A 230686-nucleotide genomic window follows, 5' to 3' on the forward strand; every position below is an offset into this window, starting at 1 on the left:
GATTAGGCACTACCGTTACGAGCAATGACTAACATTTGTTGGTTATCTCCTCTAAAGAATCCTCGTAGCTTTAGCCCGATGGAGTGTCAACAGACTTATAAACTAGGAGCCATCCACCCCCGTAGAAAGTAATAAAAAGTAGCGAGATATTCATCAACCACACGGGTACTGAGAACCAAAGCCTCCGCATTAGGGGCGAAGTCTTGGAAAGAAACCCTCTCCTTACGTTTGCCATAGGGAATAAAAGTAGAAAAATTAGTGGGAGCCGGAATTACCTTAAAACCAGCTTGAGTAAATGTGAGGGCGGCGCGGCGCATTTCTAAGGCAGAAGTAACCAAAATGATAGTTCTTCCTAACCGCCTTTTTTCCATGATTTCTTTGACTTCTAGGGCTTCTTCCCTAACGGTATGGCTTTCAGTTGCCAAAAGAATATCACTAGGCAAAACTCCCATATAAATCAATAACTGTTGAATATCTTTCGCCTCATTAGTCGGATGAATTAACTCATGGCGATCGCCTGCTGCTACAATCACCAAACGAGCTAAACGTTCCCGATAAAGTTCGGCTGTATAGGGAATGCGATCGCCTGTAGCCGTGAGTTGGATCTGAGTTCTGTAGGGCAATTTAGGCTGTGTTGTTCCCCGTCCTAACAAAACAATTGCCCCGGCTCTTTCCCCACAACATAAATCAGTTTGAACTGTTTGCACAGCCACCCTTTCCACCTGCAAAGCCAACCATTGAGCCAAAACGGGGGTACTCGATAAAATCAGAATTAATAATGCAGTTAAAATTAAATTCGGAGCCGGATTTTTAATCCCCCCATTAGTAATCAAAGCCGAGGCAATGGTTAATAGTAAAATTGATAAACCCAGAGGTCTTAGAAAAATCGCCAAAAGCTGAATAACAGATCTACCAACCTGGCTATCAGGAGCGATAAAAGTGACTATAAGTAAAGTGAGAGTTAGTAAAAAAAACAGCCGACTAACTAAGCTATTTTCTTTGCCTGCTAAGAGTCTCCAAATCCTAAAAGAAATGGTAATCAGTAGCAGTAAAACCAGAACTTGGGTGAGTAATACAAACATCATTTTTTCCCTTCATGGTTGACCGTGGAGAATCCCACATCATATCACCCTTTGATTTTTCCTGGTCTACCCCAAATCAAATCACAGAGTGCTTTAGGGACTGAGGAAAACGAGAGCCGTATAACTGACAAATAGTATACGGCTCAAGTTTATAGTGAACTACCCGACGCTGGCAATAGTTTTGCCAAATTGCCTACTAACTATAAAGTTTGAGCGATCGCATCAGCCACCGTTTGCGCCACCTGCACCCGCGCATAAAACTTATCATTACCGGAAACCAAAGTCCAAGGAGCCCTAGGGGTATTAGTCCGATGCACCATTTGGTTGACGGCTACCTCATAACAAGACCATTTTTCCCGGTTCCGCCAGTCCTCATCTGTGAGTTTATATTGCTTAAACGGATTATTCTCGCGTTCAGTAAACCTTTCAAGTTGGGTATCCGGGTCAATATGTAACCAAAACTTCAGCAAAATATAACCCGCCGTAGTCAGTTGTTCCTCAAACTCATTAATTTCTCGATAGGCGCGTCGCCATTGTCGTTCGGAAGCAAACCCCTCAAGGCGTTCTACTAAGACCCGACCATACCAACTGCGGTCAAAAACGCCAATTTTTCCGGCTGGCGGAAGTTTACGCCAAAACCGCCACAGATAATGATGCACCTTTTGCTCATCAGTGGGAGCAGCAAAAGCATGAACTTCATAGCTGCGCGGATCAAGAATATCGGTTAAACGCTTAATGGATCCCCCTTTTCCAGCCGCGTCCCATCCCTCAAATATGGCTAAAACGGGGATTTGCTGTTCAAAAATCATTTGCTGCATCTTACCTAAGCGAACCTGTTGTTCCCGCAACTGTTCCTTATAGTCATCCTCTGACAAGGACAAACTCAGATCCACAGCAGCCAGGGGTTGTGGATCGGTAGGTTCTAGGTGTTGTTGGGGAGGAGTAAAAATAGGAGGCGGTTGCACTTCCAGCCTTTCGAGAGTCTCTTTGATAGTAGACACCATTTTAGATAGCACCTTGACCCTACCCCACCGTTTATCATCTCCCTCTACTAAGGTCCAGGGAACTACACCCGTGCTGGTGTGAATTAGCATCTCTTCGGCATAGGAACTATAAATATCATAGTTTTTAGCCTGCTCCCAGTCTTCGGGACGCACCCGCCATGCTTCTAGTTCATCGTTAGTGGCCTTTTTCAGGCGGCGCTTGAGTTCTTTTTTGCTCAAGTGAATCCAAAATTTGGCGATCGCTGCCCCATCGTCAATCATTTGACGCTCAAAAGCATTAATTTGACGCATTGCCATCCCTACATTAGCTTCTGGAAGTCTCTCAAATAGACGATCTTCCAGAACATGGGTATACCAACTGTGGTAAAAAATCCCGATTTTCCCATAACCTGGGAACTCTTGCCAAAATCTCCACATGAATGGATACAACCGCTCCTGTTCGGTCGGGGGCCACACCGGAATCACTTTGAACCCACGAGGGTCCATATAGCTAACCATTTTTTTGACTAGAGAACCCTTACCCGCCGCCGCCCAACCCTCCAGGACGATAATCACAGGTAGTTTTTTTTCCCAGCAGATTTGCTGTAGCGATCGCAGCTCCCGCATCAGTCCTTCCGTCTGAGTCTTATAGCTTTCTTTATCTAGCGAAAGCTCCAGGTTTAGTGTGTTGAGCATGAATATGAATCAATATCCGTCTAACTTACATCCAGTCTAGCAGGATCAGGAGTCCGGGAACACCCACTACACAGAACCGCCAGTCCCATTCCTTTTTAGATTATGGTTTGATGATTTTGTGATCCAAACCCGCTTCATTGCTTTTGTTAAAAAAACATTAGATTTTCACCAGAATAGCTCTGGTAACGGCTATGATAAATTTTCCCCCAAAAAAAAGTGCCGTCTGCCCAATTAACTCCCCCGGCACCTATACAGCTCAAACATAATTAGTGACCCAGATCACTTAAATTTCACAAAGAAATCACAATGTTCGGGTGTAATATATCACTGAACTTAGTTAGATAGAAGATAATATAGATACTATAGGAATTCACACCCGACTTAGTTATCTAATCCGACATCCAACAGTTCCCAACTTTTTTACGTTCATGCAGGAAAAAAATGATGATCTCAACCAAGCAAGCCCAGTTAATTCAATTTTTACGTTGGGAATTAGCGATCCCTGCCTCTTCCATCGCCATGGCCCTCCGACATCCTGAGCAAGAATCAGGTCAACTTCCCATGATTTTATGGCAATACGGGCTAGTCACCCTAGAACAGCTTGACCGGATTTTTGATTGGCTTGAAAAGTTCGGAACCTCTCCAGATATCACCTCCCGGTCTTATTCAGACAAAAAAGCTGGTTGAGAATCAATGGACTTAGATAGCATCTCAATTACAGATGCGTCTTAGGTTCCTTGGTTTATGCCGAATTTACACACTAATAGCCAATTTCTCTCAAGACTAAAATCTACCTGCATGACCTAAAAGTTTCAACTGCGAATGTTGAAAAATGATTAGATGATCACTATATATGTCGCCTCAAAAATGTTGGGGGTGAAAAAATTTTTGTATGGAGGTTTGACCAACCTTTTCTACCCTTAAAGGCTAAAACGAAAATTATAGCAACCGGTTGCTCACAATAAATCAACTATTACCGCCCAGATGATAAACATGGCCCATAGACAACAGCCTGGGACAAAAATTCAGCTATTGACCAGGTGCGTCAGTTGTTGATGCTCCGGTTGGGATCCCTATTTACGGGGTCTGACGCACCCTACTATAGCACCAGACAGGAAAGTTAGGACGTATAATGGAGAGGACGAGATGACTAAGAAGACCAAAAATGCCAGCCCCCTATAGTTACGACCTCAGACAAAAAGTTATTGATGCCATTGAACTAGACGGTATGCCCAAAACAGAAGCCAGTCAAGTTTTCCATGTCAGCCGGAACACCATTAATCTCTGGCTGCAAAGAAAAGCACAGACCGGAGACTTCCTCCCTAAACCTAATCACCCACCTGGCAATAACCACAAAATTACCGACTGGCATAAATTCAAGGCTTTTGCCCAAGAGCATGGCGATCAAACCTCCGCTCCAATGGCTGAACTTTGGGATGACGACATCTCTCCTCGCACCATATCCAGAGCCTTGAAGAAAATTGGCTTCACCAGAAAAAAAACTTACGGCTACCAAGAACGTTGGAAGCAACAGCGAGAGGAGTTTATTGCTCAGATTGAACAGATGGAGCCACAAGAAGTGGTCTACCTCGATGAAGCCGGCATGAATAGTCAGGACTCGGATTACCCTTATGGTTACTGCGAGGAAGGAAAACGCTTCCATGCCCTCAAATCAGGGAAGAGGCAGGGCAGGGTGAGCTATATAGCCGCATGGTGTCATCAACAACTCTTAGCCCCCTTTAGCTTTGAGGGTTGTTGTAATCGGACAGTGTTTGAGTTGTGGTTGGAGTTCATCTTAATTCCAACACTGAAGCCAGGTCAGACTCTAGTGCTAGACAATGCAACGTTTCATAAAGGGGGACGGATTCCTGAGCTAGTGGAGGCGGCTCAATGCCGTTTGCTCTATCTACCACCTTATTCGCCAGACCTCAACAAGATAGAGAAATGTTGGTCGTGGTTGAAAGCCCGCATTCGCCATTGTATTGAGCAGTTTGATTCTCTCGATGATGCCATGGATTCCGTTCTCAAAGCTGCGTCCTAACCACCTTGACTAATGCTATAATTCCAACATTGAAGCCAGGTCAGACTCTAGTATTGGACAATGCAACGTTTCATAAAGGGGGGCGGATTGCTGAACTGGTGGAGGCAGCTCAATGCCGTTTACTCTATCTTCCGCCTTATTCGCCAGACCTCAACAAGATAGAGAAATGTTGGTCGTGGTTGAAAGCCCGCATTCGCCACTGCACGTGAGCAGTTTGATTCTCTCCATGATGCCATGGATTCTGTTCTCAAGGCTGCGTCCTAACCGTATTGACTAGTGCTATACTAGATGATTCCGAAAATACCAGGCTGTGTGTGGTAGAGTTTTCAGTAGTGCAAAAAACACATTATGAGATATGCCACACCGAGGGAAGCGTCACAAGTCCTTCAGGTCTCAGAAAAAACACGGCCCGTTACTGGGACAGGGACGGAAAAATACTCACAATTAGAACTCCCCCTGGTCATCGACGATAGGACATTGATTACGTCATTAATCCAGGCGGCCACACAAGAATTAGAATCCTCTACGCCAGAGTCAGTTCGTATAAGCAAAAGTCAGACCTCTTTCGACAAGCCGACTACTTGCAATCGGAGTTTGCAGACGCAAAACTCGTCAAAGAAATCGGATGGGGACTCAACTAGAAACGAAAAGGGCTTTTATCCATTTTGGGACAAGTCCTGTCAGGAGATGTCAGAGAAATTGTGGTCTCGCACAAAGACCGACTCGTCAGGTAAGGTCAGGACCTTATCGAGTGGCTCTGTCAACCAAAAGATGGCCAACTCGTGGTTCTCAACCGAAGTGACTTATCTCCAGAACCAGAAATGGTTGAGGATGTGCGACGTGAAGTCGTGCGGTTAGTGGAACCCATTCCACAAGAACAGAGGAGCCGTCTCCTCCAGGAAATCCTTTCTTCCTGTTCCCATGTAAAAGAGTCCTAGACTCCGCCGATGTCAAAAGTATAGCACCAGACAGGAAAGTTAGGACGTATAATGGAGAGGAAGAGATTACTAAGAAGACCAAAAATGCCAGCCCCCTATAGTTACGACCTCAGACAAAAAGTTATTGATGCAATTGAACTAGACGGTATGCCCAAAACAGAAGCCAGTCCAGTTTTCCATGTCAGTCGGAACACCATTAATCTCTGGCTGCAAAGAAAAGCACAGACAGGAGACTTCCTCCCTAAACCTAATCACCCACCTGGCAATAACCACAAAATTACCGACTGGCAAAAATTCAAGGCTTTTGCCCAAGAGCATGGCGACAAAACAGCAGCTCAAATGGCTGAACTTTGGGATGACGACATCTCTCCTCGCACCATATCCAGAGCCTTGAAGAAAATTGGCTTCACCAGAAAAAAAACTTACGGCTACCAAGAACGTGATGAGCAACAGCGAGAGGAGTTTATTGCTCAGATTGAACAGATGGAGCCACAAGAAGTGGTCTACCTCAATGAAGCCGGCATGAATAGTCAGGACTCGGATTACCCTTATGGTTACTGCGAGGAAGGACAACGCTTCCATGCCCTCAAATCCGGGAAGAGGCAGGGCAGGGTGAGCTCTATCATTAGTCAAGGTGGTTAGGACGCAGCTTTGAGAACGGAATCCATGGCATCATGGAGAGAATCAAACTGCTCACGTGCAGTGGCGAATACGGGCTTTCAGCCATGACCAACATTTCTCTATCTTGTTGAGGTCTGGCGAATAAGGCGGAAGATAGAGTAAACGGCATTGAGCTGCCTCCACCAGTTCAGCAATCCGTCCCCCTTTATGAAACGTTGCATTGTCCAATACTAGAGTCTGACCTGGCTTCAATGTTGGAATTAAGATGAACTCCAACCACAACTCAAACACTGTCCGATTACAACAACCCTCAAAGCTAAAGGGAGCTAAGAGTTGTTGATGACACCATGCGGCTATCATACTTACCCTGCCCTGCCTCTTCCCTGATTTGAGTGCATGGAAGCGTTTTCCTTCCTCGCAGTAACCATAAGGGTAATCCGAGTCCTGACTATTCATGCCGGCTTCATCGAGGTAGACCACTTCTTCCGGCTCCATCTGTTCAATCTGAGCCATAAACCCTACATTCCGCAGGTTGATAGGTAATTAACCGGATGCGTAGTAATAGCGCTCAACGGGTGGACCGAAGAGGTGAATAATCAATCGCCGTTCATCATTGAGATTGCTAATCTGCCTTTGCCCATCGAGATTAACCCAGTGGATTCCTTGAAACTTCTGCATAATCCAGCGAAAGGTCGGTTTAGCGGTGGGTTGTTGGCGTTGGTCGCGCACCGTTTGCTTCTGAGCATCTAGCGCCTGTCGCAGTTGGCGTTCGGCGAGGGTATACACCATAAGGGTTAGGGCCATGATGAGAGCTAAGGCCTCGACCCGCTGCGGCTTTTTGACAAAGACGCTACTGGCCAAGAAGAGGGGGTCTTTGAGGAAGCGAAAGCCTCTCTCGACGGTCTGTTGCCCTTTATATTCGCTCAAGCAGGTCTGAGCCGGCCAGAGGGATTGCTCCAGTTGATTGGTGGCTAGAATAAAGCGACTACGCTGACGGCTAAAGCGGTCTTCCGCCGTGGCGGTCTGCTGTAACGTGGCCTGGAGCCGATAGCCCTGAACTGGGGTGGGTTCGGCGGATTTGGCGGGACGACCGGGGGGTCGCTTGGCCCGCACCGTCTCCAGGGAGACCTGAGTGAGCTGATGCACCTCGAGTCCATCTTGAAACTGCATCAAGGCCTCGAGGGCATCGGGTTTGCAAGCAAAGACCCGCTGGGTCAGCTTTTTCAATTGGCGGTTGAGGCGGTGTTCGAGCTTCTCTAATTCGGGTTGCCAGAGGTCGGCATTGGCTTTGCGGGTTTGGCTTTCGACGAGGCGCCAGCGCTGGCGCACTCCGGCATAGGTCTGCTCAATCTCCCACATCCGGTAATCCTTGGAGTTGCAGGGGACTTCAGTCAGTCGGGTGACATCGCTGTGCACCAGCTCTTGAGCCGCTTTTAGGGTCAGCGGCACCCGTGATAGCCACCCCGTGGTCTCCATCTGCTGCAGATTGGCTGCTGTGTAAAAGGCGGCATCCATCACAACGATACCGTCGCTAGTCCATTGGTCACCAAACGCCTTGAGCACCTCTGCAAACTGCTGAGTGTCCTGTTCATTGCCACTGGCCAACTGCAACCATAGCGGCACGCCACCGTCGGCGGCACAGACTAGAGTCATCAAAAACTGTTTCAAATCTGGACGATGGTCTCGGGAATAGCCTCGACACAGCCGAATTGGGCTGGGTTCTGCTGATGTCTCACCGGGGGGAGCTGACTCAAGTCCTACCTCGGATTTCCCCTTCGAGCACCGCTGATACTTCCCTTCTACTGAGATCGAGGTGGCATCGAGATGACGCTGTTGAATATCAATTCCAAATCGTTCCACAGCCTGGAGCGCCACCTGGAGAAAAAATGATGTCGTCCCTTCTGCGTAGAGTTCATCCAACACTCGACCTAAGCGGTCGTCATTCAAGTGACGAGCCTCTACCCCTTCCCCGAGCAGATGAGACACCGCTTTACTCTCAAAAAACTCGCTGAATAAATACAACGGTGCACTGAGAAAGCCTAGGGCGTTCAAAATCATGGCTTTAACCACTTGTCCGGCACTCACATGCTCCAAGCTATGAGGTTCAATCCGCTTATCCGTCAACTCGACCAGGCCAAGTTCGTCAATCACTCCAGCCACTAAACCCAGATGGTCTAAATTTTTAATCTGCATCGCCAGAGCCTACCACTCGAAGGAACCCTTTCTAGCCTAGACTAGCACCATATCTTTTATTCCCTGTCAACCTGCGGAATGTAGGATAAACTCCTCTCGCTGTTGCTCATCACGTTCTTGGTAGCCGTAAGTTTTTTTTTCTGGTGAAGCCAATTTTCTTCAAGGCTCTGGATATGGTGCGAGGAGAGATGTCGTCATCCCAAAGTTCAGCCATTTGAGCTGCTGTTTTGTCGCCATGCTCTTGGGCAAAAGCCTTGAATTTTTGCCAGTCGGTAATTTTGTGGTTATTGCCAGGTCGGTGATGAGGTTTAGGGAGGAAGTCTCCGGTCTGTGCTTTTCTTTGCAGCCAGAGATTAATGGTGTTCCGGCTGACATGGAAAACTTGACTGGCTTCTGTTTTGGGCATACCGTCTAGTTCAATGGCATCAATAACTTTTTGTCTGAGGTCGTAACTATAGGGGGCTGGCATTTTGGGTCTTCTTAGTCATCTCGTCCTCTCCATTATACGTCCTAAGTGTTCTGTCTTGTGCTATATATAGCCGCATGGTGTCATCAACAACTCTTAGCCCCCTTTAGCTTTGAGGGTTGTTGTAATCAGACAGTGTTTGAGTTGTGGTTGGAGTTCATCTTAATTCCAACACTGAAGCCAGGTCAGACTCTAGTGCTAGACAATGCAACGTTTCATAAAGGGGGGCGGATTGCTGAACTGGTGGAGGCAGCTCAATGCCGTTTACTCTATCTTCCGCCTTATTCGCCAGACCTCAACAAGATAGAGAAATGTTGGTCGTGGTTGAAAGCCCGCATTCGCCATTGTATTGAGCAGTTTGATTCTCTCCATGATGCCATGGATTCCGTTCTCAACACTGCGTCCTAACCACCTTGACTAATGCTATAAGTAATGAAATTGGCATAATGCAAGGCACAGAAGCCTAATATACTTCCAGCCTAAAAGAGGTATAAGAGGCAAGGGAAAGTCCCAGAAGGGTTAACGAAAGTGAATCTCCCCAAGCTCCGTTATCCATTTAAATGTGAAATAAGGCTGATACACATTAACCAAAAGGTGAGCAGAGGGGTAATCAGATGTCTTCGCTGATTACGGAAGGACAAAGCCTCTGTCGGAGCATAGGAGGAACCCAACTGGAACGAAGGTTCTACGCACGAAACACGGTAAACCCTATGAGTTCTCAAAGGTCGAATGAGTAAATCAACCGTAAGGAAGATGAATAACTCAGAGGGTATAGGAGGTTGGAAAAAGCGAATGTCCCTGTGTAATGCAGAGAATAGGGGTTCAAGATTTGCCTCACATCGAAAGATGGCAGACTTCCAACTGGTCTTAAACGATAAACATTTGTGAGGAATCCCAACCGAGATGAAAGATGGAACCAGCAATGGTATTGGAGTCAAGGAACAAGCTTTGGAATGGGCGGACATCAATTGGAAGTCCATAAAGAAGAATGTTAGGAAACTAAGACAGAGAATTTATCGAGCAACTCAGAACGGTGAGTGGAAAAAGGTCAAAAGCCTTATGAAACTCATGATACGCAGTTACTCCAACCTGCTACTGTCAGTAAGACGAGTAACCCAAGAAAACCAGGGAAAAAGCACGGCTGGGATTGATAAACAGACGGCTCTAACCCATCAGGAAAGGGTGAAACTGGTCGGGGAAATGACAAAATACACACCCGGGAAGGCTTCGCCAACTAGGAGAGTGTATATACCAAAAGCAAACGGAAAAAGGAGACCGCTCGGAATTCCCACAATTAAAGACCGAGTTCGACAAGCAGTAGTCAAGAATTCCTATGAACCGCATTTCGAGGCTAGGTTTGAAGCCAATTCCTATGGCTTTCGACCGGGGAGAAGCGCCCATGACGCTATCGATCAATGCTTCCTCCGACTTCAAGGAGGAAAGGACACATGGGTGCTAGACGCGGATATTAAAGGGGCTTTTGACAACATAAACCATGAATTCATACTCAAAGCCGTAGGTAATTTACCAGGTAGAGAGATAATCAAACAATGGCTGAAAGCAGGATATGTTGAGGCAGAGATATTCAACGCAACAGAAAGCGGAACACCCCAAGGCGGTATAATAAGCCCACTATTAGCAAACATTGCCCTAGATGGATTAGACGAACTTCTCAAAAAGTATCAGAAAATAACCATCCAAGTTAGGAAGAGTGGCAATCGCCAGGGGCAACAGGAAAGAGTGAAGTCACCGATGTACGGTTACAGTCGCTATGCAGATGACTTCATCATTACTGCTAGATGTGAGGAAGATATCAAAGCCGTGGTACCCATCATCGAAGAATGGTTGAGCAAAAGGGGACTGACTCTAAATAAAGAAAAGACCTCTATCACCCAGATAGCACAAGGGGTTAATTTCCTTGGGTTTAATCTACGTCAGTACAAAGGCAAGCTTCTCACCAAACCTCAAAAAGAAAAAAGAATGCGAGCTTTCCTTCAAAAGTTACGAGATTGGCTCAAAGCCAACAAATCACTTCCCCAGGACGTAGTAATACCAAATATCAACCAACAATTAATCGGATGGGCAAACTACTACAGAACGGGTGTCAGTAAAGCGGTGTTCTCCTATGTTGACCATATGGTTCACAAGATGTTGTGGGCATGGGCAGTCAGGAGGCATCCAACAAAAGGGAAAGAATGGGTTAAGAACAAATACTTCCGCACCAAGGTAAGGAGGCAATGGATATTCGCGGCAGAGGTAAAGGACAGGCGTGGAAATTCCCAAACCGAATCGGTGGTTAAAATCTCTCTCAAACGCCGATTAAACGCCACGTCAAAGTAAAGGATACCTCATCCCCAGACAATCCCGCCCTAGCCAAATACTGGGAACAGCGATAAACCTCAACAGGGAAGACCCGATGGGATAAAGACTCGAAGTATTACAAAGTGGCTGAAAACCAGAAATAGAAATGTCCAGTATGCGGTGAAAATCTGTTCAACGGAGAAGAACTACACACCCATCACTTAATCAGAGTGAAAGATGGGGGGGACGGATCAAGAATCAAACCTCGTCCACGTACATAAAGCCTGTCATTTACATATACACACAGGCTCACATTCTGATAAGCTAAAGCCTTGAGCCGGATGATGCGAAAGTGTCAAGTCCGGTTCTTAGGAGGGGATGAGATGGTGACATCAATTCCCTACCCGCCATCCTTGCCATCGTCCATGTCTTCAGTTGCCGGCTCTATGGACTCCGAAAGTACAAGTCTGCTATCAAAGAAGATTCGAGTATATCCAGAAACGGCACTAGCTAAAACTTGGTTTCAATGGATATCAGCAGCCAGATGGTGCAACCGATAAGCGATCGCCATACTTAAAACTAAGGTGCGAAACGTTTAGGAGTGAAATAGGGCTGCAATGCCTGAAATAACCTCCTAGAGGGAGATAGACTGAATCAACCCAGTCATCCCTTAACTGTTTATATGTTCCAACGCTCCAATTGCAATGAGGAGCAAGGCAGGAGACTCAAGGTCAATCCCATTTTAAGAAATCGCAATGTACCGTCCAAGTATACCTAGGAGGAGTAAAATCCACTTGGGGCGATTATGGGAAAGAGTAAAGGCGATAGCCACCCCCAGTTTTGGGAATCACAAACCCAGGATTGAAGCGGGGAACGGAAGGCGTGAAGTAGAACCTACTACCAGATGCGACCACTGCCAACCATCCATGATTAGGGAAACCGAATGTTCGGCTTGAACCATCGTTATAAATAAGCAGCGAAATAGGTTTGATACGCTGCGCCCAAAAGGGTAAGGGGAAAAGTAGGAGTTTGTATTTACTACCTACACAGACCTTTTTAAGTACCCCGGTGGATAGAACAAATCTAAAGATGGAATGCCCATATAAACGGAACGTTTAAACCCCTGTTAGGCTCTCAGTAGTGTTGTGTCTATTGAGTAGTGAAAAGTGTAAGCGTATGGTGCGAGACGTTCGGGTATGAAATAGGGCTGAAATGCCCGAAATAACTACCCGGTGAGGATTCCAGCTCCGAATCTGGATATAAGGAGACCTCTCCTGACCATCCTCATAACTGGTTATATGTCCCGACGCTTAGGGAACTAAGCAAGGCAGGGAACTCAAGGTCATAAACGAACTGAGAAATCAGGGAGTAGAGAGTAACGGCGATAGCCACCCCCAGTTTTGGAAATCATAACTCCAGGATTGAAGCGGGGAACGGAAGGCGTGAGGTAGAACCTACTACCAAGACGCGACCACTGCCAACCATCTATGATTAGGAAGACCGAATGTCCGACTTGAACCATCGTAATACACTAGCAGCGAAATAGGTTGACACGCTGCGCTCAAAAGGGCAAGGGGAAAAGTAGGGGGTTCGTCCGACTACCTACACAGACCTTTAAAAGTACCCCGGTTCTGAGGACAAATCTAACGATGGAATGCCCATATAATCGGAACGTTGTAACCCCTCTAATGCTCTGCCTATAAACCAGTGAGTAATGCTATTCACAAGGCAGTAGTGAAAAATGTAAGCGCATGCTTAGAGGGTGAAGGATGTGACCAGAAGCTAAAGCCCAATTGTCATGGTTGGGATATGCCCACAAGTCACGGTGGGGATATAGATACTGCGGTCAGTAAGAGTATAATGGCGAGGACGAGTTTAAAGACTACGTGGTGCATATAGCTCTGAACATCGAAGTAGAAAGCAGGTCTCTTGATTCTGCTCCTTTGACAAATAGGGTATCCACACCAGGAGCCGTGTGATGGGAAACTATCAAGCACGGTTCTGAATGGGAGAGGGTGAAGGTGACTTCACTCTCGACCCCTAACCCTATAAGGGGAAAGGATGTGACTGAAAGCCAATGCCCAATGGTAATGGTTGGGATATGCCCACTAGTCACGGTGTGGATATAGAGACTGCGATAAGTAAGAGTGCTTATGACTTGAGCGAGTTTAAAGACTACGTGTTGTATATAGCTCCCAAAGTTGAAGTCACAAAGCAGGGGTTGTAGCCTGTTCCTATTGACAATAGGGTGTTCACATCAGGAGCCGTGTGCTGAGAAACTCGCATGCACGGTTTTGAATTGGAGTTGGGGAAGGTGACTTCCCTTTCGACCATAACAGGATTGGCAAAGAGGAGCTGCGGACAAACGGTCATGGATACGAGTCCATATGGGGTAGCGCCAATTACCCCATATAACCCACGCCAATTGGCGGTATTCCAAGCTGATGAGGCGCACAAAGCGGCAATAAAATCAGGGGGAGATGCTGTAGGGGCGGGTTCCGCAGTCAGCCATAATTCCCACAAGTCAGCTTTAAAAACCCGCCCCCGGTCTGTGCGCGAAGAAAGTTGTAGGGGCGGGTTCCGCAGTCAGCCATAATTCCCACAAGTCAGCTTTAAAAACCCGCCCCCGATTTCCAAAAGATAATTGGAAAAAGGGGACATTTTATCCGACACAGACCCAGGGATTAAGGTTCAAGGCAAGTGAGCCAATTATCGACAAGATGCACTCGCGACACCTTGGTACTAGATAGAGGGCGCTGGTTTATCTGTTACGTCATAGATGCGCCTATGCGCCAACCACTTTACACGCACGCAGAGCATCGCCCTTGACCCAGGGGTAAGGACATTTATAACTGGGTTTTACGGGCAAGAAATTTGGGAAATTGGCAAGTCGGACCTATGACGTATTTATCGACTGGCTACCCACCTCGATAGGTTAATGTCTCGAATCGGTCTATCCAAGGGACGCCAATTGAAGTGGCTACGGCACTGTCTGCGAAAAGCTGCACAAAAGATTCGGGTGAAAATTCGTGACCTGGTTTCGGAGCTGCACAAGAAAGCAGCTAACTATCTATGCAGCAAGTACAAAGTCATATTTTTGCCTACATTTGAGGTCAAAAATATGGTCAAACGAGGCAAGCGACGGCTGTCAACTAAGACAGCACGGAAAATGGTTACATGGTCTCATTACCGTTTTAAGCAAACATTGAAGCATCAAGCGGCTAAATATGGCTGTGTGTAGGGGCGGGTTCTGCGATCAGCCCCCACTAAGAAGAATCAGCTTTGTAAACCCGCCCCCGGATGTGACGGAAGAGTACACCAGTAAAACCTGCTCCAAGTGTGGCCACATTCACACAAAGCTAAGAGGCAACAAACAATTTGTTTGTCCCGACTGCAGTCACGCTATTGGGCGTGATGTCAATGGCGCTTTCAACATTTTGCCCTTGGCTTTGAGAGATACCTCCGCCAATGGCGCGATAACTTCATTCCAGATTGTGCCATACTCAGAAACTTCCAGCAATTGCTAGATTTTTCCGGGTTAAATGTATCTGTTTCAAGATAGTTGATATGATAAAACTTGTCCTACGGTGGCAGCTTCTGACTAACTTCGGAACTTTAATTTAATGTTTAACATCGAAAACCTGCGAGTAGCTTATCCCAGTCAGAATAAATCACCCTCTTGGGTCGTAGATGATGTTTCCCTAACCCTCAAACCGGGGGAACGTCTGGGACTTGTCGGTGAGTCTGGCTGTGGTAAGTCTACTTTGGGACGCGCTGCTATGCGTCTACTTCCAGAGTCTAGTCTTATTCAAGGTCGAGTCACATTTGGCGGAAAATCGGTTTTTGACCTTAACGAGAAGGAATTGCGACAGTTTCGGGGGGAGGCGATCGCCTTAGTGTTTCAAGACCCCATGACCCGCCTTGATCCACTGATGACTATTGGGGAACATTGCATTGAAACCCTAAAAGCTCATGAGCCACAATTGTCCAGGTCTCAGGCGAAAGAAAGGGCGATCGCTACTTTAGCAGCCGTCCAAATTCAACCGGAACGCTGGTCTCAATACCCTCACGAGTTTAGTGGTGGAATGCGTCAACGGGTGGCGATCGCATTAGCCCTATTGTTAAACCCAAAGTTAATTGTAGCTGATGAACCTACCACCAGTTTAGATGTGACAGTATCAGCGCAAATTTTGCAGGAACTCACCCGGCTATGTCGTGAACGCGGAACTGCTATCCTATTAATTTCCCATGATTTAGCCATGGTGGGAGAGTATTGCGATCGCATTGCGGTTATGTATCAAGGTAAAATTGTCGAACTCGGAGATAGCCGCACCGTTCTACAATACCCCCAACATCAATATACGCGATCGCTCCTAGAATCTGCTCTCCACGTTCATGGAACTTCCCAACAGCCACCAGAACCCAATACTCCCCAAGAACAGACACAGACTAACCCACCACCACCACTTCTCCAAATTGAAAATCTCCAACAGCATTATAGTTTAGAATCCGGCATAATTCAGCAAATATTCACCAAACAAAAGCAATTAATCAAAGCCGTTGATGGCGTGAGTTTCGAGTTATCTCCTGGTGAAATTTTCGGGTTGGTAGGAGAGTCTGGCTGCGGTAAAAGTACCCTTTCCCGCACCATTTTACAGTTAGTTCGCGCCACCGCTGGTACAGTGAAATTTGAGGGTCAAGATTTAACGGCTATGTCAGTGCGACAAGTGCGCTCACAGCGTCGCGATATCCAAATGATATTTCAAGATCCTAACGCTTGTTTAAATCCCATGATGACCATTGGTCGAGCTATTGCTGACCCCCTATTAATTCATAAAATGGCAAAACTACCCCAGGCGAAACGTTGGGTATTAGAAATGCTCGATCGCGTGGGTTTGACTCCGGTAGAGGACTATTATAACCGCTATCCCAAACAACTCTCAGGAGGACAACAGCAACGGGTAGCCATTGCTCGTGCTTTAATTACTCGCCCTAAATTGGTAATCTGTGATGAGCCTGTTAGTATGCTTGATGCTAGTGTTCAGGCTCAAGTATTACAGTTAATGTTAGACCTCAAGCGAGACTTTAATCTTACCTATTTATTTATTACCCACGATTTATGGGTGGCTAGATTTTTGTGCGATCGCATTGCGGTTATGAACGCTGGTAAAATTGTGGAAATAGGAAACACTGAGCAGATTTTTAAACATCCTCAGCATCCCTACACCCAAACCCTTCTCAGCGCCGCCCCTTTGCTCACCAAAATGGTAATTTAGCTACAATACTAAACATCTACTTGACTATCTTTTCCGCTGCGTCTAACTCTTCCGAAATTAGCTTTAATGCTGTCATGGGGTTATTCGCTTCAGTAATAGGTCGTCCAATTACTAAATAATTAGCACCCGCTTTCAATGCTTCCGAAGGAGTGAGCGATCGCTTTTGATCACCTTTAGATGCCCAACTCGGACGCACCCCAGGACACACCAACAGAAAATCATCCCCGCAAGTCCGCCGTAGTTGTGCCACTTCCTGCGGCGAACACACCGCCCCCGCTAAACCGCACTCTTGCCCTAATAATGCCATCTGTAAGGCATACTCTGGCAGTTCCAGGGGAATTTTGAGGTCAAAGGCTAATTCCCTGGCGTTAAGGCTCGTTAACAGGCTAATGGCGATTAATTTAGGTACGGGTACACCCGCCTCATTCGCTCCCATTTCCGCCGCCGACTGAGCAGCTTTTAGGGCGACTTTTCCAGCGGTGGCGTGAATAGTAATTAAGTCTACACCATAGCGAGCGGCGGCGCGACAGGCTCCGGCTACGGTATTGGGTATATCATGGAATTTCAGATCCAAAAATATCCGCTTATTGCGCTGTTTTAGTTGTTTTAAAATTTGCGGACCACAACTGACAAACAGTTCTAAACCCACTTTCCAAAATGTGACTTGTGGCAGGGTTTCAATCAATGCGATCGCATCAGCTTGACTGGAAACATCTAGGGGAACAATAACTTTATCTATGGTCATGGTTGGTATATTTTCCAATTTTTACAGTCAATATAAGCCGGGTAAAACCGGAAATTTATTGATGATAAATTATCCCGATTACACCCCAAGTTAATCAATGATAGGCAACCCATTTACACTAGCCGGATAAATTTCTTTTTCCCAACTTGTAAAACTCGCCCTTTCAGTTCTTCAGCAGAAGCCACAACTAAATTAGGATCCTCAATGCGATCGCCATCTATTTTCACAGCACCTCCCGCAATTTGTCGCCTCGCCTCGCTGCCACTTTTACACAGTCCACTAGCCGAAAGAATATAGAATAACTTAGCCGGAAACTCCACCTCTGACAGAGAAAATTCCGGTACAGCCTCAGCCCTAGTTGCATCTCCTTGCACCAAATTTACAGCCGCTTTTTGCGCCGCCAAAGCCGCCGCTTCTCCGTGGTATTGAGTGACTATATCCAAGGCGAGTAACTTTTGGCGATCGCGAGGATTTTCCGGCAATTCTGCCAATGGGTAATCAGTGAGCAACTCAAAATATTGTGCAATCAAACCATCAGGAACCTTCTCCAATTTGGAGTACATAGTCAAAGGGTCTTCCGACAGTCCCACATAATTACCCAGGGACTTAGACATTTTCTGCACCCCATCAGTACCAATCAAAATAGGCATTAGTAAACCGAACTGTGGTGTTTGTCCAAAATAGCGCTGTAAATCTCTTCCCACAGCCAGATTAAACTTTTGATCCGTTCCTCCCAACTCCACATCAGCCTCAACTGCCACCGAATCATAACCCTGCATTAACGGATAGAGAAACTCATGCAAATATATTGGATTTTCCTGTTCAAACCTCAGCGAAAACCCTTCCTTAGCCAACATTTGTCCCACCGTCATCCGCGACAGCAAATCCAAAGTTTTAGCCAGATCCAACTTAGATAACCATTCCGAGTTACGACGAATTTCCAAACGTCCCGGGGTATCAAAATCTAAAATCGGGCGCAGTTGTTCGAGATAAGTTTGGGCATTTTGTTCTACTTGCTCAGGAGTTAGCTGACGACGAACCTCCGATTTGCCAGTAGGATCACCAATGCGGGCAGTAAAATCGCCAATAATGAGAACCGCCGTATGTCCTGCGTCCTGGAAAGCCCGCAACTTCCGAAAAATGATACTATGTCCTAGGTGAATATCCGAGCCAGTCGGGTCGATACCTAACTTAATCCTAAGAGGGCGGGTACTGAGAGCCAACCGCTGACCCAAATTTTCCTCTGGGTTTTCAGAATTAGGCAATTCCGGGAAAATATCAGTAACCCCCCGGCGCAGTCTCGGAAAATTTTGTAAAGAAACTCCCGCAGAAGTCTCTAGGGCTGGTTGACTCACAATCATAAAAAATCGAAACTTGAGCAAATGTTAGGTTAGGATACCTCAGATCATCCTATCATTTCCCTGTGCCGTTCAAACAAAAATCAACAATCATGTTAGGGGCAGGTTCTACTGTCAATTCTCGATTCCCAGGGATTCCCAGGGGCGATCGCACCGACGAGCCATAACCCCACCAGAAAATCAATTTCCCTCTGTTCTCAACTGCAACTGCGGTTAACCCTGTGCCACAATTAGCAACAGATATCAGCTAAGGGACACTCACCTCATGGCTCATTCAACTCAGTCACCATCTCCCGAAAATCTCCCCCCCAAGCCCACAGTTCCGGTGCGCGCGAGACAACGACAATCGACCAATGTTTCCCCCAGTAACTCCATTAAAGATATGGTTAAGGATGCCTTTGTTAAAAAAGCCTCCGATATTCATATTCGAGTCGGACATACTACCCGATATAGGATACAGGGGGAAATGGTTAGAATTAAAGACCAAGTAAAAGTCACCCCAGAAATATTTGAGCAGTATCTCAGTGAGATTCTCGCCCCACACCAAAGGCAACAATTTGCCGAAATGAAAGAACTCGACACCGCCATTTTTTATCCTGGTATAGTCCGATGTCGGGTTAATTGCTTTGAATCTCTGACCGGGGGAGCCATGGTGCTGCGACTAATTAACTTAAAAATTCCTAGTATCGATGAATTGAGATTACCAGAAGTTCTCAAAAACATTATTAGCTATCCCCATGGGTTAATTTTAGTCACAGGTCCAACGGGTTCAGGTAAATCTACCACCCTCGCTGCCATGTTACGTTATCTCAATGAAAACGCTCGCAAGCACATTGTCACCATTGAAGACCCCATTGAATTTGTCCATGCTTCCCGACAATGCTTAATCTCTCAAAGGGAAGTCGGATTACATACCCTAGAATTTCATCATGCCCTCCGTGCCGTTTTGCGGGAAGACCCAGATGTTATTCTAATTGGGGAAATGCGCGATCGCACCACAGTTAATACTGCCCTCCAAGCATCCCAAACCGGGCACCTAGTCTTGGGAACCGTCCACACTCACAACGCCATTAACTCAGTCAACCGACTGTTAAACCTCTACAACGTAGACGAACAGGCAGCCGTCAGGATTCAGATCTGTGATTCCCTAGTCGCCGTAATTGCTCAATTATTAATCCCCACAGTCGATAACAAAAGGGCTGCAGTTCACGATATCCTAGTTAATACCCCAGCCATGAAAGACTATCTACTCAAAGGCGACGAGGAAAGTGCAACTCACCTCATGGAAAATGACACCTATGAAGGAATGCAACTGATTAACCAGGCGATTTTTGAACAAGTTACCCTAGGACGCATTACCATGGAAGAAGCCGAAAAGTCCTCCCCCGATGCGGCCGATTTAGATCGCCGATTCCGTATGGCTGGGCTTGACTCTTCCGGGGTAGCCCGGGAATTCCGTAAGGGAAAAAGTTTGTTTTAACCATCAAACAGTTTAAGGTAATCTCTGGTAAGACTTCAAGATAACCATAATCTATTGTGATTGCTATATATCCAGGCAGTTTTGACCCAGTTACCTTTGGACATATTGATATAATTGAGCGAGGTTCCCATCTATTTGAATGGGTGATTGTGGCCGTCCTACGCAACCCTAGCAAGACTCCCCTGTTTACAGTCGAACAACGCCTGATTCAAATTCGGCAATCTATCTCCCATTTGGATAATGTCGAGGTTGCCAGTTTTGAGGGTCTCACCGTAGACTATGCCAAACTGAGAAAGGCACAAGTGCTATTGCGCGGCTTGCGAGTCCTGTCTGATTTTGAGATGGAACTGCAAATGGCTCACACTAATAAAACCCTGTCTGATACAATCGAGACAGTTTTCTTGGCAACCTCCAACGAATATAGCTTTTTATCAAGCAGTGTCGTTAAGGAGATCGCCAAGTTTGGCGGTTCAGTCGATCATCTTGTTCCCAACCACGTCGCTATAGATATTAATAGATGTTACGCCAGGAATTAACCCCCAGAATTGAATCTAATCCTAATGGACTTGTCACTAACGGCGAACCGACTCCTACCGCTTCGCCTAGTATAGATATTCAGCGGGAACTTAACCGACTTGAAGAAATGATTCTTGACAGTCCTCGCATTCCCCTGACTCGACGCACTCTTGTGGACGAGGAACAGTTGCTAGATCAACTAGACCTGATCCGCTTAAATCTTCCGAGTGCTTTTCAGGAGGCTGATATTATTGTTCGTCATAAAGATGAAATTCTCCAGGAAGCTGAAGAATATGCAGCCTCTATCCTACAGAATGCTGAACAAAGAGCTACTCAACTTTTTAATGAAACTGGTATTGTCCAACGAGCGACCGAAGAAGCCGATCGCCTTAGACAACAAGTCCAGATAGAGTGTGAAGCCTTACAGCAACAAACTCTCGCCGAGGTTGAACAAATTCGCTATCAGGCTCAACAGGAACTTGATGCTATGCGAAATCGGATCTTAAATGAGTGTAATGAGATCCAAACCGGAGCCGATGAGTATGCTGATCATGTTCTAGCTAAAATTGAGCATGAACTGAGCGACATGGTAAGGATTATCCGCAATGGTCGCGAACAGTTGCAAATTAACGAGTCTCAGCGTCCCCCTCTTTACTAATGAAAAAACTTAAAGAGCTTAATTTAATCGCAGATTAGTTGAACCAATTAGGGCGATGCGCTACCATACCAAGTATGGTGCGGGACCTTCGGGTATGAAATAGAGCTGAAATGAGCCAAATAACTACCCGGTGAGGACTTAAACCCCTTGGTTGATTGGGTCGCATCCCTGACCATCCCATAACACAGCCTAATTTTTGGGCTCATCTTCGAGACTTCCAACATGGCTAGCTAGGTGAAGGGAAAAATCAGGTCTAAGACTACCAAGCTAAACAGTGCTTTGGGATCATCTTTCTAAAAGCTTTGCGGGATACCGCCTCCATTACCTTAATAGGTAATGGTGCTATCGTTGCATTATCCGGAGCCGGAAAAATGTCGCGTAAATGTATCAGGCAACAAATCACACGAAAATAGCCCCTGACCCTAGAGACAAGTTATACCTTGGATAAGGCCCCACTTGTCTCTACACTCTTTTTTCCGCTTCCCTACTCCTCCCCTCATTTGCTGCTTTTTTGAAACAGAGACAGTTGAGAATGTGGCATAAACTATTCTACCAAAATCTGAACATCAAGACAAACTGAACCTATCTGACATAGGCTTTCAATCGATGATTTCAGAAAAGTTTCGTCGCCAATTGCGACAGGAAGCTCGACTATGGAAAGCAGAAGGCTTGGTTAATGATGAACTTTATCAACAATTAGCCGATCGCTATCAGTTTAATAGCCTCGAAACCGCCGCCAGCAATCGCTTTGTCATGATTCTCATGGTAGGTGGTGGCATCCTCTTGGGATTGGGTGTGATTACCTTTGTGGCAGCTAACTGGCAACAATGGCCCCGATATATGCGGGTTTTGCTACTCCTATCCGTCCTCATTGGATTTAATACAGGTGGGTTTTACCTGTGGCAACATCCTACATCAGAATCTAAACAACGCCTCGGACAGGGACTGCTAATGGCTGGCGCATTGTCTTTGGGAGCAAATATAGCACTGCTGGCCCAGATGTTTCATATAGGCGGTTCCCCATACGGATTATATGTCGTTTGGGGGCTAGGTGTCCTGATTATGGCTTATAGCTTAAAATTGCGCTCTCTATCGGTTTTAGCCATAATTCTGTTGGGCTTAGGATACTTTCAGGGCATCAATATAGCCCTATCAGCCAGGGATTTATCTGCTATTGATATTTTGCTCCAATATATGCCGATCGCATCTGCTATTTTATTTATACCCCTAGCCTATTGGTGTCAATCCCGTGTGGTTTTTATCATGGCGCTGTTGGCGATCGCTATCCCATTATTAGTCATTATGGGAAGATTGATTTCCTTCCAGCCCATAAGCGGAATTGAGGTTGTGATCAGCTTAATTTTAATCCCCACTTGGTTATGGTCCTATCGAGATAGTCAATGGCCCTATGTCCATGGTCAGCCTTTTCAAGCGATCGCTCACCGTTTAGCCATTTTGTACTTAGGATTTTTATGCTTCCTCTTTTCATTTTTTCAGGTTTGGAAAAACTTGGACTTCTGGACTTATCGCTCTAACCCAGAAAATCCCAATGTAATGCTAATTAATATCCTGGCTTTTGTGGTCATATCCCTCTGGCAATGGTTCCAGATAATTAAGCCTCATGGTAGCCAAAGATATTGGGGTGTAGATGCCTATACCACCGCTATTAGTGCCTTGATTATCATCACTGGTATAGTCACTTTTTGGCATATCTCAATAGCGGAAATTCCCACCACCGCCACTTTAATTTTCAATGTGCAAATGTTTCTGTTGGGCGCATTCACCGTTCGCTTAGGACTGTTAAAAGGCAATCGGAGTGCTTTTTGGTACGGTATGGTGCTATTAGTCCTCCAAATTATCAGCCGAATGTTTGAATACGAAACCGAACTACTCCTGAAAGCCTTAGTTTTAGTCCTGTGTGGAATTGCTGTAATTATCGCCGGTTTATGGTTTGAAAAAAACTTGTCTCGTCCGACTCTCCCTAATTCCAAGTCCTAATTCATAATTTCATCTTTCATGGTGAGGTAACAGTATGGTTAACACTAACAAAATCCCATCCGCAAAACCCTCAGTTATCCTTCCGGGTTCAGTAAATAGCCGTCAACGTCGCTTACCCAATTGGCGACTTCTGGCTCCCCTATTGTGTCAGGTAGCATTGGTAATATCAATTCCGGCTCAGGCTTTTTACACATATATTACTGGAACAACTGTTGTATTACAAACAGCCCCCGTTGACCCCTATGATTTCTTGCGGGGTTATTATCAAATTCTCAGTTATGAAATTTCTCAACCTAGTACCCTCAGAAATCTTCCCGGTTCCGGTACCATGTCACACAGAAATTCTATCCGAGATGGTGATACAGTTTATGTGATCCTAGAAAAACCCCAAGAACAACCAGAAGGCGATCGCCCCCTTCCTTGGCAACCCGTAGCAGTTAGCAACCAGCGTCCTGATAATTTACCAGAAAATCAGATCGCCATTCGAGGTACAGGTGATGGCTGGGGTCTAAAATACGGTCTGGAAACCTACTATATGCCGGAAAATAAGCGCTTAGAGGTTAACGAGAACATTAGCCGCGCTCAAAGTCGCGATCCTGAGTCTTTTGTGGTTGAAGTCAAAGTGGACTCCCAGGGGAATGCAATTCCACTACGTTTGTGGGTAAGCGATCGCAGCTATCAGTTTTAACCCGGGTGAATAGTGCCATCTGGTAAAATTGCCCCAGCCAAATTGGCCCCGGTTAGTTTCACCATTAAGCGATCGCTATATCCCACTTTCGCCCCGATTAAATTAGCCCCCCGCAAATCCGCACCACTTAAATCCGCACCAATTAGGTTAGCCTCCTGAAGATTAGCGTAACTCAGATTGGCCTGCAAAAAATTAGCCCGGAATAAATTAGCCCGATGCAAACAAGCCCCACTCAAGTTAACTCTATGTAAAAAACAATCCGTCATATCAGCATAACTCAGATCTGCCCCACTCAAATTCCGTCCCGACAAATCTCTTTCCTTCAGGTTCGCCCCCCGAAAATCAGCGTTAGTCAAATCAGAATAGGATGGACGCTGATAAGCTGGTGGTGACTGATACTCCTGTTTGGGGGGACGGTGGGGTGGAGTGGCCGCGCGGTAAGTATAATATGAGTTGGTGTTGTGGCTGGTCTGGGTCTGACGTTTAGCCCCAGCATACTCAGGTCTGGGGGTCGGTTTCGATGGTTTCGTTTTATTAGACCTCAACAGCGATCGCAACTTATCGCGCGCCTGGTTAATTTCCTTGAGTTTATCTTCTGCTAACTGTCGCAGCCGTTGGTTATCTTCTGGAATGCGATCGGGATGCCAGATAAATGCTAAATCTTTATAAGCCCTATCTACAACCTCCAGGGATGCACCGGGTTGCAATTCAAGGACCCTATAACAGTGGTTCAACTCACTTGGTGTCATGGTCAAGGTTTACCCCCCCTAGAAGGTTGTCCCCTGGAAATGGGCGATCGCCATTTCCGGCTTAAATTATTCTAGCTCATGCGATCGCCTAACAGATATTGAGGAAAGTTGAAGGTTTTTTAGTCCCCAAACGGAAATAACCCATTTATTCTGGCGATTGGGATGAAGCCTGTTTTTTGGCTTGCAGATTCCTAAACCATCGCGATCGCTTCATATTTTGAAACACCATTGTTAACCCCGTGATCAGCATCCACAGTAAACCTAAGCCATTTAATAGCACATACACAGGTTCTAAGGTTTGCCCTAAATATTCCCCTTCATGAATCACCATTAAAAAATGTACCTGGTCCCTTGATAAACCAAACCAACTTTTCCCCAATCGGTAAGCTACCCCCGTAAATACCGTCACAAATAGTGGTAGCATCACAATCGGAGCCATCGTGCTATGCAGTTTCCTAAAGTTCCCCAGATTCACAATATTGATGACCCACTCCCTATTAATAATCTATACTAAGCCCCATTCGGCATTATTTACCCACAGATACGCACCTTACAGCCTGTTCAGAAATCATCTGATCACCTTTCAAAGTCCCTCTCCCTCTCTGGCAGAGGGATTTAGGGTGAGGGCAATGTATTAAGCGACTGGTGAACAAGCTGTAATGTTACCACAATATTTCTATATCACACTCATATACATATAATATCGATTTTGTCAATACCCTGTTGGTCTTTTCTTGAAAGGCCTGTAATAATTAACTTTTCAGAGTTCCCATGAATATGTCAAACTGTTGTGGTCTAAGATTTGATCAAAAGAACTATGCCCACTCTCGGTGTAAATATTGACCACATTGCCACAATTAGACAAGCCCGGCGGACAGTGGAACCGGATCCAGTAGCAGCGGCGGCGATCGCAGAACTAGCGGGAGCAGACGGGATTACAGTACATTTGCGCGAAGATCGCCGTCATATCCAAGATAGAGATGTGCGACTGTTACGGGAAACCGTGAGAACTCACCTAAACCTGGAAATGGCCGCCACAGATGAAATGGTAGCGATCGCCCTAGATATTAAACCCGACTACATAACCTTAGTACCCGAACGCCGGGAAGAAGTCACCACCGAAGGAGGATTAGATATCCTGGGTCAACTACAGCGGATGTCAGAAGTAGTCAGCACCCTGCAAAATGCAGGAATCCCCGTAAGTTTATTTATCGATCCTAACCCCGCCCAAATCGAAGCCTCAGCCACAGTTAAAGCCCAATTCATCGAACTACATACAGGTTGTTACTGCGAAGCCAAGGGAGTCCAACAGCAAAAGGAACTCGAGATTTTAGCCCAAGGATGTAAATTAGCCCTAGAAGCCGGACTGCGAGTTAATGCGGGTCACGGCTTGACTTATTGGAATGTGCAACCTGTAGCCCGCTTAGAAGGTATGGAAGAACTCAACATTGGTCATACAATAATAAGTCGGGCAGTTCTTGTCGGTTTAGATAAAGCCGTGCGGGAAATGAAACAGGCTATCCTGGGTTAACGGGAAAGTTACAGTCAGCCCAGTTGTTCTTTAGTTAATTGTAGGTGACAAACAAATGGCAACTTATTATTATCTCCTAGCTAGTAAAGACTTTGTGATCGAGGAACCTATTGAGGAAGTGCTCAAGGAACGTCGGCGCAATTATCAAGAACAGGAAAAGGAGATCGATTTTTGGTTAGTAATTGAGCCAGGATTTTTGGAAGCGCCCGAAATGGCCGAAGTGAAAGCTAAATGTCCTAAACCAGCGGCGGCGTTGGTTTCTACTAACCCTCAGTTTATTACTTGGCTGAAATTGCGACTTGAGCACGTGATTACCGGACAATTTGAAGCGCCTTCAGCTACTATCCCTGATGCGATCGCGTCTCTGGCTACTGCTGGCTAAAAATCCTGATTACCTGTGGTCGCTCAATATACTACTATTTCAGGCTATAGGGGCGGGTTCTCAGATCATGTGGTTGAAATCAGGATTGTCTAAAGAAACCGCCCCTACGCTCAGAAAATCTCAATTCGGGTACAATAGCTGCAAAATCGATCGCAAAAGTTGTTATAGCTATGGTTAAACTTAGGTTGAGGCGATGGTTAACTAGGATTAGTTCTGTAGGGGTGGTTCTGCTTACCATAGGTTTCAGTGCTAAACCCAGCTTTGGTCAAGCCTCCTGTGTTCCCCCTCGACCCGGTGAGTATTTGCTGTTAATCACCAGCAACACCCCCGAGACACAAGCACTAGCGCGTCAAGTCCTACCTAGCAACATAGAAAGCCAGGTGTGTCGCTATCTCAATGATATTGTCACCAGAGTTGGCGGTTTTGATGATGTGCTAATTGCCGAAGACTGGGCGGCTTATTTCAAGGAAACAGCCGGTTTATCCACCCATGTGGTTAAATCTGATGCAGCAGTAACTCCTAGACCCGAACCACGTCCCCCTGTCGGTCCTTCTGGTCCTAGCAGTGATTTGGGTGGTCAACCCCTAGGCATGGGTTATGCCGTCATGGTAGACTATTTCAACCAGCCAGAAATTGCGGCTAGACTTGAGGCAACTATGGGGAGAAGAATTCCCATAGTTTCCTATAATCGGCGCTTCTATTTACTGGTAGAACATACCGCCGAGCCGAATAGTGCCATGGAAGTTTTCCGCCGTCTCAATGATCAGGGATTTTGGTCGCTCATGGTTGATAGCAGTCGGGTGAAAATTGAGCGACCTAACCTAGCTACTGGCGATTAAATTCCCAATATCGTAGCTAATAGGTAAGTTCTGCTAAAGCTGCGATCGCTATTCCCAAACTCAAGCCCACAATCACCTGAAAGGGGGTATGTCCGAGTAATTCCTTGAGGCGGTCCTCATTAAATTGGGGATGCTCTTGGAATAACTCGTCCATAATCTGATTAAGAATGCGAGCCTGTTTCCCTGCTGCTTGTCGGACACCCGCCGCATCATACATAACAATAATAGCAAATACCACAGCGATCGCAAACTCCGGGCTACCCCACCCGATCACCTGACCAACACTGGCGGCTAAAGCACCCACAAAGGCTGAGTGAGAACTAGGCATTCCCCCAGTAGTCACCAGAACCCGCAGATTAATTTTTCCATGCTGTATCAATTCGATCGCCAGTTTAGACGCTTGGGCGAACAGACAAGCAAACAGTGCCACTAACAGCACCCGGTTGTCCAATATGTGACCAAATTCTTGCATGGGGTTGAACACCTCGCTTTAAAAGTTAGTGACTGCGATAGGTAATAAAATCAGCGATCGCCGCCAGAGCGCAACCACCGTTTCCAAAAGCCTGTAATTCAGCCTTAGCCTCCTCCACCAGTTGTTGAGCTTTCGCCCGTGACTTTTCCAAGCCCCATAAACTAGGATAGGTAGCCTTTTGAGCTTCCAGATCCTTGCCTGCGGTTTTACCCAACTCCGACGAGGGTACGGTAATATCGAGAATATCATCGACAATTTGAAACGCCAAGCCAATATTTTTAGCATAGCGAGAGAGTCTCTCCAGGTCAGTTTCATTAGCACCCGCCAAAATCGCACCACAGACCACACAGGCTTCTAATAAAGCCCCAGTTTTGTGGGTATGGATAAAAGTTAGAGTTTCCTCAGATATATCTGATAAACCCTCCGATGCTAAATCTACCACCTGACCGCCCACCAATCCAGTCGCCCCCACCGCACGACCCAGGCGACCGATTACCTGTAGGACTCTTTCCGGGGGTACACCTTGAGTTTGGGTAGCCACGAACTCAAAAGCATAACTTAGCAATCCATCTCCCGCTAAAATAGCAATATCCTCGCCATAGACCTTGTGGTTAGTCAATTTCCCACGCCGATAATCATCATTATCCATTGCTGGTAGATCATCGTGAATTAAAGACATCGTATGAATCATCTCTAGGGCGCAGGCTGTCGGCATTGCCATTTCCACTGTACCCCCAAGCAGTTCACAGGTAGCTAAACATAAAATAGGTCGCAGCCGTTTTCCCCCAGCCATGAGGGAATAGCGCATCGACTCATAAATTTTTTCGGGGTAGGTGACAGCAATAGCAGCATCTAGCGCCGCTTCCACTAATTCCTTTTTTTGGCTAAGATAAGTCGATAGGTCAAATGGTCTGTCTGACCCGGATAAATCCATGTTTTCTGTGACTACCATACCGTCGGTGTTGATATCTGTCATAATTAGGGGCAAACCCCACAGCCCAACCAGCCAAAGTCTGATAGCGGTTTATAGGGACAAGTAGGGCAGTAATCGGTGAACATCAGTTTTTATTGTACGGGTCTTTTGACACCATGCGCGATCGCGAATCCCGTTAATCACATCATCGAGTCGATCAGATGCGTTTTTGATAACTTTCCACCGTATTCTGTAACAGCATAGCCACAGTCATCGGACCGATACCACCCGGTACAGGGGTAATATATCCTGCTATGGGTTCAGCCGCCTGGAAGTCTACATCTCCTACTAACCGCGATTTTCCGTTAGCATCTTCTAAGCGGTTAATTCCCACATCAATCACTACCGCCCCCGGTTTGATACAATTCGCTCCCACCATCTCGGGACGACCTACCGCCGCGATCAGAATATCAGCTTCCGATGCGATCGCTTCTAGGTTTTCCGTCCGAGAGTGGGCTACAGTTACTGTACAATTAGCCTCTAGTAACATCAAAGCCATGGGTTTCCCCACTAAGATACTCCGTCCTAGCACTACCGCTCGTTTTCCCGCTAATGGGATTTGATATTCTTCTAATAGACGCATTACCCCCGCTGGAGTACAACTGCGTAACCCCTTTTCCCCTCTTACTAATCCCCCTAAGTTCATGGGGTGCAACCCGTCTGCGTCTTTGTGCGGCGCTATCTCATACAGCAAACTCACAGCGTCTAGGTGTTCTGGTAACGGCAGTTGTACTAGAATACCATCAACCCGATCATCTTCGTTTAAATTGGCGATCGCCTCTTTAAGTTCTTCCTGGCTTGTATCAGCCGGGAAATGTTGACCAAACGATGCTATTCCTACCCGTTCACAGGATTTCTCTTTGTTGCGGACATAAACGGCGCTGGCGGGGTTATCTCCTACCATTAACACTGCTAAACCTGGAGGTCGTCCCCTTTGCGGTTCTAGGGTTTTAATTTTTTCCCTCAATTGCGATTGAATTTTTTGGGCTGTTGTCTTACCGTCTAATAAATTAGCCATCACAATATATCCAACAATTCCAAGCCAGTATATCTTCCCAGAAATTTGTCCCCTTTTTATACAAAATGACTACATTCGCCATTGTCCTACCCCCACGCTTTGCTAACCGCTTCCATATTCTCTTGATTCTACTATCCCTAACACCAGGGATGATTGGCTGTCGCCAAATTATTGAGTCTACCACTCAATTTACTCGCCAAACTACTAAAATTGAGGCGATCGCACAACAGCGCAAAGTTGGGTCTAAAATCTACATAGAGGGGACTGTCGCTAACCTGGCTCCCTTTGTCGGCGCTGGTGCGTATCAGCTTCAAGACTCCACCGCCACTATCTGGGTTTTTACTACCCAACCTCTACCTTCTGTCGGTGAACAAATGTTAATCCGGGGTCAGGTTAATTATGAACAAATTACTGTCGAAGGACTCCCCGGTTTAGATATTGGTGATTTCTATATTCAAGAATTGGAAAGAATCACCGACAATCAATAATCCACCATCAAACTCCCTTATGTTAACTTTTGTAACGAACAGTTAAGAATTGTTACAAAAATCGACCTCATTGGTGAGGGTGTAGCTTTTTTGCCCGGCTCATGATATTATTTTAAATAATGGGAATATACGCATTTTTGAAATTTGTGGATATATTTCCATTATTTAGCAATATGTCAATATAATACCATCAATTCCCGGAACTTGTCAACCCCCTCGGTTGTTCTGGGGGGACATTTTTTAAAAATTGACTAAAAAATCAACTTAGTAGAAATGGAGAACCCCCCGTCAAAGGTAGGTTATAGGTTATAGGTCAACGGGGGGGAATCAGTTAAGGAACAACTAAGACAGGACAGGGAGAGAGATTAATCACACGGTTAGTGATACTGTCAGCAACACCTTCTTCTGTAAGTCCAGTGCCGCGACTACCCATCACAATCAGATCAGCATCAATCTCATCAGCCACATCACAGATAGTAAAAGCAGGTTTACCTTCACGTTCAATGAGTTTGGCATCAATCCCTAGCTTAGAGAAGATACCATGAGCCTCCTGTAAAAGTTGGCTCACCGTATCAGGGGAAGTCATCGGTTCAGAATGGGGAGGTTCCCCGTCTGGTTCTTTTGGTTCAACAACAGCGAGAAGATAGAGGTTAGACTGATAGGTTTGGACAATATTAATGACCCTTTCAGCCGCCTCGCGGGCTTCCCGACTTTGATCTATAGCAAATAAAACGGTCTTAAACATATCTCGCATCTCCAAGACGCGGACTTAGGTAGAATGTTTACAGTGAACGATTTGATGGCTGGTAGGCCAGCGGGTTGGTAACAACCTAGGGGCCATTTAACCAATAACCCTCACCGTTCCCATTTAATTTCGATTAAACCAGAATAAACGATCAACGAGGTTAATCCTGTGGCTAAAAAAACTGTAGCAAATCTGTCAGCATCAGAACTATCCGGTAAGAAAGTGCTGGTGCGTGCTGACTTTAACGTACCCCTTGATAATGGCTCTATTAGTGATGATACCAGGATTCGGGCGGCTCTGCCTACCATTCAAGATCTGACCTCTAAAGGGGCTAAAGTGATTCTGAGCAGCCACTTTGGCCGTCCCCAAGGTCAAGTAGTTGAATCAATGCGCTTAACTCCTGTGGCGGCGCGTTTGTCGGAACTTTTGGGCAAAACCGTTAAGAAATGTGACGATTGCATTGGAGAGGAAGTCGCCGTAGCAGTGGGGGCCATGAGTGATGGCGATGTGCTGTTACTGGAAAATGTTCGCTTCCATGCAGCCGAAGAGAAAAATGATCCGGAATTTGCCAAGCAGTTGGCTTCGGTAGCGGATCTGTATGTAAATGATGCTTTTGGTACTGCACACCGCGCCCATGCTTCCACTGAAGGGGTGACTAAATATCTGAGTCCCTGTGTGGCGGGTTATTTGATTGAGAAGGAATTGCAGTTCCTCCAAGGGGCGATTGAAAGCCCTCAACGTCCCCTAGCAGCGATTATTGGTGGTTCTAAGGTATCTAGCAAAATTGGTGTCATTGAAGCGTTACTTGACAAATGCGACAAGTTGTTGCTGGGTGGCGGCATGATTTTCACATTCTACAAAGCCAGGGGGCTGAGTGTGGGTAATTCCCTGGTGGAAGAAGATAAGCTGGAGTTGGCTAAGTCCCTGGAAGCGAAGGCGAAAGAAAAAGGGGTAACTATGTTGTTACCTACAGATGTGGTTTTGGCTGATAAGTTTGCGGCTGATGCTGATTCTCAAACTGTTAGCGTTGAAGCAATTCCTGATGGTTGGATGGGATTGGATATTGGCCCTGATTCGGTTAAGGTTTTCCAAGAAGCCTTGGGAGACTGCAAAACTGTCCTCTGGAATGGTCCTATGGGAGTGTTTGAGTTTGAGAAGTTTGCGGCGGGTACTCGGGCGATCGCTCAAACTTTGGCAGAACTAACCAGCACCGGTACTACTACAATTATCGGTGGCGGCGACTCGGTGGCGGCTGTGGAACAATTGAATTTGGGTGAAAAGATGAGCCACATTTCTACAGGTGGTGGGGCTAGTCTGGAACTCCTCGAAGGGAAGCAACTTCCCGGTATTGTGGCTTTAGATGATGCCTAATTGCCGTTGGTAAAAGGATTTTGGGGTAAGTCTGTAAGTGCGATCGCTTACCCCAACACACCTATTTAGAACTGACCCACCGCGTTGAAAATGCTTGTGGAGTCGGTAGTCGCGGGAGTTTCAAGAGTCCGATCATGGTCAATCAATGTTCGGGAATGTTCAGCTTAAATGAATCAGTAATTGAGTGCTATAGTAAAGTTGAAATAAGCAAGAATCCCCCGTTAGATGGCTCTAGCAATTAACGGCGGAAGTATCAAACTATAAAATATCCCATTACTTCGACGAGGTGGGAAGTGGGTGTCTAATGGTCTAGCTTGGTTCGCTTACTCGGTGGATGAACTCAAAAGTAGGAAGCCAGAGACAGCGGTGGTGAGTTTGTGCAACTTGTCTTCAGATTCTAGGAAGTTTGAGGAAGTACCCCAAGGAAGTCGCAAGACTTAGCGCCGGGTAGCTTAATACTGAGGATAATTTCTTTGAGTGTGGGGGAGAAGCAACGGAGGGCAGCAAAATGCTTCAGTTCCATAACATCCTCAGATCTAAACTGGGACGCTACCTAACTATCAATATGGTTGCGCTTCTGGTCTATCTGGGGCTAATCTGGATCACCATTGAGACTTTAATGCTCAATGCCATGGAAGCCATATTATGGCCAGCGGCGGGATGGTCTTTAGTGGTTTTAATCTGGTGGGGGGGTAAATGTTGGCCGGGAATTGTTCTCGGTGCTTTGTTTTCTAACTATTGGCTGACGGGTCACTACGGTTATCTGGGATTCATTAGGACTCTGGGAACCCTCCTAGAAGCTGGCGCGGGTTGGTGGATGTTAAAAAGGATCGGTTTCTCTCCGGCTTTAGCCCGCCTCAAGGATGTACTGGGACTAGCTATTCTAGCTGGAGCCCTCTCGAGTCTGATTAATTCTACTATTACTCCGATCGCATTATTAATCGCTGGAGAAATTAAACCCGATACATTAATCGATATTTGGGTAACATGGTGGCTGGGAGATACCATTGGCGTTCTGCTATTAGCCCCGGTACTTCTGACTTGGGCTCATCGATTTCGGATTAAATATCAACAGACCAGAGACTTGCAGGAGTCAACTGGCAATTATTGGAGTTGGCTATTACCAGAAAGCTGGGAAATTCTCAAAAACCCCAAGCAACAGCTATGGCTGCCTAAATTATTCAGCTATCTGGAAATAACCATCTGGTTCCTACTATTTTCGGCTTTGAATTGGTTTGTATTCTGTTCCAGAACCCGGGTTCTCACTATTCACTACCCCCTAGAGTACCTGCCATTTCCACTATTAGTCTGGGCTTCCCTGCGTTTTGGTCAGCGAGGAACTGCGATCGCTCACTTATTAACGGCAACATTTGCCGTCTGGGGTGTCCTACGGGGTAGTGGTCCTTTTATGAACAACCTTAACGAAAATCCCCAAGTCTTTTCTCTACAAGCCTTTATTTTGGTGATGACTGTCACCGGTTTATTTTTGGCGGGTGCGGTGGAAGAACGACAAACTGTAGAAGCCTCTCTACGTTCGGGGGAAGCTAGTTTAGCTACCGCTCAACGTATTGCTAAGTTAGGACACTGGGAATTAGATATCCCACAACTAACCTGTACTTGGTCTGATCAGTTGTACCGCATTTTTGGCGTTAATCCTCAGCAAGTGACTCCCAGCATTGATAGCTTGATGCAATATATCCATCATCAGGATCGCCCACGGGTGGAAAATGCTATTTCTCAAGCTATCTCAGAGCAAATTCCCTATTCTATAGATTATCGGATTGCACGCCCTGACGGTCAAGAACGATTTGTGGTTGAACAGGCGATCGTTACTCCTACCCATATTACTAGCACTGTTCAGGATATCACGGAACGCAAACGAGCCGAAATTGCTTTAAGAGCTAGTGAGGAAAGGTTTTCGCGGGTGTTTAAGGCTAGTCCCATTGGTATTAGTATTACTACTGTTGAAGAAGGCCGATTTGTGGATGTCAATGATAGTTTTCTTCAGCAATTGGGGTGGAGTCGAGAACAGGTCATTGACCGCACTTTTGAGGATTTGGAAATGTGGGATGCTGAACAGATTAACCCCATTTTACAAAGGATTACTAATGGCGATCGCCTCAGTAATTTAACCGTTCAAGTTCGCCATAAATCAGGAGCAATTCGAGATTGGTTAATCGCCATTGAACCTATCCAATTAGAAAATACTCCCTGTTTGCTTATTCTGGCTAGTGATATCACTGAACATAAGCAGGCTGAGGAACTCCGTAGAGCTAAAGAAGCTGCTGAACAGGCTAACCAAGCTAAAAGCCTATTTTTAGCTAACATGAGTCATGAACTTCGCACTCCCTTAAATGCTATTCTTGGCTACAGTGAATTACTACAAGAAGACGCTGAAGACCTCGGACAGGATGATTGGGTGGCAGACTTGAAAAATATCCACGTGGCTGGTCAACATCTCCTCACCTTAATTAGTGATATTCTCGATTTTTCTAAGATTGAAGCTGGCCGCATGAATTTTCACTTGGAAAAATGTCAAATTAATACCTTGCTTTGGGAAGTGGAAACTACTATAGCACCCTTGGCAGACAAAAATCATAATCAATTTACCCTAGAGGTTGCGCCCGGTCTTGACTTGATGTATACTGATTTAACCAAGGTGAGACAGTCACTGCTTAATCTGTTAAGTAATGCCTGTAAATTTACCGAACAAGGACAGGTGACTTTACGAGTATGGAAACAGTTAATTCCCGCCACAGATTTACCGGATTTACCCGTTTATCACTCCCTAGAATCTCCCGAAGAAGAACTCTCAGAAATTCCCTTTATCTTTTTTCAAGTTCAGGATCACGGAATTGGTATGAATGAGCGACAAATCGCCACGGTTTTTAGCCCCTTTACCCAAGCTGATGAAAGTACAACCCGTAAATATGGGGGGACTGGTTTAGGACTTTCTATCACCCATAAATTATGTCAGATGATGGGTGGTGACCTCTGGGTGGAAAGTGAGTTAAACAAAGGGTCAACCTTCACCATGCGATTACCTCAATATATGTATCAGGGACAAAATCAAACTTGAACATTTCACTTAACTATTAATCCACTATTAACTATTTTCCCAGATTATGACAATTCAATGGTATCCCGGTCATATTGCTAAAGCTGAACGCACCCTCACAGAACAACTTAAACGAGTTGATGTTGTCCTGGAAGTTCGCGATGCTCGTATTCCCTTGGCTACTCACCATCCTAAAGTATCTCAATGGGTATCCCAAAAGCCACGATTATTGATTATTAATCGCCAAGATATGATTCCTCCCCATATACAACAACAATGGCAACAGTGGTTTGAGGAACACCAGGAAATCCCCTATTTTACCAATGCTCAACAGGGAGATGGGGTCGATGCAGTAGTACGCGCTACTAAACAGGCTGGGGAACAGTTGAATCAAAAACGTCAGCAACGGGGAATGTTGCCCCGACCTGTCCGGGCTGTGGTGATTGGATTTCCCAATGTCGGTAAGTCGGCTTTGATTAATCGACTTTTGGGGCGGCGAGTGGTAGAAAGCGCTCGACGGGCTGGGGTGACTCGAAAGTTACAGTGGGTCAGGATTTCTAAGCAAATTGAATTGTTGGATGCGCCAGGGGTCATTCCTAGCCGTATTGAAAATCAACAGGATGCTCTCAAGTTGGCGATTTGTGAGGATATTGGTGAGGCGGGTTATGATAACCAACGGGTGGCCGCGGGTATGGTCGATTTGTTTCAAGATCTCCAAATTCACCATAAACTGACCGATCGCTATTCTCTGGCGATCGCTTCGGAAAATGGAGAGTCTTATCTACAAGCCTTGGCTGATCAACGCTTTCAAGGAGATTTGGAACGCACCGCACGACAACTACTTAATGATTTTCGCAAGGGCTTATTAGGCGCGATCGCTTTGGAAATTCCACCATCTTGATTTTACTCAGTTTGACAGCACATACCATAAATCACTGTTTTTGTCAAGTCGCCGATTTTCGATCGCTCCGAATTTCCCCAAAACTCGTGCATCGCTAAACTTGAAATTCCTACTGCGATCGTCTAAAGCTCACCATATAATCGTCTTTTGGGGCTATATTTTGCTTAGTTCACGTAAAACTCCTGGGAGGGTTGGAAGCTCCGTGATTTATCGCGGAGAGGAAAACCGACTCAAGCGGCTGACCGCCGCCAGCACCCCCTTGCGGGGTGGAGGGGTATGGTTGCCCCTCCATGGAGCTATGGTTGGCTCCGACTCCCTTGCGGGGTAATGTTTGCTTCGCTAATGTTCAGAGTCGGTACTTTCCAAATCGCACTGTCTTAACCCCTTAGGACTGTTTAACGATTTGGTTCTAGTGCCTGGAACTAGCACGCATTCCAGGGTAGGAACTTTAACTCTTGCTCTGAACGTAGCCAGTTAAGGCTTAAACTGGTCAGCTACCTGAAAGCGGGGGGCAGGAAGCCCCCGTGCTTCAGCCGGGGGTGCTGACATAAACCCCAGTGGATTTTTATTTACATAAATCTACCACAACCCCCATTCTGTCGTCAACTATTTGATAATCACTAGCAATAAAAATGTCATAAATATTTACAATCTTTTAAATATTAAAACTATTTGCAAATTTTAAATTAGCAAAACTTATCGCCGCCCGGCTTTTTGGGGAAGGGGGGTTGACAATTTGGGGGAAAATCGGATATACTTTTATTATAATGGTAATCTGTCTTCCAAAAAAATATATATAAATATTACAATTATGTTATATATAACCTATAATATCAGAAAATAGAGGATAATGTCAACCCCTTTTGAATAGAAAAATCGGGTTATTATGGATGATAGTGTATGATGAGTACAATTTGCCCTAGTCGATAATTTGAGTGTGGTGTGATGAAACCGATTTACATTTTAGGTGCAGGTCCAGCGGGGTTAGCTGCGGCTTATACTCTCACCAGTCAGGGAATTCCTGTAGTAGTAGTAGAAAGAGATAAGCGGGTGGGGGGACTAGCGAAAAGTATCGAGTATGAAGGGTTTATTCTCGATTTCGGACCCCATCGATTTTTCACCAAATTATCGCCTGTGGTGAAACTATGGAATCAAGTATTAGGAAAAGACCAGGTAACAGTTAATCGACTTACCCGCATTTATTACGGGGGAAAATACTTTAGTTATCCTCTCCAAGCCAAACAGGTGCTTTCCGCGTTGGGGTTATTAGAGACAGTTAAAATACTTTCGTCTTATGTGAAAGTGCGTTTATTTCCTAAACCCCAGCCCGATAATTTTTCCGAGTGGGTGATTGGTAAATTTGGGAGACGGCTGTTTGAGATTTTCTTTGAAAGTTACACCGAGAAACTTTGGGGAATTCCTTGTACAGAAATTAGCGCCGACTGGGCGGCACAAAGAATTAAGGGTTTGTCCTTATATAAAGCGGTGGTTAATGCCTTATTGGGAAATGATGGTAAAGTCAAAACCTTGATTGACCAATTCCAATTTCCTCGGTTGGGTTCTGGTCAACTTTATGATAAAATAGCTGATTATTTAAATCAGCATCAGCAGCCTTTATTACTGAATACCGAAGTGATTGAGGTACATCATAATGATGGTGAGGCTACCCATGTGACTGTCCGCAACCGTGAGACTAAAGAAGTGCAAACTTTTCCCTGTGGGGGGGTGATTTCTTCTATTCCGTTAACTTTATTGGTGGAAGAGTTGAAAACAGCACCGCCTCAGCCAGTGATAGAATCAGCGCGATCGCTTAAATTTCGGAATACCATTTTAGTCTATTTAATTATTGATGATGGTCATTTATTCCCCGATAACTGGCTATATATTAATGACCCCAGGGTGAAATTAGGAAGGGTGACAAATTTTGCCAATTGGTCGCCGGAAATGTTACCCAATAATCATCAAACTCCCCTCTGTTGTGAGTATTGGTGTAACTTTGATGATCAGTTATGGAATTGTCCAGAGGAAGACCTGCGACAAATGGCGCAAGCCGACCTGATTAAAATTGGATTACTCCAAAAGCAGCAGGTTTCTGGGGGGTTTGTTGTGCGTTTACCTCGGACTTATCCGATATATGCCGGAAATTATAAAGCCTCTTTAGCAACCATTGAGGAGTATTTTAAAGGCTTCCAGAATTTGCAGTTGGTCGGTCGATATGGTGCATTTAAGTATAACAATCAAGACCATAGCCTCTTGATGGGAATTTTGGCGGCGGAAAATGTCATGACCCCCGGAAAACATAACCTCTGGAATGTCAATAGTGATAGTGAATATGTCGAGGAAGCCGAAGCCGACACCCCCACCACAGTGGCGGCGGTTTCCCGAAAATCTCGCCGTCGTCAGACGATCGCTACTTTGCGACAGTTTGGCGGTTATTTACTCACCGGGGGAAGTGCGACAGTTGTAGATGTTTTGGTGTTTTCTCTTCTTACCCAGGCGGGAGTTTGGTATGTTTACGCCTTGGGAATTAGTTACTTTTTGGGATTAAGTACCAATTTCTGGTTAAGTCGTCGGTTTGTGTTTGGTATTTACTGGCGTAATTGGTTGATGCAATATGGGGTATTTGCGACAGTCGCCTTAAATAGCTTATTGGCGAATTTGGGGTTATTACAATTGTTGATTAATGAATTGGGATGGTCTCCTACCCCTGCTAGACTCGTAAGCGCCGCCTGTGTAGCCTTAATTAGTTTTACCGGACATAAGCTATATTCCTTTTCGTCTGGCGATCGCGTTTCCAGTTGGGAGTCTTAGGTAAAAATGAGCGATCGCAAATTTACCCCGTCACCAAGTTTAGCTGTAGTCCTGATAATTACCCTTACCAGTTGGATGATTTTTGTTCCCCTGGTCAACCCCATTGCTATCCCTCTCGGAAACAATACCACCGGGGTAATTTCCCAAGCCAGCATTGAGAATATCAGTCCCTATACAGATTATCTCAAATATCTGATTTTGCTATTTACTCCCCCCCTGCTAACTCTGATAGTTTGGAAATTTGGGAAAATATCGCTGGGAGAATATCTCCATTCTGTCATTAACATTACCGCCAAAACTCTCAGCCAAAATTGGTTTTTAGCAACCGTTACTGGAATTTTACTCTTAGCTTGGGTCATTAATATTCCTTTCAATCAGTTTCCAATTACCTCCCTTTTGCGGGACTCCTTCCACGAGGGAGAGTTTTTAGGATTTTGGCCGAATTTCTCCCAACTGGAAAAGCCATTTATTAATACCGTCTTAATTCATGGCTATGGTATGGATGTTTTCCCCACAGAAGTAGCCATGAGGTTGATTAGCAATGATAATGGAATTGTATTGACTCGGCTATTTGTTAATCTCCAAAATGCACTCACTGCTGTAGGCTATTTTTGGATTTTGTGGGAAATCACCGGGTTAGTAGGATTAAAAAAGTCAAAATTACCCATTTTTTTACTCTTCTGTTTATTCGCGTGTATTTTTGATGGCATTTTCTTCAAGTTTGACGGAAGGCGAGGGACTTGGTTTGTCTTTCAACTCGCCATCACTCTCCGTTATTTTCGCCTATTTATACCCTGGGAAAAGCCAGAAGACTTAAAATCTAATCATGTCCGAGATAACCGCCATTTTCATAGCCGACAAGCCATAATTTTATCCCTGTTGGTGGGGTTGTCTATTCCTGGGGGTTTTTTATATGTGTATGACCGCGCCATATATTTCCTAGCCGTTTATTTGATTACCTGTATCATCAGCCTATTTTTACCTTCCCCAATTCGCAAGACTTGGTTAACTGTAACTTCCACCGGGGTAGTAGTTTCCTTCACGGCGATCGCCATTTTTTTAGGACTAGATCAAGTCAATGCGATCGCCTCTCAAATCGCCTACTGGGGAAAATATGGTCGCTACATTTCCTTCATTCCCCTTCCCCCCTTCCAAATGACCTTTATCTCTCAAAAATTCTGGCTATCTATTCTCATTCAAGCCGGAGTTTTAACCTATCTCACCTGGGACTTAATCAGCCATAAATTCCAACTAAAACCCTTTGTCCGCAAACATTTATTTACCCTAATTCTCCTATCCGCCGCCGGCGTTTATATGAGAATAACCTTAGACCGCAGTGATTTAGGTCATGCTTATCACGGCGCAATGATGACAGCATTGTTAAGTGTATATTTATTACTCTTGGCTTATCGGCGATATCTGGAAAATCCCCTACATAAATTAACCCTAACTTTGCCGCAAAAGCTGAGTATAGGCGTGTTATTGATATTTATTCTGACCTCAGAATCTGGTTTTAATGTCCTGGAAGCATCCCAGAAACTCTCGCGCCTCCCAGCCGCTATCTCTATCCCTGATGCTGAATTACTCAAACCCGATTATTTAGAAGCCAAAAATGTCATGTCAGCCGAAATAGCCAATCAATCCTGTTTTTTTAATGTCACATCAGAGGGATTGTGGTATTATCTATATAATAAGCCATCCTGTTCTAAATATAGCTATGTTTTGTATGCCAAACCTACCGTCGCCCAAAACCGGGTAATTGAAGACTTGGAAACGACCCAACCCCCCATAATTTTATTAACTAATGATGTCTGGTTTCAAAACCCATGGGATGAAGTCTTAAAAGCCGATTCAGCCTCTCTAATTTATCAATACATTTTACAACAATATCGCCCTCACAAATTCGTCCAATCCCATTGGTTTTGGCGACGGAGTGATATGCCCCCAACTTTCGCCACTACCAACCAATTTAATGGCGCAATTGATGTCATTCCAGAATCACCAATTCGGGTAGGTCAACCCTCAGTTTTAACCGGGTGGGGAGTAATTCCCGAAACCCGAAAACCTGCTGATGCTGTTTATCTCAGTGTCGGGGAGAATAACCAGTTAATTGCTGTGGGAGAAGTAAATATTCCTCGCTGGGATGTTGCTAGTGTTTTAGGAATTCGTGAATATGCACAATCTGGCTGGAGGCTAAGGATTCCCACCGCTAGTTTACCCTCTGGCGAAATATCTTTAAAGGTTTGGGCTTATAATTCCGAAAACCACCAGCTAACCCAAATTGGAGAAGCCATTGATATCATTAAACTGAGTCAGGATGGGGCGAGGACCTGATGAGTCCGGTCAATTACCCCATATCTATGGAAGATTCAGCCAATCAATTGACAAAAACTCCACATCTGGGGTTATAGTATAAATCCCCTAAATCCCAATTGATTGTATAGGCAGTGTGGGGTGTGCCTAATTTCCTGGAGATATAGTGAATCATCTGATAGAATGGAACGCAAGCTGCGTTGACCCAGAGCTAACTCAATTGAATGTTATCCCCCTAGAAGGCGATCGCCCTTTAGATTATCTGCTGTATGCCGACAACCTACCCAGACGCAATGGTGGTCGAGTATGCGATCGCATTCTTAAACGCTATAGTCATGTTAACCAAGGGGGCTGGTGGTGTTCAGGTGTCGATATCTTAACCGGAAACGAGGATCTGTGGGGATGCTTCAAACCCGCCAAACCTCGCCTTAGCAGTCACAGCAATAAACCCATAAAATACGAACATCCTCCCCAAACCGCCACCGGAATTTTTGCCTTGCGAGTCTCCCAATCAATTTGGGAAGCGATCGCCCATCGTCACAGTTTAACCATTTCCCCCGAAGCCATACAACCAGACCGCGCCGATTTAGGATTTTGGGAGTGGGTCATTGATCATCACGAAATTCCCATCTGTATCACCGAAGGCGCAAAAAAAGCCGGATCACTACTTACTGCTGGATACCCAGCCATAGCCCTTCCCGGTATTAACGGCGGCTATCGAGTCCCGCGAGACCAATGGGGAAACCGCATCGGAAAATCTCAGTTAATTCCAGAATTACAAAAACTAGCCAGCCAAGGTCGCCAAATCTATATTGTCTTTGATAGCGATACCAAACCTAACACCATCAAAGCCGTAGACGCAGCTATCCGCCAAATGGGATATCTTCTCAGCCGCAGAGGTTGCCATACTAAAGTCATTACCTGGAAACCCCAATTAGGGAAAGGTGTTGATGATCTCATTGCGACCCAAGGAGTAGAAGCCCTACATCAAGCCTATCAAGCCGCTACACCCCTGGAAACCTGGCGCGCCATCTCCCACTCACGCTTGACCTATTCCGCCGATTTAAACCTCAATTGTCCCTATCTCCCAGAGGATTTAGCTATCCCTCAAGCCTGCCAATTGGTGGCGATTAAATCCCCCAAAGGTAGCGGGAAAACTAGACTCCTAGAAAATCTCGTTAAACAAGCCAGTGATAAAGGTCAGTCTGTCCTGGTTATCGGTCATCGTATCCGCTTAGTAGAATCTCTCTGTCAGCGGTTTGGTTTAAACTATATGAAAGCCGGAATGGGGACGGTTATCAGTCGTCCTGGGGAGGGTTATGGATTATGTATTGATTCCCTGCATCCCTCTTCCTCCCTGGGTTTTAACCCCAATAATTGGTCTAATACTTTGGTGATTTTTGATGAAGTTGAACAGATAATTTGGCATGGTCTAAACTCCGACACCTGTCGCCAATATCGAGTCGCTATATTGCGATCGCTAAAAGTTTTATTGCAAAATGTCTTCATGTCCAATGGTCGGGTAGTTATCGCTGATGCTGACCTCAGTGATACTACTATTGATTATCTCAAAGCCTTATCGGGAATTCCCCTAACTCCCTTTATTATCGAAAACCATTTTCGACCTGCTGCTGATCAGGCTTGGAATGTTTATCACTATGGCGGTCATACTCCTAAACAATTAGTTAAAGACCTAGAAAATCATCTCGCTAATGGCGGTCGTCCCTTTGTGTGTTTGTCCGCCCAAAAGTTAGCTAGTAAGTGGGGGACTTCCACCTTAGAAGCCTATTTTAAAGCCCAATTTCCTCAACTGAAAATCCTCCGTATTGATTCCCAGTCTTTGGCTGACCCTCATCATCCCGCCTACGGTTGCATCAACCGACTTAATCATATTTTAGCAGATTATGATCTGGTTTTGGCTTCCCCTGCTATTGAAACTGGGGTGAGTATTGATTTAAAAGGTCATTTTACCTCCGTATGGGGTATCGCCCAAGGGGTTCAATCTGAAAATTCTGTGCGTCAGGCTTTGGCTAGAATTCGCGAAAATATACCTCGACATCTGTGGATAGCTTCCCACGGTTTAAATAGGTTGGGAAATGGCGCTTTATCTATGGCTTCCCTGCTGAGTTGTAGCCATCGCTTAACTCAGTTAAACATTCGTTTATTACAACAGTCAGATTTTGATGATTTTGATGATTTGGAAATGGGGTTTCAAGCTGAGTCTTTAATGTGTTGGGCTAAAATTGCCGTCCGGTTTAATGCTACTATGACCCGCTATCGGGAATCTGTATTGGCTGGCTTGGAAGCTGAAGGTCATCAATTATCACCCGTTTCTCCCCCTTGCGAAACTTCTGATTCTGATTTGGTGGCTGACCATCACCTTAAACCTAGTTTAACTGATTTGATTGACGCTGTGCGCGATCGCAATTATCAGACCGAATGCTGGGCTATATCTAACGCTACAGATTTAAGTGATTTGGCATATCATGTTTTGCAAAAAAAAGTGTTTAAAACTCCTGCTGAAAGTCAATCTTTACGCAAACATCAGTTAAAATTGCGCTATGGTATTCCCGTTAATCCTGAATTGATAACTAAGGATGACCAGGGATGGTATGAAAAATTAAAATTGCATTATTTCTTAACTGTGGGTCGCCCTTTCCTGTCCGCGAGAGATGCGCGAATAGCACAGGATTTGGGACAACGAGGAAAAGGTAGTTTATTTGGTCCTGATTTTAACCGATCGCAATTAGGCGCGGTCGTCGCTACTCTGGAATTATTACGCTTTCCTACTTTATTACAACAGGAAAATCGGGAGTTTAAAAATACTGATCCTGATTTACAGCAAATGGCGAAGCTGGCTTTAGGCGATCGCACTGCTATTAAGTCTATTATCGGAATAGGGTTAGCACCACGATCTACCCCCATTATGGTATTAAGTCGCTTTCTTGATCAAATTGGCTATGGCTTAAAATGCGATCGTCTCGAAACTTATGCCAAAAAACGACATCGGGTCTATCAATTACTTATCCCTGATGATGACAGAAATCTTGTCTTTCAACAATGGTTGAATCATTCTGGGGGTTGACAACTGTTGTCGAGTCGTGATAGGCTATTGACATATAGTTTATAGCATAATGGATAATTGACCCAAAAAATAAAATTTCTAATATTGCCATTATGTAACATAGTACCACGAGCCACCTACAAAATCAACCCCCCCAGTGCCAAAAAGCCGTTTTTTCTAACACTTCTTAATTTTTTGTTACATAAATTAACACAATAGCCGATATAGAGACAGGGGGTGGTTTGTGTATGGGGTGAGATCAACCGCCAATTCCCAAGCGACTGGCTAAGGTAGGGGTAAGGGGAAAGAGGGTAATAATCATCATAAAGATAGCCAGGAGTCCCAAAGCGGCGCGGGTGTCGTCGGGTTCAGTGAGTTCATTAAGGCTAGGACGTTCGAGGTTACGCTGTAAAATCAGGATAACCGCCGCCCAATACAAAGCCAGGGGATTGACCAAAGAAGCGATCGCCAAAACAATAAAAGTAGCAAAAGTAGACCTTCCAGCGACTTTGCGCCCAAAGATAGACTGGATAATGCGACCACCATCTAACTGTCCGGCTGGCATTAAATTAATAGCAGTAATCACCAAGCCTAGCCAACCAATAATAGTCAAGGGATGAACATCGACAATACTTTGTTTGAGGGCGTTTCCGAGAATCAATTTGGAAAGTAGCCCGACCAAAACAGAACCCTGGAAAAAGCTAGTGGGAACTTGAAACAAACTACCTTGGTGGGAAAGTATCAATCCAGCCAATAGCATAAGTAGTGATAACAAACCCCCGGCGGCGGGTCCAGCTAGGGCGACATCAAATAAAACCTTCCGGTTGGGAAGTAGAGACTCAAATCGGTTAAAAGCGCCAAAGGTGCCGATTTGTACAGTAGGAATGAAAAAGGGGAGACTAAATTTAACCTGGTGGCGGTTGGCGATAACTTGATGGGCGATTTCATGGGCGGCGAGAACCGATCCTATACCGATCGCAATAGGTAAGACTTCCCCATAACGATTATGTTCACCAAAGAAGTCGAAGCCCAAAAGTAGACCCCCGGCTTGAAAAATAGTGGCGACTGTAATCACCAGTAAAACCAGGGCGAGGATTTTTTGTCCATCTGTAGCGGGTTGGGGGTCTTTGCTACTGGGAAGGACAATGACAACGGGTTTACCGTCAGGATTTTCGATTAAAAATAAACGGAAGCGATCGCCCATTTTTTCTTGAAGGCTGCGGCTGAGACGACCATGGACCTCTTCCGGGTCACTGCGAAGGTTCCCCTTAAAAATCACTCCCTCTTGATAGGGGAAAGTTTCCGTGGCGAAAAAGGTATCAATGCCAAAAATACCTTGGATAACTTTTAGGTCTTCTGGGTTGATAGCTGTAGTTTCAGTTTGGGGAGTCCCTGGTGTTTCCCGGCTGGTGTCGCTGAGGTTAACAGCTTCTGGGGTAGGAGTTTCCCCCTCTTGAGGAATCTGTGGGTTGTTGTCATCTAATTCTTCAGCCAGCGATCGCAGTTTTCGCCCCAAGTAAATGTAAATACCCGTGGCGGCGACGAATAACAGCAGAATGCTGACAAAGTTAATATAGATGCCAAAGGCAGTTAGCCCAAAAAATAATAGCCAGGGTCCCATCAGAGATACTGACTGTAGCCATGAGAGAATGCCAGCTTTTCCATAAGGTCTAGCGCGGTAGTACCCCCAAGCCAGAATCCCTAGGGAAATTAGTAAGATAAAAATTGTAGTGTTGTCCGATGCAATAAACATTCTCTTCCTTTTTGTCGAGTCCCAAAAATCAGGCGATCGCGTCTTGTAGTTCCTTTTAATACAATAACCGTTCTGAGAAACAAGACGAGAACCCACAACAGTCTAATTTGCTTCCGAGTCAGCCTCCGGCGAAGGTTCACCAGCATTTTTTTCGGTAAGTTCCCTCCCTTGTACCATATCGCGCCGGGTGGCTTCCCGTAGTTGTTCCCGCAGGGCTGGCATTACCGCTAACGCCCTAGTCCAGTCAGGAATTTGCGCCCCCGCTGGGTTGCGGAAATATTCGTCCCCGGCTTCTGCGATCACCTGTTCAAAGATTTCCACTGTCATTTCTTCCTGGTGGCGATCGTAGTGTAGGTTATTAAATCGGGCATCAAGAAAATATTGTCTCGTGTAGTCTTGTGCTTCTCGCCGAAATTTTACCCGCAAAGTATGGATTTGTTCCCGGCTAATGGTAACTCTTTCCATTTCTACTAGGGTTCTGAGAATTGAACGGAAAATATCCCGGCACATCTTCCGCAGGCCTTCATTGCTGGATCTTCCTAGGCTTTGATGTTTATGGTCGAAAATCCCTAAGTCGATTTGGGCGATACGTTTATCGGCAACATTGCGGTAGACTTCTGCTAATAACCCGATTTCTAACCCCCAGTTACCCGGAATGCGAGTATTCAGGGCCAGGTCATCGGTCAGGGCAAATTCTCCCGACAGGGGGTAACGATAGGCGCTAAGATACCGGAGGTAATTGTTATAACCAAATACATCCATCATTGCTGTCAGTAACGGTGTCACAAACAGACGCACTACCCGACCATGAAAACCTAGGGGTTCCCCTCCTATGCGCGCGTAGTAGGCTTTATTGAAGGCCAAGCCTAAGTCCTTCTCCACTAGGGGAAATAACAATTTGAGCGGATAGGATTTATCATAGGTGGTAATATCTGCATCATGGAGAGCGATCGCTTCCGCTTGCAGGGATGCTAAACCTAGTCCTAACCATACCGCTTGACCTTTACCTTTAAAACTCAATAGATCTAGCCCCTTTTCCCTTAATTTGTTCAAAAGTTGAGTCACGCGGGGTCCGTTTTCCCAAATTACTAGGGTCGGTTGGGGCATGATTTCAAAAAATTGAACCGTGCTGGCATATTGTTCTAAGGTGGTTGCTCGCACACATATTACAACAGTTCTGACAAATTCACAGTCTTTTAAGCAATCGCGAATTTGAGTCAGCGCCGGTCTTTCTAGTTCTTCATACAACGCCGGAATTAGGACGGCTGTTGGGGAAATTTCACTGAGTTGGGTTAAGCGACCTTCTAATAATTCTAGGTCACAGCCAAAATCGTGGATTGTGGTAATTAATTCTTGTTTATAATCCATAAAAAAAGCCCAACTCTCAAACCATTAGATGCTACAATTGTAGAATAGATGGTAACATTTTTATCTCGATATGGCTAGAATTGAACGAGACATTTTGCCGATCGCATAATCATTAAATATTGTTTAAGTTGACACTGCAAATTCTTCCGGGTCAATCCCCCAGTTCACCCACTTAATCGCCGCCCTAGCTGAGGTCATATCTGGGGGAACCCGCAGGACATGAATTGATTTGGTACTCCCACAGGTCATTTTTAATAATAAAATTGGCTCGTTTTCCTGATAGTTATCAATTTTTAATAAATTATATTCCCGCCAATTATCTAATTCTACCGAATCGAGTTCTTGGCAAATTCTGCCATAACCTATCCCCTCAATTAACACCCTTATTCGTTCCGCATTTGGTTCCGTTAATAACCATTGTGATTGCCATGGATTTGGGTGCAGTTTGCCGTATTTTTCCGGTAACCTTACCCCCTGGACGTGACAGCAAAATCCATCGGAAAATTCGATGGCGGCTTCCCCTTCGGCGTGGAGGCGATCGCTTTCATCCACACTATGACGGATTAACTCAACCCCCCATAGATAATCTTCTCGGAAAATCCAGCCATGATGGGCGTAGACCTGATAACCGTCCTCAAATACCATAGCGGGTTTGGCGATCGCGTGCAAGCGAGACCTGTTATCTGTTAACCTCGTGAAATCATGAGGCTGATTAGCTTTTTCCTTGGCTGATTTAATCAGACATCTCATCACTTCCATGTCCCATTGATTTAATTGGTTTCATATTCCCAGCTATCAGGTCAGCCATAGCGCATAACCACTACAAAAACTGTAATCAATTTTACCAAATTTGAGGATAGTTGCTAAGTGATCAACCAGAAATCGCAGATTTTGTTCAAATCAGACTTGCCAAAAAATTCGATTTGTAGTATGGCTTGGTGGAATGGCATAATCGTCCATTATATCAGTTTTCGGGAAAAATACAAATAAATAGTTAAGAATTATTGACCGGGAAAATCATCTGGAAAAAAAATATAAAAATGTCATTTTTATCTTACAATTTTAGGCTAGAAGAAATATGATAATGAATCAAATGGTGTGATCGATTGGTGGTTCAACGTCGCCATAGCTTGTCATTTATACCAAAAAGGTTTGATAATTTTTGATGGTAGAAATAACCGGATAGTTGAGGGAATCAGGCGAGGAATCAGCCAATTGATCCAAAAAAGGGAAATAGTCAATACAGATGCTACCAACAACGGAGGGAAACCGTTAGCCAGCTAAAGCGATCGCATCTGTGTGGGACCAGAGAAGCCGTCAACACTCATCAAATAACTTTGGAGGTATAAAGCCATGATTGCTGTTAGTCGCACCAAAAGCAAAGGATCTAGACTAAGCCTAACGACTACAGAAGAGACATTTCCCGTCAGTTACTCAACCCTAGCCTGTGATGCTTTACTTTCCAAGGTACTGCCTAAGTATAGACTCGAAGCAGTCCAGAGTTGTGAATTTTGGCATCGAGGCTTGAGTGATATATATGTAATCGAAACATCGATCAGATCCTACATTCTCAGAGTGTCCCATCATCATTGGCGGTCCAGGTCAGAAACCCAATTCGAGTTAGACCTGTTGGACTTTCTGCGGAAACGAGATATTCCCGTTTCGCACCCGTTAAGGACTTGGGAGAATCAACTGTTAGTAGAAATTAATGCACCGGAGGGGAAACGATATGCAGCCCTGTTCACCTACGCATCAGGACAAATCCCCCTAGGAGACTTAAACTCTAGCCAAAGTCGCCAACTAGGTCAAACTGTCGCCCGTCTTCATCAGGTTTCTCGTCACTTCCATACAGACCATTACCGATCGCCACTAACCCTAGAATACCTCTTAGATCGTTCCGTAGAAGCGATCGCCCCCTTCCTACAATTGCGATCGTCTGACCTATCAGACTTACATAATACAGCAGAGACAATCCGGGCTCAACTAGCTGATTTCCCCAAAAACGCTGACCTATGGGGAATTTGTTGGGGAGACCCCCACAGTGGAAACGCCCATTTTACCAATTCAGGAGAGATCACCCTATTCGACTTTGATCAATGTGGCTATGGTTGGCGCATTTTTGACATCGCCAAATTTTTACAAGTTTCCCTACAAGCCGGGTTAGGACGTAGTAGCCGAGACGCTTTTATACAAGGATATCAAGATATTTACCCCCTCACTGATTGGGAAAAATATACCTTACCCGCCTTCACCCAAGTTGCCCAAATTTGGTCCTGGGCGATTAGCTTACAAAGCGCCAAAATGTACGACTACAGCCGCTTAAATCATGGTTATTTTTCTCGTTACCTACAACAGCTCAAACGCTTAGAATCCAAAGATTGGCAGCCTGGTTTTTAATTAGCTAGTTCATCCAGAACACTCAGCAGTTTAGGGACTGTCGCATTGGGTTCAAGAAACGAAAATAAATGGCGATATTGTAAGATTCCCTCACGGTCTAAAACAAATTGAGCCGGAAGAGGTGCGCCCAAGGCTTGACCTACATGATAAAGTCGGAAAATACCACAGCTAGAATCACTTAACAACGGCATTTTTAGACCTAAATCTTTAACCACGGTCTGGCTTTGTGCTGTGTCTGTACTGGTAATCATCAATATTTCAGCGCCACGCTCCACAAAAGCTGCATAATTTTCATTGAGAGCTTTTATGTGGGGGTAGCATAGGGGACAATACTGCTTTTCCGTAAAAATTCGCGTAAACGCCAGAATAACAGGCGTATTACCTCGGTATTCAGACAGACGCACTTTCCCATTATTCGTGATGTCTGGTAATTCAAAGTCTGGGGTCTTTTTCCCTAAGTGTAAAGTCCCAGTCGCCGGAATGGGTAAAAAGTTTCGGAAAAATCTTTGATTCAGTAACCCACTAAAGTCATTGGAAGTTAGCATCATCTCAATCTCATATCTACTCTGCTTGATTAGCTATCAATGTAATTCATAATTATGTTAACTTATGTAAAGAAATGTAAAGAAATGTTACGAAAATTTTTTTTCTGGGGGGGTTCCTTGCTTTTTTGGGAAACCTGGGCTATACTTTTAGATAATGGGAATATTGATAATTTTTTTTAAAGGATACATATCTCAATTGTGAAACTGTACATAGATATAGTATCATGGCTTGGCAGCACCTGTCAAGCCTAGCGGCACAAGAATTCCCAGACAGCAGCAGAAGGTTAATCCGGTGGAATCAAAAATCCCAGAAAACCATGACCCCAGACATCAGATTTCTAGGCGGTTTCTGGTAGAATCAGTCCATGAGTTAGACGGAGCAGGATATGGCGGTCAAAAAGACCCTCTATCGGCTGGGAGTATTTGGAGCCTGCTATGTTGCAACCTGCACATTCCCCCCAGCCTTGGGTGTCGTGGGGTTACTCTCGAACCCAGAGGCTCAAGAGTTTTTGGGAGAAACTTGCAAGGCTATTGGCTCAGTTATAGCCGGAAATGTGGCGAATGAGTTAGGGGATGCCACCACCGGACATCCTGGGGTTTCTTTGAAAAACCACGATTTAATACAAGCCGTTGGGAAAGCGATCGCCGCCATTATTACCGATAAAGCGGTTCCTAAGTTTAAGCATGATAGAAAGACTCGTCACCATCTTCTGAAGATTGCCAAAATCACCCCAGAAGAATGGGTAGGTTTATGGAGTCGTTGGCTAAATGAAGATACCGGAGAATCGGAAAGATATCCAGAACTGGGTGAGGGTAAACTCCCAGATATCCTGATTCCAAAAGATGATAAAATCCTGGAACTGGAAGATTGGAAAGATATTTTTAGACGACTGAATTGGAAAGCCTGTCCGGGTGGAGGATTTCAGTTTCCTGATGGAGTTTCTGCCACAGTCTCCGAATTGCTTTATGATGAGTTCCCCCAAGCCTTCCGTCAAACCCTCAAGGAAGATTTTGCCGAAGATGGTAAGGCTTTCGCGGGGTTAATGTTGGATTTACTGACCGGGTTGTGGACTGACTTGGCTCGGCTAAATGAACAGCAAAATTCTCAGTTTGCAAGTGTTTTAAGCCAATTACTGCAACTCAAAAATGACGGCGAAGCGAGTCAAGCCTATCAGATTCTAGAGTTTGCCAAAATCCAAACATATTTTGATGACTTACAGCGTCAACTTGAGGGAAGCCAAGAACAACAACGGCAAACCCTGCGAGATATTTCCGAAAGGCTTGAGTCGAGTTATGGCAGTATTCGAGAGATTTTACAGAGCATTCCCCGGCAGCTTGAAGAACTTCAAGCCGGTATTGACCAAGCGAATCAAGGGATTGAAGAAATCAAATCTCTATTAAAATCATCGATCATCCTACCCGTTCCTGGGATGTTTGAAGATAGAAAACCTATGAATTTTGAAGGGATATCCCAACAAATTCTTCAGATATTGCAGGGGATTGGGTATGATAAAGATGTCGTAGAGTTTGCCCAGACTGCATTGCCAGACGATGCTATTGTAGAGGATACTTTTTTGCCTTCTGAACTCAGCAGTTTGACCCAGATTTTGCGGTATCAATGCTTAGATAAATTCTTAAACCTATTGGAAAATCAGATATCCCAAAAAGAAGCCGATAATTTACCCCATCCCTTAGAGTCTTATGTGCTGGTTACTGTGGAGTCCCAGAAAAAGTCTGAGCAATTCATCGTCAAGGCTTGGCTAGTGAAGGATAATTCCTTAATCCAAAATGACCCCAATACCGCGTTTAAGCCGCTGTTAGATGAACCTGGGGAATATGGGTTAAGTTGTACTCAGGCGGAGATTCAGAGTGTGTTAAATCAATGTCTCAGAAAAGCCTTAAAGTTGCTGAGAGGAAAGCGGTATCATTTAACTATTGAAGTGTTTTTGCCCCAAGAGTTTCTCAGTACCGAAGTTGACCAATGGCAATTAGAATTTGACCCCATTGATAGTGAATTTTGTTGGGGGATGAGGTACGGACTGCGAGTGCGATCGCTCGAACGATTAAATCTCGATTATCTTGACAATTACCTAAATCAGTGGTATGAAAACTGGGGGAAAGTCAGCCAGATTTTAGACCAATATCCCCCGTTAGAAAGTTTTGAGAGCCTAGAAGACCTCCACAGCTTCAACTCTCGGCAACTGCCCCACCAATTAACCCAGAAAATAGGCTTAAAGTTGACTTGTCCCACCGCCTCTGAGCAGTTCCAGGTTTTAGTCAAAGCCATGTTACAAGCAGCAACACCGATCGCCCTTTGGCCCCGATGCCCTGATGCCAATTCCAACTATGCTGAGAGTATCAATCAACTGCTCACCTGTCGCCCTTTGCGTCAGTTAACCGAGTCAGTCCAAGAACTGCGATCGCAATCCCGAGGAAATGGACCCGATCATCTCGGATGTCATTTAGGCTTTCTCTGGGAAGACCCTTATCGTCTCACCCCTGAGATGATGATTGAACTCATGCAACCCGGAGAATAACCCACCTAACCCTATGAACACCTGGAAAATCTTTCAAGGAAATCGTGACCCCCATGATGGGATTGAGAAATTGCCGCCGCCTCCGAGTTGGCGACAGTTTACGGGAGTAGAAGAGAGTTTGGTGGAAGAAATTGCCAGCCGCTGGAACGATTTTTTACAGACCTTAGACTCGGAAACTCGCGACCAGAAACGGGGGAAAAGTTTTCGGATTCATAGCCCTGAGACCCAGGAGCAAAATCGGGTGGTGAATATGGTCAATGCTGCCTTATATCTGAGGCGACCCCTGTTAGTAACCGGGAAACCGGGAACCGGGAAAACCTCCTTAGCCTATGCGGTGGCTTATGAATTGAAACTGGGTCCGGTGTTGCCGTGGTATATTACCGCTCGTTCCACCTTGCAAGATGGACTCTATCGTTATGATGCGATCGCCCGTCTCCAGGACGTTCAAATGGGCGACAAAAGTAAAGATATCGGTCGTTACATCACCCTCGGTCCATTAGGAACCGCCCTCTTACCGGCTCATCGTCCCAGAGTTCTACTCATCGATGAGATTGATAAAAGTGACATCAACCTGCCCAACGACCTCCTCAACCTATTTGAAGAAGGGGAATTCCCCATTCCCGAACTCGCCCGAATTAGCCCAGAGCAAAATCAAGTGGAAGTCACCACGGCTGATGGAATTTCAGTTCCCGTCCAAAATGGAAAAATTCGCTGCTCTAACTTTCCCTTGATTATCCTCACCAACAATGGAGAACGGGATTTTCCCCCAGCCTTTCTCCGGCGTTGTTTAAGACTAACCATGCCCTATGAACCCACTTCTACCGCCCTAAAAGAGATTGTCGAAGCCCATTTAGGAGAAGATAGCCTCACCCAAGACCCCGCCAAAATTAATCAACTCATCGATCAGTTTATCAACCGTCGCAGGCAGGGCGACCTTGCCACCGACCAACTTTTAAATGCCATTTACATGGTCACGCGAGAGTTAAAACCGGAAGTCAGCGAAGAGAAAGAACTCGTAGAAATCTTGATGAAGTACCTTAACAGTTCAGAAGACTAATGAATCCCCACTTGGTTCAAGCCTTACAACAGGAATTTCAACTCTCCGCCCAAGATATTGCGGATATCTTTTGGCTGGCTTGCCACATTGACCAATATTCTGAATCTGTAACTTCCCCAGAGGAAGCCAGTGCTTCTCCTGGGGCTGAACCCTCTGCGGACAGCAGCAGTTCATCCCAACCGCCCACAGAACCAGCCCCTCAAACCCCAACCCCAGAGGATTCCGCCACAACCCCTCCAGAGAATCTCCCAGAAAACCAACCCCCTGCCCCTGTTACCCCAGCAACCCCCCAACCGCCGCAAGGGGAAATTGTCCCCAAACCGGAACCGAGTCAAACCGCCCCTGGTGGAGGGGGTTTACCGATTCGAGTTTCCGATGCCCCTTCACTCCGGGAACCTCTGACCTTAGCCAGAGCCTTAAAACCCCTGATGCGTCGAGTTTCTGGGGGACGAGATTGGGTGATTGATGAAGTCGCCACCAGCGAACAAATTGCCAGCCAAGGGATTTGGATTCCGGTTTTAAAACCTCGCCTAGAACCTTGGTTAGACTTAGATTTAGTGATTGAGGATTGCCTCTCCATGTTGCTTTGGCGGCATACCCTCCGAGACTTAGAAAAACTCCTCAAGAACTATGGAATTTTCCGAGATGTCCGAGTTTGGAGTTTGCTCACGGATAACCCGGAAGCGGTCAAAATTCGGCGGGGGATAGGGGCAACGGCGAAACATCAAGCCCCTCGCAGTCCCAAGGAATTAATCGACCCCACTGGGCGACGGTTAGTGATTGTGGTGAGTGATTGTGTGTCGAAGGTGTGGCGAGAGGGGAAAATGACTCCCATTTTAGACCTGTGGGCGAAACGGGGGTTGATGGCTATTTTGCAGATGCTGCCTGAATGGATGTGGAAAAGAAGCGGTTTAGGTTGGGAAGCGTTGGTGAGGTTACAGGGACTCAATCCGGGAGATTGGAATCAGAATTTAAAAGTTGATGAATTCCCGTTGTGGTGGGATGAGGAAGTGGCTCATTCGGTGGTGAAGGTGCCGATTTTTACCTTAGAACCGGAATCCGTAGGGACTTGGGCGCGATTATTGGCGGGGAAAGGTAAAGTTTGGGCGGCAGGATATCTATTTAAGTATGCGGAACATCAAAGACGGAGGCGCAGACCGAATTCTGGGGGAGAATTGACGGCGGAAAAGCGGGTAAACGGGTTTCGGGCGATGGCTTCTCGGGTAGCGCGAAAATTAGCGGGGTTGTTGGCGGCGGCTCCTGTGGTTACTTTACCTGTTGTGCGCTTGATTCAGGCAACTTTGTTGAAAGAGTCTTTGCCAGTCCACGTGGCAGAGGTGTTTTTGGGTGGGTTATTGAAGCCGATATCGGAGATTGATATCGATACTGACCCGGAGTTGGTGCAATATGATTTTATGCCGGGAGTCCGGGAGTTATTGTTAGAGTTGATGCCGCTGGATGAGACGGTGAGTGTTATTGATGAGGTTTCTGGTTATATCGCGAAAAAGTTTAAATTTGACTCAGCAAAAGATTTTGTTGAAGCGATTCTGAAAAATCCGCAACAGCTAGGGGATGGGGCAGTTCAGGAGAATGCGATCGCTTTTGCCCGGGTAACGGCTCAGGTTTTAAGGTCATTGGGAGGAGCATATATAGAGTTTGCGGAACAGTTGGAATCCTCCTCTGTAGTTGAGGAACCGCCACCGGAAACCGAAGATTCGGAGCCTGAAGAGAATCAGCAAACGGCATTACTGCAATTTTGGGCGCAACTGCTGCAAGCGGAAATGCAGGGTGATACCGCAGCCGTCCATCAGGTGATGCGGGAAAATATAGGATTGATTGTTCCTGAATTAGGAGACATTATTGCCCAGTCAATACCGGAGCTTGTGGCTGAGAATCCCTACCAAGAAGAAGGGATAACCAGGTTAGTAGAAAATACCTGCATCAGTATTCAAGAATTCCCCTATGGTCGGTATGTAGAAGTGCAAGAGATTGCTATCCGGGGCTATGATGTGCTGTTGGCACTAAAGCCTGATAATCCAGCAAAGGCGCGAACCCTGACTAACCTCGGCAATGCCTGCCGGACTCAGGCAGAATTGGGTATGAATCTGGCTGCCAATCTCGAAAGGGCGATCGCCTACTACGATGAAGCCGCCTCTATTCAGCGGCGGTTGGGGTTAGACCTAGACCTCTCCAGAACCCTGACTAACCTCGGACTTGCCCGCCTCACCCAAGCGGAGATGGGCATCAACCCCACCGCCAATCTCGAAAGTGCGATCGCTGCCCACGATGAAGCCGCCTCTATTCAGCGGCGGTTGGGGTTAGACCTAGACCTCTCCAGAACCCTGACTAACCTCGGACTTGCCCACAGCACCCAAGCTAATATGGGCATCAACCCCGCTGCCAATCTGGAAAGGGCGCTCGCCGCCTACGATGAAGCTGCCCATATTCGGCGGCGGTTGGGGTTAGATAAAGACCTCTCCTCTACTCTGGCTAACCTAGGGAATGCCTACCGGACTCAGGCAGAATTGGGTATGAATCCGGCAGCGAATCTCGAAAGTGCGATCGCTGCCCACGATGAAGCCGCCTCTATTCAGCGGCGGTTGGGTTTAGACCTAGACCTCTCCAGAACCCTGACTAATCTCGGACTTGCCCACAGCACCCAAGCTAATATGGGCATTAACCCCGCCGCCAATCTGGAAAGGGCGATCGCCGCCTACGATGAAGCAGCAGAGATTCTGCGGCGGTTAGGGTTAGACAAAGACCTCTCCGAAACCCTGACTAACCTAGGGAATGCCTACCGGACTCAGGCAGAATTGGGTATGAATCCGGCAGCGAATCTCGAAAGGGCGATCGCTGCCTACGATGAAGCAGCAGCCATTCGGCGGCGGTTGGGGTTAGACAAAGACCTCTCAGTAACTCTGACCAACCTAAAAAATGCCCTAGGGATGTTAGGAGAAATACAAAGGAAGGGGGGGCGCTCGGAGGAGGCGGAGATACTCTACTGGCAATCTTTGGAAGTTCAAACCGAATTGGGCGATCGCCAAGGCATGGCAACCTCTTGGGGACAGTTGGGAGATATCCAGCGAAATCGCGGCAATTTCAAGGAGGCGGAGCGTCTGTATCGGCAATGTTTGGCAATTGAAACCGAATTGGGCGATCGCGCCGGGATGGCAACCTCTTGGGGAAAGTTGGGAGATATCTGGCAAACTTGCGGCAACTGGGATGAGGCAGAGAGACTCTACCAGCAATCTTTGGCATTATTTACAGAATTGGGCGATCGCCAAGGGATAGCAACCTCTTGGGGAAAGTTGGGAGATATCCAGCGAAATCGGGGCAACTGGGATGAGGCGGAGCGTCTGTATCAGCAATCTTTGGCAATTGAAACCGAATTGGACGATCGCCAAGGGATAGCAACCTCTTGGGGACAGTTGGGAGATATCCAGCGAAATCGGGGCAACTGGGATGAGGCGGAGACACTCTACCGGGAATCTTTGGCATTATTTACAGAATTGGGCGATCGCTTGATGGTGGCAATCTCTTGGGGACAGTTGGGTTCTATCGAGTTCAATCGCGGCAACTGGAATCAGGCGGAGCGTCTGTATCAGCAATCTTTGGCATTATTTACAGAATTGGGCGATCGCTTGATGGTGGCAATCTCTTGGGGACAGTTGGGTTCTATCGAGTTCAATCGCGGCAACTGGAATCAGGCGGAGCGTCTGTATCGGCAATCTTTGCAATTGAGAATCGAATTGGGCGATCGCGCCGGGATGGCAACCTCTTGGGGAGTCTTGGGAGATATCCAGCGAAATCGCGGCAATTGGGATGAGGCGGAGCATCTGTATCGGCAATCTTTGGAATTGAGATATGAATTGGACGATCGCCAAGGGATAGCAACCTCTTGGGGACAGTTGGGAGATATCCAGCGATTTCGCGGCAACTGGGATGAGGCAGAGAGACTATACCAGCAATCTTTGGCATTATTTACAGAATTGGGCGATCGCCTTATGATGGCAATCTCTTGGGGACAGTTGGGAGATATCCAGCGAAATCGGGGCAACTGGAATGAGGCGGAGCGTCTGTTTCAGCAATGTTTGGCATTGAGAACCGAATTGGGCGATCGCGCCGGGATGGCGGAATCTTGGGCAAGTTTGGGAGATATCCAGCGCCTTCTGGGCAACTGGGAGGAGGCGGAGCGTCTGTATCAGCAATCTTTGGCATTGAGAACCGAATTGGGCGATCGCAAAGGGATGGCCGATGTTTACAATCTTCTCGCCCTTGTCTATCAACACTTTAACCGAATTCCTGAAGCGATCGCCGCCTGGAAAGAAGGGTTAACCATTTGTCCCCCCGAGCAATTCCCCCTAGAAGCCTTGGAACTGGGTCGCAGATTAGGCGATGCTGCCTTTCGGATTCAAGACTGGGAAACCGCCATCTATGGCTATGAGGCTGCGATCGAAGCCGTCGAAACCCGTTGCACTTTCACCGACTCCTACAGCGAGAAACAAAAACGCCGGGAAGCCGCCCTAGACCTCTATCCCCAACTCGTGCAAGCCTGCATCAATGGCGGCGATATCGGGAAAGCCTTAGCCAGCGTCGAACGCAGCAAATCCCGCAACCTGATTGAACTCCTCTTCAGCGCCGACCACTCCTACCCCACAAATGCCACGGACGAACAAAAACAACGCATCAGCGGCCTGCGCCGTCAAATCGCCATCTACCAACAACAACTCGCCTTCACCCCCAGGGACACTCTCACCTCCACCACCGAAAACAACCCCAACCAACCCTCACCAGAAACCCTCATCCGGCTACAACTCGAAGTCGCTAACCTGCAATTCCAACACTTGCTCACCGAACTCGACGACCCCAACTTTACCCTCACCCAACAAGTCCTCCCCGAACTCCCCGACTTGAGCCGCCTCCTCCCGCCCCAAACCGCCCTCATCGAGTGGTATCTCCCAAGCGAAGCCGACTCCGGATTTTACGCCTTCCTCGTCTCTCGCCGCCGAGACGAGCAAATTCAGATTACCCCCCACCACTTCAGCGCCGAGAACCGCCAACACCTGGACCAAGCTCTACAGGACTACCGCAGCGACTACGGACAATTTTCCTGGGATGAGCAACTCACCCAACGCCTGGAAACCCTCAGCGCAGCCCTCCAACTCCCCCACCTTCTGGCTGAATTATCCCAGATTCAACAGCTTATCCTGATTCCCCACCGGGAACTGCACATCATCCCTCTCCACGCTCTCCCCGTTTCATCTTCTCCCCTCTCCCGCTTTGATGCCGAGGGTAAGGGCGTATTCTTGCAAGACCTCTTCCCAAAAGGCGTGAGTTATGCCCTTAATTGCCAACTGCTGGCACTAGCCCAAGACCGCCCTTCACGCCCACACTTTAACCGCCTCTTTGCCATTCAAAACCCTACCGAAGACCTCCCATTCACCGATTTGGAAGTGGAAGCCATCCAATCTCTGTTTGACTCCCATGTAGTCCTCAAACATAACCAAGCCCAAAAAGCCGCCATTGATGCAGAAATTCTGAAAAATGCCGACTGTACTCACTTCGCTTGTCACGGTGCATTTAACTTTCAAAACCCCCTCCAATCGTGCCTTATCCTCGCTAATCCATTTTCTTCCCCCGAAGCTCCAGAGTCCCAACTCCGAAACGGGAACACTCTCGACCCCAGCAAATGCCTAACCCTCGAAGACATTTTCTTCCTTGACTTGAGCAACTGCCACCTCGTCACCCTTTCCTCCTGTGAAACGGGCATCGGCATCACTAACGTCACCTCCACCAGTGATGAATATATCAGTTTAGCTAGTGGATTTCTTGCGGCGGGTTCTGCTAATGTGGTCTGCGCCCTATGGAGTCCACATGATTTATCCACGGCCATCTTAATGATTCGCTTTTATGAAACCCTCCACCAGGAGCCTAACTCATCAGTGGCTCTGGCGTTGCAGCAAAGTCAGCAATGGCTGCGAGAAGCCACAGTGCAAAATTTGTTAGACTGGACTGATTTCTGTCCACTGTTTAGTGAGGGTTGGCGGGAGCAAATCAAAGGCGCATTCACTTCTTTTTTTAGTAAAAATGGGTTGGATGTTAAACCCTTTGAGTCTCCTTACTATTGGGCGGCTTTTGTGGCGATCGGTGGCCTGTCAGGATAATTATAGCCCTGGGCGTTGGGGTAGTTACGGGTTATCAACTCGGTTTAAAGCCTGTAACCCCTATTCTACCGTCACTCTAATACACTCAATGGCGATCACACATTTAGGAGTGAGTGCAAAATGAGTGCAAGTACAAACAGTACACACAGTGGTGTATATCAAGGCTTTGAGGATATGCTTGAATTTTTCAACCTATCCCGTAAACAATGTCCCAAGGGTGTCAGGATTAAGCGTAACCGGGGGACAATTCAGTTAGACATCACAAACGACCCAGAAACCGGGGGACGTAAACAACGGGGATGTAATTGTCAATTTACTTCTGAGGGTATCCGTAAGGCCGTTGACAAGGCTTGGTTAGTTCATAAATCCCTTGAAGGACAATTCCAGTCAGTATCTGAATGGCTGGACTGGTACAAGGCTGCTATCCTAGATGAATCCAAAACTCCCCTAGAAAATGACTTAATCACCTATCGTCAAGTGTTTAAAGAAATGGAAGATGGTTACTTTAATGGAGTACATCGTAACACCAAACGGAAGCGCTCTCGTGATATTGCTAGTGACATTAAGTCATTTAAACGATGTTTTCTAGATGTGTTTAATAAAGTCACAGATTGGGATGCTTACGTTACCTGGGAGGGAATAAAAGAAGCGCTATATAGCCCGTTACAAGATGGCAGTAGTCCGGTTGGTAGCAAAACCTTTAAATTCAGATACTACCAGTTGAGGCAAGTAGCAGAACGTGCTAACTGTAAAAAAGCACTGGAGAAATTAGATAAAATCGATGCTACTCAGACAGTATTTGCTGAATCCCAAAGTGTAGACTTAGATACCCTACTAAGCCTGCTAGACAAGGAGCGCAACACTGATTATGGACGGTTAGCAGAAAATCAAGCACGTGATGGCTGGTGTTGGGTATCGGCAATGTGTGCTTTGTATGGGTTAAGACCATCAGAGATAGCAGCAGTCCAAAACCTAAACAAGGTAGTCAAGATTGACGGCATTACTTTCCCGGCCATATCTGACCCTAATAACCTTGAGTTAGTGCTGGTTATTGGTGAGTTTACTTACTTTGGCAGTAGCACCAAAACAGGTCAAAGGTTAGCAATACCAATGTCAAAAGACAAGGCTTTAATTGACCGTCTTGGGATTCATAACGTCTGTCTGCCTATCACAACATCTAATCACCCTAACGGTTTTAATAACAATCACAGACTATGGCTTAAAAGTCATAATTGGGGATTTACTCAAGCCTATGCTTTCCGACATCTTGGAAATCAACTGGGAGAAATGAACGGGATTCCTCAGGAAATCAGAGCGCGTTCATTTGGTCACAGCGTGGCAGTTAATGATGGTAAGTACAAAAAACGTCGCAACCTTGCCACGGAGCTAGGTATCTTAACACAACATCAAAAGCAGCCATTGCCACTAGAGATGGCAAAGCAAACATTACTCAATCACGGTATTGACCCAGAATCCCCAGAAATGAAAACAGGTCTTAGGTTAATTTATCGGCTAGATGATTAACCCCCAATAAACCCACAATACAACACCCCCTAGGCTAAATACTTAGGGGGTTTCATTTTGCACTCACTCCTAAATGTGTGATCGCCATTGAGTGTATTAGAGTGACGGTAGAATAGGGGTTACAGGCTTTAAACCGAGTTGATAACTCCCCATGCTCGTTTAAACTCAACCTTTATCCTAAGGGCGATTGCGAGACTTCACTTAACCCGATAGTCGTACCGTTACACTCTAAATGCACTCCATTTAGTCTTAGCACATGGGACGATTAGTGCATATCCATATCCCTTAGCAACAAAACTTAATTATTGACGGGTTAATCAATAAGCACAACTTAATCAATCTGTCAAATAGCTACATCACCCCCCAACCAGACACCGATAGGTTAACTCCCTTGTGATACCCGTCAATGGCAAGCCTATCGGTTCGTACCTCACCATTGACTGCTATCACGTCGGTCGTTTCCCCAAAGAGTGTTTGTTCCGGTTGGGGGGAGGATATGTTTCAAAATCAACCACGATAGCCGTAGGTAGCCGTAGGGGGGAACCCGCTAGGGAATCAACGTACAAAGATATCAGACCGCCTTTCCGTGGACTAGACCTATAGGGGAAACCATGTGCGATTGCCAAACCTAAACTATCTCCTACCGGATCCAACCCGATACCCACCAACTTCTAATCAACCGGGAAATATCTGGGATGAGAGCGACTACCCACATAATCCTTAGCAAGTCTCCAATCTTTGGTGGTAATCACCCCGTGCGGAAACCGATACCAACATAATCAGTTCACCCCCAAAATCTTAGTCGTAGGTTGTAGGTAAAGCTATCTGTTGGGGGTAAAGTAGTTCTGGGTAATATCTGGACATGATAGGGTAGGCATTCATATAAACTTCTATCAGGCCTGAATATTCAGGCCTGAAACGGGATAGGCTAAATGATTTTTTAACCTTTTTTCGACTTCTATCAGGCCTGAATATTCAGGCCTGAAACGGAAAAATACATAGACACCCCCTACAGTCAGAAACCATAGGGGGCCATTAAGTTATTGGGGTAGCTGTTAGGAGCTAGGCTGTTAGCTGTTAGGGCTTACGCCAGTTTGGGGTTGCACCGATAAAACATAGCTATAGCAGCCTGTTGAATCTTCTCATTGGTAGTCTGGTCAGATTTTCCGATATAGATATGGTGGTTGATTTTACCGTCCCAACCTTTCAGATTCCAGTATGCAAAGCCATTGATTGACGTTTTTTTGCAAGCTGTAAACCTTTTGCCGTTTAACTCAACCGAAAATGACTTGTTTTTTCTCAGGTAGTCAAACCACTCGGGCGTATCTAGTTCTACACAAGTTCCACCGGGGCCCTGTAGGAAATTGCTGAAATTTCCAGTATGTAGGCTGATTACTGGCAATAACTTAGGCATTGAAGTCACCCCCCATAAAGATATCGCTACTGTAACCTAACCATTGCCACTAAAGTCGGGCATAAATGATGCTGGCTGAATAACTGTCTCTTGAGACGATACCCACTTTTCTTGTACCGCCATAAAATCAACAGCGGCGTTATGGGCGATTTCGGCTAATTTCACCCTGGTATCTTGATTAGCGTAGGGGATATCTCGTGACATCATTTGGGCGTAAATATCACGTGCTAATTCCGCGATAACCATCAACCTTGCTTGTTCTTCGTTCATGATATGGTTTTATCCTCTTAGTGTGTTGTTTGCCGTAGTTTACCGTCATTGCGGACGAATATTTATTGAACTTTATCCATTAAGTGTTTCGTGTAATTCAACTCCTTAATCAGCAATTGTCTTTTGAGTTCAGTGATGGTTAATTCTGTTTCACAGTCGTCTAGTATTGACTTTAATGTTGCCAAACCCTCTTCTTTATTGCTGTTGTAAACTAGACTATCTACCATAGTCTTAAACTTTACAAACATTTGATTATTGATATCTGTCATCATTTTTGTTCTCCTAGGTCAATGAACTAATTGGAAATCAAGTGATTTGCTTCCACAGGTTTTTACCGTTAACATTAATCATGTTATAACCTCTGTTTTTCATTAAATTGGTTAATTCATTTACAGTAACCCGTGAATCTAAATAACCATCATTTTTAGCGGTTTCTATGGCTATTTTTAGCATTTTAGGGTCAATATCTGTCACCGCTTCAATTAACTCAGGACAACCCGCCTTTATCGCTTGCTCATTTTGTTTAGTTTTATTCTCAATACTTTGAGTGATAAAGCTATCTAAAAATTGTTCTGTACCGCTAGATACTGTAAATATTTTATCTTCTGCTAACTCCCAGTAACGGTTAAATGCTTTGATTGAATTATCTATTGATGTTTTGTATATCATTGAATGTGTAGCGATTACATCAATGGATAATCTGTAATTAATTATGTCTTGTTTCTTTTTTTGCATTGTCCGTTTAGTTTTGGCATAATTAGTGCAATTATTTATATCTCTCCAAAACATTTCTAAGCGAGATGATATTTTACCAAGGTTTATATCTTCAATATCAGAAAGTTCCGTTAACTCAAAACCGTTTCCCTTGTATTCCTCACTTGTCATTGATTGCCGTTTTTTAAACCATATAGGAAACATACGGCGTTTTAATTCGTTTAATTCCCAAAATGTCCAGATTGGATGTATTGAATTTATAACCTTTAATGCAAATGCGTTAAACATCATGTTTTGACCAGGCGTTTGACTACTAATTGTTATTCGGCTATTTTTCCTATTTAAGACTTTAAATAGAGATAACATATTTTCGTTTTCAATCAATAGGTTGGGTGTGATATCTTCCCAGACTAATAAGAAATTACGTTCAAACTCACTCCGTAACGGGTCATAATATCTCTCCTGTTGGATTTTGTTTCTTAGTGACGCAAATGTACTGTTAGCCAACACTGTATCGGTGTTATATAGTGAGGCTGCAATAGTAGCTATCTGGCTTTTCCCCGTACCACTAGAACCCCAAAGGAATAAACAGCCTGCGGTTGACATTAGCGTTACGGGTGAGCAAATAAAGCTAGTAATAACTGGGAACTGAATATCCGGGTAGGGTAGAATAGCACAAGCCCTACATATTGACTCTATTTGCTCACCCAATACACCATCAACGATTATTTCTTCTAATTCATTTGCTAATGAATCACGTATTAGCCTATAATCTAAATAGTCGTCAGACATGGTAGTAATCTCCTAGTATGTTGGCTTGCTGTATGGTAGTTATCCCCCCAATATTGGGGGGATTTTTGTTGTGATTAACTGAGTTTCATCAGCTCAAGTAACGCCATCAAAACGTTGGGGTCTAATTTTTTAACCTTGCTGTAGAGGCTGTCAAAGTCGGGCTCACAATCAAGAATTTTTGCTGTCCCTTCAACTCGTTCTTCCCAGGTTTTGTACTTAGCTTTACCACCAAAGCTACCATTTTTTTTGTTAGATTTTAATTCAACAAAATCAATAGCTTCCTGTACAGTGTAACCCGCAACAGTAGGTTCAAAGGTATCTAATCCCATAGCGTATTCTAGAATAAATGACGCTAAATCATGTTTAATTTTAGTTGATTCAAAATCATTTGAATTCTCACTATTTACCTCAAGGAGTCGCTCGGCTACCCGTGTGGCTGATTGTCCTAGATTTACAGTTCCCGTGAACATCATTTTACCGTTTGTCAGCATAGCGTCACTTTCGACTAAATGCAGTAACGCCAATTCTACTGGAGTAGGCTTGTATTCCCGTTTTTTCCCTTGATATTCACTAGAGTACTCAGCTCAGCAATACAGAAGCGTACTGCGATTAATTGCTCTTCAAATTTCCACGACCTATCATTGAAGTTCTGAAAGTCACCAGACAACCCATAACCAAAAAGCCATAAGTGGGGAGGCTTGACAACGAATATAGCGCTCGTGATTTCTAAAAACGTTCCAGATTCTCCAGGTTTAACTGCACTGCAAAACGCGAATTTATCGTCATCTTTTTTACCGTAATATCCAATACTCATGATTACTCTTCCTCAGTTAATTGTTGATTGTTGATTGTGTTAGGTGATTCGATTCTGGCTGCAATTTGGCGACAAGCAGCCCAAAACAGTGGATTGCCAGATAAATAGACTCGAAGTCTTGACTCCTTAACAAGTTTAACTAAGTGAGTTTGCTTGATAAGTCTAATAATTGCAGAGCCTTGATAATCACCACGTGGTCTGTAACTACCCATTACCTGATAGGTAATATTCTTTACTTCAGGTGTTTTGTGTTCCTCAATATGTGTCAGAATTTGATAAGCCACAATGATTGCAGTTTTATCAAATTCATGCGGATTGTAGTGAGTTTGCACAAGTTCACCATTGAGGCTAAATATGCCTTTATAGTGTAGATTTCTCACGGTTGATGTTCTCCTGTTAACTTAAATTCTTGTGCTTTTAGGTGTCGTTGGAACTCATCGATATTCATTAAATAAATACCTTGCCAGCGATAAGACCTGTTCCGAGTGACAAACCAAATATCTTCAATCATTCCGGGATTGAGATAATTAATCAACTGCATCTTGAACTTAAACTCGGTTGTTAGCGCTCCCTTTACTTCGATGTATTGGTTGAAAACTGGACTATAAAAGTCAGGTTTCCAAGTAATTGGTCGCCAAGGTTTCTTACCATTAACTAAAGTTAATTGCGGGTGAACTAACAGCCTATCGTCATATTTTTTAAGCAAGTGATACACTTTGGCTTCTAATGTTGACCCAAAGTAATACCCGTCGTAGTATTGTCCTTTGGCATGATACTTGTTAATCATCATTTATCTCCCCAAAATAAGTTTCATTATCTGGCTCTCTATCGCCGCCAGATTCAGTTTGATAAATGTTCCATTCCGCTCGATAATATTCGAGTGCCTCGTTGAGAATTTCCTCAATTTTGTCTGGGTGTAATGGGATTAATTTTTTGATTATTTCCCCCATGTAATAAGCCAGAAATTCTTTATCAAACTTAACGGCTGTTAATTGCCATTGAAGTTGTTCTCTTCCTACATAGTTAGGAACCTTTATAGCAAACGACGTTCCCACATACATCAACGGGTCAAGTTTAATATTCCTAAGATTTAACCGCACTTCTTTCCAGTGCTTTGATATCATGGTGATAGTCCTCGATGTTTGGTGTATTGGCTACCTATTACAGGTAGCCTTTTTTGTTAGTTGATTGATTAGGCGTTAGTGTGAAGCCAGTCTGAGAAAGGGTCAACAGCATCAGGCCAGGCTCACTGATAACCATTTCGTTATCGTCATTAGACAAGTAGAAAAAATGATTTTCCAGGGCTACGATGTCATCAGCAATAGCACCGGATGCTTTGCGCGGTGTTTTGACACCACAAGTCTTGAGTAAGGTCAAAATAGCTTTTATGCTATTTTTTAGTACAACAATTTCTGAGTAGGTTAACTCTAGTTCAGGTTTTGCTGTTTCTGTGGTTTTAGCCAGTAACAATTTTTCTTTTAGTGTGCAGATAGGTGATGTTTTGGGATATGGCAAAAATGGTGTCACATCTTCAAAAAACCCGATAAATTTACTGAACCTTTGTAGTATTATTAGGTATTCAGTAGGTGAGAGTTGATTGTTTGCCTTAACCTGATAAATGGCAGTATTTTGGTCTGGTGATGTATCTTTGTTTTTAGACATCTGTCAGTGATTTCAAACTCATTGACAAAATCAATTTTTAAAAATACGATTGGGTTGTTGAGTTTGAAATCACTGTTATTTATGCTTTTTGTTATTTATGATTATTGTTGTAGAATTAATCAATACTTATGAATAAGTAATAAATATATAAGCAAAAACGATAAAACAATTATTGACTTTATACGATAATTGTGCAATATTTAAATTATCGCCACAGACAACTCAAACAAAAAACCACTATCTAAAAAAATAGTGGTTAGTTTACTTTGTTTGCTTTTTGGCGGTTTAGCTTTTAGTGCTATTTTTACCACCAGGTGATGACGAGGGCGCATCAGCGGGGATGTCACCTCGTGTTTGATTTTCGCCTTCACTTCTCCCAACAGTTAATTCACCTAAGTTAGCTAGGGTAAGCCCCTCGCTACTAGGAATTCTGAACATACTGTTATAGGTTCTTAATGATGCTGGCTTGATAGTAAAATAGTGAGCAAATACATATAACAAGCCACTAACAGAAACGATAGGAGGCGCTTTAATACTGATAAATCTCAGTATTTTTTCACCTACCCGTGTTTGGGTGTATTTGCGCCAATAGCCAGGATTAACCGGGGCCTCAACAAAGAAACGGGTGTATTCAGCCTTCTTGTATGCTCTTACTCGAGTTCCTTTTAGGACATTACGTCTGTTAGCATTAGGCGTGGAAGTATTACTAACAGGTGGTCTCCAAATGGTTAATTCCCTGACCTCATTTGGTTCATTAGATACTGAACCTCCACTTAAAACGTGAAGCAAAAGCATAGGCATAGGTACGCCTATTTTTGAAGTTGCATCCACTGGAACTTCAACTACTAAACTCCTGCCTAGGTGTGGACCCTTGGCTGTTGCTAACTTTGCCGTCCAGCCTTCTTTGTGTTTATTCCATGCGTCAACTAAAGGCATGATATTAGTTTCCTTTTTTCTAGATTATCTAAGCTAGGGTAGGCAAAATAATGATATTAACACCTACCCGATATCCATTAATCAATAAATAGCTCTGTAGCTATTACATCAATACTACCGTCTGTAGGGTCTAAAACATCATCTGTTGGAATTGACAATGAAACGGTTACAAGACCGGTAGCCATATTACGGGTGTAACTTGTGACAACGGTTGCACCATCAGGATTGTTTGCTGCAAGAGATTGCATCCGTTGGGTTTGCTCAATAATTTCAAGTAATTGGTTTTCCAGTGTCGCAGCGCCTAGCGTTTTCTTAGTAGCCATAGTTTTATTTTTACTCAATTCAATATTTAGACTATAGCAGTATATTCGCTGATTATGGTGGTTTCGTTAAACTCAAAAGCTGCTACATATATGTAGCTTCTGTTTCGTTTAACTCAACAGTACGCTACCAATACCAACATTACGCTAACTACCAGTTTAACCATGTCTAAGTATGTGGGTAATGACTACCATCCCAGGCAATATCAACTACCAACAATCATCAGATAATTAGGTTGACGTTGGGGGTCTGTTTCCTGTTTTCAGTTCTAATGACGTTCTGGTAGCTTTCCTGATAGCATCGTCAACCCAAGTCGGTTTTCTTTCAAAATGTAGAGGGATTTTGACTTTGGCTTTTCTAGGGTCTTGATACATTGCTAAAACACTAGCCTCCCCTAAGTCGATTTTAGCTTGTTCAAATTTATCAATTAATTCCCAGTTAAGTATTTTCACTTCACTGATATACATTTTACTCTCTGTAATTCTTTTCGCATTTTGTCTACTACCAAAACCTTTTCTTTCCTCAAAAGTAATAGGGTAAACTATCCTAGCGTCAGTTAAGTCAACTAACTCTTTGCATAGAGCTTCAGCTTCGTTTTTGCTTGATTCATTAACAAAAAACGAGAATTTTCTGCCATTGCTCATAGTACAAGTAACCTTGATATTCCCTTTAGTAAAGGCTGATTTACTGGGTTGAGTAAATATCCTTTGTAACCTATCCCACGTAATTTTATCCCTATTGACCGACGGTAACTCTATTTGAGTTTTTTGTAGTTTTGAACGCCTATCTTTAGTCCAATACGGTGGTTTTTCGTAGTTGTACAAAACAAAAGTTAACTGTATTTTAAGATTAGCTGATGTACTGATTTCCTGAAAATCACCTGACCCTACAAATTGACCTATATCCCTATTCCCTAGTATTTCAGTTTGAGCTAATGTACTCGCAACATTTTCCTGTAAATTTCTCAAAGATGACACAAGTCTGAATCTTTCTCCACCAGTCTCTACCACGGCGTTAACTAATTGTTGTTGTCTATTTTGTTCTATTCTTTGTAGTGCAATATACTCATCCAAACCTTGAGCGACTAATACAATAGCCTCTTTACAGTTATCGCTAAACTAAACTCATCCCAGAATTCCTCGGAACTGTCTTGGTTCCAGATAGTGTTTATATTACCATCATATTTTTCTGGTAATTTCTCTCTAGCTTCTCTTCTTTGTTTCCCGAAACTCCATTCTTCACCTTTCTCATCACCCCACTTTTCAATTGTTGATTTACCGCCGGGAATCATTCCAGTGACAGTCCTTGCTAGTGTTGTTGGGCTTTTTGTTAAAAACATTTTAACAACCCGTCTACCGTGTTTAAATAACGTCCATGCTATTGCTTTCATAGCCATATTAAATGACTGTTTAACGTATGAGCCGAATGCTGTAGATACCTCCATAAGCATTTCAGGCCCCTTGCTTAATGCTACGTGCATAGCAGCCGCTTTATTGATAAAAGCGAGACCTGCTACTGGTAAAACACCACATACTAATTTCCCAGCCATATTACCTAAAAACCCAGCCGTGGTGGTTATAAATTGTCCGGCAATATTTTGGATGTTTTTATCAATATCGCTATCGCTAATATTCCAATTAAAATTCCAGAAAGAATCCCAATTAGAGGTAATAAATCTCGCTACTTTCTCAAAGCTAAAGTTAGATAAAAACTTAGTAATTCCTTCCCATAGCCACCCACCAAAACTTTTGCCCCATTCGACAACTTTACCGGTAACTTTAGCCCATAATTTGCCAAACCAACCCATTTCCTGGGTAGATGTTCTTTGGGCTAAATTAACTTGTCTAACGCCATTTCTACCTATACTGCTACGGGTTTGACGACTAGACAAGCTACGAGTCCTCCTTAGCATTCTTGCACTTCTGGCAACCATTACAAAGTCCCTCTTAGTGGGTTATCGCCATCAATCAATTCGGTTTCTATTTTGATATCAGGAAAGTCTTTTTTCAACAATTCCTGTACTTTATTTGTTTCCTGTTCCCTGATATCATCTTGTTTTTTCATTGAATCATATAACCGCGTTAAGTCAGCTAATATGTCCTTTGCAGGGTCATTACTGTTCACCTGTAAAGTGCCTTGAGCGCGTACAATAGCAAATATTTCTTTGATTTGATTTAATGTTGTTTGTAATGTTTCCTTAGCGTCCTTTTGATTTGTAATCTTAACTTTACTCTCGTTAGGTTCCAGTAGCTCCTCAAAATTATCAGCCTCCGGGGTAAATGCTGTTTTAATTGTTTCATATTTTTCCTCGGTAGCAAAACCCAAATAGTCGATTATCTCCGACACTTCTCTACCTGCTTTAAAAGCAGCAGCATGAGCTAAACCTGCTTCGTGTAATGCTGTTAAAACAGCATTTTGGGTAACTTGGTGACTAATAGCAATTTCCATCACCATCCCAAATATTTCGGCGATAGCTTCGGCTAGATTAGGTAACTTGATTTCGGCTTTTTCTTCGGCTTTGGTCATGAGATTGACATCATCAATCTCTACTTTAACTTCAAATTCACCCCATCTTTCGTCATCGATGTCAAACCTGTACATCAGCCATTCTGGTAATGTGTTTATTCGTTTAATTCTATTTTCTGGATTCTCGGCATTAACTGTTATTTTTTCTGGCATTTCAGCCGGGAAAGATTCAGGGTCTAAAAACTCATAAATCCTTCTAATCATTCCGCAACATTCTTCGTTCATGTCTGGTATTCCAATGGTATCAACTGGCAATGAGACAGGGTAATCACCGCAATCAGAGTATACATCTAATTCATATGCATCATTACGCGTGACTGTCTGTTCCTCCCAACTCGTGGTAGAGGTCATTGTTGATGGTCTCGTTGGCCTGATAGGAAACCAAAAAGAACCATTTACGAGCGAAAAGTTACCGTGTCTACGAGAATCTGGATAATAAACCCCTGACTGATAATCTTTTTTAGGTCTGTCGTGAGAGGGTGATTTCCACAGGTTTATTACCTTTAAAAATTCCGACGGATACGGTGTCCAGATTATATCTATTATCGCTTCTCCTTCAAAACTGAGCCAGTAATTTTCATAATAGTATCTGTGCGTATTCCCGTTGCCATCATTCACTATAAAGCACCTTTCGGGTTTAGCGAATCTGTACCATTCATTACTAGGGCTCATCCAGTAAAATGGTGATTGATGGATTTTTACGAGATGTGAATCAGTCCCACTGCGTTCATTATCACCATCAAAAATAGTGTAAGCTCTCTCAACCCCTATTTCAATCACAAATCCGTCATCAGGATTCTCACCATTTATTTTATTCACACGATAAGAATAAGAACTATTCCAAATGTAATAAACCATTCCTGTACTAATCGATTTACGGGTTATGTTATAACTAGATGTTTTTCTCCAAAAAATCATCACTTGCCAACCGCAATCATCGTCAACAGGATAATCACGTGGGTCTGGAATAATGTCACCATTTCCCGGTTTTGGTCGGCGCGGTTCACCTCCTTTATCATCATCTATTTTATCGCCTGAATTAGGACCCCCAAAGCTGCGACCACTACCGCCTCCACCACTACTACCTCCCTTAGGTTTTTTGCCTCCCTTTGGTTCATCTCTATTTGGCGGTTCCTTAACGGTTGCCTCTTTTTTGACATCACGTCGCCGATACTCCTCATCTATTCGCCTCGCATCATCCTCTCGTTTCCACCTGCCATGGTCTTCTGGATTAATTCCACGCGGTAGCCTAGCAATTGGGTCCCAAGGATTTACCAATCCTGGAATACCCGCTCTATCTCTTTCTCTTGCATACGGCAAACCCCTACCAAAGTCCATTGCTGAAGATGTCTGGTCGCCTAAATCTCCCGCTAAACCTGAACTTACGCCGCCAGACCTACCAACATTTTTAGACGTACTTGACCTGATACTATCTTTCACCATACCGAGTAACTACATGAGACTAATTAATAACTTAGAAATATTATATAATATTACAAGATAATTGAGGACTATTCATGAGAGGAATTAAAAATATTGCTACGGAAATTAATGCTAGTAACTGGAATAACGCTGTAGAGTTATTTAATGGCGCAATTTTAGAAGGTTTGATAACTGATAGATTCCGTTACGATATTACTGCTTATGCCTATGTTTCTAGTTTGAACGCTAGGTGTTATATCCCTAGTATCAATCAATCACAAATACCCAAGATTTACCCAGAAGATAGTTATTACCAAAGATGGGAAAAGAAACAAGATGTGTTACAAGGTTCTATAGACTTACAGATATTTTATTGGAACCTAGCCACAGAAAACGGGTTAAATCTAGGTATCGTAAAACTCCCTTATTATGGGGGAATCCATACCGAAAATTTATTAATCGAATTGATTACCAATCAAACAGAAGGGTTAGCCATAGATTCACATTCCGTGTTAAAGGCTAGATGTCTAAATCAATTGCACAATAATGATTCGATTAATATTTTCGGTATGGCAGAATATCAACTAGACACATTACCGAAAACACCATCATTAACCCAACCCGAAAATTTTGGAATTTCAGTAGGCAATACACCTACCCTAATCCGCGCTGCTAATACTTACAGATATCGCTTGCACCTACAGAACACGGGTAGCGTTGGGGTTTGGTTTAGTCATGGACTGGACACATCAGCAATTGCATACCAGGTCAATGTTTATGGCTACCGCCTAACACTGCATGGGATGACGAGTTAAAATCTACTGCTAGTATCTACGGGATAACAGAGGATAGTGTTTCGCAGATTGTCGGGTTAGAGCAGACAATCACTTACTAACCGGCTACAATGGAATTATTTAGGAGGTAGGTGATTATGAGTTTTTCGGTTTATAGTAGCGCTCTAAATTTAGACACTCTCAATATTACTGCTAAGATACCGGGCACACCTACTACAACTTCCATTAGTTTAACGGCTAATACAATTGCCGAATTAGTGGCAGTAAAAGCTAACACAAACGGACGTAATGTATTTATCAAAAATCGGTCTAATGTACCCGTTCATTTAATCTTAGACCCCACAAAAAATACCGTAGCTAATGCCGCATTTTCTGTGAAGCCGGGTGATACTGTTATGCTCACTATTGGCGCTAGTAAACTACAAGCTATTGCCGAGTCTGTTGCAGATATTTCGGTAACTGTAGTTGAGTTTGTAACTGTTGATTAAATAGTTGGGGGATTATCCCCCTTTTTGAGGAATCTTTATTATGACTAACTTTAATATTTATTCTAGTAAATTTGGGCAATCAACCGATGACTTGCCAGAAGGTGAAGTCAATCTGTATTTAACCAATGAAAGGGTACAGGCAGTTATTGACTCAAATACTAATTTAGTCAAATTAACTGATTTATCCTGGAATAATATTACTAATAAACCTAGCGCTTTCCCCCCATCTACTCATTCCCATAGCTGGACTGAAATAACGAACAAACCGACTATCTTTGCAAGTGACTGGGCAAACGTGGCGGATAAACCAGCTACGGCAACCCGTTGGCCTACGTGGTCTGAAGTTACAAGCAAACCGACAACGTTACGTTCACGCCTTCAGCGCATACTCATGCTTGGGCTGACATTACGTCAGGTGTTCCAGCTACCGCTTCACGCTGGCCGTCTTGGGCTGAAGTGACTTCTAAACCTACTACGTTTACTCCTAGTGCTCACAACCATGCTTGGAGTGAGATAACATCTATCCCAGCGACTGCCACTAGGTGGCCTACGTGGAATGAGGTGACAGGCTCACCAACTACGTTCCCCCCAACACCGCATAATCATGATGCTTCTAATATTACATCTGGTATTATCGATGTTGCTAGACTCCCTGCTGCTGCGTTGATAGGGGATACCACATACTCAGCGGGTAGTGGTTTAACTCTTAGTGGTACTACTTTCAGTTTACCAGTAGCTACCTCTGGTAGCGGTACATTTGTAACCAGTATCACCCAAACCGCTAATGGTATCACCGCTAATCTGGGGACTCCCCCGAATACAACATATAGCGCAGGTACAGGTATATCGTTATCAGGTACAACCATTATTAACTCTGCGCCTCATCAATCCACTAACCTTTCTATTTCTGGTACAGGTGACACTCGAACAATTACAAGTTCTACTGGTACTGACGTAACTATACCTGTTGCTACAACTTCCACCGCTGGTTTAATGTCTTTGGGAGACAAGACTAAGTTAAATGGAATTGCTGCAAGCGCAAATAATTACGTTCACCCAACTACAGATGGTAATTTACACGTACCTGCCACTGGTACCACAAACAACGGTAAAGTACTAACTGCGGGTGCAACTGCTGGTAGTTTGAATTGGACAACATTGCCTACTGCTCCAGTCACTTCAGTTGCTGGTAAGACAGGCGCTGTAACTTTAATTAAGGGAGATGTTGGTCTAGGTAACGTAGATAATACTGCTGACTCAGTTAAAAGTGTATCAAGTTCAGCTACATTAACTACAGCTAGAACAATTGCATTATCTGGTGCGGCTACAGGTACAGCAACCAGTTTTAATGGCAGTGCTAATATTACTATTCCTGTTACCAGTTTAAATGCAGCTAATCTATCTGGTGCTGTACCAAATGCCAGTATATCTGGTAGCTATAGTGGTATGACTAATTTAACTGGGTCAGGTACAGTAGACTTTGCTAAATTTTTAGGTAATGCTTCAGATACTGTTAATTTACCTAGCTTTAGTTGGACTGGCGATTTAGATACAGGTATTTATCGACCTGTTGCTGACCAGTTAGCAATCACAACTGGTGGTGTACAACGAGCTTTATTTAGTAGCGCTGGTATAACTGGTAATTTAGTGGGTAACGCTTCAACTTCAACTACACTTCAAACAGCTAGAACTATTAATGGAACTTCATTTAATGGAAGCGCTAATATAACGATAACTGCAAATACTCCAAATACATTAACAAATGGTACAGGATTAACTGGAAATAATTTTAATGGTAGTGCTGCTACTACATGGGCTGTAGCGTATGGGACTACAGCGGGAACAGCTTGTCAAGGTAATGATAGTAGATTATCTGATGCTAGAACACCTACAACTCATACTCATTCAAACATTACATTAACCGCAGGAGATGGTTTAAGTGGTGGGGGAACATTAGCAGCTAATAGAACAATTAATGTAGATTCAACTGTATTAAGAACCTCTGGAAATCAAACAATAACCGGAATTAAAACATTTAACATAACAAATAATCCAGTAACTTTTACGACTGATGGAAGTTTCCCCGATGGAAATATGCTTATTGATTTTAATGTTTGGAGGGGGTTTGACATACGCCGAATAGGGTCTATTGCTAGTACGGCAAGTTTAGTACTAAATAGTAGAGTTGGAGGAAATAGCTGGGCGTTTTCTTATCAGGGAAATTATTCTATGCTACTTGAAGCAGAGCCTAATCCTAGAGTATTTATATATCATGGTATTAATTTTCTTGAAAATAGTGTTTGGAGAGGTGCTTCTCCCAATACATATACAATGCAAGTATATAACAATCAAATGTATTTCATAAAAGACCATGGTCTAGGTTCTTCAAACATACATACTAGATTTCGACTAGGTGTCACAGGTATTGCGTACATTAATGACAGCGGGGATTATGTCAAAGGGTCTTCAGATATCAGGTTTAAAACTGTTTTAAATGAGAATGTTAATAGCTTAGATTTAATCAAAAAATTGAATGTAATTAAATTCAAATACAATAAATTAGCAGAGTTGCATGGCTTTTGTGACAAAGAAGCCAAAATAGGTTTAATCGCACAAGAAGTTCAAGAGCACTACCCAGAAGCGGTTGAAGTAGTTAAAAATGACCACACAGATAGCCCTGAAGTTGACGACAAAAAAATAGATTATCTGACGATTCTTTATGAAAAATTAGTTCCTTTATTAGTGGCAGGGATTCAAGAATTATCTCAAAAATTAGACGCACTAGGTAAACCCACAGCATCTACAAATGGTAATATCAGTAATTTACCGACAAGCCCTATCGGTTTAAGTGTAGGTGATTTATGGTGTGACACGGATAACGATAATGTAATCAAGCAGGTGAGATAATGTCTAACAAATATGATATATCTGAAACTAATTGGTTTTTAGCTTACAATCAATATTTTATCCAAGAAGATGATACCCCACACGGGAGTAAGCGATTGCCAGATATATCAGGCAGTAAATTTGTTAGGATATTATTTGATGCTGACCAGGTTTCCACTTATTGGAAAATGGCGGGTTGGTTAAAATTTTACGCATACAATGATGTCAAACAGAATATGATGGTTAAACGTGAGATTGTCTGGCTTAATGAATATCAAATAATTGAATCACCACCATATAGCAGCTTTTATGCGGTATTTGACCCGTTAGAACGGATTAAATGGTTTACCCTTTATTTTTGGAGATTAATGTAATGAATATAGTATCAATCTGTCAAAGATTCATAATTATTGAATTAGCTTTGATAATAATTGTGGTCTTGTGTTCAACGTATGCGATAATCAAGGAGAATAAAATTATCGAATCAAAACTAGATTTAAATAATCATAAGTTAGGTATATTATTTGAGTTTTTACAAAAATCGTTAGAACAAATAATCTGTAAACAACAGTTAGAGAGCAAAAAACAATCACCTCATCTCCCAATCAACAGAGATGATATTGATGATGATGGTTGGCGTAAGCCCTAGCTCCTAACAGCTACCCCAATAACTTAATGGCCCCCTATGGTTTCTGACTGTAGGGGGTGTCTATGTATTTTTCCGTTTCAGGCCTGAATATTCAGGCCTGATAGAAGTCGAAAAAAGGTTAAAAAATCATTTAGCCTATCCCGTTTCAGGCCTGAATATTCAGGCCTGATAGAAGTTTATATGAATGCCTACCCTATCATGTCCAGATATTACCCAGAACTACTTTACCCCCAACAGATAGCTTTACCTACAACCTACGACTAAGATTTTGGGGGTGAACTGATTATGTTGGTATCGGTTTCCGCACGGGGTGATTACCACCAAAGATTGGAGACTTGCTAAGGATTATGTGGGTAGTCGCTCTCATCCCAGATATTTCCCGGTTGATTAGAAGTTGGTGGGTATCGGGTTGGATCCGGTAGGAGATAGTTTAGGTTTGGCAATCGCACATGGTTTCCCCTATAGGTCTAGTCCACGGAAAGGCGGTCTGATATCTTTGTACGTTGATTCCCTAGCGGGTTCCCCCCTACGGCTACCTACGGCTATCGTGGTTGATTTTGAAACATATCCTCCCCCCAACCGGAACAAACACTCTTTGGGGAAACGACCGACGTGATAGCAGTCAATGGTGAGGTACGAACCGATAGGCTTGCCATTGACGGGTATCACAAGGGAGTTAACCTATCGGTGTCTGGTTGGGGGGTGATGTAGCTATTTGACAGATTGATTAAGTTGTGCTTATTGATTAACCCGTCAATAATTAAGTTTTGTTGCTAAGGGATATGCACTAATCGTCCCATGTGCTAAGACTAAATGGAGTGCATTTAGAGTGTAACGGTACGACTATCGGGTTAAGTGAAGTCTCGCAATCGCCCTTAGGATAAAGGTTGAGTTTAAACGAGCATGGGGAGTTATCAACTCCCCAGTGCCAAAATCCTGCTGCGTGTGCGAATACATTGGGGGCAATTTTCGCCTCGACCTCCCCGTTAATCTTTGCAGAAGCGATCGCTTTTCCCTGGGAAGCTAATCCAGGGGATAATTGGCCTATGGCATAGGGGTTATGGGATAGGGGTTATGGGTTATGGCCTATGGCATAGGGGTTATGGGATAGGGCAGGGCGATCGCAGTTGTGCTGAGTTGCCCTTGTCTGATGAATAGTTAGATATCCCCCCTCTACCTGATTGGGAAACTGGTTAAGATTGACAAGCCAAGCGCGTCTGTACTATCATAATAACCACGGTTCATATACCTGGATGAACCCTACTATATAAGATGGTATGACTAGGTAACAACAGAGGAGCAGCATGGAGTTATTCAGTATCGGTCACTCTAATCATGAGATAGATGCTTTTATCTCCCTGCTCCAAAAGCATCAAGTAACCGCTGTTGCTGATGTACGTTCACATCCCTACAGCCGATTCTTGTCACATTTCAATCGCTCATCCCTACAAGAGTTTCTCGCTAAAGAGGGAATTCAATATGTTTTTCTGGGACGGGAACTGGGTGCAAGACCTAGTAACCCCGACTGCTATATCAATGGTAAAGCCGTATATGAAAGAATTGCCCTCACAGATGCGTTTCACCAAGGAATTAAGCGACTTCAGAAAGGTTTGAAAAAACATAAGATTTCGCTGATGTGTGCTGAAAAAGATCCATTAACCTGTCACAGAGCCATCTTGGTCTGTCAGCACTTACGGGATTTGGATATCCCTATAAATCACATCCTCAAGAATGGTGATTTAGAATCTCATGAGCATTTGGAAGATAGAATGCTTGTCAAGCATGGTTTTAGGGATTTTGGCGATTCACAAGAAGTTCAGCTTTCCCTATTTTCCCCCCAAATTTTACCGACAAGAGAAGAATGCTTGAGCCAAGCTTATCGACTTCAGGGGGATGAGATTGCTTATGTCGAACCGGATAATAGCCATGAAAAATAAGGTTGATTTATTCACCATAGGTTTCACTAAAAAGAGCGCACAAAATTTCTTTGAAACTCTTAAAAAAGCAGGTGTTAAGACAGTTATAGACACTCGCCTAAATAACGTATCTCAATTGGCGGGATTCGCTAAAAGAGCCGACTTAGAGTATTTCTTGAAAACTATCAACGATATTGATTATGTGCATATTTTAGACTTGGCTCCCACCAAAGATATTCTTGATGAGTACAAAAAGAAAAAAGGAGATTGGTCGATATACGAGCAGAAATTTTTAACGCTGATGGAGGAGCGTCAAATCGAAAAAAAACTGTCCCCAGATTTAGCTCATGGAGCCTGTTTGCTTTGCAGTGAGGCTAAACCTCATAACTGTCATCGTCGCTTAGTTGCTGAATACTTAAACCAAAAATGGGGAAATATAAACATTCATCACCTATCCTATAAGTCGTAAGGATGATGTCAAAATTAATTTGTCTTGCTAATTCTCGGAAGAACAATGACCGTTGTATTGCTGGGATAGAAATATCTACAGGTAAATGGGTTCGTCCTGTGACTAGATTGGATGATGGTCGCATTCCGGTAAATATGTCTCAGATTAATGGAAGGCTTATCCAACCTCTGGATATCGTTGATATACCTCTAAGTGATACAGGAAATGGATATGAATACGAGAATAGACTGATTTTAAGGGGTTCCTGGAAGCACATTGGCAGAGTTGGCCCTATGGACGTAGTTTGTTATTGTGATGATGAAATTATTCATAGTCATTGTCATGATTGGCTGAATGCTATCCCCTATTCATACATATCTTCATTGCCTCGCCATCAAAGACGTACATTACAAATAGTCAAGGTTGACGGGTTTAAAACTTGGTGCAATAATTACGGGAAGTGGAAAGGGGAAATTCCTTTAGAGGGCGGTAACAGCTTGGCTTGGTCTTAAACGTGACTGATCCAGAGCTTTGTACTAAACTAGACAATGACTATATTTTAAGTCCTGAATGTCTGGTGGTTCTTTTCTTAGCCTTTCTCAACCTTGGAAAAAGCGGAATTCTGATGATCAGCTTCTATGTTACAGGCTAGTGGTTGCTGTTCTGGAACTGTAAATAAACCCGCCCCGGCAAAAACCAACTTTTTCCTCGCAGACAACATAGCCCAAGTCCGATGGACTCAGGCTATGCTTTGATCATATAGGCCAGCGATTTTATAAAAGGGGTGCTGGCGGTTTACTAAAGTAGTTAATTCTCATCAAACCATGAGATTGTGAAGATCTTGTGGAGGAAATCAAGAAATTTTCACCAAAATTTTGGCTATGGATCTGACGAAAATCACACGGGATGCCCGCAAGCCCTCGTCTTTCAAGGGAGGGTTAGGGCGACTCGCGGGTTTTAACCCGCGTTTATTTTTTAGGCTATAATGGCTGATACCAGCGCGTACAGTGTCAAAATGTTGGTGATCGAATACAAAGTCCAACCCAAGCCACATCAAGTCGAAGCCATTGATGAAGCAATACGGACAGCACAGTTTGTCGGCAATAAGGTGCTTCGTTATTGGATGGACAATCGTGGCATAGGTAAGGTTGACTTATTTCGATGCAACACAGCACTGCGGAAGGTGTTTGATTTGGTCAAGGATTTAAACTATCATGCTTGTCAAACGGCAGTTGAAAGGGTTCTCGGTGCCATTACTCGTTTTTACGAGAATTGCCAAAACCAGGTCAAGGGGAAGAAGGGGTATCCAAGATTCAAAAAACATTCTCGTTCGGTAGAATATAAAGTCTCTGGATGGAAACTATCAGACAATAAACGGCAGATCACTTTTACCGACCAAAAAGGTATTGGTAAGCTCAAGCTGATCGGCTCTAGGGATATTAATTACTATCAGCCTGAACAGATTAAGCGAGTGAGGATTATTAGACAAGCAGATGGATATTATGTTCAATTCTCCATAAAATTAGATCCTAGAGATACCATAACCCCTTTAACTCCTTAGGCCCAAAAACATTTAAGAGTAAGCAGACAGCGAGAAGAGTTTGTCAAAAGCGTGGCACTCCGTTTAGTCCAATCTAACGGTTTGGTAGTTTGTGAAGACTTGAATGTTCGAGGTATGGTTAGAAATCATCGTTTAGCCAAGTCGATAACCGATGCAGGATGGGCTACTTTTAAACGATGGCGAGGGTATTTTGGGGATAAGTATGGCAAATTGGTTATTGCTGTTCCACCCCATAATACTTCTCAGAATTGTTCTAATTGTGACCAAAGGGTAGAAAAGTCGTTATCTACTCGCACTCATGTCTGCCCTCATTGCAGATATACAGACTTCCGTGATAGAAACGCTGCTTTAAACATATTGCCAAAAGGATTAAGTATGGTGGGGCGCACCAAATCTCAAGCTTCAGAGATTTGCCCTCTAGTTTGGTTGGAGAAATCCTGCTAAATTATGGCAAGTCTATGAATGAAGAATCCCCGTCTATTTAGAGCGGGGAGCGTCAAAACAAGGGTAGTTGCTCAGGGAATTTTTGGGTAAGATTTGTTTGGGTTATGCCTAAACCCGCTGTGGGGACTGCGGATAAGTCATCATACCGGACGATTGATTCTGTGGGTTGCACCACGGCTACTGCTGGAAGTTTTAAGATCTCAACACGCTGAAAGCTCGGTGGCTTGGTAGCCCCGTCTCTTTAACGGGGAGGAAAAGCGACAGGCGTGCTTACGCCGGCGGGTGCTATGGTATCATATAACTGCCTTCTCTAAGACCCGAATGAAAGGGGCTTAACATCCCGTGAGGGCAGACTTGCATAATGCAGAAATGTCGGTAGCAAAGTGGTTTCATCGGCGAGAGGCAAAAGGGACATCGAAAAAAAGTAAAGGGAAGCCTTATGGCTACCTATAGGGGCGCTTTGACTACGCCTGTGAGAACTTTTGGTTCATTCCCGAATCTCCGTTGCTTTAGCGTGGAGAGAGCATGATTTAATCACAAATTCGGTTAATATTTTAGGGCAATACAGTATAATAAGCGAGAAGGGTTGAGGATAAACCTATTGCCAAATATGTCAAACCCAAGGAAGCGGCCTAAATCCTTGGAGTCCATGAAAGAACACTCCGCAGATGGGACGACAATGGCTCAATCGACACCATCAGAACCCCCGCTGGGCAACGACGATACAACGTTGAGTGATATACTGCTGCCAAATCAGGCAGTGACAAACGCAAAGTCGTTATCTATGCCAGAGTTAGTAGCCACGCCCAGCAGTCAGACCTCAACCGACAGGTGGCCGCACTGTCCAACCTCTACCCCGAAGCAGAAGTCGTCTCAGAAATCGGAGGCGGGCTCAACTTCAAGGGAAAGAAAATGCTGGCCTTACTGGGACATCATTTGTCAGGAGATGTCGGCATGGTTGTCGTTGCCCACCCAGACCGATTGGCAATATGGGGATTTGACTTGTTTGGATGGCTCTGTGAGCAAAACAGTTGCTCACTCATGGTTCTCAACCAGACAAGTCTCAGTCCAGAACCAGAAATGGTTGAGGACATCCTCGCCCTCCTCCACTGCTTTAGCTCCAGATTATACGGACGGAGTAAATACAAAACTCAGGTCAAAGAAGATCCGGATTTACCCCAGCCCAGAGCTAAATCAAGTCTGGCGTAAATGGCTGGCTGCTTGTCGGTATTGCTACAACCAAGCAATTGCATTATCTAGGAGTGGTAAACGACTAAGCAAGTTAAAGTTACGCAATAAAGTGATGCAGAGTGACTTACCCGAATGGGTCAAAGAAACACCCGGCCACATTCGGCAAAATGCCATCTTTGATGCCTATCTCGCCTTTTCAGCCAGTCCTGGCGCCAGGTTTAGGAGCTGTCGGGATAGTTCTCAAGCCATCAAGTTTAACGATGCTAATTTCTCTTCAGGGAGTTGGTATCCAAGACTCACGAAAGGATTAACTTTCATGGTTTCCGAACCCATCCCTAAAACTTGCGGGCAAGGGACTCAGTTGGTGTTTACCAAAGGTCGATGGTTGGCGATTTTCCCTGAACCAGTTGCCGTTACCCCAACTGACGCTACTGGCGTGATTGCATTAGACCCGGGTGTGCGAACTTTCATAACCGGGTTTGATGGTTCACGATTTCTGGAATTGGGCTCCGGGGATATTGGACGCATTACTAGGCTATGTCAACATTTGGATGATTTAATGAGCCGAATCGCCAAGGAACCCTGTCGTTCAAGGAGGCGACGGATGAGGCAAGCGGCTCAACGAATGAGAACCAAAATCCGCAATCTAGTTGATGAAGCCCACAAACAAATTGCTCACTACTTGACTCACAACTACAGCCTAATTTTTTTGCCCACCTTCGAGACTTCCGATATGGTTGCCAAGGTGAAGCGTCTAATCAGGTCTAAGACTGCCCGCGCCATGCTGACATGGGCGCATTATCGATTCAAACTAACCCTGAGACATCAAGGGGAAATAACTGGAACCACAGTTGTAGATGTGACGGAAGAATACACCAGCAAAACCTGTACTCACTGTGGTCATGTGCATTCCCAGCTAGGTGGCTCAAAAGTGTTCCGATGTCCGGAGTGTGGGTTCACTCTACCTAGGGACTGGAACGGTGCTTTTGGAATCTTTCTAAAAGCTTTGCGGGATACCGCCTCTGTTACCTTAACGGGTAATAGTGCTATCGTTGCATTGTCCGGGAACAACCGGAAAAATGTCGCGTAAATGTATCAGTCAAATATTCACAAGAAGGATGGTTATTCGTATGCCAACTAAGTGCTGCCCCTCGTTTACTCCGGCAGCCAGCCCAGCTGAATACAGCTATGGCGGGGGTCTCTAGGAGGGAAAAAAGATGACGAATTTGAGTCTAATTAATTCCAACGGACAATCTGCATCTATCCCGTCAGACCAAAACGGGTGCTGTGACGATCGCACTTTAGAGCAACTGGATCTCGATAGCATTAACGATCGCCTCAAAAATGCTAATGCTACTGATATTGTGAAATGGGCTGCGGAAACTTTTGGGTCAGGGTTGTTGATGAGTACCAGTTTCGGTATCCAATCGGCTGTGATGCTACATCTAGTTACCCAGGTAGTTCCAGATATTCCGGTGATTTGGGTCGATACGGGTTATCTTCCCATTGAAACCTACCGCTTTGCTGAAGAATTGACTCAGCGCCTCCAACTCAATCTGAAAGTCTATCAATCTTCCCTGTCTCCGGCTAGGATGGAAGCACTTTATGGTCGTCTGTGGGAACAAAATGATCTCGAAGCCTTTAACCGCTATGACCAAATCCGCAAGGTTGAACCTATGCAACGGGCTTTAAATGAACTTGGGGCTACGGCTTGGTTGGCGGGACTTAGGGCTGATCAGACCGCACACCGCCAAACTTTGCGTTCTATTGATTACCAATCGGGTCGTTATAAGGTTTACCCGATTCTTAATTGGCATTCCCGCGATGTCTATCAATATCTAACCGCCCACGACCTCCCCTATCATCCCTATTTTGACCTCGGTTACACTACTGTTGGTGATTGGCATTCCAGTCGCCCGGTGACTGATAGTGATCAAAGCGATCGTGATACCCGGTTCCGGGGACTTAAACAAGAGTGCGGCTTACACCTTCCCCAAAGCGACGAAGAAGCCAAGAGCTTGGATTCTAGTTCCCTCTAACATAGTCCCGCCTGTTATGGTTACACCCAGGGCGATTCCCCGGTATCGGTCTATTCTGATAATTAGATTAACTTTTGTAACAAAAAATTAATAATTGTTACAAAAATTTCTGGTTGGGGGTCGCGTCTTGATTTTGGGGTGAGGCTGTGGTATTATTTATATAATGGGGAAATACACATTTTTTTTTTGACTAAAACATTCCAATTATGAAAAAAGAATATGTCAATATTATATGATGAGTCGCCAAAACTTGTCAACCCCCAGCGGTTAACGGGGAGTAATGGGGATTTGTACTTCACTATATTTTAAATAGGGGGGAGTCATGGGGGAATTATAAAACAAGCGTCTTGGGGGTCCAAAAATTTGATATTCGGGATGCTGTTGTAACCAGTCTTTCAATTTATCCAAATGTATTTGGTAGCTTTCCCAGGTATAAGGACCTTGAATCCCAATGCTAACGACGATCATTTCTGGGGTATCTGTTACGGTGACATCAGAATCAACAGTTTGGGGATTAATTTCGGGTTGAGAATATAAAAAAGACACATCAGCCGCCGATGTTTCTTCCCAGGAATCTTCCTGTAAATATCGCGCCTCGACGGGGGTTGTCATGGCGATATTATTAGTGCTAATATGTTGAAATAGGGGGTTGAATGCCATGCGGGTGGCGATGGTTAAATCTCCCTGATGACGGTAGGTAACAGCCCGATAATGGGGGTATTTTTTAACTTCAATAGTTCCAATGGCTGTGGGTTCTGGGAATCCTTTTGGTAAATCGGCTGGCATTTTTCTTAACTCCTAGATTCAACAATTATCTTTGATTGTACATGATCAGGCTCCCCAAGTGCTATCAATTGCTGTAAGTGATGTGGTGTAGGACAAAAATCAGATAATTGCTGTGGGTGATTTATGGTGATTTCGGGTTTATCTCGATACATAATAACCCGACCAGTAATATAAACATATCCTCGACCGAGACCAGCATATCGACGATTAATCAATCGGACAATGGGTGCATTTTTATCGCTTTTGGCTTCTGGTATCCATAACTTGATAATATGGTCTTTTGACCCTGTATGAATTAAGGCACTATTACCAATCCATTTGGTGATACCATCTTGTAAGTCACAAAATACAGTAATCCATTGTTGACTAGCGGCGGCGGCTAGAATTTCGGGATAATCAAAACGGACAGAAAGCACTCCGGCTGTTTTGCCATGATGGCGATAATCTTGAATAATACTATCCCTTAATGACCACCAACAGCTTAATAGTTCATAATCACGAAATGGCTTATTTTGAGGTAAATTACGATTCCAAATGATGAGATTATGGGATTGAGCGATCGCTTCTGCTTCCATCATTTGGCGGTGATAAAATTGCGATCGCCCATATTTAATATAATAGGGACTCCAACCTTCTTGAATTAATCGCAAGTTATAATTATCATCGCCCTTATGAACATAGCAAATCAAACGACCATAGGTATCTCGGTATTTGTCTAAGCAGACTTTTAAGGAATCATGACTATCAAATTCCAAATCAACTTGGGTTAAGGTTCCATCAGCTTCGGTGAAGTATTTTTTAGCCATAGCTGAAGCCTCTATTCCGGTTTGCGTGACAGGTTTGGAACCTTTAGCAAATGATTCCTCGGTATCAACGCAATGCAATCGCAGAGGTTCTCGGCGACCATTTAGCAAGACTTTGATAGTATCTCCATCTACAACTTTAGTAACTTGTAGGTTGTTAATTCTAGTTCCCACTTTTCTATAAGTATACTGGTAATTTACAAGAGTCTTCTATAGCAGTTATTAACCTGACTGAATTATGAAGTATTAAGGGATTGTTTCATGGGTATTAATCAGATTTTAACTTATCTAATCCCTCACTGCTAACCCCTCTCCCCAATAGGGTAAGGGGAGTTTAGATGTAGATCAATCAGGAATTGCTATAGATTTTGTGTCCCTCCCAAATAAGCAAGCGATCGCCTCAGTTGGGGATACCAAAATGAGGTAAAGCTACTATTGAAGATAAACAATGATATCATAGATATGGGAAGGTTAAATCTTGAACAATGCAAAGTTTTATCACATAATTGTCAGATGTCCTTTCCCCAGTGTATATAGGTTTCCCTGGGTCTCTAGTTGATTCGGGGATAACCTGTAGGAAGCCCAACCCCTGTGATTAACGCTTAACCATGATTTAACTATGATATCCGCAACATTAGCTAATTTTGGTATTGTATTTGTCGGAAGTGTATTTTTACTAACAGCGATCGCCAAAATTAGTGAACCTTGGAAATTCGCCCAACACATCGCCCAACTGAGGCTATTTACTTCTGGGTTAATTGAACCGATAACCATCACTTTTATAGCTGTTGAAGCGACCATAGGAACCGCGTTAATTTTCGGGGCGACACCCGCCATTATGATCCCGTTTAGTATCATAATTTTAATGGGTCTGTCGTGGTTAACTTATTGGAGTACATCGACGGGAAAAACGGAAGATTGTGGCTGTTATAATGGCTGGCTAAAAATCACCCCCAATCAAAGTTTACTGCTGAATTTATTATATATTATTTTCCTAGGTGTAGGTTTAATTGGCAACTATAACACAGGGACTATTTTATGGCGGTGGATGATTGTTATAGCGACGTTTTTAGTTAGCTATACAGCCGCCTCAGCTTCCCTAGCCTATTTAGATATTCATGGCTATCCATTCCTTGATTTAGCGCCGATTCAAGCTAACCGACCCTGGCAAAATCAATGGTTAGGAGAAGCAGTAGATTTAGACCTCAGTTTGGGTTCAAAATTAATCGTTTTTATGAGTCCCCGCTGTCCTCAGTGCAAGGACTGGTTACAGGTGTTAAAAATTGTCCATGATTGCCCGGAATTGCCTGATGTTTTAGGGGTTGTCGCGTTTACTAATTATGATGAAATGCGGTGGTTTGTTGATAGTTATCAACTCAATTTTTCGGTGGTCGCTTTAGATAGCGTAGCATACGATCGCCTAAAAATTGATACTGTCCCCACCGCTGTAATAGTGGAAGATGGTATCATCCGAGAAAAATGGGTGGCGGGAATGCCTGCATCATTTGTTCAACGCATTAAACAGGCGCTATCTGTAGCTTAAATAGGGAAAGCCACAGACTTAAGAATAGTTAAGGGTTGTTGTTGCTTTAGTTGTGCCAATTGTTGATGATTACCAACCAGTAGCGCCCCCGCAAACCCTAAAGAATTAACGGATATTTCGTCAAAACTTTCTTGCGATCGCGGTATAATTAACAGCCAATTTCGAGTCGCTAATAAGTTATAAGGTGTGGCGGGTTTCCCCTGATCATTAATTGAGATGTTCAGAAAATCCAAGGATTTTAAATACTCTGCCAAAGTCACTTGGGCGGCTAATTTATAATCAGTGACTAAACCGGGTTCAAATAATGATAAAGTATGGCGAAACTCAAAGGGGGGTATTTTACCGATTGAACCGGAAAAAATACTAGATGCGATCGCCTTTTCAATCGGTACATTTAAACCATTAGGAATTAGGGGAAACGGCACAAGTTGAAGGTGTTTATGGCGTTGACTAGCCCCCGCCTCTCGACCACCATTATAGAAGGCTAAACCGTCAATTTCGGTCAAAGCCAGCCACATAGCCTCAAAATCTTCTAAGGTTAGTAAACTATCCTGTTCTTGAAAATCCCGCGTTACTATCAACAGATGATAATCGACGACATTAAACTTATTAAGTAAACCCACATGAGTAGCTGATAAATTCTCGACAAATAAATCAGGGTCATAAGGTAAAAAAGGATTAAATTCTACCCCGGTGGCGGTCTGGGTTTTTTCCTGCTTTTCCTGGACTGTAGCCTTGCGTTGTAGATTATCTATCACCCTGACCAAAAAAGGGATTTCCGCCTGTTCAATGAGCTGATAATGGGTGCTAATAGGCTGTAATGCACCGACCTCTAAAGCCCGTGCGGTTTGCTGTTGAAGTTTTAACAGTAATGTCCCTGGTTCTAGCATGGTTAATTATGGACTCAGTAAGTAATCAGTAAGCCCACTAATTATATCAAGTTTTACCTGTAATTTTTTGCCTAATCACGGGTTGATTAATATCGATGATGTCATGGGGGAAGATATGGCGCAGAGTGATGAGTTAATCCGGGCTGAACATTGAGCAGTTGGTGAGTATTGATCAGATATTTGGGCGGAATGGTTGGGGGGAAAGATTGCCATAAAAATTAGTCATGGTATACTATTATTAGATAGTCTTAGATACTCTAATTATAGTATAGTCTATGATTTTAAACATGACAGCTATCAGTCCCCAACTGAGGTTAAGTGAGGACAATTATCAAAGTCATATCCTGAGTATTGCACCCATGATGGATAGGACCGATCGCCATTTTCGTTACTTCATGCGACAAATTACCCGCCGTCCCCTACTGTATACAGAAATGGTGACAAGTGCTGCAATTATTAACGGCGATCGCCACAAATTACTGGACTTTTCACCAGAAGAAAAACCCCTCGCCTTACAGGTTGGGGGAGATGATCCTAATGAACTGGCGACCTGTGCTAAAATCGCCGAAGATTGGGGTTATGATGAGATTAACCTCAACGTAGGTTGTCCGAGTGCGCGGGTGCAAAATGGTAACTTTGGCGCTTGTTTAATGGCGGAACCGGAAAGAGTTGCTGAAGCTATCTCAGCCATGAAAAAAGCAGTTAATATTCCAGTAACAGTTAAGCATCGTATTGGTATCGATAATCGCGATCGCTATGAAGATATGGCCGCATTTGTGCGGGTGGTCGCCGCCTCTGGGTGTCAGCGTTTTACCGTTCACGCGCGCAAAGCATGGCTACAAGGATTAAGCCCCAAAGATAACCGAAATATACCCCCCCTGCGTTATGGAGATGTTCACCGTCTCAAGGCAGAATTTCCCGATTTGACAATTGAAATTAATGGAGGATTTACTACCCTTGAACAGGTGAAACAACAACTCACAAAAGTTGATGCGGTAATGATTGGTCGCGCCGCCTATGATAATCCCTATTTATTTGCGATCGCTGACCGAGAAATTTACGGCGAAAATATCAACCCACCCACCCGTCATCAGGTAGTAGAACAAATGCTTCCCTATATCGAAAATTGGTTAAGTCAGGGAGGGCGACTTAACAGCGTTGTCCGCCATATCCTACAACTTTTCGCTGGACAACCAGGGACTAAAGCCTGGAAGCGATATTTAAGCGAAAACGCACACCTTCCCGGCACTGGCGTGGAAGTAGTTAAAGCCGCTTTAGCCGAGGTTCCCTGACTCCCAAAAGCGATCGCACTTTTCAGTCAATATAAAAAGGCGATCGCCTCTGACAACAACATCTAACCGACCACATTTATTGCTATAATTGAGGGGCGATAGTTAACGGGACTGGCTTTGATGATGGGTGGGACTATAGGGACAAGGTTAGGGGTTTAAAAGGTTATGAATTAGGTTAGATAAATGTTTTAATTTAATCGGTTGAGTTAGATATTCATTGGCTCCCGCTTCTCGTAATTTTTCCGGTTCGCCAGTGTTTTCTACAGCAGTTAAGGCAATAATTGGTAAGTTAGTTAACTTGAGATTTTGGCGAATATATTTAATGGATGCTAAACCATCAAGCACAGGGATTTGAATATCCATTACAACTAATTGGGGAGATTGGGATTTGATTAAAGCGATCGCCTCCTGTCCATTTCTAGCTATCAATAAACTATAGCCTTTAGCTTCCAGATAACTAGACAGTGTAATCAAATGAGCCTCGTTATCTACCGCCAGCATAATTAACGGAGATTTGGGATAATTAATCGCAGAATAAATCGGCAATTTTAAGTTATAATTATCATCTGTTTTGGAGATGATATTATTTGATGCTTCTTTAAAGGGCAAATAAACCGTAAAACAGCTACCTTTACCCAGTTGACTGCTCACCTCAACACAACCGCCATGTAATTCTATGATTTGTTTAACCAAAGCTAATCCCAGTCCGGTTCCACTATATTGACGATTGAGACTACTATCAATTTGGGTGAAAGGTAAAAACAGTGTATCTAAGTCATCGGGAGCAATCCCAATTCCGTTATCTATGACTGAGAAATAGATTGATTGAGGAGTTGGAATTGCCGGATTAGGAGATAGTCTTATCCCTACATTTAAGTTAATTTTACCAGATTTATGGGTAAATTTTACCGCATTACTTAGCAAGTTAATCAGGACTTGACGCAGCCGCCGATTATCTACTTTGATGAAAGTTTTTTGTAATTGCTGGGGTATGTTACTCTCTATATTAATTTGTTTGGTAAATGCCAAGTGATTGACTAAAGTTAAACTAGAGTTACATAGTTCCTGCACTGATACTTCGGTTAGATATAGTTCGAGTTTCCCCGCCTCGATTTTGGAGATATCCAGAATATCGCTAATTAATTCTAGTAAGTGTTTACCACTTTTTTCAATCATGGCGATCGCATGATGTTGATTAGGGTTCAATGTCCCTAATATGCCTTGTTTTAACGCTTCCGACATCCCCAAAATCCCATTAAGAGGGGTACGCAGTTCATGGCTCATATTTGCCAGAAACTCATCTTTAAGGCGGGTAGCCCGGTCTAACTCGGCTACAGTTTTTTGTAATTTGATTTCCATCAATTTACGTTCACTGATGTCTACCACTACCCCATCCCAAAGAATATCGCCATTAGCTTGTTGTTCGGGTTGAGAAATACCCTGTATCCATTTTTTTTCACCAAATGGGGTAATCAATTTTCCTTCCCAAGACCAGGTGTTTAAGGTGCTTGCAGATAGCAAAATTGAGGATTTAAGAGAGATAAAATCTTCCGCCTCAAAAAGTCTGAATAACTCATTAGCATCTCTGGTGATTGTATAAGCATCTAAACCAAAAATTTGTTGGCAGCGTTCACTCATATAGATAAAATCATGGGAGCCATCAGGATGCAAAACATATTGATATAAAACCCCCGGCATATTATTGGCAATGCGTGCAAATCTGTCCTCACTTTTCTTGATCGTGGCGGCGGATTTTTGGCGTTCACGAACTGCTGCTTGCTGTTCGCTAATATCCCGAATGACAAAAACTACCTCATGGTCACCACAGGGAGCCACCCGGACTTCTTCATGACGCAAAACCCCATCAATCACTACATCTTGTTCATAGGTTTGTAGGGTTTTGGTGGCTAGGGCTGTTTGCGTAACCTGACTATATTTCGCCGCAATAGGGGGGGGTAATAGTTCCTTGATTGAGTGACCAATGGCTAATTTGATGTCCACTAAATTTCCGACATATTCGGATGGATAAATAGCCAGATATTCCCCTTGGCTGTTCAGTCTAAATACTAGGTCGGGAATGGCTTGCAAAGTTGCCTTGAGTTGTTCTTGACTGCGTTGGAGGGCATTGTAGAAAGCCTTGCGCTGGGTAATATCATTGGAAATACCACAGAGGGCGTAGGGTTGCTGATTTTGGTCAAACAGGATAAACTTATGGGAGAGGAAAGTATAATTTTGGTCATGGATGGTCACCTCTTCCTCGAGCTGATGGAAGTGACAAGATTCAATTACTATGCGGTCATGTTTTTCAAAAACATCAGCGACTTCGGGTGGGTAAAAATCATGGTTAACTTTGCCAATGATATCTGCTAGAGTACAGTTAAATAATGTCAGAAATGCCCTGTTAACAAAGGTATGTCGTCCTTGTAAGTCTTTGACATAAATTACCGCCGGAGCAAAATTAAGCATTGCTTCTAACTTAGCTTCACTTTCTCTGAGGGCGGCGGTACGTTCTTCTACCCGCACTTCTAACTGTTGATTTAAGTCGGCTAAGGCTTGGGTAGTCCGATCGCGTTCAATAGCAATGGAGGCAATATGGGCGCTAAGGCTGAGAATTTCTAAGTCTTGATTTTGGGGAGTGCGACAGGTCTTGAAATAAACCGCAAAAGTTCCTAAAACTTGCTGATCACTACCGATCGCCGGAGCCGACCAACAAGCACGCAATTGATGTTCTAGGGCTAAATGTCTGAAGTTTTGCCATAGGGGGTCTGTCGCAATATCAGCAACGATGACAATATCCCGACAAAAAGCAGCTTTTCCACAGGAACCAGCTTCGGGACCAATGATCATCCCATCTAAAGCCTGGGAATAAGCCTTGGGTAAATTAGGGGCTGCGCCGTGGTGTAGTTTCCCGTGGCGATCGCATAGTAAAATCGAACAGAGTCCCCCCTGGAATTGCTTTTCCATTGACCGGGCTAGGGCATCAAGAATTTCGGGAAGCGGGTCTAACTTAGCCATGATAACTTCTGCTTTCTTGCTAAAGATGCTACGGTGAAATGGTGATTGTGCAAGCCTAGCCCCCCTCCCTTATTCTAAGATAAACTGGCAATTTCTGCCAACTCCATCCATCTTTCTGTCGCCTGATCAATTTCCACTGTCAAGGACTCAACTTGCTGGTGTAACTCCTGCACCCGACTGACAGAAGTTGATGAGGCTTGGTAAAGTTCCGCCTCTAACTGCTGTTTTTTCTCCTCTAACTTAGCGATTTCTTTTTCCAGGTTTTCATACTCTCGCTTTTCCTTAGAGGAAAGTTTGCGCCGCCCGTCTTTCCCCCAGGAATAGCGGGGGGATTTTTCCGGTTCTGGTTGGCTGGGGGTAGCCTCGACCTGCATTTGCTGTGACTGTGCTTTGGCGACTTCTTCGGCTTGTTTATAGTCCAAATAAACCGAATAATTACCGGGATATTGACGCAGGACTCCCTGAGACTCAAAGGCGAAAATCATATCGACGGTGCGATCTAAAAAATAGCGATCATGAGACACCACGATCGCGCATCCATTAAACTCCTCTAAATACTCTTCCAACACCGAAAGAGTCTGCACATCTAAATCATTAGTCGGTTCATCTAAAATCAGAACATTGGGTGCTTCCATTAATACCCGTAACAGAAACAAACGCCGTTTTTCGCCGCCAGATAGCTTATTTAAGGGAGCATATTGTTGGGCGGGAGGAAATAGAAACCTCTCCAACATTTGGGAAGCGGTAATTTGGGTTCCGTCAGCGGTAGTCACATATTCTGCCACCTCTTTTAAATAATCAATAACCCGCTGATTTTCATTCATCGCTTCCAGCAGGTTATCACAATGTTGGTCAAAATAGCCAATATGAATAGTGCTGCCAATTTCCACAGTTCCCGAGTCCGGTTCAACCCGACCCGTAATTAAATCTAAAAGGGTAGATTTTCCGACTCCATTACTGCCAATAATTCCCACGCGGTCTTGGGGGTTAAATGTATAGGTAAAATCTTTAATTAAAGTTTTGTCATCATAGGATTTCGCAATATCCTTTAACTCAATTACCTTCTTACCTATGCGGCGACCGGGGGTAGAAATTTCGACTTTGCCGAGGGTTGATTTAAACTCAACATCCTGCATTTCTTCAATGCGTTGAATCCGGGCTTTTTGCTTAGTGCTTCTGGCTTTGGGTCCTCGCTTTAACCATTCTAATTCTCGGCGCAAAACTCCTTTATGTTTATGTTGTTGGCTGACCGCTACATCTTCCATTTCGGCTTTTTTTTCCAAGTAATAGGAATAATTGCCGGAGTAGGTATATAAATCACCGCGATCGATTTCAATAATGCGGTTAGTGACCCTATCTAAAAAATAGCGATCGTGAGTAATTAAAAACAAAGCGCCCCGATAACTATTCAAATAATCCTGTAACCATTCCACAGACATAGCATCAAGATGGTTAGTCGGTTCATCCATTAATAAAACATCTGGTTCTCGCAATAGCGCCGCCGCCAAAGCAATACGTTTGCGATATCCTCCCGAAAGGCTGCCAATTTTGGCATCAAAATCCTCGATTCCCAATTTAGTTAAAATAATTTTTGCCTGAGTTTCCAACTCCCAAGCATTACTAGCATCCATGCGCTGCATAATTTCGGAAAAGCGAGTCATGAGGCTTTCATCATCGGGAAATTTAGCAATTTTTAAGGAAAGTTCCTCATATTCCTGAATCAGATGCAGTTTATCACCACTATCAGCAAAAACCTGTTCTAAAACGGTGTTATTTTCATCAAGTTCTGGTTGTTGCGGCAAATATATTAGTTTAATTTTCGGGTTAACCCAGAGTTGACCGCCATCAATATGTTCGCTACCTACAATCATTTTTAGTAGGGTGGATTTTCCAGAACCATTAGTTCCAATTAAACCCACTTTATCCATAACTCCTAAATTCAGGTTAGCATCCCTAAGAATTTCTTTAGTCCCGAAGTCTTTTTGAACTGATTGTAGAGTTAATATATTCATCTTTTAGCTAAGGGCTTTATTGGCAAATATTAATAGTTTAAATAGGGGCGGATGCCCCTACTAGGAAATAACAACTGGGTGACAATGATTAGGATTTAGTTAGGTCGCCGACGTTAAATAAGAAGGGAACCTTACTTTTAGAATCACCCAAAATCAGGACTTTAGGCATTTGAGAACCCCCTTGTCGCCAAGCCTCGATCGCCTCTTTTTGCAGTACCAACTCACCGCCTTGAGCCTTGAGAGTTTCGGCTAATAAGCGTTGAGCTTCCGCCCGACCCTTAGCGCGGTTAATGTCGGCTTGGGCTTGTTGTTCAGCTTCTTTAGCGACATATACAGCCCGCCGCGCCCGTTGTTCAGCGATTTGTTTTTCTTCAACGGCGCGAGCAAATTCGGGGGAGAAAGTCAGATCGACAACACTGGTATCTAAAACAATAATCCCATATTTATCTAATCGTGACACCAGAGCCTCGTCAAAATCTGCTTTCAGTTGTTCCCGTTGAGTAATGGCTTCCTCAATGGTACGTTTAGCAGCGGCAATTTTAAAAGATTCCTGAGTTTGGGGCGCGACAATTTTAGATACCACATTTTGTAGAGTACCTTGTTCCCGGCGGACTTGCACGACATTTACGGGGTCAAGGCGGAAGTTGATGGCAAAACTAGCGGAAAGTTGCTGTAGATCCTTGGTGGAACTTTGGGCGGGAACTTCAAACTTCTGGACGGTGACATCATAAATATCGACGGCGGAAATTATGGGAGGCTTAAAGTGTAACCCCTCTAGTAGTGCGCCATCCTGGGCTTTTCCGAGAATACTTAACACGGCGGCTTGACCAGGATTAATAATTACAAAAGAATTAAGCCCAATCAGAATAGCCAGTGCGACGATAATTCCCAGAACAATGGCTGGTAAACCCTGTTGGGGTTGTGCGCTTTTCAAAGTTATAACTCCTTAGTTATGAACGACAGTATAGAAGAGGCTGGAAAGCATCATCTTCTAGTTTAAAGGTTTTGCCGATTACCGACATGATTGACGATCGCGTGTAAGTTGTGGTTCTTGCCAATCGTAGGAATAATGGCTGATCGACTGAATTTGGGGAATAGCATTGATAATGTCGCGCATCTGATGTTCTAGGGGGGGGCGGTTTTTAATGGATTTGCCCCAGTCTCCAGCGATCGCTGGGATAATTTTAGTTCCCGGTTGGGCTTGGTTAGCAACAGTTTCCACTTGTTCAACTATACAGCTTGTGGTGCCACAAACTCCATAGGCCATGGGATGCCATTCGATCGCACTAGGGAACCGATCCCAAGGTTGCAGCCGGGAATCAAAACCCTGTTCCCCAACGCGACGGTTAGCCTCCGGGAAAAACACCGCCCCAGCCGGAATGCCGCGTGATTGTACTGGCTGGCTAAACATATTTAAAAAGTCCAGAATCCCCTGTTGGGCGTGAGCCACACTCAACCGCCACAATTGTTGATTAAAGGTATTTCCCAGGCTGGGAATGCCACTGAGAGCGGGGAGGGCGGTTTCATCATGCCACAGGGGTGGTTTTTCTTGTGGCTGTGGTTCCTGTGGCTGTGGTTCCTGTGGCTCTGCTGGTGTTGGCTCGGTTGGCTCAGGATACTTTTGATTGATCTGATTAACATCATTTTCGGTGACAAAACCCTGGCTAACATAGCGTTGTAGCAGTTCCCGTCCCCGGTCGTTGTTGGCTCGTTGCAGCAAGGCAGACAGGGAAGCATCCCCATAAATCCATAAATCCTTAACCCGGCTGGCTACTGATTGAGGTCCCAAACCCCTGGGATAGCGAACATAGTCAAACAGAACACCACTGGGGCGACGGCTAAGGACGGCATTCAGGAGGGTATTAAAATCTTGTCGTGCGGTGGGATTATAGGGGTCAACGAAACCCTGATTGATGTAGCTTTCCCCAAAATCGTTGCTGGCGGTGCCGTCTAAATTCGCGGTGACGGTGGTTTCCCCACTACCATTGACCGCAAGGACTCCGGCGCGGTTAGGTAGTAGGGTGTAGGTATAACCAAAGTTGAGCATAAACATCCAGGCGTAAACCTGTAGCCCCCGTTGTCTGCCTTTTTCGATGGTTTGCGCGAGGAGGTCTACTTGTTCCAAGCCGGGCGATCGCATCACTGACGGCCAAGGGGTGGGGTTATTGGCCGCGGGAAGTAACACCTGACCATCATAAAATACTTCTAGGTAAACTTGGTTATAGCCTTTGTTGATGATGTCATCTAACAGCTTTTCGATGGCTCCGGGTTGGGCATCACAGCTATATAGTCTTAACCATAAGGCCTGATTTTGGGGGCGGCTTTGCTGACGACAGCGATATACAGCTTGGGCGTGTTGAATCAGGATCTGGTTATATTGCTGTTGGGCGTTGCTATCCCCCGATAGAGCGCTTTGGCGCAGGCTTTCTTTAGAGGCGATCGCCTCTGGGGAGAGGCGACAAAAGGCTATGGTTTGCGATCGCCCTGGGCTAGTGGCCAACAGGCTTAATAATATAGCCCCTAACATGGGTTTATAGAGACTCAGCAGACGGTGAAGCCAATTTAAGGCGATCGGTGATTTAGCCATAGCACATATACCAAATAAAAGCAACTCTTAATCATTACAGATCAGATTGAGTTGCCTCGGTTAATTTCCCCATCAGGTTAGCCGGAGTTAAGCGCCCCGTTTCACAGCCGCTTCTACTTGTTTAAACTCCTGTTCTAGTCTTTGCTTGAGTTTATCAGGAACGGGACGGTTAGGGTAGGAACTGTAATGACCTGCTAGGGCATTTAAGGCAGTCCGCATAGTAGTAAAGGAACTGGAAGTAGAAACCGCTGGGTCTCGACGGTAGCGGGAAGCGAAACTATTAATCAGGGTCCGGGCTTCCGCCTGGGCGGCGGCCTTTTCTGGGGCATCTTCCGGTAAAGCGATCGCAGTTCTCAAACTATTCACAACTGCTAAGGTATCCTGGCTATAATTTCCTGTTAGACCATCGGGTGAGTTACCACAGCCCACCAGGGCAACGGTAACGACCATCAGTAGGGCAACCAGACGAGAAACAAAGTATTTCATAAAAAGACTGTCAAAATAACCTAACTACAATCCTACCTCTAATTGCCAACAGCCACCCACATAGTCTGGTTGTGTTACCTAGAATAGCTATCACACCCTCGGCTTTCTTAGTTTTGTTTCCGGCTATTCGCCCATGGGATAATGTATTTGATGCCAGTGCCACAGAATCAATCCCTATTCACCATCTCCTAACTAAGCTAATGATTAGCCAAGATCTACTGTTCTCGAATTTGCCGTTATATAAGGCAATTGATCGACACCCACTGACGGCTTCTCCTGAAACTCCCTTAATGGGGGTCATCTCCATGATCAGCCCACAGCCAAAAAGTGACTCTGACAGGGAAACCCAGCCACACCGGAAAAGTTGCGTCCTGGCCGTAGAACAGGGAAAACTGGTCGGTTTAATTACGGAAAGGGATCTCGTGCGCCTGGCTACCCAATATCGCAGCTTTGACCATTTAACCTTAGCGGCGGTGATGACCCGCGATCTAGTCACCCTATCAATAGAACCCCATCAAGACATTTTTACTGCTATTACCCTGATGCGTCAACATCAGATTCGCCATCTTCCGGTTTTGTCCAAAACTGGTGACCTGCTGGGATTAATTTCCACACAAACCCTGCGCGAGTGTTTGCAACCAGGGGATTTGTTCAAATTACGTCAAGTCGCCGAAGCCATGACGCGAGACGTGATCCATGCTACCCCTAACGCTTCTATTTTACATCTGGCTCAATTGATGGCGGAATATCGGGTTAGTTGTGTGGTCATTGCTGAACCCAAAATCGGGGATAGTTTCCTGTGCCATCCTGTAGGAATAGTCACAGAAAGAGATATTGTCAAGTGTTCAGCCCTGGATCTTAATTTTGATCGGATGATGGCGGCTGACATTATGAGTAGCCCTCTATGCTGTTTGCACCCCACAGAAAATTTATGGGTAGCCCATGAACAAATGCAGCAACGGGGAGTCCGTCGGTTAGTGGTGTGTGATGAACAACAGCAATTAGTGGGTATTTTGACTCAAACCAGTTTACTGCAAACTCTTAATCCCCTGGAACTTTATAATACCATTGAAGCCCTACAACAGCAGGTTAATAAATTACAAGGTGAACGGCTCAAACAGATGCAAAATGACCACCATCATACTCACCAACAACTGCAAAAACAGCGAGATTTGACCGAGGCTATCTTAGATACGGTTCCGGCTTTAATTGTGGTTTTCAATACCCAAGGTTACATCGTCAAATTTAATCAAGCCTGTGTGAAAATTACCGGATATTCTGGGCAAGAAGTTCAAGATAGACCGTTTTGGGAGATTTTATTAGTTCCTGAAGAAGTGAACAGCGTAAAAAAGGCGTTTGCGGATTTAACAGCGGGGAATTTTCCCAGTTATCATGAAAATTATTGGGTGACGAAAACAGGCGATCGCCGTTTAATTGCCTGGTCTCATACAATTTTATGTGATGATGATGGGCAAGTGGAATATATTATCGGCACGGGAAAAGATATTACGGAACGGAGACGGGCAGAAATTGAGTTAGAATCCCAGAAGGAAGCCTATCGCCAATTAGCATCATCCCTGGAAGAACAAGTAGAGTCAAAAACCGCTGAAATTGCGGAGATTAAGCATCAACTAGAACTGGAAATTAATCAGGTAAATCAGATTCAAAAACAGCTAATATTTTCTCAAGAAAGATTGAATGATTTACTTAATTCAAGTTTGGCAATTATCTATAGCTCTGACCCGGAAACTATGCGGGTGACATTCATTAGTAGTCATGTGCAAAATGTCCTGGGATACACTCAGAAAGAATTCCAAGAAAGTGTCGAGTTTTGGGAAGAGAGAATTCATCCAGAAGACCGAGATTTTGCCTGGTCTAAAGTTCGTGAGGTTTTGACGAAAGGGACATCTTTTTATGAATATCGTTTTCGCCATGGGGATGGTAGCGATCGCTGGATGCAAGAACATCTAAGGTTAGTATTAGATGCGGCGGAAAAACCCAGAGAAGTGGTGGGCTATGGTTTTGATATTAGCGATCGCAAACAAGCAGAAATAGCAGCAGCGGAACGAGAGGCGATCTTGTCTAGTTTCTATAATAGCACCAGCATGATGATGGGTGTAGTAGAACTCATAGATGGGGATATTATCCACATTTTTAGTAATAATGCAACGGCTGAATTTTTGGGTGTGAGTCCTGAAGCCCTGAAAAATGCCCGGTGTAGTGAAATGGGTGTACCCGCCTCAATTATTGAGTTTTGGTCTCAACATTATCGGGAAAGTCAACAGCTTGGTAAACCGATTAAATTTGAGTATATTCACACCTTAAATAGCCAGGAACATCACTTATCGGTTACGGTTTCGCCTATCCTCAATTCGGGCTTAGACAAGTTGAGGTTTTGCTACATTGCTGAGGATATTACCCAAGCCAAACAAACCGAATATCAATTATATAAAATCACTCAAGATTTGCTCAACTCTCAAAAAATAGCGGGGATTGGCACTTGGGAATATAATGTAAGTTCGGGTAAAATTACTTGGTCAGAAGAGGTGTTCCGGATTTATGGCATGGACCCGACCCAAGGGGAACCTACTTTAGCAGAATTACGAGAAAAAATGCACCCGGATGATCGCGATCGCCACGCGGAAGATACGGAGCGATCGTTAACCTTGGGAGAACCTTTTTATACAGAATATCGTCTGGTTCGTCCCAGTGGAGAAATTCGTTATATTCAAGGTATGGGAGGGGTTGAACATGATGCAGAATGGCAACCATTACGCTTATTTGGCTCGGTAATTGATATCACCGAAAAAAGACAAGCAGAGATGGCTTTAAGTGCTTCTGAGGCTAAATATCGCCGTCTGATTGAACAAATGCCAGCGGCTACCTATACGGCGAATTTAGATGACAAATTTAGCATACTTTATATTAGTCCTCAAATTGAGCGTTTGCTGGGTATTTCAGCCAGTGAGTGGTTAAAAAATAGTAAGGATTGGCTGGAGTTAGTGCATCCAGAAGATCGCGATCGCGTGTTGGAGGAAATCCGTCAAGGTATCGAAGAAAATCAAGGCTTTAGTGTTGAATATCGGATGTTTTCGCGATCGGGAAATGTGGTCTGGGTGCGTGATAACGGCCAAGTTGTCCTCGATGACCAAGGCAACCCCACATTCCTCCAGGGAGTTATGATTAATATTACTGACAAGAAAGAGGCAGAAATTGCCCTCCAAGAAAGCGAGGAAAAATTCCGTCAAATTGCTGAAACAGTGCGAGAAGTGTTTTTTATGACATCTTTTGATGGTCAAACAATTCTGTATATTAATCCTGCCTACGAGAAAATTTGGGGGCAAAGTTGCGCCAGTCTCTACGAAAACCCTCAACATTGGATTAATTCTGTACATCCAGAAGATCTACAGCGGGTGATAGAAGCATATCAGCGCCAGTTTCAGGATAAGTTGGTTTTTGATGAGGAATACAGAATCATTCGCCCTGATAGTACAATTAGATGGGTAGCAGCGCGGGTTTTTCCAGTCACTGATAAATCAGGAAAAATCTATCGTTGGGCGGGAATTGCCGAAGATATTACCTCCCGAAAACTCATGCTTGAACAACTCCAAAACAGTAAAACATTTATTCAGAAAGTTACTGATTATATACCCAATATTTTGTACATATGCGACCTCATCAAAAAGCGCAATGTTTATATCAACCGCAATATTCAAGATATCCTAGGATACACCTACGAAAAAATCCAAGAAACCGGAGGCACTTTACTCTATGAAATTCTCCATCCTGAAGATTTACCCATCATCGAAAAACACTTTCAAGATATGTCCAAAGCACAAGATGGTCAAATATATACCGTAGAATATCGCGTTCAAAAAGCCAATGGAGAATGGCGGTGGTTACTGAGTCGGGATCTCGTTTTTAGTCGCCATTCAGATGGACGGGTTCAAGAAATTTTAGGGACGGCTACAGATTTCACCGATCGCAAACAAACCGAAGAAATATTACACACTACTTATCAGCATCTCAAGCAAAAAAATCGGGAAATGGAAATTGTCAGCAAAATGATTGAATTTCTGCAAGCCTGCGATGCAGTTGAGGAGGGATATGAAGCGATTGCGGAATTTCTCAAACAGCTTTTTCCCGATTTTTCTGGGGCGGTATTGGTAATAGATCCTGATAGCCCGGAATCGGATTTAGAAGTGGTTTCTACATTTGGTGAACTCCCACATCAGGAGATAAAATTTACTTTCAAAGACTGTTGGGCGTTACGAAGGGGAAAAATTCATACCGCCAGTGACCAGCAATCGGGTTTATTTTGTAATCATATAAATTCTGAACTGCTACCTAAATATTCTTTATGTATTCCCCTAATTGCCAAAACCAAAATTTGGGGATTATTATACATGATTACTGAATCGTCTTTCGTTAATATGGAGTCTTCCGAACAACTAGGGCGCACTGTTGCTGATCAGTTATCTTTGGCTTTATTCAACTTGAAACTTCAGGAACAATTACGCCTAGAAAGTATCCGAGATCCTTTGACTGGACTCTTTAACCGTCGCTATCTGCAAGAAACGCTCAATCAAGCCTTAGCCAAGGCTCACCGCAAAAATCAACCCTTATGTATTATCATGATAGATATTGACCATTTTAAACACTTCAATGATACGTTTGGTCATGAAGCTGGGGACTTAGTTTTGCAAGAAATTGCTCATTTCATCCAAACAAATATCAGAAGTTCTGATACGGCTTGCCGTTATGGGGGGGAAGAAATGACGTTAATTTTGCCAGACACTACCCTAGAAATAGCGAGCGATCGCGCCCAGTTTTTATGTGAGGGAATTCGCGGATTAAAACGGCAACACCACAACCGAGATCTCGGTCAAATTACGGCTTCTTTTGGGGTGGCTAGTTTCCCAGAACACGCCCAAACTTTAGATGATTTACTGAGACTGGCTGATGATGCTTTATATCTGGCAAAAAACCAAGGACGCGATCGCGTAGTAGTATGGGAGTTTCTCTAATCAAATAGCTGATAATCAGACCCTAACAACAACTTGATGGAGAACAACAAGACTCGTCGTTATTAATATTAGTGACGTGGTAATTCTCACCTTTAGTTAGTTTAGGGTCGCGGATGGCATTTTGCCGACAATCAAATTCTTTAGCATCCTTTAGATCAATATTTTGATAGGGAGGAATGGGGATAATATCGTCACTGTAGGGACTCCTAGTATAGATGTTAAAGGTTTTATCACAAACTGCCATAGGTTGACCTCGATAAAGGGTATGACCATCATCATCAACTACCTGTTTCCAAGGTCCTTTATAAATTACTGCTTGATGGCGTTCTAAACAAGGACCTTCTTTCCCTTTGTAGGCGCAAACTGTGACAGACCGAAATTCAATGCCATCAATTACCTGCCAAGGTTCGGTCTGACGGGTTAAGATTTCGACCCCATAAAATCCGGCATTTTCAAACATTTGTAAAAATTCGTGTTCTTGAAAAGCGCCAGCAATGCAACCACTCCACAATTCGGGGTCGTTGATAATTGTTTCGGTGGGGGGTTCGTCACACACAATATCAGAAATAACCGCCCTTCCTCCGACTTTTAAGACTCGGTAAATCTCGGCAAATAGTTTCACTTTATCCTGAGATTTAACTAGGTTAAGCACGCAGTTAGACACGACTACATCCACAGTTGCATCAGGGATTAAAGGCTGGTTTTGGCGGAGGCGATCGCACATTGCCTCAAACCGGGATACATCTTCTATGGAGGTAATAGGATTATCATTTAACCAGGTTTGCACCATAGCCAAATTTAGCCCCAAATCCTGGATTTTTCCCTTAACAAACTCAGTATTTTTATAGCCCAACTTATCGGCAATTTCATCTTGATACTTACGGGAAAGCGCCAGCATATCATCATTAAAATCAACCCCAATTACTCGCCCATCTTTGCCGACTTTTTGGGCGATAATATAGCAATTTTTGCCAGCACCAGACCCCAAATCTACCACCACTTCCCCAGAATTAATATATTGGGTGGGGTCGCCACAGCCATAGTCTTTCTCAATAATTTCTGATGGCAAAATCTCCAGATAATTACCATTATATGATGTCGGACAACACAGGGAAGGCTGAACATCTTTCGCCCCGGCTTTATAGCGTTCTAAAACTTCATTTTCTATATCATAATTAACAGCAGTATTTGCCGATTTAGCTGGAGTCATGATTTAAGCATCCTTAGGTTGATGATATGGATCTATACACAGATAGGCTGTAATTCATGCCATAGCTTGATTATACTAGATCCGGTTAATTTCTGGGTTGGGGGGAATGCGCCAGCCACTATAGGTCTGACGCAGGAAATCAGAGTTATTTAATTCCCGAAAATGTCGAGATATCTAGGGAGTCGATACCTTGGAAAAACCCTAATAAACGGTTAGCAATTTTCGCCACGCCACCGACCACATTTGATTCAATATTTAACGGTAAAACCGGATCATGAAGGGATAGGCGCAATAAAAACCAGCCATCCTCGTCGGGGGACCCACAGGAAACCCGAACCCCCTCGTAGTTTTTGGGGACAATTTCCCAGTCGGTTTGTTGGGAGACAAACTGATTGAGTTTTTCAATGACGTTATTACCTAATGATTGAAAATCATCATTTTGAATAGTGATCCGCACTTCTTCACTCTCGGCGGGTTCCTGTAAATTGGCAATTAAATCGGTGAGAGATTTACCTTTTAGGTGGGTTTTAGCTAGTTCAATTAACAGCTTGCTAACTAAATATGCACCATCATCTAAAAAGTAGTTCTCTTTCATAGCACCATGACCGGAAGTTTCAATCGCCAGCCAAGATTCCTGTCCGCTTTCATTAAGTCGTATGGCTTCATTAATTACATTTTTGTAACCGCGCTTAAAGCGATGATGAACCCCTTTTAATTCCTGCTCGATAAAATGAGTTAAGCCATCGGAAGTAATGGAATCAGTGACGATCGCAGAACCGGGATGTTCTCGTAAAACTATCGCCGAAATTAAGGCAATTAGGCGATTTCGGTTAAGTTCTTTCCCCAACTGATCAACGGCTGCACCCCGATCTACATCGGTATCAAAAATAATCCCAAAATCGGCTTTATTGTCAATAACCGCTTGACAAATTGACTGCATAGCCGCTTGATTTTCCGGGTTGGGAACATGATTAGGGAATGTGCCATCAGGGTCTAAAAATTGGCTCCCTGTGGTATCAGCCCCTAGGGGTTTTAAGACTTTTTCGGCATAAAATCCCCCCGCACCATTGCCAGCATCAACGATTATTTTTAATCCAGTTAAAGGCTGTTCCAAGTTGGTGGGATGATTGACACCTTGGCGAATGGTATTAACTAATCCTTCGGCATAGACAGAAATAAAATCATGTTGTATAATAGAACCAGGGGTGGGAGATTTGGCAAAATCGTTGAGTTTCGCTAACTCCAAAATCTCGGAAATATCCGGCTTTCCTAAGCCTCCTTGGGGGGTAAAAAACTTTAAGCCATTACGGTTAAAGGGGAGGTGGCTGGCGGTTAACATAATTGCGCCATCACATTCCCAGCCGGGGGTAACGGTACTCATAAACATGGCGGGAGTTGAGGCGATCGCCAAATCATAAACCTGAGCCCCAGTGGATATAATTCCCTCCATAACTGCTTGACTTAGCACAGGTCCAGATAGACGACTATCTCTACCTACCGCCATAGTTAATTCTGCGGTATTTTTACCCAGTTTTTGGCTGACCCAACTCGCGAAGGCTTTACCTAAGATAGTGGCAATTTCAGGAGTTAGGTTAACTGGTTCATTGGCTACACCTGCTATGGCGACTCCCCGAATATCCGACCCATTTTGTAGCTTTTTCCAGTCCCAATTAGCAACTTGATCCATAGTTAATTTATCCTGAATTGATAACTATACTATCCTATCATACTATAACTAGCAAGTGGTTATCAAAAAGTTAATGAATAATTAAGAATTAGCCCCGTTCCATTTTGCATACCATATAAGTATTGCGGCTTTTTTCTTGAGCTTGATATAGGGCAGACTCTGCGGATTTTAACAGTTCGGGGAGGTATTAATAGATGGAATTATGCTAGAAATACCCTGGCTAACAGTAATGCGATCGCTCACCAGAGAGGCAGGGGAATATTTAATTGTTGAATTGCCACCTAGATTCGCATAGCCACTTGTATAGCACCTTCGCAGTTAGTATTTGATCAAATAATGGCAAACTCTTCCCCCCCCATAACGAGCCACCAAATCCCCCGGACGCATAGCTGATTCTTGGATAGCTTGAGCTACTCTAATTAAGCAATTATCACCCGCTAAATGTCCGTAAGTATCGTTATATTTTTTCAAGTAATCGACATCACACAGAATCAAGGATAAAGGCAACTTTTACCGGTGCATACGCCGCCACTCCCGCCACCAAAATTCATGAAAATTGCCACGGTTTGCCAACTGAGTTAATCCATCTAAGCGCGCCAAACGGTCTAGTTTAAAATTAGCTTGTTTAAGTTGTTGATCAAGACCAGCCTGTGGCCGGGGAAAACTAAGTTGAGTAGCCACCGCTTGCATTAATTCCAAAATGAGGTGATAGAATTTGGTGGAGTAATTGCCGATTATAATAATTCTCCTCAACCATCAAAATCAGATGTTGACCACGCCGATTATTTACCCGAGGATAATCGTCTAATTTTGGCTGATAATTTTGATAAGTTTTAGCACCATTGTCCCTAGGGTGATGTTCTCGGACTAGCACATTTAATTTAAATTGAAAAGTAGTGCCATTGCCGACCTCCGAGAAAATTTCCATCTCCGAACCCATTAGCTGTAGATATTTTGGACAAATAGTTAACCCCAAGATAGCACATTTTTGAACTGTAGGGACAAAAAGGGCGATCGCACCATCAAGAAGCCATGGTAAAAACTTAATAAATCGTCAATTTGGGGGTGACAGTCTCCGGGGTAAGTTCTGGAAAAACAAAGCCACCTCGGGGCTATTCCCATTAATCCCCCACAGTCGCTGACCTAAAGCATCACCCCAATGGGGAGGTTAACCGCATTGACCATTATGATGGGAATCAAGTTTAACGGAAAAATAAAGCCTCCCAAATATGGGGATATCTTGGTAATAGAAGACTAGGGGAAATTGGGGAGGAAATCCCCTATTCCGGGGATTATTCCACTACCATATAAATCATTAGGTTGGGGAAAATTTCTATGATATAATGGGAAGTTGTGGGCGGAAATTTTGGTGATATATGGTATCTGTAACCCTGGTCGATCGCATTAGTCAACGAATTGGCAACCATCCCCAAAATCGGATTACTTTTGCGGAGTATATGGAGATGGCACTCTATGACCCCAAACAGGGCTACTATAACCATAACTCCCCCCAAATAGGCGCACAGGGGGACTTTTTCACTTCCCCTCACCTAGGTTCAGATTTTGGCGAGTTACTAGCTGAACAGTTAGTAGAAATGTGGGAAATTTTGGGAAAGCCGGAACCGTTTACCTTAGTGGAAATGGGGGCGGGTCAAGGAATTTTAGCTGCGGATATTATCGGCTATCTGCAAGGACAATATCCCCAAGTTGTCGGGGTATTAGATTATGCGATCGCCGAAAAATCCACGCGACTAAAAACCGAACAACAGCGGCGCTTTCAGCAATTGGGCGCACCCTTTACCCAAATCCGTTGGTGTGATTTAGATGAAATTGCCAACCATTCAATTACCGGATGTTTTTTCTCCAATGAATTAATCGACGCTTTCCCGGTGCATTTAGTCACCCGCCAGAATAATCAATTACAGGAAATTTATCTAACCACTACCGGGTCAAAATCCGATTACCAATTAGCCGAAGTAGTCGGGGAACTTTCCACCCCCCAACTAGCTGACTATTTTCGGTTAGTCGGTATTGATTTATTATCGGAGGCTTACCCCGAAGGCTACCGAACCGAGGTTAATCTAGCCGCTTTGGGGTGGGTAGAAACTGTGGCTAGAAAATTGCGGCGGGGATTTGTGCTAACTATTGATTATGGCTATAGTGCCGATCGCCTTTATAGTCCGACCCGCCGGGAAGGAACCCTACAATGTTACTATCAACATCGCCATCATAATAACCCCTATATATATATAGGTGAACAGGATATAACCGCCCATGTAGATTTTACCGCCTTACAGCAAAAAGGGCGATCGCTGGGACTCCAAACCATCGGCTTTACCCAACAGGCTTTATTTATGATGGCTTTGGGATTAGGCGATCGTATAGCCACCGTTTCCGAAGGCCCAAAAATTTCTCAAGTATTACGGCGGCGGGAGGCTTTACATTCCCTAATTGACCCCATGGGATTAGGTAACTTTGGGGTTCTGATCCAGGGTACCTTCTCCGAAGATGTAAAACTGAGGGGGTTAAGTTCACCTCAATGGTAGAAAATTGGACCATATCTAGCTACTCTCACTAAAATTTCCCCCGCAAAAAAAAATCGCATATAAAAAAAAGTCAATTATTAATTAGTTTTTGTCTACATCTAACAATCTTTGATCATCATGGGTTAATTTTCCTGAATTCATGAAGCCAATGTAAACCTTATGTAAAGATACTGTAAATCAGTAGAAACACTGAAGAAATAATGGGTCATCTCCTGTATAATAATTACTATATTGAAACAGCTAACCTCCTCGTGTTTAGTGCTTAGTTAAATTTATATTTTGGGAGGACGGAAATGAAAGTTAGATTTTTAAATATCACCACAGCCGCAGTTTTAGCCACTGGCTTAGTGTCCGCCTTTGCACCGGATGCCATGGCCAGACCTGGCAACCCCGCTGTTTGTCAGGATAATATTTTTGGTGGTTTGTTTGAAGAGTGTCGGCAAGTATCTGGTGGACCCGCTGGAAATGACAATGCTACTCGCATTGCAGCGCTATTTGACCGAGAAGTAATTGCCGATTTCAAAGTTGATGCCAGCAGTGGCCAGGTCGCAAATGTTTTCGACATCAACAGCACTGGAGAAGGTTTCGGGACTATGAACTTCCTCGACTCTACACTGGCTAATTCTACCTTTGCCTTTGTGCTGAAAGGTGGTAACGGTTTTGCAGCTTATCTGTTTGACGGTATTAGCCAACTAACTGATTTAAGCTGGTCAACTGGTGGCCCTGGTCTGTCTCACGCGACTCTGTATGTGTTCGATAGCCCAATTCCCCCAATACCAGTTCCTGAACCCGGAACCCTGTTAGGTTTAGTAGCCATTGGTGGTGTGATGGTTGGTCAAAAAGCCATCTCTCGCAAAAGCTAGATGAATTAGCATCTCTACTCAACTTCAAAAACTAGGGACAATAACCCGGTGCTATGGTCTTTAAGACTAATTGCCGGGTTATCTCCTTTTCGGGGTTCTGTGGAGAGTCAGGCTCTGGCGGTTAAGTTCACGGGAATCATAGAAAATACGACTATAGTTAGTTAGGATAACTAGAATTTCCGCAATTAAAGAAGTTTAAATAAACTGATAATATCTATTAGCGTCAATTATTAACTGTATTGCATCCATAAATGATAGGATTGGATAGCGGATACTTTACTTAACAGAAACTTAAAGTAAGTGTGAGCATTATGTAAAGATCCTGTAAATCAGTACAAACACTGAGGACGGTTCTGGTGGTGTTGGGTATAATGGTGAACAGATAGGGAAACAAGCGCCATGTTTCCAGCCTAGTCCCACCTAGATTTTTGGAGAGCCAAGATGAAAGTTAAATTATTAAATATAGTAACTTCCGTAGTTTTAGCCGCTGGCTTAGTGTCCACCTTTGCACCGGATGCCATGGCCCAAGGCAACTCTGGCAACCGTGGCAACTCTGGCAACTCTGGCAACTCTGGCAACTCTGGCAACACTGGCGGTGGCAACACTGGCGGTGGCAACACTGGCGGTGGCAACACTGGCGGTGGTGGTAGCAACCTTGCTACTTGCCAAGACAATTTGTTTGCGGGATTAACTTACGTCTGCCAAGATAGTTCTGGAAATGACAATGTTTCTGCCATTGAATCTATGTTTGGTAAAACAGTAATCGATGGTTTTAGACTAGACGACTACAAAGTTGATGCCAGCAGTGGTTCTAACGCCTTTTTCACCATCACCAGCACCAGTGAAGGTAAAGGGACTCTGACGTTTTTTGATGATAGCCTCAGAAATTCCACTTTTGCCTTTGTGATCAAAGGTGGTCCAGGTTTTGCGGCTTATCTGTTTGACGGGATCGACCAATTAGAGAATTTAAACTGGGAAACAGGAAGACCTGGCTTGTCTCATGCGACTCTGTATGTGTTCGACACCCCCAGCAGCAGACCAGGCGGCCGGACAGAAATTCCCGAACCGGGAATGCTGTTAGGTTTGGTAGCCGTTGGCGGTATGATGGTTGGTCAAAAAGCGATCTCTGGCAAAAACTAGACGTTAGTTAGTAGGAACAATTTAGATCTTGACTGAGCTTCCAAAACTAGGCGATAGATTAGATATCAGGGTTGATTATTGTATTCGCCAAATCACTTGTCACATTCAGGCTGTGTAGGAGCAGGTTCTAAGATTGGTTTTCGGTTCGGAGGGGGTTTTGTAAACTGACCCCCACAGGAAAAAATAGGCATCTACTAAAAATCACTAGGTATATATTCATATTGGCGTACCAACCCGGTAGTGAGTCTGTGGGACATCATTACCGGGTTTTTGACTGTTTCTGATTAGCAAATAGCGCTATAATCGCTAGATACTGTGCTGAGTGTGTAACGATCGCAATGGAAGTGGCAGAGATTAAACGAGAAATCGAATTGTTGGCAGACCGCCTGGGTAAAACCCAGGAGTATCTTTGACGTACCCGCCATTGAAGCCAAAATTCAAGACTTGGAACAATTAGCAGCCCAACCGAACTTTTGGGATGATCAAACCCAGGCACAAAAGACGCTCCAGACTTTGAGTGACCTTAAATCGGTTTTGCAACAACAGCAGGACTGGCGAAAGACGCTGGAAGATACTGGGGCGATCGCAGAGTTACTAGAGTTAGAGGATGATGAGTCCCTACGACAGGAGGCTGAGTCTAATGTAGTCCATCTCGGTCGGGATATCGATCGCTGGGAGTTACAGCAACTGCTATCGGGTCCCTACGATCGCAGTGGGGCGGTTTTGACCATTAACGCTGGGGCGGGGGGTACGGATGCCCAAGACTGGGCGGAAATGCTATTACGAATGTACACCCGTTGGGGGGAAGCCCAAGGCTATAAGGTCCACCTGGCGGAAATTTCGGAAGGAGACGAGGCGGGGATTAAATCTGCTACTTTGGAAATGGAGGGACCCTACGCCTATGGCTATTTAAAGGCAGAAAAAGGAACCCATCGCCTGGTCAGAATTTCCCCATTTAACGCCAATGGTAAACGCCAGACCAGTTTCGCGGGAGTGGAAATCATGCCGATTCTGGATGAAGGGGCTATAAATTTAGATATCCCGGAAAAAGACCTGGAAATTACCACGTCTCGCGCTGGGGGAAAGGGTGGTCAGAATGTCAATAAGGTGGAAACGGCGGTCCGCATAGTTCATATTCCCACGGGGATAGCGGTTCGTTGTACGCAGGAACGTAGCCAACTACAAAACCGGGAAAAAGCCATGGCTTTACTGAAAGCTAAGTTATTGGTCGTGGCGCAGGAACAAAGGGCGCAGGCGATCGCAGAAATTCGCGGCGACCTGGTAGAGGCGGCTTGGGGAAATCAAATCCGCAACTATGTATTTCATCCCTATCAGATGGTTAAAGATTTGCGGACTGGTGAGGAAACGACGGCTATTAATGATGTGATGAATGGTGAATTGGATGGGTTTATTCAAGCCCTATCTACGCCAAGAAAATCAGGTGATGATAAATCAGTCTGCTTAGTAAATCAGGAGTTCCGGGAGGAGTCAATTAATAGTTAATTACTAATTGTTATGGGCTGCCTCCCGCTGCCTTTTAGGGGATAGTTTCCATGTCCAAAGTTTATACTACACAGGAACTGCTACACATTTTGCAAGAGGAGAAAAGGGCTTGTTTAAACGGTAAAAGACTGAATTTAAAGGCGACTCCTGGGGTGGGAAATCCGGTGATTGATCACTTTTTGAAACCTGATGCTATTCAGAAGTTTACCGCCTATCAGGATTTTAAGGCGGCGGTTCATGAATATCAACGGGAAAATCAGGTTTCTGGGATTGTGTGGCGACAGATACAAGTGGCAGAAATTAGCCTAGATTATCCGATGATTGGAGAACAACTGATTGCTTTACCAGAAGATTTGGCAATTCTCAAACAGGCTAAGGATAGGTTGATTGATTTCTGGTATCGGGTGACGCAAAATATGGATTTATATTTGAGTCTGAATGGTGGGAAAAATCACCGCAAAATTAAGGGTTCTGATATAGATGCGATCGCCCAAAGGACTGAGTGGGCTTGTGTTTGGAAGTGGGAAAAATCCCATTTCTTAGAGATGTTGTTACAATTGGGTTGGGGACAGCCAGGAGAAGCCTCGGATCGGCGGGGATGGCCGGATTCTGGTAGTGAATATATACACGCTGTGCGATCGGGTAAATTACCTATTTGCTAATTCATGAAGCGGTATTATCCGGCTATCATAGCTATAATAAATAATAGACTTTAATGGTTAGGTGATGTTATGAATTATACTCCATCAGGTTCTCAGACAATTCTCCCAACTTTGGAAAATGGCGATCGCTTATCGATGATAGAATTTGAGCGGCGCTATAGTTTGCTACCGGACATAAAAAAGGCTGAATTAGTGGAAGGAGTAGTTTATATGACATCCCCTGTTAGGGTCCGACAACACGCCGACCCTCACGCCAAAATCATCACTTGGTTACAAGTTTATGCAGCTTCTACACCAGAGACTCAAGTGGCGGATAACGCAAGTGTTCGCCTAGACATGGATAATGAACCGCAACCAGACGCTTTATTGCGTATCGAAGAGGCGGCGGGGGGACAGTCGCGCATTAGTGAGGATGATTATATAGAAGGACCCCCAGAATTGATTGTAGAAATTGCAGCCAGTAGCGTCTCAAAAGACCTCCACGATAAGCTACACGCCTATCGCCGTAATGGTGTAAGGGAATATTTAGTCTGGCTGGTTGATGGGTCAGAATTTCGCTGGTATGTACTCTGTGAAGGACGCTATCAGCTACAACAGATAGATAATTCTGGTTGTCTGAAAAGTACATTTTTCCCAGGTTTATGGTTAGATGTAAATGCGCTATTATCGGGTAATATGGCGCAGGTTTTAGCTAAGTTACAGGAAGGAATAGCTACCCCAGAATATCAGGAATTTGTACAAAGATTGTCAATGAATCCCTAAAATGGCGGAAGTGGCTGGAAAGGCGATCGCTGATAGCTATAATAAATAATAGACTTTAATGGTTAGGTGATGTTATGAATTATACTCCATCAGGTTCTCAAACAATTCTCCCAACTTTGGAAAATGGCGATCGCTTATCGATGATAGAATTTGAGCGGCGCTATAGTTTGCTACCGGATATAAAAAAGGCTGAATTAGTGGAAGGAGTCGTTTATATGACATCCCCTGTTAGAGTCCGACAACACGGAAAACCTCATAGTGATGTTATGGGTTGGCTGGTTTTTTACCGCAGTTTTACGCCTAACATTATGGTTTGTGACAACACCAGTGTTCGCCTAGACATGGATAATGAACCGCAACCAGACGCTTTATTGCGTATCGAAGAGGCGGCGGGGGGACAGTCGCGCATTAGTGAGGATGATTATATAGAAGGACCCCCAGAATTGATTGTAGAAATTGCAGCCAGTAGCGTCTCAAAAGACCTCCACGATAAGCTACACGCCTATCGCCGTAATGGTGTAAGGGAATATTTAGTCTGGCTGGTTGATGGGTCAGAATTTCGCTGGTATGTACTCTGTGAAGGACGCTATCAGCTACAACAGATAGATAATTCTGGTTGTCTGAAAAGTACATTTTTCCCAGGTTTATGGTTAGATGTAAATGCGCTATTATCGGGTAATATGGCGCAGGTTTTAGCTAAGTTACAGGAAGGAATAGCTACCCCAGAATATCAGGAATTTGTACAAAGATTGTCAATGAATCCCTAAAATGGCGGAAGTGGTTGGAAAGGCGATCGCTTCTCGGTGCTACAATGGCGACTATCCGGGGAAACTATAAATTGATTTGAGTTGACTCATTCTACAGGTAGCCTGGATGGTTTTTAGGGAAACTTCACAGAAATATTGGCGGGTAAATTGTTCTTCTTCAATGGTGGCAAAAAAGATATCTAGTAACGATGCAAAATCCTGGTTATCTTCAGAGATGTCTCCCCGGTCAGCAGTAGTCTGGGAGGTAATATATAACTGCTTATTTGATGGGGTATCCTCAGCTAATTCTATCTGGTAGCCTAGGGATTTTAAACAATCTAAACCCCTACTTAAAGCTATATCCCCAATTCCCAAGATTTCTCGTAATTCCTGGGGACTAATCCCTTGGTGATTATGGCTTAAATTATCGGCGATTTCGGTGAGTTTTTCCCACACTTCTGGGGGTGATATTCTGGGAGGGAGAGAATAGGCGATCGCCAATTTTTTCTCAGCGTTGAAAGCCTCAATAAACTTGGCTGTTAATTCCTCCCAACTGGTCGGACAATTACTCACCACCAAATAACTACTTTCTATGGGGTTATTCTCACCAGGGAAAACTGTACTTTCCCCATGTTCACGATTCCGAAAATCCACTATCTCAACAGTAATTAATGGCGGGTTAATCTCAGCTTCTGATAAGGCTGGACACACAGCTAATAATCGCACTTCGCAGTTACTTCTATTAGCATTAAAATCCAACTCGACTATCGCATCATATCGACCGGGGGGTAATTCTTCTTTATAGTGACCCCACCACACCCCAGGAAAACCTGATTCCGTAGAATCATCAAATAGCTGATAGGTAGTCTTAATATACTTAACTTGTTTACGCCGTAAATCCACAATATTTTTATTCCAAACATCCTCAAACCAACAATTCTTAATTAATAACTTGGGGACTGGATTTCCTATTCCAAAGGGTTCGAGGAATTTTAGTTCTTGGAATAAATTATAACCCAATTCTGCCACAGTACAAACCAAATCGATTATAATGGGAGATTTAGGGAGTAATATTTCCCCCATACGTTGTCGGAGTTGCTGGTCTATGACTTGTTTAAATATGGGGATATTCTCAATGGGTAAACTCAAACTGGCGGCGAAAGGATGACCCCCAAAACTATGCAATAGATGCCGTTGACTATATACTAAATCATAGAGGTCAATAGGATTAATTGAACTGGCTGACCCCCTAGCTAGTCCGGTTTCGGTCCCGCCTTCGGTAGTCAGTAAAATAGTGGGGCGACGATATTCTTGGGCGATTTGACCCGCGACTAATCCTAATAATCCCACATACCATTGAGAGTCACTCAGGACGATCGCATAAGTAGTAGATAAGTCGATTTTTTGCAGCTTTTTCCGCACATCATAGGCGAGATTTTTCTGCAACTCTCGGCGGCGACTGTTGGCTATTTCGGTATTCCAGGCTAATTTGTACGCCTGTTGTTTGTCGCGGGTGGTGAGTAATTCCACGACACAACTAACGTCCCCATAAATGCGACTAACTGCATTAATTCTCGGACCGATACCAAAGGATATATCCGTAGGGCGATCGCCATTGTTTTTGCATAATTTCAGCAATTGGGAAACTCCCGGACGGGTGGGGTTTTTCTGTTGTTTTTGGAGTTGTTGAATCCCCCGTTTGGCTAAGTAGCGACAGTCTCCCGTAATTTCAACCAAATCCGCAATTAAACCAATAGCCACTAAGTCGAGTAAATTCTCTAAAGGCTGTTGAGAAACGCCTGGTAAAGCCATATATAATGCTTCTACTAACTTATAAGCGATCGCTACTCCTGAGAGATGATAAAGGGGATGGTCTGAGGGTAAATTGCGGGGATTAATAATCGCCACCACGGGGGGGCGTGTGGGTGGTAAGGTATGGTGGTCTGTGATAATGACATCAATACCCAAATTTTGCGCGAGTTGTAATTCGGCTAAGTTTGTGCTTCCCGTATCGCAGGTAATAATCAGACTACAACCTTGCGCCGCCAACGTTTCAATTCCCCGTTGGTTTAGTCCGTGGGAGTCGGTCAAACGGTTAGGAATAGTGTAGGAAACAGAGGACCCAAAAAAATGTCGCAACCCTTCCCACAAAACGGCGGTCGCGGTGATACCGTCTGCGTCAAAGTCTCCCCAAATCACGATTTTTTCAGGGTTATTGTCGCTGATACATCTCTGATAAGCGAGAGTTAATCGAGCGATCGCCTGCTGCATTTCCGCCCCAAATTCAGCGGGACTGGCGGGTTGATAGCTGTCAATTTCCAGAAATCTAGTCAACTTGTCGGGTGTAGAAATTCCCCGAGAGAGTAACAGTTGAGACAAGTATTTCCCGGAAATATTAGGGTGATGTCGCCGGATTTCTGCTATCATCCAATCAGGAATTTTTCGGGATGGTTGCACCTGCCACATAGTTTAATTATCAGTTAATTATATCTAGTTAATTCGACTCGATAGCGCTGTTTTTTGGTGACAGAAACCTCCCCAATTTCCAATCTGCCTTTCCCGCGAATAGCGATTAAATCTCCGGTTTTAACCGCAATGCTGGCTTGTTTAACTTCTTTCCAATTAACTCGCACATCACCGCCATCAATGAGGTTGACCATTTTACTCCGAGACATCCCAAACCCCGCAGAAGCGATCGCATCTAAACGCAAAGAAGCCTCAACCGTAGTCATGGCTTTTTTCTTAGGTTCTCGAACTTTCAACTCGCTTAAATCAATCGGTTGCACCTTAACGGGAACTGTCCGCACTTGGGTTAGGTTCATCTCCAGATATTCCACCAATTCAGGAATCACAATAGCCTGGGCTCCCCGTTCTCCTAACACTATTAAATCCCCAGTTTTTTCCCGGACAATTCCCGTCCCTAATAAGGAACCCAAAAAATCCCGGTGAGTCGCGGTATCAAATAAAAAGTTCCCGGAAATGTCGATCGCTGCGATTTCTACATGGCTTGAGTCGAGGGGGATTTCTGATCGTGCGATCGCCATTCGCTGACGTTCTGCTTGCGGATAACCCCCCCAGGATAACGCTTGTATTTCTGTCAGTCGCCGAAAAATTCCTTGTGCTTCTGCGATTTCTGGGGGTGAGAGAAACTCGGTTTGGGTAATTTCCCAGGTTTTCAATGCTTGTTCCGCCAGGTCGATAATTCTGGCGATACAATCTCGATTTTCAATTCCGTTAAGTAGTTCTTGCCTTGGCAGCATCAGTTTTTGAGTTCTAGGTCGATGCAATTATCATTTTTCATTGTAACAGATTTTGTGCGATCGTCACATTTTCTTTTCCCAAATCCGCCCATATCTTGCTGACTGGTTATTTTGTTATGTAGTCGTGGGACTAGGTGGGTCTAAGGTAGGTTAGGATGATTTCACCTGACCCAATCCACAGATATACAGTTTTCCCCCCATCAAATCACCACCTACAAAATCGGGGTTTTTTATAATAATTAATCATTGTGGCGCACCCAACCTTAAAAATGGTATAATCTCCGTGGGTACACCCCAACCCAAATACACGAGTAGAAATCTGATGTATAGCCAGCACCTAAAAAATCCACTATGGGCGTATAATCAGATATAATTGATAGTGCCATCCCCAGCAGATATCTACTCTGGGATAGGCTCAAAACCACATCTACCAGGACTAACTGAAAATGCAACCACAAGAATTGCTTGACAGATTCGCAGAAGGTGAACGCGACTTCCCCGGAGTCGATTTATCTGATACTAATTGGCCAGCATCTGATTTGAGTGAGATTAACCTAGAAGGTGCTGATTTAAGCAACTCTGAGCTTAAAAATATGACCTTTGATAATGCTAATCTCAAGAATTGTAACTTTAGTGGGTCAACTTTGCAATTCGTAGAATTTGTTAATGCCGATTTAACTAACGCCTGTTTTATCAAGTCTGATTTGTCCGACATAGATTTTTCTGGGGCAGATTTAACCGGGGTTCAATTCCAGGAATCTAGTCGATTTAGTGATATTAATATGGCTAAAGCTATTATCAAAAATGTCAATTTTTCTGGCATTAACATGACTGGGATAAAGTGGTCGCTTTTTGATTTAGAAGGCTGTAATTTTTATCGCATCAATGGAACCTGCATAAACTTAGCTGGTTCTAACTGCAAAAACTGCAATTTTAAAATGGCAATTCTCGAAAATGCTATCTTAAAAGACACTTGTTTAGAGGGAGCTAATTTAAAGCAAGCCAACCTCAAAAAAGCTAATCTGATGAAAGCCAAAGTTAAAAATGCTAGTTTTATCGGAGCCAATTTAACTAATGCTTATGTTTATGCGTCTAACTATCAAGAAGCTGAAATAATTGGCGCAATTATGCCAGACGGTGAAGTTTACGACCCTGATGATTATTCGATTGTGGAAGGGGGGGAGTCTGGGGGAAACTCGACTAAGGCAGAATTTATTAGTACAGAAAACGCGCCGAAATCTCCTAATAGTCCTCACCAAGCAGTTATCATTAATGACTGTATATATATTGCGGGTCAAATAGCGATAGACCCCCGCCTAAATATTATGTTATGTGATGACGAAATTACCGACCAGACGCGGCGAGTTATGGATAATATTGGCGCGATTTTAACGGCGGCGGGAGTAGGTTGGTCTAAGGTGGTGAACACCACCATTTTTATGGTAAACTTAAAGGAAAGCGATCGCATGAATAGCGTTTACTCTAGCTATTTCACGGATGGAAATCTGCCAATTTGTACCTGTGTAGCCGTGTCGCAACTCCCGGAAAATGCACGAGTGCAAATCCAATGTATAGCCAGCACCTAAAAAATCCACTATGGGGGTATAATCAGATATAATTGATAGTGCCATCCCCAGCAGATATCTACTCTGGGATAGGCTCAAAACCACATCTACCAGGACTAACTGAAAATGGAACCACAAGAATTGCTTGACAGATACGCAGAAGGTGAACGCGACTTCCCCGGAGTCGATTTATCTGATACTGATTGGCAAGGATATGATTTGAGTGAGATTAACTTAGAAGGTGCTGATTTCAGCAACTCTGACTTTAAAAATATGGTTTTTAATAGGGCTAATCTCAAGAATTGTAACTTTAGGGGGTCAACTTTCCAATCCGTAAAATTTGTTAATGCCGATTTAACTAATGCCTGTTTTATCAAGTCTGATTTGCACATCATAGATTTTGCTTGGGCAGATTTAACCGGAGCGCAATTCGGAGAATGTCGTCAATTTAGTTCTTGTGAAATCGCTAAAGCCACCACCAAAAATGTCAATTTTGACAAACTTAACCTTTATAGCGTAAACTGGTCTTTTTTAGACTTAGAAGGATGTAGCTTTTATAAAACTAATTTACATGGAACTAATTGGACAGAAACTAACTGCAAAAACTGCAATTTTAAACTGGCAAACCTCGAAAATGCCATCTTCAGAGAGGCTTGTTTAGAGGGGGCTAATTTAAAGCAAGCCAAGCTCAAAAAAGCTAATCTGATGAAAGCAAAACTTAAAAATGCTAGTTTTATAGGAGCCGATTTAACTGATGTCAATTCGTACCTAACTAACTATCAAGAAGCTCAAATCATTGGCGCAATTATGCCAGACGGTGAAGTTTACGACCCTGATGATTATTCGATTGTGGAAGGGGGGGAGTCTGGGGGAAACTCGACTAAGGCAGAATTTATTAATACAGAAAACGCGCCGAAATCTCCTAATAGTCCTCACCAAGCGGTTATCGTTAATGACTGTATATATATTGCGGGTCAAATAGCGATAGACCCCCGCCTAAATATTATGTTATGTGATGACGAAATTACCGACCAGACGCGGCGAGTTATGGATAATATTGGCGCGATTTTAACGGCGGCGGGAGTAGGTTGGTCTAAGGTGGTGACCACCACCATTTTTATGGTAAACTTGCAGGAAAGCGATCGCATGAATAGCGTTTACTCTAGCTATTTCACAAATGAAAATCTGCCAATTTGTACCTGTGTAGCCGTGTCGCAACTCCCGGAAAATGCCCGAGTCCAAATCCAATGTATAGCCAGCACCTAAAAAATGCACTATTGGCGTATAATCAGATATAATTGATAGTGCGATACCCAGCAGATATCTACTCTGGGATAGGGTCAAAACCACATCTACCAGGACTAACTGAAAATGGAAGCACAAAAATTGTTTGACAGATACAAACTAGGTGAACGCGACTTCCCCGGAGTCGATTTATCTTATACTACTTGGAAAGGATGTAATTTGAGTGAGATTAACTTAGAAGGTGCTGATTTAAGCAACTCTGACTTTCAAGAGATGACCTTTGATCATGCTAATCTCAAGAATTGTAACTTTAGTGGGTCAACTTTCCAATCCGTACAATTTGTTAATGCCAACTTAACTAACGCCTGTTTTATCAAGTCTGATTTGCAAACCATAGATTTTTCTGGGGCAGATTTAACCGGGGCTCAATTCGAGGAATCTAGTCGATTTGATGATATTAACATGGCTAAAGCTATAATCAAAAATGTTAATTTTTCGGGTAGTAAAATGTTTTCCATAAATTGGTCGTATTTGGATTTAGAAGGATGTAATTTTTCTGGCATTTATGGATTCCGCATCAACTTGGCTGCAGCTAACTGCAAAAAATGTAATTTTAAAATGGCAAATCTAGAGGAAGCCATCTTGAGAGAGACTTGTTTAGAGGGGGCTAATTTCAAGCAAGCTAACATCAAAACAGCTAATCTAATGAAAGCCAAAGTTAAAAATGCGAGTTTTGTCGGAGCCAATTTAACTGATGCAAATTTGTACCTAACTAACTATCAAGAAGCTCAAATCATTGGCGCAATTATGCCAGACGGTGAAGTTTATGACCTCGATGATGATTTGATTATGGAAGTGGGGGAGTCTGGGAGAAACTCGACTAAGGCAGAATTTATTAATACAGAAAACGCGCCGAAATCTCCTAATAGTCCTCACCAAGCAGTTATCATTAATGACTGTATATATATTGCGGGTCAAATAGCCATAGCCCCCCGCCTAAATATTATGTTATGCGATGACGAAATTACCGACCAGACGCGGCGAGTGATGGATAATATTGGCGCGATTTTAACGGCGGCGGGAGTAGGTTGGTCTAAGGTGGTGAAAACGACGATTTTTATGGTAGACTTGCAGGAAAGCGATCGCATGAATAGCGTTTACTCTAGCTATTTCACCGATGGAAATCTGCCAATTTGTACCTGTGTAGCGGTGTCGCAACTCCCGGAAAATGCACGAGTGCAAATAGAATGTATAGCCACCTTATAGCATAAAGCAGCCCCCCAGAGGTGGGGGGTTTGTGGGTGAGGGAAAACTCAGTTAATCACGAAGGGACTAAACCTGAGAATTAATCAACATTAGTCCATTCAGTATGGAAAAACTGCCCCCGGGGTTTATCGATACGCTCATAAGTATGAGCGCCAAAATAGTCTCGTTGTGCTTGAGTTAAATTTTGAGGTAAACTCACGCGGCGATAACTATCAAAATAATCCAAAGAAGCACTAAAAGCCGGGACGGGAATACCCATAGTATTGGCAGTGACGAGAACTTCCCGCCAAGCGGACTGACGGTCAAGAATAGTCTGCTTAAACTCGGGCGCAAGTAGCAAATTAGGCAATTGTGGATTTTGGTCATAAGCCTGCTTAATTTTATTCAAAAATCCCGCCCGAATAATGCAGCCACCTTTCCAAATGCGGGCAATTTCGCCCAAATTCAGATGATAATTAAACTCCTGAGAAGCCTTACCAATAAGCGCCATACCCTGAGCATAAGAACAGATTTTCGAGCAGTACAAGGCATCACGAACCTTATTAATAAAAGCGCTAACATCGCCATCAAAATTAGCACTAGGTCCCGGCAATTGCTGAGAGGCGGCTACCCGTTCATCCTTATAGGAAGAAATAATCCGGCTATTCACAGCAGCAGTAATGGTAGGGATAGAAACGCCCAACTCCAAAGCACTAACGACGGTCCAGCGTCCGGTTCCTTTTTGTCCAGCCGAGTCCAAAATCAAGTCAACCAGAGGCTTGCCAGTTTCGGGGTCTTTTTGCTTAAAAATATCGGCAGTAATTTCAACCAGAAAAGAGTTTAACTCATCGGTGGTGTTCCACTCAGCAAAGACCTCATAAAGCTGTTGTTCATTCAAGCCAATGACATTACGCAGGAGGTCATAGGCTTCTGCGATCAGCTGCATATCGCCATATTCAATGCCGTTGTGAACCATTTTGACATAGTGACCGGCACCGCCAGGGCCAATATAAGTGACACAGGGGCCGTCATCAACTTGAGCGGCAATTTTAGTTAAAATGGGTTCAAGGGCCTGATAGGAATTCTCGGTTCCTCCGGGCATTAAACTAGGACCCCATAATGCGCCTTCCTCGCCACCACTGACACCCATACCCATAAACCCTAAACCAGTAGCTTCGAGTTCCTTGGTGCGCCTCTCTGTGTCCTCATAGAGAGAATTTCCCCCGTCGATAATCATATCATCCTGATCCAACAGGGGTTTCAATTGGTCAATGACGGCATCGACAGGTTTACCGGCTTTGACCATGACGAGGATACGCCGGGGACGTTCCAGGGACTGGACAAATTCTTCGAGGCTGTAGGCGGGTTTGACATTTTTTCCTGGGGCGCGTTTTTGCATAAACTCATCAGTTTTGGCACTGGTGCGGTTATAAACAGCGACAGGAAAGCCATTGCGTTCGACATTTAGGGCGAGGTTTTCACCCATGACCGCTAGACCAATGACACCAAATTTTTGCTCTGACATAAACTTCCCTATAATGGTTGGCTGATTTGTACTTTAGACTGTATCGTTAATTTTTATAGCAGACTAAGGCGATCGCTTTTTTTTAAAACTCTGGTGCTAATTCTCCCAGCGACTACACAGACAAGAAGGCAACCAGAGCAGTTATATGGACTTTCAGCAGTGGGACATAATTTAAGGCTGCGATAGTTCTGTGAACGAAAAAAGGGCGACTTGTAGCCGCCCCAAACACCCACGAGAATGTAGTTATTTACCGAGATTCAAACCAGCATTTTCTTGGCTGTATTCTTCCATCTCAATAGGTACAGGCTGCACATTCCAGATTTCATTACAATACTCTCGAATAGTGCGATCGCTAGAAAACTTAGCCATCCGCAGTGCATTCAAAATAGACATCCGAGTCCACTTATCCTGATCACTGTAAGTTTTGGAGACCTGTTTATGGCAGTCCACATAAGCCTGATAATCAGCAAAAAGCATATACTGATCATGGTACATCAGGGAATCAACCAAAGGCTTAAACAGCTCTTTATCACCGTGGGAGAAATAGCCAGCAGCAATGCGATCGATTACCGCTTTCAGGGACGGATTACTGCTATAATAATCCCTGGGATTATAACCTTTCGCCTTAGTATCAGCGACTTCCTGTGCGGTCAAACCAAACAGGAAGAAATTTTCCTCGCCTGCTTCTTCGCGGATTTCAATATTAGCACCATCCAAGGTGCCAATAGTCATCGCGCCATTCATAGCAAACTTCATGTTTCCGGTTCCAGAGGCTTCTTTTCCAGCGGTAGAAACTTGTTCAGACAAATCGGCAGCCGGATAGATACGCTGACCCAAAGAAACATTAAAATTGTTGAGGAAAACAATCTTTAAGCGACCTCTAACATCAGGATCATGGTTAATGACATCAGCCACGGAATTAGTGAGCTTGATAATCAACTTCGCCATAAAATAACCGGGGGCAGCCTTACCACCAAAGATAAAAGTACAGGGTACAATATGCTGGTCAGGATTCTGCTTAATCTGATTATACAGGGCGATAATATGCAGCAAATTCAAATGCTGACGCTTGTACTCATGAATCCGTTTCACCTGTATATCAAACATCGAATGGGGGTCAACTTCGATGCCGTTATGTTCCCAGATATATTGGGCTAACTGTCGCTTATTGTGCAGCTTAATTTCTCGCCACTGCTGACAGAAATCGGGGTCATCAACATATTTTTCCAACTGCTTGAGTTGACTAAGGTCTTTCAACCAACCCTCACCGATTTTCGAGTTGTAAAGTTCAGCGAGTTTAGGATTACACATCAAAATCCAGCGTCGGGGAGTGACACCATTAGTCTTATTAATGAACTTTCCGGGCCACAACTTATAGAAATCCCGGAGAGTGTCTTGTTTAAGGAGTTGGGTATGCAATGCAGCCACGCCATTAACAGCATGACTACCGACGCAAGCCAAATTCGCCATACGGACATACTTTTCGCCGGACTCATCAATCAGAGAAAGACGACTGATCAAATTATCATCACCAGGATACCAGCGTTTAACGTCCTCCAAGAAGCGGCGGTTAATTTCATAGATAATCTCTAGGTGGCGGGGAAGTAGATATTCAAACAAACCCACAGACCATTTTTCCAGAGCTTCTGGCAGTAAGGTATGGTTGGTATAGGAGAAGGTCTTTTGAGTCACCCGCCAAGCGGTATTCCAGTCCATCTCATGTTCATCCATTAACAATCGCATCATTTCAGCGATCGCTACTGCCGGGTGAGTATCATTAAGTTGGATAGCGGCGGTATCATGAAGATTATGCAGGCTAGGATGTCGCAGTAGGTGAGTGCGGATAATATCCTGTAGGGAACAAGAAACAAAGAAAAACTGTTGTTCTAGTCGCAATTGCTTACCTTGGGGGGTGTTATCGTTGGGGTATAACACCTTAGAGATAGTTTCCGATCGCATTTTTTCAGCGACCGCGCCATCATAGTTGCCAGCATTGAAGGCATCAAAATTGAAATCATCAGAAGCCTCAGCCCGCCACAGACGCAGGGGATTAACCGTATTAGTATCATAACCGGGAACGGGAGTATCATAGGGAATCCCTACTACCCGGTTAGCGGGAATCCAACGAACCTTATACTCTCCCTTTTCATTATGGTACATTTCGGTATGGCCCCCCAATTTCACCTCAACGGCTTGGTCAGGGTGGGCAATTTCCCAAGGATTACCAAAGCGCAACCATTTATCAGGGACTTCTGCTTGCCATCCATCGCGGATCGCCTGGGTAAAAATCCCAAATTCGTATCGAATACCATAACCCACAGCGGGAATTTCCAGAGTAGCCAAGGAATCGACGAAGCAAGCGGCTAACCGCCCCAAACCGCCATTACCCAAGCCGGGGTCGGGTTCATGTTCGAGGATTTCATCCAAGTCTAACCCAGACTCTTCGACGGCCTGACGTACCCGATCATAAAGATGGAGGTTAATCAGACTATTACCCATGTGGCGACCCATGAGAAACTCAGCGGAGAGGTAGTAAACTACCTTAACATCTTTCTCCATGTAAGTTTTCATGGTCTTTAGCCAACGACTCAGGAGGCGATCGCGCAAAGTGTAAGCCAAAGCCATATAAAAGTCATCCTGGGTAGCCAGGGACTCATACTTACCCTGAAGATAAAACAGGTTATCTGCAAAAGCCCGTTTGAGAGTTTCCACATTTGTACCTGTGCGATCGTCCTCAATCTGAATTGGACATTGATCGATAGGGATAAGAGGCTGCGTCATAAATTCTCCTTTTCCTGTCTGATACATTTACGCGACATTTTTCCGGTTGTTCCCGGATAATGCGACGATAGCACTATTACCCGTAAAGATAACAGAGGCGGTATCCCGCAAAGCTTTTAGAAAGATTCCAAAAGCACCGTTCCAGTCCCGTGGTAGAGTGAACCCCCACTCCGGACATCGGAACACTTTTGAGCCACCTAGCTGGGAATGGACATGACCACAGTGAGTACAGGTTTTGCTGGTGTATTCTTCGGTCACATCTACAACTCTTGATAAGTATGGCTCAACTCGGCACTAATTGATAGTAATGACCAAAAACCTTCTGGAAACCCCCCAGACCCCCAGAGTTAATCAATCCACATCGGAACCCTTGACCCGGTGGACAGTCCCATCAATCCAACCATCTGGAAACCCTGACAAACTCTTCCCAACTATTATCAATTGCGGATTCCCCGACCCACCGCTATAGTTAGCAGTAGGTCTTAGCAGCGAAATTATGAGTACAATTCCCAAAATCGAATATCTCAAAGTTATAAATTACCGCGCCTTACAAAATCTCGAATTAAAAAGAATTACTCCCCTCACCGTATTTTTAGGTCCCAATGGCAGTGGCAAATCCACAATTTTTGATGTGTTTGCCTTTCTATCTGAATGCTTTACCGAAAGCCTCAGCAAAGCCTGGGATAGACGGGGGAGATTTCGAGAACTCCGCACCCGAGATAGTCAAGGCTGCATTGTGATTGAATTAAAATACCGAGAAACCTCCGACTCACCTTTAATTACCTATCATCTCGCCATCAATGAAGAAAATAATCGCCCTTTTATCGCCGAAGAATGGCTGCATTGGCGACGAGGAGGACAAGGTAAACCCTTCCGTTTTTTGGACTTTAAAAATGGGGAAGGACAAGTCATCAGTGGGGAAATGCCAGACCCACAAGACGAAAGAATCACGGAACAACTTGACTCCCCGGAATTATTAGCGGTTAATACTTTGGGGCAATTTGCCAAACATCCCCGGGTTAGTGCTTTAAGGCGGTTCATCACCGGATGGTATTTATCCTATTTAACCGCCGACAATACCCGCAGCATTCCCGAAGCAGGAACCCAAGAAAGATTATCCACAACGGGGAATAATTTACCCAATGTTATCCAATATTTAAAAGAACAACATCCCCAGCGTTTAGAGGAAATCTTAAAAACTTTATCTTCCCGAATTCCTCGCTTAGAAAAAGTAGAAGCATCAATTATGCCAGATGGTCGTCTGTTATTACAAATAAAAGACGCACCTTTTTCTCATCCAATTCTCGCCAAATTTGCCTCAGACGGAACTTTAAAACTATTGGCATATTTAACTGTATTATATGACCCAAAACCTCCTCAATTAGTCGGCATTGAAGAACCCGAAAATCACTTACACCCGGTTTTATTGCCACAACTGGCTGAAGAATGCCGGACAGCTTCTGCTAATACTCAATTAATGGTAACTACCCATTCTCCATTTTTTGTAAATAGTCTAAAGCCAGAAGAGTTATGGGTACTTTATCGAGATAGCCAGGGTTTTACTCAAGCTAAAAAAACCGCAGATATGCAGGGAGTCAAAGAGTTTATAAATCAAGGTGCCTTGCTTGGTTCTCTCTGGATGGAAGATTTTTTTGACGTGGGAAATCCTCTCATAAATTTGTGATTTTTTTAACTATACTTAATCCCCCAATTCGCCCCGGAGGTTTACATTTTATCCGGCGAGGTTTTGGGATAAATTACTATGATAATATGATAATATATAAATTAGGCGATCGCCTTTAATGAATTCCCGGAATCATCAGAAAATGAGTTGGTCAAATCAACCCCCAAACCCCTCCCCTCAACGATTAGAGATTTTCATTAATCCCGCCAGCGGTAAAGGTAAATCCTTACAGATATTTGAGCAAATAAAACCCATTTTAGCACACCATAACACCGCCTTTAATGTCACCTGCACCCGTCATGCTGGCGACCTCCAAAACCGCGTCAAAAATATGGATTTATCCTCAATTGATGGCTTAGTAGTTGTGGGGGGAGATGGTAGCATTCATGAGGTAATTAACGGCTTAATGAACCGTCAAGACTGGGAAAAAGCCATTAAAACACCTCTGGGAATCATCCCCGCCGGTACCAGTAATGGCTTATGTAAAACCCTGCTACAAGAAGCTGGAGAAACCTATAATCATATCAATGCTACCATTGCCATCACCAGAGGCAATATTCAACCCCTGGATATCTTGGGAGTCCAACAAAGCGAAGGCGAAAGCGATCGCTTTTATTATAGCATTCTCTCCATAGCCTGGGGATTAATTGCTGCCGTCGATATCAAATCGGATAATCTGCGGTTTTTGGGTTCTTTAAAAACCGACATTTATGCACTATGGGAAATCTGGAAACTGCGTCATTATCGAGGCAAATTATCGCTAATTACTGCCGACTGTGAATCTCCCCTTATAATTGAGGATGATTATATACTGTTATGGGCGATGAATGTTCCCTGGGCGGCTTATAATCTTAATCCCGCACCTCACTCTCACCCCACAGATGGAAATATAGATGTTTTATTAGTGCGGCGTGGTATCTCTAAATTCAACTTAATTAAGGCTTTTTTATTGTGCAATAAAGGACAGCATCTAGCCATCCCAGGAATCGAATATTATAAGCTGCGAGGTTTTCACCTAGACCCCCAAGATGGAGAATTTTTAGCCATAGACGGGGAACCTATTTCCTCAGCCCCCATTAAAGTTGAAGTCCTACCCAATTTGGCGCGTGTCTTTCATCCTTAAATACCTAGCCATGCCTGAGTCAGTGTCTGATTATGATTGACTTCTGCCAACTAATGTGATACTTATTGGCTGATAACAAAACATTTATCAACCATCAAAATATGTCAGATACCGTCTACGAAAAGACCTCGGAACTTCCCGAAAATTCCATCGTTTCCCCTCAATCTCCCCTAGACAAAATCCTGCAATTTTTCACGCTCAAAATCGCCAAAGTCTTGATTAATGTGTCTTGGATAACCCCCAACGGCATCACCTGGACTTCTTTATTGATTGGCGGCGGGTTGGCAGGTTTTTTAATCTTAAAACATTACTATCTTTGGGCAGTTGTAGCCATAGTAATTAGTGGGTTACTAGACTGTTTGGATGGAGACCTAGCCCGGAGTAGGGGTATCGCTTCGGATACGGGAAACTTACTGGATAGTGTCTTAGATCGCTATGTGGATTTTTTGATAATATCAGCCCTAATCTTAGATAACCCTAGGGATAACTTAGTCGTGGGATTAATAGCACTTTTGGGAACTACAATGGTTCCCTATATCCGCGCCAAAAGTGAATCATTAGGTCGCAGCAGTATCGCTAGTATTGGTAGCCGGGCTGTGCGAACAGTTTTGATTATTGTAGGATTATTAACCGGGCAAATTTTCCCCCTACTGATAGCTTTGGCGGTAATATCTAATGTGGCGGCTATACATAGATTTGCTCACGCCCTGAACCCAGGGAACGAATAAACCCAACAACTCAATCGGGGTGAGTCTCCCAAATGGGTGGATTGATCAATTCATGGCGATCGCCTTTAGTTGTAGAATGAATCAGGATTTCTGCTCTTCCCCATTAGGGGGGATAATCGCCCTGACTTAGGGTTTCTGGGGGTGTAACTGCATAAACAACCTATCTCGATTGCGATCGGATTTTCGCTTTATACAATAACCAACTACTGAATAGCCCATGGCATCTTCCCGAAAGTACCCACTCACAGCCATTCTGACTGGTATTATAATTAATCTCTCCGCCTGGTTTCCTGGACCAGTGAAAGCCGAAACAATTTTGGGAGTAGTACGTTCCCCATTACCGACAGCAGACTGGAATAGTGTAGAAAGCCGACTACAAAGCAGTCGCATCAACTATCAAACCATTGATATAGATAATCTCAATAGCGCGGAAGCATTACGGGGACTGCGAGTATTATTTCTTCCCAATGTGGAAGTAATGACCACAGACCAAATTCGTATATTAGAACAATGGGTACAACAGGGAGGGCGCTTAATAGCCAGTGGGACAGTGGGGAACCGTTCAACTCCCTTAGCGCGTGAAAGACTAAGAACCCTAATCGGGTCTTATTGGGCTTTTCCCCTGAGTAACCCAGCCACGCCGATTTCTCAAAGCGATCGCTGTCAAGATCAGATTTGTCGTAATATAACAGAGTGGGCCGCCACAGTGAACACCAGTGGAACCGTAGCAGGTGGGGTATTAATTCCCGCCACTCAAGAAAGCTACACCGCCGGAGTTTGGCAGGGTAGCAGCGCTTCCGCCGCCGCTATTGCAACCACCCAGGCTATTTATTTAGGATGGCATTGGGGACGCGGAGAGTCACCAGAAGTAGATACAGCTTGGTTACAGGCTGCTATTAATCGTGACACTGGGGCTAGCAGTCCCCCACAATCCTCTGTAGCCCGCCAAAATCACACCATACAAACCCCCCCTCAGCAGTCAAATACAGCGTCTCAGACAACTATTCAAACCCCCCCTCAGCGGTCAAATACAGGGTCTCAGACAACTATTCAAACCCCCCCACCAGCTAATCGAGTTAGTAACCCCAACCTAGCCTCAGTCAACCCCCGTCCTTCTTTGCTGCAATTATTTACAGACCCCTCGGAACAATCAGCGCCAGCAGGGTTAGAGGTCAAACCGGGTAACGACCCCATTGATAACACTACCGCCATTTTGATGAGGGAAGAATTAGAGAATCTGTTGGGTAGGTTTGAAAATGCTGTTATAGCTTCGGCTTCTGGTAGTACCCCCATTAACTTGCAGATAGCTTCGGCTGAACCGAAAAATCCAGTGACTACAATTGCTAGACACGCCACATCTTCTATACCATCAAGGACACAAAATGCGATCGCCCTAGCCCAACAAGCGATTAAACAGTTTCCCGAATTGGTAGCCGCCCAAAATTGGGTAGCTGCCAGAAGATTATGGTTAGATGCCCGTCAAAAATTGTGGGAAAATTACCCCACCGACGGAGAGCGATCGGGTGCAGAAATTCGGGCAGTTTGGCTAGATCGTGGTACAATCGTCGCGGCCAGAGGAGAAGCCGGACTCGCCCAAATATTTGACCGTTTGGCAGATGCCGGAATTAATACCGTATTTTTTGAAACTGTCAACGCCGGATATACTATCTACCCCTCGCGAGTTGCACCCTCCCAGAATCCTTTGACCGTCGGTTGGGACCCTTTAGCTGCGGCGGTGAAACTAGCAAAAGCTAGGGGTATGGAATTACACGCCTGGGTTTGGGTATTTGCGATCGCTAATCAGCGACACAATGCCCTCTTGCGACAACCTGACAGTTATTTAGGTCCTGTGTTGTCCGCTTACCCGGAATGGGCTAATTTGGATAACCAGGGTCGGACTTGGCATGAAAACGATCGCAAGGCTTACCTAGATCCAGCTAACCGGGAAGTCCGCAGTTATCTATTACGTTTGGTCGGAGAAATAGCCCACAATTATCAGGTTGATGGCATTCATCTCGACTATATCCGCTATCCTTTTCAGGATGCTAACCGAAATTTTAATTTTGGCTATGGTACAGCCTCCAGAACCCAGTTTAGAGATTTAACTGGAGTTGACCCCATTTCTCTGACTCCCCGTGATGGGGCATTATGGCAACAGTGGACACAATTTCGCTCTGATCAGGTGACATCTTTTGTCCGCGATGTCCGACAACTGTTAAGCACTAATTATCCGAATGTCATTCTCTCGGCGGCGGTGTTTCCACACCCGGAAACTGAACGCATTGCCAAAATTCAACAACATTGGGAAGTTTGGGCGCGTCAAGGATATCTTGATTTGCTAGTCCCTATGACTTATTCCCTCGATACTAATCGCCTACAGCGCATTACTCAACCTCTCACCGGACCACAACAGTTAGGGCTTACTTTAATCGCCCCCTCCGTCAAACTTTTGGATATTCCTAATGTGGTGGCGATCGACCAAATTCAAGCCCTCCGAGATTTACCTAGTGGCGGCTATTCCATTTTTGCCGTGGAAACTATTGATAGCAACTTACAGGGATTTTTGCGTCGCACTCAAAATAATGGCGGAAACCAGAGCGCCATTATACCCTACCGTCAGCCTCTCCAGGCTGCCAGCGATCGCTATTTAGCCCTCAAGCGAGAGTGGAGTTTTCTCCTCGCTAATGACCAACTCTGGATCAGGGAATCTCAACTAAACAGCTTTAGAAACCAAGCAGAGGTTTTAGCACAGGCTTTGCAAAATTTGGCTGAGTCCCCCAATCCTCAAGCCTTGAGTCGCGCTCAACGAGAATTAGCTACTTTTCAATCTCAATTTAACGGTTATATGACCCTCCATGCTAGGGAAAAACCCTACCAAGTCCAAAGTTGGCAAAATCGATTGGCTAGTTTAGATATGCTGTTACGATACGGCGCACACAGACTCAACTGATAATAGATGCGATCGCGCGGGGGGTGGGTTCCACCACTAATCACATCTAAGGGCGAGAAGATTTATCAACTCGCCCTCTGACTCTGACCACAGTAGCTATGAATCCTAACCGGACAATTTTCGGTATATTTAATTTAAGCCGATTCGTGCTGGCGTCGCCAAGCCGGATGCCAGAGAACCTCTGCAGTTGACCGTTTTTCCACCATTTCCTTAGTAATCACACAGCGGTTAACATCCTTGCGGGAGGGTAACTCATACATTACCTCTAACATTAGTTCTTCCAAAATCCCGCGCAACGCACGAGCCCCTGTTTTACGTCGGTAGGCTTCTTTAGCGATCGCAATTAAAGCATCAGGTTCAAACTCCAAAGAGACATTATCCATTTTCAGCAGTTGTTTATACTGCTTAACCAAAGCATTATGAGGCTCAGTCAAGATTTTCACCAGCGCCTCCTCATCCAGAGGTGAAATCACAGTCAGGACTGGAACCCGACCGATAAACTCAGGAATCAAGCCAAATTTCACCAAATCTTGAGGTTCCACATTTTGGAGAATTTCCGTCGTGTCCACAGATGTTTTCTGCACCTCTTCTCCTGGCTTAACACCTGGTTGAATAAAGCCCAGGGACTTTTTACCCATCCGTTGTTCAACCAGCTTATCGAGACCCACAAAAGCACCGCCGCAGATAAACAGAATCTTGCTCGTATCAATTTGGATAAAATCTTGATAGGGGTGCTTCCTTCCCCCTTGGGGTGGCACATTAACCACAGTTCCTTCTAAGATTTTCAACAGAGCTTGTTGTACCCCTTCCCCAGAAACATCTCGCGTGATAGAGGTATTTTCACTTTTGCGGGCAATTTTATCAATTTCGTCTATATAGATAATTCCCTGCTGTGCTGCTTCGATATCGAAATCAGCTACCTGTAGCAACCGCAGTAGGATATTTTCTACATCATCTCCCACATAGCCAGCTTCTGTCAGCGTAGTAGCATCAGCCACCGCAAACGGAACATCCAGGAGTTTAGCCAGAGATTCTGCTAGGAGAGTTTTACCACATCCAGTCGGTCCCATTAGTAGAATATTCGATTTCTGTAATTCTACCTGCTCGTCGCTATAGCCTTGTGTTTCGTCAAAGTCCTGATTGCTAATGTTTCCCGCATCTACACTAAGACGCTTGTAGTGGTTGTAGACTGCCACTGATAAAACTTTTTTGGTATTGTTTTGGCCAATGACGTGCTTATCCAGGTACTGTTTGATTTCCACTGGCTTAGGAAGTTCTGTTAGGGGTGTTAGTCTCGGCTGGGAAGGAGATGGTCTAGTTTCTACACCTAGACCCGGTTGTGGTTTATTTCCAGCCCTTTCTGAAAACTCTTCTTCCAGGATTTCATTACAAAGTTCCACACACTCATCGCAGATATAGACCCCAGGGCCTGCGATTAACTTGCGAACTTGTTCCTGAGATTTGCCACAAAAAGAACACCGTAAATGGGAATCATACCTGGACATATTGGTAGGGGTCGAAAGGAAAGTCACCTTTCCCAACTCCCATTCAAAACCGTGCTTGATACTTTCACATCACACGGCTCCTGATGTGGATACCCTATTTTGTCAGTAGGAACAGGGTTACTACCCCCTGCTTTATGACTTCAACTTTAGGAGCTATATACACCACGTAGTCTTTAAACTCGCTCACGGTCGTAAGCACTCTTACATCATCGCAGTCTCTATATCCACACCGTGACTAGTGGGCATATCCCAACCATTACAGTTAGGCATTAGCTTTCAGTCACATCCTTTCCCCTTATGGGCATACGCTTACACTTTTCACTACTCCAGTGAGTAATATTGCTCACTTTCTTATATGGAGAGCCTAACAGGGGTTTCAACGTTCCGTATATATGGGCATTCCATCTTTAGATTTGTCCTATCCACCGGGGTACTTTTAAAGGTCTGTGAAGATGGCTAGTCAAGTCCTCTTCTTTTCCCCTTGTTCTTTTGAACGCAGCGTGTCAACCTATTTCGCTACCTCGATATTACGATGGTTCAAGCCAGACATTCGGTTTCCCTAATCATGGATGGTTGGCAGTGGTCGGATTTTGGGAATGGGTTTTCCCTCACGCCTTCCGTTCCCCGCTTCAATCCCAGATTTGTGATTTCTGAAACTGGGGGTGGCTATCGCCTTTACTCTTTCCCATAATCACCCCAAGTGGGTTGAAATACTCCTCCTAAGTATACTTGGACGGTATTTTGTGATTTCTTAAAATGGGATTGACCTTGAGTTCCTTGCCTTGCTTAGTGCAACAACTCACTAAACGTCGGGACATATATACAGTTAAGGGGTTAGACTGGTTGAAGGTCTAATTTTCCCTCTAGGAGGTTATTTCAGGCATTGCAGCCTTATTTCACTCCTAAACGTCTCGCACTAACCTTATTGTCGATAGTTTCTAGCTTTTCTGGGGGAAAAAAATCTTTAAGTAAATCTAAAGATTCAGTCATTTCGCCCCTGTTGGGTTTTCTAGCCGTGTTTTGCTCTACCTTAAACTTAACATTTAATCATGCTAGGGTGGTAGCTAATACTGTTAAAAGATGTTGCTAACTATTTGACCAGCCAACAACCAAGCTCAACAGGGATGGGTTGACAGGTGGGGTAAATTATGATATATTTCACAACCCCGATCATCTTTCATGATAACAGAGGTCAATTGAAAAAGCAACCCACCCCCGGCTCCCAGGGTCAGATTGATAATTAACGATCGCGTAAAACTTTTAATAGAGTCGTCATGGTGTGAGGTAGGGGTGCGATCGCTTCTATTAATTCCCCTGAAGTGGGATGCTGTAGCGTCAGTTTCCAGGCGTGGAGGGCTTGTCCGGGGAGGTTGACTCCCACGGAACGACCTTTTCCATAGACGCGATCGCCCACGATAGGATGACCCATGCTGGCGCTGTGAACGCGAATTTGGTGGGTGCGACCTGTCTCTAGTTCAAATTCTATCAAAGTGTAGTTTCCCAGGCGTTCCTTGACTTTCCAGTGCGTGATAGCGCTACGTCCGCCTTGGTGTTGGGGTACAATTGCCATTTTTTTGCGATCGCTTGGGTGGCGACCTATAGGCTGGTCAATGACACCGGAGGTAGTTTTCGGGACACCATAGATGATCCCTAAATATTGGCGGCGGGCGGTTTTGGCTTGAATTTGCGCTTGTAGGTGTTGGTGGGCGTGGTCAGTTTTGGCGATCGCGATCGCTCCTGTCGTATCTTTATCTAGGCGATGAACTATACCCGGACGCTGTACGCCGCCAATACCAGCTAAGGTTTCACAATGGGCTAATAGGGCGTTGACTAGCGTATCATTTTCGTGTCCTGGGGCGGGATGAACTACCAAGCCAGCCGGTTTATTTATGATGAGTAGTTCTTCATCTTCATAGAGTATATCTAGGGGGATATTAGTAGCCTTTAATTCTAACGGAATGGCTGGCGGGATTTCCACTTGAATGCGATCGCCAATTTGAACTGTAGCCTTTTTCGACGTACAGGGCGAATTATTTACCCAAACATGACCCGACGAAATTAAGGCTTGCAGACGGGACCTAGATAACTGGTCTACCCTTTCTGATAACCACTTATCCAGGCGTTGATTTTCCCCATCTTTATCTTCGCAAATTAATTCAATAACCATAGATTTTTACAAGGGAGTTTCTGTTTCCACAATAATATCCCATCTTTCTAATGTTGTGCCTAAAATTCGGTCTAATTCAGTTAACGAGTTGAGGTAGTCAATTTTGGCATTTAATTCCGCATTTTGGGCGTTGACTAAATCATCTTGAAACCGGACTAAATCGACTACAGAAGTATTCCCTACACCTAGCCTAATCTTTTCTTCCTCATTATTGAGTTCCTGTCTCCTCAATTCTGTCAACTCTTGAGCCAACTCTAATTTTTGATAATTATCCCGAACATCACGCACAGCATTGGCTACATTAATATCAATTTGTTGTCTTTCTTCTACCAAATCATTTTGGGCTTGTATTAGATTAATACGACGGCGTTCAAACTCTTGTTCTATAGTGCGATCGCCCAATTCTTTACTAAACACAATTCCCGCCCTTAATTCCGTTCTCTCTTCCACCAGATTGGGGGAGGGGTTGTAGCGAAGCCCTGTATCAAAATCAATTTGCCATCTTCGATTATTTTCAGCTATAATTAAAGCAGTTTCTGCCTTTTCAATTTCTAGTTGAGCCTGTAAATAATCTGGTCTATTTACTAAGGCGATTTCTCTAATTTCCTGCAATTCTGGCATTTCTAGTTCATCCAAATCAATTTGGACAGCCACCGGAATAATATCTTGTTCTAAATCCAGAATATTCAATAATGCTAATTGTTGTCTTTTCAGGTTATTTTTAACATCTAAAAGGCTAATTTCATTATTTTTAACTCCGCGTTGGGCGGGAATTAACTCAATAGCAGGAAGACGACCTACATTGATTAAAAATTGAGTATTTTCTACTTGTTGTTGAGAGGAAGCCAAAGACTGCACTTGAATTTTGACCCTTTCCTGGGCTTGGATTAAATTTCGATAAGCTAAAATAACTTGAGTTATTTGGTCAATCAAAGTATTCTTGAGGTTTAAAATATTAATAGCTTCATCAAGGCGAGCAATTTTTATCGACGCTTGATTTACGGCGATTCCACTATCTCTTAAAAGGGGTTGTCGGAAGGATAATTCTAAATTCTGTCTTAATCTATTTTCCGTATTAAGGCCGCTTCCTTGTCTTTCGCCGCGACCTGTCCAGCCCATATTTAACTCGCCACCTGTGGGAATTTTTATCACCATTTGAGCATCTAAAACTAACCCTGATGTCATAGAAATACTTTGTCCCCCCTGTCGAATATCTTGCCATTCAATTGATAAATTGGGGGTAAACTCTGGAGAAAATTTATCCTCCGCTACTTGTAAATCTCGCCGCTGTATAATTCTTTCTAGGTACTGATTTTTAATACTACGATTATTTTCAAGCGTCAAAAATACTACATCTTGTAGGGTTAATTGCACAGCATTATCTTGATTCTCTGGGATAAACTGGGGAATTTCTGGGGAGGGTGTACCTTCATTTGTGGGGGAGTTAATCAGGGGTTGAGATTGGCTAAATTGGGGTGCGATTTCTATGCCATCTAACCAATTATCTAAGCTATTATTGACGCGGTATTCTGCTGATTCGGGGAGGGTTGCGGCAATGGTTGGTCGGGGTTGGGGGTTAGCGATCGCCTTTTGACTCCTAGGATTTTGACTCCTAGGATTTTGACTCCTAGGATTTTGACTCCTAGGATTTTGATTGCTATCTCTTTCTAACGAAGATTCTGGCGAGATAATCTGTAAATTGGGTTCAGTTGGCGAGGGTTCATTTTCTAGTTTGAAGGGAGAGAACCTGGCTATATTCCCGATAATTTGGGGGAGTTTAACCCGAGTTTTTTCTGTCCTATGATTATCTAAATTAATGCTGGGATTGGGTGACGTTTGGGGAAGGTCGGGAGGGTTTAGTAATGGCGTGTTACGGGAGGCGTTAGCTTGGGTAACTGGAGGAGTTTCTAAGCTAACAGCCAGGGTAATACATAAACCTGATGTGGCGATCGCAATTAGTAAAAATCTCAGCCACCAAAAGCGATCGCTCATTGTAGATGGTTCGGGATTTTTATCCATAATTACTGTCCCTTTAATGCTTTCACTGGGTCTAGTTTACTAGCGCGGAGCGCCGGAAAGAACGCCGCCCCTACCCCCACTAATACCGAGGAACTCAGGGCGATTATAGCAGTTTCGTGGTCAAATTCGTATGGTAAGTTAAACTGTTCTGTAACTACTATAGTCGCGCCGTGAACAGTGGCGATCGCTATAGTTCCACCCATGAAACTCAAAACCACCGCCTCTACAATAAACTGTAGCATAACATCGAGTTGTGTAGCTCCAATAGCTCGTCTTAATCCAATTTCTGGGGTACGTTCAATCACAGAAGCAATCGTCACATTAGCAATTCCCACCCCTCCCACAATTAAGGATATTGCACCTACAACTAGCAACGCTTGGGAAACTGATTCCAGGGTTTTCTGTTGTTCTAAAATATCGTTAATATTTTGCCAACCTCGATATTCTTGGGTGGGAATTCGTTGTTGTAAAAGGGCGATCGCTTGCTGTTGTATTTTATCTATTTCTTCTAGGCGTTCTACTCCCACAGTGATATTATGTAAATGACGCGCTCCCGTCGCCGCCGCGTCTAATGGTAGAGGTATCAGCAATAAACCCTGTTGACCAGACCGTGATGATATTTCTCTAGTTTCAGTAACCCCCACGATAATATAAGGTCGATTTTGAATATATACTGATTGGTTAATCGGGTCAATATTTCCAAATAATTCAGTTGCCAAAATTTCATCAACGATAACCACTGGTCGATATTGCTCAAAGTCAGTTGTATTAAAAAAACGACCTTTAATCATGCGCCTACCAGAGGTTATTTGATATTCCAAAGAAACAGCTAATGCCGATTCTGGATTAACACTGCGATCCTGAAATACAACCGCATTTATCCACCAAGCACTTCTTTGACCAGCAATGGCAGTTACACCCGTTAACCTACTCTGCAAAAACTCTAAATCACTAAGTGTCAAACCCTGAAATTCTACTCCCCGTCTCCAAGCCGGAGATAATCTAATTACTGGCGCTTCTCTGGCTGCAATTTGTTGAGCAATTACTGACTCCGAAATATTCCTAACTTGTAGAGTCGCCGTAACTGCTGCCACTCCCATAAATACCCCTACCGCTGACAGAGTAGACCGAAGAGGATTACCCATTAAAGACTGACAACTTAAACCGAATAAATTGAATGTAGATAAACTCATGCTAATCTCCTTTTAAGGCTTGTACTGGTTCAATTTTGCTGGCGCGAATCGCGGGAAATAGGGCTGAACTTACACCAATTATTAGTGATGATGTTAGGGATAATTTAGCGGTATTATAGTCAATTGTATAGGGTAAATTAAATCGTTGACTCACCATAATAGTGACTCCGTGAACTGTGGCTATAGCTAAAATACCAGCCCCTAAACTGATGATAACTACTTCTAGAATAAATTGTAGCATAATCTCAAAACGAGTCGCTCCTATGGCTCGTTTTAAACCGATTTCAGGTGTTCTTTGAATAACTGCAGCAATCGTCACATTAGCGATACCCACCCCACCCACTAATAGGGCGATGATACTGACCACTAATAATGCTTGGGAAATAGATGCTAAAGTTTCTCTTTGTTCTAGAATGTCTGTAATGTTTACCCAATCTCCATATTGTTGAGTGGGTATACGTTTTTGTAAAATAGAAATCGCTTGTGTCTTGATTTGATCAACATTGTCTAAATCTTGAATACCAATCATCAACTCGTCAAGCTGTAAATTTCCGGTAATTGCCATATCTAACGAAAGGGGAATCATTAATAATCCTTGTCTTTGCATCGACGGAAAAATATCTTTGCTTTCAATCACTCCAACAATGGTATAGGGTCGATTTTCAATATAAACTCTTTGATTAATAGGGTCCATATTATCAAATAAATGATTCGCTAATACGTCATCGACAATAGCCACTGATAAATATTGCTCTACATCAGTGGAATTAAAAAAACGTCCCTTGATAATTTTACGCCCGGAAACTTGCTGATATTCTGGGGTAACAGCAATTGTCATGTCAGGATGTCCCGTGCGGTCTTGAAATTGCACAGAATCTATCCACCAAACAAACCTTAATGTCATCACTTTGGTGATACCTTGTAAATTATTATTAAGAAACTCTACATCATCCATAGTAAAAGATTGTACTTTACCACTTTGATGGTCAGATATCCACAGGTATAAAATCGGAGATTCCCGTTCATTCATCTGTTGTTCAATGACCGCTTCCGAAATATTCCTAACTTGCATAGTTGCTGTGACTACAGCGACTCCCATAAATACCCCTACCGCTGACAGAGTAGACCGGAGAGGATTACCCATTAAAGACTGACAACTTAAACCCAATAAATTAAAGATAGATAAACTCATGGAATTATTTGATGATAATGATTAGGTATAATCCTTAATTAACGATGATAAATTTATTGAGGTTCATGGACAATAACTTTACCGGGTTCTAAGCTTTGGTTAAAGGGAGGCGAAATCACTAAATCTCCTGAATTTAAACCCGAAGTAATTTCTACCTCTATTAATCCTTCTAGACCGAGGGTTACAGGCTGCTTTTGAGCCGTATTATTATCGTCTAATACCCATACATAGCGAGAGTCTCTATCTCTTTGGATTAATTCGGTATTCAGCACCACAACATTTTCTCGTTGATTTAAGACAATTTCTACACTAACTGGACTCCCTGGAATTAAACGTCCAGTGGGTCTATCTAATTTAACAGTAGCAAAAACCGACGCTTGTCCTGAACCTGAGTCTTGATTTCCTTCCGACTGTCTGGTGGCGAGATCAACCTGGTCTACTCGTCCTATAAATACTTCAGGATTAGGCCCTATTTCCGTAATCCGGGCTAGTTGATTTTGTCTAACTTGAACAGCGTTAAGGGTTGATAATTGCAGCCTAACGATTTCCTGATTAGGGTCGCCTAATGTGATTAAATCGTGACCGCGATTCAGTCCATCTCCCGCTTTAACATTGATATTAAGTACCACTCCATTAATAGGAGATGTAATCACAAAATTTTGTAATTTCAGTGCTTCCTCTTGATATTCTATTTGTAGGCGTTCTAGTTCACTGAGGCTTTGTCTCAAAGTGGTTTTAGCCTGTCTTAGCCTAATCTCAGACTCTACCACGGGGGAAGTGTTAACTGTAGTAGAAACCGTGATTAATTCCGCTTTAGCTGATGCCAATTCCATTAAGGTAGTATTAAGGTCATGTTTGGCGTTTCTTAACGCGGTGGTTTGCTGACGAACACTTTCTTCTCCCCCTTCAATTTCTTGTTGTGCCACAAATCCTCTTTCCAGTAGTTCTCGGCTGCTGGCTAATTTTTCCTCAGCCGCCGCTAATTCTATCTCGGCTTCTTCCACTTTTTGGCGATTCCGATTCACCTGGGATTCAAGTCTCTGAATTGTTAAATCTTTGACCGCTTTTTTGGAGGTTAATTCTTGCTGATATTGTGCTTGGTCAATTTGTAACTGGCGTTGAGCGGCGGCTAGTTGTTCTTCGGCTTCGGTTACTTCTTGGCGATGGCGTTCTACAGTAATTTCCTGTTTTTGGATTTCTAGCTGTTTTTTCTGTAAAATCGTTTGTTGGTTGGGGTTGCGTAAACTGATAAGTTGTTGACCCTGAGTGACGCGATCGCCTACTTGTACGAAAATATTTTCAACCGCACCATCTTCAGGAGATTTAATGCTACGCTGTCCGCCTAGTTCTAAAATTCCCCCTTCATTAATGCGGTTTTCTACATCTCCGAGTTTTACAGGAATTACCTCGGCAGAAATGGGCGCTGGTGGTCGATTTTGGATGAGATCATAACCCAAAACTCCACCCACTCCGACCACAGCCAAGACAGCGGAACCCACGAGCCATTTGAGACCCCGCTGATAGGCTTGTTTGGCAGGATAATCTACAATAGACACGGTATAAAAGTTGCTATTTCAGCTAACCTATAGTAGTTGGCAATCGCTTTTGAGGTGTTTTCCAGCATCATCGATGTAACCATTAGCTCATCGATAGCCTAATTAAGATATGATAGCAAACTAACACTGTCTGCCCCAAAGAAAACCGGGTTATGTCCCCGACACACTGTAGTATATAGCAGTTAATATAGCCGTTAGGCGTCCTCTCGCGTCAGGTTAACTTGTCCACCAGGAGTAGTCTGAGGGGACTGTGTTATCAGTGGTTAAGGCTCCTACCTGCTTTTTTTGTGATTTTGTTCAACGGGATCAATATGTACAAGAACTTGGACAATGTTCCGCCCATGACCAGCGAAGATATCCCGGAAGCGATTCGAGATACTCCCAACTCCGATCATAGTACCCTTGGTAAGTCTCAGCGATCGCCAAAATTTTGGCAGTGGTTAGCCCTGGGTATAGTGGCCTTTGTAGTGGCTCTCGCCCTTAACTACCAATTTGGGATTTTGGTCGTCGATCGCACCTCTGTTAACCTGTCAGCATCAGAAACAACTGATGCTATGCAACCCCCACCAACAACTAACCCACTACCCACACCATCCGTCATCCCTAACCAAGTTTCCCAACTACCAGTTAACCTTCTGGGACATCTTCCCTATGAGGAAGCCCCCGAGAGTGAACTGAAAAATATTACCGCTGATGGTGTGATCAGGTTACGTCGCGCCGCCGCTTATGCCTTTTTGGACATGACTGATGCAGCCAGAAGAAGCGGAATTATTTTGGTTCCCATATCTGGGTTTCGGGGTTTGGAAGATCAGGAATTTTTGTTTTTTGACATCAAAGCCCAAAGGGGACAAGTCCCCAGTCAACGCGCCCAAGTAAGCGCCCCTCCTGGCTACAGTGAACATCACACCGGCTATGCTATTGATGTGGGCGATGCTAACTTTCCCGATACCGATCTGAGAGAGACTTTTGATCAAACTCCCGCTTTTAAATGGCTAGTCGATAATGCCGCTTTCTATAGTTTTGAGCTATCATTTCCCAAAGATAACCCCCTCGGGGTGAGTTATGAACCGTGGCACTGGCGTTATGTGGGCGATCGCCATAGTTTGGAAACCTTCTATAAAGCGCGGTCTATAGATGTTGCGTCTCCCTCTGACCTAGTGAACGGTGACAATTGATAATAAGTCAGCACCCCCGGCTGAAGCACGGGGGCTTCGTGCCCCCCGCTTTCAGGTAGCTGACCAGCTTAAGCCTTAACTGGCTACGTTCAGAGCAAGAGTTAAAGTTCCTACCCTGGAATGCGTGCTAGTTCCAGGCCCTAGAACCGAATCGTTAAACATCTCTAAGGGGTTAAGGACGTGCGATTTGGATAGTACCGACTCTGAACATTGGCGAAGCAAACATTACCCCGCAAGGGAGTCGGAGCCAACCATAGCTCCATGGAGGGGCAACCATACCCCTCCACCCCGCAAGGGGGTGCTGGCGGCGGTCAGCCGCTTGAGTCGGTTTTCCTCTCCGTGATCAATCACGGAGCTTCCAACCCTCCCAGGAGTTTTACGTGATAAATGCGGGATACTTCTTTAAATCTGATTGCGATTACTATTTTTACCCTGACTTTAACTACCCTGGTAGCGCCTCTGTTTCATATATCCGCCGCCGTCCCAGCCGGAATGGTGTTTGTATTATTGGGATTGGCTACTCTGGATACTTTTAGCCTACAGGGTCAAGGCTCCACTATTTTAGTGGATTGGTTCGCCGGTTCTTCTGGTTCCCGGCGCGATCGCATTGTCCACCACGAAGCTGGTCACTTTTTAATGGCTTATTTATTGGGTGTTCCCGTGGAAGGATATGCGCTGACCGCTTGGGAAGCCTTTAGACAAGGACAAAAAGCCCAAGGAGGAGTCCGCTTTAATGATGTCGAGTTGATGGAACAACTTGACCATGGCGTGATTTCCTCAGAAGCGATCGATAAATACTGTAAGGTTTGGATGGCGGGTATTGCTGCCGAAATTTTGGTTTATGATCAGGCTCTGGGGGGACTTTCCGATCGCCAAAATATTAGGCGCTTATGGACTCAATTAGGGCGCTCACCTCAAGATGCTGAAATTAAGGAACGCTGGGCTATCTTACAGGCTAAAACTTTGCTCAAGCAAAACTGGTCAGCATTAGAAGCCTTGGCGGCTGCTATGGCTGAGGGTGCTTCTGTGGCTGAGTGTTATCAGTTAATTGGCGATCGCAAAGCCAGTTAGTCAAAATATCCTCAAATAGTGATTTCATTGACCAAACGCTGGTTAACAAACGCGATAAATTAGATGTCAAAAGTCAATGGACACCCCTTGCTGTTTTCATAAACAGGTAAGGATAAGGATGTGGAGTGGGACAGGCTGATGACCTTTGAGGATATCTATCGATTTTTTCAAGACCCGCCGCCGATTTATCTCAATCGGGAGTTAGCGGTTTGCTATGTCTTATCGGTCTTTTTGGGTGAGGACTCCTATGGAACTGAGTTGATTAAACGCTTGGAGCAAGAATATAGGATCTATCGTCTCTCAGATACCGTTCTCTATAGCGCTTTGAAGTTTTTGGAACGGGAGGGAACTATTAGCGGATATTGGCAAAAAGTTGACGGTCGAGGAAGACCCCGCCGAATGTACCAAGTTTTACCCGAGTGTCGTCCCCTAGCAGGAGAACTGGCTCAACTTTGGTATGACTACACCAATAGCCGTAAAATAATATAGTGTCCGCTAGTCGTTCCCGAAATTTATGACCATTCCTGTTATTCCATCCACCTTTTTTCTGACCCTGTTATTGGCTGTCGGTCTGTTTTTCTTTATCAAGGCTTCGGTTAAGGAGCGAACTGAGCAGCAAACTATCTGTGTCCCCCAAGACGCGGACACTCTCCTAGAGCAAATTCAGAATTATTTTCACTCGCGAGCCTACCGTGCGATCGCTATTGATCGCCAGGAAAATTCTATCACCTATGAAGGCTTAGTCCGCCCCAGTTGGTTCATGGCCATTTTTCTCACCCTGTTAACCGCTATTGGTAGCCTGTGTTTGGGTTTGGTGTTGTCAATGGCTATCCCCGCTTCTGGCTATGGTTTTCTCGCCCTGGTGCTGTTTTCTCCTCTCGCTGGCTTTTTTTATTGGCAAAAGGCCAAGCGACCAGAGCAGGTGTTCCTACAACTGGAAGCCGTTAGAAGTTCTGAGAGCAGAACCGAGAGTCTGATTCGGGTTACAGCCCATAGAGATGAACTGGCTACCTTAAAACAAGCTCTCGCTTCTAAGCAATCAGAGAACATTTAAGGCTAATAGCAACCCGCTCTAACTTTTGGCATCAATTCCCCTAGCACGACCAGTAATTGGCCGCCTAGCTTCTCCCCCTCTCCCCAAGCCAACGGGGACGCTCCCCAATTCAGGAACGATTAAATCAGAGAGGGTTCTCATACCTAGTCCTCGGCATCTTCCTCCCGTTAACTTCTGGTATAACGGGAGACTCCTGCCGACATTAAGTTAATCCGATGACAAACCAATGTCTGGTTAATCTCCCTGTTCGGAACAGTTTGATCTCCCCAAATATGGCGGAATCCTGACAAAAAAAATGATGTTGTCAGTTACAACATCCACAATTAAACTCTCGCGGTTGTCGTCACCAGGTTATTGTTTTTTTCAGCAATATGCTTTAGGCTGGGGAACAAAAAATGGTTTTCTTCGACATACTGAGCACCAAATAGACCTTTTTCGGCCCAGAAATAGCGATCGGTCGTGTGTTCGTTTCTTTTGACCAGTAGCAAAGCCGGAGGAATTATGCCCTCAGAGTGAATATACTTGCGGGCGGCGGTTACCGGTTTATCTTCGCCACTGGAAATGCTATATTGAGGCACGCACTCAAGAATGCGCCGTCCTTCTTGTCTGCGACGGCTCTTGCGCTTACGTCTTCTAGCCAATTTCTTTACCTCCTCTTTGAGCAGATGGGTGTAAATCTAGCTACCAAATACGAGTGAATTATATATCTTCTGGCCAGAAATTTCAATAGATTTTAATACATTGATACAAATAAAAAATAATCGCCCAGTTTTGGGAACTCAAGGGATTATCCCTAGATGGTTTGACCCCCAAGGTGAGTTGATTAGGGTCCCATTCCTCAAAAGGCAAAAGTGGACAGCCATGGCCTGTGAAATCCAGACTACTATATAATCGGGATAGCGCCGTTGAGATCAAGTTTGATGGTTTCTGGGTCGAGTTAGTTTACCATACCACGGGGCAAATTAGTTATCCCCTGGTAGGGAGGGATCTCGTTGTGAGGGCTAAAGGGTATCAAATTAATTGTTAATAAACCTTGCTCATGGCTACCAGTTCGGAATTTATCACCCTTTGTCAAGCTCAAGTTTCCCTAATCACGGGTTGGGGAGCCTCTTTAAGTGTGGTATATCTGGCGGAAGATTGGGCGGCGGGTCAGCCAGGAAAACTGATCCCGATCGCTGCTTATCCAGAAATACCTCGGTCATGGTCTGATGATCAAGTTCTGCTCCAACTACCCCAGTGGGATTTTACCTGGTCTGTGAAACCTAGTCTCCTCCCCAGGTTAGCTCCCCCATCAGAAACTATTGCGAGGACAGAGACAGAAGAAGTGGAATCATTCGGGGACCCACCCCCAGAGTCGGACTGGCAAAATGTTGATTCTCCTCAAAAACAAGTCCTCCCACTAATTCACGATCGCATGGTGATGGGTTTTTTGGTGACAGGTCGCGATGACCGACCCTGGAATTCCCAGGAACAGCGACAACTGAGAGCGATCGCTCATACTCTTACTACTGCGTGTATTTTGGATCGACGTTCTCAATGGCTACAACAGGAAGTTAGACAACAATATCAGCTACAAAGCCAAGAATACCAAACTCTACAGGGGTTATTGCATCAGCTAAAAAGTCCCCTGACTGCTTTGCGGACCTTTGGGAAACTTTTGCTAAAGCGCCTCAGTCCCGATGACCGTAACTATAAACTCGCTGATAATATCCTCAGCCAAAGCGATCGCATTGAGGAACTACTCCAACAGGTCGATCGCACTGCGGAAAGAGGAGAAAATCTCCTCAGTCTCCCCTTTTCCTCCATTGGAGATAGCCAAACAGCTACAGTAGAATATGTAAACACTAGCCGCGAACCTCCGACACCAGTGGCTAAGTCCCCGGTTTTGCTACCTGCTACTGATATTATTGAACCGATTAAGGTTCAGGAGATTATTAACCCCCTATGGACGGCCACTTGTGCGATCGCCGATGAACGACAACTTATATGTATTGCGGAAATTCCCCCAAAAGTCCCTACAGTGAGAGGAAATGCTAAGGCGCTGCGGGAGGTGATTAGCAATCTTTTGGATAATGCACTTAAATATACTCCCCCCGGCGGCGAGATTTATCTGAAAGTGGCCCAGAATTATGCGATCGACCATTGGCCGGCTCCCGGTGTGGCTATTGCTATCAGTGACACCGGACCGGGAATTCCACCAGGCGATCGCGATCGTCTATTTGAAAGAGGATATCGGGGTATTCAGGCTCAAGGGAATATCCCTGGTACTGGCCTGGGTTTGGCGATCGTCCAAGATTTACTCAAGCCAATGCAAGGGGAAATAATGGTCTATTCTCCCTGTCTTCCTGAATGGCTACCCCAGGGAGTCACTCCCAAAACTGAAGCCGGAACAACTTTTATGATCGGCTTACCCGTCACTTCCGGTCGCGCTCCTGTTTCATAGCCTCACATAATATCGTATAATTTTTGAGCGCAGTTACCACCTGAAACATCAACCCCACTGCTCGAAAAATACTAGGGACATCTATAGTATGAATGAATTGGTTAAACGAGAGGATATTCTCGCTAGAGCCGAAGATAGAAGAAATTTATGTAGAATTATGTCTTGGGCGCATCTTTATGTGTCAATTCGTTGGTCTCACACTAATTTATATATCGGTATTCCCAGCACCGTTTTAGCCGCCGCTGCTAGTGTACAAGCGATCGCAGATTTGCAAGCCGAAAATGGCGCAAGCTATGGATTATATATTATCTTGTCAGTTATGGTTGCTAGTTTGGCTCCTTTATTGACTTTTCTTAATCCTATGGATAGGGCGAATAACCACTTAGCCGCTTCTCGTGTCTATGAACAAATGGGAGATGCCTATGATAAATTCTTGCTCTATTGTCGCGTTAATCCCCAGGATCTGATCCTTGAACTGGAAAAATTAGTATCCTTAAATGAGCAGTATAATGAACTTAAAAAACCTCTGCCAATTACCCCAGAATGGGCTTATCAAAAATCTGTAAAACAGTCTAAAGAGAAAAATTTAGTAGCCACTTTGGCTGAGAATTATGATGGAAAAGTCAAGGTAAAATAAGCCGGAAAACTCACCCATGACACCCGATTTACAGGGATTGGAAATTAGCCGAGGAGAACTGAAACACCTCAGCGGACTAGGTATCAACCGAGTCTATCGACCTGCTACTGTCAAAAAGTTGTTGCAGGAGGGATTAAAAACTTTGCTGGCTATGGGTTTAGTCTTACTCAGTTATGGGATACTAATTGGGATTTTTCCAGCCTCTCAAACGGTTTTGGTAGTCATTCATGCGATCGCCTGTTTCGGCTTAATTGTTGATGAGACCCTCAAAATTATCACGACTTGGCGACATAAATCTTTAATAGCTATTTGGATGCAAGTTGAGCGATATAATAGAATTATTCATGCGATCGCTTTTTGTGATCAACTGGAAAATGCCGGAAATTCTACCGCTAAAGTCCCTGACCGTTCCCAAATTCTTAGCGCCTTGAAAATGATTAGGAAAGAATTAGTTAGAACCCTCAATACAGAGGTCATGATTCGCCGGAATCGTTGCTTAATTAAAGAATCCTCCCATCTGTTTCCCTGTGATGTTTCTAATTTGACTATACCTCAATGGCAAGATTATACTACCCCGGAGCATAAAATTTTAGCAGAAGCCTGGGATATTGCGATCGCTGTGGAAGCTATAGTGATCAAATCTGTGAAGCTACGGGACAAGTATCTTTAACATTAACCATCAAACCAACAGCCAAATTAAGATGAAATCACCTACTGCTACTTTACTGGTTTTCTGTCCTGACCGTCGTGGACTGGTGGCTAAAATTGCCAATTTTATCTACTCTAATGGTGGCAATATTATTCACGCTGATCAACATACTGATGCTTCAGCCCAATTATTTTTAACTAGGATTGAATGGGAGTTAAAAGACTTTAATTTGCCCAGAGATGTGATTGCGCCTGCTTTTAGTGCGATCGCCAAACCTTTAGAGGCTAATTGGCAACTACATTTTTCCGATACTATTCCCCGAATTGCCATCTGGGTGACTAAGCAAGACCATTGTTTATTAGACCTGTTATGGCGATGGCAAGCTAAAGAAATGCCGGCGGAAATTCCCCTAATTATTAGTAATCATCCCGACCTTAAACCTATTGCGGATCAGTTGGCGATCGCCTTTCATCATATCCCCATTACTCCCGACAACAAAAGCGATCAAGAAACCCAGCAGTTGGAGTTATTAAGACAACACAAAATAGATTTAGTAGTTTTAGCTAAATATATGCAAATTCTCAGCCCTCAATTTGTTAGTAGTTTCCCTTCAATCATTAATATTCATCACTCTTTTTTACCTGCTTTTCCGGGGGCTAATCCCTATCAGCGCGCCTATGATCGCGGCGTTAAAATTATCGGTGCCACCGCCCATTATGTCACTGCCGATCTCGATGAAGGACCTATAATAGAACAAGATGTTGTTCGTGTCAGCCACCGAGATACAGTTGCTGACTTGGTTCGCAAAGGAAAAGATTTAGAACGATTAGTCTTATCTCGCGCTGTCCGTCTTCACCTCCAACATCGTGTTTTAGCCTATGGTAATCGCACCGTAGTTTTTGCTTAAAATTAGCCGAATTTGGTCAGATTTTATCTGGTATGGTAACTGGGAAAGTTTCCCCGTTAAAAGTTACGCGATCGCCTTCTATTAATTTCCGTCCCCGTCTAGTTTCTATTTGTCCATTAACCATCACATAACCCGACTGAATAAAAGCCTTAGCCTGTCCGCCACTTTCCACTAACCCCGACAGTTTCAAAAACTTATCTAGTTTGATGTTTTGTTCTGTAACTTTCACCACCATTTCCTCAATTTAATTTATCAATCCACTCAGGAATTACCTCAATTGAACCATACCACTTTCCTGGGGAACTGGGGGAATGCCAAACATTATCTAACGTGATATTTTCTGCCCCTTCTAAATGGGCAGCCTCAACAGGTGTAATGCCATCACCCCAAGTATTTCCCACCCCCACAGTGATTTTATAGCTATTATAAGCTAGTAGTTGTCCTCGCTTACGTCCCCCCATAATCGCTTTACCAGCGATACAAACATAGCGGATATCTTCATAGAATGCACCGGGATAATTAAACTTAACAAAATCTAAATTTTTGCGAGTCCATTGTTCCCGACTAATATGGGGAGTTCCCAAGGTGATGAGACTCTTTATATATGGTCGCCCATTCCACAAACCCTGAGTATCTTCATTAACATCATTATGAATAGTATAGGGTTTTTCTCCCATATAAATTCTGGCAATCCAACCCCCAGCCGAATGACCAATTAAGTTAACTTGATCAGAATTATACTGAAGCCGAGTTTGCTGTACTGTCGTATTAATTTTACGCAAAATCGGTACCATTGATCTGCCTCCCACTGTCGGCAACCAATCAAGTTTTTTGATGGGAACAATAAGGGTCGGTATCCCTTCCTTTTCCAGAGATTGTGCTAACTCCTGATAGTCTTTGAATGAGGCAAAATAGCCGGGAATAATCACAGTAGGTCTGGGCATTTTTCAGAAATTTAATCCTTTTGAGTCCGTTTAGCCGTTGGCAAATCTTGGCGATCGCCTCCAAGACTTCAATCAAATGATACAATGAAGCGTTTACCCTTGTCGTTTTGTGCGAGTACAGATTGGTGTCAAGGGATTTAATGCGATCGCTTTTTTGTCCTAGGTGGGAATTTGTACTTATTTTGTCCATTTTCCCAGTAGGCTGTCATCCATTGGGCCAGTATGATAACTTACTCATTGCTTTCTGCTCTGGGACGGTTAATTCGGCTAGTGCGATCGCTTAATTCTGTTGGGTACTGCCTATATTGATTTAGGATTGTGTCAATCAGCTTCATTAGTTCGTTGTCTCTGGAGTTAACCTCTGATATCAGTTTCTGGTTTTGCTTCATTAACTGCCAGACTAAAAAAACTGTAATGCCATCAGTTCCCAGTTTGACTATATCTGGTAATACATTAGAGTCCATTGTTGTTGATTTCGTTGTCTCTTAAATGAAGTCCATGATCATCAGTTGTTTTAGTTAAATATTTTTCAATATGTCTGAAAACCAGCCAGATTATTTTTCTCTCTTCTCTAGTCTCTTTTCTTATTGAAGCTGCTAATCTATTGATGTCTTCTGTATTTTGTTTAACAGTTGTGTGTAGTTCAGAATATTTAGCGGATATAGCACCAGACAGGAAAGTTAGGACGTATAATGGAGAGGACGAGATGACTAAGAAGAACAAAAATGCCAGCCCCCTATAGTTACGACCTCAGACAAAAAGTTATTGATGCAATTGCACTAGACGGTATGCCCAAAACAGAAGCCAGTCAAGTTTTCCATGTCAGCCGGAACACCATTAATCTCTGGCTGCAAAGAAAAGCACAGACCGGAGACTTCCTCCCTAAACCTAATCACCCACCTGGCAATAACCACAAAATTACCGACTGGCATAAATTCAAGGCTTTTGCCCAAGAGCATGGCGATCAAACCTCCGCTCAAATGGCTGAACTTTGGGATGACGACATCTCTCCTCGCACCATATCCAGAGCCTTGAAGAAAATTGGCTTCACCAGAAAAAAAACTTACGGCTACCAAGAACGTTGGAAGCAACAGCGAGAGGAGTTTATTGCTCAGATTGAACATATGGAGCCACAAGAAGTGGTCTACCTCGATGAAGCCGGCATGAATAGTCAGGACTCGGATTACCCTTATGGTTACTGCGAGGAAGGAAAACGCTTCCATGCCCTCAAATCAGGGAAGAGGCAGGGCAGGGTGAGCTATATAGCCGCATGGTGTCATCAACAACTCTTAGCCCCCTTTAGCTTTGAGGGTTGTTGTAATCGGACAGTGTTTGAGTTGTGGTTGGAGTTTATCTTAATTCCAACACTGAAGCCAGGTCAGACTCTAGTGCTAGACAATGCAACGTTTCATAAAGGGGGACGGATTCCTGAGCTAGTGGAGGCGGCTCAATGCCGTTGGCTCTATCTACCACCTTATTCGCCAGACCTCAACAAGATAGAGAAATGTTGGTCGTGGTTGAAAGCCCGCATTCGCCATTGTATTGAGCAGTTTGATTCTCTCCATGATGCCATGGATTCCGTTCTCAAAGCTGCGTCCTAACCACCTTGACTAATGCTATAATTTGAGGAAATTTGCACAGGATTTGCGAAGACCGTCGCCAATTCCGCCAGATTGACCGTCTTGGCTTGAAACAGCGCCATCAGGAACAGGCAGACAAAGTTTCATCTCGCCCCGTGCCAGGGCAAGTGAGGGCGCAAAGTGTCTCGTAATCGGTTAAGCTCGTTCATGAGAGGGAAGTTTGGTTTGCGGTAATTCCGATCTAACCCTCTCACCCTAACTTGGCGCTACCCCCCCCACCCCTCGACTTTCGCCTCAGCCCGGAGCGCCCCCTTCAGCATTTTCGGCTAGATTCCCTTTTGGCTAAGACTTTCAGCTTTTTTGTCCTGTACTGAGGTGGCAACCCTATTTCATGCCTGAACGTCTCGCACAAGTGGTTATATTTAAACTTATGACCTCTTTGTGTCGCCAGCCAATAAGCGAAAGTAATTCACAAAAATAAGGCGAAAAATCGGGTTGAATCCACCCGAGTATATTCCATGTTATCGCCCACACTTTTACAATCTCTAAACATCATTTCGATACCCCATCGCGCTTGATAAATTTGCTTAACCAGCTGGGGATTGTCAAGTTTGGTTAGTAAATACCACGTTTCTTTTACCTTTTTTCCAGGATGATTTTTTTGCCCATAAACTCCTAGGTTAAATCCCTGAATAGGTTCATATTTTTGAAAGGTTACATTTTTTAAAAAGGAGGATTTGCAAAATTTACATTCCTGGGCTTTTAAAGACTTGCATGGATGGTTTTATGTGGCTACAAAAGCGCTCTTTTGATGGCGAAATACAACGTTTACCCCTCTGGCTATTAGCCAGTCTGCTAGTTGGGCGCTATGAAATTCGCGCGTCTCCTATTACCACAACCGGATAAGGTTTTAAAAGAGCTAGTACTGGCCCTAATACTCGTTTCTGTTCCCGAAAAGAACTACTGCCCAACTTGAAGAGTAGCTCCCCATATATTGGTAAAGCATGATTTCCCAAAATTATCGTGACCATCAGGAGATTCCGGTCTCTCCATTGAGTGCTCTCGATAGCAACCGCTACATAGTTTTTTGTTTTCAAACTTAATCTTGAGCGCTTTCTCCTTTGTTCTCTATTTAAATGTTTTTCTCGAAATTCAGATTTTAAAGCGGCCTTGATTATCGTAAACCACAGCAATTTAGCCGAAAGTTGGGGGAGTTTTAGAAATCGCTGGATATTTCGGATTCGACTCTTGTATTGAATGGGTTGGGGAAATAAGTTTGCGAGCGTTGATAATCTGACTTGCCGATAACTTTGAAGCATCATAACGAAGAGTTCTAAGGTCTGTGCTTGACTCTCGCTCAAATGGATTCGTAATAGTTTCTGGTATAATGTCTTTAGCATTTTTGGTCAGGGTAGCTCCAAGGGCCACCCGCTTTTTGACGACCTCTCCATTATCTCAAACAATTGCCCCATCTGGGTTTTCCCTCCGTTGTCACCCTCTCAGGCTTGAGGGTCTCGAGTTAGACATCCCACCCGATAGCAGTTGAATTTCCATAATGAGAATTACTGGTTTCTTTAGAGAAATTCTGTACAAAATCTGATGCTGTGATAGTATCTGGGTGGATTTGTCCGAGTACGGGCGGGTTCTCCAATCATCCTCTATCTTGACCAGATTATTGGTGAACCTGCCCCTACGGCTTAATTGTCTTTTGTGTGTGGTGGAGAAGATTCCAGGAGTGCTCAATAGGATGTCAACAGGATATTCAAGCATTAGTGTAGGGCGAGGTCAACTAGACCCTCTACGGATTGGGGTAATTGGTGTTGGCAATATGGGACAGCATCACACGCGGGTTCTCAGTTTGCTGAAGGATGTACAACTGGTGGGAGTTTCCGATGTTAATGTGGAACGGGGACTCGACACAGCCAGTAAATACCAGGTTCGCTTTTTTGAAGATTATCGGGATTTGTTGGAATATGTGGATGCGGTTTGTGTGGCGGTTCCCACCCGTCTACATCACTCGGTAGGAATGACTTGCCTCAAGGCCGGAGTTCATGTGTTGATTGAAAAACCCATCGCTGCTAGTATTTCCGAAGCAGAGTCTTTAGTCAATGCAGCCGCAGAATATCAGCGCATCCTGCAGGTCGGACATATTGAAAGGTTTAATCCGGCTTTTGCTGAACTTGGTAAAGTCTTGAAAACTGAGGAAGTTTTGGCTTTAGAAGCACATCGCATGAGTCCATACTCCCACCGGGCTAATGATGTGTCGGTGGTGCTGGATTTAATGATTCATGATATCGACTTGTTAATGGATTTAGTCCCCGCCCCGGTGGTGAAGTTAACTGCTAGTGGCAGTCGTGCTTCAAATTCGGGTTATCTTGATTATGTGACGGCTACTTTGGGTTTTGGTAATGGCATTATTGCCACTCTCATCGCTAGTAAAGTCACCCACAGGAAATTGCGATCTATTGTAGCTCATTGTAAAAATTCCCTCACGGAAGCAGATTTCCTTAATAATGAGATTTTAATACACCGCCAAACTACGGCGGATTATGTGACTGACTATGGCCAGATTCTCTATCGTCAGGATGGATTAATTGAAAAAGTCCACACTAGCAATATTGAACCTCTCCATGCGGAATTAGAGCATTTTGTCAGTTGCGTTCATGGTGGAAATCAGCCGTCAGTAGGGGGAGAACAAGCCTTAAAAGCCTTGCGATTGGCAAGTTTGATTGAACAAATGGCTTTGGATGGTCAGGTCTGGTCGGCGAGAGAACTACCATATCCTATCAACTCCCCGACGGTTCAAGTCGGTTGATAGCTGATATCCTCGAAGATGCTCTCCCCTGGGAAACAGACCCACCGAGTGGCTCTCTCTCGGTCTCCCAGAGGGAGCCTTAAAAGTCTCTTGACCGCGAGGGCAGTTTAGATGTATAGCATTAGTCAAGGTAGTTAGGACGCAGCTTGGAGAACGGAATCCATGGCATCATGGAGAGAATCAAACTGCTCAATACAATGGCGAATGCGGGCTTTCAACCACGACCAACATTTCTCTATCTTGTTGAGGTCTGGCGAATAAGGTGGTAGATAGAGCAAACGGCATTGAGCCGCCTCCACTAGCTCAGGAATCCGCCCCCCTTTATGAAACGTTGCATTGTCCAATACTAGAGTCTGACCTGGCTTCAATGCTGGAATTATAGCACAAGATAGAACAGTTAGGACGTATAATGGCAAGGATATCTACAGAAGACCCAAAATGCCAGCCCCCTACAGTTACGACCTTAGACAAAAAGTTATTAATGCAATTGAACTAGACGGTATACCCAAAACCGAAGCCAGTCAAGTTTTCCATGTCAGCAGGAACACTATCAATCTCTGGCTGCAAAGAAAAGAACACACCGGCGACTTCCTCCCTAAACCTAATCGCCCACCTGGTCATAGCCACCAAATTACCGACTGGCACAAATTCCAGGCTTTTGCCCAAGAGCATGGCGACAAAACCTCCGCTCAAATGGCTCAACTTTGGGATGACGACATCTCTCCTCGCACCATATCCAGGGTATTGCACAGTGAGGAATGATTAAGAGAACGGAGGAAGTTGTCCATGCTTCAAATAATAGATAAGTAAGCGAATTGATTTGTACAACATCTCAGTGGACTTGGAATCACACAAAGTTTTGCGATGTAGCCTGCCTAAATAGTGCCTCAGACGGCAGTTTTCTCCTTCTACTCTTGTCATAGCCGTTTTGCTGACTAGATGATTGCAATCCTCAATTAAGCAAGGATAAACTTTGTATCCGTCCGTAATATATATAGCATTAGTCAAGGTGGTTAGGACGCAGCTTTGAGAACGGAATCCATGGCATCATGGAGAGAATCAAACTGCTCAATGCAGTGGCGAATACGGGCTTTCAGCCACGACCAACATTTCTCTATCTTGTTGAGGTCTGGCGAATAAGGTGGTAGATAGAGTAAACGGCATTGAGCTGCCTCCACCAGTTCAGCAATCCGTCCCCCTTTATGAAACGTTGCATTGTCCAATACTAGAGTCTGACCTGGCTTCAATGTTGGAATTAAGATGAACTCCAACCACAACTCAAACACTGTCCGATTACAACAACCCTCAAAGCTAAAGGGAGCTAAGAGTTGTTGATGACACCATGCGGCTATCATACTTACCCTGCCCTGCCTCTTCCCTGATTTGAGTGCATGGAAGCGTTTTCCTTCCTCGCAGTAACCATAAGGGTAATCCGAGTCCTGACTATTCATGCCGGCTTCATCGAGGTAGACCACTTCTTCCGGCTCCATCTGTTCAATCTGAGCCATAAACTCCTCTCGCTGTTGCTTCCAACGTTCTTGGTAGCCGTAAGTTTTTTTTTCTGGTGAAGCCAATTTTCTTCAAGGCTCTGGATATGGTGCGAGGAGAGATGTCGTCATCCCAAAGTTCAGCCATTTGAGCTGCTGTTTTGTCGCCATGCTCTTGGGCAAAAGCCTTGAATTTTTGCCAGTCGGTAATTTTGTGGTTATTGCCAGGTCGGTGATGAGGTTTAGGGAGGAAGTCTCCGGTCTGTGCTTTTCTTTGCAGCCAGAGATTAATGGTGTTCCTGCTGACATGGAAAACTTGACTGGCTTCTGTTTTGGGCATACCGTCTAGTTCAATGGCATCAATAACTTTTTGTCTGAGGTCGTAACTATAGGGGGCTGGCATTTTGGGTCTTCTTAGTCATCTCGTCCTCTCCATTATACGTCCTAAGTATTCTGTCTTGTGCTATAGCTCACCCTGTCCTGCCTCTTCCCGGATTTGAGGACATGGAAGCGTTGTCCTTGCTCACAGTAACCATAAGGGTAATCCGAGTCCTGACTATTCATGCCGGCTTCATCGAGGTAGACCACTTCTTGTGGCTCCATCTGTTCAATCTGAGCCATAAACTCCTCTCGCTGTTGCTTCCAACGTTCTTGGTAGCCGTAAGTTTTTTTTCTGGTGAAGCCAATTTTCTTCAAGGCTCTGGATATGGTGCGAGGAGAGATGTCGTCATCCCAAAGTTCAGCCATTTGAGCGGAGGTTTTGTGGCCATGCTCTTGGGCAAAAGCCTTGAATTTATGCCAGTCGGTAATTTTGTGGTTATTGCCAGGTGGGTGATTAGGTTTAGGGAGGAAGTCTCCGGTCTGTGCTTTTCTTTGCAGCCAGAGATTAATGGTGTTCCGGCTGACATGGAAAACTTGACTGGCTTCTGTTTTGGGCATACCGTCTAGTTCAATGGCATCAATAACTTTTTGTCTGAGGTCGTAACTATAGGGGGCTGGCATTTTTGGTCTTCTTAGTCATCTCGTCCTCTCCATTATACGTCCTAACTTTCCTGTCTTGTGCTATAACTCCTACTAGACTCTATTCATGCAATCAAACCGTAACCTGTCAGCATATCCCTGCCATTACAGCAGGGCGTTGGCTTTTGGTCACATCTCACTTCCTCTAGGACTTGCGCTTACATTTGTTACTACTGATATCTCGACCAGATATTCAGAGTCCAGGAGGATTTAAAACGTTCCGTTTATATGGGCATTCCATCTTTAGACTTGTCCTATCCACCGGGGTACTTTTAAAGGTCTGTGAAGATGGTATATAAAAACCTCTTCTTTTCCCCTTGCTCTTTTGAGCGCAGCGTGTCAATCTATTTCGCTGCTTGCTAATTACGATGGTTCAAGTCGGAACATTCAGATTTCCTTAGTCATGGATGGTTGGCAGTGGTCACATTTTTGGTAGTAGGTTCTACCTCATGCCTTCCGTTCCCCGCTTCAATCCTAGGGTTATGAATCCTAAAACTGGGGGTGGCTATCGCCGTTACTCTCTACTCCCTGATTTCTCAGTTTGTTTATGACCTTGAGTTCCCTGCCTTGCTTAGATTTCTCCAAGCGTCGGGACATATAAACAGTTATGAGGATGGTCAGGAGTGCGATCCTTATATTCAATCAAGGGGTTGAAATCCCCACTAGGAGGTTATTTCAGGCATTGCAGCCTTATTTGGTCTCCTAAACGTCTCGCACTTATCAATTAGCCTAGCCTCTGGTGATTGTTGGGATCACAGTCGCCGTAATAAGTGTATAATAGGCACTTAGTCTCACTCATCCTAAACTATGCTGTTAAAGTCTACAACCCGTCACATTCACATTTTGACTGCGGAACTTCAGGATAACGAAATCATTCCCAGTGAAGAAAAATTGACCATTGACATTGACCCAGATAATGAATTTAACTGGAATGATGAAGCCCTGCAACAAGTCTATCGAAAGTTTGATGAGTTAGTCGCAGCATCGGAAGGGGAAGATTTGACAGAATATAATCTCCGTCGCATTGGATCAGATTTAGAGCATTTTGTGCGATCGCTTTTGCAATCCGGTCAAATCTCCTATAATCTCGGTACTAGGGCGGTCAACTATAGTATGGGACTGCCGCGAGTAGAAACCCCATCCTAAAATTAATCGTGCGAGACGTTTAGGCATCAAATAGGGCTGCAATGCCTGAAATAACAGCAAGCGTGAGGGTTCCAGCTCGTAGCTGGATATAAGAAGCTCGCTTCTGACCAACCTCATAACTGTTTATATGTCCCGACGCTTGGATCAATCTAAGCAAGGCAGGGAACCCAAGGTCATAAACAAACTGAGAAATCAGGGAGTAGAGGGTGCGAAATGTTGAGGAGACCAAATAAGGCTGTTATGCCTGAAATCACCTCCTAGTGGGGAAGCCAGCCCCGAGTCTGGATAAGAGGTCGGAGCCTCGAACCATTCCCCATAACTGTTTATACGTCCCAACGTTTGGATTGAACCCCCAAACAAGGCAGGGAACTCAAGGCCATCAAACAAACTGTTTTGATTGGGAAGTTATGACCCCATGATAACAATGAGTAGAGAGTGCGAAATCTTTAGGAGACCAAATAAGGCTGTGATGCCTGAAATCACCTCCTAGTGGGGAAGCCAGCCCCGAGTCTGGATAAGAGGTCGGAGCCTCGAACCATTCCCCATAACTGTTTATACGTCCCAACGTTTGGATTGAACCCCCAAACAAGGCAGGGAACTCAAGGCCATCAAACAAACTGTTTTGATTGGGAAGTTATGACCCCATGATAACAATGAGTAGAGAGTGCGAAATCTTTAGGAGACCAAATAAGGCTGTTATGCCTGAAATCACCTCCTAGTGGGGAAGCCAGCCTCGAGTCTGGATAAGAGGTCGGAGCCTCGAACCATTCCCCATAACTGTTTATACGTCCCAACGTTTGGATTGAACCCCCAAACAAGGCAGGGAACTCAAGGTCATCAAACAAACTGTTTTGATTGGGAAGTTATGACCCCATGATAACAATGAGTAGAGAGTAACGGCGATAGCCACCCCCAGTTTGAGGAATCATAACCCGTCAGATTGAAGCGGGGAACGGAAGGCGTGAGGTAGAACCTACTACCAAGACGCGACCACTGCCAACCATCCATGATTAGGGAAACCGAATGTCTGGCTTGAACCATCGTAACTCTGTAGTAGCGAAATAGGTTGACACGCTACGTTCAAAAGAACAAGGGGAAAAGTAGGAGGCTTCTTTACCTACCTGCACAGACCTTTAAAGTACCCCGGTGGACAGGACAAATCTCAAGATGGAATGCCCGTATAAACGGAACGTTGTAACCCCTCTAATGGTCTGCCTATAAACAAGTGAGTAATGCTATTCACAAGGCAGTAGTGAAAAATGTAAGCACATGGTGCGAGACGTTCGGGTATGAAATAGGGCTGAAATGCCCTAAATCACTACCCGGTGAGGATTACAGCCCCGAATTTGGATATAAGGATCGCACTCCTGACCATCCTCATAACTGTTTATATGTCCCGACGCTTAGGGAACTAAGCAAGGCAGGGAACCCAAGGTCCTAAGCGAACTGAGAAATCACAGAGCAGAGGGTAACGGCGATAGCCACCCCCAGTTTGGGGAATCATAACCCCAGGATTGAAGCGGGGAACGGAAGGCGTGTGGAGGAACCTACCTCCTACTCGACCACTGCCAACCATCTATGATTAAGGAAACTGAATGTCCGACTTGAACCATGGTAATACATTAGCAGCGAAATAGGTTGACACGCTGCGCCCAAAAGGGCAAGGGGAAAAGTAGGGGGCTCATACGACTACCTGCACATATAGCACAAGACAGAAAAGTTAGGACGTATAATGGCAAGGATATCTACAGAAGACCCAAAATGCCAGCCCCCTACAGTTACGACCTTAGACAAAAAGTTATTAATGCAATTGAACTAGACGGTATACCCAAAACCGAAGCCAGTCAAGTTTTCCATGTCAGCAGGAACACTATCAATCTCTGGCTGCAAAGAAAAGAACACACCGGCGACTTCCTCCCTAAACCTAATCGCCCACCTGGTCATAGCCACCAAATTACCGACTGGCACAAATTCAAGGCTTTTGCCCAAGAGCATGGCCACAAAACCTCCGCTCAAATGGCTCAACTTTGGGATGACGACATCTCTCCTCGCACCATATCCAGAGCCTTGAAGAAAATTGGCTTCACCAGAAAAAAAACTTACGGCTACCAAGAACGTGATGAGCAACAGCGAGAGGAGTTTATTGCTCATATTGAAAAGATGGAGCCGGAAGAGTTGGTTTACCTCGATGAAGCTGGCATCAATAGTCAAGACTCGGATTATCCTTATGGTTACTGTGAGGAAGGACAACGCTTCCATGCCCTCAAATCCGGGAAGAGGCAGGGCAGGGTGAGCTATAGCACAAGACAGAACACTTAGGACGTATAATGGGAGAAGGACGAGATGACTAAGAAGACCAAAAATGCCAGCCCCCTATAGTTACGACCTCAGACAAAAAGTTATTGATGCCATTGAACTAGACGGTATGCCCAAAACAGAAGCCAGTCAAGTTTTCCATGTCAGCCGGAACACCATTAATCTCTGGCTGCAAAGAAAAGCACAGACCGGAGACTTCCTCCCTAAACCTCATCACCGACCTGGCAATAACCACAAAATTACCGACTGGCAAAAATTCAAGGCTTTTGCCCAAGAGCATGGCCACAAAACAGCAGCTCAAATGGCTGAACTTTGGGATGACGACATCTCTCCTCGCACCATATCCAGAGCCTTGAAGAAAATTGGCTTCACCAGAAAAAAAAACTTACGGCTACCAAGAACGTTGGAAGCAACAGCGAGAGGAGTTTATGGCTCAGATTGAACATATGGAGCCGGAAGAAGTGGTCTACCTCGATGAAGCCGGCATGAATAGTCAGGACTCGGATTACCCTTATGGTTACTGCGAGGAAGGAAAACGCTTCCATGCACTCAAATCAGGGAAGAGGCAGGGCAGGGTAAGTATGATAGCCGCATGGTGTCATCAACAACTCTTAGCTCCCTTTAGCTTTGAGGGTTGTTGTAATCGGACAGCGTTTGAGTTGTGGTTGGAGTTCATCTTAATTCCAACATTGAAGCCAGGTCAGACTCTAGTATTGGACAATGCAACGTTTCATAAAGGGGGACGGATTGCTGAACTGGTGGAGGCAGCTCAATGCCGTTTACTCTATCTTCCGCCTTATTCGCCAGACCTCAACAAGATAGAGAAATGTTGGTCGTGGCTGAAAGCCCGTATTCGCCACTGCACGTGAGCAGTTTGATTCTCTCCATGATGCCATGGATTCCGTTCTCAAAGCTACGTCCTAACCACCTTGACTAATGCTATATATGGCCGCATGGTGTCATCAACAACTCTTAGCCCCCTTTACCTTTGAGGGTTGTTGTAATCGGACAGTGTTTGAGTTGTGGTTGGAGTTCATCTTAATTCCAACATTGAAGCCTGGTCAAACTCTAGTACTGGACAATGCAACGTTTCATCAAGGGGGGCGGATTGCTGAACTGGCGGAGGCGGCTCAATGCCGTTTACTCTATCTTCCGCCTTATTCGCCAGACCTCAACAAGATAGAGAAATGTTGGTCGTGGTTGAAAGCCCGCATTCGCCATTGTATTGAGCAGTTTGATTCTCTCCATGATGCCATGGATTCTGTTCTCAAGGCTGCGTCCTAACCGTATTGACTAGTGCTATACGTCCTAACTTTCCTGTCTTGTGCTATACGTCCTAACTTTTCTGTCTTGTGCTATAAATCCCGGTCCTATGATAACTATACTGGGAGATAATAAGCGCTACAATAGTTCACACCAGCCAGTCACTCAGCGCCAATAACTGTAGGGTGCGTCACATCCCGACAATTTTCGGAAAACACGAAAAGATTACATTTCGTGACGCACGCGCCCCTTCTGCACCACTCTATGTGTTGTTGTTCCAATGCTTGGCTGCTGTCTGTGTCGTAACCCTCGATTGTATTGGTATGAAACGAGACACTCTGGTCTGGTATCCAAATATTCCCTGAACCCAATTTGGTGGCTACTCCAGATGTGAGAACCCTCTATGCAAAATGATATGCGAAAATACTATCTATGGGCGCTCGTTACGGGCTTTGAGGATATGCCCGCTGGAACTTTGATTGCCGATCGCTATCTCAGCCAGGGCGGTCGTATTTTTGTGGACACTCAACCCGAACAACTTCCGCAAACTCCCGGAAATGATATTACCGCCGAGGAGATTTCCTGTTACCTGAAACTGTTTTCTGAGCGACTCCACATTCCCCAGGTCTATGGGTGGATACCTGCAGCCAAAAGTCCCCTAAAAAAAGATATATGGCTGTTAGAAGGATGCCCCATTGAACCTAAGTCGGGGGAACTTCGACCATTACTATCCCAAGTCTGGGAAGAAACATCAGCCATGCGTCAATTAAGCTGGTTATGGCAGATAGCTACATTGTGGTATCCCTTGAGTTGTCAGGGGGTCGCTTCCAGTCTACTTGATTTTGACCTGCTGCGGGTAGAAGGGCCTCTGGTCAGATTATTGGAATTACGCTACCAAGCTAAAGCCGCAGGACTATCTCAACTGGGGTCAGTTTGGCAATCGTTAATTCCTACAGCAGATCGCCGGATTCAGAAATTTTTGGAACAACTTACCCAACAACTGATAGCCGGGGAAATTAGAAAGTCGATGCGCTTGGCCAGTCAACTAGACCAAGCCTTAGTCATTTGTGGACGGTCTTTAGAAAGACAAGTCGATATTGTCACCGTCACAGATGCAGGTCCTACGCGATCGCATAATGAGGATGCCTGCTATCGGTCCGCGTACAACGATGGTATTGATGAAAACTCCATGGCTTTGGCTATTGTCTGCGATGGTATTGGCGGACAGGAAGGCGGCGAGGTGGCTTCTGGTTTAGCTATTGAAATTGTACGGGAACAAATGGAAAAAATTCCCCTACATCCCGCCAATTGGGACCCCCTTTCCTTGACCAATCGGTTGAAGCGAGCCATTAGTATTGCTAACGATGCCATTAGCGATCGCAATGATACCGAAGAGCGCCAGGGTCGTCAACGCATGGGAACTACTATAGTCATGGCTTTGGCTCATGTTCATGAAATATATTTAACCCATATTGGAGACTCCCGCGCCTACTGGATTACACCTGAGGGTTGCTACCAGGTTACCCTTGATGATGATGTCGCCTCCCGAGAAGTTAGACTAGGCTATACTATCTATCGTGAAGCATTACAGCAAGTATCATCGGGAGCCCTAATTCAAGCCCTCGGAATTACCCACTCTCTCAATTTACATCCTACCATCCAGAGATTTCCCGTTGACTCCGATTGTATCTTTGTCCTATGTTCCGATGGATTGAGCGATCGCGATCGGGTAGAACAATATTGGGAGAGCGAAATCTTACCAGTTTTGCAGGGTCAAACTACCCTCCCATCAGTACGAGATCGCCTCTTGAAAATTGCCAACACCCAAAACGGCCATGATAACGTTACCATCGCCCTACTGCATTTTCAAGTTTCCCCCAAGACAATTCAAGACTTACCGGAAATTTCCGTTCCTACCGCCATTAGTCTCAACGATGACACCATAGCCGATAGCTCATCAGACCTCAGCGGTTCTGACGACTCAGCTATGCAAACCGAATTAATTGTAGTTGACAAAAACAAAAGCCGTTCAATTTGGTTATTATCATTAGGCATTTTAATACTGTTGGGTATTGGCGGGGCCTTAGCTTGGACATTCCTAGGGGGTGATCAGACCACAGAACCCGACGAACCGCCTACTAGCACCCCCCTTACCACCAGACCCGCTGATCCTTCTCTCCCTACCCCAACTGTCCCCTATGGCGCAGGTGTTCCGCTTGGATCAGTCATCCAATTGAGTTCTGCTCGCACTATACAGAATAACATCCCCCCAAGTCCTATTGTATTGCACCAAGACTTTGTGGAAGGGGAATTAAAAGGGGAAGTTCCTAGCAATAGTGTCTTTCAGGTTCTCGAACGACAAACAACCCAAAATGACGGAACTTGGGTAGAGTTAAAAGTGTGTTCGGTTCCCTCATCGCATAATCTAGCTACACCAGACAATAATACCCCTTTACCGACAGAATTGGACGACTCCGACCCTCAAGGGATTAATCAACCCATAGATAACCTAGAGGAAATCACCACCCTACAGCCAGGAGACAGAGGCTGGCTCCGAGAGGATGATGTTCAAAGTCTCTGGCTGACTGATGTGATTATTCCACCGGAACAATACGGAAATTGCCAAGTTAATTCAGTCGGAACATTGGGCGATAATTAGCCAGATCTACCACCTAAGAAAGTAGGTTGCTAACTACCTTCCTAGGTGGTTTTGTCTCCCCTCATGGGGCTATGCTAACTCTACCTCTACTATTGCTAATATCCCTCACTAGACCGCGACAGCATCGTTTCGTGGATATGTTCGTCATGGTGACGGGTTTCGGCTAACAGTTCCCGCGCCTGTTCGTCCGCCATACTGTGATTAGGCTCCGAACCAGCTCCACGTGCGCGATCGCTTTCCTGGGCCACCCGCGAAAGCATGGTTTCGTGTAAATGTTCCTCATGGTGACGGGTTTCGGCTAACAGTTCCCGTGCTTGTTCGTCCGCCATACTGTGATTAGGCTCCGAACCAGCTCCAGGTGCGCGATCGCTTTCCTGGGCCGCCCGCGAAAGCATGGTTTCGTGTAAATGTTCCTCATGGTGACGGGTTTCGGCTAACAGTTCCCGTGCTTGTTCGTCCGCCATACTGTGATTAGGCTCCGAACCAGCTCCAGGTGCGCGATCGCTTTCCTGGGCCGCCCGCGAAAGCATCGTTTCGTCAAGATGCTGCTTATGGTGACGATTCTGGACCAACAATTCCCGGGCTTGTTCTTCTAAACTCATGATTTTAAATCTCCGATTTTATGATTAAAAAATTCCCCTACTAAAATTTTGGCATAATTTTAGAAAAAATGTATCCAAATTTACAGATTTTTTACTGTAAGTATATATGCGGATGTTGAAGTTGCCACTCGACCGGGCTGACGTTTTCGTAAACTTTTATAAACAGACTATTGAGAAAAGATATCATTTGTGTTATCAATGAAATATGGGACTATCCGAGTCATTTGTGAGCTAGGGCAGCAGTCATCAGCCCAATTTAGTGCAAATCTCTTTCATTTAGATGTGGTAATGAATTCATCAGAATTAGATCCGAAGTCCGGTGAAGTAGTAGAAGTGGCCTGGTCAAAAAGGTGGCAGGTCTATCGGCGGCTGCAAGAATTGGGAATTAGCTGTTGGTGTCAGGTAGATCACCCGCTGCGGGTAAAGATTACCAACACCACCGAAGCTGTTCAGCTTGCTAGTGTCCTGAGAAGGTTAAGTGCATCGCCACGGGAACTAGCCCTATCTCTGGAAAGGGCCTGGAATCGTAGTTAGGCAATAAATCCCATGAACCCAAGCACACCAAACAAACCGCAAAAATTATGTCTAAATTCAATAAGCAAGTTTCGGATTTCAGCCTTTCGGGTAGAGTTTTGCAGATTTTATTAAAAGGCAAAACCCCGCAAATCCTGCAACTGATGACTACATCAGGATTGTATACAATTAAGCTATCTAAGCGATTACGTGACGAGGCAAAACACCTGTTATCTGAGGGGTTAGAGGTGAGAGTATTTGGCGAAAAAATCCTCAATTTAAAAAATGCCAAAGTCAAACTCAAAGCCACCAAGATTATACCAGCATCTGAACCCTCAGTGCGCCCAGTCAACTCTGTGAGGCCCTCAACCAAAAGCCAGCCTAAACCGGCGAAAATTCTAGTTTGTCAGAAATCTGATTGTCGCCAGCGAGGAGGACAAGCAGTTTGTCGAGTCCTGGAGCAAGCCTTATGCGATCGCGGATTGCATGATCAAGTTAAAATTGAAAAAACAGGTTGTCTGAAAAAATGTAAATTAGGGCCCAACTTAGTTGTCATGCCAGATAAGGCTCATTATACGCGAGTCAAACCCTCAGATATTTCTGAGGTGATTGAGAAGCATTTGGCATCAACAACTACATAGAGTAATAGGGGCGTTTCGACTTCCCCTGCTGTAGCCGCCGCCTCTAGCAATCATCCTCTATTTCGAGCAGATTGTTCGTGAACCCGCCCCTAATTACCGTTTTTGGGTCGATTGTGAATCCCCCTCTCAAGATAGGGGGGAGAGCGATCGTGACATAAAAAAGTCTAGTTATGGGTAGGTTTGGGTAAGTCTGATGTAATGGATTATCCTCAAAAAACCCTGAGCAAATTTGAACAAAAATAGCGACGCATTCCCCCACCTCGCCCAACGGCAGGTGGGGGTCAAGGAGCCGCCGATCTGACAAGCCTTAGGTTATCATACCGTTATGGCACAAACCACATCAATCATCCGTACAGACCTATGGAATCTTAACCCGACAGCCAGCCAGCAAGTGCTGCTGCTCCAGACGGTTGAGGTCTCCCTAGGTGTCTGTCGGCATTTGATGGGAATTCTCTTAACTCATTGGCCATCTCTAGGGGGGTTATCGAGTCAAAAACGGGTTCTAGCCGTTGAGAAACTGATTCACCAAACCGCCAAGAACCCTAACCCCAAATACCGGCAATTTGACCAAACCTTTTACAAGTTCCCCAGCTACTACCGAAGAGCCGCCATTGTTTTCGCCGCTGGCCAAGTCAGTAGCTACATGACCCGATATCGGGAATGGCAATCGGGAACTCGTCAACGTCGGGATGCCAAACCTCCCGTACTCAATCCCAACAGTGGCTGTTATCCGACCCTGTATAAGGGTCAGTGCTATAAACTCCATGGCTATGACCGCATCGACATCAAGGTATTTAACGGAACTGATTGGGTCTGGACTACCATTGAGATAACCAGCCTACGAGAACGGCATACCGTAGATAGTAACAAGCTGCTGTCACCGTCCCTTATCTTCAATGAGCAGAAAAAAGCCTGTCATCTCTCAGTTCCATTTGAGTGTCATCCACCTCAACGGGAGGGAGAGGGTCGAGTTGTAAGTGTTGACCTGGGTATCAACACCACCGCTACTGTGGCAGTCGTGAATTTTGACGGCACTGTAACCTATCGGGAGTTTATTCACCCAGCCAGAGACATAGACGAAGTCGCCGCAGCCGCTGGAACCTGCGTCCAGCGGAACGGCGACCGTCGAGATAAGCGGCTGAAATCGGTATCTAAACGAGCTAGTAAGACAATGGGGCTAGGTGGAAGTCTCCAGAAAGGCTTCTGCTCTCATACCTACCGCAAATGCCGTAATATCAACCGTCAAATTGGGCAGATTGTCTCGAAGCGTATTGTGCAGATTGCCCAACAGTTCAATGCCGATGCCATTGTCTTTGAGAACCTGAAAGGATGGAACCTACATTCCGCAGGTTGACAGGGAATAAAAGATATGGTGCTAGTCTAGGCTAGAAAGGGTTCCTTCGAGCGGTAGGCTCTGGCGATGCAGATTAAAAATTTAGACCATCTGGGTTTAGTGGCTGGAGTGATTGACGAACTTGGCCTGGTCGAGTTGACGGATAAGCGGATTGAACCTCATAGCTTGGAGCATGTGAGTGCCGGACAAGTGGTTAAAGCCATGATTTTGAACGCCCTAGGCTTTCTCAGTGCACCGTTGTATTTATTCAGCGAGTTTTTTGAGAGTAAAGCGGTGTCTCATCTGCTCGGGGAAGGGGTAGAGGCTCGTCACTTGAATGACGACCGCTTAGGTCGAGTGTTGGATGAACTCTACGCAGAAGGGACGACATCATTTTTTCTCCAGGTGGCGCTCCAGGCTGTGGAACGATTTGGAATTGATATTCAACAGCGTCATCTCGATGCCACCTCGATCTCAGTAGAAGGGAAGTATCAGCGGTGCTCGAAGGGGAAATCCGAGGTAGGACTTGAGTCAGCTCCCCCCGGTGAGACATCAGCAGAACCCAGCCCAATTCGGCTGTGTCGAGGCTATTCCCGAGACCATCGTCCAGATTTGAAACAGTTTTTGATGACTCTAGTCTGTGCCGCCGACGGTGGCGTGCCGCTATGGTTGCAGTTGGCCAGTGGCAATGAACAGGACACTCAGCAGTTTGCAGAGGTGCTCAAGGCGTTTGGTGACCAATGGACTAGCGACGGTATCGTTGTGATGGATGCCGCCTTTTACACAGCAGCCAATCTGCAGCAGATGGAGACCACGGGGTGGCTATCACGGGTGCCGCTGACCCTAAAAGCGGCTCAAGAGCTGGTGCACAGCGATGTCACCCGACTGACTGAAGTCCCCTGCAACTCCAAGGATTACCGGATGTGGGAGATTGAGCAGACCTATGCCGGAGTGCGCCAGCGCTGGCGCCTCGTCGAAAGCCAAACCCGCAAAGCCAATGCCGACCTCTGGCAACCCGAATTAGAGAAGCTCGAACACCGCCTCAACCGCCAATTGAAAAAGCTGACCCAGCGGGTCTTTGCTTGCAAACCCGATGCCCTCGAGGCCTTGATGCAGTTTCAAGATGGACTCGAGGTGCATCAGCTCACTCAGGTCTCCCTGGAGACGGTGCGGGCCAAGCGACCCCCCGGTCGTCCCGCCAAATCCGCCGAACCCACCCCAGTTCAGGGCTATCGGCTCCAGGCCACGTTACAGCAGACCGCCACGGCGGAAGACCGCTTTAGCCGTCAGCGTAGTCGCTTTATTCTAGCCACCAATCAACTGGAGCAATCCCTCTGGCCGGCTCAGACCTGCTTGAGCGAATATAAAGGGCAACAGACCGTCGAGAGAGGCTTTCGCTTCCTCAAAGACCCCCTCTTCTTGGCCAGTAGCGTCTTTGTCAAAAAGCCGCAGCGGGTCGAGGCCTTAGCTCTCATCATGGCCCTAACCCTTATGGTGTATACCCTCGCCGAACGCCAACTGCGACAGGCGCTAGATGCTCAGAAGCAAACGGTGCGCGACCAACGCCAACAACCCACCGCTAAACCGACCTTTCGCTGGATTATGCAGAAGTTTCAAGGAATCCACTGGGTTAATCTCGATGGGCAAAGGCAGATTAGCAATCTCAATGATGAACGGCGATTGATTATTCACCTCTTCGGTCCACCCGTTGAGCGCTATTACTACGCATCCGGTTAATTACCTATCAACCTGCGGAATGTAGGATGGAAGACTAAGGGGGGGCGCAAGCGCTCCTTACTTCGCCAACGCTTTCATGGATGGCTTAAAGGTATGATTCGAGATTTGACGGAGATGAAATGGCAAGAGATAGGCGGTAAGGTCATTGATGTCGTAGCTCCACCTAAAAGCTGGCTTATGACGGCAGTGGAGTCGAAAGGGCGGGATGGCAAAAACTATGCCCTGGCTAAATTTTCCTAGGGCAAGCGATACAATGCCGACCTCAATGGGGCGCTCAATATTGCTGCACGAGGTATTCTTAAGCTCACTCGCCGTAGAGCGAAGCTCTTCTCGAAGAGCATGATTTAATCTCAAATTAGGTTAACATTTGACGGCAATACGGTATAATACCAAGTATGGTGCGAGACCTTCGGGTATGAAATAGAGCTGAAATGGGCGAAATAACTACCCGGTGAGGACTTCAACCCCTTGGTTGATTGGGTCGCATCCCTGGCCATCCCATAACACAGCCTGATTTTTGGGCCCACCTTCGAGACTTCCAATATGGTTGCCAAGGTGAAGCGTCTAATCAGGTCTAAGACTGCCCGCGCCATGCTGAAATGGGCGCATTATCGATTCAAACTAACCCTGAGACATCAAGGGGAAATAACTGAACAGTTGTAGATGTGACCGAAGAATACACCAGCAAAACCTGTACTCACTGTGGTCATGTCCATTCCCAGCTAGGTGGCTCAAAAGTGTTCCGATGTCCTGAGTGCGGGTTCACTCTACCACGGGACTGGAACGGTGCTTTTGGAATCTTTCTAAAAGCTTTGCGGGATACCGCCTCTGTTACCTTAACGGGTAATAGTGCTATCGTTGCATTGTCCGGGAACAACCGGAAAAATGTCGCGTAAATGTATCAGTAAGGACAGTGAGGAACCCTCGATCCAAAGTTCTCGAGGTTCGCCTAGAAGCTGGGCTTGTTTGTGTGACCTGTGGACTAGCACAGTTCGAGGTTAGCACCGACACCCCCACCTGCCCAAGGCAGGTGGGGTGAGCTTCATCAGCCACCAGGGTAGATCGAGAAACATGAGACAATAGAGCAAACTCGTTCAACCCTGGAGATGCTGTACTGTTGCAACCCAAGTTGCCCTAACCCATTTAATAATGAGGGTTATCGATTTTGTCAAAGCTGTGGGGCGCCGATTTTGCTGCCATTGTTCCGAAACCGCTATCGCGTAATTCGACAATTGGGATACGGGGGGTTCAGTCGCACCTATGAAGCCAAAGATGTTGATCGGATGAATGATCCCTGTGTGATTAAGCAATTTATGCCCCAAGTTCAGGGAACAGCAGCGCGACAAAAAGCCACAGAATTATTTAAACAAGAAGCCCAGCGGTTATATGAGTTAGGGGAACATCCCCAAATTCCGGGGTTGATTGCCTATTTTGAACAGGATAGGCGACTTTATTTGGTGCAAGAATATATTGATGGACAGAATCTGTTGCAGGAGTTACAGCAAAAGGGACATTTTAATCCTGATCAGATTTATCAAATTTTGTCTGAATTGCTTGAGATCCTCCAGATTATCCACAACCGCAATATAATTCACCGTGACATCAAACCAGAAAATATCATGCGCCGTAGCCGCGATAATCAGTTAATCCTGATTGATTTTGGTGTCTCTAAACAGGTGACGGGAACTACCACGGTGGGACAGGGAACTACTGTCGGGACACCTGGATATATACCTATGGAACAGTTACGAGGTCAGGTCTACCCCGCTAGTGATTTGTATAGTTTAGGGGTGACTTGTTTGCGTTTGCTGACTGGGTGTTTACCCTCAGAAGATGGTAGAGATGACCTCTATGATGCTATGGAAGGGCGTTGGGTATGGCGAGAACGTTTACCAGCTAATGTTTCTGTCCCCCGACAGTTAGCAGAGGTTTTGGACCGCTTAACCCGGGATTTTGTTCGCGATCGCTATCAGTCGGCTCAAGAAGTGCTACAAATTCTTAAACAGCCCTATCCCTATCAGTATCAACCTATACCTACCCAGAACTATCAGCGCATTGTTCCACCGATCACCCAAAAATATACCCACGCTGCCACTCCCCCACCTCCCCCCAAAGTTACCCCTAAACTGAATCCTTATCAAAAGTTACAGGATCTCATGAAAGCCGGAAAATGGCGGGAGGCTGATGCTGAAACTTCTCGGTTAATGCTGGAAATTGTCGGTAGTCAGGCTGGGTGTTTTAGTACCGCACAAATAGCTACTTTTCCCTGTCGAGAGTTAAGGGAAATTAATCAAGTTTGGGAACAGGCTAGTCGCGGTCGCTTTGGCTTTGGGGTTCAAAGGCGGATTTGGGAACAGGTTAACCAAAACACATCTGAATTTGCTCAACGGGTGGGATGGTGCGATCGCCACCCATCAGATGATATATATGTCAAAGACTATGATCAGTTATCATTTTCTCTGAAAGCCCCCGAAGGTCATCTACCCGCCTTGAGTGTGATGGCTGGTCGAGAGTGGGATAGAACTCTATGGCTGCTGGAACATTTATTTTTAAGTGTGGAGGCTTGCGGACTTTGACAGACTATCACGGAAATATGATCACAATACAATTGTTCTGATCTGTCCCTGGGGAAATCTCACCCAGAAGTCCAGAAGGCTGATAGAATTGACCTTGAAGAGCATTTATGGAGGTTTTCATGTCTCAAGATACCCCTCAACCTAATGCTGAACCAACTTTTAGCCAAAAAATTCAAGCTGCTGTTAAGCAACTATATCAGCAGGCGAATACTTGTGTGGCGGAAAATAAACTTGAAGAGGCGATCACCTGTTATCGTCAAGTTACTGTCTTGGTCCCCAGTTGGGCTGATGCTTACCAAAAATGGGGTAATCTTCTGGTGAAAGCTGGTAGATTAGAAGAGGCGATCGGTGCTTATCAACAAGCTATTAAACTTAATCCCGAAGATTCCTGGTCTTATAATAGTTTGGGTGGGATTTTTATTAAACTTGAACGCTGGGAAGATGCTGTTCCAGTCTGTCAGCAGGCTATTCAACTAGACCCTAACTTTTTCTGGGCTTATAATAACCTAGGACAAGCTCTCAGTCAACAAGAACAATGGGAAGATGCTGCTTCTGTTTATCAAAAAGCATCTCAGATTAACTCGACTTTTTTCTGGACTTATAATAATTGGGGTGAGGCTTTAATTCAACTTGAAAGATGGTCGGAGGCGGTTACCGTTTATCAAAAGGCTATAGAAATTGACCCTAACTTTTGTTGGGCTTATAATCATTTGGGAGATGCACTCAGACACCTTAAACGCTGGTCGGATGCGGTTCCCGTTTATCAAAAAGCTGCTGAAATTAACCCTAATTTTTTCTGGACTCATAGTAATTTAGCTGATACCTTAGTCTATCTCAAGCGATCTGACCAGGCGATTCCGGTTTACCAAAGCGCCATCAAACTGAACCCCAATTCCCCTCAAACTTACTATAAATTGGCTAAGTGTTTACAGAAAGTTAAAAGGGTTGATGAAGCGATCGCTTATTTTCAAAAAGTTTTGGAACTAAAGCCAGATTTTACAACCGCACAGAATAAACTACAAGAACTGCAAAAAAAATCCGATGATCTGGAATCAAAAGCGCCTCAAATTTCCCATAATCTTGAACCTATTGATTGGCTCAAATATTACCCAAAATCAGGGGATTCAGTATCCTACATGATGCCTAAACCTACCCCCCCACAACAAGACTATAAAACCAAAACCTGGCAGTTTCCTGTCCCTCCACGTCCCCTGATGCTAGTATTTGCAGACAGGGGGGAGGACTACTATCTTGAATCTGGTAAAATTCAAATTCGCCTACTGTTAGAATCCCTAGAAAAAGCTAAGTTTTCTTTAAACCCAGGAAGCCGGATATTAGACTTTGGTTGTGCGTCTGGAAGAATGATGAGATTTTTAAGCGATCAAGCTAATACCTGCGAAATTTGGGGGGCTGATATTAATGCTGACTGCATTAACTGGTGTAAGCAATATATGAGGCCTCCTTTTCACTTTTTGACCTGTACCACTAATCCTCATTTACCCTTTGAGGATCGATATTTTGATTTGATTTATGCGGGTTCAGTTTTTACCCATATTGACGATTTGGCTGAGGCTTGGTTATTAGAACTTCGTCGGATTATTAGTCCTGGTGGTATGGCTTATATTACTATCCAAGAACAGCATCTGATGAATCTAATTAAAGACTTTAAGGAAAAGTGGTTATCTAATAATAATGTTTGGCCGCCAGATAAAAGGGCTGAATGTTTACAAAAATATGATGAATATAGTAAGTCGGATTTTGCTATGTTTACTTTGGGTCGAGATACGCGATCGCTCGTTTTTTATGACCTCGATTATTTCTGTAAGATGGTACAACCGTTTTTTCAAGTCATTGAAATTCGCCAAGAAGCCTATTATTGGCAAACCGCCATTTTACTACAACGTCAATAAATCTCTCTAGTCTGGATCATTAATTAAGAATAAGGAATCTCTAACAGGGATGACTGAGGAGGCTAGGCTGTTACTGTTCCGCCATGCGGTCTAGGCGTTCACGAATGGAGAGGTTGAGAAGCGATCGCAAAAATATTACCACCCCCACCCCAGCGATGACTAGGAAAAAAACAGCCCAGCCATTTTTACCAGCAATTATTAATAGTATTCCCGAAATCAGAGTAAATCCTGACCAACAACCATGAATCAAAGTTTTGAGGGCAAAATTAACCCGTTTCAAAGCGCGATCGCTTTCAATCGAACGAACCCTAAACTTAATTTCCCCTTCCTCAATGCGTTGTTCTAGGCGACTAATAAATAACTCAGCGCGGCTAGGTTGGTTGAATTTAAAATTGATAAAATCTCGCGCCTGTTTAGTCAACTCTCCCACTAAACTACCCCGTTCCTGCTTAGAAACAGTAACACTTTTAATAAAAGGTTGGGCGCAGTCTACCAAATTATATTCCGGGTCTAGGGCGCGGGCTACTCCGTCTAAAGTAGTTAAAGATTTCAGTAAAAATGTCATCTCAGCAGGTAGGCGAAAAGGCTGCTGTTCAAACATTATATAAAGCTCATCTTTAATCACATTAAATGCTTGAAAATCAATAGGTTTTTCCGTAAATTCATCTAACAAAAACCTGATCAAGCGCCGCACCGGAGTCATATCAGACATCGGTTCAACTAAACCAATATCAATCAGAGTATCAATCACCACATCCACATCTTTTCGCATCACTGCAAAAAAGCTGCGGATCATCTGATCCTTAGCCAAAGCCTTGATTTCAGCCATCATCCCGAAATCGTAGAAAATCAGACTACCATTAGAACTAACAGCAATATTTCCGGGGTGGGGGTCTGCTTGAAAAAAGCCATCCTGTAAAATCTGTTTAAGATAGCAACAAATCCCTAATTGATTAACTCGTTTAATGTCAACACCGCAGGCTTGTAGAGTTTTCCGGTCATCAACCTTAATCCCCGGCAAATATTCCAAAGTTAAAACTTTATGGGTGGTATATTCCCAGTAAACTTTAGGAACAATAATTCCCGAATAGTTATCAAAATTATCTCGAAATCTATCGGCGTTTTTACCTTCTTTAATATAATCAATTTCCTGATATAAAATCATGAAAAATTCATTATATATAGCATCGAGATCATAGAGTCTTGCCCAAGCAAAGGAACGTTGACAGAAGCGCATCACACGACGGACGGCTTGCATATCCAGATCAAAAAGTTCTTTAAGTCCTGGGCGTTGAACCTTAACTATGACCTGTTCTCCTGTATGCAATTTAGCCCGATGAACTTGTCCGAGACTGGCGGCGGCTAGGGGACGCTCATTAAACTCACGATAAAGGCTAAATAAAGAGTTACCCAATTCTGACTCAATAATAGCTACAGCGCGATCGGCACTAAAAGGAGGTACTTTATCCTGGAGTTTTTCTAACTCCGCCACATATTCTAAGGGCAGAATATCAGCACGGGTGGAAAGGGCTTGTCCAATTTTAATAAATGTTGGCCCCAGGTCAAGCATGGTTTGAATTAACCATTTTGCCCGCTTTTGTTTAGTGGCAGAGGCATTATTTCCCCAAAGCCGATCCCACCACAAATAGAACAGAAACGTCCCAGCGGCAGAAAAAACATCAATCTGTCGGGTGAGGGGTGAGTATTTGCTGCGCTGCCAACGGAGGGGTTTAGGGGTTTTCTGAGTTAGCATTCGAGGATTTCGGGCAATTTGTCTATTTTAGTCGCATTAGGTGTCGATTTTCTACTGAGCGCGAAAACAGGAGACATATTAGAGTCTCCTGGGATTTTTTTCCATAGATGACCAATCCTCATCTCAATCTAGGGTTCAACAATGACGGGAGTTCCCAGTTGCACTTTGTTAAATAGTGCTAACACATCCCGGTTAAACATACGAACGCAACCATGGGAAACGGCTTGTCCGACGGTTTCTTCATTGGGGGTGCCATGAAAACCTATGTAGTTAGTGCCATCAGTCCAAAATCCAATCCAGTGACTACCAAGGGGGTTATCTCGACCTGGGGGGATAATATCTCCATTTAGAGGATGTTCCCAGGTTGGGTCTTCGATCATTTGAATAACCTGATAGTGGCCGATGGGGGTTTCCCATCCGTTTCTACCAATGGCTATGGGATAGCTAGTGACAACACGCGCGTTGTTCATGACATAAACCCGACGTTCTCCTAAGCGAATAACTAATTCTAGTTGACTAGGAGAATATTGTAGCCAATCGCTGACATGATAGGCCGTGGCAAATTTTGGGGAAATTCCCGTTTTTGCCACATCTACTCCTGGGGTAGTAGTGGCAGCCATACTACTATAAGGCAGTAGTATTGATAATAATGATAGTAATATCATGGGACTGAGGGCCGGTGACAGAAATGTTCTGAACATAACTCTCAATAACTTACCTAGGGGTTTAAACAAGAAAATGGCGATCGCCAAGCGTGCTATGATTGGGGTATGGGTGTGCTAATAAATATCAAATCCCGTCAAGTTTTGTACCTGACAGTAAAAACCGTGACACAGTAAATCCACAAACTAGAATCATTAATAATTGCCGGTTTAAGTTAAATTTTCAGGAAACCAAAGATAGTTACTATTGTCAAGTTGGCTCATGTTAACAAATTCGGAAACAGGCGAAATGGAATATTTAGATGCTGGACAGATTTTTCCATTAGTTGATAGTATTTTGCCTTTTGAAGTCTGTCTTCATCATCGGATTTTGCCCATATCTCTCAAGGATAATACCCTTTACTTAGGTATGGTCGATCCTGATGATGAATTAGCCATAAATTATGCCCACCAGATATTAGCATATCTAAATTGCTCTGTTGTCAGTCAGCCGATTTCGGCTGAGAGCCATCGCTCCATTCTGACTGCTTATTTGTACCATAGCGAAAAACCCACCACCGAAAAAACTCCTTTAGATAACTCTCCTACCCCTCCCGATGAACCATTAGCCTCCGGGGAAACATCCCCGCCAGATTCCCCAAGACTACCAAAGGCTAAACAACCTCCAGCCTCAAAGATTAATGAAATGTTACCTAAGCTGGATCTTCGTCCCGAATACCTCAGTAGTCCCATAGAGCGACTGGCCAAGTTACCACCACCCAAGTTATTGGAAGAGTTACTAGCTAGGGTGTTGTTGGAGGGTATTGGCCGACTGTATTTTGAGAGGCAAGAATCCAAAGGACGGATTTTATGGAGCCAAAATGGTATTCTCAAGTCTGTTATTGATAATTTAGAACCATCGCAGTTTCAATGGGTGATTAATGAGTTAAAGCGGTTGGTGAAACTGCCTATGCTACCAATTTCCCAACCCAAACAGATAGAAATTGAGCGGATTTATTATAATACTCATCTGCTGTTGCGGCTGCGATTGGTTCCTGGGAATTATGGCGAGGAAGCTAATTTACAGGTATTACGAGGAGCGGCTTTAAAGTTTTATCAACAGCAACAACTATCAAAATTGAGTTTGGATGCTTTGCGTCTGGCTCAACAATTGCAAAGGAAACTTAATGACTTGCAAGGACATTGTAATTCCGCTAATCTCTCATCGGAAAATTTGCCTCTGCTGTACCAGCTACTTAAAAATGTCACCCATCAGGTGGATATGCTGATTAAAAATAGTGATTCCTCCCATACAGACTAATAAATAATGCACGAGCCTTAACCCGTGCATTTGAGACTTATATGGTGGTTAAACCTTTATTAGACTAGGCGGGGACTGCAACTGACTTCTCCGACCAGCGATTAACCGATTTACCAATAACCGATAGGTCTTGCATTAGTTGATCAAAATCTGCCGGAGTCAGGGATTGGGGACCATCTGACATGGCTTTGGCTGGGTTGGGGTGAACTTCGATCATCAGGGAGTCTGTCCCGGCGGCGATCGCCGCTCTAGCCATAGATGGAACGTGCTCCGCAAATCCCGTGCCGTGGCTCGGGTCAATCATAATTGGTAAGTGAGTGAGCGATCGCAATACCGGAATTACCGACAAATCAAGGGTATTGCGGGTATATTGGCGATCGAAAGTGCGGATTCCCCGTTCACACAGAATCACATTCGGGTTTCCCGCCGCTAAGATATATTCCGCAGCCATTAGCCATTCTTCAATAGTCGCAGACATACCCCGCTTCAGCAATACTGGTTTATCCTGAGCCCCTACTTTTTTCAGCAGCGAGAAATTCTGCATATTACGAGCGCCAATTTGGATCACATCCGCCACCTCAGACAACTTTTCTAAGTCGTCTGCGTCCATTAACTCCGTAATCACTCCCAGTCCTGACGCTTCACGCGCAGCAGCTAAAAGGTTCAGAGCGCTTTCTCCATGACCTTGGAAAGCGTATGGAGACGTGCGAGGTTTAAATGCGCCACCGCGTAAGAACTTCGCCCCAGCAGCTTTCACCCGCAGCGCCGTCTCCACGATCATTTGTTCATTTTCTACCGAACAGGGACCCGCCACCACCACTAGGGGACGATTTTCGCCAAAGTGAACTATTCCACTGGGAGTGGTAACAGCTACATCACTGGACTCGCCGTGACGAAATTCCCGACTAGCACGTTTGTAGGGTTTTTCGACTCGTAACACCTGTTCAATAAATGGGCTAATTTCCTGGAGTTGTAGGGGATCAAGACCTGCTGTTTCTCCTACTAGCCCGATTACAACTTTATGTTTTCCGACGATTTTTTCTGGTGTTAAACCCCAACCGCTGCGGAGTTCATCACTAAGACGTTCGATTTCGGCTTCTGGAGAGCCAACTTTCATTACAATAATCATGTAAACCTCACAAAATTGTCGCAGCCACCATTTTTGAGTGGCTAATAAAGGGTACAGACCTAATGTCAACTGTCCCTACGCGCTACGCAAGCATACAGCGCCGGATTCTTACCCAGAGACCAGCACAGTAGTAGATGTCTTTGGTCCTCTACTACTATGACTTACAGATACATTTAACCCCGAAAAATCTGGCCAGAGCCGGAAGTTTCTGAGTAGGGCACCATCTGAAGTGAAGTAATCACGCCAGATGATGTGTCACTCTAAGAGCCTTTAACAGTTAGGTTAAAAGCGCTATTGTTGAGTCCATTCTGGTGGTCTATTCAACTGCTCACTACAATATAGCTATAGTCAGCTACTTGATGCTTCAGCAAACCATCTTTGGCTATTGCTTAACTCTCTACTCAATAGACTACCATACTTAGAAAAATATTTCCCGAAATATCTGGTTATTACCAGTGAATCCCCCTCTAATCACCAACAGTCTGACGATCAGCTTTGCCCCGCGTCCCACAGGTAAAAACTCGTAGCCCCTCATCTCTGAGAGAAATCGCTCAGTGAATATCTCTATCCTGTTTGGTTTGGCAATTTTCACAAGTCTATTCCCTGATGTCAAGCCGTAAACTACCCACCTGATTTAAGCCCACATCACAAGTTTTATCTGAAGGAAAAACCTATCAACTTCTTGATAAACTTTAACCATCATTTTCCGCGTATTTAAGCATAGTCATAAACATTCCCCATCCCACTTTTTCAAGGTCAGCCAGACAGTGGTTTTTCATCATGTCTTTGACATTTAGATTCTCCGTCACAATGACTTGGTTTTCGCCTACTATCCTACGCGATCGCTTGTGTATAAAATCCTCACGACAGTTAGTGATTTTACCGTAAACTCTAGCGACTTTCTTCGTTCCGGCTTTATTAAGGCTATTAGACCCTTTCTGCTTTCGGGATAGTTGCTGTTGTTTACGCTTTAAATTCTTTTCATCCCCTACCTTTTCGGGTAAGGGAATTCCTGTAGGCTTTTTTAATTTTTGGGTGAACTTGGCTGGCGACTTTCTTTCCAAGCCTCTATCGCCCGCCCTAGGTTGATCTTAAATTCCTGCCAGCCGAGGAAACTCCCACTTAGGTTTTCGTCCCAGGAAGCCGAGAGAACTCCGTAGCTAAGACCCACCACACTCAAGCCAAAGCACCCCAGACTCACCAGCAAGACTGCTGTGTTGGGTAGGGGGAATATCTCATTGGTGACAATAAAATAACTGCCCACAAAGGTAGATATAGCCATTAACAGAGGAATACCGGATAAAACCACCATCCGGGACACCATCCGCTGACTGACTACTTCCGGAATAGTCATATCTTCCCGTCTAGGTTGACGGCGGGGCGCAGAGGTGTCCGATGTGCGGCTAGTTTTTGGGGTTTTAGCTACCTTGGGCGAAGCCGATTTATCCGATTTTCCCTGGTCTGAGGCGGCTGGTTTGCTACTTTCAGCCTGCTTTTTGCGGGTTTTTTTCGGTTCAAAGGGAAGTGGTTGGCGGGGGCGATCGGAGGACATGGTAGATTGTGAGTGCTGTGGGTGGGTTGACAGGAATTTGGTACGATTGGGTAAATCTGCTATCGGATTTAGCCCCGGATTCCCAAACGGGTGATCAGTTCGCGATAGCGTTGCTGATCCTGTTTATTAATATAGGCTAATAATCTTTTTCTGCGTCCGATAATCTGGAGAAGGCCACGACGGGAAGCGTGATCATGCTTATTGGCTTTGAGGTGTTGGCTGAGTCGGTTAATTCTTTCGGTGAGCATGGCTACCTGTAGATCGGAAGATCCGGTGTCTGTTTCGTGAGCTTGATGCTCGGCCATGATTTTTTGCTTATCTTGTTGTGTCAGAGCCATAGTTGAGAATTTTACGGTTGGTTAAATTTACACAATTCTTGATCTTAGCATATTGTAGCTTGGGCAGATGGTGCTGAGAAGAATTTATGCCTGGAGATGGATGGCGCTAGGTGCGATCGCCCTTTATAATTAGATCAGGTACTCTGGTTGAGTCTGGTTCTGGTAAAGGATTGCGGGTTAACGGGTTAACGGGTGATGGCGATGTCTGATACACACATTCACCACTAATGGATGCCTTGATATCTTCTCAACGAGTCCTGGTTATGGTTGAGAGTTGAATGGTTTATGGTTGAAACAACATCAGATGCGATCGTTTTGGGGTTTAATCCTCTACTGAAATTGGTATTGGTACTGTTGGGGTTAATCTCCGCTTTGATGGGTTTATGGCTACTACCAAAACTATGGCGAATGGCGATCGCTAAGTTGATTCCTGAAGAACGCATATCTAGTTATTCTGAGATTTTATCATCCTATAAAATCCCGGCTGCTGTCGCTGTATTGTTGGTGATCATTGAAATTATATGGGTTAATTCTCCCTTGAGCATCGCTCTAGGTTTCCTAGAAGTTATCATCAGTTTATCCCTAACCATTCTGCTCAGTTGGTTGGCTTCTCAAATATTTAAGAGATTTTTTGACTTATATATTATTGACGTAGCCTCAAAACAAGGTCGCAATATTAACAGTGAGTTTTTATTGGTAGGCAAAATTCTAGCCAACTGCGTAATTATTCTAGTCGCAATTGTTGTATTTGCTCAGACTCACCAAATTAATATTGTCGGATTAATTGCTAGTTTAGGGGTAGGTGGTTTGGCTGTCGCTTTTGCAGCTCAAAATACCCTCAGCCAAATTCTAGGGGGAATTGTTCTGTATCTGGATCGCCCGTTTGTCGTTGATGATTATATCGGTTTACCTGATGGGACTTTCGGGCGGGTAGAATCTTTGGGATTGCGATCGACCAAAATTCGCACATCAGGAAAAGGAACCATAGTTATAGTCCCTAATAGTTCCCTAACTCAACTCAGTATAGAAAACTATACCGGAGCCAGAAAAATTATATCCATCCTAGGATTAACCTTTCATTCTGCCATTGACTCTGAGGAACAAGCTCTCATCCGTCAAGTGATTTTAGAAAGCACTAAAAACACCTTTGGTATTGACCCTAGAGGCACTGATGTTAGCTTTAAGAATTTACAGCCAATCACCGGAGAAAACAAAACTCAAGCCCAAGTAACCTTCTTTATATTAGCTGCTAATCGTAATAACTTAGAACTGCGCCGTCAGATGCTCGATCTAGCCAGTCAAGACATTAGCATGAATTTACAGCAATACGGAATCGCCTTTGATATCGAAGATCAAAATATTTACGTTGATTCACCCATCACAGTCTAATTACAGTTAAAACGCTAAATACCATCATGTGGAACCCCATTGATCCTGATGCCGCAATTTTTGAGATTATTCAGGAATATTCTATTCCTAAGCCTCTGATTTTCATAATCTTTGTATTGATATCTTGCTTAATAGGAAAATACACCCCTAGCCTCATACAATATATTATTAGGCGGGCTATACCTATCAATGGAAAAGAAATTTCCGAGAACTTTGTGCGACCTATCCAACAACCTTTTAGGATGGTTGGCATTTTTACTCTGATTTCTATGTCAATGATTTGGTTAGAAGAAAATCGGGCTTTATATCGTTTTATTCGCCCCTTTGTTAGTCTAGCCCTAATTGCTAGTATAGCCTGGTTAGCCTCCCGGTTATTTAGGCAATTGGTGCGGATTTATGGTATTCCGATTATCCGAAAATATGGCATGGAAGTTGACGAGACTTTTTTGGTATTTGAAACCATTGCCAATGTTTTAATTGGATTTACAGCAGCGATCGCATTTGCCCAAAGTCAACAACTGCCCCTAGGTGCATTAGTAGCAGGGGCTTCAGTAAGTGGTTTAGCGGTAGCATTTGCCGCCCAAAGCACCTTAGAACAGATTTTAGGCACAATAGTTTTACGTTTAGATCGTCCGTTTGTCCGTGGAGAATATATCCGACTACCAAAACGTGGTGATGATCTTGAGGGTATTTATGGGAGAGTAGAATCTATTGGGTTACGGTCTACTAAAATTCGGATTGCAGCTAAGGGAACTTTGGCAATTATTCCCAACTCTAATTTAATGAGGCTGGCGATCGAAAATATCAGTCGTGGTAAAAAAGTGATGGTTTTACTATATCTGGATTTTATCACTCAACTTGACGATCGCGAACAGGCTTTAGTAGAACAAGCCATTAAAGAATGTACCGATTCAGTTTTTGGTATAGACCCCGGAAGCACCCAGATTTCCCTATTTAATTATGGAGAAACGGGTAATCTTCGCGCTAGGGTGACATTCTTTATTTTAGGTTCTAGTGAAAATGCCATTTCACTGCGTAAGAGTTTACTAGCATCAACTAATCAAAGTTTGACGGAAAGACTCAAGCGGTATGGCATTAAGTACAATATGCAAGAACCGAATATTTATGTTGAGTCTCCTGTGACGATTTAATATCAAGTCGGCTTGTATTAAGCCGACACTTTTTTGATGCCAATAAAAAACAAAGCCTCAATCTAATGATGAAGAAAGAGGCAGAGTCATCATATTAAATTGTAGTGTAAAACAGAAACCTTCAAGGCTGCATAGAGAAAAAGCGAGTGTAAAAGAGGTCAAGCCCTCGGTCTGTTAGTGTGCCTCGGCTACATCCATTACTGGACTTCCACCTGACATCTATTAACGGGTAATCTTCCCGTGACCTTACCTGGCTAACCCAGTGAGAGCACTCATCTTGAGGTGGGCTTCCCACTTAGATGCTTTCAGCGGTTATCCGCTCCGCACATGGCTACCCTGCGTATACCGTTGGCACGATAACAGGTACACCAGCGGTGCGTCCTTCCCGGTCCTCTCGTACTAGGGAAGGCTCCTCTCAATGCTCTTACGCCTGCACCGGATATGGACCGAACTGTCTCACGACGTTCTGAACCCAGCTCACGTACCGCTTTAATGGGCGAACAGCCCAACCCTTGGGACGTACTACCGCCCCAGGTTGCGATGAGCCGACATCGAGGTGCCAAACCTCCCCGTCGATGTGAACTCTTGGGGGAGATCAGCCTGTTATCCCTAGAGTAACTTTTATCCGTTGAGCGACGGCCTTTCCACGCAGCACCGTCGGATCACTAAGGCCGACTTTCGTCCCTGCTCGACTTGTAGGTCTTGCAGTCAAGCTCCCTTATGCCTTTGCACTCTACGGCTGATTTCCAACCAGCCTGAGGGAACCCTTGCGCGCCTCCGTTACCATTTAGGAGGCGACCGCCCCAGTCAAACTGCCCCCCTGAAACTGTCTCTTTCCCGGATAACGGGAAAAGGTTAGAATTCTAGCTTCGCCAGAGTGGTATCTCACCGATGGCTCAGAATCCCCCACAAGGAATTCTTCACAGCCTCCCACCTATCCTGCGCAAGCGAAGCCCGAACCCAATTCCAGGCTACAGTAAAGCTTCATAGGGTCTTTCTGTCCGGGTGCAGGTAGTCCGTATCTTCACAGACAATTCTATTTCGCCGAGTCTCTCTCCGAGACAGCGCCCAGATCGTTACGCCTTTCGTGCGGGTCGGAACTTACCCGACAAGGAATTTCGCTACCTTAGGACCGTTATAGTTACGGCCGCCGTTCACCGGGGCTTCGGTCATCAGCTTCAGATTACTCCTAACCGACTTCCTTAACCTTCCGGCACTGGGCAGGCGTCAGCCCCCATACATCGTCTTGCGACTTAGCGGAGACCTGTGTTTTTGGTAAACAGTCGCCTGGGCCTCTTCAGTGCCACCTACCTTTCGGCAGGCACTCCTTCTCCCGAAGTTACGGAGCCATTTTGCCGAGTTCCTTAGAGAGAGTTACCTCGCGCCCCTTAGTATTCTCAACCACCCCACCTGTGTCGGTTTCGGGTACAGGCATTTACAGTTTAAGATGTATAGGGCTTTTCTAGGAAGCCTGATGACTATCACTTCCCCGCCGTAGCGGGTCGGACTCGTGCCTCAGCTCAGTCTGTTTTCACCAGACCTCAACACCTCGAACACTTGCACCGGTAACCAACATCCGGATGACGAACACCTACTTCGTCCCCCTTCATCAACTGCAAACGGTACGGGAATGTTAACCCGTTGTCCATCGACTACGCTTTTCAGCCTCGCCTTAGGTCCTGACTAACCCTCCGCGGACGAGCCGTCCGGAGGAACCCTTAGGGTTTCGGGGTGTGGGATTCTCACCCACATTTTCGCTACTTAAGCCGACATTCTCACTTCTGATTCGTCCACACCTGCTTGCCGCTAGTGCTTCACACTACTACAGAACGCTCCCCTACCAATAGTTGCCTATTCCACAGCTTCGGTACACTACTTAGCCCCGTTCATTTTCGGCGCAGGAGCGCTTGACCAGTGAGCTATTACGCACTCTTTTAAGGATGGCTGCTTCTAGGCAAACCTCCTGGTTGTCTGGGCACTCCCACCTCCTTTATCACTTAGTAGTGATTTGGGGACCTTAGCTGGTGGTCTGGGCTGTTTCCCTCTTGACGATGAAGCTTATCCCCCACCGTCTCACTGGTTGAGTGTTCCCCTGGTATTCAGAGTTTGTCTCGATTTGGTACCGCTCTCGCAGCCCGCACCGAAACAGTGCTTTACCCCCAGGTTTAAACCTCAACCGCTGCGCCTCAACGCATTTCGGGGAGAACCAGCTAGCTCCGGGTTCGATTGGCATTTCACCCCTAACCACACCTCATCCGCCGATTTTTCAACATCGGTCGGTTCGGACCTCCACTTGGTTTTACCCAAGCTTCATCCTGGACATGGTTAGATCACCCGGGTTCGGGTCTACAAATTATGACGTAACGCCCTATTCAGACTCGCTTTCGCTTGGGCTGCAACCTATTCGGTCTTAACCTGCCATAACTTGTAACTCGCCGGCTCATGCTTCAACAGGCACGCGGTCAGACGTTAAATCGTCCTCCCACTGCTTGTAGGCTAACGGTTTCAGGTTCTATTTCACTCCCCTCCCGGGGTTCTTTTCACCTTTCCCTCACGGTACTGGTTCTCTATCGGTCACACAGGAGTATTTAGCCTTACCTCGTGGTCGAGGCAGATTCACACGGAATTTCACGGGCTCCGTGCTACTCGGGATACAGTCGAGCCGTTTTGGCTTTCGACTACAGGACTTTCACCTTCTCTGGTGCAGTATTCAACTGCTTCGTCTAGCCTCGGCGGTCTCTGATGACTGTCCCACAACCCCAACGGGAAATCCCATTGGTTTAGGCTGTTTCCCGTTCGCTCACCACTACTTGGGAAATCGCTATTGCTTTCTCTTCCTCCGGCTACTAAGATGTTTCAGTTCACCGGGTTCGCTCATACTCGCCTATGGATTCAGCGAGCTGTTTCTGGGTTGCCCCATTCGGACATCTTCGGCTCAAAGCTTGCTTCCAGCTCCCCGAAGCCTTTCGTGGGTCGCCACGTCCTTCATCGCCTCTGTGTGCCTAGGAATCCACCGTTAGCCCTTTGTAGCTTGACCTACATTGGAATTGTCTTTACGACGTTTTCCTACACCATTATGCTTTTCTCTATGCAGTTTTCAAGGTTCTGACTGGAACTTATGTCCAGCTATCTAGTCCTAGATTAACATCTACAGACTTAGGAGCTGTACAGTCACCAACTCTCAATTTCTCAATTCAAGACTACCTCACCCCAACTAGCACCTAATTAAAGGAGAGTGGAGGTAAGCGGACTCGAACCGCTGACTTCTGCCGTGCAAAGGCAGCGCTCTACCAACTGAGCTATACCCCCAGTTTGGGGTGGATGTGGGCCATCCTGGACTTGAACCAGGGACCTCACCCTTATCAGGGGTGCGCTCTAACCACCTGAGCTAATAGCCCATAACACGAACCCTAAAGTTTGAAAGCTCTCTGACCGCCCCATCCGACCTAAGGATGACCTCAAGACTCGGCTATTATTATCATCGCACGATGTCCTGAAGTAGGTCTCCCTAAAAAGGAGGTGATCCAGCCACACCTTCCGGTACGGCTACCTTGTTACGACTTCACCCCAGTCATCAGCCCTGCCTTCGGCATCCTCCTCCGCGAACGGTTAGAGTAACGACTTCGGGCGTGGCTAACTTCCATGGTGTGACGGGCGGTGTGTACAAGGCCCGGGAACGGATTCACCGCAGTATGCTGACCTGCGATTACTAGCGATTCCTCCTTCATGCAGGCGAGTTGCAGCCTGCAATCTGAACTGAGGAGAGGTTTACGGGATTGGCTCAGACTCGCGTCTTGGCTACCCTTTGTCCCCCCCATTGTAGTACGTGTGTAGCCCAGGACGTAAGGGGCATGATGACTTGACGTCATCCCCACCTTCCTCCGGTTTGTCACCGGCAGTCTCCCTAAAGTGCCCAACTGAATGATGGCAACTAAGGACGAGGGTTGCGCTCGTTGCGGGACTTAACCCAACATCTCACGACACGAGCTGACGACAGCCATGCACCACCTGTGTTCCGGCTCCCGAAGGCACTCTCGGCTTTCACCAAGATTCCGGACATGTCAAGCCCTGGTAAGGTTCTTCGCGTTGCATCGAATTAAACCACATACTCCACCGCTTGTGCGGGCCCCCGTCAATTCCTTTGAGTTTCACACTTGCGTGCGTACTCCCCAGGCGGGAAACTTAACGCGTTAGCTTCGGCACAGCCCGGGTCGATACAGGCTACACCTAGTTTCCATCGTTTACGGCTAGGACTACTGGGGTATCTAATCCCATTCGCTCCCCTAGCTTTCGTCCCTCAGTGTCAGTTACGGCCCAGCAGAGCGCTTTCGCCACCGGTGTTCTTCCCGATATCTACGCATTTCACCGCTACACCGGGAATTCCCTCTGCCCCTACCGTACTCTAGCTGTTCAGTTTCCACTGCCTTTCAGTAGTTAAGCCACTGTCTTTGACAGCAGACTTGAACAGCCACCTACGGACGCTTTACGCCCAATCATTCCGGATAACGCTTGCCTCCTCCGTATTACCGCGGCTGCTGGCACGGAGTTAGCCGAGGCTTATTCCTCAAGTACCGTCATTGTGTTCTTCCTTGAGAAAAGGGGTTTACAACCCAAGAGCCTTCCTCCCCCACGCGGTCTTGCTCCGTCAGGCTTGCGCCCATTGCGGAAAATTCCCCACTGCTGCCTCCCGTAGGAGTCTGGGCCGTGTCTCAGTCCCAGTGTGGCTGATCATCCTCTCAGACCAGCTACTGATCGTCGCCTTGGTGAGCCTTTACCTCACCAACTAGCTAATCAGACGCGAGCTCATCTCCCGGCGATAAATCTTTTACCTTTCGGCTCATCCGGGATTAGCAGAAGTTTCCCTCTGTTGTCCCCGACCGGGAGCCAGATTCTCACGTGTTACTCACCCGTCCGCCACTAGCTCCGAAGAGCCCGTTCGACTTGCATGTGTTAAGCAGACCGCCAGCGTTCATCCTGAGCCAGGATCAAACTCTCCGTGTTGTCGGCACTAAGACCGATTTTTTGGATTTCACGAGTTCAGCTTGCTTTTTCTGAACTCCTGGCTTATACTGTGGCTAACTCTCAGGTAAACCTGAGTAGTAGCCGATAAATTCATTGACCTGGGGTGGTCATTAAGCTTTCAAACTATTAGTTTTTCTAGGTTCGGGCGCGTTCCGGTTCGTTGCCTCCCCTTCGAGCGCATTTACCAATGTATATTACCTAACTAGGTTTGTCAACCCTTTTTTCAAAAAAATTTTGACTTTTTTTCAGTGACACCCCAAAACCCCCACTGCACAAGGGTTTTACCTAAAAAAGTTTTTTGGAAATCTGGGAGAGTTGAAGGTGACGGAGCGGATAACTGGGGACGCGGGGACGTGGGGCTAGGTTGGCGGATAGTGTCCCACCCTAGGGTCTATATCAGTTGTGAGGCCACAGGGTGTCGGGAGCAAGAATTTAATCCAAGATTTGCTTTACATCTTAGGACAATAAGGTACAATACCCAAAAAGATTCGCAACTCAATAATGAGTATACGGTCAAACCCCAGACCATGCCAAATTTCCCTGACGACATACTCATCAAGTTGGATTCTTCATGGTAAAATCCAATCATGGTGCGAGACGTTTAGGAGTCAAATAAGGCTGCAATGCCTGAAATAACCTCCTAGTGGGACTTTCCCCCCTTGGTGAAATATAAGGGACTCGTACCCTGACCATCCCATAACTGTTTATATGTCCCAACGTTTGGTATAGAAATATACAAAACAAGGCAGGGAACTCAAGGTCAAAACGCCCAACTGGAAATATTAATGATTCCTTAACAATTGCGTTGAGAGTAACGGCGATAGCCACCCCCAGTTTTGGGAATCATAACCCCAGGATTGAAGCGGGGAACGGAAGGCGTGAAGTAGAACCTACTACCAAATGCGACCACTGCCAACCATCCATGATTAGGGAAACCGAATGTCCGGCTTGAACCATCGTAATGATTTAGCAGCGTAATAGGTTGCCACGCTGCGCTCAAAAGAGCAAGGGGAAAAGTAGGGTTTTGCATAAAACACCTACACAGACCTTTTTAAGTACCCCGGTGGAGAGGACAAGTCTAAAGATGGAATGCCCATATAAACGGAACGTTTAAACTCCTCATTGGTTCTCCTTATCAAAAAAGTGAGCAATATTACTCACAAGGAGTAGTGAAAAGTGTAAGCGTATACCATTGAGGGGAAAGGATGTGACTGAAAGCCAATGCCTAATTGTAATGATTAGGATATGCCCACTAGTCACGGTGTAGATATGGAGACTGCGACAAGTAGGAGTAATATGACGAGAGCGAGTTTAAAGACTACGAGTTGTATGCCAAGCTCCCAAAGTTGGAATCATAAAGCGGGGGTTCGTAACCCTGTTCCTAGTGACAAAAAGGGTATCTACATTAGGAGCCGTATGAGGTGAAAGTCTCAAGTACGGTTTGGAAGTGGAGTTGGGGAAGGTGACTTCCCTTTCGACCATAACCCTTACAAAGCTTTCCGGACAAAACTAAAACTCAATCACCGTCAAGCTACCTTGATGGCCAAACACGCTGGGTATGCTCGATTTGTGTTCAATTGGGGATTACACTTATGGATGTCAGCTTATGAAGAGGGACTCAAGCCTAACGTCAACTCCATCAAAAAGGTTTTTACGAATTATGTGAAACCTCAATATCCTTGGATGTCTGAATTGTCTTCTAAAGTTGATCAATATGCCTTCATTAATCTAGGGGATGCCTTTAAGCGCTTCTTCAAGGGAATAAGCAGTTATCCTAAATTTAAGAAGAAAGGCCACCATGATAGTTTTACGCTTGACAATTCCGGAAGGCCATTCAATCTGTCAGGAACTCGCCATAAGCTGCCTTTTGTGGGCTGGGTTTCTACATTTGAGGGTCTACCCGAAAGTTGGGTTAAGAAAGTCACTATAACGCGCCAAGCAGGTGACTGGTATATTAGCTTTTTCGTAGAAATCACGCCAGAAATTACACCGAAATATCGAGAGAGAATCGGGGTAGACCTAGGAATTAACAATTTGGCGACTTGCTCCGATGGGACAAAATTCTCTAATCCCAAGGCTTATAAAGCAGCGACCAAAAAACTAGCTCGATTACAACGTCATTTAAGTCGCAAAGTCAAAGGCTCGAAAAATTGGGCCAAATGTCTCTTAAAAGTTCAAAAGCTACATCAAAGAGTAGCAAACATTCGGCGGGACACGATTCATAAAATCACTACTTTTTTGGCTAAAAACCACAGCCAAGTAGTCATTGAAGATTTGAATGTGTCTGGAATGTTGAAAAATCATTGTTTGGCGGGTTCTATCGCTGATGCTTCATTTTATGAGTTCCGTCGGCAACTAGGTGACAAGGCAGAACGTTATGGTTCAAAGTTAATGATTGCGGATAGATTTTATCCATCCAGTCAACTTTGTTCTAACTGTGGCCATCGTCAAAAAATGCCCCTAGTCCGTCGGACTTTTGAATGTCAGAACTGTGGGCTGAAGATTGATAGAGATTTGAACGCCAGTATAAATTTAGAAGTGCGAGACGTTTAGGAGTGAAATAAGGCTGCAATGCCTGAAATAACCTCCTAGAGGGAGATAGACTGACTCGACCAGTTTACCCCTTAACTGTATATATGTCCCAACGCTTAGGAAGTTGTGATTCTAAGCAAGGCAGGGAACTCAAGGTCAATCCCATTTTAAGAAATCGCAATATACCGTCCAAGTATTACCTAGGAGGAGTATTATAACTCACTTGGGGCGATTATGGGAAAGAGTAAAGGCGGTAGCCACCCCCAGTTTCAGAAATCACAAATCTGGGATTGAAGCGGGGAACGGAAGGCGTGATGTAGAACCTACTACTATAGGCGACCACTGCCAACCATCCATGATTAGGGAAACCGAATGTCTGGCCTGAACCATCGTCATTATAAAGTAGCGAAATAGGTTGACACGCTGCGCTCAAAAGAGTAAGGGGAAAAGTAGGAGTCTTGCTATACTACCTACACAGACCTTTAAATGTACCCCGGTGGATAGGACAAATCTAAAGATGGAATGCCCATATATACGGAACGTTTAAACCCCTATTGGGCTCTCTGCGAGTACATCTCGTAGAGTAGTGAAAAGTGTAAGCGCATGGTGCGAGACGTTCGGGTATGAAATAGGGCTGAAATGCCCGAAATAACTACCCGGTGAGGATTCCAGCTCCGAATCTGGATATAAGGAGACCTCTCCTGACCATCCTCATAACTGGTTATATGTCCCGACGCTTAGGGAACTAAGCAAGGCAGGGAACTCAAGGTCATAAACGAACTGAGAAATCAGGGAGTAGAGAGTAACGGCGATAGCCACCCCCAGTTTTGGAAATCATAACTCCAGGATTGAAGCGGGGAACGGAAGGCGTGAGGTAGAACCTACTACCAAGACGCGACCACTGCCAACCATCTATGATTAGCAAGACCGAATGTCCGACTTGAACCATCGTAATACACTAGCAGCGAAATAGGTTGACACGCTGCGCTCAAAAGGGCAAGGGGAAAAGTAGGGGGTTCGTGCGACTACCTACACAGACCTTTAAAAGTACCCCGGCGGAGAGGACAAATCTAACGATGGAATGCCCATATAATCGGAACGTTGTAACCCCTCTAATGCTCTGCCTATAAACCAGTGAGTAATGCTATTCACAAGGCAGTAGTGAAAAATGTAAGCGCATGCTTAGAGAGGGATAGAGGGTGAAGGATGTGACCAGAAGCTAAAGCCCAATTGTCATGGTTGGGATATGCCCACAGGTCACGGTGGGGATATAGATACTGCGGTCAGTAAGAGTATAATGGCGAGGACGAGTTTAAAGACTACGTGGTGCATATAGCTCTGAACATCGAAGTAGAAAGCAGGTCTCTTGATTCTGCTCCTTTGACAAATAGGGTATCCACACCAGGAGCCGTGTGATGGGAAACTATCAAGCACGGTTCTGAATGGGAGAGGGTGAAGGTGACTTCACTCTCGACCCCTAACCCCATAAGGGGAAAGGATGTGACTGAAAGCCAATGCCTAACTGTAATGGTTGGGATATGCCCACTAGTCACGGTGTGGATATAGAGACTGCGACAAGTAAGAGTGCTTATGACGTGAGCGAGTTTAAAGACTACGTGGTGTATATAGCTCCCAAAGTTGAGGTCATAAAGCAGGGGGTAGTAACCCTGTTCCTACTGATAATAGGGTGTTCACATCAGGAGCCGTGTGCTGGGAAACTCGCATGCACGGTTTGGAATTGGAGTTGGAGGGGGCGACCTCTCTTTCGACCATACCAAATCGCTTTCTTTCCGACGATTACACTTGTGGACGGGGTGCTGCCGACAGTCCCGGACGAAGCCAGAAATAAACATCAATATCCGGCTATGTCCGGTTTTGTTTAAGTTTTATAGAGCAGAATTGATAAACGATCGCTCACTGCCAGATCACTGCTATATGGTCACTGCGACTATATATTGCGACTATATATATGGAGAGGCAGATCTTGGTTGGAGGGGTGATAGGTGTTCAATTCGAGAAATTCGGGAGCAAATCGTTAGTTGTTGAAGTCATTACTAAGTAGGCGATGACTGACTAATCCCCGGATCCCCGTTGTAAAATGGAGGGGATATATATTTAAGTGAAGTTAAAAACGCTCTCGAACTGACCTAACTCTGAGACGGAGACCAATGACCCAGGAGTTTCTGATTTCTGTTACCCCAGTGGGGGATGATGAATATTTGGTACGGACGGAAAGAACACCGAAAGTGCCATCCGGTGTCCCGTTGGCGGAAGAACAGGTGAAGTGGCCAGTGGAAGAATGGCTACAATATACGCGTTATTTAATGAAAGATCCTCTATTGGAAGTGCTGGAGGGTTCATCATTAGCTATGCGGGGAGATGCTAAGGGCGGGATAGTTTTGGCAAATGGGTCGCGGTCTTTGAGTTTAGTAGAACTGGGTCAAGAACTTTATAACAGTCTCTTCCAGGGGAGGCTGCGGGACAGTTGGGCCAGCGCCCAAGCGATCGCCTGTAATCGACAAAAACCTTTACAGCTGCGCTTAGGTTTGAAAGGAAAACGGCTCAATAGCCTACCCTGGGAAGTCCTCCACGAAGGGGGAAGACCACTGGCTACGGGATGTGATGTCTTTTTTTCTCGCTACCAACCAGAAAGCCGACTACGTCTACCCAGACATTCTGGGAAACCTAACCAACCTTTAAGAATTTTAATGGCGATCGCCGCCCCCAATGACCTAAATAGTTTACAACTCAAACAAGAGGCCCTACATCTGAAAGAGGAACTACAGCCGGAATTGAGTGATAATGGAGGATACCATAGTGCCATTGAGATTACGATATTAGAACAGCCTGATCGTCAGAAAATCACCCAAGCCTTAGAACAGGGTCAATATCAGATATTTCATTATGCTGGACACAGCAGCTATACCTCGACGGGTGGCGCTTTATATTTGGTCAACGGTCGTACAGGATTAAGTGAAACTATCAGTGGGGATGATTTAGCGGGACTGCTGGTAAATAATGGGGTACTTCTAGCGGTATTAAACTCCTGTAGAGGTGCTTATAATAATCCCCTGGCGGATGCTAATGATACAGCAGAACTTAACCTGGCAGAAGCATTAGTGCGGCGAGGAGTTCCCGGGGTGTTGGCGATGGCTGAACGCATTCCTGATGAGGTAGCTTTGACGCTAACGCGCCTGTTGTACCGCCAACTCAATCAAGGATTACCAATAGATTTAAGTTTAAGTCGGGCTAGACAGGGGCTAATTTCTGCCTATGGTTCCAATCAAATATATTGGGCATTACCTGTATTGTACTTACACCATGAGTTTGATGGCATCTTAACACCAAATCCTAGGGCTGATTCAGGTAACTACCGGGAGGATATAAAAGGGAGTAGTCCAGATCTGTCTGAGGCTAACTATACAAACCTTTGGGAATTAGCAGACACTGAGGACTTGCTGGATGATGAGAGTTTTGATGAGACTTTAGACTTAGAAGCGAATGGGGAAGATTTGGGATTTATTGGGGATACTCTCCAACAACTTATGACACCTGGAATAGTTGGTGTTAATCATCAAAATAGTGGTTCTGGTTCCCAGAGACTGCCCCAAAGCTATGATGGAGACCCAAGGGATGATCAAAGGCGGGTTCAGGAGTCTGATAGTCCCAGAGGTGCCCAACGCCAGCTCAGTGGTGTGTTAGGACTGCTGCTGGTGATGATTTTATTACCGATCAGTTTCGGGGTGTGGATTTTCCGCGATCGCATTAATGATATGTTGGGCTATCCTTTAAGGGTTAATCAAACAATCAGCAATAATATCAATTCTTCAGAAAGGTTAGCAACAGCTTTGGAAGATGCTACGACTGACAAAGTTTCAGGAATTGCGATCGAACAGTTTGATCGGGCTAATTTGGAAGCAGGGGTGCAGGCTACGGAAGAGTTATTAAATCGTGGGGCGCTAGCTGAAGCTCGTGCAGCTTTGTCTGCAGTTCCGTTTCGGTATGAAGACGAACCTGCTATCAATTTTTTACAGGGACGTTTAGCCTGGCAATCTATTGAGAGGGGTAGTGCTAATTATAGTCTGGATGATGTGCGCCGATTTTGGGTGAGAGCAGTTGATGGGGAGCCAAATTCCCGGGAATATAACACAGCGTTAGGATTTGCTTACTATAGGTCGGGTGATTTACGACGGGCTTATCAAACTTGGTATCGTAGTTTGGAGTTAGCAGAGCCGATTTTCAGCTGGGAGGGAAGTTCTTTTAACGATCAATTAGCATCAGTGAATAAGGGAACATGGGCTTTGACTGGGGGGGATGTTCGCACTAAGGAGACAGACGTGGGCGAAGACAGGGATAGCTTAGATCATGTGGATGGTTCAACGCTGGAGAATATGGATGTGTTAAATGCCTATGCAGGTTTGGGATTGGTATTAATGAAATCGGCTGAGTCCCTAACTGCTGATCAACAGGCGATAGAGTGGAGTAAGGCGCGTAAATTTAGAGATAAGGTGCTTTCAGAAGCACCGGAAGCGTTTAAACCTCATGCCCTAGGGTCCAAATGGCTGTGGTCAACAGACACGATACGAGACTGGGAACTACTGCTACGGATGTAGTTCGGTTATGGTGTTTGAAAGCGGGTAACGCGATTCGAACGCGCGACATTCACCTTGGCAAGGTGACGCTCTACCACTGAGCTATACCCGCATTTGAATTGACTCTAACTATACTGTCATAAAAATTTGAGTTTGTCAAGATTGTTTGGGAAAAAATTTGAGGAATCTTCAAGGGACTAGAAGGGACTAAGGATGAGACCCGGTGGCTGAGTCTGGTGGTCTGGTGGTTGGGAATGGGAACATATATACATCAACTCCTGGTGGGGGGTGATCTGAAGGGGATTTGATATGACTATTGGTTTTTGGTCCCTAGGATTTTTTTGATAAATGCTTCCAACTCTGGGGATAACTCGAGGGGAACCTGACCTCGAATATGTAGATCCCGCTGAGGAAAGGGAATTTCAATATGGCGTTGTCGGAAGAACGCGTCAATTTGATAGTATAAATCGCTTTTAATGATAACTTGGCGGTTGGGATAGCGAGTCCAAACCCGCAGTTCAAAATTTAGGGAGCTGTCGCCAAAACCTTTAAATAAAACTTGGGGGGAAGGAATGGTTAATACATCAGAATTTGCTTGGGCGACATCTAGGAGGCTTTTTCGCACCAATTCTACATCGGAACCGTAAGCGACCCTAAGGGGAAGTCGTAAACCGGAGAGGGAGTTATCATGATCCCAGTTAATTAATTCGGATTCTAAAAATCGGGAGTTAGGAACAATAATAGACACTCTATCTAAGGTTTTAATGACGGTACTACGAGCGCCGACCCTTTCAACGGTTCCTTGATATTCTCCGACTTCAATAAAGTCTCCAATTTGAATTGGTCGCTCGAATAATAAGACTAAACCACTACCGAAGTTTTTGGCGATATCCTGGAAGCCAAAACCAATCCCGACACCGAATGCACTAGCTAGGATGGTGAGAGAACTAAGGTTTAAACCCCAAACTTGGAGGAGAACAATAGTACCAATAGAGATTAAGGAATATTTAACTATTACGGCGATGACTTCCTGAGCGCCTCGACCAATTCCGGTGGCTTGTAAAATACGCGATCGCAGAACATCAGCCAATAATTTTGCGCCCAAAACTAATGCCCATAATAGGAGTAATAAAACCAACAGATCAGGGATGGAGTAAGATTTATTGTCTAGGTTAATAATATCGGAAGTCAAGGTAGCCAGGAGAGTTCCCCGAATTTGATAACTCCATTGTCTAGTTATGGGGAATTGATTGGCTATATAAATAATAATAGCCAGCCATAAGCCGAATCTGACACTACCGAGAGTCAAGTTAATAAATATTTCGAGACTATGATGATACTTTTTTTGGTCTTCTGGGGATAATTGAGATTGGGGCAAAAAAGATGATAAAATTGAGCGGAAATAATATTTCCAAATTTTGCCTAAAGTCCAATGAATAAATATGGCTAATAATAAAATTGTTAATGAACGTAATAAGGCGCTTCTCATAAACTCGCTAGTGCGCTCTCTTTGACCGCGATTAATAGCCAACTGAATTTGACGTTGCCAGATTTGTGCTTGTTCGAGAACATGATTACCCGCGTCGGTATCTCGTTCGGTAACAGTCAATAAATATCCATCATTTAGCCAAAGAGTTGGTAAAATATCATTAGTCCTAAGTGTGACTTCTATGGGGATAGGTGAACGAGCAGCTTCTAGAATTTTGGATTCAATGAGATTAGCCCGAAACTGCGCCGGATATCCTTCAGCATTACTAACTTTGAGTATGAGTCGCCCATCGAGGATGACGGGAGCGGTTTGAGAGTCTAAATTCATACCAAACCTATCTTGGCTATGGGCTGGATGTGCGGAAAAAATAGCGAGTAATACCGCGATTATGAAACCGATAAAGAAAGCTAATGTATAAGTGGCTTTACGAGTGAAAGAGCGATGTAGCACGGCTGTTATAGGATTTTTATTAAACTAGGTAGGAATAGGGAAACCCTGTAGTAAATATTAGCGCTAATTTTCAAATCCGGTGGCTAGTTTACGATCGCCACTAAGTTGGCTAAGGTTGTCAGGTGGCCGAAAATCGGTATGATAGGGTAAGTTTTTTTGACATTACTACCCTAATCATGACTCAAACCGTTTGGATCGCTAGACACGGAAACCGGATTGATTTTGTCAATCCTGAATGGTTTAATACCGCAGAACGTCGTTATGACCCTCATCTGTCCCCGGACGGCTTGGTTCAGGCTAAACAATTAGCTAGACGACTGGTGGGGGAAGGAATCACCCAAATTTTCTCATCACCATTTCTGCGGACGGTTCAAACTGCGGAGGCGATCGCCAAAACCCTAGACCTACCCATAAAATTAGATTGGGGACTGGGAGAATGGCTAAATCCTGAATGGATGAAGGAAAGCCCGGAAATTCTCCCGCTGGAAACTCTGAGGGCTAAATTTCCGCGCATTGATACCACTTACCCCATGGGAACACCGAAGTATCCAGAAACTTGGGAGGAATGTTTGATGCGTACTAAAGAGGTGGTACAGCGTCTGATGGCGGCTTATCCAGATGATAACTTATTATTAATAGGACATGGTGCGTCAGTTTTAGGGACCGCAATGGGGCTAATTCCTACCCTACAGGAAACGGATATTCATGCGAGTTTATGCTGTTTGGTTAAATTAGTGCATAAACAAGGAGAATGGGTGATGGAACTTAATGGGGATACTTCCCATCTTAGTGACACTGAAGAGGAGATCCGTTTTCATTAATACTGAGTTTTTTGAGATTTGGAAAAATTGTTGATTAGGTATGGCTGGACACAGTAAATGGGCGAATATTAAACGCCAGAAAGCTAGGGTTGATGCGGTTAAAGGTAAGGTTTTTACGAAAATTTCTCGGGAAATTATTGTGGCGGCGCGACAAGGTGCTGATCCGGGGGGAAATTTTCAGTTAAGAACAGCTATTGAGAAGGCGAAGGCGGCGGGTATTCCTAATGAAAATATCGAAAGGGCGATCGCTAAAGGCTCCGGGACTTTTTCGGAGGGGTCGCAGTTGGAGTCTATCCGATATGAGGGTTATGGTATCGGTGGCGTGGCGGTTTTAATTGAGGGATTAACGGATAACCGGAACCGGACGGCGGCGGATCTGCGATCGGCTTTTACTAAGAATGGGGGAAACCTGGGGGAAACGGGTTGTGTGAGTTGGATGTTTGAACAAAAGGGGGTTGTAACTTTGGCGGGTCCTATTGATGAGGAGAAGTTGTTAGAGGCTTCTGTGGAAGGGGAGGCTGAGTCCTACGAGTTGACTCCTGTTGATGATACTGATGGGGTGGAAGTGTTTACAGTGGTGGAAAATTTGGAACATTTGAATCAGGTTTTAGATGATTTTGGGTTTCGGGTGGTGGAAGCCGAATTGCGTTGGATTCCTAGCAATATTGTGGAGATTGATGATGTGGAAAAAGCCCGATCGCTCATGAAGTTAATGAATGCTTTGGATGATTTGGATGATGTGCAAAATGTGACGGCTAATTTTGAGATGTCTGATAGTTGCTATGAGATGCTTTATGGTGCTTAATCGGCAATAATTAAGTAAGAATAAGTTTCTAAAAAAAGGTTGAGTGAGATGGTAAATGGGTAAATTATGGGATGGTTTGGGGGTAATATGTATAGTGGGTTTAACTACTGCTACTGTGGCGGTGGGGGCGGTGGGGGCGGTGTTCCCGTCGTTAAAATCTGGGTGGGATTTAAGGGCGATCGTCCAGTTGGAAGGGCTGAATTTACCCCGTCCTCAAACTACGGGAGAAAGCCAGGTTTCTCTGCATCCGATTGAGGGTAGTCAGGTGTTTGCGGTTGATGTGGAAATCGGGGAAAGTAGGGGGGGCTTTTTGTTTGATACGGGCGCTTCTACTACTATGGTGGGAAGTCCCTTAGTCGCCGATTTGGGATTGGTGGGAGAGGAAATTTCAGGCGATCGCGTTAAGTCAGCAGTAGCGGGTGATGATTGTCCAGAGATGGATGCAACTTTACATCTTCTTCCTACTCTGAAAATGGGGGAAGCACAGGTGATGGATTTACAGGTTTTGGAATTTGCTAATAAGACAATTCCTGATGGCTTATCTGGGGTGTTGGGAATGGATGTTTTGGCGGAATTTGATCTGATCGTAAATCCTGAAACTAGACAGCTTCAGCTTTTGTCACCCTCTCCTCTTCCCCCACATTTATCGGCGACGGCGATACCTTTAAAAAGTCGTTTGGGGGTCATGTTAGCAGAGGTGGCGATCGCTGATCGGGGGTCGTTTACTTTTATGTTGGATACCGGGGCTGATACTATCTTTATTTCCGAAGATTTAGCCGATCGCTTGGAAATCGATCCAGCATCCCGTAGTCCTGTCCAGGTTTTGGGATTTTGTGGGTTAGAGGCGGCGACCCTATCAACCCTCACCACGGTGGAATTAGGAACCCATAAACTGACCAATTTAGAAGCCGTTATTTTGTCCTCTCCCTCCGTTTTGGATATGTTAGAAGTTGATGGAATTTTGGGACAAACTTTTTTTAACAATTATCAACAATATTGGCGGTTTGATAGGCGATCGACATCATCAGAATGGGGCGGTAGTTTACTATTAAATCCCTATAGATAGGTTAAATCAAGCTGCTATAGCCATGGTTTTAATGATTTTCTAATCACCGAGAGAGACTAATAGTATTATATCGCAAGTTGGTGTAATCAGCAAACCTCTGATTATTAATTGTTAAGAGTTGGTGGCGATAGGACTCCCCCAAAATTGGCAAGTTTCAGATAATCTTAAACAAGTTCCGCTACAATATCTTGAGTAATATCATCAATAGGGAATGCAATTATGACCCAGGCGAAAATTGGCATTATTGGCGGCAGTGGTCTTTATCAAATGGAAGCCCTCACCGACTTAGAAGAAGTCCTAGTTGAGACACCCTTTGGGTCTCCCTCTGATCTGGTTATTTTAGGAACCTTAGAAGGGATGAGGGTAGCTTTTCTGGCGCGTCATGGACGAGATCATAAACTTCTTCCCAGTGAGTTACCTTATCGGGCGAATATTTACGCCATGAAAAGTTTGGGAGTCGAATATATTATTTCCGCCTCCGCTGTCGGTTCTCTGAAAGCTGAGGTTAAGCCTTTAGATATGGTAATTCCTGACCAATTTATTGACAGGACAAAAAACAGAATTTCGACTTTTTTTGGGGATGGAATTGTCGCCCATATTGGTTTTGGTCATCCGGTTTGTAACCAGTTGGCTGCTGTTGTCGGTGATGCGATATCCGCTTTGAATTTCCCAGAAGTAACCCTACACAGAGGCGGAACTTATATTTGTATGGAAGGACCCGCTTTTTCCACCCAAGCTGAGTCTAATTTGTATCGAAGTTGGGGGGGGACTGTAATTGGTATGACTAATTTAACAGAAGCCAAACTCGCACGGGAAGCTGAAATAGCCTATGCTACATTAGCCTTAGTAACTGACTATGATTGTTGGCATCCCGACCATGATCATGTAACCGTTGATTTAGTGATTGATAACCTCAAGCATAATGCAGTTAATGCCCAAAAAGTAATTCAGGAAACCGTTAAACGACTCTCTCAAAATATGCCAGAGTCCGAGGCACATTCTGCCTTAAAATATGCCATTCTTACTCCTTTAGCAAAAGTACCACAACCTCGAAAACAACAGCTTCAGTTACTGTTGAAAAAGTATCTTTAAGTTATCCTGAGTAGCTTGGGGCTAAATTATTAACAGGTTTTTAGCCCCGCCAGGACTTACCTATGGTTAATTAAGAACCGGGATTAAACACTTGAGATGCTGTTAAATCAAGCTGTCTAAATTGGGGTGATATGATTAAATTATCTCCCGCAAAAACTCCGATTTCTGTGTAGCCAGTTTCGGTGATTTCTAAAACTAGGATGGTTTGAGTTTGGGGGTCAACTATCCAATATTCGGGAATGGCTAAATCTTGATATTGTATTCTTTTGGCTACATAGTCTCTATCTCTTTGTAACTCTCCAGGACTCACTACTTCTATGACTAATAAAGGTGGTAACATCGACAGGCGAATGGTATTACGTTGGGAGAGTTGCTCAATATGTTCTGGTCGAATAATGGTTAAATCTGGATAACGATTTTTGGGTTCACCTCTCACTTCTAATTCTAATCCTTGACCTCGGACGCGACGATAGCCGACAATAGCAGCAAATTGAATTAGTAAAAATGTGGCTATTTCAATATTTAAACCTGATTCTGGAGGCATTTCTATGAGTTCTCCGTTGAATAATTCATAGAGTTTTTCGGAAGCATCATGATAAGATAAATATTCATCAAAACTTTGAAATCTGGGTTTGGCTTCTAGCATAAGATGAACTCCTTTAACTAATAGGGTTAATTAAGAACCGGGATTAAACACTTGATATGCTGTTAAATCAAGCTGTCTAAATTGGGGTGATATGATTAAATTATCTCCCGCAAAAACTCCGATTTCTGTGTAGCCAGTTTCGGTGATTTCTAAAACTAGGATGGTTTGAGTTTGGGGGTCAACTATCCAATATTCGGGAATGGATAAATCTTGATATTGTATTCTTTTGGCTACATAGTCTCTGTCTCTTTGTAACTCTCCAGGACTCACGACTTCTATGGCTAATAAAGGTGGTAACATCGACAGGCGAATGGTATTACGTTGGGAGAGTTGCTCAATATGTTCTGGTCTAATAATGGTTAAATCTGGATAACGATTTTTGGGTTCGCCTCTCACTTCTAATTCTAATCCTTGACCTCGGACTCTATCTGTTCCTATCATCAAAGCAAAAACCAAAAACAGACGATTAGCAATTTGTATATTTAAACCTGATTCTGGGGGCATTTCTATGAGTTTTCCGTTAAATAATTCATAGAGTTTTTCGGAAGTATCATGATAAGATAAATATTCGTCAAAACTTTGAAATCTGGGTTTGGCTTGTAGCATGATATGAACTCCTTTGTATTTGTAGTGGTAAGCATGAATGGTTAAGGAGGATTTGACTATAATTTCGCCCTAGGATAATTATAACAGGTCAAATGGTGTAGTTTACTTGATGAGACTAGATTTGGGAAGCACAAATATCTACATTTATGGCAGAATAGTTATAGCACCCTGTTTGAAGATTATGTATCAATGTTATCAACTGAGACTATTCTAGCCGATCGCTTTCAACTCCGGGAATCCCTAAACAGTAACCCAGTCCGCCAAACCTGGTTAGGGCGAGATCTCCAAAGGCGCGATCGCGTGGTAATTAAACTATTAGCCATGGGAAATGGTATGCAATGGGATGATGTGAAACTCCTAGAAAGGGAAGCAGAAGTTCTCCAACGACTCGACCATCCTCGTCTAGTGCGTTACCGGGATTATTTCTCGGTTGATGACCAGAATTTATGGTTTGGTTTAGTCACAGAATATTTACCCGGTGTATCCCTGAAGCAAAAACTAGAATCTGGATACACTTTTAGTCGTCCAGAAGTTTTGTGGATCGCGACAGAAGTTTTAGAAATTCTCAGTTATTTACATCAATTTGCGCCGCCAATTTTGCACCGAGACATTAAACCAAGTAACTTAATTTGGGGTGAAGATAACCGCATATATTTAATTGATTTTGGTTCGGTACAGATTCAATTTCCCACCCCTGGCGCGACTTTTACGGTGGTGGGAACTTTAGGTTATACACCCATTGAACAATTTGGCGGTCAGTCAACGACGGCTTCTGACCTTTATGCGTTAGGGATGACGTTAGTACATTTATTAACAGGTTGTCCTCCGGCTGATTTTCCCCAAGAAAGTTTTAGGGTAAAATTTCGCGATCGCATTCCCCCCAAAACAGATATCCGTTTAATCACCTGGTTAGAATGTCTGACAGAACCCCTACCAGAAAACCGTTTTCCTAGTGCTGATGACGCATTATTAGAGTTACAAAAACTCAATTTTCGGGCATTAATTGCACCCGCCACAGAGTCAAATATCAACTTATCCCAAACTGATGATAAATTGACAATTCAAATTCCCTGTCGGTTTTCCCTGCAATTTATTCGCCCTATGCGCCACACAGCCAAATGGTTAGTAGCCACGACTAAGGAAAAGTTAAATAATCTGAATATTCTAGTTAAGTCGGGGGTATTTGTATCGATAATCATCACTTTAATAATCTTGGAAAAGCTACCGATACCCACCGGAAAAATCGCCCTATTTTTATTAGAGGTGATCGCGGCACTGCCATTAATTGGGTTAATTTTAGCTATGCCGGTCAGTCTGATATTTCTAGTAGCTATCCTGACATCTGGGGAAAAATATTTCGAGAGAATTAGCCTCAACTTTGATAGTAGCACCTATGAAATATGCTGGCATTCCTCGGCTTTCACTCGCCGCCAGAGGGGGAAACTTTCTTATATCCAAGAAATTAATCCTTTATGTCTACAGGATAGCGAAGGCAATTTTCACCACAGCTTAGAAATTGTGACTCAAGAACCGTTATTTTTTGTATTTTCTCGCCGTCGCACCTACCGTATCGGACAGCAACTACAGGAAGCAGAAGTTAAGCATATTCAACAGGAAATCAGCCATTGGATAGGCAATCAAAATCATGGATAATTGAGGGAGGCAAATAAATAGTGCGTCAGACTGATGTTTGAGTCGGACGCACCGTAGGAAATTCAGGGGATTAAACGGAAGTTTCGGTCATAGCGGGACATCCCACACCAGTGCCACCTAAACCACAATAACCATTGGGATTTTTGCCTAGGTATTGCTGATGATAGGCTTCAGCATAATAGAATTCCTGGGCGGGAGCAATTTCTGTGGTAATCTCACCGTAACTCGCGGCGGAGAGTGCTTGTTGATAGCGATCGCGAGAAGCCAAAGCTAGGCGTTGTTGTTCGTCTGAATAGGTATAAATAGCGGATCGATATTGAGTTCCGGTATCATTACCCTGGCGCATTCCCTGGGTGGGGTTATGGCTTTCCCAGAAGAGTTTGAGTAAATCAGTATAACTGATAACTTTGGGGTCAAATACCACCAATACCACTTCTGTATGACCAGTCATACCGCTGCAAACCTCTTCATAGGTGGGATTTTTGGTATATCCTCCCGCATAGCCTACAGCGGTGCTAAACACGCCCTGCTGTTGCCAGAATTTCCGTTCAGCGCCCCAAAAGCAGCCCAAACCAAAAACGGCTTGTTCCATGCCTTCGGGAAAAGGGGGTTTAAGGGGGTTCCCATTGATATAGTGGCGATCAGGAACTGACATGACTCGATCGCGTCCAGGAAGGGCTTCTTCTGGCTTAGGGAGAGATTTTTTCTTGCCGAATCCGAATAGTACCATGATATTTTGTGGATTTTGTCTTAACGTTACTTTACATTTTAGTGTTATTGGTCAGCAAGGGTAAGGGCGAGTTGATAAATTTGGCGACGGGACAGTGATAAATTTTCGGCTAACTGGCGACTGGCTTGCGATCGCGACAGTCCCTGCTGTAGTAACTGTTGTAATTGCGCGAGGATATCTTCCTCTGACAGGGTGGGGGTTGTGGGTGTAACTGGTGCGATCGCAATAGTTAATTCTCCTCGGACTTCCCTGTTTTGGTAATATTCCGCCGCCCCCCTCAGGCTACCGCGCCAAAATTCCTCATGGAGTTTGGTTAATTCCCGCGCGATCACCACACCATGATCGTCGCCCAAAATATCGATTAAATCACTCAAAGTCTGTCGCAGTCGGTGGGGAGACTCATATAAAATCATCGTCCGACACTGGGAACGCAAGGCTTCTAGGCGTTTTTGGCGGTCTTTACCTTTGGCGGGTAAAAAGCCTTCAAACACAAAGCGATCGGTTGGTAGTCCCGACCCACTCAGTGCGGTTAAACAGGCGCTAACACCAGGAATGGGAACTACAGGAACACCAGCTTCGATACAGGCTTGTACCAACTCGGTACCGGGGTCAGAAATTCCCGGCATTCCCGCATCAGTTACTATAGCGATCGCACTTCCACCATTAAGGCGATCGATTAATTCAGGAAGCCGACGGCTTTGGTTATGTTGATGGTAGCTAATTTGGGGCGTTTCAATCTGAAAGTGATGTAGTAATTTCCCCGTGTGGCGGGTATCTTCCGCCGCAATGAGATCCACTGATTTTAAAGTCTGCAAAGCCCGAAATGTTATATCATCTAGGTTCCCTATGGGAGTACCAACAATATATAGGGTTCCCATTTGTAGATGTGTCATTGAACGTTATCGTTATTTGGGGAGTCCGTTAGAGATATTTGGCGGGCAGGTCAAACAGGCCCAGATTACCACTTACTCTCCTTGGCTGAAACTATTGTACTGTGATTGTCTCCATTGTGCTAGAGTTGGTCATATTTTAGTTAACTCTTCTACAGGAGCCAAATCACATGACCTCAATCGAAACCCCTACAACTCTAATTGTTGCTGCATATAATGACAAAAATCAAGCCAAGGAAGTTCTGAAAGTCCTTAAAGATATGCAGCGCGCTGGCATTATTTTGATTGTTAATGCGGCGGTCATGGTCAAGAATGAAAAAGGCAAAGTTTCCATTAGTGAAACCGGAGACACTGGCCCGCGTGGGGGTGCAATTATGGGGGGTATCACCGCTGGATTAATTGCTTTATTTAATCCCATTGGTGCTTTAGGCGTAATTGCTATGACTGCTGGCGGTGCGGGTGTTGGGGCTTTAGTTACCCACTTTATTGATTTGGGTTTCCCCCAAGAAGACCTCAAGGATTTATCGGAGTCTTTAACCCCTGGTAGTTCTGCTTTAATTGCTTTGGTAGAACAAACTTGGGTAGAAAAGGTATGTGAGGAATTGGCGAAATTTGAGGGAAAACTTTATCGCCGTGCTATTAAAGAAGATATTGCGGCTCAGTTAACAGAAACAGCTAAAACTGTTGAGGTGGAACCGGAAACCGAGTCGGAGTCAAATCAGTAAATTATCCATCTCACTCACCAGAGACTTGAGAAGTTACCTAAAAGTTAACAGTAAATATGGTAAATGTTAAGTGGATATATTTACTGTTAGCCAAAATTGTGCTATAATCAATGGCAGGGTGTGACTGGATAGGTTAAACTAACTTTAAAATTATCAGATAAATGTGAGGTTCTATGGCTCAGTATATCCTCGCGCTATTGATTTCGTTAGGCATTGGATTTGGGGTAAATTCCTCAATTAGAATTATCAGTGATGGAGACGAAGCATTAGTGGCTCGGTTAGGGAAATATAACCGAACTCTGAAGCCTGGCTTACAGTTTGTGATCCCGGTGATTGAAAAAATAGTACACTATGATACTTTGCGGGAGAGGCTGTTAGATATTCCCAAACAAGAGGCAATTACTAAAGATAATGTTCCCCTAACCATTGATGCTTTAGTGTTTTGGAAAATCCAAGATATGCGAAAATCCTTCTATGACATTCAGGGAGTAGAAGATGCGATCGCTAATTTAGTAACTACCACTTTGCGGGCGGAAGTGGGATTAAGAAATATGGAGGATATGTTTTCCTCTATTAATGAAATTAATACCGCACTGCTGCATAGCCTAGCCGAAAAAACGGTAAATTGGGGAGTGCAAGTAGTACGGGTTGATTTACAAAGCATTGAACCTCCGGCTAAGGTGAAATTAGCCATGGAGGCTCAAAGGGCTGCCGAGAGTCAAAAAAAGGCTGATATCAGTATAGCAGAAGGTAAAGCCGCATCAATTAAAGTGTTAGCAGAAGTGCTGAAGCTAGATCCAAACAGTCGAGAATTTTTACAGTTTTTAATTGCTAAACAGTTCGTAGACGCTAATCAACAAATTAGCATGAGTGAGAATGCCAAAGTAATATTTATGGACCCGTCCCAATTAACGGAAGCCCTCACCGGACTAATAGACCAGGATATGTCAAGAGTTGAGTCCCAGGCGGCTATGAGATCAAAACTATTCTCTAAGGGAAATAGTCAGCCGAAAGAATAGTAATCATGAAGCCGGGAAATTAGGCGTTAATTTTCTGCCAAGTGTCCTGCAAATATTGGCACCACTGGGCGGCGAGGGAAAGTTGCGTAAAGGGAACACGGATCGGGTCAGGTTCATCTTGCAGGATAAATTCTAACTCGACGGATTTTCCTTTTTGGGGGAGTTGATCGAGGCTGACAGATTTATGATCCACCAATAGCCATATTGACTGAACATCCCGGAGAGAAAAAGTTTGTAAGTTAACGGGACCCTGGCGAGTGGGTTTACCCCAGGTCAGTTGGTCGCCACTGTGACCTAAGACCGCATAGATATCATATTTGGCTTGATCAAATTTTTCGGCCCACGGCTTATAGGCTTCTAACTTCTGATATTCATTCCACCCAGACCAGGCGAGTCCAATAAACACAGCCAGCAGGGGAAGCCACAGTAATCCTCGTTCCATAATTTATCTGATTTGAGCGTTTAATACGAATTTAGAATCTTCGAGATACAATAGAGTCACCAATTTGATGATTTGTCTGGTCGGTAACTGACCGTTGGACGAATTAGCCGTTAACTATGGCAAAAACCCATGAAAAGATTTCTACTACTTTGCCTATTCCTGCTTGGGTTGGGCTGGGCGGTGTCTAACTTCACTGGCTTGGCTACCCAAGGCACATTCGATTCGATTGTACTAGATTTTCGGGAAGATTTGACTCAAACGGAAATAGCCGATCGCATTAGAACGATCGCCGATCAGTATCAAGTAGTTCCTCAGTTAAACAGTAAATTCTCAAAGGACGATAACATTTATGTGGTTCGTGGCGATCGCGATCTACTCAGATCCCTAAGAAGGTCTTTCCGCCAAGACACAGAAGCGATCGAACCTAACTTTATTTACAGCATTGACACTCAACCCATGAATGTGGGGGCGATTATTTGGGGTGACTCCAACAACTTTCCCAACGACCCCCTCTACGGTAAACAGTGGAATTTACGCAGCATCAATGTAGAGGAAGCCTGGAAAGAAACCCAAGGAGAAGGGGTGACCGTCGCGGTCATTGATACCGGAGTCAGTCGGGTTCCCGATTTAAAAGATACCGAATTTGTCCCCGGTTATGACTTTGTGAATAACCGCCGGGAAGCCTCCGATGATAACGGACATGGAACCCATGTAGCCGGAACTATTGCCCAATCCACCAACAATGGCTATGGGGTGGCAGGTATTGCCCACCGCGCCAAAATCATGCCCTTAAAAGTCCTCTCAGCCGGTGGTGGTGGCACAATTTCCGACATTGCAGAGGCGATTAGATTTGCGGCTGACAATGGCGCTGATGTCATTAACATGAGTCTCGGTGGTGGCGGCGAAACTCAATTGATGAAAGATGCGATCGACTACGCCTATAACAAGGGTGTAGTAATTATTGCAGCCGCTGGTAACTCTGGAGAAAATGCCGCAGCTTATCCCGCCCGTTATCCCAGAGTGGTCGCAGTTTCTGCCCTCGACTCTACCGGAAACAAAACCCCCTACTCTAATTTTGGCGCAGGTGTGGATATTTCTGCCCCCGGCGGCTTGACCCAAGGCGGCAATGAAGATGGAGGCATTCTCCAGGAAACCATTAACCCCGACACAGGCGGCTCAACCTTTGCCGCTTTTCAGGGGACCAGTATGGCTTCCCCCCATGTGGCTGGAGTGGCGGCTTTAATTCGCGCCACCGGGGTTGATAGCCCTGATGAAATTGTAGCCATTCTCAAAGAGTCCTCCCGTCAAGTGGCGGAAGACCCCTTTAATCATTTTGGCGCTGGTCATTTGGACGCTGCTAGTGCTGTACAAGTGGCGCTGCGGGGACAAATTTCCTTCCGTGACTTTTTCCGCTGGCTGCGGGAAAGTGGTTATCTGAGTCCGCGTTTCTGGATTGATGGCGGTGCGGTGGCTTTATTGCCCAAAATTGCCATGGTTTTGGGGTCCTATTTATTGGCTTGGTTCCTCCGCAATTATTTCCCCTTCCGCTGGGGTTGGTCTATGGCTGGCGGTTTGATAGCCGGAAGCAGTGGTCTATTTTTATTGCGGGGTCTGTATATCTTTGATTTGCCTCAATGGCCGATGCGGGTTATGGGTAGTTCTTTACCTGAACTTGGCGGCGCAATTCAGGGTAGCAGTATCTTGAATCCTGTGTTTGCTAGTGTATTGATTCCGGCGGTTTTGGTGGTACTATTCCTCGGTCATCCAGAATGGAAGTGGCTGGCGATCGGTACTACTATTGGCGTGGCTAGTTTTTTGGTGATCAGTGCCTTTATTTCCCCAGCCGTTTGGGGTCTGGGAAGTGGTGCGATCGCCCGTGGTTTCTTGGTGATTAACGCCCTATTATGTATCGGTTTGGCGAGTTTAGCCTTGAAGTCGGAAACGACGATCGCTTAACTATTAGCACCTTGACTTCTATTTCCCCTCTGCTATGTCGGTGGAGGGGAATTATTCGGAATCTATCAAGTTTTTGACATCATTGGAGGGTGACTCAATATGACTATCACTGTTGAAGGTGTTGTGGAAAAAAAAGGTTTTGGGACGGGGACTTGGGCGCTGGTTAGTGCTGAACAAACCTATGAGTTGAAGGATGCACCCCCGGAGTTACAGCAGTCGGGGAAAAAGGCGATCGTTCAGGGGATTATTCGCGAAGATGTGATGACTCTGGCGATGATTGGTCCGGTTTTACAGGTGGAGTCTTTTCAGACGCTATCTTAGGGTTAATTTAGGAGAGATGACTAGACAATGAAGCGACTGTTAACGTTAATATTACTGTTTGTATTGGGCGTGATTTTGCCTTGGGGTTGTGCGGCTACCAGTCCTGATGGGTCTCTGACTGGGACAGGTTCACAGAATGTTCTCAATATCTATAACTGGTCAAGTTATATTGACCCACAGGCGATCGCTCAATTTGAACGAGAATATAACGTTAAAATTAACTATGATACCTACGAGAGTGGGGAAAGTATGTATGCCAAACTACAAGCCGGCAATCCGGGTTATGATGTGGTATTTTCCCCCGATTATATGGTAAAAATTATGGTTAATCAGGGAATGTTACAACCTCTCGATTTGGCGAGGATTCCTAATATTATCCATCTCGACCCGCAGTTTGCTAACCCTCCCTATGACCCCGGAAATCAATATAGTATTCCCTATCAGTGGGTGACTTTGGGAATAGGTTATAACATTGATAGAGTCGGGGAAAATATTAACAGTTGGTCTCAATTATTTGACCCTAATTTTGCCTCCAGGGTTTCCCTATTAGATGATATGCGACACACCATGGGGGCGGTATTAATTTATTTGGGTTATGATCCTAATACTACTAACCAAAATGAAATTTTTGCCGCTAGGGATTTCTTAATTCAAAATAGTTCTCATATCACCGCCTTTGTTCCTGATACTGGTCAAAATCTCCTTAATCAAGGTGAAGTTGATATGACTATGGAATACAGCGGCGATATCTTTCAAGTAATGCAAGAAAATCCTAGGTTGCGTTATGCAATTCCTCAAGAAGGCACAATTATTGGTATGGATAATATGGTCATTCCTACAGGCGCACCTAACCCGGATCTGGCTTTGAAATTCATTAATTTTATCATGGAACCAGAAATTAGTGCCAAAATCTCCAATTTTATTAACTATGGTTCCCCTAATAAAACGGCGATCGCTGAAAAGTTGATTAAACCAGAAAATTTGGCAAATCCTGGTATTTATCCCCCCCCCGAAGTTTTTGCGAAACTCAGATATTTGGAAGATGTCGGAGAAGCTACCATCTTTTATGATCAAGCCTGGACAGAGGTTAAGTTGGGTGTAGGGTCTTAATTTAGCTACTATGAATCATGCGGTTGAACTCGTCAATGTTTCTAAGACCTTTCGGGGGAGTAAGCATCGAGATTTTTTAGCAGTCAATGACTTAAATTTACAGATTCGAGATGGGGAGTTTTTCTCCCTCCTCGGACCTTCTGGCTGTGGGAAAACTACCACATTAAGAATGATTGCTGGGTTTGAATTACCTACCACCGGAGAAGTTTATATTCACGGTCAAGCTATGGGTAAGCGACCTCCCTTTCACCGTCCGGTTAATACTGTATTCCAACATTATGCTTTGTTTCCTCATTTGACTGTCGCCCAAAATATCGCCTTTGGACTGGAGATGGAAAATTTACCCTCTGCGGAAATTAGCGATCGCCTCTCTCAGGTGTTGGAGTTAGTCAAATTAACCGAAATGCGCGATCGCTATCCTCGTCAGCTATCCGGGGGACAGCAGCAGCGCGTCGCCTTAGCTAGGTCTCTAGTTAAACAGCCAGAGGTTTTATTATTTGACGAACCTTTAGGCGCTTTAGACATGAAATTGCGGAAACAAATGCAACTGGAACTTAAACAAATGCAGCAACGTATCGGAATTACTTTTATTTATGTTACCCACGACCAAGAAGAAGCCCTAACTATGTCCGATCGCATTGCTATTATGAACCAGGGAGAGGTTCAACAGGTCGGAACTCCTATCGAAATTTACGAGTATCCAAAAACTAGATTTGTCGCTGATTTTATTGGGGAGAGTAACTTCCTCACCGGACGGGTTATACAAATTAATAATGAACAGCAAACCGTGTTAGTTGATGAATCTCTACCTATTCAAATTGCCGCCGAACATAGTCTTTCTGTTGGACAAATTGTAACATTAGTAATTAGACCCGAAAAAATTACTCTATATCCAGCCAAGTCTGTTCATATTCCCAGTTGGTCTGGACTCTTGGAAGAAAGGGTTTATATTGGTACTGATACCCGCTACAAAGTTAAACTATCCCCCAACTGTTATGTTATGGTCAGAGTCCAAAATTGGCATCGAGATGACCTCCAAAGATACCAGCCAGGTCAACAGGTTGAAGTGTTTGTATCTCCTGAAAGTATTGGGGTTCTGGAATCTTAGTTATTTGCACCTCCTCTTGAGGAAAATAACCCCAGTATCGGCGCAAGAATTATACCAAAAATAAACCCTCCCGCATGAGCCCAATAAGCTACCCCCCCGACTTCTTCTCCCGTAGCTGTATCTATATTAGCAGTAGAAGTCCCGGCAATAAATTGGAATGCAAACCATAAAATTAGGAAGAAATAAGCCGGAAGCCTCATGGGAATAAACGGGAAAAATGGGAATATTACTAATAATTTTGCCCGGGGAAAGCGAATTAAATAGGCTCCTAAAACTCCGGCGATCGCTCCACTTGCTCCCAACAATGGTATGATAGAATCAGGGGAGGAAAACCCTTGAATCAACGCCGCTGCTATTCCGCATAGTATATAGAAAATCAAAAACTTGAAATGACCTAAACAATCTTCAATATTATTGCCAAAAATACTCAGAAACAACATATTTCCCACAATATGACCAATACCACCGTGCATAAATTGCGAGGTAATTAGAGTCAACCAAGCTGGAAAAGTAAATGTCGCTGCTGGTATATCAGATGGACAACTTTGGGCGAGTTGACAGGGTATAAATGCACCAGTATAGATAATTTTTTCTACTTGTTCAGGCTCGGAAAAAATCACCAGAAATTGTAGTGCAAAAACTATCAGATTGATAATAATTAACACCTTGGTTACCCAAGGGTTAATCTGAGTTGGGTTATCATCATGAATGGGAATCAGGGGAGAGTACCTCTTAATTGATATACATTACATCTGCGATTATACCATTTTTGATATATGACCCGGACTCTATCCCCAGGGGTATAATTAACCCATAATGGACATATCACCACTTAGCCTCCCCTAACCCTTATCTGGTAGGAGTTACAGCTAAGTTGGTATCTGATGCGATCGGCACAATTTCAGTGGGAAAGATGCAAGTTTTGGCAAAAATGCAACCGATCGCATTTTTTTTTGACAATTTGGGGAGCAAAAACTATCCTAGTGTAGTCAATAGACTTGGGATTCTACAATTTGTAGAATGGAATATACTATGGCTGTCGGTCAAAGCGATCGGCGGCTTTTCTCAAGTTAGAGGGTAAAGAGGATTTGAGTAAGTCATGATACTATTATACGAACAGCACTGGAGCATGAAAACCTTGTCTCAAGAGAGCAAGGATGAAAGGCGACACGGGTACTTTAGTGCCCGTCAGCCCAAGACCTGATCAACTCTCGAACAACATCGCTGTTTGACTTGACACGCTTACTAGATAAATGCTACACAGATTGAGCGTGGCTCAAGGTAACCAACCACTTAAAAAACCTTGTTGCCTCAAGGCGTACACTGAACCTTGACAATTGAATCTATGCGGTTCTGCTGCATTGTTCTAGCTTCCTCCTTCGAGCAGGTAAAAGATTCACAGGAACTAGAGAAATCAGTTTTTGAGGTATATTTGCTTCAATCTAAACAGGATTGGCAGAAATGCAACTACGGTAGGGCATACCGAAAGTAACGCTTGGGGAGAGTCCCACCTCTGGGCTAGACGACGCAAGGAATCTAGTTTAAGTGGTCTCGGTGAGCCAAGAATCCCCGTCTCTTCAGAGCGGGGAGTGTCAAAACTCGGTAATTTCACAGTTGCCCCAAAATTTATATAAGATTTCTCAGGTGTACTATGAACCTCAGCCCTAGACTTCGGGGATGGCAACTAGGGGCGATCGCTTTTTTATTAATAGGCGCAACTCTAGTTTTTTATGGCTATGAACTAGGATCAGCTAATCTCCGTAATCAACTACCAGCCATAGCTTTTCTGGTAGATACTCATCTTTACCCTCGCGATTTTTATGTACAGGAAATGGTGGAATTTAACCCCCGTTTTTTTTATTACCATTTAATAGCTTTCCCGGCTAAGTTAGGATTGAGTATTGCCGGAATTATCTGGGTTTATTATATCATAGCATTTACCAGTTTTATGCTGGCTTTATATGCGATCGGCAAAATTTTCCTATCCGACTCTATATCCCCAAGTATTCTGGTATTTTTAGGCTTAACCGCCGCCAATGGAACTATTGGTTTTACCAATTTATTTCGCCAAGAACCCATCCCCGCCGTCTTAGCTATGGGTTTAGCCATTTGGGGGATTTACTATAGTTTTCGCAGTCGTTGGATTATCGGATATAGCCTATTTGGTTTAGCCATTTTACTGCAATTTTTAATAGGTTTTATTCCTGGAATATTATTTATTCCGATTATGGCTATAAAAAAAATTAATGATAATAAATCCAGTAAATCGATAATCATCGGATTAATAATTTGGCTAATTTTTGCCGCCTGTGTATATGTTCCTATGAAGTTATTATCAGAAACTGACAGCCAGATAATTACCCCGGAAAAATTCATTCATTTATACGCTTATATTCGCCATCCCCATCATCTAATTTATTCCCAGTTTGGTTTAAGGGGTTGGTTAAATTTTATCGGTTTCGTGATTTCTGGGTTAATTATGATGCGGACTTCATCCATATTAAAAGCCGAGCAAAAAACCAATTTACAAATCCTCTTAATTTTCGGTTTAGCATTATTATCTATGGGTTATATTTTTGTAGAAGTGATTCCCGTGGCGACCTTCGCTAAACTACAATTAGCGCGCACCAGTCCTTTTATACAACTACTAGGATTAATAGCGATCGCTCTTTGGGTGAAACAAGCATATCGAACCGGAAATATCCCCCTAGGCTGTTTATTAATTAGCATATCTGTAATTAAAAATAGTGGGATTGTCTTATTAATTGTAGCCATCACCCTAGGAATATCATTAAATTATAGTTCACAACTCAAAAAAACCTGGATAATTGCTGTATTAACAGGATTAATTTTAGGAATATCAATTATGCTATGTTCCTATTTTGGGGTGATCATAGCCCTGATGTATTTAGGTTTTTTAATTAGACAAAATCACCCAGCTATTAAATCTCCATGGATTAACTATATTTCAGTGCTTTTTCTCATATTAACTTTAGTGTTAAATTATCACTATCACCTATTTTTAGGATTCACCCTAGCTTACCCAATTATTGCCTGTAAAAGTAGACTACCAAAACCCCTAAAAATTTCGATATTATCACTATTAATAATTACCGGAATATGGTCGATACCACATCGGCTAAAAATCACCGCCACACCCCACCAACCAGTCGAAATTTTAGCCCAGCGTTTTCAACAGCAAAGTTCCCCAAATGCCCTAGTTTTAGTTCCCCCTTCCGATGAAAAATTCCGTTTCTACTCTCAACGTTCGGTCCTCTGGTCTTTTAAAAGTTTTCCGTTTACAGATAGGGGTATAATAGAATGGGAAAAACGGATGCAAAGCATCACAGGAATCGTCCATCAATCACCCAGCGTTTTAGATGAACAATATCGCCAAAAATCAGCATCAGAATTGATAGCAGTAGCCCGAAGTTTTGACGCTGATTATATTCTGACCCGCCGAGACTGGCATCCTCAGCTAGAAGGAAAAATGATAGACCAAGCCGAAAACTGGGTAATTTGGCAAATACCTAGGTAGCGTAATATTGATAATACATAAACTCCGGTTTTAAGATATCATACATTTGATAACTATTTTGCCCAAATATTTATGAGTAAGACTTCTGGTGTCATCCCCCCGTTAAAAAAAGGCGATCGCATCTCCCCAAAGTGGATAATTGCCACCGTCCTATTTTTTCTAACCATTCTAACTAGACTCCCATTTCATACCCAATTCCCCCAGGGAGACGAGGGGCATTTTGCCATGGCAGTGTTAGAGTTTGATGTTAGCAAAACACAGCCGCAAATGCCAGGAATGTTTATCATTTTTATCTGGATGGCGCGATTTTTTCACCTATTTTTAGATGACCCTACCTTGAGTCTGGTAGCCGTTAATATCGTCGCCTCTGGGGTGACAGTAGCCGCCCTTTATCTATTAGCAAAAAGCTGGTATAATCATCAAGTAGGTTTATCTGTAGCCCTCCTAACTCTCACCAGTCCCCTGTTTTGGTATCACAGTGTAACTGCCTTTTCCCATACCCTATAATTTAGCTGGGTGGTGCTAATTATTGCCGCCGCTTATTTAACCAGTTTCGCAAATAGACCCGCCCTATTTACCCTAACTATATTGATGGGATTAGCCGGAGGTATTCGCCCTAGTACCCCATTTTTTATGTTGCCCCTAGCCCTGACTTCCCTATTTTTAGGATGGCGTTTTGGGTCTCCCAATTCGGGATATAGGTTCAAATTAACCGATGTATTTATAGCTGTAAGTTTGGGATTGGCAGCCGTGGCTGTTGGGTTTATTCCCTTAATTGCAAGTAGCGGCGGCTGGGATAATTATTGGCAATTAGTACAGGAATGGCTCCCCCTACATACAGAACGCAGAGACGCTGATTCTTTGGTGAAAATCTTTGACAATTTAATGGTTTTTATGAAAGAATATTTCCGCCTAATAGGTGTAGCCATTATTCCGATGTTGTGGATTTTGGTATGCGATCGCCAAGCTATTGCACACCTAATTCGGCGCGATCGACGCATTCAAACCCTGTCTTTATCTTGTGTTCCCGGAATGCTTTATTTTCTATTTGTACATCTGCGCCGCAAGTCTCAAACTTTTACAATTATGCCAGGAATTATGATGATGGCAGGTCTAACAATTGTATGGTTAGGAGACCGTTGGGAAAAACAAAAACCCGATTTGTTTATAACTATATCCGCCACTATACCCAAGCCTTTTCAGAAATCTGTCGTCTTCTCAGGTTGGGGGATAGTAACAGCGGCGATCGTCTGTGTAAATGGTTTATTTTTCCTCTTCGGTTCAGCGGGAATGCCTACCGCCCAGGATGTACGGGTGTTTAACCGCGATATAGGCGAGAGGATCGAGTTTGTGCGCGATCGCTTTTCCCCCGAAACCACCGTGGTTTTGACTCGCCATTACTATTATCGCCTGGTAGACCTATATTTATCTGACTACCAACAACAGGGTTTATCTCGCGATTTGGGACCAGAGGCGATCGTTCTCCCCCCCATGTAGAGACCTTGGTTTTGTTGGATAACCGCATTTTCCCAGACCCTACACAAACACCCGGTTTCCAAGCTCTGGAAATGCCTAGCGGAAACCCAATCCGCTATATAACCTGGTCTGAGGACTCCCAGTTACAACTGGGCGACCAGGGCGCTATACTCATCTATAAATCTAATTTCTAATTCACAGAAAAGCCGATAGATCGGCGCGGGTGGGTTGCCCAAATTAACTCAAGGGGCTCTACCCGTCTTTTCGCATCATCACCTTACCCTTGTAGCCTTGTAGGTTCGGTTTTCTTAATATTCCAGCTTACCTCGTATCTTGAGAAAGTAACACGAAACCCCCTCAAAAGAAAACTGCTATACTAGAAAACAGCTTCAGAGATTAGCCCGACTCATCTAGTCGGAGAAAATAACTATGATTCAACAAGTTTCCCCAACCGTAATTTATCCAGACAGTGACGGACAGCCGATGGCAGAAAATACCCAGCAATTCCAGTGGATTGTGGTAATTAAAGAAAACTTAGAAATTTTGTTCGCCAATCGGCCTGATGTGTTCGTGGCGGGAGATTTACTCTGGTATCCGGTGGAAGGAGATAATAAAACCCGTCAAGCCCCCGATGCCATGGTAGCCATAGGCAGGCCGAAAGGTCATCGAGGTTCCTATCGGCAGTGGGAGGAAGATAATATAGCGCCCCAGGTGGTGTTTGAAATTCTCTCACCGGGGAATCGTTTGGCGGAGATGAACCGGAAATTTAAGTTTTATGAGCGTTATGGGGTGGAAGAATATTATATATATGACCCGGAGCGTTTGGATTTGGCGGGATGGCGGCGTGGTGAGAGTGAGTTAAAAATGATTGAGGAAATGTCTGGTTGGGTGAGTCCTCGCCTCCAGATTCGCTTTGAATTTCCGCCCACGGGTTTAGAGTTATATTATCCCGATGGTCGTCGTTTTTTGACTTCTGTAGAGTTACACCAACAAGCGGAAGCGGCACAGCGAAAAGCCCAAGAGTCAGAAGAACGGGCGCGGCGGGCGGAAGAAGAATTAGCCGAGGAAAAATTGCGATCGCAACGTCTCGCCGAACAGCTAAAACGCTTAGGCATTGACCCTGATTCACAGGTATAAACTATAAGCCTGGTAGGGTGCGTCAGAGCGAATACATCAGGTCAATAATCATCTTCTCGACTGACGCACCATCACTGACGCACTGCACATTTCTAATCTAAAGAAAAGCCGATAGATGGGCGCGGGTACGTTGTCCCCAAAACCGATAATTATTCATCATCATCTGATGCCAACTCCGACTGTTGCTGAGACTCTTCTAGGGCGATAATTTCTCGTAATAACTGTTCCTCTTCTTCCTCGAAATCTTCCTCTGAAATATCGCCCATATCATAGGCTAATTGAAGAGCCAAAAGACGCTTATTTAAATTTTCTTTATCGTCTAGTTCAGCATCAGCGCGTTCTAAGATTTGTTCACCTATCCATACAATACCATCCAGGGGAGCGGTCAGAGGGGCGAGTAATAATCGTAAAACCATAGATTTATCCTCTCATTAATCAAGTTGTGTGAAATTATAGGGGGCTGTAAAATTATTATAGCGAATCCTCAGCCGTTTGGGAAAGTAATTGTCGATTTCCTCCACCTTCTGACTAAACTTTTCTTCACTATTCCAAGGAATTAAATAGGCGGCGTTATAAATCATTAAATCCGTCATCGATTCATTTTCTACATAATCTAAAGCCAGGGGAATTAAGCCATCTTGAAAAGCGGTGATAATCTCATTTTCGCGGTCTAAAATGTTTGACTCTATCTCCCGACCAATAGCAATCACTTCATCCATACTGAGGGGTTGACCTTCCAGGCGATCGCGTCTTTCTCTCAGGTCTTGATTTTCCTCCATTAAAGCATTAAGTTCAGCGGTTTCATTCCAAAAAACCTTCACCCCCACCTCGCGATTACCCTCCAACTTAACGAACAGTTCTTTCAGTCTTTCATGATAAGGATTAACTAACTGTTTAGCTACCGCATCCCAATCAGAAACAATCAAGCCAAATTGCAAAGGTAGTATCGTCCTATATCCCTCCTGCATCATGGCTTCTAACACCTTTTCATGACCTAGCAAATTCCTGCGGCTGGCCAAATACCGTTCCTGTTGCGCCTCGGAATACAGAAAAATAAACCCATCAATTTCATGAGTATAAACTGGCTGATTATCTAAGCCTTGCAAATGCCAAGACTTCAGCTTAGTTTTCGGTAAAATTCCGTATAAATACAGACTGTAACTCATATTAGTCACTCATCAAAAAGTAATTATCAGCAGTCTAGCACCTATCACTAGCCCCCCACAACCCAAAACTTGCCCATGGGATAAATTTGGGTAATCCCTAGGCTATAATAGAGGCTTTGATGTTAGCACCAATCTCAGCTTGGCATGAATCAGGTTAATTTGGGCTAAACCCAGATCAACACTTCCCTCTACTACTATACCCGTATTCAGAAGGCGATCGAGAAGTTCCAAGATCGAGGGATTTCCCAAGGACACCCCTGGGTAATAGCCACCGGACTTAGGGAGAAGGGAACCCAACTCCGACAGTTCGATATTCAAGTCTGCTGGGTCGATATCAAAAATTTCGCAGAGGTCCAACACCTGCGCCTCCAATTTACGCAGACTTTCGGCCGCGCGGTCAAGTTCTTCATCTGTTAGGGTATCAGCTTCCATGCGCCGGATAACTTGCGCTTCCATCAGCTGGCGGATTAATTCAACCACGGTAAGGAGTAGGGGGGCTAAACCTGCATCCTTACCAGATGATTTGGGAACCAAGGCTGTTTCTTCTGGACTTGACACTTGTGATTCTCATTAAGGTTCGGCTTGCTGTCAATCCTAGCAGATAGGAGATACTATCCGCAATACATAGCTAGGCCAATTATGCCCAAATTGATCTGATGTTCACAGTCTCAGTGCCACCAGATCATAATTTGACCACTAACTACTATGGTATTATGGTGATCGTGCGTCATATTTAGGTTGAAATATTTTCATAAGTGGCTGTATAAGTGACTTAGCAATTTATACGCCCTAAATATATATTGGTGTTTTCCAAATCGTAACCATGACAATTTACACTCCAGACTGGGTAAAACATTCGGTATTTTATCAAATTTTTCCTGACCGTTTTGCCCAAAACCAATTACCTCGACCCTCAGTTATTAGTCATCCTAAGTGGGAAGATTGGCACAAACCACCCACTTTGCAGGGGTATAAAGGCGGTAACTTGTGGGGGGTAATTGAACACCTCGACTATCTGCAAGATTTGGGGATTAATGCGATTTATTTTACCCCCATATTTCAATCAGCCAGTAACCATCGCTACCATACCCATGACTATTATCAAGTTGACCCGATTTTAGGCGGTAATCCAGCCCTGCGAGAATTGATAGATGCTGCCCATAGTCGCCATATTAAAATCGTCCTAGATGGGGTTTTTAACCATGCTAGTCGAGGCTTTTTCTTCTTTAATGATATCCTAGAAAATGGCCCTCACTCTCCTTGGTTAGACTGGTTTAAGGTGGAAAACTGGCCTCTGTCTGCCTATGATGGTAGTCAACCCGCCAATTATGTCGGTTGGATGAATAACCGGGCTTTACCGGAATTTAATCATGAGCATCCCGATGTGCGTGAATATATTATGGCGATCGCCGAATATTGGATTAACTTTGGTATAGACGGCTGGCGTTTAGACGTTCCTTTTGAAATAGAAACACCCGGATTTTGGCAAGAATTTCGCAGTCGTGTCAAAGCCGGTAACCCGGAAGCCTATATCGTCGGAGAAGTGTGGACAGATGCCCGTCAGTGGCTCGATGGCAGCCAATTTGATGGCGTAATGAACTATCTATTTACCGGACCTACCATCGCCTTTACAGCCCAATCCAGAGTCCGTAGAGAATTAGTAGAAGCGCCTTCTTATTATCCCTATCCTCCCCTTTCCGCCGCCGAATATAGCAGTAAAATCCAGGAACTTCTTGCTCTCTATCCTTGGGAGATTCAACTCACCCAACTTAACCTACTTAATAGCCACGATGTCGCCCGTTTAATTACCATAGTTCAGGAAGATCAAGCCAGCGTTAAACTCGCTACCTTACTATTATTAACCTTCCCGGGCGCTCCCAGTATATATTATGGTGATGAAGTCGGTTTACCAGGAGAATTTGACCCCGATTGTCGTCGTGGTTTCCCGCCCCAAGAACAATGGGATTTAGACTTACTAGAATACCACAAAAATCTCATCACCCTCCGCCATAAATACCCGGCTCTCAGAATCGGGACTTATCAAGTTCTCTTCGCCCAAGATCTAGTTTATAGCTTTGCCAGAATTTTAACCACCAATTCCCCGGAAGGTCAGGAAGAATTAATCATCACAGTTAATAGTAGCTTAGAATCTGCTACAATTAATATACCAGTTCCCCAACTCACCACTAAACCTGAAAGAGTTGTCTATGGAAATTGTACCGCCCGCTGGCTTAATTTAGAGGGAGAGAATCATCTGGAACTGATATTACCCCCTCGCAGTGGTTGTATTCTAGCCAACCGTTAAAACTCTGCCTGATCAGCCTATTATTGCCATGAGTAAACATCAAAACTCCATCCTCACTGAAATCAAAGACCTCACCAATTCCCTATATCCCCGTTTAGTAGAAATTCGTCGTCACATTCATGCACACCCAGAACTTAGCGGTCAAGAATATCAAACCTCTGCATATATAGCGGGGGTATTATCTTCCTGTGGGTTGCACATTCAAGAAGCGGTAGGAAAAACCGGAGTAGTAGGGGAATTAAAAGGAACTGGTAACCATCATCAATGGTTAGCAATTCGTACTGATATGGATGCCCTCCCTATTCAAGAATTAACTAACCTAGAATATGCCTCTCGTCATCCCGGCGTAATGCACGCTTGTGGGCATGATGTACATACTACGGTAGGATTAGGTACAGCGATGGTTTTATCACGCCTACAGGACTCGCTACCGGGGGCTGTGCGATTCTTATTTCAACCGGCTGAAGAAATCGCTAGGGGTTCCACTTGGATGGTAGAAGATGGGGTAATGAATGACGTTATATCTATCTTTGGATTGCACGTTTTTCCGACTATTACGGCGGGGTGTATTGGCATTAGAGTAGGGGCATTAACAGCGGCGGCGGATGATTTGGAATTGACTATTTTGGGAGAGTCTGGACATGGTGCGCGTCCCCATGAAGCCATTGATGCAATTTGGATCGCCGCCCAAGTAATTACGACTCTACAACAGGCAATTAGTCGCACTCATAACCCCCTTAGACCAGTGGTATTAACTATTGGTCAAATTACTGGCGGACGTGCTTCTAATGTGATTGCGGATCAGGTAAAATTATTGGGAACAGTGCGATCGCTTCATCAATCAACCTATGAAACTTTACCCGCATGGATAGAGAATATAGTAGCTAATGTTTGTCAAACCTATGGGGCTAAGTATCAAATGAACTATCGCCGGGGTGTTCCCAGTGTGCAGAATGATCCAGCCTTAACTCAATTAATCGAAGCCTCAGTTAGGGAAGCCTGGGGAAATGAAAGTGTAGAAATTCTCCCGGAACCTTCTCTGGGTGCGGAAGATTTTTCGGTGTATTTAAATTATGCACCGGGCGCAATGTTTCGCCTAGGAATAGGACAACCAGACCAACCCAATTATCCCCTACATCACCCTAAGTTTCAGGTAGATGAATCAGCAATTAAAACCGGAGTAGTTACCCTAGCTTATTCAGCTTATCAGTTTTGGCAAAAGCGTTGTCAATAACACCATAGCCACCAATTTACCTATGGTCTATTTTGATTATTCATCTTGGGGTGATGGATGTTCTAGGGTCTGTTTCGCCTGTTTAATTTGATCAAAGAGGGTCGCGCGCGATCGCACAGATTTCTCCATAATTAAGCGATCGATGCCATACTTAGCCTTGAGTTGATCTCGAACCTCCTTAGATACAGGTTCAGGGGGCGCTTGAAAATCTGCGGCTGTATACACCGGAAGCCGCGACCCCAAAACTTCAATAGGCATATCAGGAAGTCTAACCAAAAAATATTCTCGTCGCCTGCGAATAGTTTGGGCGCGGTTTTCCATTTCGGTCAGAATAGCCATCACCTGAGACAAATCATGAGATACCATCGCCATTTGTACCTCAACATCTCCCAGGGGAATTTTTAAGGCCTGCGCCCTTTCTAACACATCTGGCGGCAAATGTTCCAAACTAGGGGGGTTAATCGCCGCCTCTATATGGGCTAGAGTATTCCTAATCTTCTCCTCAACTTCCCTAACCTGTAGAATTTTAGCCTGTTCGGGAGGAACATGATCAACCATATTCTTTAGTTCAGTGGCGGCAGCTTCTAATTGAGCGATCGCCTGTTGAATATAGCTATAATCCATATATCAGTCTCCATCATCAAGTTCTTGGGTAGACTGCCACCCAGGTTCCCACAGATTACGATCTTTAAGCTGTTTAGCATTCAACCAAAATCTAACTGTCGGGTCACAGGAAGCCACCAACTCCGCAAAAACCAACTGACCCTGATTTTTACGGTTAACCACCTGAAAATGTCGCCATCCCCAAGTTTTTTGGGTAGCCGTCCATTTAGAACCCACCAGATAGGGAAATTTTGTCTTTTTTGGCATTACCAGTCCATATTCTTAATTCCTGATTCTGCCATAAATTTTCACCAGACAACAGCCCACCCACACAGAACATGATTCAACCGTGACCTATCATCCAAGGGCGATCGCACCTACTTTGTTTATATCGGGGAGATGATGGTTGGCGATCGCTTTTCACCAATTTGGGTTCTTTACTTTCTCCCCGTCGCAAACTTAACCCCCTCGAATTCAAATTAATATTGGGCGGCGAAAAGATTTTTTCACTCTGATTTTGGCATTGAGGACAGGCAACCGGAGTTCCCACCTCCGCCAAAGTCTGCCATGTTTCAAACTCTCCGCAATTAGCACAACGAAATTCATACAGTGGCATTTTCTTTATTCTCCTTATCTAACTGCCCCCAGTTCCCAATGACTAGGGGCGATAATTACACTACTAAGTTGGCAAAATATTGCGATCAAAAATCTCCGTTGGTATTGCCACGGTACAACAAGCATTCGGAATATCCACAATACCACTAATTCGACCTTCTACCGGGGCTGAACTCAATAGCAAATAAGCCTGTTCTCCCGTAAATCCAAACTTTTGCAAATATGCGATCGCATTCAAACAAGCCCGACGATAGGAAACATGAGCATCCAAATAATACTGTTTCCCAGTAAACTCATCAACCGAAATTCCCTCAAATACCAAATACTCCGAATAGCGAGGTTCCACCGGACCAGGTTTAAAAATCGGATTCACCATTGCATACTTTTCCACCCCTCCTTTAATCAGATCAACATGGAGGTCGATATATCCCGACATTTCAATAGCGCCACAAAACGAAATTTCCCCATCTCCCTGGGAAAAATGAATATCTCCCATAGACAATTTCGCCCCCTCTACATACACCGGAAAATAAATCCGCGACCCCCGCGACAAATTCTTAATATCGCAGTTTCCGCCATGTTCCCGAGGTGGAACCGTCCGCGCTGCTTCCGCCGCCACCCGCTCAAATTCCGACCCAGTTAATGTTCCCAAAACCGCATTTTCTGGGTTGGGTAAAGCCGCCAGAGGTGGAATTTCTGGTTTCCAAACCGGACCCCCTGTTTCTACTAATTCCCTTTCCCGTTTATTCCACTGCATCAACAGTTCATAGGAAGGCGCACAGCCAATTAATCCAGGGTGAGTAATACCCGCAAAACGTACTCCCGGAATATGGCGAGAACTCGTATAAATTCCCTGTAAATCCCAAATAGCTTTAGCTGCATTCGGAAAATGATCAGTTAGAAAACCACCCCCATTTTCCCGCGCAAAAATTCCCGTAAAGCCCCATTCATCTCCCTGTAATGCACCAATATCCAGAATATCTACAACTAAAATATCTCCTGGTTGGGCACCGTTTACATAAATCGGCCCACTGAGAACGTGAACCACACTTAGATCTACATCTCGAACGTCGTCGGGACTATCATTATTTTTGATTTGTCCGTCTGTCCAGTCCTTGCATTCAATCCGAAAAATGTCTCCCGGATTAACAGAAACCACCGCCGGAATGTCTGGATGCCAGCGATTATGTCCCGGCATTTCTTGTTCCGACATTGGTTTAGTTAGATCAACTTTAAATAGTGTTTGCGGCATTTTTTTCCTGATTACCCTTCATCATGATGGTTTTTTAATCAACAAAACTTAATGATTCAATTCTTTTTGAATCTTAGTCTCTCGATGTTAAGACATCTTCACCTATTTCCTAGATAACAAAATGTAATTTTAGATACAAAATATCAATTTATCTGGATATTTTTAATAATGATAATCATTCTCTAAAATCTCAGAACCAGCTATCTCAAACCTGCCCAAAGTTAGAGTTTCCTAAATCATGACAATATTGGGGTATAAAAAACTCAAAAGTTTACCGATTTTTTATTTACAAATTCCCCAACTTGACCTATATTTATAGCATGGGAATATGTGGCGGAATATATATGGCTTTTGGCTGCCTACTGTTTAAGTTAAACCCCGGCGAGTCATTACCCATAAAATCGGGAATTGCAGTTAGCGACATTCCCACAACTGTCCTCAGCAAAAAAAGGGGAATTCATCAATTCCCCCCATATATTTCCCAAGTCATAATTTACATTCAAGATGATTATCGAGCAAAAACCCCCACCCCGTAATAGCAGGTTGAAGCATTACAGTTAGCCATTGTTACCTCAACCTTAAATCGACCACTCCATTTGGGGTCAACTTCTACCATGGGGTAGTCATCAAGGGCGGTATCAGAGTCAATCAGATTGTTATTTTCATCATAAAGCGATAAGTCTATATCTCGACAATCTTCATCACAAACGCCGACCAGAATGTAAGATGAACCCGAATTTAAGTTTAGGTAGAAATAATCCTTTTGGTTATGACCAATATCACCCAAATATGGTTCATGACTAAGCTGATAACTCCCCGAAATTCCCAAAGCCACTCCCGCTTGCATCAATTGTTGACGCACTTGTTGAACGAAGCGGTTATCTGAAGCCGCACCAGGTAGCCCTAGGGTAATTGCCATAGCAATACTGATGGCTAAAGTGCTGTAACTTGCCACATTACGTGATGGTTTGAATCTTAGTTTCATATAGGCTCGACTAAGTATATGAGGTGGATTAACTCGATTATATCCTCTCCCTCTTATTGGCAAGTAAAGGGGGTTACTTTTTAATGAAAATTTAATCATTTTGGCTATGGTCAAGTCATGGGAAAATATATGCTGTCCCAGGGTGCGGCTCTCAATTATTGACACAGTGATAAAATGCGATCGCCTTTGACGGTAGACCCTCCACCAGTCAGTTAGGGGAACCAAACAAATCCCCAAAATCCCCCCATTTTTCCTTGACAAATCTCCGAACTTGACCTATACTTAGAGAATGGGAATCCGTGCCGACATATATATCACTTTTCTGGGACCTTTCCATGTCAAAGTCGGAGCAGTTAGCGAACCACCCCGACACCATTAATTAATCAGCCAGCCAGTCTACTTATTAATCAGTTTTAGCCACTTCAAGCCAGACTCCCGACCCCCTCCACAAACCGAAAGATACTACTATCTTCCAAGTTCAAACTCGTCACACCCTCAATAATACCGACAATTTTATCAGTCTCGCCAATTTGGTAAATAGCAGTAGCATTAGTAAATCCCAGGGGTAAGTCCCCTATGCGATAGTTAGTAGCATTACCCAACAAAACCATCACATCTTGATTCATCTCCCAATCAGCCACCACAGTATAACCCTCACCGGGAAGCATCACAAAAGTATCATTTCCCTCTCCCCCATTCAACGTATCAATTCCCTCGGAACCCCCATACAAGATATCATTCCCCTTATCACCAAACAACAGAGAATTACCCTCACCCGCCACTAGAGTATCATGACCTTGACCGCCATAGAGAGTATCACCAGAGTTCCCACCAAACAGGATATCATCATCCTTATTTCCCAACAAAGCGTCACGACCGGAACCCCCAACTAAAGTATCATTTCCCTGACCCCCAAATAGGGTATTATTTCCTTGCTGTCCATCGAGGTAGTCATCCCCTTCAAAACCTAGTAAAGTTTCATCAGAATCACTACCCATAATCACATCATCCCCATCACTACCAAACCACTGATTAGGGAAAGGTTGAGTAATCGAGTTATTAGCAGAAAGTGGCGGCGCTTCCGGTATTGCAGGTATCACCTCACCCACATCAACCAGTAAATTAATCGGTTCCATGACTGGGGGTTCCGGTTCACTCACAGTTTCCGTATCCTCGGAAGCCTCAGGAGAACTCACAGAAGGAAAACTCGGAAATTGAATCGGCACAAAAATCGGTTGTTCAAAGACTTCGGGTTCCTCAACAACTAGTTCGGTTTCCGGCTCCTCAACAATAGGTTCTGGTTCGGTTTCCGTTTCCGGTTCCTCAACAATAGGTTCGGTTTCCGGTTCCTCAACAATAGGTTCTGGTTCGGTTTCCGTTTCCGGCTCCTCAACAATAGGTTCTGGTTCGGTTTCCGTTTCCGGTTCCTCAACAATAGGTTCTGGTTCGGTTTCCGTTTCCGGTTCCTCAACAATAGGTTCTGGTTCGGTTTCCGTTTCCGGCTCCTCAACAATAGGTTCTGGTTCCGTTTCCGTTTCCGGCTCCTCAACAATAGGTTCTGGTTCCGTTTCCGGTTCCTCAACAATAGGTTCTGGTTCGGGTTCTGGTTCGGGTTCGGGTATCAGATCAAATGCCTGGATTGCCATACTATAGTTATAAGCATCAACTTCATCAACACCATATACGTGAATATGATAGGTTCCTGGTTCGAGTTCATTTAGGCTAATCCGATCTTGATTACCAGATTCAATCAAAACCCCTTCGGCATCATACAGGTCTAATCCTACCTCTTGATTCATATAAGGATACAAACGCCAAATTAAGATATCATAACTTACTCCTCCCGGCTGATTGATCTCAAACTTGAACCAGTCAGAATCACCAGAATGAATACTAAGATCACCCGAAGAATTCCATTCATTGTCTGAGAGCAAACCCAAATCTGTAGCCATTTCAAGACTATCATTGGGTTCAAAATCATCTGGAATTACTGCCATGGGAGGCTCAATGATCAGAGTATAGTCATGATTTGTTGCTCCCTCATCGCCATACACCTGAACATAGTAAGTTCCAGCTTCAAGTGCCTCTAAACTAATCCGCTCCCCATCACCACTAATGGAAGTGTCAATCAAGACTCCTTCAGCATCATACAGGGCAAAATTCAGATAGTTACTAGAGTAGTCATAGTGCCTAACTGAGACATAATCACCTACTCCTCCAAACCTATCTATCTCAAACTTAAACCAATCCGAGTCTCCAGAGTGAATACTCAAGGCATTCCAGAAATAAGAGGGAGGATCAAATCCATGTGAGAATACAGAAGTCCACCAATCCTTTGACAAAAATCCCAAATCTGTGGCAGTTTCCATACTATCGTTAGGTTCAAACCTGTCTGGGAATGCCTCTAGGGGAGCCTGAATATTGATGCTATATTCAGGGTTAATTGCTCCGTCATCGCCATAGACCTGGATATGGTAAGTGCCAGCTTCCAGTCCTTCTAGGCTGATCGAAGTACCACTGGTTGAATCTTCAATCAGGACTCCCTCAGCATCATACAGGGCAAAATTCAGGTTGTAACCACGGTATGAGGCGGAGATTAAAACATAATCATAGGTTCCGCCAGTCTCAGTAATATCAAACTTGAACCAGTCTGAGTCCCCAGAGTGAATACTCATACCACTCCATGAACTAGACGGGTATGGTAGAGTGTCATAACAGTACAACTCATCTTTTGGATATAAGCCTAAATCGGTGGCGGTTTCCAGACTATCGTTAGGTTCAAATTGATCTGGTTCATCTTCGGTCCTAGTGATATCCCAGGGAACGTTAATAGAGAGACTGTATTCAGGATTAAGAACACCCT

Annotated in this window: 177 protein-coding genes, 3 tRNA genes, 2 rRNA genes and 22 pseudogenes (1 of these 204 running past the window's edge); 108 read left to right on the forward strand and 96 right to left on the reverse strand. The window is 44.4% G+C overall.

Annotation, left to right across the window (positions count from 1 at the left end):
- Positions 1–95 precede the first annotated feature (95 nt).
- The gene (locus XZ46_RS09285; RefSeq protein WP_006626268.1) at positions 96–1085 is read right to left on the reverse strand and encodes a YdcF family protein; all 990 of its coding nucleotides are present in this window, start codon (positions 1083–1085) and stop codon (positions 96–98) included.
- A gap of 197 nt (positions 1086–1282) precedes the next feature.
- On the reverse strand, positions 1283–2761 hold the full coding sequence (gene pap, locus XZ46_RS09290; protein WP_006626267.1) for a polyphosphate:AMP phosphotransferase: 1479 nt from the start codon (positions 2759–2761) through the stop codon (positions 1283–1285).
- A 441-nt stretch (positions 2762–3202) separates the two neighbouring features.
- Between pap and XZ46_RS09295 the strand changes: the two genes are divergently transcribed.
- From XZ46_RS09295 to XZ46_RS09310, 5 genes and pseudogenes are all read left to right on the forward strand, one after another.
- A complete protein-coding gene (locus XZ46_RS09295; RefSeq protein WP_006626266.1) occupies positions 3203–3448 on the forward strand; it encodes a DUF2949 domain-containing protein in 246 nt (81 codons plus the stop codon).
- Positions 3449–3926: 478 nt separating this feature from the next.
- Positions 3927–4802 (forward strand): IS630 family transposase, encoded by an 876-nt coding sequence (locus tag XZ46_RS09300; protein WP_048895025.1) that lies wholly within the window; start codon positions 3927–3929, stop codon positions 4800–4802.
- Positions 4803–4819: 17 nt separating this feature from the next.
- Positions 4820–5066, forward strand: a pseudogene (locus XZ46_RS28870) (transposase); the annotation flags it as partial.
- A gap of 518 nt (positions 5067–5584) precedes the next feature.
- Complete coding sequence (locus XZ46_RS35005; protein ID WP_008055272.1) at positions 5585–5740, forward strand: hypothetical protein; 156 nt, start codon at positions 5585–5587, stop codon at positions 5738–5740.
- A gap of 84 nt (positions 5741–5824) precedes the next feature.
- Positions 5825–6364, forward strand: a pseudogene (locus XZ46_RS09310) (IS630 transposase-related protein); the annotation flags it as partial.
- 14 nt (positions 6365–6378) lie between these two features.
- On the opposite strand, the pseudogene XZ46_RS09315 reads toward XZ46_RS09310, so the two are convergent.
- The 3 genes and pseudogenes from XZ46_RS09315 to XZ46_RS09325 form a co-directional block, all read right to left on the reverse strand.
- A pseudogene (locus tag XZ46_RS09315) lies at positions 6379–6877 on the reverse strand (IS630-like element ISAtsp1 family transposase); the annotation flags it as partial.
- A 27-nt stretch (positions 6878–6904) separates the two neighbouring features.
- Entirely contained in the window at positions 6905–8554 is a 1650-nt protein-coding gene (locus XZ46_RS09320) for an IS1634-like element ISAtsp2 family transposase (protein WP_048895005.1), read from the reverse strand.
- Between the two features lie 84 nt (positions 8555–8638).
- A pseudogene (locus XZ46_RS09325) lies at positions 8639–9023 on the reverse strand (IS630-like element ISAtsp1 family transposase); the annotation flags it as partial.
- A gap of 57 nt (positions 9024–9080) precedes the next feature.
- On the opposite strand from XZ46_RS09325, the pseudogene XZ46_RS09330 reads away from it, so the two are divergent.
- The 6 genes and pseudogenes from XZ46_RS09330 to XZ46_RS09350 all read left to right on the forward strand — a co-directional run.
- A pseudogene (locus tag XZ46_RS09330) lies at positions 9081–9428 on the forward strand (IS630 family transposase); the annotation flags it as partial.
- 495 nt (positions 9429–9923) lie between these two features.
- A complete protein-coding gene (gene ltrA, locus XZ46_RS09335; protein WP_228116519.1) occupies positions 9924–11360 on the forward strand; it encodes a group II intron reverse transcriptase/maturase in 1437 nt (478 codons plus the stop codon).
- Between the two features lie 370 nt (positions 11361–11730).
- Positions 11731–11835 (forward strand): annotated as a pseudogene (locus XZ46_RS38260) (IS607 family transposase); the annotation flags it as partial.
- Positions 11836–13692: 1857 nt separating this feature from the next.
- Entirely contained in the window at positions 13693–13917 is a 225-nt protein-coding gene (locus tag XZ46_RS09340) for a hypothetical protein (protein ID WP_035759715.1), read from the forward strand.
- Positions 13918–14548: 631 nt separating this feature from the next.
- Positions 14549–14848, forward strand: coding sequence for a zinc ribbon domain-containing protein (locus XZ46_RS28895; protein WP_215905440.1), 300 nt, complete (start codon positions 14549–14551; stop codon positions 14846–14848).
- Between the two features lie 96 nt (positions 14849–14944).
- Positions 14945–16597, forward strand: coding sequence for an ABC transporter ATP-binding protein (locus XZ46_RS09350; protein WP_006626262.1), 1653 nt, complete (start codon positions 14945–14947; stop codon positions 16595–16597).
- A 16-nt stretch (positions 16598–16613) separates the two neighbouring features.
- Here the strand turns inward: XZ46_RS09350 and pyrF are convergent, their stop codons facing one another.
- Positions 16614–17342: an orotidine-5'-phosphate decarboxylase gene (gene pyrF, locus XZ46_RS09355; RefSeq protein ID WP_006626261.1), complete on the reverse strand. Its 729-nt coding sequence runs from the start codon at positions 17340–17342 to the stop codon at positions 16614–16616.
- 113 nt (positions 17343–17455) lie between these two features.
- Positions 17456–18703 carry a tyrosine--tRNA ligase gene (tyrS, locus tag XZ46_RS09360; protein WP_006670075.1) on the reverse strand — a complete coding sequence of 416 codons (1248 nt, stop codon included), beginning with the start codon at positions 18701–18703 and terminating at the stop codon, positions 17456–17458.
- A 262-nt stretch (positions 18704–18965) separates the two neighbouring features.
- On the opposite strand from tyrS, the gene XZ46_RS09365 reads away from it, so the two are divergent.
- The 5 genes from XZ46_RS09365 (at position 18966) to XZ46_RS09385 (ending at position 24040) form a co-directional block, all read left to right on the forward strand.
- On the forward strand, positions 18966–20180 hold the full coding sequence (locus tag XZ46_RS09365; RefSeq protein WP_008050048.1) for a type IV pilus twitching motility protein PilT: 1215 nt from the start codon (positions 18966–18968) through the stop codon (positions 20178–20180).
- A gap of 56 nt (positions 20181–20236) precedes the next feature.
- The gene (coaD, locus tag XZ46_RS09370) at positions 20237–20716 is read left to right on the forward strand and encodes a pantetheine-phosphate adenylyltransferase (protein WP_006626258.1); all 480 of its coding nucleotides are present in this window, start codon (positions 20237–20239) and stop codon (positions 20714–20716) included.
- Positions 20698–21354 (forward strand): ATP synthase subunit B family protein, encoded by a 657-nt coding sequence (locus XZ46_RS09375; protein WP_006626257.1) that lies wholly within the window; start codon positions 20698–20700, stop codon positions 21352–21354. Before coaD ends, XZ46_RS09375 begins: the two co-directional genes overlap by 19 nt.
- A 606-nt stretch (positions 21355–21960) precedes the next feature.
- Positions 21961–23352 carry a DUF2157 domain-containing protein gene (locus XZ46_RS09380; protein WP_006626256.1) on the forward strand — a complete coding sequence of 464 codons (1392 nt, stop codon included), beginning with the start codon at positions 21961–21963 and terminating at the stop codon, positions 23350–23352.
- Positions 23353–23386: 34 nt separating this feature from the next.
- A complete protein-coding gene (locus XZ46_RS09385) occupies positions 23387–24040 on the forward strand; it encodes a GDYXXLXY domain-containing protein (protein WP_006626255.1) in 654 nt (217 codons plus the stop codon).
- Here XZ46_RS09385 and XZ46_RS09390 read toward each other — a convergent pair.
- On the reverse strand, positions 24037–24789 hold the full coding sequence (locus tag XZ46_RS09390) for a pentapeptide repeat-containing protein (RefSeq protein ID WP_006670071.1): 753 nt from the start codon (positions 24787–24789) through the stop codon (positions 24037–24039). The two genes, XZ46_RS09385 and XZ46_RS09390, sit on opposite strands and share 4 nt — an antisense overlap.
- A 145-nt stretch (positions 24790–24934) precedes the next feature.
- Positions 24935–25228, reverse strand: a complete 294-nt coding sequence (locus XZ46_RS09395; RefSeq protein ID WP_006626252.1) for a hypothetical protein — start codon at positions 25226–25228, stop codon at positions 24935–24937.
- A gap of 378 nt (positions 25229–25606) precedes the next feature.
- Here XZ46_RS09395 and XZ46_RS09400 point away from each other — a divergent pair, with 378 nt between their 5' ends.
- The 3 genes from XZ46_RS09400 to XZ46_RS09410 all read left to right on the forward strand — a co-directional run bounded on the left by XZ46_RS09400 (position 25607) and on the right by XZ46_RS09410 (position 27541).
- Complete coding sequence (locus tag XZ46_RS09400) at positions 25607–26320, forward strand: pyridoxine 5'-phosphate synthase (protein ID WP_006626251.1); 714 nt, start codon at positions 25607–25609, stop codon at positions 26318–26320.
- A gap of 55 nt (positions 26321–26375) precedes the next feature.
- Positions 26376–26702: an MgPME-cyclase complex family protein gene (locus XZ46_RS09405; protein ID WP_006626250.1), complete on the forward strand. Its 327-nt coding sequence runs from the start codon at positions 26376–26378 to the stop codon at positions 26700–26702.
- 170 nt (positions 26703–26872) lie between these two features.
- On the forward strand, positions 26873–27541 hold the full coding sequence (locus XZ46_RS09410; RefSeq protein WP_008050051.1) for a hypothetical protein: 669 nt from the start codon (positions 26873–26875) through the stop codon (positions 27539–27541).
- 16 nt (positions 27542–27557) lie between these two features.
- On the opposite strand, the gene XZ46_RS09415 is transcribed toward XZ46_RS09410, so the two are convergent.
- The 3 genes from XZ46_RS09415 to folD all read right to left on the reverse strand — a co-directional run bounded on the left by XZ46_RS09415 (position 27558) and on the right by folD (position 30004).
- The gene (locus tag XZ46_RS09415; RefSeq protein ID WP_006619999.1) at positions 27558–28013 is read right to left on the reverse strand and encodes a divergent PAP2 family protein; all 456 of its coding nucleotides are present in this window, start codon (positions 28011–28013) and stop codon (positions 27558–27560) included.
- Positions 28014–28038: 25 nt separating this feature from the next.
- Entirely contained in the window at positions 28039–28989 is a 951-nt protein-coding gene (crtE, locus tag XZ46_RS09420; RefSeq protein ID WP_006626248.1) for a geranylgeranyl diphosphate synthase CrtE, read from the reverse strand.
- A 154-nt stretch (positions 28990–29143) separates the two neighbouring features.
- Complete coding sequence (gene folD, locus XZ46_RS09425; protein WP_006626247.1) at positions 29144–30004, reverse strand: bifunctional methylenetetrahydrofolate dehydrogenase/methenyltetrahydrofolate cyclohydrolase FolD; 861 nt, start codon at positions 30002–30004, stop codon at positions 29144–29146.
- Positions 30005–30069: 65 nt separating this feature from the next.
- Between folD and XZ46_RS09430 the strand changes: the two genes are divergently transcribed.
- On the forward strand, positions 30070–30492 hold the full coding sequence (locus tag XZ46_RS09430) for a hypothetical protein (protein WP_006626246.1): 423 nt from the start codon (positions 30070–30072) through the stop codon (positions 30490–30492).
- A gap of 331 nt (positions 30493–30823) precedes the next feature.
- Here the strand turns inward: XZ46_RS09430 and XZ46_RS09435 are convergent, their stop codons facing one another.
- Complete coding sequence (locus XZ46_RS09435; protein WP_006626245.1) at positions 30824–31237, reverse strand: universal stress protein; 414 nt, start codon at positions 31235–31237, stop codon at positions 30824–30826.
- 168 nt (positions 31238–31405) lie between these two features.
- On the opposite strand from XZ46_RS09435, the gene XZ46_RS09440 reads away from it, so the two are divergent.
- The 7 genes from XZ46_RS09440 to XZ46_RS09465 all read left to right on the forward strand — a co-directional run bounded on the left by XZ46_RS09440 (position 31406) and on the right by XZ46_RS09465 (position 44776).
- Positions 31406–32608 carry a phosphoglycerate kinase gene (locus tag XZ46_RS09440; RefSeq protein WP_006626244.1) on the forward strand — a complete coding sequence of 401 codons (1203 nt, stop codon included), beginning with the start codon at positions 31406–31408 and terminating at the stop codon, positions 32606–32608.
- A 508-nt stretch (positions 32609–33116) separates the two neighbouring features.
- Positions 33117–35687, forward strand: coding sequence for an MASE1 domain-containing protein (locus XZ46_RS09445; RefSeq protein WP_006670070.1), 2571 nt, complete (start codon positions 33117–33119; stop codon positions 35685–35687).
- Positions 35688–35733: 46 nt separating this feature from the next.
- A complete protein-coding gene (ylqF, locus tag XZ46_RS09450; protein WP_006626242.1) occupies positions 35734–36567 on the forward strand; it encodes a ribosome biogenesis GTPase YlqF in 834 nt (277 codons plus the stop codon).
- Positions 36568–36706: 139 nt separating this feature from the next.
- Positions 36707–36895, forward strand: coding sequence for a hypothetical protein (locus XZ46_RS36430; protein WP_071533666.1), 189 nt, complete (start codon positions 36707–36709; stop codon positions 36893–36895).
- Positions 36896–37512: 617 nt separating this feature from the next.
- The gene (locus XZ46_RS09455; protein ID WP_008050057.1) at positions 37513–39378 is read left to right on the forward strand and encodes a GtrA family protein; all 1866 of its coding nucleotides are present in this window, start codon (positions 37513–37515) and stop codon (positions 39376–39378) included.
- A gap of 6 nt (positions 39379–39384) precedes the next feature.
- Entirely contained in the window at positions 39385–41712 is a 2328-nt protein-coding gene (locus XZ46_RS09460; protein WP_008050060.1) for a hypothetical protein, read from the forward strand.
- A gap of 145 nt (positions 41713–41857) precedes the next feature.
- Positions 41858–44776 carry a plasmid replication protein, CyRepA1 family gene (locus tag XZ46_RS09465; RefSeq protein ID WP_006626237.1) on the forward strand — a complete coding sequence of 973 codons (2919 nt, stop codon included), beginning with the start codon at positions 41858–41860 and terminating at the stop codon, positions 44774–44776.
- Between the two features lie 238 nt (positions 44777–45014).
- On the opposite strand, the gene XZ46_RS09470 is transcribed toward XZ46_RS09465, so the two are convergent.
- The 3 genes from XZ46_RS09470 to XZ46_RS09480 all read right to left on the reverse strand — a co-directional run bounded on the left by XZ46_RS09470 (position 45015) and on the right by XZ46_RS09480 (position 48626).
- Positions 45015–46508: a site-2 protease family protein gene (locus XZ46_RS09470; protein ID WP_008050062.1), complete on the reverse strand. Its 1494-nt coding sequence runs from the start codon at positions 46506–46508 to the stop codon at positions 45015–45017.
- Positions 46509–46610: 102 nt separating this feature from the next.
- Positions 46611–47876 (reverse strand): glycosyltransferase family protein, encoded by a 1266-nt coding sequence (locus XZ46_RS09475; RefSeq protein ID WP_006626235.1) that lies wholly within the window; start codon positions 47874–47876, stop codon positions 46611–46613.
- Between the two features lie 123 nt (positions 47877–47999).
- The gene (locus XZ46_RS09480; RefSeq protein WP_006626234.1) at positions 48000–48626 is read right to left on the reverse strand and encodes a DUF6745 domain-containing protein; all 627 of its coding nucleotides are present in this window, start codon (positions 48624–48626) and stop codon (positions 48000–48002) included.
- Between the two features lie 603 nt (positions 48627–49229).
- Here XZ46_RS09480 and XZ46_RS09485 point away from each other — a divergent pair.
- A complete protein-coding gene (locus XZ46_RS09485; RefSeq protein ID WP_008050067.1) occupies positions 49230–50273 on the forward strand; it encodes a phosphotransferase in 1044 nt (347 codons plus the stop codon).
- Here the strand turns inward: XZ46_RS09485 and XZ46_RS09490 are convergent.
- Complete coding sequence (locus XZ46_RS09490; RefSeq protein WP_006626231.1) at positions 50270–50821, reverse strand: peroxiredoxin family protein; 552 nt, start codon at positions 50819–50821, stop codon at positions 50270–50272. The genes XZ46_RS09485 and XZ46_RS09490 overlap by 4 nt on opposite strands.
- Before the next feature lie 383 nt (positions 50822–51204).
- On the opposite strand from XZ46_RS09490, the gene XZ46_RS09495 reads away from it, so the two are divergent.
- From XZ46_RS09495 to XZ46_RS09510, 4 genes are all read left to right on the forward strand, one after another.
- Entirely contained in the window at positions 51205–53355 is a 2151-nt protein-coding gene (locus XZ46_RS09495) for a VMAP-C domain-containing protein (protein ID WP_008050071.1), read from the forward strand.
- A gap of 13 nt (positions 53356–53368) precedes the next feature.
- Positions 53369–54412: an AAA family ATPase gene (locus tag XZ46_RS09500; protein ID WP_008050072.1), complete on the forward strand. Its 1044-nt coding sequence runs from the start codon at positions 53369–53371 to the stop codon at positions 54410–54412.
- The gene (locus tag XZ46_RS32175) at positions 54412–60576 is read left to right on the forward strand and encodes an SAV_2336 N-terminal domain-related protein (protein ID WP_008050073.1); all 6165 of its coding nucleotides are present in this window, start codon (positions 54412–54414) and stop codon (positions 60574–60576) included. Before XZ46_RS09500 ends, XZ46_RS32175 begins: the two co-directional genes overlap by 1 nt.
- 120 nt (positions 60577–60696) lie before the next feature.
- Complete coding sequence (locus XZ46_RS09510) at positions 60697–62100, forward strand: site-specific integrase (RefSeq protein ID WP_008050075.1); 1404 nt, start codon at positions 60697–60699, stop codon at positions 62098–62100.
- A 1084-nt stretch (positions 62101–63184) separates the two neighbouring features.
- Here the strand turns inward: XZ46_RS09510 and XZ46_RS09515 are convergent.
- The 15 genes and pseudogenes from XZ46_RS09515 to XZ46_RS36460 form a co-directional block, all read right to left on the reverse strand.
- Positions 63185–63514: a hypothetical protein gene (locus XZ46_RS09515; RefSeq protein WP_006669906.1), complete on the reverse strand. Its 330-nt coding sequence runs from the start codon at positions 63512–63514 to the stop codon at positions 63185–63187.
- Positions 63507–63784 (reverse strand): annotated as a pseudogene (locus XZ46_RS09520) (hypothetical protein). Before XZ46_RS09520 ends, XZ46_RS09515 begins: the two are co-directional and overlap by 8 nt.
- 62 nt (positions 63785–63846) lie before the next feature.
- Positions 63847–64056, reverse strand: a complete 210-nt coding sequence (locus tag XZ46_RS09525; protein WP_008050914.1) for a hypothetical protein — start codon at positions 64054–64056, stop codon at positions 63847–63849.
- 34 nt (positions 64057–64090) lie between these two features.
- The gene (locus XZ46_RS09530; protein WP_048895027.1) at positions 64091–65290 is read right to left on the reverse strand and encodes a hypothetical protein; all 1200 of its coding nucleotides are present in this window, start codon (positions 65288–65290) and stop codon (positions 64091–64093) included.
- Between the two features lie 74 nt (positions 65291–65364).
- Positions 65365–65781: a hypothetical protein gene (locus XZ46_RS36435; protein ID WP_228116520.1), complete on the reverse strand. Its 417-nt coding sequence runs from the start codon at positions 65779–65781 to the stop codon at positions 65365–65367.
- 35 nt (positions 65782–65816) lie between these two features.
- Positions 65817–66104: a hypothetical protein gene (locus XZ46_RS36440; protein ID WP_048895028.1), complete on the reverse strand. Its 288-nt coding sequence runs from the start codon at positions 66102–66104 to the stop codon at positions 65817–65819.
- 2 nt (positions 66105–66106) lie between these two features.
- Positions 66107–66484 carry a hypothetical protein gene (locus tag XZ46_RS09545; protein WP_006622127.1) on the reverse strand — a complete coding sequence of 126 codons (378 nt, stop codon included), beginning with the start codon at positions 66482–66484 and terminating at the stop codon, positions 66107–66109.
- Entirely contained in the window at positions 66481–66894 is a 414-nt protein-coding gene (locus XZ46_RS09550; protein WP_048894921.1) for a DUF1064 domain-containing protein, read from the reverse strand. Before XZ46_RS09550 ends, XZ46_RS09545 begins: the two co-directional genes overlap by 4 nt.
- Positions 66884–67228: a hypothetical protein gene (locus tag XZ46_RS09555; protein ID WP_008055574.1), complete on the reverse strand. Its 345-nt coding sequence runs from the start codon at positions 67226–67228 to the stop codon at positions 66884–66886. The genes XZ46_RS09550 and XZ46_RS09555 overlap by 11 nt, the downstream gene beginning before the upstream one ends.
- Positions 67229–67265: 37 nt before the next feature.
- Positions 67266–67766, reverse strand: a complete 501-nt coding sequence (locus XZ46_RS36445) for a hypothetical protein (protein ID WP_228116521.1) — start codon at positions 67764–67766, stop codon at positions 67266–67268.
- A gap of 285 nt (positions 67767–68051) precedes the next feature.
- A complete protein-coding gene (locus tag XZ46_RS32185; RefSeq protein ID WP_082113528.1) occupies positions 68052–68702 on the reverse strand; it encodes a hypothetical protein in 651 nt (216 codons plus the stop codon).
- Between the two features lie 77 nt (positions 68703–68779).
- Positions 68780–69025 (reverse strand): hypothetical protein, encoded by a 246-nt coding sequence (locus XZ46_RS09570; protein WP_008055306.1) that lies wholly within the window; start codon positions 69023–69025, stop codon positions 68780–68782.
- Between the two features lie 228 nt (positions 69026–69253).
- Positions 69254–70096: a hypothetical protein gene (locus XZ46_RS36450; protein ID WP_228116522.1), complete on the reverse strand. Its 843-nt coding sequence runs from the start codon at positions 70094–70096 to the stop codon at positions 69254–69256.
- A gap of 11 nt (positions 70097–70107) precedes the next feature.
- Entirely contained in the window at positions 70108–70914 is an 807-nt protein-coding gene (locus tag XZ46_RS36455; RefSeq protein WP_228116523.1) for a hypothetical protein, read from the reverse strand.
- A 41-nt stretch (positions 70915–70955) separates the two neighbouring features.
- Positions 70956–72992: a hypothetical protein gene (locus XZ46_RS36460; protein WP_228116524.1), complete on the reverse strand. Its 2037-nt coding sequence runs from the start codon at positions 72990–72992 to the stop codon at positions 70956–70958.
- Between the two features lie 74 nt (positions 72993–73066).
- Here XZ46_RS36460 and XZ46_RS09600 point away from each other — a divergent pair, with 74 nt between their 5' ends.
- The 12 genes and pseudogenes from XZ46_RS09600 (at position 73067) to cysH (ending at position 85387) form a co-directional block, all read left to right on the forward strand.
- Positions 73067–73786: a hypothetical protein gene (locus XZ46_RS09600; protein WP_228116525.1), complete on the forward strand. Its 720-nt coding sequence runs from the start codon at positions 73067–73069 to the stop codon at positions 73784–73786.
- A 116-nt stretch (positions 73787–73902) separates the two neighbouring features.
- On the forward strand, positions 73903–74253 hold the full coding sequence (locus XZ46_RS09605; protein WP_048895030.1) for a hypothetical protein: 351 nt from the start codon (positions 73903–73905) through the stop codon (positions 74251–74253).
- 40 nt (positions 74254–74293) lie between these two features.
- Positions 74294–77160 (forward strand): annotated as a pseudogene (locus XZ46_RS36465) (tail fiber domain-containing protein).
- Positions 77160–77513 (forward strand): hypothetical protein, encoded by a 354-nt coding sequence (locus tag XZ46_RS09625; protein WP_048894879.1) that lies wholly within the window; start codon positions 77160–77162, stop codon positions 77511–77513. Before XZ46_RS36465 ends, XZ46_RS09625 begins: the two are co-directional and overlap by 1 nt.
- 1579 nt (positions 77514–79092) lie before the next feature.
- The gene (locus XZ46_RS09635) at positions 79093–79725 is read left to right on the forward strand and encodes a DUF488 domain-containing protein (protein WP_006626224.1); all 633 of its coding nucleotides are present in this window, start codon (positions 79093–79095) and stop codon (positions 79723–79725) included.
- Complete coding sequence (locus XZ46_RS09640; protein WP_048895033.1) at positions 79715–80173, forward strand: DUF488 domain-containing protein; 459 nt, start codon at positions 79715–79717, stop codon at positions 80171–80173. Before XZ46_RS09635 ends, XZ46_RS09640 begins: the two co-directional genes overlap by 11 nt.
- 2 nt (positions 80174–80175) lie before the next feature.
- Entirely contained in the window at positions 80176–80664 is a 489-nt protein-coding gene (locus XZ46_RS09645) for a dual OB domain-containing protein (RefSeq protein ID WP_228116526.1), read from the forward strand.
- A 473-nt stretch (positions 80665–81137) separates the two neighbouring features.
- Positions 81138–81713 (forward strand): RNA-guided endonuclease InsQ/TnpB family protein, encoded by a 576-nt coding sequence (locus XZ46_RS37795; RefSeq protein ID WP_008050082.1) that lies wholly within the window; start codon positions 81138–81140, stop codon positions 81711–81713.
- Positions 81714–81764: 51 nt separating this feature from the next.
- On the forward strand, positions 81765–82157 hold the full coding sequence (locus XZ46_RS37800; protein ID WP_008050085.1) for an RNA-guided endonuclease InsQ/TnpB family protein: 393 nt from the start codon (positions 81765–81767) through the stop codon (positions 82155–82157).
- A 636-nt stretch (positions 82158–82793) separates the two neighbouring features.
- A pseudogene (locus tag XZ46_RS09655) lies at positions 82794–83366 on the forward strand (IS607 family transposase).
- The gene (locus XZ46_RS09660) at positions 83329–84438 is read left to right on the forward strand and encodes an RNA-guided endonuclease InsQ/TnpB family protein (RefSeq protein ID WP_230428096.1); all 1110 of its coding nucleotides are present in this window, start codon (positions 83329–83331) and stop codon (positions 84436–84438) included. The pseudogene XZ46_RS09655 and the gene XZ46_RS09660 overlap by 38 nt, the downstream one beginning before the upstream one ends.
- A 127-nt stretch (positions 84439–84565) precedes the next feature.
- Positions 84566–85387, forward strand: coding sequence for a phosphoadenosine phosphosulfate reductase (gene cysH, locus XZ46_RS09665; protein WP_006626217.1), 822 nt, complete (start codon positions 84566–84568; stop codon positions 85385–85387).
- A 267-nt stretch (positions 85388–85654) separates the two neighbouring features.
- On the opposite strand, the gene XZ46_RS09670 is transcribed toward cysH, so the two are convergent.
- Positions 85655–86173 (reverse strand): heme-binding protein, encoded by a 519-nt coding sequence (locus XZ46_RS09670; protein WP_006626216.1) that lies wholly within the window; start codon positions 86171–86173, stop codon positions 85655–85657.
- Positions 86174–86178: 5 nt separating this feature from the next.
- Positions 86179–87150, reverse strand: a complete 972-nt coding sequence (locus tag XZ46_RS09675) for a thermonuclease family protein (RefSeq protein WP_006626215.1) — start codon at positions 87148–87150, stop codon at positions 86179–86181.
- Positions 87151–87595: 445 nt separating this feature from the next.
- On the opposite strand from XZ46_RS09675, the gene XZ46_RS09680 reads away from it, so the two are divergent.
- Positions 87596–88519, forward strand: a complete 924-nt coding sequence (locus XZ46_RS09680) for a MauE/DoxX family redox-associated membrane protein (protein WP_006670457.1) — start codon at positions 87596–87598, stop codon at positions 88517–88519.
- On the opposite strand, the gene XZ46_RS09685 is transcribed toward XZ46_RS09680, so the two are convergent.
- Entirely contained in the window at positions 88516–89409 is an 894-nt protein-coding gene (locus XZ46_RS09685) for an ATP adenylyltransferase family protein (RefSeq protein ID WP_008050092.1), read from the reverse strand. The two genes, XZ46_RS09680 and XZ46_RS09685, sit on opposite strands and share 4 nt — an antisense overlap.
- A 287-nt stretch (positions 89410–89696) precedes the next feature.
- Between XZ46_RS09685 and dusA the strand changes: the two genes are divergently transcribed.
- Complete coding sequence (dusA, locus tag XZ46_RS09690) at positions 89697–90701, forward strand: tRNA dihydrouridine(20/20a) synthase DusA (RefSeq protein WP_008050096.1); 1005 nt, start codon at positions 89697–89699, stop codon at positions 90699–90701.
- Between the two features lie 147 nt (positions 90702–90848).
- Here the strand turns inward: dusA and XZ46_RS09695 are convergent, their stop codons facing one another.
- From XZ46_RS09695 to psb27, 5 genes are all read right to left on the reverse strand, one after another.
- Positions 90849–93716, reverse strand: a complete 2868-nt coding sequence (locus XZ46_RS09695; RefSeq protein ID WP_008050098.1) for a hybrid sensor histidine kinase/response regulator — start codon at positions 93714–93716, stop codon at positions 90849–90851.
- Positions 93717–93790: 74 nt separating this feature from the next.
- Positions 93791–95728 carry an ABC-F family ATP-binding cassette domain-containing protein gene (locus tag XZ46_RS09700; protein ID WP_008050100.1) on the reverse strand — a complete coding sequence of 646 codons (1938 nt, stop codon included), beginning with the start codon at positions 95726–95728 and terminating at the stop codon, positions 93791–93793.
- A gap of 88 nt (positions 95729–95816) precedes the next feature.
- On the reverse strand, positions 95817–96662 hold the full coding sequence (locus tag XZ46_RS09705; RefSeq protein ID WP_008050102.1) for a prohibitin family protein: 846 nt from the start codon (positions 96660–96662) through the stop codon (positions 95817–95819).
- Positions 96663–96740: 78 nt separating this feature from the next.
- Positions 96741–98315, reverse strand: coding sequence for a family 10 glycosylhydrolase (locus XZ46_RS09710; protein WP_006670453.1), 1575 nt, complete (start codon positions 98313–98315; stop codon positions 96741–96743).
- Between the two features lie 87 nt (positions 98316–98402).
- Positions 98403–98801, reverse strand: a complete 399-nt coding sequence (gene psb27 / locus XZ46_RS09715) for a photosystem II protein Psb27 (RefSeq protein ID WP_006626207.1) — start codon at positions 98799–98801, stop codon at positions 98403–98405.
- A 71-nt stretch (positions 98802–98872) separates the two neighbouring features.
- Here psb27 and XZ46_RS09720 point away from each other — a divergent pair, with 71 nt between their 5' ends.
- On the forward strand, positions 98873–103828 hold the full coding sequence (locus tag XZ46_RS09720; RefSeq protein WP_008050104.1) for a PAS domain-containing protein: 4956 nt from the start codon (positions 98873–98875) through the stop codon (positions 103826–103828).
- Between the two features lie 22 nt (positions 103829–103850).
- Here the strand turns inward: XZ46_RS09720 and XZ46_RS09725 are convergent, their stop codons facing one another.
- From XZ46_RS09725 to XZ46_RS35010, 5 genes are all read right to left on the reverse strand, one after another.
- Positions 103851–105038: a DUF8838 domain-containing protein gene (locus tag XZ46_RS09725; RefSeq protein WP_006626205.1), complete on the reverse strand. Its 1188-nt coding sequence runs from the start codon at positions 105036–105038 to the stop codon at positions 103851–103853.
- 145 nt (positions 105039–105183) lie between these two features.
- Positions 105184–106725 carry a phosphomannomutase/phosphoglucomutase gene (locus XZ46_RS09730; protein ID WP_008050108.1) on the reverse strand — a complete coding sequence of 514 codons (1542 nt, stop codon included), beginning with the start codon at positions 106723–106725 and terminating at the stop codon, positions 105184–105186.
- Between the two features lie 318 nt (positions 106726–107043).
- Positions 107044–107232: a diguanylate cyclase domain-containing protein gene (locus XZ46_RS36470; protein WP_006626203.1), complete on the reverse strand. Its 189-nt coding sequence runs from the start codon at positions 107230–107232 to the stop codon at positions 107044–107046.
- A gap of 3 nt (positions 107233–107235) precedes the next feature.
- On the reverse strand, positions 107236–107415 hold the full coding sequence (locus XZ46_RS36475; protein ID WP_006670450.1) for a hypothetical protein: 180 nt from the start codon (positions 107413–107415) through the stop codon (positions 107236–107238).
- Positions 107390–107653, reverse strand: coding sequence for a histidine kinase (locus XZ46_RS35010; RefSeq protein WP_162198536.1), 264 nt, complete (start codon positions 107651–107653; stop codon positions 107390–107392). The genes XZ46_RS36475 and XZ46_RS35010 overlap by 26 nt, the downstream gene beginning before the upstream one ends.
- A gap of 448 nt (positions 107654–108101) precedes the next feature.
- Between XZ46_RS35010 and XZ46_RS09750 the strand changes: the two genes are divergently transcribed.
- The 7 genes and pseudogenes from XZ46_RS09750 (at position 108102) to XZ46_RS09780 (ending at position 114968) form a co-directional block, all read left to right on the forward strand.
- A complete protein-coding gene (locus XZ46_RS09750; protein WP_006670448.1) occupies positions 108102–109271 on the forward strand; it encodes a class I SAM-dependent methyltransferase in 1170 nt (389 codons plus the stop codon).
- Positions 109272–109564: 293 nt separating this feature from the next.
- Positions 109565–110134 carry a PEP-CTERM sorting domain-containing protein gene (locus tag XZ46_RS09755; RefSeq protein ID WP_048895037.1) on the forward strand — a complete coding sequence of 190 codons (570 nt, stop codon included), beginning with the start codon at positions 109565–109567 and terminating at the stop codon, positions 110132–110134.
- A 441-nt stretch (positions 110135–110575) separates the two neighbouring features.
- Complete coding sequence (locus tag XZ46_RS09760) at positions 110576–111274, forward strand: hypothetical protein (RefSeq protein WP_008054541.1); 699 nt, start codon at positions 110576–110578, stop codon at positions 111272–111274.
- 338 nt (positions 111275–111612) lie between these two features.
- A pseudogene (prfB, locus tag XZ46_RS09765) lies at positions 111613–112739 on the forward strand (peptide chain release factor 2).
- A gap of 88 nt (positions 112740–112827) precedes the next feature.
- Positions 112828–113439: a hypothetical protein gene (locus XZ46_RS09770; protein WP_006626196.1), complete on the forward strand. Its 612-nt coding sequence runs from the start codon at positions 112828–112830 to the stop codon at positions 113437–113439.
- 69 nt (positions 113440–113508) lie between these two features.
- On the forward strand, positions 113509–114201 hold the full coding sequence (locus XZ46_RS09775) for a Uma2 family endonuclease (RefSeq protein ID WP_008050116.1): 693 nt from the start codon (positions 113509–113511) through the stop codon (positions 114199–114201).
- Between the two features lie 74 nt (positions 114202–114275).
- Positions 114276–114968 carry a Uma2 family endonuclease gene (locus XZ46_RS09780; protein ID WP_008050118.1) on the forward strand — a complete coding sequence of 231 codons (693 nt, stop codon included), beginning with the start codon at positions 114276–114278 and terminating at the stop codon, positions 114966–114968.
- Between the two features lie 51 nt (positions 114969–115019).
- Here XZ46_RS09780 and recJ read toward each other — a convergent pair whose 3' ends face one another.
- Together recJ and XZ46_RS09790 are read right to left on the reverse strand one after the other, a co-directional pair.
- Positions 115020–117413 carry a single-stranded-DNA-specific exonuclease RecJ gene (gene recJ / locus XZ46_RS09785; protein WP_008050119.1) on the reverse strand — a complete coding sequence of 798 codons (2394 nt, stop codon included), beginning with the start codon at positions 117411–117413 and terminating at the stop codon, positions 115020–115022.
- A 14-nt stretch (positions 117414–117427) separates the two neighbouring features.
- Complete coding sequence (locus XZ46_RS09790) at positions 117428–118207, reverse strand: photosystem II electron transport protein, Sll1252 family (RefSeq protein ID WP_008050120.1); 780 nt, start codon at positions 118205–118207, stop codon at positions 117428–117430.
- 446 nt (positions 118208–118653) lie between these two features.
- On the opposite strand from XZ46_RS09790, the gene XZ46_RS09795 reads away from it, so the two are divergent.
- The 3 genes from XZ46_RS09795 (at position 118654) to XZ46_RS09805 (ending at position 122283) form a co-directional block, all read left to right on the forward strand.
- Positions 118654–119793, forward strand: a complete 1140-nt coding sequence (locus XZ46_RS09795) for a Rid family detoxifying hydrolase (protein WP_008050121.1) — start codon at positions 118654–118656, stop codon at positions 119791–119793.
- Between the two features lie 105 nt (positions 119794–119898).
- Entirely contained in the window at positions 119899–121038 is a 1140-nt protein-coding gene (locus tag XZ46_RS09800) for a Rid family detoxifying hydrolase (RefSeq protein ID WP_008050122.1), read from the forward strand.
- A 105-nt stretch (positions 121039–121143) separates the two neighbouring features.
- Positions 121144–122283 (forward strand): Rid family detoxifying hydrolase, encoded by a 1140-nt coding sequence (locus XZ46_RS09805; RefSeq protein WP_006626189.1) that lies wholly within the window; start codon positions 121144–121146, stop codon positions 122281–122283.
- A 79-nt stretch (positions 122284–122362) separates the two neighbouring features.
- Here XZ46_RS09805 and gnd read toward each other — a convergent pair whose 3' ends face one another.
- The 3 genes and pseudogenes from gnd to XZ46_RS28950 all read right to left on the reverse strand — a co-directional run.
- Positions 122363–123787, reverse strand: a complete 1425-nt coding sequence (gnd, locus tag XZ46_RS09810) for a decarboxylating NADP(+)-dependent phosphogluconate dehydrogenase (RefSeq protein WP_006669299.1) — start codon at positions 123785–123787, stop codon at positions 122363–122365.
- Positions 123788–124030: 243 nt separating this feature from the next.
- Positions 124031–126568, reverse strand: a complete 2538-nt coding sequence (locus XZ46_RS09815; RefSeq protein ID WP_006669298.1) for a glycogen/starch/alpha-glucan phosphorylase — start codon at positions 126566–126568, stop codon at positions 124031–124033.
- 27 nt (positions 126569–126595) lie between these two features.
- A pseudogene (locus XZ46_RS28950) lies at positions 126596–126835 on the reverse strand (zinc ribbon domain-containing protein); the annotation flags it as partial.
- Positions 126836–127064: 229 nt separating this feature from the next.
- On the opposite strand from XZ46_RS28950, the gene XZ46_RS09820 reads away from it, so the two are divergent.
- The 4 genes from XZ46_RS09820 (at position 127065) to XZ46_RS09835 (ending at position 133053) form a co-directional block, all read left to right on the forward strand.
- Positions 127065–128252, forward strand: coding sequence for an AAA family ATPase (locus XZ46_RS09820; RefSeq protein ID WP_006626186.1), 1188 nt, complete (start codon positions 127065–127067; stop codon positions 128250–128252).
- A 118-nt stretch (positions 128253–128370) separates the two neighbouring features.
- On the forward strand, positions 128371–129375 hold the full coding sequence (locus XZ46_RS09825; RefSeq protein WP_008050126.1) for a diacylglycerol kinase family protein: 1005 nt from the start codon (positions 128371–128373) through the stop codon (positions 129373–129375).
- A 65-nt stretch (positions 129376–129440) separates the two neighbouring features.
- Complete coding sequence (locus XZ46_RS09830; protein ID WP_228116527.1) at positions 129441–130103, forward strand: CDP-alcohol phosphatidyltransferase family protein; 663 nt, start codon at positions 129441–129443, stop codon at positions 130101–130103.
- 217 nt (positions 130104–130320) lie between these two features.
- Entirely contained in the window at positions 130321–133053 is a 2733-nt protein-coding gene (locus XZ46_RS09835) for a family 10 glycosylhydrolase (protein ID WP_008050129.1), read from the forward strand.
- Positions 133054–133187: 134 nt separating this feature from the next.
- Here the strand turns inward: XZ46_RS09835 and clpX are convergent, their stop codons facing one another.
- From clpX to XZ46_RS09865, 6 genes are all read right to left on the reverse strand, one after another.
- A complete protein-coding gene (gene clpX, locus XZ46_RS09840; RefSeq protein ID WP_006669296.1) occupies positions 133188–134558 on the reverse strand; it encodes an ATP-dependent protease ATP-binding subunit ClpX in 1371 nt (456 codons plus the stop codon).
- A gap of 1240 nt (positions 134559–135798) precedes the next feature.
- Positions 135799–136725 carry an RluA family pseudouridine synthase gene (locus tag XZ46_RS09845; RefSeq protein ID WP_008050140.1) on the reverse strand — a complete coding sequence of 309 codons (927 nt, stop codon included), beginning with the start codon at positions 136723–136725 and terminating at the stop codon, positions 135799–135801.
- A gap of 6 nt (positions 136726–136731) precedes the next feature.
- On the reverse strand, positions 136732–138744 hold the full coding sequence (locus XZ46_RS09850) for a TolC family protein (RefSeq protein ID WP_008050147.1): 2013 nt from the start codon (positions 138742–138744) through the stop codon (positions 136732–136734).
- A 2-nt stretch (positions 138745–138746) separates the two neighbouring features.
- Complete coding sequence (locus tag XZ46_RS09855) at positions 138747–139937, reverse strand: ABC transporter permease (protein ID WP_008050149.1); 1191 nt, start codon at positions 139935–139937, stop codon at positions 138747–138749.
- A gap of 1 nt (position 139938) precedes the next feature.
- On the reverse strand, positions 139939–141129 hold the full coding sequence (locus tag XZ46_RS09860; RefSeq protein ID WP_008050150.1) for an ABC transporter permease: 1191 nt from the start codon (positions 141127–141129) through the stop codon (positions 139939–139941).
- Positions 141130–141182: 53 nt separating this feature from the next.
- Entirely contained in the window at positions 141183–142685 is a 1503-nt protein-coding gene (locus tag XZ46_RS09865) for an efflux RND transporter periplasmic adaptor subunit (protein ID WP_008050152.1), read from the reverse strand.
- A gap of 341 nt (positions 142686–143026) precedes the next feature.
- On the opposite strand from XZ46_RS09865, the gene XZ46_RS09870 reads away from it, so the two are divergent.
- From XZ46_RS09870 to XZ46_RS09885, 4 genes are all read left to right on the forward strand, one after another.
- Positions 143027–143860 (forward strand): M15 family metallopeptidase, encoded by an 834-nt coding sequence (locus tag XZ46_RS09870; RefSeq protein ID WP_008050154.1) that lies wholly within the window; start codon positions 143027–143029, stop codon positions 143858–143860.
- Positions 143861–144247: 387 nt separating this feature from the next.
- A complete protein-coding gene (locus XZ46_RS09875) occupies positions 144248–144931 on the forward strand; it encodes a hypothetical protein (protein ID WP_006626173.1) in 684 nt (227 codons plus the stop codon).
- 138 nt (positions 144932–145069) lie between these two features.
- Positions 145070–145420 (forward strand): PadR family transcriptional regulator, encoded by a 351-nt coding sequence (locus tag XZ46_RS09880; RefSeq protein ID WP_006626172.1) that lies wholly within the window; start codon positions 145070–145072, stop codon positions 145418–145420.
- A gap of 25 nt (positions 145421–145445) precedes the next feature.
- A complete protein-coding gene (locus tag XZ46_RS09885; RefSeq protein ID WP_006626171.1) occupies positions 145446–145985 on the forward strand; it encodes a cofactor assembly of complex C subunit B in 540 nt (179 codons plus the stop codon).
- Between the two features lie 18 nt (positions 145986–146003).
- On the opposite strand, the gene XZ46_RS37500 is transcribed toward XZ46_RS09885, so the two are convergent.
- Together XZ46_RS37500 and XZ46_RS09890 are read right to left on the reverse strand one after the other, a co-directional pair.
- A complete protein-coding gene (locus XZ46_RS37500; RefSeq protein ID WP_006626170.1) occupies positions 146004–146126 on the reverse strand; it encodes a hypothetical protein in 123 nt (40 codons plus the stop codon).
- Between the two features lie 182 nt (positions 146127–146308).
- Positions 146309–146626, reverse strand: coding sequence for a DUF3155 domain-containing protein (locus tag XZ46_RS09890; RefSeq protein ID WP_006669290.1), 318 nt, complete (start codon positions 146624–146626; stop codon positions 146309–146311).
- 398 nt (positions 146627–147024) lie between these two features.
- Between XZ46_RS09890 and XZ46_RS09895 the strand changes: the two genes are divergently transcribed.
- From XZ46_RS09895 to purU, 4 genes are all read left to right on the forward strand, one after another.
- Complete coding sequence (locus XZ46_RS09895) at positions 147025–148428, forward strand: sensor histidine kinase (RefSeq protein WP_008050175.1); 1404 nt, start codon at positions 147025–147027, stop codon at positions 148426–148428.
- An 88-nt stretch (positions 148429–148516) separates the two neighbouring features.
- Positions 148517–149065, forward strand: coding sequence for an SLATT domain-containing protein (locus XZ46_RS09900; RefSeq protein ID WP_008050176.1), 549 nt, complete (start codon positions 148517–148519; stop codon positions 149063–149065).
- A 16-nt stretch (positions 149066–149081) separates the two neighbouring features.
- Positions 149082–149735 carry a hypothetical protein gene (locus XZ46_RS09905; RefSeq protein ID WP_008050177.1) on the forward strand — a complete coding sequence of 218 codons (654 nt, stop codon included), beginning with the start codon at positions 149082–149084 and terminating at the stop codon, positions 149733–149735.
- Between the two features lie 31 nt (positions 149736–149766).
- A complete protein-coding gene (purU, locus tag XZ46_RS09910) occupies positions 149767–150621 on the forward strand; it encodes a formyltetrahydrofolate deformylase (protein WP_008050179.1) in 855 nt (284 codons plus the stop codon).
- 16 nt (positions 150622–150637) lie between these two features.
- Here the strand turns inward: purU and XZ46_RS09915 are convergent, their stop codons facing one another.
- The 4 genes from XZ46_RS09915 to XZ46_RS09925 are packed head-to-tail and all read right to left on the reverse strand — an operon-like array spanning position 150638 to position 152029.
- The gene (locus tag XZ46_RS09915) at positions 150638–150856 is read right to left on the reverse strand and encodes an RNA-binding S4 domain-containing protein (protein WP_006626164.1); all 219 of its coding nucleotides are present in this window, start codon (positions 150854–150856) and stop codon (positions 150638–150640) included.
- Between the two features lie 4 nt (positions 150857–150860).
- Positions 150861–151550 carry an esterase/lipase family protein gene (locus tag XZ46_RS09920; RefSeq protein WP_228116573.1) on the reverse strand — a complete coding sequence of 230 codons (690 nt, stop codon included), beginning with the start codon at positions 151548–151550 and terminating at the stop codon, positions 150861–150863.
- A complete protein-coding gene (locus XZ46_RS36480; RefSeq protein ID WP_228116639.1) occupies positions 151444–151755 on the reverse strand; it encodes a hypothetical protein in 312 nt (103 codons plus the stop codon). Before XZ46_RS36480 ends, XZ46_RS09920 begins: the two co-directional genes overlap by 107 nt.
- 40 nt (positions 151756–151795) lie before the next feature.
- A complete protein-coding gene (locus XZ46_RS09925) occupies positions 151796–152029 on the reverse strand; it encodes a hypothetical protein (protein ID WP_006626162.1) in 234 nt (77 codons plus the stop codon).
- Positions 152030–152290: 261 nt separating this feature from the next.
- Here XZ46_RS09925 and XZ46_RS09935 point away from each other — a divergent pair, with 261 nt between their 5' ends.
- Positions 152291–153166 carry an IS630 family transposase gene (locus tag XZ46_RS09935; RefSeq protein ID WP_046321284.1) on the forward strand — a complete coding sequence of 292 codons (876 nt, stop codon included), beginning with the start codon at positions 152291–152293 and terminating at the stop codon, positions 153164–153166.
- Between the two features lie 17 nt (positions 153167–153183).
- Here the strand turns inward: XZ46_RS09935 and XZ46_RS34120 are convergent.
- Positions 153184–153354: pseudogene (locus XZ46_RS34120) on the reverse strand (IS4 family transposase); the annotation flags it as partial.
- A 200-nt stretch (positions 153355–153554) separates the two neighbouring features.
- Positions 153555–154545, reverse strand: a pseudogene (locus tag XZ46_RS32215) (IS4 family transposase); the annotation flags it as partial.
- 347 nt (positions 154546–154892) lie between these two features.
- Between XZ46_RS32215 and XZ46_RS09945 the strand changes: the two are divergent.
- Positions 154893–155960 (forward strand): Gfo/Idh/MocA family protein, encoded by a 1068-nt coding sequence (locus XZ46_RS09945; protein WP_006616252.1) that lies wholly within the window; start codon positions 154893–154895, stop codon positions 155958–155960.
- Positions 155961–156094: 134 nt separating this feature from the next.
- On the opposite strand, the pseudogene XZ46_RS28965 reads toward XZ46_RS09945, so the two are convergent.
- Positions 156095–156337, reverse strand: a pseudogene (locus XZ46_RS28965) (transposase); the annotation flags it as partial.
- A gap of 61 nt (positions 156338–156398) precedes the next feature.
- Between XZ46_RS28965 and XZ46_RS09950 the strand changes: the two are divergent.
- A pseudogene (locus XZ46_RS09950) lies at positions 156399–156707 on the forward strand (IS630 transposase-related protein); the annotation flags it as partial.
- A 15-nt stretch (positions 156708–156722) separates the two neighbouring features.
- Here XZ46_RS09950 and XZ46_RS28970 read toward each other — a convergent pair.
- From XZ46_RS28970 to XZ46_RS09965, 3 genes and pseudogenes are all read right to left on the reverse strand, one after another.
- Positions 156723–156956: pseudogene (locus tag XZ46_RS28970) on the reverse strand (IS1 family transposase); the annotation flags it as partial.
- A gap of 17 nt (positions 156957–156973) precedes the next feature.
- A protein-coding gene (locus tag XZ46_RS32220) for an IS630-like element ISAtsp1 family transposase (RefSeq protein ID WP_157883436.1) occupies positions 156974–157850 on the reverse strand; the annotation gives its coding sequence in 2 pieces (ribosomal slippage) (positions 156974–157519 and positions 157521–157850; 876 coding nt in all).
- A 65-nt stretch (positions 157851–157915) separates the two neighbouring features.
- A pseudogene (locus tag XZ46_RS09965) lies at positions 157916–158449 on the reverse strand (IS630 transposase-related protein); the annotation flags it as partial.
- 825 nt (positions 158450–159274) lie between these two features.
- Between XZ46_RS09965 and XZ46_RS09970 the strand changes: the two are divergent.
- The 5 genes and pseudogenes from XZ46_RS09970 to XZ46_RS09995 all read left to right on the forward strand — a co-directional run bounded on the left by XZ46_RS09970 (position 159275) and on the right by XZ46_RS09995 (position 165851).
- The gene (locus XZ46_RS09970) at positions 159275–159613 is read left to right on the forward strand and encodes an NAD(P)H-quinone oxidoreductase subunit M (RefSeq protein ID WP_006615757.1); all 339 of its coding nucleotides are present in this window, start codon (positions 159275–159277) and stop codon (positions 159611–159613) included.
- 1761 nt (positions 159614–161374) lie between these two features.
- A pseudogene (locus tag XZ46_RS09975) lies at positions 161375–161908 on the forward strand (IS630 transposase-related protein); the annotation flags it as partial.
- A 67-nt stretch (positions 161909–161975) separates the two neighbouring features.
- Positions 161976–162853: pseudogene (locus tag XZ46_RS32235) on the forward strand (IS630 family transposase).
- Positions 162854–162874: 21 nt separating this feature from the next.
- Positions 162875–163213, forward strand: a pseudogene (locus XZ46_RS09990) (IS630 family transposase); the annotation flags it as partial.
- A gap of 382 nt (positions 163214–163595) precedes the next feature.
- Positions 163596–165851: a PP2C family protein-serine/threonine phosphatase gene (locus XZ46_RS09995; protein ID WP_006626155.1), complete on the forward strand. Its 2256-nt coding sequence runs from the start codon at positions 163596–163598 to the stop codon at positions 165849–165851.
- A gap of 95 nt (positions 165852–165946) precedes the next feature.
- On the opposite strand, the gene XZ46_RS36485 is transcribed toward XZ46_RS09995, so the two are convergent.
- Positions 165947–166453: a hypothetical protein gene (locus XZ46_RS36485; protein ID WP_008050218.1), complete on the reverse strand. Its 507-nt coding sequence runs from the start codon at positions 166451–166453 to the stop codon at positions 165947–165949.
- 288 nt (positions 166454–166741) lie between these two features.
- Between XZ46_RS36485 and XZ46_RS10005 the strand changes: the two genes are divergently transcribed.
- From XZ46_RS10005 to XZ46_RS10035, 7 genes and pseudogenes are all read left to right on the forward strand, one after another.
- The gene (locus XZ46_RS10005; protein ID WP_035760234.1) at positions 166742–166987 is read left to right on the forward strand and encodes an Asr1405/Asl0597 family protein; all 246 of its coding nucleotides are present in this window, start codon (positions 166742–166744) and stop codon (positions 166985–166987) included.
- A 47-nt stretch (positions 166988–167034) separates the two neighbouring features.
- Positions 167035–167607: a (2Fe-2S) ferredoxin domain-containing protein gene (locus XZ46_RS10010; protein WP_006626152.1), complete on the forward strand. Its 573-nt coding sequence runs from the start codon at positions 167035–167037 to the stop codon at positions 167605–167607.
- A gap of 325 nt (positions 167608–167932) precedes the next feature.
- Positions 167933–168961 (forward strand): transposase, encoded by a 1029-nt coding sequence (locus XZ46_RS10015; protein ID WP_006669275.1) that lies wholly within the window; start codon positions 167933–167935, stop codon positions 168959–168961.
- A gap of 66 nt (positions 168962–169027) precedes the next feature.
- Positions 169028–170677 carry an IS1634-like element ISAtsp2 family transposase gene (locus tag XZ46_RS10020; protein ID WP_048895005.1) on the forward strand — a complete coding sequence of 550 codons (1650 nt, stop codon included), beginning with the start codon at positions 169028–169030 and terminating at the stop codon, positions 170675–170677.
- A 504-nt stretch (positions 170678–171181) separates the two neighbouring features.
- Positions 171182–171573: pseudogene (locus XZ46_RS28980) on the forward strand (zinc ribbon domain-containing protein); the annotation flags it as partial.
- A 210-nt stretch (positions 171574–171783) separates the two neighbouring features.
- On the forward strand, positions 171784–173253 hold the full coding sequence (locus tag XZ46_RS10030) for a serine/threonine-protein kinase (protein ID WP_006626148.1): 1470 nt from the start codon (positions 171784–171786) through the stop codon (positions 173251–173253).
- A gap of 119 nt (positions 173254–173372) precedes the next feature.
- Positions 173373–175163: a class I SAM-dependent methyltransferase gene (locus tag XZ46_RS10035; protein ID WP_048895040.1), complete on the forward strand. Its 1791-nt coding sequence runs from the start codon at positions 173373–173375 to the stop codon at positions 175161–175163.
- Between the two features lie 70 nt (positions 175164–175233).
- Here XZ46_RS10035 and XZ46_RS10040 read toward each other — a convergent pair whose 3' ends face one another.
- Both XZ46_RS10040 and XZ46_RS10045 read right to left on the reverse strand, forming a co-directional pair.
- The gene (locus XZ46_RS10040; protein ID WP_006626146.1) at positions 175234–176916 is read right to left on the reverse strand and encodes an ABC1 kinase family protein; all 1683 of its coding nucleotides are present in this window, start codon (positions 176914–176916) and stop codon (positions 175234–175236) included.
- Positions 176917–177044: 128 nt separating this feature from the next.
- Entirely contained in the window at positions 177045–177536 is a 492-nt protein-coding gene (locus tag XZ46_RS10045; RefSeq protein ID WP_008050238.1) for a L,D-transpeptidase, read from the reverse strand.
- A gap of 304 nt (positions 177537–177840) precedes the next feature.
- Between XZ46_RS10045 and XZ46_RS10050 the strand changes: the two genes are divergently transcribed.
- Positions 177841–178878: a GspE/PulE/PilB domain-containing protein gene (locus XZ46_RS10050; protein ID WP_006669268.1), complete on the forward strand. Its 1038-nt coding sequence runs from the start codon at positions 177841–177843 to the stop codon at positions 178876–178878.
- 64 nt (positions 178879–178942) lie between these two features.
- Here the strand turns inward: XZ46_RS10050 and aroF are convergent, their stop codons facing one another.
- The 4 genes from aroF to rpsO all read right to left on the reverse strand — a co-directional run bounded on the left by aroF (position 178943) and on the right by rpsO (position 181897).
- Positions 178943–180007: a 3-deoxy-7-phosphoheptulonate synthase gene (aroF, locus tag XZ46_RS10055; RefSeq protein WP_006669267.1), complete on the reverse strand. Its 1065-nt coding sequence runs from the start codon at positions 180005–180007 to the stop codon at positions 178943–178945.
- A 692-nt stretch (positions 180008–180699) separates the two neighbouring features.
- Complete coding sequence (locus XZ46_RS10060; RefSeq protein ID WP_006626142.1) at positions 180700–181071, reverse strand: transposase; 372 nt, start codon at positions 181069–181071, stop codon at positions 180700–180702.
- Complete coding sequence (locus XZ46_RS10065) at positions 181032–181559, reverse strand: PAM68 family protein (protein WP_006669266.1); 528 nt, start codon at positions 181557–181559, stop codon at positions 181032–181034. Before XZ46_RS10065 ends, XZ46_RS10060 begins: the two co-directional genes overlap by 40 nt.
- A gap of 68 nt (positions 181560–181627) precedes the next feature.
- The gene (rpsO, locus tag XZ46_RS10070; RefSeq protein ID WP_006617943.1) at positions 181628–181897 is read right to left on the reverse strand and encodes a 30S ribosomal protein S15; all 270 of its coding nucleotides are present in this window, start codon (positions 181895–181897) and stop codon (positions 181628–181630) included.
- A gap of 285 nt (positions 181898–182182) precedes the next feature.
- On the opposite strand from rpsO, the gene XZ46_RS10075 reads away from it, so the two are divergent.
- Both XZ46_RS10075 and XZ46_RS10080 read left to right on the forward strand, forming a co-directional pair.
- Positions 182183–183286 (forward strand): mechanosensitive ion channel family protein, encoded by a 1104-nt coding sequence (locus XZ46_RS10075; protein WP_008050242.1) that lies wholly within the window; start codon positions 182183–182185, stop codon positions 183284–183286.
- A gap of 26 nt (positions 183287–183312) precedes the next feature.
- Complete coding sequence (locus tag XZ46_RS10080) at positions 183313–184437, forward strand: mechanosensitive ion channel family protein (RefSeq protein ID WP_006626138.1); 1125 nt, start codon at positions 183313–183315, stop codon at positions 184435–184437.
- 154 nt (positions 184438–184591) lie between these two features.
- Here the strand turns inward: XZ46_RS10080 and XZ46_RS10085 are convergent.
- The 4 genes from XZ46_RS10085 to XZ46_RS10100 all read right to left on the reverse strand — a co-directional run bounded on the left by XZ46_RS10085 (position 184592) and on the right by XZ46_RS10100 (position 189438).
- Positions 184592–187474 (reverse strand): 23S ribosomal RNA (locus XZ46_RS10085).
- Positions 187475–187673: 199 nt separating this feature from the next.
- Positions 187674–187746: transfer RNA gene (locus XZ46_RS10090), tRNA-Ala, on the reverse strand.
- A gap of 15 nt (positions 187747–187761) precedes the next feature.
- Positions 187762–187835: transfer RNA gene (locus XZ46_RS10095), tRNA-Ile, on the reverse strand.
- 114 nt (positions 187836–187949) lie between these two features.
- Positions 187950–189438: ribosomal RNA gene (locus XZ46_RS10100) — 16S ribosomal RNA — on the reverse strand.
- Together the 16S and 23S rRNA genes with 2 tRNA genes alongside form the textbook arrangement of a ribosomal RNA operon.
- Positions 189439–190998: 1560 nt before the next feature.
- On the opposite strand from XZ46_RS10100, the gene XZ46_RS10110 reads away from it, so the two are divergent.
- The 3 genes and pseudogenes from XZ46_RS10110 to XZ46_RS10120 all read left to right on the forward strand — a co-directional run bounded on the left by XZ46_RS10110 (position 190999) and on the right by XZ46_RS10120 (position 196604).
- On the forward strand, positions 190999–192012 hold the full coding sequence (locus XZ46_RS10110) for an RNA-guided endonuclease InsQ/TnpB family protein (protein ID WP_006669263.1): 1014 nt from the start codon (positions 190999–191001) through the stop codon (positions 192010–192012).
- Between the two features lie 1113 nt (positions 192013–193125).
- Positions 193126–193327, forward strand: a pseudogene (locus XZ46_RS37805) (hypothetical protein).
- Positions 193328–194159: 832 nt separating this feature from the next.
- On the forward strand, positions 194160–196604 hold the full coding sequence (locus tag XZ46_RS10120; RefSeq protein WP_006626137.1) for a CHAT domain-containing protein: 2445 nt from the start codon (positions 194160–194162) through the stop codon (positions 196602–196604).
- Between the two features lie 19 nt (positions 196605–196623).
- On the opposite strand, the gene XZ46_RS10125 is transcribed toward XZ46_RS10120, so the two are convergent.
- Both XZ46_RS10125 and XZ46_RS10130 read right to left on the reverse strand, forming a co-directional pair.
- Positions 196624–196695 (reverse strand) — tRNA-Gly (locus XZ46_RS10125).
- Positions 196696–196896: 201 nt separating this feature from the next.
- Positions 196897–198399, reverse strand: a complete 1503-nt coding sequence (locus XZ46_RS10130; RefSeq protein WP_228116530.1) for a mechanosensitive ion channel family protein — start codon at positions 198397–198399, stop codon at positions 196897–196899.
- A gap of 299 nt (positions 198400–198698) precedes the next feature.
- Between XZ46_RS10130 and XZ46_RS10135 the strand changes: the two genes are divergently transcribed.
- The 4 genes from XZ46_RS10135 (at position 198699) to XZ46_RS10150 (ending at position 202306) form a co-directional block, all read left to right on the forward strand.
- On the forward strand, positions 198699–199343 hold the full coding sequence (locus XZ46_RS10135; RefSeq protein ID WP_008053184.1) for a histidine phosphatase family protein: 645 nt from the start codon (positions 198699–198701) through the stop codon (positions 199341–199343).
- A gap of 40 nt (positions 199344–199383) precedes the next feature.
- Entirely contained in the window at positions 199384–200148 is a 765-nt protein-coding gene (locus XZ46_RS10140) for a YebC/PmpR family DNA-binding transcriptional regulator (RefSeq protein WP_006626134.1), read from the forward strand.
- A gap of 55 nt (positions 200149–200203) precedes the next feature.
- Positions 200204–201214 (forward strand): aspartyl protease family protein, encoded by a 1011-nt coding sequence (locus XZ46_RS10145; protein WP_008050268.1) that lies wholly within the window; start codon positions 200204–200206, stop codon positions 201212–201214.
- A gap of 219 nt (positions 201215–201433) precedes the next feature.
- The gene (locus XZ46_RS10150; RefSeq protein ID WP_006626132.1) at positions 201434–202306 is read left to right on the forward strand and encodes an S-methyl-5'-thioadenosine phosphorylase; all 873 of its coding nucleotides are present in this window, start codon (positions 201434–201436) and stop codon (positions 202304–202306) included.
- 70 nt (positions 202307–202376) lie between these two features.
- Here XZ46_RS10150 and XZ46_RS10155 read toward each other — a convergent pair whose 3' ends face one another.
- A complete protein-coding gene (locus XZ46_RS10155) occupies positions 202377–202952 on the reverse strand; it encodes a Uma2 family endonuclease (RefSeq protein WP_006626131.1) in 576 nt (191 codons plus the stop codon).
- 30 nt (positions 202953–202982) lie between these two features.
- The gene (locus tag XZ46_RS10160) at positions 202983–203558 is read right to left on the reverse strand and encodes a Uma2 family endonuclease (protein WP_008050269.1); all 576 of its coding nucleotides are present in this window, start codon (positions 203556–203558) and stop codon (positions 202983–202985) included.
- 189 nt (positions 203559–203747) lie between these two features.
- On the opposite strand from XZ46_RS10160, the gene XZ46_RS10165 reads away from it, so the two are divergent.
- Positions 203748–205211 (forward strand): serine/threonine protein kinase, encoded by a 1464-nt coding sequence (locus XZ46_RS10165; protein WP_008050270.1) that lies wholly within the window; start codon positions 203748–203750, stop codon positions 205209–205211.
- 70 nt (positions 205212–205281) lie between these two features.
- Here the strand turns inward: XZ46_RS10165 and msrA are convergent, their stop codons facing one another.
- The gene (gene msrA / locus XZ46_RS10170; RefSeq protein ID WP_006626128.1) at positions 205282–205941 is read right to left on the reverse strand and encodes a peptide-methionine (S)-S-oxide reductase MsrA; all 660 of its coding nucleotides are present in this window, start codon (positions 205939–205941) and stop codon (positions 205282–205284) included.
- Between the two features lie 44 nt (positions 205942–205985).
- On the reverse strand, positions 205986–206834 hold the full coding sequence (gene rsmI, locus XZ46_RS10175; RefSeq protein ID WP_006669257.1) for a 16S rRNA (cytidine(1402)-2'-O)-methyltransferase: 849 nt from the start codon (positions 206832–206834) through the stop codon (positions 205986–205988).
- A 167-nt stretch (positions 206835–207001) separates the two neighbouring features.
- Here rsmI and XZ46_RS10180 point away from each other — a divergent pair, with 167 nt between their 5' ends.
- Positions 207002–207556, forward strand: coding sequence for a DUF1269 domain-containing protein (locus XZ46_RS10180; RefSeq protein ID WP_006626126.1), 555 nt, complete (start codon positions 207002–207004; stop codon positions 207554–207556).
- A gap of 173 nt (positions 207557–207729) precedes the next feature.
- Entirely contained in the window at positions 207730–208575 is an 846-nt protein-coding gene (locus XZ46_RS10185; protein WP_008050277.1) for an SPFH domain-containing protein, read from the forward strand.
- A 19-nt stretch (positions 208576–208594) separates the two neighbouring features.
- On the opposite strand, the gene XZ46_RS10190 is transcribed toward XZ46_RS10185, so the two are convergent.
- Positions 208595–209017, reverse strand: a complete 423-nt coding sequence (locus XZ46_RS10190; protein WP_008050286.1) for a hypothetical protein — start codon at positions 209015–209017, stop codon at positions 208595–208597.
- Between the two features lie 129 nt (positions 209018–209146).
- Between XZ46_RS10190 and XZ46_RS10195 the strand changes: the two genes are divergently transcribed.
- From XZ46_RS10195 to XZ46_RS10210, 4 genes are all read left to right on the forward strand, one after another.
- The gene (locus XZ46_RS10195) at positions 209147–210973 is read left to right on the forward strand and encodes a S8 family peptidase (protein ID WP_008050288.1); all 1827 of its coding nucleotides are present in this window, start codon (positions 209147–209149) and stop codon (positions 210971–210973) included.
- Positions 210974–211072: 99 nt separating this feature from the next.
- Positions 211073–211294 (forward strand): hypothetical protein, encoded by a 222-nt coding sequence (locus XZ46_RS10200; RefSeq protein ID WP_006626122.1) that lies wholly within the window; start codon positions 211073–211075, stop codon positions 211292–211294.
- A 27-nt stretch (positions 211295–211321) separates the two neighbouring features.
- The gene (locus XZ46_RS10205) at positions 211322–212404 is read left to right on the forward strand and encodes a polyamine ABC transporter substrate-binding protein (protein WP_008050291.1); all 1083 of its coding nucleotides are present in this window, start codon (positions 211322–211324) and stop codon (positions 212402–212404) included.
- 10 nt (positions 212405–212414) lie between these two features.
- Positions 212415–213512, forward strand: coding sequence for an ABC transporter ATP-binding protein (locus XZ46_RS10210; RefSeq protein WP_008050292.1), 1098 nt, complete (start codon positions 212415–212417; stop codon positions 213510–213512).
- Here XZ46_RS10210 and XZ46_RS10215 read toward each other — a convergent pair.
- The gene (locus tag XZ46_RS10215; RefSeq protein ID WP_006669253.1) at positions 213509–214177 is read right to left on the reverse strand and encodes a rhomboid family intramembrane serine protease; all 669 of its coding nucleotides are present in this window, start codon (positions 214175–214177) and stop codon (positions 213509–213511) included. The two genes, XZ46_RS10210 and XZ46_RS10215, sit on opposite strands and share 4 nt — an antisense overlap.
- 209 nt (positions 214178–214386) lie before the next feature.
- Here XZ46_RS10215 and XZ46_RS34130 point away from each other — a divergent pair, with 209 nt between their 5' ends.
- From XZ46_RS34130 to XZ46_RS10235, 5 genes are all read left to right on the forward strand, one after another.
- Entirely contained in the window at positions 214387–214593 is a 207-nt protein-coding gene (locus tag XZ46_RS34130) for a hypothetical protein (protein WP_006626117.1), read from the forward strand.
- Positions 214594–215163: 570 nt separating this feature from the next.
- Positions 215164–217050, forward strand: coding sequence for a DUF6798 domain-containing protein (locus XZ46_RS10220; protein ID WP_008050293.1), 1887 nt, complete (start codon positions 215164–215166; stop codon positions 217048–217050).
- Positions 217051–217122: 72 nt separating this feature from the next.
- Complete coding sequence (locus tag XZ46_RS36490; RefSeq protein ID WP_008050294.1) at positions 217123–217557, forward strand: glycosyltransferase family 39 protein; 435 nt, start codon at positions 217123–217125, stop codon at positions 217555–217557.
- A 9-nt stretch (positions 217558–217566) separates the two neighbouring features.
- Positions 217567–218547, forward strand: a complete 981-nt coding sequence (locus XZ46_RS10230) for a hypothetical protein (protein ID WP_048895042.1) — start codon at positions 217567–217569, stop codon at positions 218545–218547.
- Positions 218548–218955: 408 nt separating this feature from the next.
- Positions 218956–219663 carry a Uma2 family endonuclease gene (locus XZ46_RS10235; RefSeq protein WP_008050297.1) on the forward strand — a complete coding sequence of 236 codons (708 nt, stop codon included), beginning with the start codon at positions 218956–218958 and terminating at the stop codon, positions 219661–219663.
- A 149-nt stretch (positions 219664–219812) separates the two neighbouring features.
- Here XZ46_RS10235 and XZ46_RS10240 read toward each other — a convergent pair whose 3' ends face one another.
- From XZ46_RS10240 to XZ46_RS10250, 3 genes are all read right to left on the reverse strand, one after another.
- Entirely contained in the window at positions 219813–220079 is a 267-nt protein-coding gene (locus tag XZ46_RS10240) for a gas vesicle protein GvpG (protein WP_006616263.1), read from the reverse strand.
- 15 nt (positions 220080–220094) lie between these two features.
- Positions 220095–220829 (reverse strand): gas vesicle protein GvpF, encoded by a 735-nt coding sequence (gvpF, locus tag XZ46_RS10245; protein WP_006626108.1) that lies wholly within the window; start codon positions 220827–220829, stop codon positions 220095–220097.
- 102 nt (positions 220830–220931) lie between these two features.
- A complete protein-coding gene (locus tag XZ46_RS10250) occupies positions 220932–221387 on the reverse strand; it encodes a gas vesicle protein K (protein WP_006616265.1) in 456 nt (151 codons plus the stop codon).
- Between the two features lie 265 nt (positions 221388–221652).
- Between XZ46_RS10250 and XZ46_RS10255 the strand changes: the two genes are divergently transcribed.
- Entirely contained in the window at positions 221653–223134 is a 1482-nt protein-coding gene (locus tag XZ46_RS10255; protein ID WP_006626107.1) for a glycoside hydrolase family 13 protein, read from the forward strand.
- A gap of 28 nt (positions 223135–223162) precedes the next feature.
- On the forward strand, positions 223163–224368 hold the full coding sequence (locus XZ46_RS10260) for a M20 family metallopeptidase (protein WP_006626106.1): 1206 nt from the start codon (positions 223163–223165) through the stop codon (positions 224366–224368).
- A gap of 36 nt (positions 224369–224404) precedes the next feature.
- Here XZ46_RS10260 and XZ46_RS10265 read toward each other — a convergent pair whose 3' ends face one another.
- From XZ46_RS10265 to XZ46_RS10295, 6 genes are all read right to left on the reverse strand, one after another.
- On the reverse strand, positions 224405–224992 hold the full coding sequence (locus XZ46_RS10265) for a hypothetical protein (protein ID WP_006626105.1): 588 nt from the start codon (positions 224990–224992) through the stop codon (positions 224405–224407).
- Positions 224993–224995: 3 nt separating this feature from the next.
- Positions 224996–225238 carry a TIGR02450 family Trp-rich protein gene (locus tag XZ46_RS10270; RefSeq protein WP_006616785.1) on the reverse strand — a complete coding sequence of 81 codons (243 nt, stop codon included), beginning with the start codon at positions 225236–225238 and terminating at the stop codon, positions 224996–224998.
- Positions 225239–225314: 76 nt separating this feature from the next.
- Entirely contained in the window at positions 225315–225587 is a 273-nt protein-coding gene (locus XZ46_RS10275; protein ID WP_006626102.1) for an FmdB family zinc ribbon protein, read from the reverse strand.
- A gap of 63 nt (positions 225588–225650) precedes the next feature.
- Positions 225651–226838, reverse strand: a complete 1188-nt coding sequence (gene fmdA, locus XZ46_RS10280) for a formamidase (RefSeq protein ID WP_006626101.1) — start codon at positions 226836–226838, stop codon at positions 225651–225653.
- Between the two features lie 508 nt (positions 226839–227346).
- Positions 227347–228084: a hypothetical protein gene (locus tag XZ46_RS36495; RefSeq protein ID WP_228116531.1), complete on the reverse strand. Its 738-nt coding sequence runs from the start codon at positions 228082–228084 to the stop codon at positions 227347–227349.
- A gap of 161 nt (positions 228085–228245) precedes the next feature.
- Positions 228246–230686, reverse strand: partial view of a pre-peptidase C-terminal domain-containing protein gene (locus XZ46_RS10295; protein WP_008050301.1) — the 3' portion only. 1975 nt of this gene lie beyond the right edge of the window; 2441 of the gene's 4416 nt are visible here — the last part of the coding sequence; its start codon lies beyond the right edge, outside the window — the gene reads right to left on this strand; the stop codon is at positions 228246–228248.

Source organism: Limnospira indica PCC 8005, from assembly GCF_000973065.1.
GTDB lineage: Bacteria > Cyanobacteriota > Cyanobacteriia > Cyanobacteriales > Microcoleaceae > Limnospira > Limnospira fusiformis.

Bases quoted from the DNA above. Each gene is read 5' to 3' on its own strand.
- XZ46_RS09285 (WP_006626268.1), bottom strand. From the start codon at position 1,085: ATGATGTTTGTATTACTCACCCAAGTTCTGGTTTTACTGCTACTGATT.
- pap (WP_006626267.1), bottom strand. From the start codon at position 2,761: ATGCTCAACACACTAAACCTGGAGCTTTCGCTAGATAAAGAAAGCTAT.
- XZ46_RS09295 (WP_006626266.1), top strand. From the start codon at position 3,203: ATGATGATCTCAACCAAGCAAGCCCAGTTAATTCAATTTTTACGTTGG.
- XZ46_RS09300 (WP_048895025.1), top strand. From the start codon at position 3,927: ATGCCAGCCCCCTATAGTTACGACCTCAGACAAAAAGTTATTGATGCC.
- XZ46_RS09320 (WP_048895005.1), bottom strand. From the start codon at position 8,554: ATGCAGATTAAAAATTTAGACCATCTGGGTTTAGTGGCTGGAGTGATT.
- ltrA (WP_228116519.1), top strand. From the start codon at position 9,924: ATGAAAGATGGAACCAGCAATGGTATTGGAGTCAAGGAACAAGCTTTG.
- XZ46_RS09340 (WP_035759715.1), top strand. From the start codon at position 13,693: ATGGATACGAGTCCATATGGGGTAGCGCCAATTACCCCATATAACCCA.
- XZ46_RS28895 (WP_215905440.1), top strand. From the start codon at position 14,549: ATGGCTGTGTGTAGGGGCGGGTTCTGCGATCAGCCCCCACTAAGAAGA.
- XZ46_RS09350 (WP_006626262.1), top strand. From the start codon at position 14,945: ATGTTTAACATCGAAAACCTGCGAGTAGCTTATCCCAGTCAGAATAAA.
- pyrF (WP_006626261.1), bottom strand. From the start codon at position 17,342: ATGACCATAGATAAAGTTATTGTTCCCCTAGATGTTTCCAGTCAAGCT.
- tyrS (WP_006670075.1), bottom strand. From the start codon at position 18,703: ATGATTGTGAGTCAACCAGCCCTAGAGACTTCTGCGGGAGTTTCTTTA.
- XZ46_RS09365 (WP_008050048.1), top strand. From the start codon at position 18,966: ATGGCTCATTCAACTCAGTCACCATCTCCCGAAAATCTCCCCCCCAAG.
- XZ46_RS09375 (WP_006626257.1), top strand. From the start codon at position 20,698: ATGTTACGCCAGGAATTAACCCCCAGAATTGAATCTAATCCTAATGGA.
- XZ46_RS09380 (WP_006626256.1), top strand. From the start codon at position 21,961: ATGATTTCAGAAAAGTTTCGTCGCCAATTGCGACAGGAAGCTCGACTA.
- XZ46_RS09385 (WP_006626255.1), top strand. From the start codon at position 23,387: ATGGTTAACACTAACAAAATCCCATCCGCAAAACCCTCAGTTATCCTT.
- XZ46_RS09390 (WP_006670071.1), bottom strand. From the start codon at position 24,789: ATGACACCAAGTGAGTTGAACCACTGTTATAGGGTCCTTGAATTGCAA.
- XZ46_RS09395 (WP_006626252.1), bottom strand. From the start codon at position 25,228: ATGGCTCCGATTGTGATGCTACCACTATTTGTGACGGTATTTACGGGG.
- XZ46_RS09400 (WP_006626251.1), top strand. From the start codon at position 25,607: ATGCCCACTCTCGGTGTAAATATTGACCACATTGCCACAATTAGACAA.
- XZ46_RS09405 (WP_006626250.1), top strand. From the start codon at position 26,376: ATGGCAACTTATTATTATCTCCTAGCTAGTAAAGACTTTGTGATCGAG.
- XZ46_RS09410 (WP_008050051.1), top strand. From the start codon at position 26,873: ATGGTTAAACTTAGGTTGAGGCGATGGTTAACTAGGATTAGTTCTGTA.
- XZ46_RS09415 (WP_006619999.1), bottom strand. From the start codon at position 28,013: ATGCAAGAATTTGGTCACATATTGGACAACCGGGTGCTGTTAGTGGCA.
- crtE (WP_006626248.1), bottom strand. From the start codon at position 28,989: ATGACAGATATCAACACCGACGGTATGGTAGTCACAGAAAACATGGAT.
- folD (WP_006626247.1), bottom strand. From the start codon at position 30,004: ATGGCTAATTTATTAGACGGTAAGACAACAGCCCAAAAAATTCAATCG.
- XZ46_RS09430 (WP_006626246.1), top strand. From the start codon at position 30,070: ATGACTACATTCGCCATTGTCCTACCCCCACGCTTTGCTAACCGCTTC.
- XZ46_RS09435 (WP_006626245.1), bottom strand. From the start codon at position 31,237: ATGTTTAAGACCGTTTTATTTGCTATAGATCAAAGTCGGGAAGCCCGC.
- XZ46_RS09445 (WP_006670070.1), top strand. From the start codon at position 33,117: ATGCTTCAGTTCCATAACATCCTCAGATCTAAACTGGGACGCTACCTA.
- ylqF (WP_006626242.1), top strand. From the start codon at position 35,734: ATGACAATTCAATGGTATCCCGGTCATATTGCTAAAGCTGAACGCACC.
- XZ46_RS09455 (WP_008050057.1), top strand. From the start codon at position 37,513: ATGAAACCGATTTACATTTTAGGTGCAGGTCCAGCGGGGTTAGCTGCG.
- XZ46_RS09460 (WP_008050060.1), top strand. From the start codon at position 39,385: ATGAGCGATCGCAAATTTACCCCGTCACCAAGTTTAGCTGTAGTCCTG.
- XZ46_RS09470 (WP_008050062.1), bottom strand. From the start codon at position 46,508: ATGTTTATTGCATCGGACAACACTACAATTTTTATCTTACTAATTTCC.
- XZ46_RS09475 (WP_006626235.1), bottom strand. From the start codon at position 47,876: ATGGATTATAAACAAGAATTAATTACCACAATCCACGATTTTGGCTGT.
- XZ46_RS09480 (WP_006626234.1), bottom strand. From the start codon at position 48,626: ATGAGATGTCTGATTAAATCAGCCAAGGAAAAAGCTAATCAGCCTCAT.
- XZ46_RS09485 (WP_008050067.1), top strand. From the start codon at position 49,230: ATGATTGCTGTTAGTCGCACCAAAAGCAAAGGATCTAGACTAAGCCTA.
- XZ46_RS09490 (WP_006626231.1), bottom strand. From the start codon at position 50,821: ATGATGCTAACTTCCAATGACTTTAGTGGGTTACTGAATCAAAGATTT.
- XZ46_RS09495 (WP_008050071.1), top strand. From the start codon at position 51,205: ATGGCGGTCAAAAAGACCCTCTATCGGCTGGGAGTATTTGGAGCCTGC.
- XZ46_RS09500 (WP_008050072.1), top strand. From the start codon at position 53,369: ATGAACACCTGGAAAATCTTTCAAGGAAATCGTGACCCCCATGATGGG.
- XZ46_RS32175 (WP_008050073.1), top strand. From the start codon at position 54,412: ATGAATCCCCACTTGGTTCAAGCCTTACAACAGGAATTTCAACTCTCC.
- XZ46_RS09510 (WP_008050075.1), top strand. From the start codon at position 60,697: ATGAGTGCAAGTACAAACAGTACACACAGTGGTGTATATCAAGGCTTT.
- XZ46_RS09515 (WP_006669906.1), bottom strand. From the start codon at position 63,514: ATGCCTAAGTTATTGCCAGTAATCAGCCTACATACTGGAAATTTCAGC.
- XZ46_RS09525 (WP_008050914.1), bottom strand. From the start codon at position 64,056: ATGATGACAGATATCAATAATCAAATGTTTGTAAAGTTTAAGACTATG.
- XZ46_RS09530 (WP_048895027.1), bottom strand. From the start codon at position 65,290: ATGTCTGACGACTATTTAGATTATAGGCTAATACGTGATTCATTAGCA.
- XZ46_RS36435 (WP_228116520.1), bottom strand. From the start codon at position 65,781: ATGCTGACAAACGGTAAAATGATGTTCACGGGAACTGTAAATCTAGGA.
- XZ46_RS36440 (WP_048895028.1), bottom strand. From the start codon at position 66,104: ATGAGTATTGGATATTACGGTAAAAAAGATGACGATAAATTCGCGTTT.
- XZ46_RS09550 (WP_048894921.1), bottom strand. From the start codon at position 66,894: ATGATGATTAACAAGTATCATGCCAAAGGACAATACTACGACGGGTAT.
- XZ46_RS09555 (WP_008055574.1), bottom strand. From the start codon at position 67,228: ATGATATCAAAGCACTGGAAAGAAGTGCGGTTAAATCTTAGGAATATT.
- XZ46_RS36445 (WP_228116521.1), bottom strand. From the start codon at position 67,766: ATGTCTAAAAACAAAGATACATCACCAGACCAAAATACTGCCATTTAT.
- XZ46_RS32185 (WP_082113528.1), bottom strand. From the start codon at position 68,702: ATGCCTTTAGTTGACGCATGGAATAAACACAAAGAAGGCTGGACGGCA.
- XZ46_RS09570 (WP_008055306.1), bottom strand. From the start codon at position 69,025: ATGGCTACTAAGAAAACGCTAGGCGCTGCGACACTGGAAAACCAATTA.
- XZ46_RS36460 (WP_228116524.1), bottom strand. From the start codon at position 72,992: ATGGTGAAAGATAGTATCAGGTCAAGTACGTCTAAAAATGTTGGTAGG.
- XZ46_RS09600 (WP_228116525.1), top strand. From the start codon at position 73,067: ATGAGAGGAATTAAAAATATTGCTACGGAAATTAATGCTAGTAACTGG.
- XZ46_RS09605 (WP_048895030.1), top strand. From the start codon at position 73,903: ATGAGTTTTTCGGTTTATAGTAGCGCTCTAAATTTAGACACTCTCAAT.
- XZ46_RS09625 (WP_048894879.1), top strand. From the start codon at position 77,160: ATGTCTAACAAATATGATATATCTGAAACTAATTGGTTTTTAGCTTAC.
- XZ46_RS09635 (WP_006626224.1), top strand. From the start codon at position 79,093: ATGGAGTTATTCAGTATCGGTCACTCTAATCATGAGATAGATGCTTTT.
- XZ46_RS09640 (WP_048895033.1), top strand. From the start codon at position 79,715: ATGAAAAATAAGGTTGATTTATTCACCATAGGTTTCACTAAAAAGAGC.
- XZ46_RS09645 (WP_228116526.1), top strand. From the start codon at position 80,176: ATGATGTCAAAATTAATTTGTCTTGCTAATTCTCGGAAGAACAATGAC.
- XZ46_RS37795 (WP_008050082.1), top strand. From the start codon at position 81,138: ATGGCTGATACCAGCGCGTACAGTGTCAAAATGTTGGTGATCGAATAC.
- cysH (WP_006626217.1), top strand. From the start codon at position 84,566: ATGACGAATTTGAGTCTAATTAATTCCAACGGACAATCTGCATCTATC.
- XZ46_RS09670 (WP_006626216.1), bottom strand. From the start codon at position 86,173: ATGCCAGCCGATTTACCAAAAGGATTCCCAGAACCCACAGCCATTGGA.
- XZ46_RS09680 (WP_006670457.1), top strand. From the start codon at position 87,596: ATGATATCCGCAACATTAGCTAATTTTGGTATTGTATTTGTCGGAAGT.
- XZ46_RS09685 (WP_008050092.1), bottom strand. From the start codon at position 89,409: ATGCTAGAACCAGGGACATTACTGTTAAAACTTCAACAGCAAACCGCA.
- dusA (WP_008050096.1), top strand. From the start codon at position 89,697: ATGACAGCTATCAGTCCCCAACTGAGGTTAAGTGAGGACAATTATCAA.
- XZ46_RS09695 (WP_008050098.1), bottom strand. From the start codon at position 93,716: ATGGCTAAGTTAGACCCGCTTCCCGAAATTCTTGATGCCCTAGCCCGG.
- XZ46_RS09700 (WP_008050100.1), bottom strand. From the start codon at position 95,728: ATGAATATATTAACTCTACAATCAGTTCAAAAAGACTTCGGGACTAAA.
- XZ46_RS09710 (WP_006670453.1), bottom strand. From the start codon at position 98,315: ATGGCTAAATCACCGATCGCCTTAAATTGGCTTCACCGTCTGCTGAGT.
- psb27 (WP_006626207.1), bottom strand. From the start codon at position 98,801: ATGAAATACTTTGTTTCTCGTCTGGTTGCCCTACTGATGGTCGTTACC.
- XZ46_RS09725 (WP_006626205.1), bottom strand. From the start codon at position 105,038: ATGACTCCAGCTAAATCGGCAAATACTGCTGTTAATTATGATATAGAA.
- XZ46_RS09730 (WP_008050108.1), bottom strand. From the start codon at position 106,725: ATGGATCAAGTTGCTAATTGGGACTGGAAAAAGCTACAAAATGGGTCG.
- XZ46_RS36475 (WP_006670450.1), bottom strand. From the start codon at position 107,415: ATGCAAGCGGTGGCTACTCAACTTAGTTTTCCCCGGCCACAGGCTGGT.
- XZ46_RS35010 (WP_162198536.1), bottom strand. From the start codon at position 107,653: ATGGAAATTTTCTCGGAGGTCGGCAATGGCACTACTTTTCAATTTAAA.
- XZ46_RS09750 (WP_006670448.1), top strand. From the start codon at position 108,102: ATGGTATCTGTAACCCTGGTCGATCGCATTAGTCAACGAATTGGCAAC.
- XZ46_RS09755 (WP_048895037.1), top strand. From the start codon at position 109,565: ATGAAAGTTAGATTTTTAAATATCACCACAGCCGCAGTTTTAGCCACT.
- XZ46_RS09760 (WP_008054541.1), top strand. From the start codon at position 110,576: ATGAAAGTTAAATTATTAAATATAGTAACTTCCGTAGTTTTAGCCGCT.
- XZ46_RS09770 (WP_006626196.1), top strand. From the start codon at position 112,828: ATGTCCAAAGTTTATACTACACAGGAACTGCTACACATTTTGCAAGAG.
- XZ46_RS09775 (WP_008050116.1), top strand. From the start codon at position 113,509: ATGAATTATACTCCATCAGGTTCTCAGACAATTCTCCCAACTTTGGAA.
- XZ46_RS09780 (WP_008050118.1), top strand. From the start codon at position 114,276: ATGAATTATACTCCATCAGGTTCTCAAACAATTCTCCCAACTTTGGAA.
- recJ (WP_008050119.1), bottom strand. From the start codon at position 117,413: ATGTGGCAGGTGCAACCATCCCGAAAAATTCCTGATTGGATGATAGCA.
- XZ46_RS09790 (WP_008050120.1), bottom strand. From the start codon at position 118,207: ATGCTGCCAAGGCAAGAACTACTTAACGGAATTGAAAATCGAGATTGT.
- XZ46_RS09795 (WP_008050121.1), top strand. From the start codon at position 118,654: ATGCAACCACAAGAATTGCTTGACAGATTCGCAGAAGGTGAACGCGAC.
- XZ46_RS09800 (WP_008050122.1), top strand. From the start codon at position 119,899: ATGGAACCACAAGAATTGCTTGACAGATACGCAGAAGGTGAACGCGAC.
- XZ46_RS09805 (WP_006626189.1), top strand. From the start codon at position 121,144: ATGGAAGCACAAAAATTGTTTGACAGATACAAACTAGGTGAACGCGAC.
- gnd (WP_006669299.1), bottom strand. From the start codon at position 123,787: ATGTCAGAGCAAAAATTTGGTGTCATTGGTCTAGCGGTCATGGGTGAA.
- XZ46_RS09815 (WP_006669298.1), bottom strand. From the start codon at position 126,568: ATGACGCAGCCTCTTATCCCTATCGATCAATGTCCAATTCAGATTGAG.
- XZ46_RS09820 (WP_006626186.1), top strand. From the start codon at position 127,065: ATGAGTACAATTCCCAAAATCGAATATCTCAAAGTTATAAATTACCGC.
- XZ46_RS09825 (WP_008050126.1), top strand. From the start codon at position 128,371: ATGAATTCCCGGAATCATCAGAAAATGAGTTGGTCAAATCAACCCCCA.
- XZ46_RS09835 (WP_008050129.1), top strand. From the start codon at position 130,321: ATGGCATCTTCCCGAAAGTACCCACTCACAGCCATTCTGACTGGTATT.
- clpX (WP_006669296.1), bottom strand. From the start codon at position 134,558: ATGTCCAGGTATGATTCCCATTTACGGTGTTCTTTTTGTGGCAAATCT.
- XZ46_RS09845 (WP_008050140.1), bottom strand. From the start codon at position 136,725: ATGGTTATTGAATTAATTTGCGAAGATAAAGATGGGGAAAATCAACGC.
- XZ46_RS09850 (WP_008050147.1), bottom strand. From the start codon at position 138,744: ATGGATAAAAATCCCGAACCATCTACAATGAGCGATCGCTTTTGGTGG.
- XZ46_RS09855 (WP_008050149.1), bottom strand. From the start codon at position 139,937: ATGAGTTTATCTACATTCAATTTATTCGGTTTAAGTTGTCAGTCTTTA.
- XZ46_RS09860 (WP_008050150.1), bottom strand. From the start codon at position 141,129: ATGAGTTTATCTATCTTTAATTTATTGGGTTTAAGTTGTCAGTCTTTA.
- XZ46_RS09870 (WP_008050154.1), top strand. From the start codon at position 143,027: ATGACCAGCGAAGATATCCCGGAAGCGATTCGAGATACTCCCAACTCC.
- XZ46_RS09875 (WP_006626173.1), top strand. From the start codon at position 144,248: ATGCGGGATACTTCTTTAAATCTGATTGCGATTACTATTTTTACCCTG.
- XZ46_RS09880 (WP_006626172.1), top strand. From the start codon at position 145,070: ATGACCTTTGAGGATATCTATCGATTTTTTCAAGACCCGCCGCCGATT.
- XZ46_RS09885 (WP_006626171.1), top strand. From the start codon at position 145,446: ATGACCATTCCTGTTATTCCATCCACCTTTTTTCTGACCCTGTTATTG.
- XZ46_RS37500 (WP_006626170.1), bottom strand. From the start codon at position 146,126: ATGAGAACCCTCTCTGATTTAATCGTTCCTGAATTGGGGAGCGTCCCC.
- XZ46_RS09895 (WP_008050175.1), top strand. From the start codon at position 147,025: ATGGCTACCAGTTCGGAATTTATCACCCTTTGTCAAGCTCAAGTTTCC.
- XZ46_RS09900 (WP_008050176.1), top strand. From the start codon at position 148,517: ATGAATGAATTGGTTAAACGAGAGGATATTCTCGCTAGAGCCGAAGAT.
- XZ46_RS09905 (WP_008050177.1), top strand. From the start codon at position 149,082: ATGACACCCGATTTACAGGGATTGGAAATTAGCCGAGGAGAACTGAAA.
- purU (WP_008050179.1), top strand. From the start codon at position 149,767: ATGAAATCACCTACTGCTACTTTACTGGTTTTCTGTCCTGACCGTCGT.
- XZ46_RS09915 (WP_006626164.1), bottom strand. From the start codon at position 150,856: ATGGTGGTGAAAGTTACAGAACAAAACATCAAACTAGATAAGTTTTTG.
- XZ46_RS36480 (WP_228116639.1), bottom strand. From the start codon at position 151,755: ATGGACAAAATAAGTACAAATTCCCACCTAGGACAAAAAAGCGATCGC.
- XZ46_RS09925 (WP_006626162.1), bottom strand. From the start codon at position 152,029: ATGGACTCTAATGTATTACCAGATATAGTCAAACTGGGAACTGATGGC.
- XZ46_RS09935 (WP_046321284.1), top strand. From the start codon at position 152,291: ATGCCAGCCCCCTATAGTTACGACCTCAGACAAAAAGTTATTGATGCA.
- XZ46_RS09945 (WP_006616252.1), top strand. From the start codon at position 154,893: ATGTCAACAGGATATTCAAGCATTAGTGTAGGGCGAGGTCAACTAGAC.
- XZ46_RS09970 (WP_006615757.1), top strand. From the start codon at position 159,275: ATGCTGTTAAAGTCTACAACCCGTCACATTCACATTTTGACTGCGGAA.
- XZ46_RS09995 (WP_006626155.1), top strand. From the start codon at position 163,596: ATGCAAAATGATATGCGAAAATACTATCTATGGGCGCTCGTTACGGGC.
- XZ46_RS36485 (WP_008050218.1), bottom strand. From the start codon at position 166,453: ATGAGTTTAGAAGAACAAGCCCGGGAATTGTTGGTCCAGAATCGTCAC.
- XZ46_RS10005 (WP_035760234.1), top strand. From the start codon at position 166,742: ATGAATTCATCAGAATTAGATCCGAAGTCCGGTGAAGTAGTAGAAGTG.
- XZ46_RS10010 (WP_006626152.1), top strand. From the start codon at position 167,035: ATGTCTAAATTCAATAAGCAAGTTTCGGATTTCAGCCTTTCGGGTAGA.
- XZ46_RS10015 (WP_006669275.1), top strand. From the start codon at position 167,933: ATGGCACAAACCACATCAATCATCCGTACAGACCTATGGAATCTTAAC.
- XZ46_RS10020 (WP_048895005.1), top strand. From the start codon at position 169,028: ATGCAGATTAAAAATTTAGACCATCTGGGTTTAGTGGCTGGAGTGATT.
- XZ46_RS10030 (WP_006626148.1), top strand. From the start codon at position 171,784: ATGCTGTACTGTTGCAACCCAAGTTGCCCTAACCCATTTAATAATGAG.
- XZ46_RS10035 (WP_048895040.1), top strand. From the start codon at position 173,373: ATGTCTCAAGATACCCCTCAACCTAATGCTGAACCAACTTTTAGCCAA.
- XZ46_RS10040 (WP_006626146.1), bottom strand. From the start codon at position 176,916: ATGCTAACTCAGAAAACCCCTAAACCCCTCCGTTGGCAGCGCAGCAAA.
- XZ46_RS10045 (WP_008050238.1), bottom strand. From the start codon at position 177,536: ATGGCTGCCACTACTACCCCAGGAGTAGATGTGGCAAAAACGGGAATT.
- XZ46_RS10050 (WP_006669268.1), top strand. From the start codon at position 177,841: ATGTTAACAAATTCGGAAACAGGCGAAATGGAATATTTAGATGCTGGA.
- aroF (WP_006669267.1), bottom strand. From the start codon at position 180,007: ATGATTATTGTAATGAAAGTTGGCTCTCCAGAAGCCGAAATCGAACGT.
- XZ46_RS10065 (WP_006669266.1), bottom strand. From the start codon at position 181,559: ATGTCCTCCGATCGCCCCCGCCAACCACTTCCCTTTGAACCGAAAAAA.
- rpsO (WP_006617943.1), bottom strand. From the start codon at position 181,897: ATGGCTCTGACACAACAAGATAAGCAAAAAATCATGGCCGAGCATCAA.
- XZ46_RS10075 (WP_008050242.1), top strand. From the start codon at position 182,183: ATGGTTGAAACAACATCAGATGCGATCGTTTTGGGGTTTAATCCTCTA.
- XZ46_RS10080 (WP_006626138.1), top strand. From the start codon at position 183,313: ATGTGGAACCCCATTGATCCTGATGCCGCAATTTTTGAGATTATTCAG.
- XZ46_RS10110 (WP_006669263.1), top strand. From the start codon at position 190,999: ATGGCCAAACACGCTGGGTATGCTCGATTTGTGTTCAATTGGGGATTA.
- XZ46_RS10120 (WP_006626137.1), top strand. From the start codon at position 194,160: ATGACCCAGGAGTTTCTGATTTCTGTTACCCCAGTGGGGGATGATGAA.
- XZ46_RS10130 (WP_228116530.1), bottom strand. From the start codon at position 198,399: ATGAATTTAGACTCTCAAACCGCTCCCGTCATCCTCGATGGGCGACTC.
- XZ46_RS10135 (WP_008053184.1), top strand. From the start codon at position 198,699: ATGACTCAAACCGTTTGGATCGCTAGACACGGAAACCGGATTGATTTT.
- XZ46_RS10140 (WP_006626134.1), top strand. From the start codon at position 199,384: ATGGCTGGACACAGTAAATGGGCGAATATTAAACGCCAGAAAGCTAGG.
- XZ46_RS10145 (WP_008050268.1), top strand. From the start codon at position 200,204: ATGGGTAAATTATGGGATGGTTTGGGGGTAATATGTATAGTGGGTTTA.
- XZ46_RS10150 (WP_006626132.1), top strand. From the start codon at position 201,434: ATGACCCAGGCGAAAATTGGCATTATTGGCGGCAGTGGTCTTTATCAA.
- XZ46_RS10155 (WP_006626131.1), bottom strand. From the start codon at position 202,952: ATGCTAGAAGCCAAACCCAGATTTCAAAGTTTTGATGAATATTTATCT.
- XZ46_RS10160 (WP_008050269.1), bottom strand. From the start codon at position 203,558: ATGCTACAAGCCAAACCCAGATTTCAAAGTTTTGACGAATATTTATCT.
- XZ46_RS10165 (WP_008050270.1), top strand. From the start codon at position 203,748: ATGTTATCAACTGAGACTATTCTAGCCGATCGCTTTCAACTCCGGGAA.
- msrA (WP_006626128.1), bottom strand. From the start codon at position 205,941: ATGGTACTATTCGGATTCGGCAAGAAAAAATCTCTCCCTAAGCCAGAA.
- rsmI (WP_006669257.1), bottom strand. From the start codon at position 206,834: ATGACACATCTACAAATGGGAACCCTATATATTGTTGGTACTCCCATA.
- XZ46_RS10180 (WP_006626126.1), top strand. From the start codon at position 207,002: ATGACCTCAATCGAAACCCCTACAACTCTAATTGTTGCTGCATATAAT.
- XZ46_RS10185 (WP_008050277.1), top strand. From the start codon at position 207,730: ATGGCTCAGTATATCCTCGCGCTATTGATTTCGTTAGGCATTGGATTT.
- XZ46_RS10190 (WP_008050286.1), bottom strand. From the start codon at position 209,017: ATGGAACGAGGATTACTGTGGCTTCCCCTGCTGGCTGTGTTTATTGGA.
- XZ46_RS10195 (WP_008050288.1), top strand. From the start codon at position 209,147: ATGAAAAGATTTCTACTACTTTGCCTATTCCTGCTTGGGTTGGGCTGG.
- XZ46_RS10200 (WP_006626122.1), top strand. From the start codon at position 211,073: ATGACTATCACTGTTGAAGGTGTTGTGGAAAAAAAAGGTTTTGGGACG.
- XZ46_RS10205 (WP_008050291.1), top strand. From the start codon at position 211,322: ATGAAGCGACTGTTAACGTTAATATTACTGTTTGTATTGGGCGTGATT.
- XZ46_RS10210 (WP_008050292.1), top strand. From the start codon at position 212,415: ATGAATCATGCGGTTGAACTCGTCAATGTTTCTAAGACCTTTCGGGGG.
- XZ46_RS10220 (WP_008050293.1), top strand. From the start codon at position 215,164: ATGAACCTCAGCCCTAGACTTCGGGGATGGCAACTAGGGGCGATCGCT.
- XZ46_RS36490 (WP_008050294.1), top strand. From the start codon at position 217,123: ATGAGTAAGACTTCTGGTGTCATCCCCCCGTTAAAAAAAGGCGATCGC.
- XZ46_RS10235 (WP_008050297.1), top strand. From the start codon at position 218,956: ATGATTCAACAAGTTTCCCCAACCGTAATTTATCCAGACAGTGACGGA.
- XZ46_RS10240 (WP_006616263.1), bottom strand. From the start codon at position 220,079: ATGGTTTTACGATTATTACTCGCCCCTCTGACCGCTCCCCTGGATGGT.
- gvpF (WP_006626108.1), bottom strand. From the start codon at position 220,829: ATGAGTTACAGTCTGTATTTATACGGAATTTTACCGAAAACTAAGCTG.
- XZ46_RS10255 (WP_006626107.1), top strand. From the start codon at position 221,653: ATGACAATTTACACTCCAGACTGGGTAAAACATTCGGTATTTTATCAA.
- XZ46_RS10260 (WP_006626106.1), top strand. From the start codon at position 223,163: ATGAGTAAACATCAAAACTCCATCCTCACTGAAATCAAAGACCTCACC.
- XZ46_RS10265 (WP_006626105.1), bottom strand. From the start codon at position 224,992: ATGGATTATAGCTATATTCAACAGGCGATCGCTCAATTAGAAGCTGCC.
- XZ46_RS10270 (WP_006616785.1), bottom strand. From the start codon at position 225,238: ATGCCAAAAAAGACAAAATTTCCCTATCTGGTGGGTTCTAAATGGACG.
- XZ46_RS10275 (WP_006626102.1), bottom strand. From the start codon at position 225,587: ATGCCACTGTATGAATTTCGTTGTGCTAATTGCGGAGAGTTTGAAACA.
- fmdA (WP_006626101.1), bottom strand. From the start codon at position 226,838: ATGCCGCAAACACTATTTAAAGTTGATCTAACTAAACCAATGTCGGAA.